199 protein-coding genes, 7 tRNA genes and 2 pseudogenes (2 of these 208 only partly in view) are annotated in these 230686 nt (G+C 70.6%); 96 read left to right on the top strand and 112 right to left on the bottom strand.

Features of this window, described 5'->3' with window-relative positions; translation table 11 throughout:
• Positions 1-1072 carry the 3' portion of a DUF349 domain-containing protein gene (locus tag SANBI_RS08510; RefSeq protein ID WP_319160786.1) on the top strand. 647 nt of this gene lie to the left of the window's left edge, so only the last 1072 of its 1719 coding nucleotides appear in the window; its start codon lies off the left edge, out of view; the stop codon is at positions 1070-1072.
• A gap of 104 nt (positions 1073-1176) precedes the next feature.
• Complete coding sequence (locus SANBI_RS08505) at positions 1177-1782, top strand: hypothetical protein (protein WP_319160783.1); 606 nt, start codon at positions 1177-1179, stop codon at positions 1780-1782.
• A gap of 134 nt (positions 1783-1916) precedes the next feature.
• Here the strand turns inward: SANBI_RS08505 and SANBI_RS08500 are convergent, their stop codons facing one another.
• From SANBI_RS08500 to SANBI_RS08460, 9 genes are all read right to left on the bottom strand, one after another.
• On the bottom strand, positions 1917-4244 hold the full coding sequence (locus SANBI_RS08500) for a RelA/SpoT family protein (protein ID WP_319160781.1): 2328 nt from the start codon (positions 4242-4244) through the stop codon (positions 1917-1919).
• A 46-nt stretch (positions 4245-4290) separates the two neighbouring features.
• Positions 4291-4830, bottom strand: a complete 540-nt coding sequence (locus tag SANBI_RS08495; protein ID WP_319160779.1) for an adenine phosphoribosyltransferase — start codon at positions 4828-4830, stop codon at positions 4291-4293.
• Positions 4827-5942, bottom strand: coding sequence for a protein translocase subunit SecF (gene secF / locus SANBI_RS08490; protein WP_319160777.1), 1116 nt, complete (start codon positions 5940-5942; stop codon positions 4827-4829). Before secF ends, SANBI_RS08495 begins: the two co-directional genes overlap by 4 nt.
• Positions 5942-8140, bottom strand: coding sequence for a protein translocase subunit SecD (gene secD, locus SANBI_RS08485; RefSeq protein WP_319160775.1), 2199 nt, complete (start codon positions 8138-8140; stop codon positions 5942-5944). Before secD ends, secF begins: the two co-directional genes overlap by 1 nt.
• Positions 8141-8243: 103 nt before the next feature.
• On the bottom strand, positions 8244-8630 hold the full coding sequence (yajC, locus tag SANBI_RS08480) for a preprotein translocase subunit YajC (protein WP_056132537.1): 387 nt from the start codon (positions 8628-8630) through the stop codon (positions 8244-8246).
• 153 nt (positions 8631-8783) lie between these two features.
• Entirely contained in the window at positions 8784-9791 is a 1008-nt protein-coding gene (ruvB, locus tag SANBI_RS08475) for a Holliday junction branch migration DNA helicase RuvB (protein WP_056134104.1), read from the bottom strand.
• Between the two features lie 43 nt (positions 9792-9834).
• Positions 9835-10455: a Holliday junction branch migration protein RuvA gene (gene ruvA / locus SANBI_RS08470; RefSeq protein WP_056132535.1), complete on the bottom strand. Its 621-nt coding sequence runs from the start codon at positions 10453-10455 to the stop codon at positions 9835-9837.
• Positions 10456-10506: 51 nt separating this feature from the next.
• Positions 10507-11076 (bottom strand): crossover junction endodeoxyribonuclease RuvC, encoded by a 570-nt coding sequence (gene ruvC / locus SANBI_RS08465; RefSeq protein WP_056132532.1) that lies wholly within the window; start codon positions 11074-11076, stop codon positions 10507-10509.
• Positions 11077-11084: 8 nt separating this feature from the next.
• The gene (locus tag SANBI_RS08460; RefSeq protein ID WP_056132529.1) at positions 11085-11843 is read right to left on the bottom strand and encodes a YebC/PmpR family DNA-binding transcriptional regulator; all 759 of its coding nucleotides are present in this window, start codon (positions 11841-11843) and stop codon (positions 11085-11087) included.
• Between the two features lie 365 nt (positions 11844-12208).
• Between SANBI_RS08460 and SANBI_RS08455 the strand changes: the two genes are divergently transcribed.
• Positions 12209-12910, top strand: coding sequence for a hypothetical protein (locus tag SANBI_RS08455; RefSeq protein WP_319160770.1), 702 nt, complete (start codon positions 12209-12211; stop codon positions 12908-12910).
• 109 nt (positions 12911-13019) lie between these two features.
• On the opposite strand, the gene SANBI_RS08450 is transcribed toward SANBI_RS08455, so the two are convergent.
• The 10 genes from SANBI_RS08450 to SANBI_RS08405 form a co-directional block, all read right to left on the bottom strand.
• Positions 13020-14471 carry a DEAD/DEAH box helicase gene (locus SANBI_RS08450; protein WP_319160768.1) on the bottom strand — a complete coding sequence of 484 codons (1452 nt, stop codon included), beginning with the start codon at positions 14469-14471 and terminating at the stop codon, positions 13020-13022.
• A gap of 84 nt (positions 14472-14555) precedes the next feature.
• Positions 14556-15233: an NUDIX hydrolase gene (locus SANBI_RS08445; RefSeq protein ID WP_319160766.1), complete on the bottom strand. Its 678-nt coding sequence runs from the start codon at positions 15231-15233 to the stop codon at positions 14556-14558.
• Entirely contained in the window at positions 15226-15930 is a 705-nt protein-coding gene (locus SANBI_RS08440; protein WP_056132524.1) for a hypothetical protein, read from the bottom strand. The genes SANBI_RS08445 and SANBI_RS08440 overlap by 8 nt, the downstream gene beginning before the upstream one ends.
• Positions 15927-17135: a glycosyltransferase family 4 protein gene (locus tag SANBI_RS08435; protein ID WP_319160764.1), complete on the bottom strand. Its 1209-nt coding sequence runs from the start codon at positions 17133-17135 to the stop codon at positions 15927-15929. Before SANBI_RS08435 ends, SANBI_RS08440 begins: the two co-directional genes overlap by 4 nt.
• Positions 17135-18088 (bottom strand): phosphatidylinositol mannoside acyltransferase, encoded by a 954-nt coding sequence (locus SANBI_RS08430; protein ID WP_319160762.1) that lies wholly within the window; start codon positions 18086-18088, stop codon positions 17135-17137. Before SANBI_RS08430 ends, SANBI_RS08435 begins: the two co-directional genes overlap by 1 nt.
• Before the next feature lie 3 nt (positions 18089-18091).
• Positions 18092-18730 (bottom strand): phosphatidylinositol phosphate synthase, encoded by a 639-nt coding sequence (gene pgsA / locus SANBI_RS08425; RefSeq protein WP_056132516.1) that lies wholly within the window; start codon positions 18728-18730, stop codon positions 18092-18094.
• Positions 18724-19302, bottom strand: coding sequence for an HIT family protein (locus tag SANBI_RS08420; RefSeq protein WP_319160759.1), 579 nt, complete (start codon positions 19300-19302; stop codon positions 18724-18726). The genes pgsA and SANBI_RS08420 overlap by 7 nt, the downstream gene beginning before the upstream one ends.
• Entirely contained in the window at positions 19299-21320 is a 2022-nt protein-coding gene (gene thrS / locus SANBI_RS08415; protein WP_408669744.1) for a threonine--tRNA ligase, read from the bottom strand. Before thrS ends, SANBI_RS08420 begins: the two co-directional genes overlap by 4 nt.
• 190 nt (positions 21321-21510) lie before the next feature.
• The gene (locus tag SANBI_RS08410) at positions 21511-21681 is read right to left on the bottom strand and encodes a hypothetical protein (protein ID WP_179912991.1); all 171 of its coding nucleotides are present in this window, start codon (positions 21679-21681) and stop codon (positions 21511-21513) included.
• A gap of 73 nt (positions 21682-21754) precedes the next feature.
• Positions 21755-22108, bottom strand: a complete 354-nt coding sequence (locus tag SANBI_RS08405) for a DUF1801 domain-containing protein (RefSeq protein ID WP_319160757.1) — start codon at positions 22106-22108, stop codon at positions 21755-21757.
• Positions 22109-22289: 181 nt separating this feature from the next.
• Here SANBI_RS08405 and nrdI point away from each other — a divergent pair, with 181 nt between their 5' ends.
• Positions 22290-22733 carry a class Ib ribonucleoside-diphosphate reductase assembly flavoprotein NrdI gene (nrdI, locus tag SANBI_RS08400; RefSeq protein WP_319160755.1) on the top strand — a complete coding sequence of 148 codons (444 nt, stop codon included), beginning with the start codon at positions 22290-22292 and terminating at the stop codon, positions 22731-22733.
• Positions 22734-22779: 46 nt separating this feature from the next.
• On the opposite strand, the gene SANBI_RS08395 is transcribed toward nrdI, so the two are convergent.
• Positions 22780-23598: a metal-dependent hydrolase gene (locus tag SANBI_RS08395; protein ID WP_319160753.1), complete on the bottom strand. Its 819-nt coding sequence runs from the start codon at positions 23596-23598 to the stop codon at positions 22780-22782.
• Between the two features lie 258 nt (positions 23599-23856).
• On the opposite strand from SANBI_RS08395, the gene SANBI_RS08390 reads away from it, so the two are divergent.
• Positions 23857-24717 (top strand): helix-turn-helix domain-containing protein, encoded by an 861-nt coding sequence (locus SANBI_RS08390; protein ID WP_319160750.1) that lies wholly within the window; start codon positions 23857-23859, stop codon positions 24715-24717.
• A gap of 69 nt (positions 24718-24786) precedes the next feature.
• Here SANBI_RS08390 and SANBI_RS08385 read toward each other — a convergent pair whose 3' ends face one another.
• Positions 24787-25179 (bottom strand): VOC family protein, encoded by a 393-nt coding sequence (locus SANBI_RS08385; RefSeq protein WP_179912987.1) that lies wholly within the window; start codon positions 25177-25179, stop codon positions 24787-24789.
• A 267-nt stretch (positions 25180-25446) separates the two neighbouring features.
• Here SANBI_RS08385 and SANBI_RS08380 point away from each other — a divergent pair, with 267 nt between their 5' ends.
• Positions 25447-26424, top strand: a complete 978-nt coding sequence (locus SANBI_RS08380) for a bile acid:sodium symporter family protein (RefSeq protein ID WP_319160747.1) — start codon at positions 25447-25449, stop codon at positions 26422-26424.
• Between the two features lie 56 nt (positions 26425-26480).
• Here the strand turns inward: SANBI_RS08380 and SANBI_RS08375 are convergent, their stop codons facing one another.
• The 3 genes from SANBI_RS08375 to SANBI_RS08365 form a co-directional block, all read right to left on the bottom strand.
• Positions 26481-27965 carry an SDR family oxidoreductase gene (locus tag SANBI_RS08375; RefSeq protein ID WP_319160744.1) on the bottom strand — a complete coding sequence of 495 codons (1485 nt, stop codon included), beginning with the start codon at positions 27963-27965 and terminating at the stop codon, positions 26481-26483.
• Between the two features lie 20 nt (positions 27966-27985).
• Positions 27986-29158, bottom strand: coding sequence for a YihY/virulence factor BrkB family protein (locus SANBI_RS08370; protein WP_319160741.1), 1173 nt, complete (start codon positions 29156-29158; stop codon positions 27986-27988).
• Positions 29159-29350: 192 nt separating this feature from the next.
• The gene (locus SANBI_RS08365) at positions 29351-29911 is read right to left on the bottom strand and encodes a type 1 glutamine amidotransferase domain-containing protein (RefSeq protein WP_319160739.1); all 561 of its coding nucleotides are present in this window, start codon (positions 29909-29911) and stop codon (positions 29351-29353) included.
• A gap of 199 nt (positions 29912-30110) precedes the next feature.
• On the opposite strand from SANBI_RS08365, the gene SANBI_RS08360 reads away from it, so the two are divergent.
• Positions 30111-31472, top strand: coding sequence for a low temperature requirement protein A (locus tag SANBI_RS08360; RefSeq protein WP_319160737.1), 1362 nt, complete (start codon positions 30111-30113; stop codon positions 31470-31472).
• A gap of 292 nt (positions 31473-31764) precedes the next feature.
• Here the strand turns inward: SANBI_RS08360 and SANBI_RS08355 are convergent, their stop codons facing one another.
• The gene (locus SANBI_RS08355; RefSeq protein WP_319160735.1) at positions 31765-32748 is read right to left on the bottom strand and encodes a zeta toxin family protein; all 984 of its coding nucleotides are present in this window, start codon (positions 32746-32748) and stop codon (positions 31765-31767) included.
• A gap of 89 nt (positions 32749-32837) precedes the next feature.
• Complete coding sequence (locus SANBI_RS08350) at positions 32838-33293, bottom strand: hypothetical protein (RefSeq protein WP_319161222.1); 456 nt, start codon at positions 33291-33293, stop codon at positions 32838-32840.
• 351 nt (positions 33294-33644) lie between these two features.
• Here SANBI_RS08350 and SANBI_RS08345 point away from each other — a divergent pair, with 351 nt between their 5' ends.
• On the top strand, positions 33645-37739 hold the full coding sequence (locus SANBI_RS08345) for a beta strand repeat-containing protein (RefSeq protein ID WP_319160732.1): 4095 nt from the start codon (positions 33645-33647) through the stop codon (positions 37737-37739).
• 173 nt (positions 37740-37912) lie between these two features.
• On the opposite strand, the gene SANBI_RS08340 is transcribed toward SANBI_RS08345, so the two are convergent.
• A complete protein-coding gene (locus tag SANBI_RS08340; protein ID WP_319160730.1) occupies positions 37913-38239 on the bottom strand; it encodes a transcriptional regulator in 327 nt (108 codons plus the stop codon).
• A 670-nt stretch (positions 38240-38909) separates the two neighbouring features.
• On the opposite strand from SANBI_RS08340, the gene SANBI_RS08335 reads away from it, so the two are divergent.
• The 4 genes from SANBI_RS08335 (at position 38910) to SANBI_RS08320 (ending at position 41842) form a co-directional block, all read left to right on the top strand.
• Positions 38910-39488 carry a recombinase family protein gene (locus tag SANBI_RS08335; protein ID WP_319160728.1) on the top strand — a complete coding sequence of 193 codons (579 nt, stop codon included), beginning with the start codon at positions 38910-38912 and terminating at the stop codon, positions 39486-39488.
• A gap of 256 nt (positions 39489-39744) precedes the next feature.
• On the top strand, positions 39745-40398 hold the full coding sequence (locus tag SANBI_RS08330) for a hypothetical protein (protein WP_319160726.1): 654 nt from the start codon (positions 39745-39747) through the stop codon (positions 40396-40398).
• Positions 40399-41214: 816 nt separating this feature from the next.
• Positions 41215-41592 (top strand): GNAT family N-acetyltransferase, encoded by a 378-nt coding sequence (locus SANBI_RS08325; protein ID WP_319160724.1) that lies wholly within the window; start codon positions 41215-41217, stop codon positions 41590-41592.
• Between the two features lie 10 nt (positions 41593-41602).
• Entirely contained in the window at positions 41603-41842 is a 240-nt protein-coding gene (locus tag SANBI_RS08320; protein ID WP_319160722.1) for a cupin domain-containing protein, read from the top strand.
• A 192-nt stretch (positions 41843-42034) separates the two neighbouring features.
• On the opposite strand, the gene SANBI_RS08315 is transcribed toward SANBI_RS08320, so the two are convergent.
• Positions 42035-43078, bottom strand: coding sequence for an NAD(P)/FAD-dependent oxidoreductase (locus SANBI_RS08315; protein ID WP_319160720.1), 1044 nt, complete (start codon positions 43076-43078; stop codon positions 42035-42037).
• Positions 43079-43435: 357 nt separating this feature from the next.
• The gene (locus SANBI_RS08310) at positions 43436-45220 is read right to left on the bottom strand and encodes an ABC transporter ATP-binding protein (protein WP_319160718.1); all 1785 of its coding nucleotides are present in this window, start codon (positions 45218-45220) and stop codon (positions 43436-43438) included.
• 357 nt (positions 45221-45577) lie between these two features.
• Between SANBI_RS08310 and SANBI_RS08305 the strand changes: the two genes are divergently transcribed.
• The 4 genes from SANBI_RS08305 (at position 45578) to SANBI_RS08290 (ending at position 48317) form a co-directional block, all read left to right on the top strand.
• Positions 45578-47110, top strand: a complete 1533-nt coding sequence (locus tag SANBI_RS08305; RefSeq protein ID WP_461786665.1) for an MFS transporter — start codon at positions 45578-45580, stop codon at positions 47108-47110.
• Positions 47111-47125: 15 nt separating this feature from the next.
• Positions 47126-47686: a TetR/AcrR family transcriptional regulator gene (locus tag SANBI_RS08300; protein ID WP_319160716.1), complete on the top strand. Its 561-nt coding sequence runs from the start codon at positions 47126-47128 to the stop codon at positions 47684-47686.
• A gap of 166 nt (positions 47687-47852) precedes the next feature.
• Positions 47853-48026: a hypothetical protein gene (locus SANBI_RS08295; RefSeq protein WP_319160714.1), complete on the top strand. Its 174-nt coding sequence runs from the start codon at positions 47853-47855 to the stop codon at positions 48024-48026.
• Positions 48027-48077: 51 nt separating this feature from the next.
• Complete coding sequence (locus tag SANBI_RS08290) at positions 48078-48317, top strand: hypothetical protein (protein ID WP_319160712.1); 240 nt, start codon at positions 48078-48080, stop codon at positions 48315-48317.
• Between the two features lie 177 nt (positions 48318-48494).
• On the opposite strand, the gene nrdH is transcribed toward SANBI_RS08290, so the two are convergent.
• Complete coding sequence (gene nrdH / locus SANBI_RS08285) at positions 48495-48728, bottom strand: glutaredoxin-like protein NrdH (protein WP_319160710.1); 234 nt, start codon at positions 48726-48728, stop codon at positions 48495-48497.
• 435 nt (positions 48729-49163) lie between these two features.
• Here nrdH and SANBI_RS08280 point away from each other — a divergent pair, with 435 nt between their 5' ends.
• Complete coding sequence (locus SANBI_RS08280; RefSeq protein WP_319160708.1) at positions 49164-49457, top strand: hypothetical protein; 294 nt, start codon at positions 49164-49166, stop codon at positions 49455-49457.
• 286 nt (positions 49458-49743) lie between these two features.
• Here SANBI_RS08280 and SANBI_RS08275 read toward each other — a convergent pair whose 3' ends face one another.
• The 7 genes from SANBI_RS08275 to SANBI_RS08245 form a co-directional block, all read right to left on the bottom strand.
• Positions 49744-50022, bottom strand: coding sequence for a hypothetical protein (locus SANBI_RS08275; RefSeq protein WP_319160707.1), 279 nt, complete (start codon positions 50020-50022; stop codon positions 49744-49746).
• Complete coding sequence (locus tag SANBI_RS08270; RefSeq protein ID WP_319160705.1) at positions 50019-50474, bottom strand: hypothetical protein; 456 nt, start codon at positions 50472-50474, stop codon at positions 50019-50021. The genes SANBI_RS08275 and SANBI_RS08270 overlap by 4 nt, the downstream gene beginning before the upstream one ends.
• A 1413-nt stretch (positions 50475-51887) precedes the next feature.
• Entirely contained in the window at positions 51888-52949 is a 1062-nt protein-coding gene (locus SANBI_RS08265) for an NAD-dependent epimerase/dehydratase family protein (protein ID WP_319160703.1), read from the bottom strand.
• A complete protein-coding gene (locus SANBI_RS08260) occupies positions 52946-54208 on the bottom strand; it encodes a zinc-dependent alcohol dehydrogenase (RefSeq protein WP_319160701.1) in 1263 nt (420 codons plus the stop codon). The genes SANBI_RS08265 and SANBI_RS08260 overlap by 4 nt, the downstream gene beginning before the upstream one ends.
• Before the next feature lie 111 nt (positions 54209-54319).
• The gene (locus SANBI_RS08255) at positions 54320-55243 is read right to left on the bottom strand and encodes an SDR family oxidoreductase (RefSeq protein WP_319160699.1); all 924 of its coding nucleotides are present in this window, start codon (positions 55241-55243) and stop codon (positions 54320-54322) included.
• Positions 55244-55369: 126 nt separating this feature from the next.
• The gene (locus SANBI_RS08250) at positions 55370-56068 is read right to left on the bottom strand and encodes a GAF and ANTAR domain-containing protein (protein WP_319160697.1); all 699 of its coding nucleotides are present in this window, start codon (positions 56066-56068) and stop codon (positions 55370-55372) included.
• A gap of 397 nt (positions 56069-56465) precedes the next feature.
• Positions 56466-58439 (bottom strand): cytochrome c biogenesis protein CcdA, encoded by a 1974-nt coding sequence (locus SANBI_RS08245; protein WP_319160695.1) that lies wholly within the window; start codon positions 58437-58439, stop codon positions 56466-56468.
• Between the two features lie 218 nt (positions 58440-58657).
• Between SANBI_RS08245 and SANBI_RS08240 the strand changes: the two genes are divergently transcribed.
• On the top strand, positions 58658-59365 hold the full coding sequence (locus SANBI_RS08240; RefSeq protein ID WP_179912964.1) for a fasciclin domain-containing protein: 708 nt from the start codon (positions 58658-58660) through the stop codon (positions 59363-59365).
• 1130 nt (positions 59366-60495) lie between these two features.
• Here the strand turns inward: SANBI_RS08240 and SANBI_RS08235 are convergent.
• The 6 genes from SANBI_RS08235 to SANBI_RS08210 all read right to left on the bottom strand — a co-directional run bounded on the left by SANBI_RS08235 (position 60496) and on the right by SANBI_RS08210 (position 66603).
• Positions 60496-61236: an anti-sigma factor gene (locus SANBI_RS08235; protein ID WP_319160693.1), complete on the bottom strand. Its 741-nt coding sequence runs from the start codon at positions 61234-61236 to the stop codon at positions 60496-60498.
• Positions 61229-61804, bottom strand: coding sequence for an ECF RNA polymerase sigma factor SigK (gene sigK / locus SANBI_RS08230; RefSeq protein WP_056132469.1), 576 nt, complete (start codon positions 61802-61804; stop codon positions 61229-61231). The genes SANBI_RS08235 and sigK overlap by 8 nt, the downstream gene beginning before the upstream one ends.
• Before the next feature lie 594 nt (positions 61805-62398).
• Entirely contained in the window at positions 62399-64225 is a 1827-nt protein-coding gene (locus tag SANBI_RS08225; protein WP_319160690.1) for a choice-of-anchor G family protein, read from the bottom strand.
• Positions 64222-65145: a hypothetical protein gene (locus SANBI_RS08220; RefSeq protein WP_319160687.1), complete on the bottom strand. Its 924-nt coding sequence runs from the start codon at positions 65143-65145 to the stop codon at positions 64222-64224. The genes SANBI_RS08225 and SANBI_RS08220 overlap by 4 nt, the downstream gene beginning before the upstream one ends.
• Before the next feature lie 100 nt (positions 65146-65245).
• Positions 65246-65908 carry a signal peptidase I gene (locus tag SANBI_RS08215; protein ID WP_319160685.1) on the bottom strand — a complete coding sequence of 221 codons (663 nt, stop codon included), beginning with the start codon at positions 65906-65908 and terminating at the stop codon, positions 65246-65248.
• Entirely contained in the window at positions 65905-66603 is a 699-nt protein-coding gene (locus SANBI_RS08210; protein WP_319160682.1) for a SipW-dependent-type signal peptide-containing protein, read from the bottom strand. The genes SANBI_RS08215 and SANBI_RS08210 overlap by 4 nt, the downstream gene beginning before the upstream one ends.
• 335 nt (positions 66604-66938) lie before the next feature.
• Here SANBI_RS08210 and SANBI_RS08205 point away from each other — a divergent pair, with 335 nt between their 5' ends.
• The gene (locus tag SANBI_RS08205) at positions 66939-69836 is read left to right on the top strand and encodes a LuxR C-terminal-related transcriptional regulator (protein WP_319160680.1); all 2898 of its coding nucleotides are present in this window, start codon (positions 66939-66941) and stop codon (positions 69834-69836) included.
• A gap of 166 nt (positions 69837-70002) precedes the next feature.
• On the top strand, positions 70003-71046 hold the full coding sequence (locus SANBI_RS08200; protein ID WP_319160678.1) for an iron-siderophore ABC transporter substrate-binding protein: 1044 nt from the start codon (positions 70003-70005) through the stop codon (positions 71044-71046).
• A gap of 46 nt (positions 71047-71092) precedes the next feature.
• Here SANBI_RS08200 and SANBI_RS08195 read toward each other — a convergent pair whose 3' ends face one another.
• The 3 genes from SANBI_RS08195 to SANBI_RS08185 all read right to left on the bottom strand — a co-directional run bounded on the left by SANBI_RS08195 (position 71093) and on the right by SANBI_RS08185 (position 73754).
• Entirely contained in the window at positions 71093-71656 is a 564-nt protein-coding gene (locus tag SANBI_RS08195) for a GbsR/MarR family transcriptional regulator (protein ID WP_319160676.1), read from the bottom strand.
• A 68-nt stretch (positions 71657-71724) separates the two neighbouring features.
• A complete protein-coding gene (locus SANBI_RS08190) occupies positions 71725-72474 on the bottom strand; it encodes a response regulator transcription factor (protein WP_319160675.1) in 750 nt (249 codons plus the stop codon).
• On the bottom strand, positions 72471-73754 hold the full coding sequence (locus tag SANBI_RS08185) for a sensor histidine kinase (RefSeq protein ID WP_319160673.1): 1284 nt from the start codon (positions 73752-73754) through the stop codon (positions 72471-72473). Before SANBI_RS08185 ends, SANBI_RS08190 begins: the two co-directional genes overlap by 4 nt.
• 141 nt (positions 73755-73895) lie before the next feature.
• Here SANBI_RS08185 and SANBI_RS08180 point away from each other — a divergent pair, with 141 nt between their 5' ends.
• On the top strand, positions 73896-74552 hold the full coding sequence (locus tag SANBI_RS08180) for a hypothetical protein (RefSeq protein WP_319160671.1): 657 nt from the start codon (positions 73896-73898) through the stop codon (positions 74550-74552).
• Positions 74553-74736: 184 nt separating this feature from the next.
• On the opposite strand, the pseudogene SANBI_RS08175 reads toward SANBI_RS08180, so the two are convergent.
• Positions 74737-75408, bottom strand: a pseudogene (locus SANBI_RS08175) (alpha/beta hydrolase family protein); the annotation flags it as partial.
• Positions 75409-75733: 325 nt separating this feature from the next.
• Between SANBI_RS08175 and SANBI_RS08170 the strand changes: the two are divergent.
• Entirely contained in the window at positions 75734-76537 is an 804-nt protein-coding gene (locus tag SANBI_RS08170; protein WP_319160669.1) for a PaaX family transcriptional regulator, read from the top strand.
• A gap of 50 nt (positions 76538-76587) precedes the next feature.
• Here SANBI_RS08170 and SANBI_RS08165 read toward each other — a convergent pair whose 3' ends face one another.
• On the bottom strand, positions 76588-77511 hold the full coding sequence (locus tag SANBI_RS08165; RefSeq protein WP_319160667.1) for a family 43 glycosylhydrolase: 924 nt from the start codon (positions 77509-77511) through the stop codon (positions 76588-76590).
• Positions 77512-77672: 161 nt separating this feature from the next.
• Here SANBI_RS08165 and SANBI_RS08160 point away from each other — a divergent pair, with 161 nt between their 5' ends.
• The 5 genes from SANBI_RS08160 (at position 77673) to SANBI_RS08140 (ending at position 83276) form a co-directional block, all read left to right on the top strand.
• Positions 77673-78386: a GntR family transcriptional regulator gene (locus SANBI_RS08160; RefSeq protein WP_179912953.1), complete on the top strand. Its 714-nt coding sequence runs from the start codon at positions 77673-77675 to the stop codon at positions 78384-78386.
• A gap of 11 nt (positions 78387-78397) precedes the next feature.
• The gene (gene atzF, locus SANBI_RS08155) at positions 78398-80275 is read left to right on the top strand and encodes an allophanate hydrolase (protein WP_319160664.1); all 1878 of its coding nucleotides are present in this window, start codon (positions 78398-78400) and stop codon (positions 80273-80275) included.
• A gap of 71 nt (positions 80276-80346) precedes the next feature.
• Positions 80347-81312, top strand: coding sequence for an ABC transporter substrate-binding protein (locus SANBI_RS08150; protein ID WP_056132434.1), 966 nt, complete (start codon positions 80347-80349; stop codon positions 81310-81312).
• A gap of 119 nt (positions 81313-81431) precedes the next feature.
• Positions 81432-82454 carry an ABC transporter permease gene (locus SANBI_RS08145; protein ID WP_319160662.1) on the top strand — a complete coding sequence of 341 codons (1023 nt, stop codon included), beginning with the start codon at positions 81432-81434 and terminating at the stop codon, positions 82452-82454.
• Between the two features lie 12 nt (positions 82455-82466).
• Entirely contained in the window at positions 82467-83276 is an 810-nt protein-coding gene (locus tag SANBI_RS08140; RefSeq protein ID WP_319160660.1) for an ABC transporter ATP-binding protein, read from the top strand.
• Positions 83277-83403: 127 nt separating this feature from the next.
• Here SANBI_RS08140 and SANBI_RS08135 read toward each other — a convergent pair whose 3' ends face one another.
• Positions 83404-83844, bottom strand: a complete 441-nt coding sequence (locus SANBI_RS08135) for an SRPBCC domain-containing protein (protein WP_319160658.1) — start codon at positions 83842-83844, stop codon at positions 83404-83406.
• Between the two features lie 84 nt (positions 83845-83928).
• On the opposite strand from SANBI_RS08135, the gene SANBI_RS08130 reads away from it, so the two are divergent.
• Positions 83929-84288: a cupin domain-containing protein gene (locus tag SANBI_RS08130; RefSeq protein ID WP_319160657.1), complete on the top strand. Its 360-nt coding sequence runs from the start codon at positions 83929-83931 to the stop codon at positions 84286-84288.
• A 120-nt stretch (positions 84289-84408) separates the two neighbouring features.
• Here SANBI_RS08130 and SANBI_RS08125 read toward each other — a convergent pair whose 3' ends face one another.
• The 3 genes from SANBI_RS08125 to SANBI_RS08115 form a co-directional block, all read right to left on the bottom strand.
• Complete coding sequence (locus SANBI_RS08125; RefSeq protein ID WP_319160655.1) at positions 84409-84792, bottom strand: SHOCT domain-containing protein; 384 nt, start codon at positions 84790-84792, stop codon at positions 84409-84411.
• A gap of 147 nt (positions 84793-84939) precedes the next feature.
• Positions 84940-85698 (bottom strand): potassium channel family protein, encoded by a 759-nt coding sequence (locus tag SANBI_RS08120; RefSeq protein ID WP_319160653.1) that lies wholly within the window; start codon positions 85696-85698, stop codon positions 84940-84942.
• A 212-nt stretch (positions 85699-85910) separates the two neighbouring features.
• On the bottom strand, positions 85911-86120 hold the full coding sequence (locus SANBI_RS08115) for a hypothetical protein (protein WP_056132420.1): 210 nt from the start codon (positions 86118-86120) through the stop codon (positions 85911-85913).
• Between the two features lie 161 nt (positions 86121-86281).
• Between SANBI_RS08115 and SANBI_RS08110 the strand changes: the two genes are divergently transcribed.
• The gene (locus tag SANBI_RS08110; protein WP_319160650.1) at positions 86282-88951 is read left to right on the top strand and encodes a helix-turn-helix transcriptional regulator; all 2670 of its coding nucleotides are present in this window, start codon (positions 86282-86284) and stop codon (positions 88949-88951) included.
• Between the two features lie 35 nt (positions 88952-88986).
• Here the strand turns inward: SANBI_RS08110 and SANBI_RS08105 are convergent, their stop codons facing one another.
• Positions 88987-89613: a nucleoside/nucleotide kinase family protein gene (locus tag SANBI_RS08105; protein ID WP_319160648.1), complete on the bottom strand. Its 627-nt coding sequence runs from the start codon at positions 89611-89613 to the stop codon at positions 88987-88989.
• 133 nt (positions 89614-89746) lie between these two features.
• Between SANBI_RS08105 and SANBI_RS08100 the strand changes: the two genes are divergently transcribed.
• The 3 genes from SANBI_RS08100 (at position 89747) to SANBI_RS08090 (ending at position 92669) form a co-directional block, all read left to right on the top strand.
• A complete protein-coding gene (locus SANBI_RS08100) occupies positions 89747-90388 on the top strand; it encodes a malonic semialdehyde reductase (protein ID WP_319160647.1) in 642 nt (213 codons plus the stop codon).
• Between the two features lie 110 nt (positions 90389-90498).
• Positions 90499-91953, top strand: coding sequence for a sensor histidine kinase (locus tag SANBI_RS08095; protein ID WP_319160645.1), 1455 nt, complete (start codon positions 90499-90501; stop codon positions 91951-91953).
• Positions 91950-92669 (top strand): response regulator transcription factor, encoded by a 720-nt coding sequence (locus tag SANBI_RS08090; protein ID WP_319160643.1) that lies wholly within the window; start codon positions 91950-91952, stop codon positions 92667-92669. Before SANBI_RS08095 ends, SANBI_RS08090 begins: the two co-directional genes overlap by 4 nt.
• Before the next feature lie 60 nt (positions 92670-92729).
• On the opposite strand, the gene SANBI_RS08085 is transcribed toward SANBI_RS08090, so the two are convergent.
• Entirely contained in the window at positions 92730-93572 is an 843-nt protein-coding gene (locus SANBI_RS08085) for a helix-turn-helix transcriptional regulator (RefSeq protein ID WP_319160641.1), read from the bottom strand.
• A gap of 102 nt (positions 93573-93674) precedes the next feature.
• Between SANBI_RS08085 and SANBI_RS08080 the strand changes: the two genes are divergently transcribed.
• From SANBI_RS08080 to SANBI_RS08070, 3 genes are all read left to right on the top strand, one after another.
• Complete coding sequence (locus tag SANBI_RS08080; protein WP_319160639.1) at positions 93675-94439, top strand: SDR family oxidoreductase; 765 nt, start codon at positions 93675-93677, stop codon at positions 94437-94439.
• Positions 94440-94649: 210 nt separating this feature from the next.
• The gene (locus SANBI_RS08075; protein ID WP_319160636.1) at positions 94650-95954 is read left to right on the top strand and encodes a sensor histidine kinase; all 1305 of its coding nucleotides are present in this window, start codon (positions 94650-94652) and stop codon (positions 95952-95954) included.
• Positions 95951-96616: a response regulator transcription factor gene (locus tag SANBI_RS08070; RefSeq protein ID WP_319160634.1), complete on the top strand. Its 666-nt coding sequence runs from the start codon at positions 95951-95953 to the stop codon at positions 96614-96616. The genes SANBI_RS08075 and SANBI_RS08070 overlap by 4 nt, the downstream gene beginning before the upstream one ends.
• A gap of 97 nt (positions 96617-96713) precedes the next feature.
• On the opposite strand, the gene SANBI_RS08065 is transcribed toward SANBI_RS08070, so the two are convergent.
• Positions 96714-98843, bottom strand: coding sequence for a bifunctional copper resistance protein CopD/cytochrome c oxidase assembly protein (locus tag SANBI_RS08065; RefSeq protein WP_319160632.1), 2130 nt, complete (start codon positions 98841-98843; stop codon positions 96714-96716).
• A gap of 85 nt (positions 98844-98928) precedes the next feature.
• On the bottom strand, positions 98929-99618 hold the full coding sequence (locus SANBI_RS08060) for a hypothetical protein (RefSeq protein ID WP_319160629.1): 690 nt from the start codon (positions 99616-99618) through the stop codon (positions 98929-98931).
• 249 nt (positions 99619-99867) lie between these two features.
• On the opposite strand from SANBI_RS08060, the gene SANBI_RS08055 reads away from it, so the two are divergent.
• The 5 genes from SANBI_RS08055 (at position 99868) to SANBI_RS08035 (ending at position 105172) form a co-directional block, all read left to right on the top strand.
• Positions 99868-100053, top strand: coding sequence for a hypothetical protein (locus SANBI_RS08055; protein WP_319160627.1), 186 nt, complete (start codon positions 99868-99870; stop codon positions 100051-100053).
• Between the two features lie 2 nt (positions 100054-100055).
• Complete coding sequence (locus SANBI_RS08050) at positions 100056-100436, top strand: helix-turn-helix domain-containing protein (RefSeq protein ID WP_179914675.1); 381 nt, start codon at positions 100056-100058, stop codon at positions 100434-100436.
• Positions 100437-100722: 286 nt separating this feature from the next.
• Complete coding sequence (locus SANBI_RS08045; RefSeq protein ID WP_319160625.1) at positions 100723-101508, top strand: cohesin domain-containing protein; 786 nt, start codon at positions 100723-100725, stop codon at positions 101506-101508.
• Between the two features lie 62 nt (positions 101509-101570).
• The gene (locus tag SANBI_RS08040; RefSeq protein ID WP_319160623.1) at positions 101571-103397 is read left to right on the top strand and encodes an amidase family protein; all 1827 of its coding nucleotides are present in this window, start codon (positions 101571-101573) and stop codon (positions 103395-103397) included.
• 329 nt (positions 103398-103726) lie between these two features.
• Complete coding sequence (locus SANBI_RS08035) at positions 103727-105172, top strand: GTP pyrophosphokinase (RefSeq protein WP_319160621.1); 1446 nt, start codon at positions 103727-103729, stop codon at positions 105170-105172.
• Positions 105173-105277: 105 nt separating this feature from the next.
• Here SANBI_RS08035 and SANBI_RS08030 read toward each other — a convergent pair.
• The 3 genes from SANBI_RS08030 to SANBI_RS08020 form a co-directional block, all read right to left on the bottom strand.
• Positions 105278-105349: transfer RNA gene (locus SANBI_RS08030), tRNA-Val, on the bottom strand.
• 101 nt (positions 105350-105450) lie between these two features.
• Positions 105451-106338, bottom strand: a complete 888-nt coding sequence (locus tag SANBI_RS08025) for an aminotransferase class IV (RefSeq protein WP_319160619.1) — start codon at positions 106336-106338, stop codon at positions 105451-105453.
• A gap of 5 nt (positions 106339-106343) precedes the next feature.
• A complete protein-coding gene (locus SANBI_RS08020) occupies positions 106344-107453 on the bottom strand; it encodes a chorismate-binding protein (RefSeq protein WP_319160617.1) in 1110 nt (369 codons plus the stop codon).
• Positions 107454-107671: 218 nt separating this feature from the next.
• Between SANBI_RS08020 and SANBI_RS08015 the strand changes: the two genes are divergently transcribed.
• The 12 genes from SANBI_RS08015 (at position 107672) to SANBI_RS07960 (ending at position 114335) form a co-directional block, all read left to right on the top strand.
• Positions 107672-107743 (top strand) — tRNA-Gly (locus tag SANBI_RS08015).
• A 43-nt stretch (positions 107744-107786) separates the two neighbouring features.
• Positions 107787-107857 (top strand) — tRNA-Cys (locus SANBI_RS08010).
• Positions 107858-107905: 48 nt separating this feature from the next.
• A tRNA-Val gene (locus SANBI_RS08005) sits at positions 107906-107977 on the top strand.
• A gap of 304 nt (positions 107978-108281) precedes the next feature.
• Positions 108282-108353 (top strand) — tRNA-Gly (locus tag SANBI_RS08000).
• Between the two features lie 42 nt (positions 108354-108395).
• Positions 108396-108466 (top strand) — tRNA-Cys (locus SANBI_RS07995).
• 66 nt (positions 108467-108532) lie between these two features.
• Positions 108533-108607: transfer RNA gene (locus SANBI_RS07990), tRNA-Val, on the top strand.
• 128 nt (positions 108608-108735) lie between these two features.
• The gene (locus tag SANBI_RS07985; RefSeq protein WP_319160615.1) at positions 108736-110400 is read left to right on the top strand and encodes a sensor histidine kinase; all 1665 of its coding nucleotides are present in this window, start codon (positions 108736-108738) and stop codon (positions 110398-110400) included.
• Positions 110397-111581 carry a GGDEF domain-containing protein gene (locus SANBI_RS07980; RefSeq protein WP_319160613.1) on the top strand — a complete coding sequence of 395 codons (1185 nt, stop codon included), beginning with the start codon at positions 110397-110399 and terminating at the stop codon, positions 111579-111581. The genes SANBI_RS07985 and SANBI_RS07980 overlap by 4 nt, the downstream gene beginning before the upstream one ends.
• 123 nt (positions 111582-111704) lie before the next feature.
• Positions 111705-112466, top strand: a complete 762-nt coding sequence (locus SANBI_RS07975) for a histidine phosphatase family protein (RefSeq protein ID WP_319160611.1) — start codon at positions 111705-111707, stop codon at positions 112464-112466.
• A complete protein-coding gene (locus SANBI_RS07970; protein WP_319160609.1) occupies positions 112459-113364 on the top strand; it encodes an ADP-dependent NAD(P)H-hydrate dehydratase in 906 nt (301 codons plus the stop codon). The genes SANBI_RS07975 and SANBI_RS07970 overlap by 8 nt, the downstream gene beginning before the upstream one ends.
• A 52-nt stretch (positions 113365-113416) precedes the next feature.
• Positions 113417-113917, top strand: coding sequence for a hypothetical protein (locus SANBI_RS07965; protein WP_319160607.1), 501 nt, complete (start codon positions 113417-113419; stop codon positions 113915-113917).
• A gap of 118 nt (positions 113918-114035) precedes the next feature.
• Positions 114036-114335 carry a DUF4235 domain-containing protein gene (locus tag SANBI_RS07960; RefSeq protein ID WP_056132351.1) on the top strand — a complete coding sequence of 100 codons (300 nt, stop codon included), beginning with the start codon at positions 114036-114038 and terminating at the stop codon, positions 114333-114335.
• Positions 114336-114664: 329 nt separating this feature from the next.
• On the opposite strand, the gene SANBI_RS07955 is transcribed toward SANBI_RS07960, so the two are convergent.
• Positions 114665-114967: a hypothetical protein gene (locus SANBI_RS07955; RefSeq protein WP_179914451.1), complete on the bottom strand. Its 303-nt coding sequence runs from the start codon at positions 114965-114967 to the stop codon at positions 114665-114667.
• A gap of 134 nt (positions 114968-115101) precedes the next feature.
• Here SANBI_RS07955 and glgX point away from each other — a divergent pair, with 134 nt between their 5' ends.
• The 3 genes from glgX (at position 115102) to treZ (ending at position 121867) form a co-directional block, all read left to right on the top strand.
• Complete coding sequence (gene glgX, locus SANBI_RS07950) at positions 115102-117264, top strand: glycogen debranching protein GlgX (protein WP_319160604.1); 2163 nt, start codon at positions 115102-115104, stop codon at positions 117262-117264.
• Positions 117265-117419: 155 nt separating this feature from the next.
• On the top strand, positions 117420-119960 hold the full coding sequence (treY, locus tag SANBI_RS07945; protein WP_319160602.1) for a malto-oligosyltrehalose synthase: 2541 nt from the start codon (positions 117420-117422) through the stop codon (positions 119958-119960).
• Entirely contained in the window at positions 119957-121867 is a 1911-nt protein-coding gene (gene treZ, locus SANBI_RS07940) for a malto-oligosyltrehalose trehalohydrolase (RefSeq protein WP_319160600.1), read from the top strand. Before treY ends, treZ begins: the two co-directional genes overlap by 4 nt.
• Before the next feature lie 298 nt (positions 121868-122165).
• Here treZ and SANBI_RS07935 read toward each other — a convergent pair whose 3' ends face one another.
• Both SANBI_RS07935 and zapE read right to left on the bottom strand, forming a co-directional pair.
• Positions 122166-123215, bottom strand: a complete 1050-nt coding sequence (locus tag SANBI_RS07935; RefSeq protein WP_319160598.1) for a zinc-dependent alcohol dehydrogenase family protein — start codon at positions 123213-123215, stop codon at positions 122166-122168.
• Positions 123216-123329: 114 nt separating this feature from the next.
• The gene (gene zapE, locus SANBI_RS07930) at positions 123330-124361 is read right to left on the bottom strand and encodes a cell division protein ZapE (RefSeq protein WP_319160596.1); all 1032 of its coding nucleotides are present in this window, start codon (positions 124359-124361) and stop codon (positions 123330-123332) included.
• A gap of 117 nt (positions 124362-124478) precedes the next feature.
• Here zapE and SANBI_RS07925 point away from each other — a divergent pair, with 117 nt between their 5' ends.
• The 5 genes from SANBI_RS07925 (at position 124479) to SANBI_RS07905 (ending at position 127670) form a co-directional block, all read left to right on the top strand.
• Positions 124479-125033 carry a SufE family protein gene (locus SANBI_RS07925; RefSeq protein WP_319160594.1) on the top strand — a complete coding sequence of 185 codons (555 nt, stop codon included), beginning with the start codon at positions 124479-124481 and terminating at the stop codon, positions 125031-125033.
• The gene (locus tag SANBI_RS07920) at positions 125026-125886 is read left to right on the top strand and encodes a dihydrofolate reductase family protein (RefSeq protein ID WP_319160592.1); all 861 of its coding nucleotides are present in this window, start codon (positions 125026-125028) and stop codon (positions 125884-125886) included. Before SANBI_RS07925 ends, SANBI_RS07920 begins: the two co-directional genes overlap by 8 nt.
• 10 nt (positions 125887-125896) lie before the next feature.
• Complete coding sequence (locus tag SANBI_RS07915) at positions 125897-126382, top strand: hypothetical protein (RefSeq protein WP_179913539.1); 486 nt, start codon at positions 125897-125899, stop codon at positions 126380-126382.
• Positions 126383-126452: 70 nt separating this feature from the next.
• Complete coding sequence (locus SANBI_RS07910; protein ID WP_056132329.1) at positions 126453-126740, top strand: DUF427 domain-containing protein; 288 nt, start codon at positions 126453-126455, stop codon at positions 126738-126740.
• 120 nt (positions 126741-126860) lie between these two features.
• Entirely contained in the window at positions 126861-127670 is an 810-nt protein-coding gene (locus SANBI_RS07905; RefSeq protein ID WP_319160589.1) for a hypothetical protein, read from the top strand.
• An 87-nt stretch (positions 127671-127757) separates the two neighbouring features.
• Here SANBI_RS07905 and SANBI_RS07900 read toward each other — a convergent pair whose 3' ends face one another.
• Entirely contained in the window at positions 127758-128009 is a 252-nt protein-coding gene (locus SANBI_RS07900; protein WP_319160587.1) for a hypothetical protein, read from the bottom strand.
• Positions 128010-128058: 49 nt separating this feature from the next.
• Here SANBI_RS07900 and SANBI_RS07895 point away from each other — a divergent pair, with 49 nt between their 5' ends.
• Complete coding sequence (locus tag SANBI_RS07895; protein WP_056132320.1) at positions 128059-128673, top strand: helix-turn-helix domain-containing protein; 615 nt, start codon at positions 128059-128061, stop codon at positions 128671-128673.
• Positions 128674-128793: 120 nt separating this feature from the next.
• On the opposite strand, the gene SANBI_RS07890 is transcribed toward SANBI_RS07895, so the two are convergent.
• Positions 128794-129447: a DUF1028 domain-containing protein gene (locus SANBI_RS07890; RefSeq protein ID WP_319160585.1), complete on the bottom strand. Its 654-nt coding sequence runs from the start codon at positions 129445-129447 to the stop codon at positions 128794-128796.
• A 131-nt stretch (positions 129448-129578) separates the two neighbouring features.
• Here SANBI_RS07890 and SANBI_RS07885 point away from each other — a divergent pair, with 131 nt between their 5' ends.
• The 4 genes from SANBI_RS07885 to SANBI_RS07870 are packed head-to-tail and all read left to right on the top strand — an operon-like array spanning position 129579 to position 134744.
• Positions 129579-131111, top strand: coding sequence for an ABC transporter substrate-binding protein (locus SANBI_RS07885; RefSeq protein ID WP_319160583.1), 1533 nt, complete (start codon positions 129579-129581; stop codon positions 131109-131111).
• Positions 131112-131125: 14 nt separating this feature from the next.
• A complete protein-coding gene (locus SANBI_RS07880; protein WP_319160581.1) occupies positions 131126-132091 on the top strand; it encodes an ABC transporter permease in 966 nt (321 codons plus the stop codon).
• A complete protein-coding gene (locus tag SANBI_RS07875) occupies positions 132088-133068 on the top strand; it encodes an ABC transporter permease (RefSeq protein WP_319160579.1) in 981 nt (326 codons plus the stop codon). Before SANBI_RS07880 ends, SANBI_RS07875 begins: the two co-directional genes overlap by 4 nt.
• Entirely contained in the window at positions 133065-134744 is a 1680-nt protein-coding gene (locus SANBI_RS07870; RefSeq protein WP_319160577.1) for an ABC transporter ATP-binding protein, read from the top strand. The genes SANBI_RS07875 and SANBI_RS07870 overlap by 4 nt, the downstream gene beginning before the upstream one ends.
• An 82-nt stretch (positions 134745-134826) precedes the next feature.
• Here SANBI_RS07870 and SANBI_RS07865 read toward each other — a convergent pair whose 3' ends face one another.
• On the bottom strand, positions 134827-135021 hold the full coding sequence (locus SANBI_RS07865; protein ID WP_319160575.1) for a hypothetical protein: 195 nt from the start codon (positions 135019-135021) through the stop codon (positions 134827-134829).
• Between the two features lie 62 nt (positions 135022-135083).
• Here SANBI_RS07865 and SANBI_RS07860 point away from each other — a divergent pair, with 62 nt between their 5' ends.
• Positions 135084-135359, top strand: a complete 276-nt coding sequence (locus tag SANBI_RS07860; protein WP_319160573.1) for a leucine-rich repeat domain-containing protein — start codon at positions 135084-135086, stop codon at positions 135357-135359.
• A 374-nt stretch (positions 135360-135733) separates the two neighbouring features.
• The gene (locus SANBI_RS07855; protein WP_319160571.1) at positions 135734-137878 is read left to right on the top strand and encodes a hypothetical protein; all 2145 of its coding nucleotides are present in this window, start codon (positions 135734-135736) and stop codon (positions 137876-137878) included.
• A gap of 83 nt (positions 137879-137961) precedes the next feature.
• Here SANBI_RS07855 and SANBI_RS07850 read toward each other — a convergent pair whose 3' ends face one another.
• On the bottom strand, positions 137962-139209 hold the full coding sequence (locus tag SANBI_RS07850) for a carboxylate--amine ligase (RefSeq protein ID WP_319160569.1): 1248 nt from the start codon (positions 139207-139209) through the stop codon (positions 137962-137964).
• 4 nt (positions 139210-139213) lie between these two features.
• Positions 139214-140653 carry an NADP-dependent phosphogluconate dehydrogenase gene (gndA, locus tag SANBI_RS07845; protein ID WP_319160567.1) on the bottom strand — a complete coding sequence of 480 codons (1440 nt, stop codon included), beginning with the start codon at positions 140651-140653 and terminating at the stop codon, positions 139214-139216.
• A gap of 255 nt (positions 140654-140908) precedes the next feature.
• Between gndA and SANBI_RS07840 the strand changes: the two genes are divergently transcribed.
• The 6 genes from SANBI_RS07840 (at position 140909) to SANBI_RS07815 (ending at position 148351) form a co-directional block, all read left to right on the top strand.
• On the top strand, positions 140909-141487 hold the full coding sequence (locus tag SANBI_RS07840) for a DUF3000 domain-containing protein (protein WP_056132295.1): 579 nt from the start codon (positions 140909-140911) through the stop codon (positions 141485-141487).
• A 100-nt stretch (positions 141488-141587) separates the two neighbouring features.
• Positions 141588-142913, top strand: coding sequence for a ribonuclease D (locus SANBI_RS07835; RefSeq protein ID WP_319160563.1), 1326 nt, complete (start codon positions 141588-141590; stop codon positions 142911-142913).
• Positions 142914-142929: 16 nt separating this feature from the next.
• Complete coding sequence (locus SANBI_RS07830; protein WP_319160561.1) at positions 142930-143946, top strand: lipid II:glycine glycyltransferase FemX; 1017 nt, start codon at positions 142930-142932, stop codon at positions 143944-143946.
• A gap of 38 nt (positions 143947-143984) precedes the next feature.
• Positions 143985-144788 (top strand): carbon-nitrogen hydrolase family protein, encoded by an 804-nt coding sequence (locus SANBI_RS07825; protein ID WP_319160559.1) that lies wholly within the window; start codon positions 143985-143987, stop codon positions 144786-144788.
• Positions 144789-144895: 107 nt separating this feature from the next.
• Positions 144896-146140: a thiolase family protein gene (locus SANBI_RS07820; protein ID WP_319160557.1), complete on the top strand. Its 1245-nt coding sequence runs from the start codon at positions 144896-144898 to the stop codon at positions 146138-146140.
• Positions 146141-146149: 9 nt separating this feature from the next.
• Positions 146150-148351 carry a 3-hydroxyacyl-CoA dehydrogenase NAD-binding domain-containing protein gene (locus tag SANBI_RS07815; RefSeq protein WP_319160555.1) on the top strand — a complete coding sequence of 734 codons (2202 nt, stop codon included), beginning with the start codon at positions 146150-146152 and terminating at the stop codon, positions 148349-148351.
• Positions 148352-148512: 161 nt separating this feature from the next.
• Here the strand turns inward: SANBI_RS07815 and SANBI_RS07810 are convergent, their stop codons facing one another.
• The 8 genes from SANBI_RS07810 to dxs all read right to left on the bottom strand — a co-directional run bounded on the left by SANBI_RS07810 (position 148513) and on the right by dxs (position 157850).
• Complete coding sequence (locus tag SANBI_RS07810; protein ID WP_056132283.1) at positions 148513-148896, bottom strand: VOC family protein; 384 nt, start codon at positions 148894-148896, stop codon at positions 148513-148515.
• Positions 148897-149115: 219 nt separating this feature from the next.
• Entirely contained in the window at positions 149116-149991 is an 876-nt protein-coding gene (gene pflA / locus SANBI_RS07805) for a pyruvate formate-lyase-activating protein (protein ID WP_319161218.1), read from the bottom strand.
• A 188-nt stretch (positions 149992-150179) separates the two neighbouring features.
• Positions 150180-152459, bottom strand: a complete 2280-nt coding sequence (gene pflB / locus SANBI_RS07800) for a formate C-acetyltransferase (protein WP_319160551.1) — start codon at positions 152457-152459, stop codon at positions 150180-150182.
• Positions 152460-152661: 202 nt separating this feature from the next.
• Positions 152662-153450 (bottom strand): anti-sigma factor, encoded by a 789-nt coding sequence (locus SANBI_RS07795; protein ID WP_056132278.1) that lies wholly within the window; start codon positions 153448-153450, stop codon positions 152662-152664.
• Positions 153431-154000, bottom strand: a complete 570-nt coding sequence (locus SANBI_RS07790) for an RNA polymerase sigma factor (protein WP_056132276.1) — start codon at positions 153998-154000, stop codon at positions 153431-153433. Before SANBI_RS07790 ends, SANBI_RS07795 begins: the two co-directional genes overlap by 20 nt.
• A gap of 107 nt (positions 154001-154107) precedes the next feature.
• Entirely contained in the window at positions 154108-154848 is a 741-nt protein-coding gene (locus SANBI_RS07785; protein ID WP_319160547.1) for a class F sortase, read from the bottom strand.
• Between the two features lie 14 nt (positions 154849-154862).
• A complete protein-coding gene (locus tag SANBI_RS07780) occupies positions 154863-155714 on the bottom strand; it encodes a DUF4397 domain-containing protein (protein ID WP_056132270.1) in 852 nt (283 codons plus the stop codon).
• Positions 155715-155957: 243 nt separating this feature from the next.
• On the bottom strand, positions 155958-157850 hold the full coding sequence (gene dxs / locus SANBI_RS07775) for a 1-deoxy-D-xylulose-5-phosphate synthase (RefSeq protein WP_056134044.1): 1893 nt from the start codon (positions 157848-157850) through the stop codon (positions 155958-155960).
• Between the two features lie 196 nt (positions 157851-158046).
• Between dxs and guaB1 the strand changes: the two genes are divergently transcribed.
• Entirely contained in the window at positions 158047-159501 is a 1455-nt protein-coding gene (guaB1, locus tag SANBI_RS07770; protein ID WP_056132268.1) for a GMP reductase, read from the top strand.
• The gene (locus SANBI_RS07765) at positions 159498-160208 is read left to right on the top strand and encodes an NUDIX hydrolase (protein ID WP_319160542.1); all 711 of its coding nucleotides are present in this window, start codon (positions 159498-159500) and stop codon (positions 160206-160208) included. Before guaB1 ends, SANBI_RS07765 begins: the two co-directional genes overlap by 4 nt.
• Positions 160209-160311: 103 nt before the next feature.
• Here SANBI_RS07765 and SANBI_RS07760 read toward each other — a convergent pair whose 3' ends face one another.
• The 4 genes from SANBI_RS07760 to SANBI_RS07745 form a co-directional block, all read right to left on the bottom strand.
• Positions 160312-161703 carry a glutamate decarboxylase gene (locus SANBI_RS07760; protein WP_319160540.1) on the bottom strand — a complete coding sequence of 464 codons (1392 nt, stop codon included), beginning with the start codon at positions 161701-161703 and terminating at the stop codon, positions 160312-160314.
• 180 nt (positions 161704-161883) lie between these two features.
• Entirely contained in the window at positions 161884-162726 is an 843-nt protein-coding gene (locus SANBI_RS07755) for a hypothetical protein (protein WP_319160538.1), read from the bottom strand.
• The gene (locus SANBI_RS07750) at positions 162723-164411 is read right to left on the bottom strand and encodes a bifunctional lysylphosphatidylglycerol flippase/synthetase MprF (RefSeq protein ID WP_319160537.1); all 1689 of its coding nucleotides are present in this window, start codon (positions 164409-164411) and stop codon (positions 162723-162725) included. The genes SANBI_RS07755 and SANBI_RS07750 overlap by 4 nt, the downstream gene beginning before the upstream one ends.
• A gap of 119 nt (positions 164412-164530) precedes the next feature.
• Complete coding sequence (locus SANBI_RS07745) at positions 164531-165760, bottom strand: alpha/beta hydrolase (RefSeq protein WP_319160535.1); 1230 nt, start codon at positions 165758-165760, stop codon at positions 164531-164533.
• A 147-nt stretch (positions 165761-165907) separates the two neighbouring features.
• On the opposite strand from SANBI_RS07745, the gene SANBI_RS07740 reads away from it, so the two are divergent.
• Both SANBI_RS07740 and SANBI_RS07735 read left to right on the top strand, forming a co-directional pair.
• Entirely contained in the window at positions 165908-166681 is a 774-nt protein-coding gene (locus tag SANBI_RS07740; protein WP_319160533.1) for a type 1 glutamine amidotransferase, read from the top strand.
• The gene (locus tag SANBI_RS07735; protein ID WP_319160531.1) at positions 166674-167648 is read left to right on the top strand and encodes an aminoglycoside phosphotransferase family protein; all 975 of its coding nucleotides are present in this window, start codon (positions 166674-166676) and stop codon (positions 167646-167648) included. The genes SANBI_RS07740 and SANBI_RS07735 overlap by 8 nt, the downstream gene beginning before the upstream one ends.
• Positions 167649-167745: 97 nt before the next feature.
• Here the strand turns inward: SANBI_RS07735 and SANBI_RS07730 are convergent, their stop codons facing one another.
• From SANBI_RS07730 to SANBI_RS07710, 5 genes are all read right to left on the bottom strand, one after another.
• Positions 167746-168165 (bottom strand): DUF1801 domain-containing protein, encoded by a 420-nt coding sequence (locus SANBI_RS07730; RefSeq protein WP_319160529.1) that lies wholly within the window; start codon positions 168163-168165, stop codon positions 167746-167748.
• A gap of 197 nt (positions 168166-168362) precedes the next feature.
• The gene (locus SANBI_RS07725; RefSeq protein WP_319160527.1) at positions 168363-171185 is read right to left on the bottom strand and encodes an aconitate hydratase; all 2823 of its coding nucleotides are present in this window, start codon (positions 171183-171185) and stop codon (positions 168363-168365) included.
• Positions 171186-171452: 267 nt separating this feature from the next.
• Entirely contained in the window at positions 171453-173867 is a 2415-nt protein-coding gene (locus SANBI_RS07720) for an HAD-IC family P-type ATPase (RefSeq protein ID WP_319160525.1), read from the bottom strand.
• Positions 173868-173998: 131 nt separating this feature from the next.
• Positions 173999-174406 (bottom strand): ImmA/IrrE family metallo-endopeptidase, encoded by a 408-nt coding sequence (locus tag SANBI_RS07715; RefSeq protein WP_319160523.1) that lies wholly within the window; start codon positions 174404-174406, stop codon positions 173999-174001.
• A gap of 81 nt (positions 174407-174487) precedes the next feature.
• Entirely contained in the window at positions 174488-175051 is a 564-nt protein-coding gene (locus tag SANBI_RS07710) for a helix-turn-helix domain-containing protein (protein ID WP_319160522.1), read from the bottom strand.
• 278 nt (positions 175052-175329) lie between these two features.
• Between SANBI_RS07710 and SANBI_RS07705 the strand changes: the two genes are divergently transcribed.
• Positions 175330-175596 carry a helix-turn-helix domain-containing protein gene (locus SANBI_RS07705; RefSeq protein ID WP_056132231.1) on the top strand — a complete coding sequence of 89 codons (267 nt, stop codon included), beginning with the start codon at positions 175330-175332 and terminating at the stop codon, positions 175594-175596.
• A 226-nt stretch (positions 175597-175822) separates the two neighbouring features.
• Here SANBI_RS07705 and SANBI_RS07700 read toward each other — a convergent pair whose 3' ends face one another.
• The gene (locus tag SANBI_RS07700; RefSeq protein WP_319160518.1) at positions 175823-177136 is read right to left on the bottom strand and encodes a class I SAM-dependent RNA methyltransferase; all 1314 of its coding nucleotides are present in this window, start codon (positions 177134-177136) and stop codon (positions 175823-175825) included.
• A 47-nt stretch (positions 177137-177183) separates the two neighbouring features.
• Complete coding sequence (locus tag SANBI_RS07695; protein ID WP_179913505.1) at positions 177184-179193, bottom strand: APC family permease; 2010 nt, start codon at positions 179191-179193, stop codon at positions 177184-177186.
• 195 nt (positions 179194-179388) lie between these two features.
• On the opposite strand from SANBI_RS07695, the gene SANBI_RS07690 reads away from it, so the two are divergent.
• Together SANBI_RS07690 and SANBI_RS07685 are read left to right on the top strand one after the other, a co-directional pair.
• Positions 179389-180039 carry a potassium channel family protein gene (locus SANBI_RS07690; protein WP_056134036.1) on the top strand — a complete coding sequence of 217 codons (651 nt, stop codon included), beginning with the start codon at positions 179389-179391 and terminating at the stop codon, positions 180037-180039.
• Positions 180039-180788: a potassium channel family protein gene (locus SANBI_RS07685; RefSeq protein WP_319160516.1), complete on the top strand. Its 750-nt coding sequence runs from the start codon at positions 180039-180041 to the stop codon at positions 180786-180788. The genes SANBI_RS07690 and SANBI_RS07685 overlap by 1 nt, the downstream gene beginning before the upstream one ends.
• Here the strand turns inward: SANBI_RS07685 and SANBI_RS07680 are convergent.
• The 4 genes and pseudogenes from SANBI_RS07680 to dut all read right to left on the bottom strand — a co-directional run.
• Positions 180745-181314 (bottom strand): annotated as a pseudogene (locus SANBI_RS07680) (DUF3159 domain-containing protein); the annotation flags it as partial. The gene SANBI_RS07685 and the pseudogene SANBI_RS07680 overlap by 44 nt on opposite strands.
• A gap of 178 nt (positions 181315-181492) precedes the next feature.
• Positions 181493-181861, bottom strand: coding sequence for an OB-fold nucleic acid binding domain-containing protein (locus SANBI_RS07675; protein WP_319160514.1), 369 nt, complete (start codon positions 181859-181861; stop codon positions 181493-181495).
• Positions 181861-182610: a DUF3710 domain-containing protein gene (locus SANBI_RS07670; RefSeq protein ID WP_319160512.1), complete on the bottom strand. Its 750-nt coding sequence runs from the start codon at positions 182608-182610 to the stop codon at positions 181861-181863. Before SANBI_RS07670 ends, SANBI_RS07675 begins: the two co-directional genes overlap by 1 nt.
• 131 nt (positions 182611-182741) lie before the next feature.
• Positions 182742-183215: a dUTP diphosphatase gene (gene dut / locus SANBI_RS07665; RefSeq protein WP_319160510.1), complete on the bottom strand. Its 474-nt coding sequence runs from the start codon at positions 183213-183215 to the stop codon at positions 182742-182744.
• Between the two features lie 88 nt (positions 183216-183303).
• Between dut and SANBI_RS07660 the strand changes: the two genes are divergently transcribed.
• Positions 183304-183894, top strand: coding sequence for a DUF3093 domain-containing protein (locus tag SANBI_RS07660; RefSeq protein ID WP_319160508.1), 591 nt, complete (start codon positions 183304-183306; stop codon positions 183892-183894).
• A 51-nt stretch (positions 183895-183945) separates the two neighbouring features.
• Here the strand turns inward: SANBI_RS07660 and SANBI_RS07655 are convergent, their stop codons facing one another.
• Both SANBI_RS07655 and SANBI_RS07650 read right to left on the bottom strand, forming a co-directional pair.
• The gene (locus SANBI_RS07655; protein WP_056132214.1) at positions 183946-184245 is read right to left on the bottom strand and encodes a DUF4193 domain-containing protein; all 300 of its coding nucleotides are present in this window, start codon (positions 184243-184245) and stop codon (positions 183946-183948) included.
• A gap of 288 nt (positions 184246-184533) precedes the next feature.
• Positions 184534-185391, bottom strand: coding sequence for an inositol monophosphatase family protein (locus tag SANBI_RS07650; RefSeq protein WP_319160504.1), 858 nt, complete (start codon positions 185389-185391; stop codon positions 184534-184536).
• A gap of 112 nt (positions 185392-185503) precedes the next feature.
• Here SANBI_RS07650 and sepH point away from each other — a divergent pair, with 112 nt between their 5' ends.
• On the top strand, positions 185504-186640 hold the full coding sequence (sepH, locus tag SANBI_RS07645) for a septation protein SepH (protein WP_319160502.1): 1137 nt from the start codon (positions 185504-185506) through the stop codon (positions 186638-186640).
• A gap of 71 nt (positions 186641-186711) precedes the next feature.
• Here sepH and SANBI_RS07640 read toward each other — a convergent pair whose 3' ends face one another.
• From SANBI_RS07640 to SANBI_RS07630, 3 genes are all read right to left on the bottom strand, one after another.
• Entirely contained in the window at positions 186712-187893 is a 1182-nt protein-coding gene (locus tag SANBI_RS07640; RefSeq protein WP_319160500.1) for an alkaline phosphatase family protein, read from the bottom strand.
• Entirely contained in the window at positions 187890-188510 is a 621-nt protein-coding gene (locus SANBI_RS07635; RefSeq protein ID WP_319160498.1) for a DUF5998 family protein, read from the bottom strand. The genes SANBI_RS07640 and SANBI_RS07635 overlap by 4 nt, the downstream gene beginning before the upstream one ends.
• Positions 188511-188588: 78 nt before the next feature.
• Positions 188589-191408 (bottom strand): bifunctional acetate--CoA ligase family protein/GNAT family N-acetyltransferase, encoded by a 2820-nt coding sequence (locus SANBI_RS07630; protein ID WP_319160496.1) that lies wholly within the window; start codon positions 191406-191408, stop codon positions 188589-188591.
• A 137-nt stretch (positions 191409-191545) separates the two neighbouring features.
• Between SANBI_RS07630 and SANBI_RS07625 the strand changes: the two genes are divergently transcribed.
• The 5 genes from SANBI_RS07625 to SANBI_RS07605 all read left to right on the top strand — a co-directional run bounded on the left by SANBI_RS07625 (position 191546) and on the right by SANBI_RS07605 (position 200427).
• Positions 191546-194023, top strand: a complete 2478-nt coding sequence (locus SANBI_RS07625; RefSeq protein ID WP_319160494.1) for a DNA gyrase/topoisomerase IV subunit A — start codon at positions 191546-191548, stop codon at positions 194021-194023.
• A 171-nt stretch (positions 194024-194194) separates the two neighbouring features.
• Entirely contained in the window at positions 194195-194917 is a 723-nt protein-coding gene (locus tag SANBI_RS07620) for an LpqN/LpqT family lipoprotein (RefSeq protein ID WP_319160492.1), read from the top strand.
• Positions 194918-194930: 13 nt separating this feature from the next.
• Positions 194931-195797: an NAD-dependent epimerase/dehydratase family protein gene (locus SANBI_RS07615; RefSeq protein WP_319160490.1), complete on the top strand. Its 867-nt coding sequence runs from the start codon at positions 194931-194933 to the stop codon at positions 195795-195797.
• Between the two features lie 143 nt (positions 195798-195940).
• Complete coding sequence (gene metH, locus SANBI_RS07610; protein WP_319160488.1) at positions 195941-199471, top strand: methionine synthase; 3531 nt, start codon at positions 195941-195943, stop codon at positions 199469-199471.
• A complete protein-coding gene (locus SANBI_RS07605) occupies positions 199468-200427 on the top strand; it encodes an aminoglycoside phosphotransferase family protein (protein ID WP_319160485.1) in 960 nt (319 codons plus the stop codon). The genes metH and SANBI_RS07605 overlap by 4 nt, the downstream gene beginning before the upstream one ends.
• A gap of 6 nt (positions 200428-200433) precedes the next feature.
• On the opposite strand, the gene SANBI_RS07600 is transcribed toward SANBI_RS07605, so the two are convergent.
• From SANBI_RS07600 to SANBI_RS07570, 7 genes are all read right to left on the bottom strand, one after another.
• Positions 200434-201288 carry an ECF transporter S component gene (locus tag SANBI_RS07600; RefSeq protein ID WP_319160483.1) on the bottom strand — a complete coding sequence of 285 codons (855 nt, stop codon included), beginning with the start codon at positions 201286-201288 and terminating at the stop codon, positions 200434-200436.
• Entirely contained in the window at positions 201285-202901 is a 1617-nt protein-coding gene (locus SANBI_RS07595) for an ABC transporter ATP-binding protein (RefSeq protein WP_319160480.1), read from the bottom strand. The genes SANBI_RS07600 and SANBI_RS07595 overlap by 4 nt, the downstream gene beginning before the upstream one ends.
• Positions 202898-203992, bottom strand: coding sequence for a CbiQ family ECF transporter T component (locus tag SANBI_RS07590; RefSeq protein ID WP_319160478.1), 1095 nt, complete (start codon positions 203990-203992; stop codon positions 202898-202900). Before SANBI_RS07590 ends, SANBI_RS07595 begins: the two co-directional genes overlap by 4 nt.
• A gap of 8 nt (positions 203993-204000) precedes the next feature.
• Complete coding sequence (locus tag SANBI_RS07585; protein WP_319160474.1) at positions 204001-204855, bottom strand: hypothetical protein; 855 nt, start codon at positions 204853-204855, stop codon at positions 204001-204003.
• Between the two features lie 9 nt (positions 204856-204864).
• Positions 204865-205935 (bottom strand): prenyltransferase/squalene oxidase repeat-containing protein, encoded by a 1071-nt coding sequence (locus SANBI_RS07580; protein ID WP_319160471.1) that lies wholly within the window; start codon positions 205933-205935, stop codon positions 204865-204867.
• Positions 205936-206054: 119 nt separating this feature from the next.
• Positions 206055-207110: a GNAT family N-acetyltransferase gene (locus tag SANBI_RS07575; protein WP_319160470.1), complete on the bottom strand. Its 1056-nt coding sequence runs from the start codon at positions 207108-207110 to the stop codon at positions 206055-206057.
• 101 nt (positions 207111-207211) lie between these two features.
• Positions 207212-209341, bottom strand: coding sequence for a DNA gyrase/topoisomerase IV subunit B (locus SANBI_RS07570; protein WP_319160468.1), 2130 nt, complete (start codon positions 209339-209341; stop codon positions 207212-207214).
• 168 nt (positions 209342-209509) lie between these two features.
• Between SANBI_RS07570 and SANBI_RS07565 the strand changes: the two genes are divergently transcribed.
• On the top strand, positions 209510-209707 hold the full coding sequence (locus SANBI_RS07565; RefSeq protein WP_228087150.1) for a DUF7455 domain-containing protein: 198 nt from the start codon (positions 209510-209512) through the stop codon (positions 209705-209707).
• A gap of 151 nt (positions 209708-209858) precedes the next feature.
• A complete protein-coding gene (locus SANBI_RS07560; protein ID WP_319160465.1) occupies positions 209859-210305 on the top strand; it encodes a hypothetical protein in 447 nt (148 codons plus the stop codon).
• A gap of 115 nt (positions 210306-210420) precedes the next feature.
• On the opposite strand, the gene SANBI_RS07555 is transcribed toward SANBI_RS07560, so the two are convergent.
• The 3 genes from SANBI_RS07555 to SANBI_RS07545 all read right to left on the bottom strand — a co-directional run bounded on the left by SANBI_RS07555 (position 210421) and on the right by SANBI_RS07545 (position 213931).
• Positions 210421-211968, bottom strand: a complete 1548-nt coding sequence (locus SANBI_RS07555) for an RNA polymerase sigma factor (protein WP_319160463.1) — start codon at positions 211966-211968, stop codon at positions 210421-210423.
• Positions 211969-212300: 332 nt separating this feature from the next.
• Positions 212301-212711 (bottom strand): universal stress protein, encoded by a 411-nt coding sequence (locus tag SANBI_RS07550; RefSeq protein WP_056132157.1) that lies wholly within the window; start codon positions 212709-212711, stop codon positions 212301-212303.
• Positions 212712-212809: 98 nt separating this feature from the next.
• Positions 212810-213931, bottom strand: a complete 1122-nt coding sequence (locus SANBI_RS07545; protein WP_319160461.1) for a DUF4192 domain-containing protein — start codon at positions 213929-213931, stop codon at positions 212810-212812.
• A gap of 164 nt (positions 213932-214095) precedes the next feature.
• Between SANBI_RS07545 and SANBI_RS07540 the strand changes: the two genes are divergently transcribed.
• Entirely contained in the window at positions 214096-215205 is a 1110-nt protein-coding gene (locus SANBI_RS07540; protein ID WP_319160458.1) for a polyprenyl synthetase family protein, read from the top strand.
• Between the two features lie 132 nt (positions 215206-215337).
• Here the strand turns inward: SANBI_RS07540 and SANBI_RS07535 are convergent, their stop codons facing one another.
• Positions 215338-215814: an Rv2175c family DNA-binding protein gene (locus SANBI_RS07535; RefSeq protein ID WP_056134026.1), complete on the bottom strand. Its 477-nt coding sequence runs from the start codon at positions 215812-215814 to the stop codon at positions 215338-215340.
• A gap of 216 nt (positions 215815-216030) precedes the next feature.
• Between SANBI_RS07535 and SANBI_RS07530 the strand changes: the two genes are divergently transcribed.
• Together SANBI_RS07530 and pknB are read left to right on the top strand one after the other, a co-directional pair.
• Entirely contained in the window at positions 216031-217266 is a 1236-nt protein-coding gene (locus SANBI_RS07530) for a LysM peptidoglycan-binding domain-containing protein (RefSeq protein ID WP_319160454.1), read from the top strand.
• 109 nt (positions 217267-217375) lie between these two features.
• Complete coding sequence (gene pknB / locus SANBI_RS07525; RefSeq protein ID WP_319160452.1) at positions 217376-219499, top strand: Stk1 family PASTA domain-containing Ser/Thr kinase; 2124 nt, start codon at positions 217376-217378, stop codon at positions 219497-219499.
• Positions 219500-219673: 174 nt separating this feature from the next.
• Here pknB and SANBI_RS07520 read toward each other — a convergent pair whose 3' ends face one another.
• The 3 genes from SANBI_RS07520 to SANBI_RS07510 form a co-directional block, all read right to left on the bottom strand.
• Positions 219674-221026 (bottom strand): class II 3-deoxy-7-phosphoheptulonate synthase, encoded by a 1353-nt coding sequence (locus tag SANBI_RS07520; protein WP_319160449.1) that lies wholly within the window; start codon positions 221024-221026, stop codon positions 219674-219676.
• On the bottom strand, positions 221023-222246 hold the full coding sequence (locus tag SANBI_RS07515; RefSeq protein WP_179912760.1) for a pyrophosphate--fructose-6-phosphate 1-phosphotransferase: 1224 nt from the start codon (positions 222244-222246) through the stop codon (positions 221023-221025). Before SANBI_RS07515 ends, SANBI_RS07520 begins: the two co-directional genes overlap by 4 nt.
• A gap of 82 nt (positions 222247-222328) precedes the next feature.
• Complete coding sequence (locus SANBI_RS07510; RefSeq protein WP_056134023.1) at positions 222329-223108, bottom strand: lysophospholipid acyltransferase family protein; 780 nt, start codon at positions 223106-223108, stop codon at positions 222329-222331.
• A 74-nt stretch (positions 223109-223182) separates the two neighbouring features.
• Between SANBI_RS07510 and SANBI_RS07505 the strand changes: the two genes are divergently transcribed.
• Positions 223183-223836: a hypothetical protein gene (locus SANBI_RS07505; RefSeq protein WP_319160447.1), complete on the top strand. Its 654-nt coding sequence runs from the start codon at positions 223183-223185 to the stop codon at positions 223834-223836.
• 239 nt (positions 223837-224075) lie between these two features.
• Here the strand turns inward: SANBI_RS07505 and SANBI_RS07500 are convergent, their stop codons facing one another.
• Positions 224076-225020, bottom strand: a complete 945-nt coding sequence (locus SANBI_RS07500) for an ROK family glucokinase (RefSeq protein ID WP_179912762.1) — start codon at positions 225018-225020, stop codon at positions 224076-224078.
• Between the two features lie 138 nt (positions 225021-225158).
• Between SANBI_RS07500 and SANBI_RS07495 the strand changes: the two genes are divergently transcribed.
• The 3 genes from SANBI_RS07495 to SANBI_RS07485 all read left to right on the top strand — a co-directional run bounded on the left by SANBI_RS07495 (position 225159) and on the right by SANBI_RS07485 (position 229233).
• On the top strand, positions 225159-226976 hold the full coding sequence (locus tag SANBI_RS07495) for an AMP-dependent synthetase/ligase (protein WP_319160445.1): 1818 nt from the start codon (positions 225159-225161) through the stop codon (positions 226974-226976).
• Between the two features lie 69 nt (positions 226977-227045).
• Positions 227046-228896: a DEDD exonuclease domain-containing protein gene (locus SANBI_RS07490; protein ID WP_319160443.1), complete on the top strand. Its 1851-nt coding sequence runs from the start codon at positions 227046-227048 to the stop codon at positions 228894-228896.
• Positions 228897-228951: 55 nt separating this feature from the next.
• Positions 228952-229233, top strand: coding sequence for an Lrp/AsnC family transcriptional regulator (locus SANBI_RS07485; protein WP_012866578.1), 282 nt, complete (start codon positions 228952-228954; stop codon positions 229231-229233).
• 18 nt (positions 229234-229251) lie between these two features.
• Here the strand turns inward: SANBI_RS07485 and trpD are convergent, their stop codons facing one another.
• Positions 229252-230262 (bottom strand): anthranilate phosphoribosyltransferase, encoded by a 1011-nt coding sequence (trpD, locus tag SANBI_RS07480; protein WP_319161214.1) that lies wholly within the window; start codon positions 230260-230262, stop codon positions 229252-229254.
• 86 nt (positions 230263-230348) lie between these two features.
• Positions 230349-230686 carry the 3' portion of a response regulator transcription factor gene (locus SANBI_RS07475; RefSeq protein WP_179912765.1) on the bottom strand. The gene runs 79 nt beyond the window's last position, so the window shows 338 of its 417 coding nt (coding positions 80-417); its start codon lies off the right edge, out of view; its stop codon occupies positions 230349-230351.

Genomic DNA, 230686 nt, shown 5'->3' with positions numbered 1-230686 from the left:
CGCGGACCTCACGACCAAGGAGATCGACTCGACGCTGGCCAAACTCGGCGCCGAGGTGGCCGAACCGGCTGCCGTCGGCGACCTCGACGGGCTCCGCGCCCGCGTCGAAGCGCTCCGCACGGTCGCGGCCGGTCGCCGCGCCGAGCTCGAGCAGGAGCGCTCGGCCGCCAAGGCTGTGGCCCTCGCGGCCCGCACCGCGATCGTCGAGGCTGCCGAGAAGCTCGCCTCGACCGACCCCTCACGCATCCAGTGGAAGCCCGCCGGCGAAGAGCTCCGCTCGCTCCTCGACACGTGGAAGGACGCCCAGCGCAACGGACCGCGTCTGGACCGCCCGAGCGAAGAGGCCCTGTGGAAGAGGTTCAGCCACGCCCGGACCACCTTCGACCGTGAGCGCCGGCACTTCTTCGCCGAGCTCGAGAAGCAGAACTCCGGGGCCAAGGCCACCAAGGCTGCTCTGGTCGAGGAGGCCGAGAAGCTCTCGACCAGCACCGAGTGGGGCGCGACGGCAGGTGCCTACCGCGACCTCATGGCCCGGTGGAAGTCCGCTGGCCGTGCGAACCGCAAGGACGACGACGCGCTGTGGGCCCGCTTCCGCGCCGCTCAGGACGCGTTCTTCGCGGCCCGCGACGCCTCCAACGCGGAGATCGACGCCGAGTACGGCGAGAACCTCGTCGTCAAGGAGGCCATCCTGGCCGAGGCCGAGGCGCTCGTCCCCGTGAAGGACCTGGCTCAGGCCAAGGTCACCCTGCGCACGCTGCAGGACCGCTGGGAAGCCGCAGGCAAGGTCCCGCGTGGCGACGTGCAGCGTGTCGAGGGCCGCATGCGCGCCGTCGAGACCGCCGTCCGCGACGCGGAGCAGGCCAAGTGGACGCGGACCAACCCCGAGACGCGTGCGCGCGCCGAGGGTGCGGCCGCGCAGCTCGAGGCCGCGATCGTCGGGCTCGAGGAAGACCTCGCCAAGGCCCAGGCCAAGGGCGACGCTCGCAAGATCAAGGACGCCGAGGCGGCCCTCGAGGCACGCCGGTCCTGGCTCGAGCAGGTCGTCAAGGCTGCCGAGGACGCTCAGGGCTGACACCCGAGCTCCAGAGCGAGACAGCTCAGCACCGGAGGCGGTGCCCGTCCACAGGACGGGCACCGCCTCTGGCGTCTGCTGGCCGTGACGGGCAGGGTGAGCCCGTGCCCCCCACCCTCAGCGAGCTGCTCCGTCTCCCGCCCGAGGTAGGGCGCATGCTCTCCCCCGCGTCGCTGGGCTGCTCGCGGGTCACCTGGCAGGTGCTCTGCCGCGACGGCGCTGTCGTCGAGCTCCGCCCAGGCTTCGCGTTGCTCGCGGGCGTCACGCCGACCCCTGCCGACCGTGCTCAGACGCTGGTGGGCGCCGTGCCAGCAGGTGTGGTGGTCGCCCGGGCCTGGGCTGTGTGGATCCACGCCGGTGGACCTCCTCCGACCCCGCCGCGACGGGTCGGGGTCGTCTACAGGCCGGGTACCTCACGGCCTCGGTCGATGCCTGGTCTCGAGCCCGTCCAGACGTCCCTGCGTCCCTGGGACGTGGTGCTGGTCGGAGACCTCCCAGTCACCAGCCCGGTGCGCACCGCGATGGACGTCGCCACCTGGTCGACAGGTGCCGAGGCGGCCCGAGATCTCGTCAGGCTGCGGACGAGCGGGGCAGACCTGCCTGCAGGGATGGCGGAGCTCAGGCGCGTCACCGGCTGGCGCGGGTCGCTGCAGGCGGTCCGCAGGATCGAGGCAGCAACCCTGGTCGCTCTCGGCACGGCTGACGTCTAGCCGGACAGCGGTCCCCCGATCACCAGAGAGCCGGTCGACCGGGAGCCGCTCGAGCGCCGGTCGCTCGAGCGGCAGCCGGAGCGTCCGTCGGTCGAGCGGCCGCGGGCCGGGAGCCAGCTGGTCAGAGACTCAGGTCAGGCGTGCACCACGTTCTCGGCAGCCTTGGAGCCGGTGATGCGGTAGACGTCGAACACACCGTCGATCTTGCGCACAGCGGTCAAGACCGAGGCGAGGTGCCCGGGCTCGGCCATCTCGAAGACGAACTTGGACAGCGCGACCCTGTCGCTCGACGTCGAGACCGTCGCCGAGAGGATGTTGACGTGGTGGTCCGACAGCACCCGGGTGACGTCGGAGAGCAGACGAGACCTGTCGAGGGCCTCGACCTGGATCTGCACGAGGAACAGCGCGCTGCTGCCCGTCGTCCACTCGACGTCGACGATCCGCTCGGGCTGCGACTTGAGAGCCTCGAAGTTCGCGCAGTCCGTCCTGTGCACGCTGACACCCTGACCGCGAGTGATGAAGCCGACGATCTTGTCGCCCGGGACAGGGGTGCAGCACTTGGCGAGCTTGACCCAGATGTCGTCGACACCCTTGACGATGACGCCCGGGTCTCCGGTGCGTGCGCGTCGCTGCGGGTGCCCGGGTCGGGCGACCTCGGCGAGGTCTTCGGCGTTGTTGTCCTCGCCGCCCATGGCCTGGACGAGCTTGTGCACGACGTTCGCGGCCGAGAGCTGCCCCTCGCCGACGGCGGCGTAGAGCGCGGAGACGTCGGCGAAGCGCATCTCGTGCGCGGTCGTGACGATCGACTCGTGCGAGAGGATCCGCTGGATCGGCAGGTTCTGCTTGCGCATCGCCTTCGCGATCGCGTCCTTGCCCTGCTCGATGGCCTCTTCGCGGCGCTCCTTGGAGAACCACTGACGGATCTTGTTCTTGGCTCGCGGGCTCTTGACGAAGGCCATCCAGTCGCGGCTGGGGCCGGCCGTCTCGGACTTCGACGTGAGCACGTCGACGACGTCGCCGTTGTCGAGCGCGGAGTCGAGCGGCACGAGGCGCCCGTTGACACGCGCGCCCATCGTCCGGTGCCCGACCTCGGTGTGCACCGTGTACGCGAAGTCCACGGGGGTCGAGCCCGCAGGCAGCGCGACCACGTCGCCCTTCGGCGTGAAGACGTAGACCTCGGCGCCGCTGATCTCGAAGCGCAAGGAGTCCAGGAACTCTGACGGGTCGGCTGTCTCGCGCTGCCAGTCGACGAGCTGACGCAGCCACTGCATGTCGTTGCCCGCAGCGTCGGCACCGTCCTTGGCAGCCTCTTTGTACTTCCAGTGGGCCGCGACGCCGTACTCCGCGCGGCGGTGCATCTCGTGCGTCCGGATCTGGATCTCGACAGGCTTGCCGCCAGGCCCGATCACCGTGGTGTGCAGCGACTGGTACATGTTGAACTTGGGCATCGCGATGTAGTCCTTGAAACGCCCGGGGACGGGGTTCCACCGCGCGTGCAGGGCTCCGAGGGTCGCGTAGCAGTCGCGCACCGAGTCGACGAGGACACGGGTGCCCACGAGGTCGTAGATGTCGGCGAAGTCGTGGCCGCGCACGATCATCTTCTGGTAGATCGAGTAGTAGTGCTTCGGCCGGCCGGTGACCGTCGCCTTGATCTTCGACGACCGGAGGTCGGCCGTGATCTGCTCGCGGACGAGGGCGAGGTACTCCTCGCGTGCCGGGGCGCGCTCGCTCACCAGGTGCACGATCTCGTCGTAGACCTTGGGGTAGAGGGTCTGGAAGGAGAGGTCTTCGAGCTCCCACTTGATGGTGTTCATGCCGAGCCTGTGCGCGAGCGGCGCATAGATCTCGATGGTCTCGCGCGCCTTGCGCTGCGCAGACGACGAGGGCACGAACTTCCAGGTGCGGGCGTTGTGCAGACGGTCCGCCAGCTTGATGACGAGCACGCGGATGTCGCGCGCCATCGCCACGACCATCTTGCGGACGGTCTCGGCCTGCGCGGCATCCCCGTAGGTGACCTTGTCGAGCTTGGTCACGCCGTCGACGAGCATCGCGATCTCGTCGCCGTAGTCACGGCGCAGCTGGTCGAGGGAGTAGTCGGTGTCCTCGACCGTGTCGTGCAGGAGGGCCGCGGCGAGCGTCGGCGGGGTCATGCCGAGCTCGGCGAGGATGGTCGAGACGGCGACGGGGTGCGTGATGTACGGGTCGCCGCTCTTGCGCATCTGGCCGCGGTGGGCCTTCTCGGCCGTGACGTAGGCGCGCTCGATGATCGAGACGTCGGCCTTGGGGTGGTTGGCGCGGACAGCGCGCAGCAACGGCTCGAGGGCCGGGGTCCCGACGGCGTGGCGCGAGCCGAAGCGCACGAGGCGCGACCTGACCCGGCTAGCCGAGCTGATGCCGAGCGGCGGCGTGGCCACGGCCGCGGGCTCGGTGGGCGCGTCTGTCGAGCGGGTGTCCTCAGTCATGCGCGCCTCCTCGTCCGGCATCGGGTCGAGCCCCGAAGATGCGATTCTACGACCCGGCCAGCAGCACCGTGGACACGGAGCGCCCGGCCAGCCTCTCGCGGCCGCCCAGGCCCTCGAGCTCGAGCAGGAACGCGAGGCCGACGACCTCGGCCCCGAGCTGCTCGAGCAGCTCGGCGCCTGCCGCGGCCGTGCCACCTGTCGCCAGGACGTCGTCGACGAGCATCACGCGCGCGCCGACCGGGACAGTGCCCTCACGGATCTCGACCGTCGCCTCCCCGTACTCGAGCCCGTAGGTGAGGCTGCGGGTGGGCGGCGGCAGCTTGCCGGCCTTGCGCACAGGCACGAAGCCGACACCGAGCCTGAAGGCGAGGGCGGCGCCGACGATGAAGCCGCGCGCCTCCATGCCCGAGACGAGGTCGACGTCGTCGGGCACCAGGGCTGCGAGCCTCTCGACGGCCTCGGAGAGGGCCTTCGGGTCGACGAGCAGACCGGTGATGTCCTTGAACATGATGCCGTCGTTCGGGTAGTCCGGGACGTCCCGGACGAAGCCTGAGAGCTCGGCGTCCGACATGGTGCGGGCGGTCATCGTGAACCCTTGCGGCGACGCGGCTGGGCCGCGTGACCCTGGTGCGAGCCCGGGCTCAGCTGACCGACGAGCTGGATCGTGGCGTCAGGCGTCCCGGCCACGGGCTGCCCGGACGCGTCGGTCCCGGCGGCGACGGCCTCGCGCCGCTTCTCGAGCACGAGCGCCGTGTGCTTCGCGATCGTCGGCTCGCTGGTGCGCAGCGTGACCTCGAGCGGCGTGGCGAGGAAGATCGACGAGTAGGTACCGACGGCCATGCCGATGAACAGCGCGAGGGCGATGTCGCGCAGCGTGCCGGCCCCGAGGATGAACGCACCGATGAACAAGATCGAGGCCACGGGAAGCAGCGCGACGACCGACGTGTTGATCGAGCGGACCAGGGTCTGGTTGACGGCCAGGTTCGCGCGCTCGGCGTAGGTGCTGCGGGTCTGGTCGGTGATCCCCGCGGTGTTCTCGCGCACCTTGTCGAAGACCACGACGGTGTCGTAGATCGAGTACCCCAAGATCGTGAGGAAGCCGATCACCGTCGCCGGGGTGACCTCCCAGCCGATGAGCGCGTACACGCCCGCCGTGATGATGAGGTCGTGGAAGAGCGCGACGAGCGCCGCTGCCGCCATGCGCCACGCACGGAAGTACGCGGACATGACCAGCCCGACGAGCACGAGGAAGACCACGAGTCCCGTGATGGCCTTCTTGGACACGTCAGCGCCCCACGAGGGGCCGATGAAGGAGCTCGTCACCTCGTCGGCGCTCACGCCGTACGCAGAGGCGAGGGCGTCGCGGACCGCGACCACCTCGTCTTCGCCGAGCTCGGCGGTCTGGATGCGCAGGGAGGTCGCCCCCACGCTCGAGATGCGCGGCTGCTCGGTCGGCGCGACCGAGGCCACGGCGTCCGCAGCCTCCTGCTGGCTGAGGCTCGTGATCCCGGAGACCGTGAACTCAGAGCCGCCGCGGAACTCGATGCCGAGGTTGAAACCACGGGTCAGGAGCACCACGAGGCTGAGCACCACGAGGACGATCGAGACGATGTAGAACTTGCGGCGCTTGCCGACGATGTCGTACGACGTCCGGCCTGTGTAGAGGTCGTTGCCCCACTGGGCGAATCCGACGGCCATCAGAGGTTCCCGTCCTTGCGCTCGTCGGACGCCGGCGTGCCGTCGGTCCGTGTCTCGTCTGCCGACGGTGCGTCGGTCGGTGCTGTCGTGCTCTCGGGCGCCTGGGCCTGCGCCTCGTCGGCGACCGAGCCGGTCGCAGCCGACTCGGCGGCGTTGACCTCAGCGGGGGTCGGAGCCTCCGCGGGGGTCGTCGCAGCTGCGGCGGCTGCGCGACGCTCGGCGATGGTCATCGCCGGGCGGGCCGCAGCGGGAGCACCTGCCCCGACCAGCTGCTTCTTCTTCGGGCGCTTGCCCGTCCCCTCGGCCGGGCTCTCGTCCTTGGTGAGGCTCGTCGAGCCAGCGGTCTTCGAGACTGTCGGCTGCACGACACGTCCGCGACCCGCGTAGCGGACCCCCGTGGCACCCAGTCGGTGCGGGTCGAGGCCCGAGGCCGGGTGGCCGTCCGCGAAGAAACGCGTCTTGGCGAGCAGCTTCATGAGCGGGTGCGTGAAGAAGAACACGACGACCAGGTCGACCAGGGTCGTCAGGCCGAGGGTGAAGGCGAAGCCGCGCACCCCGCCGACGGCGAGGAAGTAGAGCACGACGGCCGCGAGGAAGTTGACGGTGTCCGAGGCCAAGATCGTGCGGCGTGCACGGTCCCAGCCGGTGTCGACGGCCGAGGTCAGCGAGCGACCGTCACGGAGCTCGTCACGGATGCGTTCGAAGTACACGATGAAGGAGTCCGCCGTGATGCCGATCGCGACGATCAGACCTGCGACACCCGGGAGCGAGAGCCTGTAGCCCTGCGTCCAGGAGAGGAGCGTGATGAGCCCGTAGGTGATCACGCCGGCGAAGAGCAGCGAGGCCACGGTCACCAGGCCGAGCGCGCGGTACTGGAACAGCGAGTACACGACGACGAGGGCGAGACCGATGAGACCGGCCAGCATGCCCTTCTCGAGCTGCTCGCTGCCGAGCGTCGCCGAGATCTGCTGCTCGCTCTGCACCTCGAAGGTCAGCGGGAGCGCGCCGAAGTTCAGCTGGTTGGCGAGCGCCGTGGCGGTCTCGCGGGTGAAGGTCCCGGTGATCTCCGCGCGGCCGTCAGGGATGGTGCTCGTGACGCCCGGGGCCGAGATCACCTGGTTGTCGAGCACCATGGCGAACATGTTCGGCGCCTGGGTGGGGTTCTCGGTCGAGATCCAGGTGGTGTAGGTCGGAAGGGTCGACAGGCGCGTGGTGACGTCGGCGAACTTGTCGGTCCCGGCTGCCGTGAAGCGCAGGTTGACCGCCCACGTGTTGAGCGTGACGCCCTGGGAGTTGACCTGGAGGCCTGAGGAGGCGCTGTCGATGTCGGTCCCGGCGATCTCCATCGGGCCGAGGATGTACTTCATGGTCCCGTCGACCGAGCAGACGGCGATCGGCGACGCCGGGTCCTTGGGGGCTGTGCCCGCGGCGCTCGAGTCGGGGGTGCAGGTCAGCGCCTGGAACTCGGCGGCGAGCTCAGGGGTGATCTGCGCGAGGTCGCTCGGGTTCGTCGGCGTCGTGGCCGCCGGAGCCGTGGGCTCGACAGCGGGCTCGGTCGGCTCGACGGCGGGGTCCGCGGGGGCCTCGGTCGCGGGGTCTGTCGCCGGGTCGGTCGTGGTGGACGCGAGTGCCGCGCCCCCGCCTGAACCGGCGGGGTCCGTCGTGGCCTCGCCGGCGGGGTCGGTCGTCGCTCCGTCGGCAGGCTCGGTGGCGGCATCCGTCGGAGCCGCCGTCGTGGGCGCGTCGGTCGGGGCGAGCGGACCGACCGCGGGGTCCTCCACCTCGCCGACGGACGGGGTGACCATCGCGAAGGAGAGGACGGGCCGGAACTGCATCTGCGCGGACTCGCGCACGAGGTCGAGGGTCGCCTCGCTCGGACGCCCCGGGAGGGCCACCACGATGTTGCTGCCACCCTGGCTGGTGATCTCCGCCTCGGAGACTCCCGAGGAGTCCACACGCTGACGGATGATCTCGATCGCCTGGTTGATGTCCTCGGACGTCACCTCCTGGCCGTCGGTCGTGACGGGCTGCAGGATGATCTGCGTGCCGCCCTCGAGGTCGAGCGCGAGCTTCGGCGTCCAGGACGCGTCAGACTTCCATGCGCCGATGCCGATGGTCGCGAAGAGGACCAGGACGATGAGCCCGAGCCCCAGGAGGGTCCGTCCCGGGCGGGAGGTGGAGCGGTTGGTGGTGGCCAACGGAGTGTCTCTTCTCGTGCGCGCACCTGGCCTTCGGGCGGCAACAGGCGCTCAGACCACGCCCCGCCCTGCCCGGGCGGGAGCGTGGGACGGGTGGGTGGGCCTACTTGCCGTTCTCGTCGGTCTTCTTCTTGTCGATGAGGCTCGAGATGTCCTCAGGGATGTCGAAGGCGCGGGCGTTCTCCGCGTCGATCTGCGCAGCGGCCTCGGCCGAGGAGCCCTCGACGACGACAGCGTCAGCCGGCGGGTCGACGAGCTTGGCGATTGCGGCGCGGAGCCAGCGCGAGGTGTTGCCCGGGGTGGTCTCGAGCGTGATCGCGTCGTCCTCGACGGCGACGATCCGGCCGAAGTAGCCAGAGCCGGTCATGACCTCCTGGCCGACAGCCAGGTTGTCCCGGAAGGACATGGCCTCTTTCTGACGCTTGCGCGAGCTGCGGGTCATGAAGACCATCGCGACTGCTGCCAGCACGAGGATGAAGATCGTAGTCATGACGTGGGATCACGTCTCCGTTCTGCGTAGGGAACTATCGGAGTCTAGGCGCAGAGGCGCCCAAGTCACTAACGACCCGGGGCGCCGGAAAGTGCCCAGCACGTCTCGAGGGTTCTCGCGACCCGGGCCGCGACGCAGCACCTCGCCGATCGGCTAGCCGAAGAGCGTCGCGCCGTCCGCCGGCGGGGTCAGGCCCAGATGGGCCCAGGCGGCCGGGGTCGCGACCCGACCACGAGACGTGCGCCCGATCAGTCCCTCGCGGACCAGGAAGGGCTCCGCGACGGTCTCGACGGTCTCGGGCTCCTCCCCCACGGTCACCGCGAGCGTGGTGAGCCCGACAGGACCACCCCCGAAGCGGGTGCACAGCGCACGCAGGACAGCACGGTCGAGCCTGTCGAGCCCGAGGGCGTCGACCTCGTAGACCTCGAGGGCGGCGCGCGCCGCACGCAGGTCCATCGAGCCGTCGCCGCGCACCTGCGCCCAGTCGCGGACGCGGCGCAGCAGACGGTTCGCGATGCGGGGTGTCCCCCGCGACCTGGATGCGAGCTCGCTCGCCGCCTCGGCCTGGAGCTCGGAGCCGAGCAGCCCGGCCGAGCGGACCAGCACCCGCTCGAGCTCGTCGGAGGAGTAGAAGTCGAGGTGGCCTGTGAACCCGAACCTGTCGCGCAGCGGCGCCGGGAGCAGACCCGCACGCGTCGTCGCACCGACGACCGTGAACCTGGGGAGCGTGAGCGGGATGGCGCTCGCACCCGCGCCCTTGCCGACGACCACGTCGACGCGGAAGTCCTCCATCGCGACGTACAAGAGCTCCTCGGCCGGACGCGCGAGCCTGTGGATCTCGTCGATGAAGAGCACCTCCCCCTCGTCGAGGGAGGACAGCACGGCCGCGAGGTCGCCCGCGTGCTGGATCGCCGGGCCGGACGTGACGCGCAGCGAGGCGCCGAGCTCGGCCGCGATGATCATCGCGAGCGTCGTCTTGCCCAGCCCGGGCGGGCCGGAGAGCAGGACGTGGTCGGGCGACGAGCCGCGACCGAGGGCGGCGTCGAGGACGAGGGAGAGCTGGTCGCGGACCACGCGCTGCCCGACGAACTCCTCGAGCCGGCGCGGTCGCAGGGCGGCCTCGGCAGCGCGCTCGAGGTCGTCGGCCCCCGAGCCTGTCATCCGGTCTGCCGGGAGGTCGACCCCGTAGACGTCAGGGTCGACGTCATCCACGGTGTCCACCGAGCACCTTGAGCGAGGACCTGAGCACGACGGGGACGTCTGCCGTGGTCACCGTGGTGGCGCCCGACTCGTCGAGCACCGTCGCGATCGCGTCCTCGGCCACCTTGGCAGACCAGCCGAGGCTGACGAGAGCCTGGACGACCTGCTCGCGCTGGTCGCCGAGGGCGGCCGTGGGCGCCACGCCCGCGGCGTCGAGGCCTGTCGGCTGACCGAGCTTGTCGCCGAGCTCGAGGATCAGCCGCTGGGCTCCCTTGGCACCGATGCCAGGGACCCGGGTGAGCGCCTTGACGTCTCCCCCGGCCAGCGCGCGGCGCAGACCGTCGGGGGTGTGCACGGCGAGCATCGCCAGCGCGAGCCGCGGCCCGACGCCGCTGACGGTCTGCGAGGCCTCGAAGACCGAGCGCTCGTCGTCGTCGGTGAAGCCGTAGAGGGTGAGGGAGTCCTCGCGGACTACGAGCGAGGTGGACAGCGACGCCTCCGCGCCGACACGCAGCGTGGCGAGGGTGGCCGGCGTGGCGTACACGAGGTAGCCGATGCCGGCGACGCTCAGGACGGCACTGTCCAGACGGACGGTCTGGACGGTTCCGGACAGGGACGCGATCACGGGCTCACCGATCTGCTGGGACGAACATGTGTACGAACAACCCTAGCAACGCTACCGGGTGCCCTTCGCGCGGCGCGCCGACTGCTCGGCCGCGGCCCAGGCGCGCTGGGCCGGCGTCTGCGCGAAGCGCTCAGCCTTGTCGAGGATCGCCGAGGGTCGCCACAGGTGGCAGATCGCCAGGGCCAGGGCGTCGGCGGCGTCGGCGGGTCGCGGCACCTCGGAGAGGCCGAGGATCTGCGCGACCATCTTCTGCACCTGCTCCTTGCCGGCCCGGCCGCTCCCCGTCACGGCGGCCTTGACCTCGCTCGGCGTGTGCATCGCGACCGGGACGCCCCGACGAGCTGCGGCCACCATCGCCAGGCCGGCGACCTGGGCGGTGCCCATGACCGTGGAGACGTTGTGCTGGGCGAAGACCCTCTCGACGGCGACCACGTCAGGGGTGTGCGCGTCCATCCAGGTGTCGAGCTCGTCGGCGATCTGCAGCAGCCGCGCGTCGACGGTCGACGAGGGCGGCGACATGGCGACGCCGACGGCGACCAGGCGCGCGCGGCGACCGGTCACGGAGTCGACGACGCCGATGCCGCAGCGGGTCAGGCCGGGGTCGACTCCGAGGACGCGCACGCGTGGCGTCAGTCGTCGTTCTCGAGCTCGGCCATGACCTCGTCGGAGGCGTCGAAGTTCGCGTAGACGTTCTGGACGTCGTCGGAGTCTTCGAGGGCGTCGATGAGCCGGAGCACCTTGCGGGCACCCTCGGCGTCGACCTCGACCTGCATCGACGGGTGGAAGACCACGTCTGCGGAGTCGTACTCGATCCCGGCCTCCTGGAGCGCTGTGCGCACGGGCACCAGGTCGGTCGCCTCGCACAGGACCTCGAAGGCCTCGCCGAGGTCGTTGACCTCTTCGCCGCCGGCGTCGAGCACGGCCTCGAGGACGGAGTCTTCGTCGGTGCCCTCCTTCGGGACGACGACGATGCCCTTGCGGGAGAACAGGTACGCGACAGAACCCGGGTCGGCCAGCTGGCCGCCGTTGCGCGTGAAGGCGATGCGGACCTCGGCGGCCGCGCGGTTCTTGTTGTCCGTCAGACATTCGACGAGGAAGGCGATGCCACCGGGGCCGTAGCCCTCGTACATGATCGTCTGGTAGTCGGCGCCTCCGGCCTCCTGGCCGGATCCACGCTTGAGCGCGCGCTCGATGTTGTCGTTGGGGACCGAGGTCTTCTTGGCCTTCTGGACCGCGTCGAAGAGCGTCGGGTTGCCGCTGATGTCAGCACCGCCCGTGCGGGCGGCCACCTCGATGTTCTTGATGAGCTTGGCGAAGAGCTTGCCACGCCTGGCGTCGATGACCGCCTTCTTGTGCTTCGTGGTGGCCCATTTGGAGTGACCTGACATGCCTGAGTACTCCTTGCGAACGATCGGTGCGGACGTCTTCGATGACGTGGCCGGGTCGAGCGCGAGACCGCTGCGGGCTGCGCAGGCAGCTCCCGGACGGGTCAGGGCTCGGCGCAGCCGCGCCGGACTGCGTCGATCTTACCGGGGCGAGAGCCTCGGCGTGCGCCTGGCGCGCGCCGACGGTGCTCGTCCAGGGCCCGACGAGCCCTCGGCGGGTGCTGCGACGCGGCCCCTGCGGGCTCACGGCGCGGGCTCGGACCCACACGTGGCTACGGCTGCACACGGCTCAGAGCGCTACGCTCGGCGGACCTGCACCCCCCCTGTGCGTCCGCTCGCGACGGTCTGCACCTGCACCGAGGAGTCCCATGAGCCAGCCGTACCAGCCGCCCCAGCCGGGGGCGTGGCAGCCCCAGGGGCCGTACATGCCTGCCCCGCCCAAGACGTCGACCCGGGGCGCGCGTGTGCTCACCCTGATCGGCGTCCTGGCGCTCGTGGTGGCCGTGGTCGTCGGGGTCGTGGGGATCACCATGCTCCGCGACGCCGTGACCGACCCCCTCAGGCCGTCGGCAGGGTCGGTGGTCATCGCACGCGGGCCCTCGGACCAGGCCCTCACCCTCGACGCCGAGGCAGGACGGACCTATTCGCTGGTCTCGCTCGACGCGACGAGCGCCGCGGGTGTCGGCGCCACGGCCGAGGTCACCGGGCCCGACGGCGAGCCGGTCCGGGTCCTCCCCGTCGACGAGTCGACCCATCTCTCTGTCGACGGGTACACGGTCTCGCGCTTCGCCTCCTTCACGACGACCACGGCGGGCACCTACACGATCGACGTCGTCTCGACCGTCACGCGGGACTGGGACGTGGCTGTCGCCGATCCCGGGGCCGTCGACGACCTCGCCCGGGACCTCGTCGTGGGTGTCGCGCTCGTCGTCGCCGGGGTCATCGGTGCCGGGATCGGGCTGGTGCTGTCGATCGCCGGCTGGATCTGGTGGGCGGTCCGCAGGTCCAACCAGCGCAAGGTGGCAGCCGTGCAGGCCGGGGCTTACGGCTACCCGCCGCAGCGGTACTGAGACAGGAGCTCTGGGCAGTCCGCGCGGACGCGGTGTCGCCGTGGCGCACCGGCGGGACGGTGCGCACAGCACCGTTCCGTCCGCGCGGAGTGGTGCAGGCTCGTGCCGGTCAGGACGTGGGACGCCGCGGGCGGCCAGCGCCCGGCTTGCCCTTCGCAGCCTTGCCCTTCGCCGCGTTGCCCTTCGCAGTCGCACCGCGCTGGGGTGCGGGGGCCTTCCTCGAGGCGGCCCCGTCCGTCGAGGTCCCTCTCCCCTGCGTCGTGCCCTCGCCGCGGGTCCCTGAGTCTTCGCGGGCAGCGTGCCCGACGGGCAGCTCGGGGTCCCGCGCTCCGCGCTGGCCGACGGCGCGCGCCGAGCGCAGGGCCTGACCCGCGCCTGTCGTCTTGGACGGACGCACGTACGGCGCGACCTCCCCGACCAGCCGGGTGACGGCGGCGTCGTCGGCGACGACCTTCTGGGGCTTGGCCTTGATCTGGGCGAGCCGCATGAGGTCGCGGACCTCGCCGGCCTGCTCGGGCAGCATGATCGTCACGACGTCACCGCCGCGCCCGGCCCGGGCGGTGCGCCCCGAGCGGTGCAGGTAGGACTTGTGCTCGGCCGGCGGGTCGATGTGGACCACCAGCTCGACCTCGTCGACGTGGATGCCCCGCGCCGCGACGTCTGTCGCGACGAGCACCCGCACGATGCCCGACGTGAAGGCGGCGAGGTTGCGCTCACGGGCGTTCTGGGCGAGGTCGCCGTGCAGCTCGACCGCGGGGATCCCCTGGGCCGTGAGGATCTTGGCGAGGTTCTTGGCCTGGACCCGGGTCCGGGTGAACAGCACGCGTCGGCCTGTGCCTGAGGCGAGGCGCGCGACGACAGCGCTCTTGTCTGCGGGGTCGACGGCGAAGACGTGGTGCGTCATGGCGGCGACGGGCGAGCGGGCGCTGTCGACCGAGTGGACCGCAGGGCGGACGAGATACCTGTCGACGAGCTGGTCGACGTCTCCGTCGAGGGTCGCGCTGAACATCATCCGCTGGCCGCCCCGGGGCGTCTTGTTCAGCAGGCGCCGGACGCCGGGCAAGAACCCGAGCTCGGCCATGTGGTCTGCCTCGTCGAGGACCGTCACCTCGATGGTGTCGAGGGAGAGGGCCTTCTGCTTCAGCAGGTCTTCGAGACGCCCCGGGCAGGCGATGACGATGTCGACACCACCGTTGAGCGCCGAGATCTGGCGCTTGGGCGTGACGCCGCCGTAGATCACCGTCGTGACCAGACCCGCTGCCCGGGCGATCGGGGCGACGGTCGCGTCGATCTGCTGCGCGAGCTCGCGGGTGGGGCACAGCACGAGGCCGCGGGGCCGACGGACCGCCTGCTTCGTGCTCGACGCCGCGAGACGCGTGACGAGCGGGAGCGCGAAGGCGAGCGTCTTGCCCGAGCCGGTCCGTCCGCGGCCGAGCACGTCGCGGCCCGCGAGGGTGTCCGGGAGCGTCGCGACCTGGATCGGGAAGGGGCTGTCCAGGCCCTGGCGCGCCAGCTCGTCGCGCACGGCGACGGGCAGGGCGAAGTCGTCGAAGCTCGTCATGTCAGGGTGCCTCTCGCGCCCGCGCCGGAGCAGGACGCCAGGCGTCCTGCCCGACCGGGGTGGTGTTCAGGGATCGGGCGCACACTAGTCCCGCTCAAGACCTATCGCGCGCACCACGCCGTCCCAGCCGGCGACGAGGTCGTCGACGATGTCGGGCAGGTCCCGCGGGAACACCTCGTCGGTGGTCGCGCGGAGCTCGGTGGTCGTGAGCCAGGCCATCTCGTCGATGAACCCGGTCTCGATCTCGGTCCACCCGTCGCGGACCAGGCGCCCGTCGTGGGCGACACGGGCGAAGAAGAACTCTTCGTGCTGGAGGCAGCTCTCGCGGGCGAAGTCGAAGATCGCCGACCGCGTGACGACAGGACCCACGAGGTCCTCGGGCGCGACCCGCAGACCGGACTCTTCGAAGACCTCACGGACCGCAGCCTCGTGGGCGCTCTCCCCAGGGTCGATGCCCCCGCCGACGGTGAACCACCAGTGGCGTGAGGGCTCGTCAGCGTCGTGGCCGCGCACGACGAGCACGCGGTCCTGGTCGTCGACGAGCAGCACGCGGGCCGCGTGGCGGGTCCGCATCCCGGTCGGTCCCACAGACCAGCCGGCGTCGAGCTGGACGCTGCGCTCCTGCGCCGCGACGAGCGCAGCCGCTGCAGTGCGCTGGGCGTCCGTGGGCTCTGGGACGTCTGCAGCGTCTCGCGCGTCAGCAGGCTCCGGGGATGCCCGGAAGTCTGACCGGTCGGCCCCGGGCGTGGCGCCCTCAGGCACCCGTCGTCGCCCCGGGGACGGCGCGCGGACGGCGCAGGGCCGGGGGCCAGCTGTCGTCGAGCTCGACGGTCTGAGGCATCGACGCACGCCCGGCGAGCCGCACGGCTCGGACGAAGACCTTGGCGCGCATCCGCTGAGCCTGGTCGACGGCCTCGTTGTGGAAGCGGCGGGCGAGCTGGACGCGGTACCAGGCCCCCGCGAGGGCGTCGAGGAGCGGCTCGGCCTCGGGGAGCGAGTAGAGCTCGTCGACCTCGTCTGGGTCGTCGAGGACAGCCCGCAGCGTCGAGGAGAGCGCACTCTCGGCCTGAGACCTCTCGTCGCCGAGGTCACCGTCGAGCGCGCGGGACACCGTGCCACGAGACGGTCCGCGGCCGGCGCGCCCGTCGGCGTCAGGGGCACGGACGAGCGGCTCGAGGTCCGGGACGGCGACGGCGAGCTCGCGCTCCCCGGCGTCCGAGCCTGACGACGCCTCACGGGCTGCCTCGAGGAGCAGCACCGAGCTGACAGGGTCGAGGACCCCTGAGGTCGCGATCTCGGTGGCGACGGCCGAGCGCCGGAGCAGCTGGGCGTCGAGGGCGAGCCTGGAGGCGACCACCTTGCGGTGCAGCCTGTCCAGGCGTGTCGCCGAGACCCACACGAGCCAGCCGAGCACCAGCACGACAGCCACGACGATCACCGCGGTCTCTGACCAGGTCATCGGGTCACCTCCGTCCAGCCGCCGCGTCGTCGCAGGCTGAGCGACGACGGGTCTTCTTCCACACCACCGAGGGCGCGGGACGCCTCGAGGACCATCTCGTACACGGTGAGCACCTGGCTCGTGACCGTCGACCAGTCGTACTGGCGGACGGCGACCGACGCGAGTGCCGTCCGCCGTGCCCTGTCCTCGGGGTCGGCGAGGGCCGCGAGGACCGTGCGGGCGAGGTCGGCGCTGTCGCCCACCCGGAACACGTAACCGGCGCGGCCACCGTCGAGGACACGCTCGAAGGCGCCGAGGTCGCTCGCGACGACGCACGCGCCCGCGCTCATGGCCTCGACCAGGACGATGCCGAAGCTCTCTCCCCCGGTCTGCGGGGCGATGTACAGGTCGACCGACGAGAGCAGCGCGGCCTTCTCCTCGTCGGTGATCGACCCGAGGAACTCGACCGAGCCGGCGTGCTCGCCGAGCTCGGCGAGGGCGGCGTCGCGGCCGTCGTCCCCGCGGCCGGCGACCAAGAAGCGCGCACCCGGGATCGCACGCAGGATCTCGGGCACAGCCCCCGTGAGGACCGGCAGTCCCTTGCGGGGCTCGTCGAGACGACCGAGGAAGGCGATGGTCGGGGCGTCCGGGGTACCCGTCCAGCGGGGGTCGGCCTCGGCGTCCTCGAAGGTGTCGACGTACACGCCGTTGGGGATCACCACGGCGTCCCCGCCCATGTGCTCAACGAGCGTGCGGCGGGCGTCCTCGGACACGGCGATCCGTGCGGAGATCTTCTCGAGGCTCTGCCGCACGAGCGGGTACGCAGCCTGCAGGGCGCGGGAGCGGATCAGGGCCGTGTGCATGGTGGCGACGATGGGGCCGCGGGCGATCCACAGCGCGAGCATGCTCAGGCTCGGTGTGACGGGCTCGTGCAGGTGGAGGACGTCGAACTCCCCCTCCTTGAGCCAGCGGCGCACCTTGGCCGCCGTGCGCGGGCCGAAGGTCATCCGCGCGACCGAGCCGTTGTACTTGACCGGGATCGCCTTGCCGGCCGACGTGATGTAGTCGGGGATGGGCGTGTCGTCGTCGGCCGGGGCCAGCACCGAGACGCTGTGGCCCTGGGCCATGAGGGCCTCGGCCAGGTCACGGATGTGGAACTGGACTCCGCCCGGGACGTCGAAGGAGTACGGGCAGACGATGCCCACCTTGAGGCGTCGCGTGGTCATCAGCTCTCCGACTTCTGCACGGTCTGTGCGTAGCGTGCGGCGTCGAGGTCCTCGACGAAGACCTTCTGCAGCATGTGCCAGTCCTGCGGGTGGGCGCGGATGTCGTCGCCCAGGTCGTCGACCCACCTCTGGGTGACCGCCTGGATGCGTTCCTTGGTGCTGCCCTCGGTCGGTACGTCGATCGTCGGGTGGAACCTGATGACGATGCCCCACGGTGTGCCGGCCGCGGCGCGGCGCGCCCCGGTCAGCCGTTCGTAGTAGATGCCGGCGGCCACGAGCGGTGCGCCCGTGGAGACCGCGAGGGCCGCGGGTCCGACGGCGACCCGGGCGCGGGTGCCGAGGTAGTCGACCTCGACGCCGCGGTGCGACAGGTCGCGATCGGCCAGCAGGCAGATGATCCTGCCGGGCTTCTGGGCGGCGCGGAGCAGCGTGCGGAAGACGCCGGGGTCTCCTGCCGTGAGGATCTCCATGCCGAGGGCCTCGCGGAAGGCCTTGAACTCCTCGTACAGCTCGGGGGGCTCGAGACGCTCGGCGACCGTGAGGACCGGGGCGATGTGCTGGCTCGCGTAGACACCTGCGAGGTCCCAGTTGCCCTGGTGGGACAGCGCGACCACGGGGGTGATGCCCTGGCCTACGAGCTCGCGGACCTCGTCGTAGCCGACGACACGGACCCGGGCCTCGACCTGCTCGGGCGTCGCGTGCCGCATGACGAAGGCCTCGCCGTAGTAGCGCATGTACGAGCGCATGCCGGCACGCGCGAGCCTGCGGAGCTCACGCTGCGAGGCGTTCGGGCGAGCGCGGGCGAGGTTGCGCGTCAGCTGCTGGACACCCCCTGTGCGCAGCAACCAGGTCACGTCTGCCGCGGCGACAGTCACCGCGCGCAGCACGGGCGCCGGGACAGACCCGGCGTGCTGCCAGGCGAGGTGGAAGAGCCGGCCGGCGTCGAGAGCCATGCCTCAGCCCTCGCTCGTCGCCGGGACGACCGCGGCGAGCGCCTGCCGGCGCACCGTCGCGATCCGCTGGCCGACGGTCACCAGGCTCGCGAGGGCGAGCACGACGAGCGCGACCACGAGCACGCCGACGGGGGCACCGAGACCCACGATCCCGGCGCACACGAGCGAGACCACGAGGCGCTCGGCGCGCTCGGCGATGCCGACGTTCGCGGTCATGCCCAGGCCCTCAGCACGCGCCCGCGCATAGGAGACCATCGATCCGATGACCAGGCAGGCGATCGCGGCGGTCGCGCCCCAGGCGCGGGTCGGACCCTCGTGGTGGAGCAGGAAATACGCAGCGAGGCCGCAGAAGATCGCGGCGTCGGCGAGCCTGTCGAGCGTCGAGTCGAGGAAGGCACCCCAGCTGCCCGAGCGACCCGCGAGACGCGCCATGGTCCCGTCGAGGGAGTCGAGGAAGGCGAAGAGCCCGATGATGATCGCCCCGGCCACGAGGTGGTCGGTCGGGAAGGCCCAGAGCGCCGTGACGAGCACGCCGAGGGTCCCGAAGACGGTCACCGCGTCGGGTGAGACCTTCGCGGCCAGCAGCGCCTTGGCGAGGGGGTGGAAGAGACGCCCCATGAGGCCTCTCAGACGGCTCAGCACGGATCGTCCTCCGTCGATGTGGTGGGCGCTGCGTGCGCACCCGGCCAGGCGGCCGCGAAGAGCTCGCGGGTCTGGGACAAGAGCTGGGGCAGCGCCTTCGTCCGCCCGACGACGGGCAAGAAGTTGGCGTCGCCGGCCCACCGGGGCACCACGTGCTGGTGCAGGTGGGCCGCGATCCCGGCACCGGCCACGGCACCCTGGTTCATGCCCAGGTTGAAGCCGTGCGGCGCCGAGACCGCCCGGACGACCGTCATGGCCGTCCGGGTGAGCTCGGCGACCTCGACGACCTCGTCGGTCGTGAGGTCCGTGTAGTCCGCGACGTGCCTGTACGGGCACACGAGCAGGTGACCGGCGTTGTACGGGTAGAGGTTGAGCACGACGTAGGCGTGCTCGCCGCGCGCGACGACGAGGCCGTCCTCGTCGCTGCGCGCGGGCACAGCGCAGAAGGGGCACTCCCCCGGCGTGGCGTCGGCCGGCTTGTCCTGCCCACCGATGTAGACCATCCGGTGCGGGGTCCAGAGCCGCTCGAGACCGTCGGGCTCACCCGGGTGGTCGGTCGCCTGCTCGCTCACACCTGGACCCGGTCCCGCACGGCAGCGAGCACACGCTCGATCGCCTCGGCGACGGGGATGCCGTTCTCCTGGCGACCGTCACGGTAGCGGAAGGAGACGGCCCCGGCCTCGACGTCTTCGCCACCCGCGATGAGCACGAAGGGGATCTTCTGCGTGCTGGCGGTGCGGATCTTCTTGGCGAACCTGTCGCTGCTGTCGTCGAGGTCGGCGCGGATGCCGGCCTTGCGCAGCTGCGCGACGACGTCGGCGAGGTAGTCGTTGAAGGGCTCGGCGACGGGGACCGCGAGGACCTGGACAGGGGCGAGCCAGGCCGGGAAGGCACCTGCGTAGTGCTCGGTGAGCACGGCGAAGAACCGCTCGATCGAGCCGAAGAGGGCGCGGTGGATCATCACCGGGCGCTGACGGGTGCCGTCCGCGGCGGCGAACTCGAGGTCGAACTTCTCGGGGAGGTTGAAGTCGAGCTGGATGGTCGACATCTGCCACGTACGGCCGATCGCGTCCTTGGCCTGGACCGAGATCTTCGGGCCGTAGAAGGCTGCGCCGCCCGGGTCGGGCACGAGGTCGAGACCCGAGGCGATCGCGACCTCTTCGAGGGTGCGGGTCGCCTCCTCCCACGCGTCGTCCGTGCCGACGGACTTCTCGGGGTCACGGGTCGACAGCTCGAGGTAGAAGTCGTCGAGGCCGTAGTCCTTGAGCAGGCCGAGGACGAAGTTGAGCGAGGTGGTGAGCTCGTCCTTCATCTGCTCGCGGGTGCAGTAGATGTGCGCGTCGTCCTGGGTGAAGCCACGGCCACGGGCCAGGCCGTGCACGACGCCGGACTTCTCGTAGCGGTACACCGTGCCGAACTCGAAGAGGCGCAGCGGCAGCTCGCGGTAGGAGCGTCCGCGCGAGGCGAAGATGAGGTTGTGCATCGGGCAGTTCATGGGCTTGAGGTAGTAGTTCTGCCCGGCCTTGCGCACGGTGCCGTCGGCGTCGAGCTCTTCGTCGAGGTGCATGGGCGGGTACATGCCGTCGGCGTACCAGTCCAGGTGCCCGGACGTGAGGAACAGCTGCTCCTTGGTGATGTGCGGGGTGTTGACGAAGGAGTAGCCCTCTTCGACGTGCCGCTTGCGCGAGTACTGCTCCATCTCGGAGCGGATGATGCCGCCCTTGGGGTGGAACACCGCGAGGCCGGAGCCGATCTCGTCGGGGAAGGAGAAGAGGTCGAGCTCGGTCCCCAGGCGGCGGTGGTCGCGGCGCTCGGCCTCGGCGAGGCGCTCGAGGTGCGCCTTGAGCTCGTCCTTGGTGGGCCACGCGGTGCCGTAGACACGCTGGAGCTGCGGGTTCTTCTCGCTGCCGCGCCAGTAGGCGGCGGCCGAGCGCATGAGCTGGAAGCCGTTGCCGATCAGGCGGGTGCTCGGCAGGTGCGGGCCGCGGCAGAGGTCCTCCCACGCGACGTCGCCGTTGCGCTTGACGTTCTGGTAGATGCTCAGCTCACCGGCGCCGACCTCGACCGAGGCGCCCTCGGCCGCGGTGTCGCTCGAGCCCTTGAGGCTCACGAGCTCGATCTTGTAGGGCTCGTCGGCGAGGTCGACGAGCGCCTCTGCCTCGGTGACCACGCGGCGCCGGAAGGTCTGGCCCTCCTTGACGATCCGCATCATGGCCTTCTCGAGGGCCTTGAGGTCCTCCGGGGTGAAAGGCTCGGCTACGTCGAAGTCGTAGTAGAAGCCGTCCTTGATGGGCGGCCCGATGCCGAGCTTCGCGGTCGGGTTGACCTGCTGGACGGCCTGGGCCAGCACGTGCGCTGCCGAGTGGCGCAGCACGTCGAGGCCGTCGGGCGAGTCGATGGTCACCGACTCGACGACGTCACCGTCGGCGAAGGTGCTCGCGAGGTCCTTGAGCTGGCCGCCCACGCGCACCACGACGACGTCCTTGCGGTCCGCGAAGAGCTCGGTGCCGGTGGTCGCGGTGGTCACGGTCGTCTGCGTGCCGTCGAGGGTGATGGTGACGTCGGGGGGCAGCACTGACGACTCAGGCACGGTGGTCTTCTCCTAGGACGATCGAGGGGCGCCCTCGTCCGAGAGCGCCCCTCGATGGTACCGACACCTGTGCGGCCCGTGGGGCAGGCTGTGCAGCCGCGTCGTCACCCGCCCGCGTCGTCGCGGACCAGGTCGGACGTCGGGCCGGGGCCGAGCCCTCGCAGACCGAGGTGCTGGCGACCAGGTGGTGTCAGTCGTTGGCCTTCTTGGCCTTCTCTGCCAGCTGGTCCACCTTGGCGTCGACGGAGTCCGGCGCGACAGACTTGATCGCGTCGGCCACCGAGTCGATCTTGTCGTCGGTGAGGAACTCTTTCGCCTTGCCCGCGAACTCTCCGAGCCCGCCCTTGCCCTGCTCGCTCATGTCCTGCTCCCTCGCTGCTGGTGAGCACCGGCGGACGCCGGGTCTCGGACCGAACCTAACCCCGTGACGGAGGTCACGCAGCCGGGAGCGCGTCGACGGCGTGCAGCCACGACAGGACGGTGTCGGCCTCGAGGTCGTCGACCGTCGCGATCTTGGTCGATGCCATCTGGGCCGAGCCGGCCGCGGCCAGACGCCCCGTGGGGTCCTCGATCCGCTGCCCCTGCCAGAGCATGAGGGTCACGTAGGAGCTGTAGGCCTTGAAGCCGGCGACGGGGGTCTTGCCGTCCATCCACACGGGATGCCCGTGCCACATGACGCCTTCACGCCCCACGAGGCCTGCGTCGAGGATCTCGACGAGACGCTCGCCGACCTCCCTCAGCGGCTCGGCGAGCCCAGCGACGTAGGTGGAGACGGGGATCGATGCCATGACGGTCCTGCCCTTCGGTCGGAGCCTCGGCGCCCGGAGGCTCATGCCCAGCAGCATCGCACCGGGGCCTGTGTCGCGCCTGTCGGGGACAGACCGCAGCTCTCCCTGGGACTTTCGTCCTGGTTGGGGCTGATCGACGGAGAAGGTGACATGTGTCCGCAGTCAGGTGCAGCATGGAGGCATGATCCCGGTCTACTACTACTCGAGCGCGTCAGGGACGGTCCGGCTGTTCGCCGAGCGCCTCGGCCGGCCCGCGCACCCCCTCAGCGAGCGTGCGGTCCGACGGTCCGTCCCCGACGGGCCCTGGGTCCTCGTGACGCCCTCGTACAAGACCGGCAACCCGCAGAACGACACGATCCCCGAACCCGTCCGACGGTTCTTGTCGGACCCGCAGACCCGGCGGCTGATGGTCGGGGTCATGGGGTCGGGCAACCGGAACTTCGGAGAGCACTACCAGGCCGCGTGCCGCCAGATCGCCGCTGCGTCGGGGCGACCCGTCCTGTTCGAGTTCGAGCTGCAGGGCACGCAGTGGGACGTGGCCGAGGCGCAGCAGATCCTCGCGGACCTCGACGCGGCGATCGAGGCGCACGGGGTCGGTCAGGCTCGGGAGCCGCAGGGGACGTGACCGGTCCGAGCGAGCGAGCGAGCGAGCGAGGACACGATGACCGTCCTCAGCCCAGCCCGGCCACCGCTCCCCCGGCGCTGACAGCACCCGCAGCGCTCCCGATGCGCCCGATCAGCTGTCCCGCAGCGACCACGACCAGCGCCCCGGCGTAGAGGCTCAGGACAGCGGTCAGCGCCTGCTCGCGCGCCGACCCCGTCCGCCCGAGGACAGGCAGCGCGACGTAGCCGTTGGCCAACCAGATCCGTCGCAGCACGGGAGCCTTGCGGAGCCTGCGCGGCGGCTTGACCAGGAAGGGCCACAGCAGCGGCAGCCCGCCCGTGGTGATCAGGTCCCCGACGAGGTGCACGACGAAGCCCACCAGCACGGCCTGCGGCAACCACTCGAGCTGCTCGGGCGCCCAGGCGAGCACGGTCACCGTGACGAGAGCCGCCCCAGCCCAGAGGTTGACCACACCGGACCGCCCGAGGTCGAGGGCCTTGTTGGCGAAGGCGACGAGCGCGAGCAGCACGAGCGCCGAGCCGAGCGGGATGGTCCCCAGCAGCGGGACCGTGGCCGTGAGCCGGTCCGCGAAGCCCGTGAGCAGAGCCGCACCCACGGCCGCGAGCGCCGTGTGGAGCCCGTGGCGGTGACCGCCCGAGGCTGCGCCCGCCGCGCCGGCGAGGCCGCGGGTGAGGAAGCCGCCGGAGCGGGCGATGGTCGCGGAGTGGTGGTCGGCGTCGGGCAGCAGGGCTGCGCCGGCGGTGACGAGGGCTCCGAGGATGACTCCCTGGGGTTCGAGGGGGTGGGTGCCGAGCGCGATGGGCGCTGTCGAGGTGAGTGCGACCCAGGCTGCTGCGCCGGAGACGGCGTGGCTGGCCCCCATCATCGGGCGGCGCTCCGGGCTGAGGGCCTGGAGGGGGTGAGGGCCGCGGTGGGCGGGGCGTTCACGGTCGGGTCTCCTCGGGGTCTTCGGGGTGAGGCTGCGGGTGCGTCGCCGCTGGTGGTAGTCCTGCGGCTGGGCTTCGTGCCCGTCCGGACGCTGCGACCTGCGTGGTTGAGGTGCCGAGATTATCACCGGTCCGAACAGGTGTTCGACAGAGGGCTTCACCCCGTCCGGGGCGGGACCGTGAGAGACCATGGGGAGATGTACAGCGAACGTCCGGCACAGCTCCGCGGCGCCGCCCTGTGGCAGGTCACGGCTGGCTCGCCCGGTCCTGCTGGCGCGATGCAGGGCCGCTCGGGACCTACGGACGATGGCCCCACGGCCTCGTCCGCGAGCGCTGACCCGATGCCCTTGGCAGCGCACGAGGCCACGCCCACGCTCGCGGCTACGGGGTCGGCGTCGGCGTCGGAGTCGGCGTCAGCCGAGCTGGTGCTCCCTGACGCGTGCATGGACATCGTGTGGACGGGCGGGCGGCTCGTCGTGGCCGGCCCGGACACGCGGGCGCACAGCGTCGAGATGCGGGCCGGCGAGGTGGCCGCTGGGCTCCGTCTCGCCCCGGGGACGGCCCCGGCGCTGCTGGGGGTGGTAGCCCACGAGCTGCGCGACCAGCGGGTCCCGCTCGACGAGGTGTGGTCGGCGCGGGTGTCCAGGGGCGTCGCCGAGGCTGTCGAGCGGGCTGCGCCTGGCGGCCCTGGTGCTGTCGCGACGGCGATCGAGGGCGTCGTCCTGGCACTGTCTCCGCGGCAGCAGGGCGTGAGCGGGCAGATGATGCTGACGATGTCGGCCCGCGGCGCCGAGGTCTCCGAGATCGCCCGGGAGACGGGTTGGTCTGAGCGTCAGCTGCGTCGGCACAGCCACGAGCTCTTCGGCTACGGGTTGGCGACGTTGCGCAGGGTCCTCAGGCTCCAGGCTGCGGTGCGCCTCGCCGGGACCGAGACCTCGCTGGCTGCTGTGGCGGGCGGGGCGGGCTACAGCGACCAGGCGCACCTCGCCCGGGACGTCCGTGCCCTGACGGGGACCACGCCCACTGCGTTGTTCGCCGGCCGTATGGCAGCCGGGTAGGACCCTCTGGCTTCCCGTCCTCCGCGGGTGCGTCCCCCGTCGTCCACGGGCGGAGGACGCACGTCGCGGTCACCCGAGGGGCGCGAAGAGGTCGACGGGGGTCCCGTCGGGGTCGAGGACCGTGGCGTAGCGCTGTCCCCAGAACGCGTCCCAGGGCTCGTGGTGGACCGTGGCCCCGGCGGCCTCGAGCGCGTGGGTCACGGAGTCGACCTCGGCGGGTGAGTCGCACAGGAAGGCGAGCGCGCTGCGGTGCCCTCCTGTGGGCGGTGTCCATGACGGGTCGAAGCTGTGGATGGTCTCGACGGTGTCCCAGGCGAGGCGCAGTCCCGAGTCCAGGGTGATCTCGACGTGGGGCTCGGTGTCTGCGTCGGCGGGGATGTCGAGGCCGAGGCGGCGGTAGAAGGCGAGGGTGGCGGGCATGTCGGTCGTCACGAGGCCGACCATGTCGAGTCGAGGTGTCATGCCCCCAGGCTAGGCGCGCCGCTCCCCCGTCGTCTTGGACAGAACGGCCGTCGTCGGTCTGTCCCCCTCCGGTCCCGTGGGCCGGGACCCGGACGTCCGTCGGGCTCAGATCTGCAAGGCGGCCCTGTCACTGCGGACACGGGCTCCGACGAGACGCTGCCGCGCGCGCCGGGGGTGAGATGGGACGATGGGGCGCGTGAGCCCGTCCTGCACCTGTCCTGCGCCGTCGTCCCTCCTCTCCCAGAGGCTGGTCACCACGTGGGTCCGGTGAGGCGGGTCGTCGCACGCGTCGACTGGTTCGTCGTCTCGTTGCTGCTCGCAGTCGTCGTCGCGTCGTTCTTCCCGGTGCGCGGGCAGGCGGCCGAGGGGCTCGAGGTGGCTGTCGTGGTCGCCGTCGGGTGGTTGTTCTTCCTCTACGGGGTGCGGCTGCCGACCAAGGAGGCTGTCGACGCCCTCCGCGACTGGCGCCTGCACGGGTCTGTGCTCGCGGTGACCTTCATCGTCTTCCCGCTGCTGGGTCTGGCGGTCCAGCTGGTGCCGTCCTCGGTCGTCCCGCACGACCTCAAGCTCGGTCTGCTGTTCCTCACGCTCTTACCCTCGACCGTGCAGTCGTCGATCGCCTTCACGTCGATCGCCCGTGGCAACGTCGCCGGGGCCGTGGTCGCCGCGTCCTTCTCGAACCTCGCGGGGGTGGTGCTCACCCCGCTGCTGGTCGCCGGGCTCCTGGGTGGGGCTGTCGGCTTCGCGGTCGACTCGATCGGGACGATCGGGCTGCAGCTCTTGGCACCCTTCGTCGCCGGCCAGCTGCTGCGGCGTTGGATCGCCCCGTGGGTGCTGGCGCACAAGCGGCTCACCACGCTGACCGACCGCGGGTCTGTCCTGCTCGTCGTGTACTCGGCCTTCAGCCACGGCGTGGTCGACGGCATCTGGACGACTGTCGACGTCGGGTCAGTCGTGGCTGTCGTGGTCCTGTGCTGCGTGGTCCTGGCGGTCGTGCTGACCTTCACCAGCGTCCTGGGCAAGAAGCTGGGCTTCAGCCGCGCGGACCGTGTGGTGCTGCTCATGTGCGGGTCCAAGAAGTCCCTCGCGAGCGGCGTCCCGATGGCCACGGTCCTGCTGCCCGCCGCGAGCGTGGGCATCATGGTGCTGCCGCTGATGATCTTCCACCAGATCCAGCTGATCGTCTGCGCGGTGATCGCCCGGCGCATGGGCGACGCCGCCGAGCCGGAGCCCGCCCGCACCTGAGGCCTGGCCGGAGCCAGACCTCAGGTGCGCGGGATGCCGGCGGGTCGCTGGACGGCTCAGGCCTGTCGTGCCTGCGCGCTCTCTCGCGCGGCCTTGGCGAGGATGTTGCGGGCCATCGACGGGAAGATCAGCCCGTGGAAGGGCCACACGCCCCACCAGTACAGCTTGCCGAACAGGCCGCGGGGGAAGTAGATCGCCCGCTGGCGGTAACGGGTGCCGTCGCCGTCGGGCTCGGCGGTGAGCTCGAGCCACGCCTCGCCGGGGACCAGCATCTCCGCGCGCAGCCGCAGCTGGCGTCCGGGCTCGATGTGCTCGACGCGCCACCAGTCGACGGCGTCGCCGACGACGAGGGTCTTGGGGTTGCGTCGGCCGCGGTTGTGGCCCGCTCCCCCGAGGACCTTGTCGGCCAGCCCGCGGATCACCCACGCGGCGGGCAGGGAGTACCAGCCGTTCTCGGCGCCGATGCCCTCGATGACCGACCACACAGCCTCGGGCGGCGCCTCGCCCGTGCGCGACCTGTCGTCGACGTAGACGGTGCGACCGGCCCAGTCCGGGTCGCTCGGCAGGGGCTCGTAGGGCTTGCCCGACGACGCCCCGGTCCAGGACGTCTCGACCTCACCGTTCTCGATCTTGCTGAGCGCGAGACGCACGGCGTGCCTGTACCCCGTCAGCCCGGCCTCGGGGGGCGCGATGACGTCGTCGACGTCGTGCTCCTGCGCGACGGCGTCGTGCTGGAGCGACTGGACCAGCGGCACGGCCATCGAGTGCGGGATGGGCGTGACCAGCGCGACCCACCACCCGGCGAGCATCGGGGCCGGGATGGGCAGGGCGTAGATGCGTCGGTGCGGCAGACCCGCCTCGTAGCCGTAGCCGTACATCAGAGCGGCGTAGGTCAGGACGTCGCGCGACCCGATGTCGAAGGTGCGGTTGACGTCGGCGTCGACCAGCGGGGCGTGCACCAGGTAGTGCAGGACGTCGCGGATCGCGATCGGCTCGATCTTGTTCTGGACCCAGCTCGGGGCGGGCATCAGCGGGACGTTCTCCGTGAGGTGACGGATCATCTCGAAGGACGCCGAGCCCGAGCCGATGACGACTCCGGCCTGGAACACGATCGCGGGGACCGGGCTGTCGAGGAAGACCTTGCCCACGGCCGTCCGCGAGCGCATGTGCGTCGACAGCTCGACGCCCTCGGGGTGCAGTCCGCCGAGGTAGACCAGGCGGGAGACCCCGGAGCGTTCTGCGGCGTCGGCGACGAGCTGGGCGGTGTCGCGCTCCTGCTCTTCGAAGTCTGAGCCTGAACCCATCGAGTGCACGAGGTAGAAGACCGTGTGGACGTCCTGGCAGGCCTTCTCGGTGTCGTCGGCCGAGCTGAGGTCGCCCTCGACGATCTCGACCTGGTCGTGCCACGGGACGCCCTCGAGCTTGGCGGGGGTGCGGACCAGGACCCTGACGGCAAATCCTTGTGCGAGGAGGCGTGGGACGAGGCGGCCGCCGATGTATCCGGTCGCGCCCGTCACGAGGACGAGGGTGGGTGAGGTCATCTCCTGATGGTAGGTACGGGTCAGCGTCCTCGCGCGGGGTGGGAGTCGTCGTCTGCGGGGCCGGTCTCGTCGCTGTGGCGTCCTTGGCGCTGGGCCTCCAGACGGATCGCTCGGCCTTCGGCGACGTCGTCGGCTGCCTTGGAGGCGCGCTTCTCGATGCCGCGGGTGTCGCGCGGGGGCAGCTGGAGGGTTCCCTCGGCCGGCAGGCCGGACTGGAGCTCGCGTCCGCGCTCGAGCTCGGAGTCGATCTCGGCGCCGAAGAGCAGCGCGAGGTTGGTGATCCACAGCCACAGGAGGAAGACGATGACTGTCCCCAGGGTGCCGTAGGTCGAGCCGTAGGAGCCGAGCGTCGCGACGTACACGCCGAAGCCTGCCGAGGCGAGCGCCCACACGAGGATCGCCACACCGGCGCCGACGCTGAGCCACCGGAACTTGGGCTGCTTGACGTTCGGCGTCGAGTGGTACAGCAGCGCGACCATGACGATCACGACGAGCAGGACGACGGGCCACTTCGCGATGCTCCACACCGTGAGGGCGACGCTCCCCAGGCCGATCGTGTCACCCACGGCCTCCGCGATCCCGCCCGAGAGGACGAGCGCTACGACCACGAGGGCCGCGCCGACGGCGACGGCGAGGGTGATGAGGAGGTTGACGGGGCGCAGCTTCCAGATCGGTCGCCCCTCCTCGACCTCGTAGACGCGGTTGAGTGCCCGGCCGAAGGCGCCGACGTACCCGGAGGCCGACCACAGGGCACCGGCGAGGCCGACGACGAGGGCGATGCCCGCACCGGAGGACTGGCTGGCGACCTGGTCGATGAGAGGCTCCACGGTGGCCAGGGCGTCCGCAGGCAGGACCGACGAGACGATCCCGAGCACGTCCTCGACGAGCGCTCCCCCGTCGCCGACGAGTCCCAGGATCGAGACGAGGGCGAGCAGCGCGGGGGCTGAGGCCAGGACCGCGTAGTACGTCAGGGCTGCTGCGAGGTCGGGGCACTGGTCCCGCGTGAACTGACGCAGGCTGGTGCGGAGCACCAGCTTCCACGACCTCTTGGTGAGGTCGGTCGGAGAGTCGGGGTGCGTCGCTCCCGCGGAGCTGGGCGAACCTGACGACTCCTCGGTCGACCTCCTCGCCCCGGCTGCGCTGCTACCGGTCGAGCCGGTCTCGTCCGTGTGGCTGTCCCCGGTGGCAGGCATGGGTCCTCCGTCGTGTCGCTGTCTCGGTGTCGCTGTGCCGGTGCATGCCGACGTCGTGCGAGAGCCGGCGAGCCTGATCCGACCCTAGGTACTCCCCGGTGACGCACAACACGAAGGGCTGTGGACAGCCGCCATGGTGGCGGAGGTCCACAGCCCTCGGGCGCCGCTGGCGGCGCGCTCAGACCGCGAGGGTCAGCGGGCTGCGAGCGCCGCGTCGACCTCGCGCAGGAAGTCGTCGAGGTCGTCCGGGGTGCGGGAGGTCACGAGGGTCCAGCCGTCGGTGGGGTCGCTGACCACGGACTGGTCCTGCCAGGTGCCTCCGGCGTTGCGGACGTCGGTCTGCAAGGACGGGTAGGACGTGAGGGTCTTGCCCGAGGCTAGCCCCGCCTCGACGACGAGCCACGGTCCGTGGCAGATCGCGGCGACCGGACGCCCGGAGCGGGCGAAGGTCGTCACGGCGGCGACGGCCTTCTCCTCCAGGCGCAGGCTGTCCGCGTTGAGCGTCCCCCCGGGCACCAGGAGCAGGTCGTAGGAATCGAGGTCGACGTCCGCGAGCGCGAGGTCGGCCTCGACGGAGCGGCCGGGGTCCTTGTCGCCGACGAGGGTCTGGACGGTGTCCTTGCTCGGGGCGGCGACGTCGACGTGGGCTCCTGCGGAGCGCAGGTGCTCGAGGGGGACGACGAGCTCGTCCTGCTCGACGCCGTAGGTGGTGACGACGGCGAGGACGCGGCGGCCGGTGAGGTCGGTGGTCATGGTGGTGCTCCTCTCGGTGGCGGCGCGGGGCCGGCAGGGGTGGTGCTGGGTGTCCTTCGACCCTAGGCCGATCTGACGGGGTCACAACCTGGGCTGTGGTGACGACCACCACGCCGACGAAGCGCAGGGCTGGCGCGAGGCTGGTTCGCCGCTCGGGCGCCCTCCCCAGGCACTCGCCCCTCGTGCGAAGATCGCGACCATGAGCGACCTGGGCCCCGAGGCCGACGGCACCGCAGGTGCAGCAGCCCACCCCACCCGTAGCGCCGCCCCCGCGCGCACCCCAGGCACGTGGGGGCTGCGGGCCGACCTGCTGCGCCACGGAGCCGGGCACAGCTCGGACAAGGTCGGCTACGTCGAGCTGTTCTTCGACCTCGTCTTCGTCTTCGCCGTCACACAGCTCTCCCACTCGCTCATCGCGCACCCTGACGTGGAGACCCTGCTGCACACGCTGATCCTCGGCGCGGCGGTCTGGTACCTGTGGATCGACACCACGTGGGTGACCAACTGGCTGGACCCTGACCGTCTGCCGGTCCGCACGATGCTCATCGTCCTCATGGCGCTCGGGCTGGTGATGTCCAGCGCGATCCCGGAGGCCTTCGATTCCAAGGCGCTGCTCTTCGCCGTCCCGTACGTCACCATCCAGGTCGGGCGGTCGGTGTTCGCGGCGCTGGCGCTCAACCGGCGCTGGTCGGAGAACGGTGCCGGGTTCCTGCGCATCACCGCGTGGGTGTCGGTCTCCGGGATCTTGTGGATCACCGGCGCGCTCGTCGACGACGGCCTGCGCCTGGGGCTGTGGGGCGCGGCTGTGCTCATCGACTACGCGGGACCGCGCGCGATGTTCGCCGTGCCGTTCTTCGGCCGCACCGACCCGCGCACCTGGACCGTCCGCGCGGACCACATGGCCGAGCGGGTCAGCCTGTTCGTCATCATCAGCCTCGGTGAGTCGATCATCATCACAGGCACCGCCTTCGCCGAGCTCGAGGTGACGGCGGTGACCCTGCTGTCCTTCGGGGCGGCCTTCGCGAGCACGGTCCTCATGTGGTTGCTGTACTTCGACAGGTCCGAGCGGCGCGCGACAGAGTTCTTCGCCCGGGCGGACTCCACCACGGGAATGGTCGCGCAGACGGCCTACACGTACGTGCCGTTCCTCCTGGTCCTCGGGATCGTGCTCACGGCCGTCGCCGACGAGCTCGTGCTGCTGGCCCCGACAGGTGGTGCTGGTGGCGCGGAGCACGCCGCGGGCGTGGCCGCGGGGTCGCTCGACCACGCCGGGACTGTCGCGGGCAGCGCCGCGACGCACGGGAGCGACCCGTGGACGGCCGGCCTGGTGTGCGGGGCGGCCGCCGTGTATCTGCTCGGCAACCTGCTGTTCCGCAGGGCGACGGGCGGACGCTGGTCGCTCCCCCACCTGGTCGGCATCGTCGCCGTCGCCGCGCTGTTCGCGGCGCACCCCTGGGCAGCACCTCTCACGCTCAACTGGGTGTCCAACGCTGTGCTGCTCGCGGTGATCGTCGGCGACGTGGTCGTCTCGAGGCGCGAGCCTGCGCAGGAGCGGGCGTAGCGCCGGGCTCCACCCGACCACAGGTGGAAGGCGGGACGCTCATCACCCGCCGGCACACCGACCGCACCGTCACCCTAGGCACGTCGGCTCACGACGTGCGTGTGCGGTCCGTGCACGGCCTGGTGGGGTGCATCTCACCATCTCGCCGAACCAGTGATCCTCACACGAGACAGACCCCGTCAAGGGCGCTTCGCGTTGCGAAGCGATGCGGCTGAGCCGCACCCCTGACGGGGGCCTCTCCCGTCCGTGCTGGCATCTATCGGGAACACGGGGCCGTGTCGAACTAGACCTCTCACACCATCCCGCAGAGCCGCAGGCGGCTACCGCTCGGGACCTCGTTCGGCGGTCGCTTCCCGCCGCTCAGGGGTATCCGACGGCCGGCCGACGGGGCGAGGCCCGGGACGCTGCGACCCTTCGTCGCCCGGCTCGCCTGCACCGCGCTGGAGAGCAGCGTGGCTTGTCGATCGACCAGCGGCCCACCGGGCTTCACGCGCACCTTGTCGACCTCTAGAACCCGAGGAGCGCCCTCGCGCTCGGTGCGGTACCGAGAGAACCGAACCACGTTCGGTGCGCTCTCCGCGAGGCCCTGGGCCACGGCTTCAGGGCGTGACTTGCCGTCGGGTCCGTTGAAGACCTCACGCGCGAACTCAGCCGGCACCCACCGACCTCCGAGCCCCTCGCCCTTGTCCAGCGCGTCGAGGTAGTCACCCCGCCACCGACTGGCGATCCTCTCCTCCGAGAGCGCGTAGGGAACCTCTACGTCGATCACCTCGACGTCGTAGCCGGCACGCTCGAGACGTCGGCCGATATCGGCAGCCTTCTCCGGTGACGACAGGACCGTGTCGATGACGATGTTCGTCCCGTCACGCAGCGCCTGATCGCGCATCGAGGCGGCGAGCATGGACGACTCTTCATGGACCAACGACGCGAGCTCGAGCGGGAAGAACTGCTCCCCGCCAGCCTCCAGATCCTTGATCGCCTGGGGCTTGATGACGGACTCATAGGTGCCGTCTCGCATCGCCTCGGTCAGCAGCTTCTTCTTGAAGTCGTCGGCGTCGATGACCAAGTACGACGGCAGCACGTCGGCGCGCTCCTGGCGCAGCGTCGTGCCCTTGCCGGCTAATGGAGGCCCCGCCAAGATGATGGCTCGTCGCTCAGCCTTGACGCCGGGGTTCTCCTCGCGCATCTCCTCGCGCAGCTGCCGGTGCAGGGCGCGTCGGCCGGCGCGGATCTCTAGCCGGCCGTCGCGCTCGACGAACCAGGCAGGGTTCTTCACGGTGGCAGTCGGGGTGTCCTTCGACAGCGGGCCGTCGTCTGCAGAAAGGCGCTCGATGAGCAAGCGATGGGCGTCCGTGCGGTCGGGCGTCACTGACCAAGCTCTCCCTGGCGATCGATGATCGCGTCATAGACCTCAGGCTCGAGCAGACCGTCGTCGAGAGCTCGCGCGACTTCCTCCCACGTCCCCTCGGTCACCGCTCCGGCGTTCCAGTCCAGAGGGCCGTCGGTGAACTCCACGGACTCGTACTCCCACCGTGCGAGCTCGTCGATGAGATCAGCCTGACTGAGCAGGCCAGCGCCGTACCGCTGGGCGATCTCATACGGGGTGGCACCAGAGAAGCCGTCGCGCACGTCCGGAACCTTCTGCGCCGTCTTCAAGGCGGAGCTGACCGAGGGCTGCGTGATCCGCAGACCGCGTGCGAGCTCGACCTGAGACCGCGACTTTGCCAGCGCGCGCATCTCTCGCAGCATGTCCAGATTGTCGACCGCACGACGAGACCTCAGCATGAGAGCCCGCTCGATCGACGGTCCTTCCGTCACCATGACGATCACCTCCTGTATAGGCCCCTATGTATAGGCCCCTATGTATAGGCCCCTATGTATAGACCCGTATGTCTGGGCAAGTATGCATAGAACGGGCGGCAACGGCAACGGCAGCACACGAAATGCGCCCCGCGTGACCTGTTGCGCGCCGCGCATCTCGTCTATGCTGTCCCGAAAATGGAGAACCTTGACTAGTTGAGGTCCCCCTAGAGCCGCAAGCAGCCCTATGTTTGCTTCCACAACTGTGAGGACTCAATGAGACCAGCGCGAACAGCCGCTCCAGCCGTCGGGAGATCAGCCACAGCGAGCCGGGGGGTGGCTCTGGCGGTCCTTTTCGCGCTTCTTTGCACAATGTTAACCGCTTTCAACGTCCTAACGCAGGCCCAGTCCGCGCAGGCGGCACCGATCTGCGAGCCCGGGAACATCACAGTAAACATCGGATCTGGGACGCCGCGTCTGATCCAGTACTCAGCGACGGGTTCGGTCGAGTCCGAAGTGGCGGTCCCGCGTTCCTATACTGATATCGCTTACTCTAGCGATGGACTCACTCTCTATGGCATCCTCCCTGGTGTACCGACGCTCTACACCATCGACCCAGCGACCGGTGTCGAGACTGCTTCGATCCCCATCACGGGAATGCCAGCAAGCGGCTACTTCCAGAACGCGCTTAGCGCACTGCCTGATGGCTCACTCCTCACTGGTGCGGCGCGCAACAGCGACCCCGTGTCACAGCAGATCTTCCGCATCGACCCGACCACCGGCGTTGCGACGCCGTTCGCAGCTTCGTTCCCCACCGGATTTGGATCCGCTGGTGACTTCCTGACCCTCGCCGACGGCGACGTCCTTGCTATTGGCAACGGGCCAGCTGGCAACGCACTGTTCCGTATCGCCCCGGATGCCACGGTGACGCAGGTGGGCACGGTCCCCGAATCCTTCGGAGCGGCGCAGAGCGGTGGCCGCATCTACCTGGCCGGTTCTACGGGCAACCTCTACGAGATCGCGAGCGTTCCGACGGCTGCCTCCACTGCACCCGTCGCGACGACGACGATCGCCTCGACTGGACTGCCCTTCTTCGGCGCCACATCGCAGCAGGACAGTGGGCTGTGCTCGGAGCTCACTATCGCGAAGAGCTCCGATCCGGCGTCGGGAACGGCCGTTGCCCTCGGGCAGACGGTCTCGTACTCGATCACGTTCGCGAACGTCAACGGCACCGCGCCAGCCGAGATCGACCACACTGATGACCTGTCATCCGTGCTCGATGACGCAACGATCACGGCCCAGCCGGCTGTCTCCGACGGATCCCCGCTCACAATCGATCCACTTGTTGAAGATGGCTTCAGAGTCAGTGGTGTCATCCCCGCCGGCGGGCAGACAACCATTACCTACGCCGTAACAATCAACGACCCGGCGACCGGCGATCACCAACTCTCCAACTACGTGATCCCCACCGGCGGCACCCCGCCAACCACGTGCGAACCTACGAACACCGCTTGTACGACGAACCCGATATCTGACATCTCAGTCGTGAAGTCCGTCGACCCCGGCCAGGACTCCTACGAGGTGGGCCAGGAGCTGACCTACTCGTTCCTGGTCACCAACACCGGCAACGTCACCCTGACTGACGTCACGGTCAACGAGGGTGACTTCGATGGCACCGGCGAACTGGGAGCGATCACGCCAGCCGCAGTCGAGACCCTCGCGGCCGGCGAGTCGACCACCTTCACCGCGACCTACACACTGACCCAGGCCGACATCGACCGAGGGAGCACGACCAACACCGCAACGGCCACGGGCGTCCCGCCCACCGGTCCGCCGATCGAGTCACCGCCCTCAACGGTCGAAATCCCCTCGGCCCCGACCCCGGCACTAACAGTCGTGAAGTCTGTCGACCCCGCCGGCCAAGACTCCTACGAGGTTGGCCAGGAGCTGACCTACTCGTTCCTGGTGACCAACTCGGGCAACGTGACCCTGACTGACGTCACGGTCAACGAGGGTGAGTTCGATGGCACGGGCGAGCTGGGAGCGATCACGCCTGCCGCGGTCGAGACCCTCGCTGCCGGCGAGTCGGCCACGTTCACCGCGACCTACACACTGACCCAGGCCGACATCGACCGAGGGAGCACGACCAACACGGCAACGGCCACGGGCGTCCCGCCCACCGGTCCGCCGGTCGAGTCGCCGCCCTCGACGGTGGAGATCCCCTCGGCCCCGACCCCGGCACTGACAGTCGTGAAGTCCGCAGACCTCACGGAGATCACCGCCGCCGGGCAGGTCGTGAGGTACTCGTTCGTCGTCACGAACACCGGCAACGTCACCGTGACCGACGCGGCGCCCGTCGAGACGGAGTTCTCGGGCACTGGCGACCTGGGGGCCATCACTCCTGAGTCAGCCACGCTGATCCCCGGCCAGTCGGCCACGTTCACCGCCGATTACACCGTCACCCAGGCGGACGTCGATGGAGGCGTTCTGACGAACACGGCAACCGCTGGTGGCACCCCGCCTCCGGGAACCGAGCTACCTCCGGTGCCGCCATCAACGGTCGAGATCCCACCGGTGCAGACCCCGGCACTGACAATCGTGAAGTCTGTCGACCCCGCCGGCCAAGACTCCTACGAGGTTGGCCAGGAGCTGACCTACTCGTTCCTGGTCACCAACACCGGCAACGTCACCCTGACTGACGTCACGGTCAACGAGGGTGAGTTCGATGGCACGGGCGAGCTGGGAGCGATCACGCCTGCCGCGGTCGAGACCCTCGCTGCCGGCGAGTCGGCCACGTTCACCGCGACCTACACACTGACCCAGGCCGACATCGACCGAGGGAGCACGACCAACACGGCAACGGCCACGGGCGTCCCGCCCACCGGTCCGCCGGTCGAGTCGCCGCCCTCGACGGTGGAGATCCCCTCGGCCCCGACCCCGGCACTGACAGTCGTGAAGTCCGCAGACCTCACGGAGATCACCGCCGCCGGGCAGGTCGTGAGGTACTCGTTCGTCGTCACGAACACCGGCAACGTCACCGTGACCGACGCGGCGCCCGTCGAGACGGAGTTCTCGGGCACTGGCGACCTGGGGGCCATCACTCCTGAGTCAGCCACGCTGATCCCCGGCCAGTCGGCCACGTTCACCGCCGATTACACCGTCACCCAGGCGGACGTCGATGGAGGCGTTCTGACGAACACGGCAACCGCTGGTGGCACCCCGCCTCCGGGAACCGAGCTACCTCCGGTGCCGCCATCAACGGTCGAGATCCCACCGGTGCAGACCCCGGCACTGACAATCGTGAAGTCTGTCGACCCCGCCGGCCAAGACTCCTACGAGGTTGGCCAGGAGCTGACCTACTCGTTCCTGGTCACCAACACCGGCAACGTCACCCTGACTGACGTCACGGTCGACGAGGGCGAGTTCGATGGCACCGGCGAACTGGGAGCGATCACGCCAGCCGCAGTCGAGACCCTCGCGGCCGGCGAGTCGACCACCTTCACCGCGACCTACACACTGACCCAGGCCGACATCGACCGAGGGAGCACGACCAACACCGCAACGGCCACGGGCGTTCCGCCCACCGGTCCGCCGATCGAGTCACCGCCCTCAACGGTCGAAATCCCCTCGGCCCCGACCCCGACTTTGACAATCGTGAAGTCTGTCGACCCCGCCGGCCAAGACTCCTACGAGGTTGGCCAGGAGCTGACCTACTCGTTCCTGGTCACCAACACCGGCAACGTCACCCTGACTGACGTCACGGTCGACGAGGGCGAGTTCGATGGCACCGGCGAACTGGGAGCGATCACGCCAGCCGCAGTCGAGACCCTCGCGGCCGGCGAGTCGACCACCTTCACCGCGACCTACACACTGACCCAGGCCGACATCGACCGAGGGAGCACGACCAACACCGCAACGGCCACGGGCGTCCCGCCCACCGGTCCGCCGATCGAGTCACCGCCCTCAACGGTCGAAATCCCCTCGGCCCCGACCCCGGCACTAACAGTCGTGAAGTCCGCGGACCTCACAGAGATCACCGCCGCTGGCCAGGTCGTGAGGTACTCGTTCGTCGTCACGAACACCGGCAACGTCACCGTGACCGACGCGGCCCCAGTCGAGACGGAGTTCTCCGGCACTGGCGACCTGGGGGCCGTCAGCCCCGCGTCGGCGGCGCTGGCCCCGGGGGAATCGCAGACGTTCACCGCGCAGTACACGGTGACCACTGCGGACATGGCGGGCCCCGGCCTGACCAACACGGCCACGGCGACGGGTACCCCGCCGCCCGGTTCCGAGCTCCCGCCGGTGCCTTCGTCGACGGTCACCGTGCCCGTCGTGCCCGCGTCGGGACTCATCCCGGGGCTACCGGTGACGGGTAGCGCGCTCGTCGGTGTTGCAGGCATCGCCTTCCTGCTTGTTCTGCTCGGAGTCGCGGTCCTGCGAACTACAGGTCGCCGCGAGGAGCCCTAGCCTTCTACGGTCCGCCCGCTGGTACCCCGGTATCAGCGGGCGAACCACTGTTGGCTGCGTCAGCGATGAACCACATACGAGGCACAGGTCGACAGCGACACCCTGTCCACTAATGCCTCGCATCTCATGGGTTGCAAGGCGTCTCATTCGCAGGCCGGGCTGAGGCGCCCTGACTACCCCGCGGAAGGCTGAGCCGTCTGGCCCTGCGCGCCCGTCTGGATGATCTGCTGGAGCCTCTTCACATACTCGGTCAGCGCGTCACGTCCCACCGGAGTCAGGGAAGCCCAGGTGCGCGGGCGTCGGCTTGTCTCGGTCGTCCTGGACTCGAAGGTGACGTAGCCAGCGTCGACGAGCACCTTCAGGTGCTTGCTGGCTACAGAGTCAGAGACGTCGAGCTCATCGCGGATCACCCCGAACTCGACGGCACTGGCGCCGGAGAGCATCGCGCAGATAGCGAGCCGGTTCGGTGCGTGAATCACCTGGTCGACCTCGATGCTCATCCCGAGATCGCCATCTCTCGAGCGGCCCCCACGATCGCGCGGTCGATCAGAGATCCCAAGATCGTCGTCGCCACTGCGCTCACCGCTGCGACCGTGAGAACCACAGCAGGGGCATCCACAGCGTGAGCCCACAGGCCCGTGAGCGCGCAAGCCGCCCAGGAGAACAGGAGCCAGGCCCCGTACCGAGATGCCTCTGACCTCGGATCAATGGGTGCCATAGCTACCCCCTGCTTGCGTTTGAGAAGAGTCGCCCACACGGCGGTGATCGCCACTGCGGCCAGCCCAATGCGAGCAGCCCAGACCATCCCCGCAACCATCGCTGCGATCGGCGAGGCCCAGAGCAGCCCAAGGGCGACATACGCCAGGAGCGAGCTGTGAAGGCGGTCACCCGTGCGTCGTCGCGATGTCGTCGCCAGCTCCAGCTGGCGCGCCGCAGTCGAAGAAGGCAAGTTTTCCATGCCGGAAACATAGCAGAGGTTTCCACCACGGAAAACTTCGGTGGTCGCCGGGTGGCGGAGGCGCCTCACAACCCTAGAGTTACGAGACGTCTCGTCCGAACGGCGCACGTCGACCACGCTTGGCCGGCCGGCGAGTCTCGCAACTATGTCTCGCATCCATCGGCTAGATTCAATGTCGCCAACATTGGTTGCGAGACACATTCGAGGTCACTATGGGTAAGTTGATTGGCTACGCGCGGGTATCGACCAGAAACCAGTCGGCCGACCGTCAGGTCGACGATCTCCTCAGCGCCGGCGTCCGGCGCGACGACCTCTACGTCGACCACGGGGTCTCGGGTGCTCGAGCACGCCGGCCGCAGTTCGACCTCGCCCTGGCTGCACTCCACGTTGGCGACACACTTGTGATCACCACCCTCGACCGCCTCGGTCGCTCGACGGTGAACATGCTCACCCTCGCCGACGAGCTCAAGAACCGAGGAGCAGCGTTGCGTGTGCTCAACCTCGGAGGCGCCAACGTCGACACATCCTCCCCCACTGGCTCCATGGTCTTCACCGTCATGGCCGCACTGGCCCAGATGGAGCTCGAGATCAAGCGCGAACGCATCACCGATTCCGTCACCAAACGCCGTTCTGCAGGCGGCGATCTCGGCGGCCGCCGCCCTGTCTTCACCGACAGTCAGATCCGCAACGCACAACGACTTGTCGAAGCCGGCGAGCCCGCCAGCCAGGTCGCACGCGACCTCGGAATGTCCAGGGCCACCCTCTATCGACGCATCGCCACTCTCAGTTAGCAGCGCTTCCACGTCGCTTCTCCGAAGCGGGTGAAACCTAGCGCGCCCACTCTCAGGACCTTGTGTATGGGCTGGTCACAGTCTTAGTTTCGGTTCAGCGGGGGCGCTGCGGGGAATGAGCAGGACCCTCGTCGCCTGCGCGGCGATGCGGTCGCACTGGCCCCTTCCCTCGAGCCGCACGGCTCGTGATCGGAGAGTTTCGATGATGCGCGCTTTGTCCACTCGTGCTCGGCGGTCCATCGCCATCGCCACCACGATGATCGGCATGATGAGCCTGGGAGCGTCGGCCGCTTCTGCTGAGGCCCCTTCGCCGCTCGATGACGCACCACCTTCGGCTGAAGACATCGTTTCCCCGGAGGAGATCCACTCTGTGGAGACCGGGGATATTCTCAGCTTCGAGAATCCGGACGCGTCGCCTGCAGAGGCCGGCCTTGGCGCCGAGGGTGAGGGTGAGGGTGAGGCAATCGTCTTGCGGGCCTCCGGCTACACCATCGCTTGTACGCCCGATGCGCAGAACCCCCACGTCTCAGAGGGTGCACGCAAGAAGGGCGAGATCTACGTCATCTACAAGACCGTCGTCACGTGCACCGGAACTGGGAATCCTCCGGCCACGGCGACGATCCGTGTCCGGGGCGGCCTCATGTGGGACAGCGCCAAGTTCGCTGGCGATACCAGCAACGGCATCAAGTGGTCGTCTCTGCGGTCGAGCGAGGAGACGCGGACGGTCAAGGTGAACGGCTCCAAGAACACCTTCTACACCCCGAAGAGCGGCCTGGGGGGGACCTTCACCGGCCACTACCAGGGCTCGTCGACGGTCGAGATCATCACACCGACCGGCTTCAAGGTGGGCTCAGACCTCTCCGGAACGGTGTTCTGCAAGCCGACGACGAAGACTGCAGTCTGCTCTTAACCGTCCAACTCGTCCATCACGTCCTCAGGGGGCGGAGTCAACCACATCAAGGTGACTCCGTCCCCTGAACTGTGATCGAACCTCGCCGCCAGCGAGTAACCCCCCTCTCTAGAGTGCTCGACAGCCCATGCCCGCGCCTCCTCCGCTGAGCACCCATCGACATTGAAGGTGCTCACTCGACGACCCGGGTGGACCACCGCCACCCGGTACCCGTCCACCTGCATCTCAACCTGAGCATCGCGCTCATCCACCTGAGAAGTCTCCATTTCCAGAGCGTATCTCGCCGACAGCCAAACACACAGAGCCGGTATGTCTCCCCGCCCCTGACTCCGATCCGGGTCGCCGCTTCGGCCTCACCAAGAGCCAACTGCCCTACGCAGAAGGTCTCACCGATACCGGTGCGCAGACAGCGCGCAGCCAGGCGCACCGTCGGGCGAGTGTGGGTCCCGTCGTGCCCCTGTGGGCGGGTGGAGCCGCGAAGCGTCGGAGCTCGGGCCGTCCCCAGGTGTGCGAGGGGCGACACCCCCTCCCCCGTACGCACCAGAAACGCCTGGTGCCGGGTTTCGGGTCGACGAGGTTTCGGGGGCAGGTTTCGGTGCGGTCGTGATCGGCGTGTCGCGCTCAGCTTGGACCTGCCGCGACCTCACCCGAAAACGATCGTTTTCGAGGCACACGAGCAGGGTGGGCGTCGGGAGCCGCGACGGAATTCCTCGCACCCCGCTGCTGGCTCGCTGGTCTGCGGGTCCGCGGGTCTGGGATCATGGCGCGCATGCCATCCTCTGCACCTCGACCTCAGTTTCAGCTGTCAGGACGGCCGTGCGCGAGAACCACATGACAGTCGAAGAGCTCGCAGCGGACGGAATCACTGCCGAGTCTCTGCCGGGCATGCTGCGTGGGTCTGGGCGCGGCTGGGTCGCCGAGCTGGAGGGGCAGGTCGTCGGCTTCGTGATGGTCGACGCCGAGGAGGCAACGGTCTTCGCGTTGTTCGTCCGACCGGACTTCGAGGGCCAGGGCTTGGGACGTGCGTTGCTCGAGACGGCGGAGCGCTGGCTTGCCGAGCAGGGTGTCTCTGAGACCTGGCTCGTCACGGACCGCGATCGAGACGTCCGGGCGAACGGCTTCTACCGCCACCTCGGATGGCAGGACGACGGCGTCCAGGAAGACGGCCAGGTGCGGTTCGTCAAAAAGCACTGAGCCCCTAGGGGTGTCAGCCTTTGAGGTCTATAAGGTCGAGCTCCCCGCTGGCGCAAGCACCGAACCCCATGACCACCTCTCCGACGAAGTCGAAGACGTCTACGCGATCGTGCGCGGATCAGGCTGGCTTGTCGTCGACGAGCAGCACACCGCCCTCACCGTGGGCCACTTCGTCGCCGTGACCAAGGAGTCGACGCGCTACGTCATCGCCGGTGAGAACGGCTGCGACCTCGTCGCCATCTGCGCCTAGACCAGGCTCGCCGGCAACGATCATTCTCGGTGGTGGGGCAGACAGCTCGTGGACGTGGCCACCAGACACAGGGCTGTCCGGACACCGTTTCTGGGGGGTCGCTCTCATGCTGGTTCTGGCTGCCCGAAACCCAAGGGGGCTGTTGGCGTCGCCAGGATCGAGGTTCTGGTGAATCCAGACCGTGTCCTTCGGTTAGAGAGTGTGGTCAGAAGCGACCTGACTTCCAATCGCTGCAGACAGGATCACCGCAGGGTGGGCGACTGCCAAGTAGAGCCCCGGTACTCCCGGAGCTGGTCCTACCAGTGGCCGGCCACCGGTGGGCATGGGGCGGTCGGCGATGACGGCTTGCTTCAGGCGCAGCTCATTGGCGCCATAGAGGTGTGATTGGAGTGCTTCGAGGGTGGTCGAAGCGATCTCGGCCGGGTCACCGGAGAAGCCAAGTGGGACGTCCTCAGCTGCCAGGAGCGTGTTGTCGTCTAGCTGGCGGACCTCGAAGTCAGGGGTGGAAAGGATGCTGCGTACCAGGGGGCGAGGCGTGGAGAACGTGAGCAGACAGCACGGCGACGCAGCAACGTCGACATGTACGCCAGCCATCTGAGCAAGCCTGGTGGACCCGGTTCCGGCCGCGAGGACCACACTCTCTGCCGTGATCTCTCCGTGGTCTGTCAGGACACCCCGGACTCGATCGTCGTCTGTTAGCAGAGCGATGACTTGGGTTGGCGCCCGGAAAACCGCGCCGGACTGCTGAGCGCTCTGCAGTAGTGACCGTGTGTATGCCACCGGATCAACACCGAGGTCATCAGGAGCGAAGGCCGCAGTTGAGGGAACCTGGACAAGCGCCGGCTCACGCACGGATAGTTCGGGACCGCTGAGGTGCTCCATCCGATGACCGGCGTCCTGGTGTGCTGCCACGAACCTGTTCGTCGCGGAGTCGTCCTCTTCCCAGGTGATGGCACCACATCGACGGAGCCCGATCGGGGCGGAGATCTCGGTGACGACACGGTCGAACTCAGCCATGGCGCGAGCTCGCAGCGGCTCTGTGTGCACATCAGCGGAGCTCTTGGCCAAACCGACCCATGCGAACGACGCCCCTGTCACACCGCCAGCCGGATACCCACTGTCGAGGACCACGACCTCGTGCCCTGCACGGACCAGATGATGGGCGACCGAAGCGCCGACGACCCCAGCCCCCACCACGACTATGCGACGGCTCGTAGCAGTGCGACTTGTGTACATGGTCGTCCAGGGTACATATCGAGAGCGCTCCACTGCCTTTCGCTGGAGAGTGTCGAAGGGTCCCCGCCCATCGCAATCACCTCAGGCGGGACCCGCTGATCGCGACGAAGAGGCGGCATCGGACGGTGGTTCTGCAGGTAACGGCCGCACCGAAACTTCCCCCATGGGCGGCCCACCAGAAACGGTGACCGATTCAAAACCCCGTTTCGGGCGGGCACCGATTCTGGTGCGCCTCGTCGACGTCCGCCACTCACCCCACCGGAAACGATCGTTTTCGGTGACTGTGCATCGAGGTTGCTGACCGAGTCGACTGCGTCGAGGATCGACCTCTTGTAGCATGCACGGATCACCGCAGCTTCACGGGTGAGGCGCGGGTTCTGGCAGGGTGGGGATGGCGAGAGCGTCGACCAGTTCGCGGTAGAGCGGATCGGTGGCCAGAAGGTCTTGGTGGGTTCCTGATGCTCGGACGTGCCCGGCTTCCATGAGGTAGATCCGGTCGGCGTCGACCACCGTGGAGAGGCGGTGTGCGATGGTCACGACGCTGCCGTGGAGGGCCACCTCGCGGATCACGCGCTGGACTGCGACTTCGGTGAGCCCGTCGAGCTGGGCTGTAGCTTCGTCCAGCAGGAGCACCTCGGGCTGGTGCACCACTGCTCGCGCGAGGGCGATCCGCTGGCGCTCACCGCCGGAGAGTGATGTGCCCGAGACGGGCTCGTCGAGCTGTCCGGGCAACGAACGCACCTTGTCTTCGAGGAACACGGCGCGCAGCGCCGCCCAGACTTCCTCGTCGTCTGCCTGGGGGTAGCGGTAGGCGACGTTCTCCCGGACCGTTCCCGGCAGCAGTGGTGTCTCTTGCTCGACGTAGGTGATGCGGGACCGGACCGCATCGATGCTCAGATCGGCGTAGGAGACCCCGTCCATCGTGATGGTGCCCGCACCGGGCTCGGTGAACCGCAGCAGCGACGAGAACACGGATGTCTTGCCAGCTCCTGAGGGGCCGACGATCGCTGTGTGACCGTGCCTGGGGAAGCTGAGGGTGACGGCGTCCAGAGCGGGCCGCTTCGACGCGGGGTAGGTCACGGTCACGTCCTGGAGACGGATCTCCGCGCCGGTCGTCCCGTGGTGGGGGAACGAGCCTCCGTGGGAGGTGTCTTCGGTCTCGATCTCCTCGACCTCCTGGATGCGGGTGGCAGCGGCGAGCCCCGACTGCAGCGTGCTGAACGTCGTGGTCAGCTGGGTGACCGGTTCTACGAGCTGGAAGGCGTACAGCAAGAAGGCGATCAAGGTCGGCACGGTCAGGTCCCCCTCGCCGACTCTCCAGGCTCCGATCGCCAGGATCGCGATGATCGCCAGCTGGATGCCGCCGCCGGCGATGCTCCACGCCCCGGCTTCGATGACCGCAGCCCGCACGCCGTGACGCTCGGCGTCCCTGGCTTGAGCCAGGACTCGCTCGCTCTCGCGCCCTTCCGCGCGGCTGGCTTTGACGGTCCGCAGCGCCCGGACCCCGCCCTCGAGGAGCCCACCGAGGCGGCCCACTGCTTGCTGGGCGCGGTGCTGAGCAGCGCCGATGCGCGGCATCAGGACGGCCATGACGATACCGATGAGGACCAGCGCGATGATCGTGCTCAGCAGCAGCGGGACATCGAGCACAGCCATCAAGACGATGGACCCCACAAGCGCCACGGTGCCGTTGACCAGGTCGACCAGACTGGAGGACGCGGCCTCGCGCAGCAGAACGGTGTCGGAGGTGACTCGGCTGACCAGCTCGCCGGGTGAGTGGCGTTGCACGTCGCCAACCGATCCTTGGAAGAAGCGTCGGACCAGTGATTGTCGGGCGGTCAGCACGATGCGCTCGGCCAGACGGCCCAGGAGCAACCACTGGGCGAAGCCGCTGACTCCCCCGAGCACCACGAGGCCGAGCAGCAATCCGACAGGTTTCGCCAGTGAGGAGTCCGCTCCGAGGGAGTCGAGCACGGCCTTGGTCGCCATGGGGGTCGCCAGGGACGCGGCTGTGGCCCCGAGGCCCAGGAACAGGCTGAGCAGGAGCGTGCGCCGGTGAGGGCGCACCAACGCCAAGAGGACCCTCACCTTCGACCACCGCCGCTGGGACGTGATGGGCTCGCCCGTTCGGTCGAAGTTCATCGTCATGTCTTCCTCTTCGTCGCTCTCTAGGTTGCTTGTGCCAGCGCAGCCGAGGTCTCCCGTTCGGCCAGGTCGCTCTCGTGGCCTCGTCCGCCACCTCGCAGCCGGCCCTGCGCAGGCTGGCCGACATGCGTCGACCAGCCTTCCCGCCCGGTGCGGTGACCAGGATCAGAGTGGTCGTGCTCGGCGGCCGAGATCGAGGCTGGGCAGCCTCGACGTCGCCGAGGCGCGCGGACGGCAAACCGAAAACGATCGGCTTCAGCGCGCTGGAGAGTTCCTCCAGCTTCGGCGGGTTGCGCAGGGTTCTAGCGCACCCCTACCTCCATAACTATACCTTCTAGATGGTACAGTTACGCCGTGACCAAGACCAACCATGCGCCATCGACAGCACCGACCTCGACCTCCCGGCAGCGCTGGATGCTGCTTGTCACAGTGAGCGCAGGGCTGCTGCTGATCACCCTCGACAACTCGATCCTCTACACCGCGCTGCCGACCTTGACCGCAGAGATCGGTGCTTCCCCGTCGCAGGGCCTGTGGATCATCAACGCCTATCCGCTGGTCATGGCAGGCCTGCTGCTGGGAGCCGGGACGCTCGGTGACCGGGTGGGTCACCAGCGGATGTTCCTCATCGGACTGGTCATCTTCGCCGCGGCTTCTCTGGTCGCGGCCTTCGCGCCCAACCCTGGCGTTCTCATCGCCGGCCGCGCGCTGCTGGCCGTGGGAGCGGCGTCGATGATGCCTGCGACGCTCGCCCTCATCCGCATGGCCTTCACGGTCGAGCGTGAGCGCAACATCGCGATCGCAGTGTGGGGCAGCATCGCGCTGGTCGGCAGCGCCCTCGGGCCGATCGTGGGAGGTGCGCTCCTGGAGCACTTCTGGTGGGGCTCGGTGTTCCTCGTCAACGTCCCGGTCGCGATCGTCGCGTTGCTCGTCATGCTCAAGGTCGCACCGCGCAACGACCCCGACCCTTCGAAGTCCTGGGACCTGATCTCCTCGGTCCAGGTGATGGTCGCGATGGTCGGTCTGGTCCTGGCGCTCAAGGAGGTCACCAAGCCCGGCCCGTCCTGGCCCGTCGTGCTCGCTGCCCTCGTGGCAGCCGCTATCGGTGCGGCGACCTTCACCCGCCGCCAGACCCGACTGGACCAGCCCCTGCTCGACTTCTCGATCTTCCGCACCAAGGCCTTCTCCGCCGGGATCCTCGCCGCCGCATTCGCCATGTTCGCCTCGGGAGGCATCCAGCTCGTCACCAGCCAGCGATTTCAGCTGGTGGAAGGTCTCAGCCCACTCGAGGCCGGTGCGCTGGTCGCGGCCGTAGCAGTCGGCGCGCTGCCGACCGGGTTGCTCGGGGGTGCGTTCTTGCACGTCGTGGGCCTCAGGACCCTCATCGGTGGCGGGCTGGCCCTCAGCGCCGCCGGGGTGGTGGTGACTGTCTCGACCTTCCAGTCCGGCCTGGGATGGATGATCACCGGTCTCGTGCTGACCGGCATGGGACTCGGTGCGTCCATGTCGGTCGCCTCGACCGCGATCGTCGGCAACGTGCCGCCCCGCCGCGCCGGGATGGCCTCGTCGCTGGAAGAGGTGTCCTACGAGTTCGGCAGCCTCACTGCCGTCGCGCTCCTCGGGTCGATGCTCACCGCGATCTACACCAGCACCATCGCCCTGCCACCAGGAGCCCCCGCAGAAGCCGGGAAGTCCATCTCCGGCGCGCTGAGCTCGGGCGCTTCCGAACCTGGCATCCTGGAGGCTGCCTTCAAGGCCTTCGACCACGGGTACTCCGTCGTCATGGTCATCGTGGCGGCGGTCCTTGCAGTCGGGGCAGTCCTGACCACCTCGCTGCTGTGGCGCTACGGCCCGGGAAGCGCCTCCTCGTCCTATGACTCCGGCCACTGACCTTCAAGGAGACTCGTGCGAACCAGCAAGAAGACGCTGATCCTCGACGCCGCCACCCGCGTCGTTCAAGACTCAGGGGTCACAGCGGTGACCTTCGACTCCGTGGCAGCCGAGGCCGGCCTCACGCGCGGGGGGATCATGTACCACTTCCCCTCCCGCGACGACCTCCTGGCCGCGCTGCACGAGCACCAGGCGCAAGCCTGGGACGAGGCCATGACGCGCTCGGCCGGCAAGACCGCCGAAGAGGCCACCGACGACGAACGCCTCGCCGCGTACGTGCGTGTCTGCGCCGACACAGCGACCCGCGCAGAGCTCCAGCTCCTGCTCGAGGGGGTGAGCACACCCGAGTACATGTCGCCCTGGACCGTCGTCATGGACCGGTGGACACCACCGATCGAACCCGATGCGATCGACCCGACCGACCAGGAAACCGTCTCACGGCTCGTCGCACGCCTGGCCGCCGACGGTCTGTGGATGCACGAAGCCCTCTCCAACCAACCCCTACCACCAGCAGTGCGGACCGCGATCGTCGAGCTCATCGCTCAGCCCTTCTCACACCAGCAAGAACCCGCCTGAATCCTCGACACCTCTCCCGCACCAGCCATGACCTCCCGCAGGGTCTCGATCGCGCCGCGCTCCCTGGCTACGCAGTCCATCGCGCGATCGTTCGGGCTGGCCTCAGCGGTGCTGTTAACGGTGGCCGGCGAGTGACACGAGGCGAGGCGTCGGGCACGATGACCTCATGGGCGATGAACTGAGCTGGACTGCCGAGGACGACGCCAGCTACGAGTACGAGTCGCTGCCTGAGTGGCATCCCTCGTTCTTCGTTCAAGTGTTCCGCTCAGGGCTCGAGACCTCCCCGGACGAGGCGATGATCCTCGGAGCGTTCGTCACACCCGAGTCGGCCGGCACCTGAGGCCACTTCTCTCGAGCTCGCACACTCTTCGAGTCCGGCCTAAAGATCAGCATGAGCCCGCTCTACGGGTTCGACGCCCCCGACGTGGCGTACGTGCGCCTGGTCGAGACCGACGAGCACTCCGTGACGAACACAGCGGACGTCCCCGCCACAGCGCACGTCACCCTCGTGTGGCGCCCAGAGATCGCGATCGTCCCAGGGAGCAGCTGGAGAATCCACCACATCGGTGAGCCCGTCCCGTTCACCGAGGTGCCGCGTACCGCCATCGGCACCGACCCACGCACTTCCTGACCAGCCCCCGACCCGCGTCCTATGGGCTCCCCCAAACGATCGTTTCTGGGGCGCACTTGCTCTAGCTCTTCAGGCCATTCAGCGTCGGGGCTGGCAGCACTCAGGTAGCCCGCCAGACGCTATGGCGAGCCACCCACACGGCGGCCGCCGACCAGGCGCGTGCGGGCTGTGCGTGGGTCAGGCGGTCAGAGCGGTGATCTGGTCGGGTCGGAAGCCGGACCAGTGGGTGTCGCCTGCGATGACGACGGGGGCCTGGAGGTAGCCGAGGGAGCGCACGAGCTCGAGGGCGGTCGGGTCCTGGGTGAGGTCGACGACGTCGTAGGCGATGCCGTGCTTGTCCAGGGCCCGGTAGGTCGCGTCGCACTGGACGCCGGCGGGCTTGGAGTAGACGGTGACGGGGCTGGTGGTCATGGGGTCCTCCTGCGGGTGTCGGTCAGGTGAAGGGATCGTCCTGATAGCGGAGCCAGTGCCGTTTGAGCGCCTGGAGTGCAACCCGTAGGGCGGTGGAGGAGAGAGTTTCATGGCCGATGGGAGGAGCGAAGCGACGCGGCCGTGAAACTCTCGGAGAAGCCGGCAGCGCAGCTGCTTGCGCGGAGGGCGCGGCGGCAATGATGGAGCGGCAGGAACGATCCTCGCCTCTCGGGGAAACCGCGGCCGCGCAGCGGCCTCCGTCAGCTCGTCGACGCGCAGCGGCGAGCCGGCTTGTCCACAGCCGACCCGCCCGTTCGAGGGCGCCTCCTGGGCAGACTGGAAGGGCAGGGGGTCAGGACGTGGCTCGCTGTCGGGGCGGGGTCCAAAGACGAGGCTCCGGCTTCACCCCGGCCAATCCGTTCGTACACTTGTTCGATGACCGACGGCCGGCTGTTCCTCGCCCCGCGCAACGCTCTGGCGGCTCCGCCCGAGCGCGCGGTGCGCCGGTGGCCGGGGTCGCACGAGATCCCGGTGCTGGTGCGCCTGGTGTGGTCAACGTCAACGCAGGTCGTCCCAGGCGTAGTGGTGCGCTCGGCGCGCGACCGGGTGCTGGTGCGCTGGCACCCCAGCGCCCGCGAGGCCCAGACACGGATGACGTGGCTCTCGCGTGAGGACGTACGCACCGAGCTGCGCCACCCCGGCACCGGTGAGCCCTGGCCCTCGACGTGAGGGCCGTGCACGGGCGGTAGCCGGTGTGCGGGCTGCTCGTGGGTCCCGTCGTGCCCCTGTGGGCGGGTGGAGCCGCGCAGCGTCGGAGCTCGGGCCGTCCACAGGTGTGCGAGGGGCGCCCCGAGGTGACCACGGTCGGGGGAGCGCGAGGGGGTGTGTCCCCTCGCAAGTCGCGCCGGCGACGTGCGGTGACGACGACGACCCTCCCGGGTCTGCCGCAGGGGGCAGGGCATCCCTGGGACGGGCGTCGGGGTCCGACGCTAGCGCACGGCTGCGGTTCATGGGGTTACTTCACCCCGGCCTGTTGCCCGTTCATCGCCCGGGAGATCGCCCGCAGGTCTCCCACTGCCAGGCAGTCCGGGCACGTGGTCTCGGTGGTGGTGGTGGTCGTGGTGCGCCGGGCGCGATCACCGCGTCGGCGCCTGCAGAGAGCGATGAGGTCTTCTCCGCAGGCGATCGACATGTTCGGCAAGATGCAGTGCACGCCCCTGGCCGCGGTGGCCTGCTCGACCTCCGCGAGGAAGTCGAGCAGGTCGGGGCTGTCCGCGATCGCGCGCGGGCTCATCGGTCCACCTCGTCGTAGTCGGCCGGGCCGTTGTCGCGGGAGAACGCGAAGCCCAGGCCGCCGAAGTCGTAGTGCCCGCCGGGGGTGGGGGTCAGGTGCTCGTCGGCCTGGTTGCCCTCGAGGTCGCGCACGACGAGGGTCTGGCCCTCGAACGTCATGGTCGCCAGCGCCCCCTCCTCGTCCATGAAGTCAGCGACGGCCGCGGCGATCGCCCGCGTGACGATCGGTGTCACGGACCCGTTCCAGGGGGCGCCGGTGGCCACGGCGGGGAAGACGCGGCCGCCGAACTCGAAGAAGAGTCCGGTGCCGCAGCACGGGCAGCAGTCGATGCAGGTGTCTCGCGCGTCGGGGCAGGTGGTCCACTCCCCCGCGTCGTCGGGGGTCATCGCGCCGGTGCAGTCGTCGCAGAACGTCTGGGTGTCGGTGTCCTGGATCTCGGTCGTGGTGTTCATGGGGTGCTCCTCGCGGGTTGGTCCTCGTCGGTTCGGTCGGCCGGTGAGTGCCCTGTTCTTCGGGTCTCACCGGTACGCACGAGGTACCCCCCGGAGCGAGGGCCCCAGAGCCACGCGACCACCGCTGGCGCTTTCGAGCTCGAGTCGGGGACTCTTGGTGCGGAGCACCGTCCTGTTCCCTCTCCCCCACTGCCGGCGGGGGTCGGGTTGTCTGGGGTGCGCAGGGGTGTACCGGCCTGGTGAGACGCCGAACGCACCGACACGACGATGTGCCGGTGCGTTGATCGGGAAGAGGGCGCCGGAGGCGCTCAGCTCGTGGTGCTGCGCCCTGGGCGCGGTGCCACCGTGGTGGTCGCACTGTCTTGGCCTACGCCCGGGTGCGTTGAGCAGCTAGGAGCCGGAGGCGAGTCGCTGCGATGGACTCCCGGGGCGGTAGGCGCGACGTCGCGTAGATGATCCGTGGCTCAACACGAGACCGACCGAACTTGTCGAGGTGTTGGAAGCCAGTGTTGAAAAGTTGTTCGCGATCACCGATGGTGAAAACCAGACGGGCATCCGTTGGCGAAAACCAGAACCGGAGAAAATCTGGCATACAAGTTGTGATCCAAAAACACTTGGACGATACGACCGCAACTGGGATTCACACCTAGTTAGATAACGAGATACGAACCGAGATACGAACCGAGATACGTAGCGGCTTCAAAATTTGACACGAACGTTTTCACACAGTCCGACCGACGCCGCGAGAGACGTATCCGCAGGTCAGCGGCCCATTCGGGAGTCATGGCGGGCGTGCGCGAAGCGGCACCAGAGGTCATTCGACGGCGTCCTCATCTCGCCTGGGCGTCCGACGAACGTCGGCACGGTCTGCGAAATGGGAGAGGACGCATGCCTATTCACACTGCCGCTGGACATTCCCATACCTGAGGGTGTTTGATAGGAAACGCCTCCGACGGAGGTTCGAGAATGGCTCTCGGTCGCTTCATCGGAGGCGTCATGACTGTGGAGGTCGTGACTAGCCTACGCCCTGGTGTAGGCACTTCGAGTCTGCGGTCGCGCCCGTTCTCGGTCGGCAGACCGCAGAAGGGAGTCACGATAAGCTCGTTGGTCACCAGGAGATGAGAAGGCCCCAGCGCTCACCTGGGGCCTGGTGAACGCCGGTCCTAGTCAGCCCCACACGAGCTGACAGGGCCAGGTGGAGAGTCTTCGCGCGTTGCGGTGGTCCGGCCCGTTCAGCGGGCCGGACCGCCGTCGAAGTCGATGGTGAGAATCGCGACGGGGCTGACGGCGTGGAGTGAGCCTGCGGGCACCTCAAGGAGGGTGCCAGCAACCGGATGCGCAGACGTCGGGCCCTAGACCTCGTTGGTCTACCCCCCGCCGCAGCCTGGTCGTGTCCTCAGGTCGAGCCTGACTTCAGGTCCTCGTCGCCCGCATCGGCGGGCTGGCAACCCCCTCCATGGATGCCAGACCGTGCAGCAGGTCTTCGAGAGTGTCCGCGGCACTGTGCTTCGGCTCCCACCCGAGGAGGCTGCGCGCCCGGTCTGTGCTCATGAGCGGTGCGCCCATCGCCATGTCGAGCCACCCGGGGTCTGTGGGGATCAGGCGCAGGTCGTAGGCGATCGAGACGAGCCTGCGCAGCACGGCCGGGGGCACACCGACCGACCTGCCGTGGTCGAGGATGCTCGCGAGCTCGTCGGCCCGCAGCACCTGGTCGTGCGCGATGTTGAAGGCACCCCGCGCGGCGTCGCGGTGCAGGACCGCGGCGAGGTAGGCACGGCCCACGTCGTCGGCGTGGACCACCTGCAGACGCAGGCCCGTCGGCAGCGGGACGACCGGCAGCACCCCGGGTCGCAAGACCGACCGGGGCACGAGAGGACCGAGGAAGTACCGTGCGATCTCGGCCCCGGCGTCGGGCTGGAAGATCAGCGCGGGTCGCAGCCGCGTGACGACCATCTCCGGGTGGGCGGCCTCGACGTCGTCGAGAACCCGCTCCTGCGCTGCTTTGTCCACGCTGTAGTGCGAGGTCGGGACACCACCCGTCGACCAGGTCTCGTCGCGCAGTTTGTCGTCGACGACAGGTGAGTACGCGCCCACCGAGGACGCGACCACCAGGTGGGGCACCCGGGCCGCTGCGGCCGCGAGGGCCACGTGCCGGGTGCCCTCAACGTTCGTGCGCCGCAAGAGCTCGCGGTCCCGGTTCGGCTGGATCAGCCACGCCAGGTGCACCACGGCGTCAGCCCCGGCGAAGACCTGCGCGAGGTCGCCGACGAGCACCCGTTCCCTGGAGCCGTCCCGCGTGAGGTCGTCGAGGGCGACGTCCCGCTGGAACCACTCGACCCCGCGGAAGGGCTCGGCGTCGAGGTCGGGGCGCCGACGCGACACCCCGACGACCGACGTCACCTCGGGCGCCGCGTGCAGGGCACGGAGCAGCCCCGTCCCTGCGTTGCCGCTCGCACCGACGACGACGACCCTCACGCGTGGCGTCCAGCGGGGGCGTCGTGGGTCTCGGCCGTCTGCGCCGTCTCAGCGGCAGCGGTACTCGGGAGCGTCGGGTCGAGGACGACCTTGATGCAGCCGTCCTCCTTCTTCTGGAAGGTCGAGTAGGCGGCGGGGGCGTCTTCGAGGGCCACCCTGTGGGTGCGCAGGTCCAGGACGCCGAGCGGGTCGGTGTCGTCCGAGACGAGCGGGAGCAGCTGGTCGGTCCAGCGGTGGACGTTCGCCTGCCCCATCCGCAGCGTGACCTGCTTGTCGAACATCTCCATGAGGGGCATCGGGTCGATCGCGCCCCCGTACACGCCAGAGATCGACACGGTGCCGCCGCGGCGGACCGTCGAGATCGCCGTGTGCAGGGCAGCCAGCCTGTCGATCCCGGCCTTCTCGATCATCGGGCGCGCGAGCGCGTCGGGGAGCATCCCCGCACCGATCTGCGCGGCCTTGCCGACCGGGGAGCCGTGCGCCTCCATACCGACGGCGTCGATGACCGAGTCGGTCCCGCGACCGTGGGTGAGCGCCTTGACGGCCTCCGGGACCGAGTCGACCTCGCGCAGGTCGATCACGTCGATCCCGTGCCGGCGTGCCATGGCCAGACGCTCGGGGACGAGGTCGACCCCGATGACCTGCCCGGCCCCGCGGTGCCGGGCGATGCGCGCGGACATCTGGCCGATCGGCCCGAGACCCAGGACCGTCACCGACCCGCCGTCGGGGACCTGCGCGTACTCCACGGCCTGCCAGGCGGTGGGCACCACGTCGGAGAGGTAGAGGTACTTCTCGTCAGGAGCACCGTCGTCGGGCACCTTGATCGGTCCGTAGTGGGCCTGCGGGACGCGCAGGTACTCGGCCTGACCGCCGGCGACCTGGCCGTAGAGCTTGGTGTAGCCCAGCAGCGCGGCACCCTTGTCCTGGGAGCGCACCTGGGTCGTCTCGCACTGGGACTGCAGACCGCGCGTGCACATCCAGCAGCGACCGCACGAGATGTTGAAGGGGACGACGACGCGGTCCCCCGGGGCGATGTGCGTGACCTCGGGGCCGACGGCCTCGACGATGCCCATCGGCTCGTGGCCGAGGATGTCACCGGGGTCGATGAAGGCGCCGAGGACGCTGTAGAGGTGCAGGTCAGACCCGCAGACGGCGGTCGAGGTGACCCGGATGACGGCGTCGGTCGCCTCGACGATGGTGGGGTCGGGGACGGTCTCGACGCTGACGTTCTCGCGTCCCTGCCAGGTGAGTGCGCGCACTGTGTGCTCCTCGGGTGATCCAGACGGCCCGGTGGTCCGGGTGGTGCAGCGGATGGGTACGGCCAGGCCCCTGGGCCCGTGCGTCCAGCACGGGCCCAGGGGCCTGAGGTGTCACGGGGCGGGCGTGCCGCCGTTGACGTTGAGCGTCTCGCCGAGCACGTAGCTCGACTCGGGCGAGGCGAGGAACACGTAGGCGGGCGCAAGCTCGGTCGGCTGACCGGCACGGCCCAGCGGCGTCTGCTGCCCGAACTCGGGGAGCGCGTCGGCCGGCTGGCCGCCTGTCGGCTGGAGCGGCGTCCAGATCGGCCCGGGGGCGACTGCGTTGACGCGGATGCCCTTCGGGGCGAGCTGCTGGGCCAGCCCCTTGGTGAAGTTGTTGATCGCAGCCTTCGTCGACGCGTAGTCGATGAGGTTCGGCGAGGGGTTGTACGCCTGGATCGACGTCGTGTTGATGATCGCCGACCCCGGGGGCAGCACCTTGGCGGCGTCGCGGGAGATGCGGATCATCGCCTCGATGTTGATCGTGAAGGTCTGGGTGATCTGCTCGTCCGTGAGGTCTTCGATCGACTCGACGGCCATCTGCTTGCCGGCGTTGTTGACGAGGATGTCCAGCCCGCCGAGCCCGTCGACGGCAGCCTGGACCAGGCCTGCGGTGTACTCGGGGTCCATGAGGTCCCCGGGCAGCGCGACAGCCGTACGGCCCGCCTCCTCGATGATGCGGACGATGTTCTCGGCGTCGCTCTCCTCGACCGGCAGGTACGCGATCGCGACGTCAGCGCCCTCACGGGCGAAGGCGATGGCCGTGGCCGCCCCGATGCCGGAGTCACCTCCGGTGATGAGCGCCTTGCGGCCCTCGAGACGGCCGGTGCCGCGGTAGGAGTGCTCGCCGAGGTCTGCCTCCGGGGTGAGATCGCTGTCGAGACCCGGTTCCGGCTTCTTCTCGGCCGGCGGCTCGATGGCCTCGAACCTCGAGACCGGGTCCTGGAAGGTCAGCTGGTCGTTCGTGCCCGACGAGCGGGTGCTCGCAGAAGTCATGGGGATGGACCTCCAAGGTCGTGATGGGGTCTTCCCACTGTGCGGTCGGCAGGCCGCTCGCGCATCCGGGAGGTCTGTGGACCACTGTCGAGGTCGCGGCGACCTGGTGCCTCGCCGCGTCCAGTCTCACGTCGAGGTGTCGCCCGGGCCCAGCACGAGACGTCCGTCGAGGAGGTCGGAGACCACTGCGGCGACAGTGGTGCCCTGGGCGTAGGCGTGCGCCCGGATCAGCGTGAGCGCATCGTCCGGGCTCACGCGCAGCTGGGCGATCACCATGCCCGTTGCCTGGTGCACCCGAGCCCGTGCAGGCCAGCCGCTGAGCATCGTCGAGGAATCGTCGTCGACGTCGCGCAGCAACGCTCCCCCGATGATCGAGGCGACCACGAGCGCCTCGTCGTCCTGCCGCGTGAGCCTGGCCTCGGACGGCGTGTGGACGCTCAGCACGCCGAGCACCGCCCCGGCGACGAGCATCGGGAAGGAGCTGACACGGAGCGGGCCGACCGCAGCCCGGAGCTCTTGCGCGAGCGAGGACGGCGCGTCAGGGGCGTCTCCCACGACGAGCGTCGCAGGTCTCGCCGTCCGCTGCGCCTCGACGCGCGGCCCGGCCCCGAGGACCTCCTGGAGAGACTCCACCTGCTCCGCGACACGGTCCGTCGTCGCCAGGACGAAGGGGGCGCCCGGGGTCGAGGTGAGCGTCAGGGACCCTCCGCTCGCTCCGAGCAGGGTCGCTCCGGCGCTGCACAGCCGGAGCGCGAGCGGGTTCTCGGGCGGCAGGCGGGCGACGTACAGGGCAAGCTCGGCGAGCACGCTGACGTCGTTGACCATCTGCTGCTCCCTCGTGCTGGCGTACCTGTCATGAGCGGTCCGTGCGGGGCGGCCTGTGCACCGGGCTGCAGATGGTGGACGAAGGCGGTCGACGACGGGGCGTGCCCGCACGCGGGCGTCCGGCTCCTGCAGGCGACCCGAGCACCGTCTTGTGCGTCACACTACGCCTGAGCGTGGTCGGGGGCTCCCGGACCTGTCGACGGCGGCAGGCGATCGGCCCCGCACGAGCCGTCCCCGGCCCACCCCGCCCCGCTCTGCCCGACCCAGCCGACCCAGCCCGCCCTCCCCGGGTACGCACGAGGCGCCCGACCAGCGAGACCCGGAGGGGGTGGGGTCTCGCCGGTCGCGCGCCGGTCCGTGGGGGTCGCCACCCCTGTCAGGGGCGGCGACCGGTCGGTCACCCGAAGGTGGCCGTGAAGATCTGGACGTCCTTCGGGAGCTCCAGCTCGACGGTGCCTGTCGTCGCAGCATCACCCTCGAGGACCGGGTAGAGGTTCGGGTTGCCCGAGACCTCGATCTCCTTGGTGTCGACGGTCTTGCCGTCGGCGTCCTTGATCGTCGCCTTCACGGTGCCTTCTCCGCCGAGGACGGTGAAGACGTTGGTTCCCGAGTAGGCGAGCTGGACTGTCGCACCGTCAGCGGCCGCCGTGGCGCCCTGGGGGTCGAGGGTCCAGGACCCACCGAGGGAGAAGGTGTCCTTCGGCTGGTCAGGGTTGACCGTGAACTCACCGGTCTTGTAGTCCTGCTCGCCGGAGTAGTTGACGACCTTCGTCGAGGAGAAGTACGTCTCGGGAGTCGTCTTGTCCTGCGGGGTGCCGTCGTCGACCGAGGTCTCGGGCGGCAGCTCGACACCGGGGTTGGCCTGCTCGAGGAGCTCACGGACCAGCTTCTCGGTGTTCTCGTAGCCACCCTCGCCGAAGCGGATGTGGCGGACCGTGCCGTCAGAGTCGATGAGGTACTGCGCGGGCCAGTAACGGTTGCGGTACTTGGTCCAGGTCGAGTACGCGTTGTCCTGGGCGACCGGGTACGTCACGCCGAGCTGCTCGGCACCGGCGACCACGTTGCGGGTCTCCCGCTCGAAGGCGAACTCAGGGGTGTGGACACCGATGACCTCGAAGCCCTTGCCGACGTCCTTGTACTGGTCGTACCAGGCGTTCACGTGCGGGATCGCACGCTGGCAGTTGATGCAGGAGTAGGCCCAGAAGTCCACGAGGACGACCTTGCCCTCCTGCTTGAGGTCGGAGAGGTTCAGCGCCTCGTCACCGGGCGTGTTGAACCAGTTGTTGATGCCGCTCAGCTGGGGCGCAGGGCCACAGCTCTCGAGCTCGGACGCACCGTTGGAGCAGTTGGACAGCTCACGGTTCTCGTCGGTGACGATGCCACCGAGGTCGAGGGCCTCCTGCACGGTGCCCGACTCGTTGATCTGGGACTGCAGCGAACCCGTGTAGTCGGGCAGTGCACGCTGCAGGTACTGCGGGAGGTTGAAGGCCAGACCGATCGCCAGCAGGATCATGGTCACGCCGCCGAAGATGCGGATGCCCTTGGTGTGGCGCTTGAAAGCACCCACACGCTCGGCGACCCGACGGCCGGCCAGCGCGAAGATCAGCAGCGGGATGGCCGCACCCACCGCGAAGGAGACCGTCAGGGCGACGGTGTCAGCCCCGATGTTCCCGGTCGCACCGGCGACGGTGATCGCCGCGAGGACCGGACCAGCACACGGCACGTACAGGACCCCGAGGCCCAGGCCGAGGAGAAAGGCCCCGCGGTCCTGTCGCGCCGAACCGCGCCGTGCACCCAGTGCTGCGATGCGTTGGAACGGTCGTTCGATGACCTCCTCGAGGCGCGGCACGATCATCCCGATTCCGATGATGGCCAGCAGCGAGAGCCCGACCCAGCGCAGCAGGTCCTGAGGGAGACCGAGCGCGTTGAGGATCAGAGAACCGAGGAGGGTGAAGAAGGAGAAGCTCAGCACGAGGCCGGAGATGACGAGGTAGGGGCGCAGAGACTTCCGGCGTGCGGAGACCTCCTTGGCGGGCTTGCCGTCAGCAGGCTTGCCGTTCGTGCCCTTGCCCTTGCCGATGCCGACCGAGTCGCCGGCACCCACCTTGGGCCGGTCTGCCACGGCGACGGTGCCGCGGCTGTTGATGGTGACCGCGCCCGGCGCCCCGGCGAACAGGGACGAGGTGGGTGCGGCAGCTGGTGAGGAACCGTCGGCCGAGGCCGTCGTCCCGTCTGTGCCTTCGCCCGGAGCGCCAGGACGAGCGCCCTGGATACCTCCTGCGAAGAAGATCACCGGGAGCATCGGAAGGATGCACGGTGAGATACCGGTGATGAGGCCACCGATGAGCCCGATGAGAATGAGCGTTTCCATGGCAGCGGTTCGTTCTCAGAGGCCGCCCGGATGGGTCTGAGAAATATCCATGTCCCACCCATCCGGACCCGCCACCGGCTCCGAACTGTCCGTGAGTCGCCCCGGAGAGGGAGGCCGAGAAAAAAGATTCTCGTCCACACCCATCCACCGTCACAGCGGCTCCGAACTGATCGTGAGACGCCCCGCAGACGTGGGGCGGCAGAGCTGAGGAGAGACCGATGAACGTTCTTACCCGCAAGTCCTACGCAGTCACCAGCGTCGCAGTCCTCGCCCTCTTCGGACTGTCGGCATGTTCGTCCGACGACACCGCCGACGACAGCGCGTCGGTCAACGCCACGACCGAGGCGCCGGCCATGACCGACGACCCCACCACGGACGCCATGACGGACGACGCGACCGAAGACGCCACCGACGGCGCCATGATGGACCCGGCCGCGAACCTCGTCGGCCCCGGCTGCGCCGCCTACGCGGAGGCTGTCCCGGACGGCGCCGGCTCCGTGACCGGCATGTCGACCGACCCCGTCGCCGTGGCCGCCTCGAACAACCCGCTCCTGACCACGCTCACCGCAGCTGTCAGCGGCGAGCTCAACCCGGACGTCAACCTCGTCGACACGCTCAACGGTGGTGACTTCACGGTCTTCGCACCGGTCGACGACGCCTTCGCCAAGATCGACCCCGCCACCATCGAGGGCCTCAAGACCGACGCCGACACCCTCACCAAGATCCTTACCTACCACGTGGTCCCCGGCCAGCTGACCCCGGACCAGATCGTCGGAGAGCACGAGACCGTCGAGGGTGGCATGGTCAACGTCACCGGTTCCGGTGACGAGCTCATGGTCAACGACGCCAACGTCATCTGCGGTGGAGTCGTCACCGCCAACGCGACCGTCTACCTCGTCGACTCGGTCCTGATGCCGACGATGTGACTCTGACGTAGGTGCCCCACGGCACCGGCACGGCGTCAGCGCACCAGAAGGGCCCGCTCCCCCCGCCCGGGGAGCGGGCCCTTCTGCGTGCCCGGGGGCAGAGCGCGGGACGGTGAGATGAGCGGTCGCGCGGTCACGCGGTCACGCCGTCACGCGGTCACGCCGTCACGCGGTCACGCGGTCACGCGGTCACGCGGTCACGCTGTCGCGGCCGCGGTCGCAATGGCGCGGTCGGGCTGTCGCGCGGTGGCGAGGCGTTCGGTCGTGCGGCGGCGAGGCGGACGAGCGGACGAGCGTCGCCCCGATGTGGGTGGTGAGCTGTCCAGCTTCTCGTTGTCCCCGGGCCCGAAGGGACCAGCTGCCCCCGACGTGGGCTGCTGAGCAGCGCCCGATGGTGTGAGGCCAGCACCTGGGTGGTCGCGACGAAAGCGGTCGAGCCTGACGACCACCGGCGGACACCGCAGCGCGTCCTGTCGCGTCATGCCACCTCACGACGCAGTGTGTCTCAGCGCGTCGGCAACGCGCCGCAGCACCGAACCGAAGCGCCGACCAGCACCAGCCAGCGCAACCGGCACGGCTGTCGGGCTCCGACGAGCCGACGGCCCCCAGCCAGACGGAGCGAACTGCCGTGCTCGTGAGCAACGAAGTCGCACCATCTGCAACCAGGTCGTACGGACACGCCAGAACTTCCGGCAGAGCAGAGCAATCTGGCGTGTCCGTACGACCTCGAGTGAATCCGTACGACCTCGGGTCTGGCGGTACGACCTCGAGTGGGTCCGTACGACCTCGGGTCAGGCTTCTCCTGCGACCTCGGATCGTTCGGTGCGACCTCGAGTGGGTCCGTACGACCTCGGGTGGGTCCGTGCGACCTCGAGTGGGTCCGTACGACCTCGAGTGGGTCCGTACGACCTCGAGTGGGTCCGTACGACCTCGAGTGGGTCCGTACGACCTCGAGTGGGTCCGTACGACCTCGAGTGGGTCCGTACGACCTCGAGTGGGTCGGTGCGACCTCGGGCATCGCGGCCGGGGATGCAGGACGCAGCAGAGGCGGGGCGACCTCTCGGTCGCCCCGCCTCTGTGGTGGAGCCGTCGTGCCGCCCTGCTGGGCGGCACGCGGTGTGCGGGTCGCGTCAGATCTCGACGGCGACGATCGGGTCCGTGGTCGGCTGCTCCGAGCCGCCCCGGGGTTCGACGGTGACAGCCAGCGTCGAACCTGAGCCGGCCTCGACGAGGGCCGAGGTCGAGCCGTCTTCGGGGTGCATCAGACCGAGCGAGCTGATCTGCTCCCCGTCGATGACCCAGAGCTGGTAGTCGCTGTCGGCGTCGGCGTCGGCCATCTCCGAGGTGGAGAGGAACACGCGGTCGGCAGAGACGAGAGCACTGACCTCGCCACCTCCCTCGACCTCGGCCCGCAGGACGCGGGAAGTCGGGTCGGCGACCATCTGGGCGACGACGTCAGCCTCGGCCTGCAGCTGCTGCTGCTGGGAGTGCGACTGCACGGCGATGCTCGTCGGGACCGCGATGCCCGCGGCCACTGCTGCGGCGACCCCGAGGGTGACCCATCGGCGACGCACTGTGGACGGGCGTCCTGCGGCGGACTGCTTGTGCCGCTTCTCGGCGAGGCGCACGGGCGCCGCCGCCGGCTGCGTGATCGACGCGAGCACCTGGCTGCGCATCGACGCCGGAGGTGCGGTGTCGACGGTGAAGGCCGCCACGACCTCACGGAACTCGTCGAGCTCTCGGCGTGCGTCGGGGTCGGCGGCCACGAGGCGCTCGACCTGGCGTCGCTCGAGGTCGTCGACATGGTCGAAGACGTACGGGGCGATGAGGTCCCGAGGGCCTTCGGGGGTCAGGTCGTCTGTGTCAGGCATGGTCCACCCCCAAGCAGTTGCGAAGCCGGATGAGACCGTCGCGGATGCGGCTCTTGACGGTCGGGAGGGAGGCACCGAGGTCTTCGGCCACCTCACGGTACGTACGGTCGCCGTAGTAGGCACGCATGACGGCATCACGCTGGGTGTCGGTCAGAGACCCCAGACACCTGCGGACGCCTGCGGCCTCGAGCCGCTGCTCCACGTGCTCGGCAACCATGTCGTACTCACCTCCTGCGCCCTTCTCGTCCGTGTCCTTCTGGTCACGGTGTCGTCGGGCTTGCTCTGAACGGACCCTGTCGACAGCTCTGCGTCGCGCGAGGGTGACCACCCAGGTACGGGCGGACCCACGGGCTGGGTCGAACCGTGCGGCTGTCTGCCACACCTCGACCATCACCTCCTGGGCCACCTCTGCGGCATGATCCGGGTCACGGAGCACACCGAGAGCCGTTCCGTAGGCTGCAGGCGCAAGCGAGTCGTAGACGGGGGCGAACAGCTCCGGGTTGCCGTCGGCGCACGCGCTCAGCGCTGCGTCGATCGCATCGGGTTGACTCGTCCTCGGGTTTGGCACCCGCTCAGTCTGCCTCACGTCCTGGGATTCGTTCGATCTGGACACCCCGGCGACGCCGGGGATATCAGAGGTTCGGAGCCCTCGCACGCCCGGATGGGTCAGAGTTGCCGAACTGTGATCGAGACCCGTGTGACATCGGCGGTCACCGGTCGCGCAGCACGGTCAGGAGGGCTCCCCCGCGAGCACGCGCTGCCCGGGTCCCGCGACCAGAGCGACCGGGAACGGACCATCCGGACAGACAGCAGCGGCCCACCCCCGTGTTACTGGGGCGGGCCGCTTCTCTATGTCATGAGACCAACAGCTGTTACCACATCGCCTGCTCAGGCATTTGTTCTCATCCCTGAGCTTGAACCGCTCCCGGCAAGCTTGGGAGCCATCGTGTGGTGCCTTCGGTTCACATGTTGTCCGTAGCCAACCGACATACGCAACCATGTGCCGAACCGGGTCGTTGGGCGGGTGTTGGCACCGCGCATCGAACCGAAGTGTGATTCCTGCGTGCCAGTTGAACGGCATCTGCAAGGATCGTCGGCGTGAACCGACTTCGTAGAACTTAGCACAGGTTCGGCGAGCCGCGCAAGGGTCGTCTGTGCGAGGTCATCGCACCTGCACGACAGGGCCGACGGTCGACCGTGCCCACGACAGATAGGCGAAGCCTGTCGGCGCGGTGGCCGAGACGACGCCGACACGCAGTGCGGTGACCGAGTAGGTCGGGCTCGTGTACGGCAGCGCGCCGGGCACCGGGACGGTCCCCGGCGGCGCACCGGCGACGTCGGGCTGGACGTTCACGGCGATCGCCAGGGCACCCGGCATGCGGTTCGCCACAGCCTGGACCGCGGTGACCAGGGTGCCCCGCCGGGTCGTCAGCGTGGTCCCGAGCGTCGTGACCTGCCCGACAGGTTGTGCCGTGAGCGCGCTGCTCATCGCTGTCAGGAGAGCAGCCGGCAGAGCCGCCCGCATCCTCACCGCGTAGGAGTTCACGGTCAGGCCCGGCAGGAGTGCACCCAGGATCGGGTTGAGCACGGCAGCCAGCCCCGTCTCGGTCACGACGGGGGCGAAGACAGCGCTCCGGTCGAGGTAGGCACCGATGGTGCCCACGTGCTGGGAGCGGGTCGAGGTCACGTCGAGCAGCCCCGCGGTCCTGGAGGCCACGGTCACGTCAGAGGTCACCGTCACCGCCCGGACCGCCGAGAGCAGCGCCGCAGAGACCTGGTTCGACCAGGTCTGGACGAGGGCGTCGACCCGCGTGGCGATCGACGCGACTGCCGCGCTGCTCAGCTGGAGCGAGGTGTTCGGCGCCAACCCGTTCAACCCCGCCGCGTCACTGCCGAGGAGCGTCGCGAGGTTGACCGTCACCCGGCCGTTCACGAGGTCGACCGTCACCTTCCCGTCCGTCAGCGGGGTGGTGCGCAGCGCCCCCAGGGCCGTGGTGAAGTCCGGTGTCGTGACCGTCACCGTGCTCGAGGTCCGCGTCGCCGTGAGCCCGGTGACCACAGAGTTCGACGCGTTCTGCACGCCGTTGGTGATCGCGACGGCGACCTGACCGTTCGTCCCGCCGAGGGCCGACACGGCCGTACCGAGCGAGGTGACCGTCGCGTTGACGTCGGTCACGAGCGCTGCGACCGTCGGGCTGTCGATCTGCAGGCCGAGGCCAGCCACGCCGTAGCTGCGGGTGATCCCGGTGACAGTCCCGGGGCCCCAGAGGTCGTCGAGGAGAGACGAGCAGAAGTCCAGGGACGCGCTCGAGCCTGTCGCCCCGACCGACATCCTCGTGGCGGTCACGTTCGTGATCCCCGAGAACACCGACGAGAGGTCCAGGACGGCCGGTTGCGGGAGCTGGTTCGCGGGGGTCGACGCGCCGACGAGGACAGCACCTGTCGCGTCCACGAGACCTGAGGCGGCTGCGGCGCGGCCCTTGGTCGTCACCTGCGCGACCTGGTTGAGGGCACCGGGCGACCCCGTCGGCAGCCCTGTGCCCAGACCCGAGACGGAGAGCCCGGTGATCCCGGTCAGGCCGGTGACCGCGAGCGGGTTGCCGTAGGTGTCGAGTGTCGGGTCGCCGTCGTTCGGTGCGAGGTCCGTCGCTGTCGACGGCGTCGGGACGGCCGCCGTGGTCGGGGTGCGCGCGAGACTCATCCCCCGCGCCGCCGCGAGCCCTTCGAGGTCGGTCCCCAGGAACGACCCGCCGAGCGCCTTCGACTGGGCCTGCGCCCGGAAGTTCGTGTCCGTGCCGCAGCGGATCTGCGAGGTCCCGACGGTCCCGTGCGTCCACTCCTGGTCGGTCCACGACGCGAGGGTCGGCACTGCGCGCAGCGCTCCGCCGACCACGAGCACGCCGGCGAGCAGGCAGACGAGGACGGCGTCCCAGCGCACCCGGCCGAGCGCGCCTGGGCTGAGAGGCTCGAGCCTGCGCCGGCTCGTCATCGACGGTCTCCACGAGTCGGGGCGGCAGCCTCGACGGCGGGTCGGCGGCGCCCTGCTGCGTGGGCGGTCGTGAGCACCCCGCCGGCGACGAGCGCCAGCCCGGCGACCCAGAGGAGCAGAGCACCGCCGGCGCCGGTGGTGGGGAGCAGACCGGCAGTCCCTCGACCGGGGAGGTCTCCCCCACCGCCGCCCGCCGGCGGGGTGTCGCCGCCGTCTCCCGGGCCACCGGGACCCCCCGGCGAGCCTGACGGTCCGCCGGTCGGCTCGCCCGTCGGAGATCCGGTCGGGTTCCCCGTCGGCTCGCTCGTCGGCGGGTCTGTCGGCGGATCGGTGGGCGGCTCTGTCGGCGGGTCGGTCTCGCCGGGGACCGCCTCGACAGCCGTGATCCCGAGCCCGAGCGAGCCCGTGAGACCCATGAGGGCCGTGTCGGCCCGGTTCTCCGGTGTGTCCTCGATCGACAGCGTGACCATCACGTACGAGGGGTCCCGGGAGTCGACAGCGTCCAACCAGTACCGCGGGCTGGACGTCGACAGGTCGTCGTCGGGGGTCGCCGTGGCGATCACGGTCCGCCCGAGGTCGCAGGACGGACCCCCAGGCCCGTCGACCCACTCGACCGAGCAGCGCTCGACCACGACGACCACACCGTTGGGGACCTCCATGAGCGCGCCGTCCTTGCGGATCTGGAGCGTGAGCCTGGCGCCGGCGACACCGTCGACCGCGGCGTCCACGAACCAGTAGGCCGGCTGCCCGGGCCTGAGGTCGGACAGCTCGGCGATCCCCCAGTCCGAGGACACCAGCAGCTCAGGATCGGGCTCTGCCACCTCGAGGGCAGCCGGCGACGGGACGGTCAGGACGTCGGCGCGGGCGGCGAGGACTGCTCCGAGGACGATCATGAGCGCACCCACGGAGGCGAGCGCCACGCGTCGCCCCCTCGTCCTCTCACGTCCACGGACCTGACCCTCCCCTGGCACCCTGCTCACCTCCTGCCCCTTCCTCAGGCGTCCCGCCTGCGGTCGCCGGTCAGGTCGGTCTCTCGTGCGTCGTCGGTGGTGGTCGCAGTCCCTCGCGCAGCGTGGCGCGTGTCGTCCCGGGAGCAGATCCGACGGTGGTGCCAGCCGGTGCCAGCCCGCCGTTCTGCGTCGCACCGTCCTCTGCCTGCTCCGGCTCCCCGTCTGCGTCGTCCTCGTCGCGCGGCCAGAAGACCCACACGGTGAGCGCAGCCACCACCGTCGTGAGGATCGCGAGGGTCTTGGGCTGCGCGAGCAGCGTCACGGCGTACCCGACGTAGGGGGCTCCGACGACGACCCTGTCCGCCTCGGTCACCGTGTAGAGCTCGAGGTCTTGCGTCGCGTTGTCGTCGCCCTTCAGCACGAGCTCCCGCGCACCGTCTCCGGTGCCCGGGTCCGCGACCGACACGACGCGGTGGGTCACCGGGAGCCCGCCTGCGGCGCGCGGGACCGTCACGACGTCCCCGGGCTCGATCTCGTCGGCCGCCACGGGGACCGCGACGGCTGCGGCACCTGTCGGGTAGGTCGGTGCCATCGACCCTGTCTTGAACAGGACGAGGGACCAGCCGAGGAGGAGGGAGAGCAAGAACCAGAGGATCGCGAGCGCCCCGACGACGCTCGCGACGTTCAGGCAGGCCTGCTGGACGCGTCCCGACCCACGGGACGCGCGGGTCACCCGGAGACCGCCGAGAAGTTCCAGGCGGGCGCCGCGGTGCGGCCCTGGAGCGCGCTGAGCGCGGTCCCGTTGGGGAGCGTCGGGTTGGCCGGCAGCGTGATCTCGAAGCAGTAGTGCTGCACGTTGCCTCCAGCTGCGCTCAAGGCCTGACCGGCGCTCGCGCCTGTCGTGGCGAGCGGGCCGTTGGCGATGATCGTCCCGGCGGTGAAGGCCGCGGCGTTGCAGGTGGTGGTCGTCGCGCTCACGGCGACGCGGACGGTGAGGGCGTTGAACAGCGCCTGGTTCGCGTCCGTGACGGTGATCCCGGTCGCCGGGACAGCGGGCTGCAGCGTGACGGTGCCGGCGATCGACCCGGCGACGGTCCGCAGCGCGACGGGTGCGTAGACCGCATCCCCGGGGGTGAGCGTCAGCGCGGAGACCCCGAACTGGACCGCCCCACCCGGGTTCGTCTCGTTCTGGACGAAGGACGCCTCGGTGTACGGGTTGGTGACGTTCTGCTCGACCTCGAAGACCGAGGTCCCCAGGCCCGGCCCGTTGCCGGCGGCGTTGCCGGCGAAGACCCACTCGGTGTCCGTCCAGGCTGCCAGGGTGACGGTGGCGCCGAGCCCGAGGACGGCGCCCCCGGCCAGCATCGCCTTGAACTTCGAGCTCCGACGCGTCCCTCGTGAGACCTTCGCCGTCCGCCGTCCTGTCATGGTGCTCCCCTTGTGAAGTGTGGTGCTCTTCCGGTGCCCCCTGGTCACCGGAAGAGCGGCGGCGCGACGTGGTGCGCCAGCCATGAGACGACGCTAGGTCGGGCCTGGCCGATCACCATGCGCCCGGGCGTGATCCCGGTAGCGGGTGACGACCATCCACGCAGTACGGGTGAGTCTCGGGGAGCGGGACCGGTAGTCCCCCAGTAGTGTTTGCAGTGTCGAGCGTCACATCCGCGGTCCGGACGCAGCACCCCGGCCGCACCCACCCCCGGGGACAGACCTGGCCGCCGGTGGGTCGTGCCGCGAGCACGGGCACCGATCTGCGGGGGGCAGAGATGACCGACGGAGCGAACGCCAGAGAGCGCGTGAGCGGGCAGCGCGGAGCCGGGGCTGCGGGGCGGCGAGGACGAGCGCCCAGGCCGGCTCGCGACCAGCTGGTGCTGGAGGCAGAGCGCCACGTGCGCTCCGGGACGAGCGTGGTGGTCCTCGGGGTCCCGGGCTCTGGGCGGTCCTACCTCGCAGCACGGGTCGTCGAGTCTGTGCCGGACCTCAAGGTCGTGGCGGTCCGATCGGCCACGTCGACCCCAGGGCTCATCGTCTCGTCAGTGCACGACCCGTCCCGGGCGGCCGGGTCGGGCTCGGTCCGCCGGATCCCCACGGTCGCTGCGGGCGCCGAGGACCTCACAGCCCTCGGGGGGACCTCGTCGGCCGCAGGGGCGACCGTCGTCCTCGCGGACGACGCCCACCTCCTCGACGAGGACCACCTGCAGATGCTCTGCGACCTGGCCTCCGACGGCCGGATCGTGCTGGTCGCCACGACCGACACGCCCTCGACGGCGCCGACGGCCCGCGCTTCCGCAGTCGCCCGGCTCACGTCGCTCTGGCTGGACGCGGGTGCTGGGCGCATCGACCTCACGGGCCTCTCGGACGCCGACGGGCACGACCTCGTCAGGTCTGTCGCGGGCAGCGGTCGCCTCGACCTCGCGGTCCGGCACGCGATCCTCGCCGCGAGCGGTGGTTCTCCCGTGACGATCCGCGAGCTGACCCTCGACGCGCTGCGCAGAGACCGGGCAGCCGCTGAGCGCGACCTGCTGGGCATCCACGGCACAGGGCACCTGCCACCCCGGGTCGCCGAGCGGGCCAGGCGCCGGCTCGCGAGCCTGTCGACCGAGGACCGGCGGGCTCTCGTGCTGCTCTGGCGGCTGGACGGCTTCGACCCGGAGCGGGCCGCCCGGTACGTCGGCGAGGGCACGCTGCGTCGGCTCGTCCGGCACGGGTGCGTCACCCCCACCGGGGCGGGGTCCTCGACGCTGCGGGCGACCCCCGTCGACGCCGAGGCCGTGCTGCTCGACGACCCTGAGGGGTCCTCTGGTCCACAGCTTGCCCGTGCGCTGCGAGCGATGATCGAGCTCGACGGTGCAGGAGTCGTGCTCGGACCCTTCGAGTGCCTCGTGCTGTCGGACGCGTGGGTCGAGTCAGCCGGGGGCCCGCAGTCCGTGACCCCCTCGGTCACCCCGCGGCAGGTGAGGCGGATCTCGACAGAGGCCGCACGCAAGGCCAACGCCATGCTCCAGCCCTACGGTGCGCTGTCGCACGCGATGCTCGCCCTCGACAGCGCCGTCAGCCCCGACAGCGCAGGCAGCGGTGACAGCACCCGCAGCGACGCGCTCGGAGGCAGCCGCCGTGCTGCTGCGGCTGTCGAGGCGTCTCGGGCGCTGGCCGCCCTCGGCAGCGTCCGCGCTGCGCACGACATCCTCGGCCGGGGTCTCGAAGGGCTCCCGGTGCCGCACGCACAGGACGCCGGGGAGGGCCCGACAGCCGGCGGCCCAGCCGGGCCACTCTCGGGGCCGGGCGAGGAGCTCGAGCTCCTCGCCCTGTGGCGGGCCGAGCTCGACGACTGGGACGGGGCCCGTGGTGAGGGAGCTGGTGGTGAGAGAGCTGGTGGCGACGGAATCGGAGCCGACGCCGCCGACAGACCCGTCCGGTCCGTCGAGACCCTGCGCGCTGCGGTCCACGCGCTGCGCGCCATGCACTGGCGCGAGGCACTCGGGCACGCCCGAACCCTCATGGAGGACGACAGCGCTGCCCTCGTCCTCAGGCTGCGCGCCTGTGCGCTGGCGGGGACGTCGGCCGCCTTCCTCGGTCACGGCGCCGAGCTCGAGTCGATCACCACGAACGGCCGACAGCTGCACGCGCGCCTCGTCGCACAGGCGGGCTCCCCCACCGCGCAGCAGGTCGTCGACGAGGGGACCGCGTTCTTCTCGGCGTCGCTCGCCGCGCACCTGGCCTGCGCCGTCGGGCTCGTCGACACGCCGTCGCGCCTGGACGCCCTCATGCAGCGCGCCGTGGCCGCCCGGGACGTCGCGCACACGAGCACACTGAGCGCTCTCGCGGGGTACGTCGCCCTCGCTGCGGGCGACGACGCGACGGCCGAGGCCGAGGTCGGCGCAGCGCTCGCCAGGGCGCCGCGCCCCTCGACCCACGAGACGCACGCGTGGTTCGTGACGATGCGGGCAGCGGCCCTGGCCCGTCTCGGCCGGACCGCCGAGGCCGACGAGCTCTGCGCAGCCGTCGAGGCTCCGGGGACGACGACCTCACGGTGGTCGCGCTATCTCGTGGACTCCGTCCGGCGTCTCGTGGACCCGACCACCGCCGCACCTCCTGTCGCGCCGACCCCGTTGCGTGCCGCCGAGGCCGCAGCCCAGCCGACCATCGCGCTCCTCGCGGCGGCGGAGGCTGCGTCGAGCGTCGACGGCTCGGTGCGGCGCCAAGACCTCGTCGACGCCGCGACGGCCGCTCGCGAGCAGACCGACATCGGGTCGTTGCAGGCGGTTGCGGACTACGTCATCGCAGCGTCGACAGCCGACGCCGCGACGCTGGCCGACCTCACCCGGACCTTCGAAGGGCTGGGCATGCGCCAGCTCGCGGACGCGTGCGAGGAGCAGGCGGTCAGGCTGCTCGACCCTGACAGCCCGCACGCGCTCTCGGCGTGGCGGGACCGGGCAGCCCGGTCGGACGGAGACGGGTCAGAGGAGGCACTGACCACCCGCGAGCGAGAGGTCGCGGTGCTCGCCGGGCGGGGGTTGAGCAACCGCGAGATCGCCGGTCGTCTGTTCTTGTCGGTGCGGACCGTCGAGTCGCACGTCTACCTCGCGCGCCGAAAGCTCGGAGCCGCGACCAGGCGTGAGCTGGCGGGACGGCTGGCGGAGCTCGACGGTCACCACCGGTACTGAGGTCCGCGGTTCGCAGTGCGGGACCTGCGCCTCAGTGCGAGACCTGCGCCCGTCTGCGCAGTCGCTCCTGTGGGCTGCACCACGAAGTTTCAGAACTTCTGAACGACCAACTAAGGTGAGCCTTCACTAAGCCGCACCCTGCGGCCTCGGACGAAAGGCTCCACCCATGCTCGCTCTCCCCTCAGCGCGCCGGCCCGTGCTCGCGGCAGCGCTCGTCGCCGGAGCCGTCGCCCTCGCCGGCTGCGGGTCCGCCGACAGCACCGCCGAGTCGTCGACAGGCACACCGGCCACGACCGACGGGGCCTTCCCCGTCACCATCGAGAGCGCCCTGGGCGACGCGGTCGTCGAGAGCGCCCCCGAGCGGGTCGTCACCCTCGGCATGGGGTCGGCGGAGACCGCGATCGCGCTCGGTGTCACCCCCGTCGGGATCGAGGAGTACCCCTGGGGCTCCGACGACACCGGCTACCTGCCGTGGATCCACGAAGCGCTCGAGGAGTCCGGCGAAGACCTCCCGGCGCAGTTCACCGGCGGGACGGAGATCGACATCGAGGCGATCCTCGAGCTCGAGCCCGACCTCATCCTCGCGCCGTGGTCCGGGATCACGCAGGAGCAGTTCGACACGCTCTCCGAGATCGCCCCGACGGTCGCCTACCCCGACCTCGCGTGGAGCATCGACTGGGACGAGCAGATCACGACGATCGGCGAGGCCCTCGGTCAGCCTGACGAGGCGCAGGACCTCATCACCGACATCGAAGACCAGTTCACCGAGGCCGCCGCGGCGCACCCCGAGTACGCCGACGTGACCTTCTCGTACATCTACACCACCGATCCCGGATCGCTCGGGGTGTTCCTGCCCGACGAGCAGCGGGTCGCGATGGTCCGCGGGCTCGGGCTCACGGTCGACCCCGTCGTGGAGACCTTCGACGAGACCGAGGGCACCGACTCCGCGCTCATCGGGCTCGAGAACGCCGACAAGCTCGCCGGCTCCGACCTGATCTTCACCTTCTACTCCGACGCCGACGCGCGCGCCGAGACCGAGGCCCAGCCGCTCTACCAGGCGATCCCCGCGATCAGCCGTGGGTCTGTCGTCGCGCCGACCGACCAGAGCTTCGTCACCGGGTCCTCGATCATCAACCCCCTCACGGTCCCGTGGGCCCTCGAGCGCTTCGTGCCGATGATCGACGAGGCCGTCGGCAAGATCGAGCAGTAGCAGCAGGGCGGTCAGGGCAGCAGAGCGGGTCAGGGCAGCACAGCGGTCAGGGCCGGGGCGGGTTCTCGTCCGCCCCGGCCAGACCCTCTTTGTGCCGCGCCCACTCCGACCGCAGCGTGCCGTAGTAGCCGAGCAGCCACTCCATGTACCCGTGCATGTTGCGGATCCGCTCGTGGGCGGGTCCCGAGGGCGGCATGAGCTCGAGCGCCGTGCTCGCGAGCTCTCGCTGCTTGACGAGGTAGGCGTGCTCGTTGTCGAGGAAGCCGCCCCACACGTCGGCGTCCATGACGAAATAGTGCGAGCGGTCCCCCGGGCGCCTGACGCGGCGGACGAAGCCGATCTCGACGAGCCGCCGTGTGTAGGTCGAGACCGACCCACGGCTCGCCCCCGAGGCCTTGGCCAGCTCGTCCGCCGAGACCGGCTGGTCGCTCAGCAGGAGGTGCCCGACCATCCGTCCCTCGATCACCGAGAGACCCTGCGACGACCAGTACTGCGCGTAGCGGTCGACGAACCAGGGCTCGAGCTCGGCTCGGTCCCGAGGGGCGGGGTCGTCGTCACGCGGGGCAGAGTCGTCACGCGGGGCGGTGGCGTCACGGGTCGGGTCGGGCATCTGCCGATCTTCTCAGGCCCGGGATGCGCTCGCCGCGGTGCCACGCGGGGTCCGGCCGGGGCGGCACGTCAACGCTCCCCCGCGTCCCGGGCGACGAGGGCTGCCTGCACGCGCGAGCTCACCCCGAGCTTCATGAGGACACGGGAGACGTGTGTCTTCGCCGTCGCGGCACTGACGAACAGCTCGGTCGCGATCTGCTGGTTCGTCAGCCCGCGGCCGAGCGCCTCGAGCACGTCGCGCTCCCGCGGCGTCAGGTCGCCGAGCCGCGCGACCGGGTCGCTCACCTGCTCGGTCGCAGACTGTCGCCGCGGCGGTGCCACGACCGACGGCGATGCTGACGGGTGTGGCTGCCCTGGCTGGTCCGGCCGTCCTGCGGGGGCTCGCTGGGCTGGTGCAGGCTGAGCCGCGGCCAGCGCCCGGATGACCCGCCGCGTCACCTCGGGGGCGAGGACCCCGTCACCGTCCGCCACCCGGCGGACCGCGTCGACCAGCTCGTGCGGCTCGGCTGACTTCAGCAGGTACCCGGCAGCGCCGGCACCGAGCGCTCCTGTCACGTACTCGTCGAGGTCGAAGGTGGTCAGGACCAGCACCTCGGCGAGCCGCTCGGCGGTGATGGTCGCGGTCGCGGTGATGCCGTCGGTGCCAGGCATCCGCACGTCCATGAGCACGACGTCGGGGCGCAGCCGTCGCGCCTGCTCGACGGCCGCGGCACCGTCACCGACCTCGGCGACGACCTCGATGTCCGCGGCCGTCTCGAGCAGGAACCGCAGGCCTGCCCGCACAGCGGCGTGGTCGTCTGCCAGCACGACCCGGATCACCGGGCACCTTCCTCTGGGCGCGACGCCGGGATCGTGGCCTGCACCGACCAGACACCCCCGGCAGGTCCGGCGGTCAAGCTACCCCCGAGACTCTCCGCGCGCTCACGCATGCCGAGCAGGCCTGTGCCAGGGCTGGCGGGCAGACCGAGGTGTTCTGGCATCGCGGCCGGCTCAGGGACGCCGACGTGGGAGGCGTCTCGCAGCGGGTTCATGATCCTCACGACGAGCGCGCCGTCGCCCGGCTCCAGCACGACGCGCACCTCTCCGGCCGCTCCGTGCTTCGCGGCGTTCGTCAACGCTTCCTGGACGATCCGCAGCGCAGCCTGCTGGACCGCCGCAGGCAGGTCGCGCGGAGCCCTGTCGTCGAGAGCGGCCACCGCCCCGTGACCCTGGTGGGCCACGACGACAGCCGCCAGGTCGTCGAGGGTGCCCGGTGCGCTCACCGGGCCGCCCGCGCGGTCGTCCGCGCGCAGCAGGACGATCATGGTGCGCATCTCCGCCAGGGCCCGCAGGCTCGTCTCGCGGGCCATCTCCAGGGTCTCTCGCTCGTGGCCTGCTGGTCCTGCGAGGGCCGCACCCGTGCGGATCGCGATGGCCGAGACGTGACCGGCGACCACGTCGTGCAGGTCCCGGGCCATCGTGCGGCGCTCGGCCTGGACGGACTCCCGACGGTCGAGCTCGGCGATGCGCTCGAGGCTGTCGGCGTGGGCACGGGCGAGCGTCGCCCGCTCTTCGGCGAGGGCTGCGAGCTCAGACGACGTCCGGACGTTCGCCGCCCACCACAGCGGCACGACGAGGAAGCCGACGGCCTGGATCACACCCATCACCACAGCCCGCGGGTCGCCCTCGGAGGACACGCCGGCGACCACCGCCGACACCCCGACGAGGCACCACGCCGTGACGACGAGCACCTGGCGCCCAGTGTGTGAGGAGAACAGGGCCGCCGAGTAGAGCAGGTCGAGCACGACGACCACGGTCCCGAGGCTGCCGCCCAGGGCCGTGTCGACGGCGAGCAGCACGAGGCCCGCGAGGAGGGCCAGCAGGGGCCGCCGCCGCTTGCCGACCATGACCGATGCACCGAGCACGAGCGGGACCGCGTGCCACCAGCGGTCCGGGTCGAGGGCCTCGTCCTGCGCCCACAGGCCCGACAGCCCGACGGCCAGCAGCACGAGGCCCGCGACGAGCACGGCGAGAGCGACCCGCAGGTCGGTCCGGAACCACCCGGGCTCGGTCCGCCGGGCGAGCGTCAGCCTGTCGTCGAGGTCACGGGTGAGCGCCACAGCGTCGTCAGAGGGCAGGCGAACGTCGAGAGGGCTCTCGTGCGGTCGGTCAGACGCTGAGGACCGGGGTGGGGAGGCGGGCTGCACCCGTCGATTCGACCACATCGCGATCGTGTGCGCGTCGCCCGAAGGATGTACGGCGTGCCTGCTCCGTGCTGCCCGAGGATCGCCCGGTCGGCCGACGACCCGGCCGGGCGCGCCGAGCAGGATCGAGGCATGGAAGACCTGCTCTCGGAGAACCCCCTCGTCCTGCTCGTGATCGCCTGCGAGATCGGCTTCTGGGTCGTGCTCGCGGCCGGGCTCGTCGCCCGCTACCCGATGCGGCGGCCGCGGCTCGGCGGGATCTTGCTGGTGTGCGTGCCGGTCGTCGACCTGGTGCTCGTCACGGCCTCGGTCGTCGACGTCGCACGAGGCACCCCGCCCGGCTTCTCGCACGGGCTCGCAGCCGTCTACCTCGGGTTCACCGTGGCCTTCGGGCACTCCCTGGTGCGCTGGGCCGACGTACGGTTCGCGCACAGGTACGCCGACGGTCCCGCACCGGTGCGGGGCCCGCGCGACGGGATCGCCGCTCTGCCGAAGGAGCTGCGGGACTTCGGCAAGGCCGTGCTGGCCGCGGTGATCGCCGGCGCTGTGCTCCTCGCGCTGAGCCTGGTCGCCGGGTCAGGCGTCCCACCGGTCACGGCGTGGCCCGGAGACGCCCTGTGGAGCTGGATGGCACGCATCGGCGTGGTGCTCGCGATCTGGTTCGTGACCGGCCCTGTGTGGGTCGCGCTCGGTCCGCGGACAGGGCGCCCGTAGGGTCGACCGTCAGCCCCTCACACGGGTCCTCTGCCACCCGGGAGAGGAACGCGCTGTAGTCGTCGATCGCTCCCGGGGCCAGGAGCGCCCGGGGCCAGACCGTCCCGGTGACGAGCCCGACGAGGTCGTGGTCCTCCATCACGGGTCGGGCCAGGGAATGTGCTCCGTCGACGCGGGTGACGGAGAGCCGAGAGCCGAAGATCGACCTGTAGGTCTCTTCGGTCTCGGCCACGTCGACGTTGCGGTCGTGCGTGCCGACCATGAGGTGCACGGGGATCGGGCGAGAGGCTGAGGCGACGAGGTCGTCGGTCGCGTCGGAGTCGACGTTCTTCAGGACGAATCCCCAGCGGGCCTCTGTCATGGGGTCTGTGCTGGCCGTCGATGCCAGGTACTCCTCATAGGAGGCACCGTGTCCGAGCAAGACCCGGGTCTGGTCGCTGTCCGAGAGAGCCCTCTCTCGCCCTCGCGCGTCTGCGCCGTCGTGCTCGAGCTCGGCGAGGAGGTTGAAGCGCCCTTGCCGGAGCCAGCTGATCGCGGTCCCGACAGCGACGACGGCGTCGATGTCGTCGCGATCCCGGGTGACTTTCGGGAGCACCCAACCCGCCTGGCTCGCTCCCCAGAGCACGATGGTCCTGGTCGGGACGCCGTCGCGCCCCTGAGCCCAGTCGACGGCAGCCGAGACCTCGTCCGCCCGGTCCTCCATCGACTGCGAGAGCCAGTCCCCCTCGGAACCTCCGACGCCTGGCTTGCTCCACGAGAGCGTGGCGAACCCCGCGTCTGCTGCGCCCTCGAACCACGGGGAGTAGAGACCGCCCTGGGTCGCCTCGACCGGTCCGTCACCATGGACCATCACCACGAGGCCCCGGGCCGTGCCCTCGGGCGGGAGCGTCAGGACACCGTCGAGCTCGCCGTCGGGTCCCGGGATCGTGACAGCCCTCAGCTCGAAGCGATAGCTGTTGCCGACGACAGCGACGCCGACGACGACGGCTGCGACTGTCAGGAGGCTGACGAGTGCAACCGCGATGCGCTTACGTATCTTCTTCTGCACGTTCGTAGACTATGCGATAGGTTTGGTGCATGGAAGACATGACCGCCGACGAAGGTCTCACCGCCTCCCTCGCACCCGTGGACGGGTTCGACGGGTTCGACGGGTACACGATGATGGAGCTCGAGGTCAGCCGGTGACACCGCAGATCTCGCCGCGGACCGTCGTCGAGGCCTTCCTGCCACCCGCGGGAGACGTCCCCCTCGCGGTCGTCTACGACACCGCCAACCTCGCAGGGCTCGCAGACCAGCCCGTCCGGCTGGCGATCCGGCGCCTGGTCGCGAGCGGCGACGTGGATCAGGCAGGGCGCGGACGCGCAGGCACGCTCAGCCTCACCAGCACCGGACGGCGGCGCCTGCAGCGCGACCGGGAGAGCCTGACCCTCGCCCGCGCCCAGGACGCGGGCGACGCCCCGTGGGACGGGCACTGGCGGTTGATGGCGGTGACGACCCCTGAACGCGAGCGGGCAGTCCGCGACACTCTCCGACGTGGGCTCCACGAGCTCGGCGCTGTCGCCATCTCGACGGGCCTCTACGTGAGTCCCCACGACCTGGGCAGCGAGCTCACGGGCGACGCCCGCCCGTACCTGTCGACGGCCACGACCAGCGACCTCGACGTCCGAGGCGCCACCAGCCCGACCGTGATCGCCGAGATGCTGTGGCCCAGCGGGCCCACCATCGCCGCCTACGCGACCCTCGACGAAGCACTCCGCCGAGACGCCTCCGACCCCGAGGTGCCGGTCGTCGTGCGCATGCTCCTGCTCGCCGACGCCCTCGAGGTCGCGATCCGCGACGACCCGCTGCTCCCCCTCGAACTGCGAGGAGCCCCGTGGGCGCCGTCTCAGACCCGAACCACCTGGGCGGACCGGTGGGAGACGCTCTCGAAGGAGAGCGCGACCCCCGTCTACCGAGGGTGGTGGCCTCCGGCGGCACAGGCCTAGCTGTCGAGACAGGGTGAGCCGAGAGGTTCAGCAAGAGCCGGGCGTCCGCGTCAGGCCACCCCGGGGACAGGCATCGGCGCGACGCCTCCCACGGTCGGCACGACCGCGCGGATGCTCCCGTCCTCCTCGAAGACCAACCTGTCGATCGTCGTCTCGCGGTGGGTGCCGTCGCCGTCCGGGATCGCGAAGCGGTGGTAGGCGATGTACCACTCGTCGGTCCCGGGCACCTGGAGGATCGAGTGGTGCCCGGTCCCCCGGATCCCCTGCTCGAGGTCCTTGGCGAGGATCACCCCGCGGTTCGTCCACGGCCCGTAGACCGAGGGGCCCGTCGCGTAGGCGACGCGGTAGTCCTCCGAGCGGGTGTCGTCGACCGACCAGGACAGGTAGTACGTGCCGTGGCGCTCGACGAGGAACAGCGCCTCACGGAAGTCGTGGATCCCCTCGACGACCCTCACCTCGGCGGGGTCGTACCCGGCCATCGTGTCGTCGAGCGGGACGACGTACCCGGTCGTGTTGCCCCACAGCAGGTAGTGCTGGCCGTCGGTGTCGACGAAGACCGCCGGGTCGATCTGCTGGCCGTCGCCGTAGTCGCGCTTGTCGACGAGGGGGCGGCCGAGCATCTCCCGGAAGGGGCCGACGGGTGAGTCGGCGACGGCCACCCCGACAGACTGCTCGGCGGTGAAGTAGAAGTAGGTCTTGCCGTCCCGCTCGATCGCGGCCGGCGCCCACGCGTGCTGGGAGGCCCACGAGACGTCGGTCCCGAGGGTGAGGATGGTGCCGCGGTTGGTCCACGTGGCGAGGTCGGGCGACTCCCACACCTCGAAGTGGGTCCCGCCCCAGCCCTCGTAGCCGTCGGTCGTCGCGTAGACGTAGTACCTGTCACCGATCGCGAGGATGTTCGGGTCTGCGTAGTACCCCGGGAGCACCGGGGAGGTCTGTGTGCCCACGCCGTCGTGGGGGTGCTCGGTAGTCACCGGACCACCGTACCGGAAAGCGCTCGCCAGGCTCACGAGACGGCGCTGGCCCGCTCCTCGGGCAAGAAGTCACCTCGTGGCAACACGCCAGGCCCAGAGGCAACGCCCCGGAAACACAGCACGGGCACCCGCGAAACATGTGTCCAGGACTGTATACATCCATGAGCACAGAACTGGACCCGGTGGTGTCGACACCCCCGCAGCGCCCCGCCTCGAGGCGCGAGCAGGTGTACCTGGCGCTCCGCGACGAGCTGATGAACGGCCGGATCTCGCCGTACGAGAGGCTTGCCGAGGAGCGCATCGCCGAGCGCCACGACGTCTCCCGCACCCCGGTGCGCGAGGCCCTCGCCAGGCTCCAGGCCGACGGCCTCGTGGAGAAGCGCGACGGCGGTCTCTACCTCTACCTGCCGAGCTTCCACGAGCTCGCGGGGCTCTACGAGCTCCGCGTGACCCTCGAGCTGCGCGGCATCGAGCGGGCCATCGCCGAGGTGGACATCCACCACGACCGTCCGCGCCTCGAGGCCGAGCTCGACCGCTGGTACGGCCACCGTGACCACCGCCCCACCCCCGACGCCGGGTTCGTCGCCGAGGACGAGCAGTTCCACACGACGCTCGTCGACGCCTCGGGCAACCCCGCGCTCACCCAGGCGCTGGTCCAGGTGAACAGTCGGATCCGCTCCGTGCGCATGTACGACTACCTGACCGAGAACCGGATGACAGCCACGATCACCGAGCACATCGAGATCGCCGAGCTCGTCGTCCGCGACCGCCTCCCAGCAGCGCTCGACGCGCTGCGCCACCACGTCGGCGCCTCCCAGGACGTCGTCATGGAGCGCGCCGCGAACGCCCTGGCCATGACCCGGATGATGACGTGAGAGGACTCTCGATGACCCCCGTGACAGACCTGACCGACGTACCGACCGCGAGCGCGGGCACCGCGCTCCCGGGACCCGGGGACCGTCCTGGCGAGACCGTGACCATCGCAGAGACCGCCCCCGCCGAGCAGGTCTCGGGACCTGCGGTCCGCAGGGTCTTGGCAGCCTTCGAGGCGCTCGATGCCGCGGGCCACCCGGAGGTGTGGACGCACGTGCGCCCTGTCGCCGACGTCGTGGCCGAGGCCGCTGAGGTCGACGCCCGGGTCGCCGCCGGTGAGCGGCTTCCGCTCGCCGGGGCGGTCTTCGGGGTCAAGGACAACATCGACGTCGCGGGCCTGCCGACCACAGCCGCCCACCCGGCCTACGCCCGGGTGCCAGCGCGGTCGGCGAGCGTGGTCGCCCAGCTGGTCGGCGCGGGTGCGCTCGTGCTGGGCAAGACGAACCTCGACCAGTTCGCGACAGGTCTGACGGGCTCGCGCAGCCCTTACGGCGTGGTCCGCAGCGCCGTCGTGCCGGAGAGGGTCTCGGGCGGGTCGTCGTCGGGGTCGGCCGTCGCCGTCGGGCTGGGGATCGTGGACTTCGCCCTCGGGACCGACACGGCCGGTTCGGGTCGTGTGCCTGCGGCCTTCAACGGTCTGGTCGGGATCAAGCCGACCCTGGGCCTGGTGCCCAAGGACGGGGTGGTGCCGGCCTGCGAGTCCTTCGACTGCGTGACAGTCCTGGCTCCGACGCTGGGCGCCGCGCGGACCGTGCTGGCGCACATGACGGCGACGAGCCCTCTCGACCCGTCCTCGCGCAGCTGGCCCGCCGGGACACGGCTGGCTGCCCCGCAGGCTGCTCGTGTCGCGGTCCCGCGGGACGAAGACCTCGTGCTGCTGTCGGCCGAGTCCCGAGCCCGCTTCGACGAGGCGCGGGAGCGTCTGGAGACGACCGGCGCGACGACAGCCCCGATCGACCTCACCCCGTTCTTGCGGGCGGCGTCGCTGCTCTACGACGGCGGTCTGGTGGCCGAGCGCTACGCCGCCTACGGGGAGTTCCTCGCGGGGCACCCCGAGCACGCGGACCCGACGGTCGCCCGGATCGCCGCGGCGGCCGGCGAGGTGACTGCGGCCGAGTACCTCGCGGCGCAGTCCGCCCTCGCGGCGTACAGGCTCGAGGCGATGGCGCTGCTGGAGGGTTTCGACGCCCTCCTGGCGCCGACGGCGCCCGAGCACCCGACAGTCGCGGCCGTGGCGGCCGACCCGCTCGGGACCAACGCCCGCCTCGGCACGTACACGAACTTCGTCAACCTCTTCGACATGGCCGGCGTGGCCGTACCGGCCGGCGAGGCCGACGGCGGGCTGTTCGGCGTGAGCCTGCTGGTGCGGGCCTTCGACGACCAGGTCGCGCTCGACCTGGCGGAGCGGATGCTCGCGGTCGGGTCCGGCGCACCCGAGTCCGCAGCGACAGGGTCTGCAGCGACAGCGCCGGGCACACCCTCGACGCCCTACCCCACGACAGGCACGAGCGTCGTCGTCTTCGGTGCGCACCTGACGGGCGAGCCCCTCAACGGTGACCTCGTCGCCCTCGGCGCCCGCTACGTCGGACCTGTCGAGACCGCCCCCGACTACAGGATGCACGCCCTCGCGACCACCCCCGCGAAGCCCCTGCTCGCGGCCGTCGCCCCCGGGACGGGCACCCGCCTGGCCGGCGAGGAGTGGTTGCTCACCCCGCACGGGCTCGGGCAGCTGCTCACCACGATCCCCCGTCCGCTCGCCCTCGGCGCGGTCACCCTCGACGACGGACGCGAGGTCGTCGGCTTCGTCGGCTCGCTCCCGGCGACAGGGGACGCCGCACCCGACGTGTCCCACCACGGCGGATGGCGCGCGTACCGCGCGTCGCTCGCCTGAAGACCTTCCCTGCACGCTCTGCCAGCTCTGCACCCCCTGCACGCACAGCACCCGACAGAAGAGAGACTCCCGTGAAGACCTCCCGCACCCTGGTCGCCCTCGCGACCACGATGCTCGCAGCCGCCTCCCTCACCGCCTGCTCGGGCGACGCCACGGCTGACGCCGACGGCAACACCATCGTGAAGGTCGGGACCCTCAAGGGTCAGCCGCACCTGTACGCCCCGTACTTCTACGAGGAGAACGCCCCCGAGGGCGTCACCTTCGAGATCGTCACCTTCGACACCTCCCCCGACATCAAGAACGCCGTGGTCAGCGGCAGCATCGACTTCGGTGTCGCCGGAGTACCCTCGGCCATCTCGGGGGCCTCGGCCGGTCAGGACGTCGTGGTGGTCGCCGCGGCGGCCGACGGCGGCTCGGGGATCATCGGCAAGGAAGGGCTCGAGGGTGTCGAGTCGCTCGCCGGTCTCAAGGTCGGGTACCCGAAGGGCTCCTCGCAGGAGATCTTGCTGCGCATGACCCTCGACCAGGCGGGCATGGACGCGGACTCCGACGTCGAGCTCGTCAACCTCCCGTTCTCCGACATGGCGAGCGCTCTCGCCGCCGGACGGATCGACGCGTTCTCCTCGGCCGAGCTCGGCCCGTCGACGGCCCTGCAGTCCGGCGCCGTCCAGGTCGCCTCGCCCTACGAGACGCCCGTGGGCAAGGTGAACATCGGTCTGTACACGACAGGTGCGCTCATCGACGAAGACCCCGAGCTCGTCCAGGACGTCGTCGACGCGCACATCGCGGCGACCGAGCACATGGCCGACGACCCGGCCGACTGGGCCGCTGGTGTGGTCGACACCTTCGGGATCGACGCGGCAGTCGTCGACACCGCCGTGACGAACATCTGGCCGCGCTGGGAGATCGACGCCGAGTACACCGACCAGGTCACCGCGCTGATCGGCCAGATGGCCGGCCTCAAGCAGATCGAGTCCGAGCCCGACGTCGCGACGCTGATCGACACGACCTTCGTCGACGCGCACGCCTCCTCCTGAGTCCTCGGACTCTTCGTACCTCACGCACCCGCGCACCTCGCGCGCCCTGCGTACCCCTGGCGCTCCGGCCGGCCGCACGTCGGCCGGAGCGCCCCGGCTCGTCCCGAGAGGGAAGTGACATGACCGCACGCACGGACGCCCCGTCCACCACGGACACCCCGACCGGCACCTCCGCAGCACGCTCGTCCGCGAGCAGCACCACGACCTCAGCAGGGTCCACGACCCCGAGGCCTCCGAAGACCTCAGGGACCTCAGAACACCCGGCCGTCGGCCCCTCGACCACCGTCGCACCCGGCAAGCCCACGGCAGCCGCGGGCGCACGCCGCCTGCGTCTGCCCGACCGGAACAGCTGGGCCACACTCCTGCTCGCCCTCCCCGTGCCGATCGTCGGGCTCCTGCTCTGGAACCTCGGCGTCAAGCAGGCCTGGACGCTGCCCTTCGGCATCCAGATGGGATTCCTGCCGACACCCGTCGAGGTCGCCCAGCGCATCCTCGACCTCGCAGGCGCCGGCAGCATCGACGACGCCTTCAGCGGCACGCTCCTCGACCACCTCGGTGCCTCGACGGTCCGGGTGCTCTCAGGCTTCGGGCTCGCCGCGCTGCTCGCCATCCCGCTCGGCGTGATCATGGGCCGCTTCTCCCTGGCCTTCAAGATGCTCGACCCGACGGTCAACCTCACGCGACCGATCCCGGTGACCGCCTGGGCCCCGCTGACCCTGCTGATCATCGGCTACGGCGACGGCTCGGCGATCTTCCTCGTGTTCCTCGCCGCGTTCTTCCCGATCTTGCTCAACACGATCTCGGGGGTCCGGCAGGTGCCCGTGCGTCTCGTCGAGGCCGCGTCGATGCTCGGCACCCGGTCCGGGCAGGTCCTCTACAAGGTGATCCTGCCTGCGTCGATGCGCTCGATCGTCGGCGGCCTGCGCATCGCGCTCGGGCTGTCCTGGGTGATCCTCGTGGTCGGCGAGACCGTGGGCATCAGCACAGGCCTCGGCGCGATGATCACCCAGGCCCGCGACATGTCCAAGACCGACCTCATCGTCGCCGGGATGGTGATCATCGGCCTCGCCGGGTTTGTCGCCGACCGTGTCCTCGTCGGCCTCGTCAAGCTCGTGACGCGCAGCCGTCCGACCCTCTCCTAGAAGGAGCCCGTCATGCCACGCATCGGAACCATCCGCCCCACCCGCCCTGCTGACATCGAGATCTCCGACCTCGGCAAGCGCTACGGCCGCACCGGCTCAGGCATCTTCGCGATGGACGGCGTCGACCTGAGCGTCCCGGCCGGAGAGTTCGTCTGCGTCGTCGGCGCGAGCGGCTGCGGCAAGAGCACGCTGCTGCGCATCCTCGCCGGCTTCGAACCCGCCACCAAGGGCACAGTCACCGTCGCTGGGGAATCCGTGTCCAAGCCCGACCCGGAGCGCGGTGTCGTGTTCCAGGACTACGGGTTGTTCCCGTGGCTCTCGGTGAGCGAGAACATCGCCTACGGGCCACGCCAGGCACGCCTCCCCCGCGACGTGGTCCGCGAGCGCACCAGCCGCTTCCTCGAGGCTGTCGGTCTCACGCGCTTCGCGGCGAAGTTCCCGCACGAGCTGTCGGGCGGCATGCAGCAGCGCGTCGCGATCGCCCGCGTGCTGGCCAACGACCCGTCGGTGATGCTCATGGACGAGCCCTTCGGGGCGCTCGACGCACTGACTCGCTCGTCGCTCCAGGCTGAGCTCTCGCGCATCCACCGCGAGACGGGGACGACGGTCGTGTTCGTCACGCACTCGATCGAAGAAGCCGTGTTCCTCGCCGACCGCGTGGTCGTGATGGCCGGCGGCGCCTCGCACGGGGTGCCCGGACACATCCGGGAGATCGTGCCGATCGACCTGGGGACCGACCGTGATGTGACGTCACCGGAGTTCAACGAGCTCAAGCGGCACATCTCGGCCCTGGTCCACCAGGGCGTCGAGGCCGCGGCCTGAGACGTCGGATCCCTGACCTGCGCGACCAGCAGCGTCCTTCCCGAGACGGGAGGGGCGCTGCTGCCGTGTCAGGGCGTGTCCTCTCGTCGCGCCTGCTGCATCACCGGCGTGCCTGTGCAGACGCGGCTCAGCCGAGGACCGTCTGGAGCCTGTCGAGCCACTCCGCAGTGCCCTGCTCACGCCAGGCGGATTCTTCGAGGTGGTCGAGGAAGATGCCGTGCTCGGTGAGGACGAGAGCGCTCCCCGATCCGCGCTCGGCGATCTCCACGCAGGTGAGCGAGACCGTCGCGACCCGTCCGGCCAGCGTCGAGGAGTAGACGAGGCGTGCGCCCGGCTGGATCTCCTCGTACGTCGAGGTGAAGACGAAGGGGACGTCGGGGTCCGGGCCGCCGCGGGTGGTCTCGATGCCGCCGACACGGAAGTCGAGGGAGTGCTCGGCTCCGGGGCTGGCGAACCAGCGCGCCTTGGTGGCCGGGTCGGCCCAGGCTGCGAAGACCTCCGACGGTGGGACGTCGTAGAGACGCTCGAGGGTGAAGGTGGCGTGCTCTGCGGGGTGCATGGAGGTCATGGCGTCTCTCCCGGTGCTCGTGGTCGCTCTCCACAGTCCCACGCGCACCTTCACGCCGCACCACCGCAGGAGTACGGTCGAAGGATGGTCAACGACGACCCGACCCTCACGAATCCCGACCACTACAGGACGCTCTGGGAGAACGAGCACGTCAGGGTGCTCGAGTACACCGACGTCCCCGGCGACGCCACGACGCCGCACGACCACCCGAACTCGGTCATGGTGACCCTCAGCGCCTTCTCGCGGAGGCTGTCGGCAGGTGAGCGGGTCTTCGACACACAGCTCCCGGCCGGTGCCGCCGTGTGGATCCCGGCGCAGCGGCACTCGGGCGAGAACACCGGCTCGACCCCGACCCACACCATCCTCGTCGAGCTCAAGGACGAGGCTGCGGGCGTCGCGCAGGGGACGACTCTCGGTCCTGGACGGCCGTCAGGACCCGCCTGAGCGACAGCCCCACGACCTGAGACGAGACGACTGCGGTCCAGTCGCCGCCACCGCTGGTGGACATCAGCCCGACCTCCCGGTCGATCTCAGGTCGCCCTGGTCGTCGTGTCCCTGCCGCCGCTACAGCTGGAGCGCTGCGCCCTTGAGCCGCTCGTACTCGTCGGGAGTGATCGTGCCGGCGTCCAGCAGCGCCTTGGCCTTCATGATCTCGTCCGACGGGCTCGATCCGGCGACCCCACGGATGTAGTCGTCCGCTGCGCGCTGCGCCTGGGCGGCTCCGCGCTCGCTGCGCTCGGCCATGCCGGGTCCCCGGGCGACGAGGTAGACGAGGACCGTCAGGAACGGGACGAAGACGAGGCACACCAACCACACCGCCTTCCCCCACCCCCCGAGTGTGTGGTCACGGAAGAGGTCGCTGACCACGGCGAACAGCGCGAAGAGGTAGGAGATGAAGGCGAAGCTCCAGAAGAAGAACCAGACGATGCTCCAGAAGTTGTCCCACATGATGAGGTCCTCTCGGTCAGCGTTGCGCGTCCGGAGAGCCCGGAGTCCTCCCACGATGGCGAACACAGACCTCCCGGGCCTCATCCCTCGCGGATGATCTGGGATGGTGCGCCGGCGCAGCGCCCCAGGCAGGTCAGCCCAGGTGGGTCAGGCTGGTCGGCCGTCGTCGCGCCCGACCGGGTCTTCAGGACCACCTGGACCGTCGGGCACGACGGGGTCGTCGAGCGCCTGCTCTTGCATCCGGAAGGCCGCGACGAGGCTGGCGACGAGCGTCGCGAGGAAGATCTGCCCCACGAGCGCCTCGAGGGTCGCAAAGCCTCGGGCTGCCCCCGTGGTCACGGTGAGGTCACCGTAGCCGAGGGTGGTGAGCGTCGTGAACGAGAAGTACTGGAGGTCTGGGGCAGCCTGGGACGCACTCGAGACGAAGAAGGGGTCCGGCCCCACCCAGGCCAGGACCGCGTAGAGGCTCGTGAAGGTCATGCCGATGAGCAGGTAGGCGCTCAGCGCCCCGGCGATGGTCTGGATCGTCACGGTGCGGTGGAGGAGGACACGACTGACCACCAGGACGAGGGTGAGCGCGAGCACCGCGGTGACCATCACGTCGACGACCCCCTGGGCGTCCTCGACGGGGAGCACCAGGAAGCCTGCACCGGCCACGACCAGACCACAGGCGACCAGCCACCGCATCGCCCGGCGTTGGCGGGATGTGGGGTCGGAGGCCTGCACCGTGACGACGAGGGCCACGACGTAGATGAGCGCCACGAGCACCCGGACCCGACCGTCGGAGGTCACCGCGAAGAGCAGGTAGCTGACGCCCAGCAACCAGAGCACGACCACGAAGTCGTCAGGCCTGCCGTGCACCCGACGCCGACGACGCCGTCGGTGGTCCTGGGCACGGCTCGTCACGAGGAGCACCTGCCGCCGGTCCCTGCCACGCCAGCTCCTCCCGGTCGGCACGATCACCTTCGTGCTGCAAGCCCGCTGCGCGGTAGCATGTGTGACCTGGGTCTCAGTCTGCGCTCGCCCCTCGGGGACGGGCATCATCCGAAGGTCATGAGACGCGACCGTCTGGGGGGACGATCATGATCACCATCCCGGCAGGTTCCTCCACAGCGTCCTTACCAGGCCTCGACGTCTGGGACCGCCCGCACCTCACGCACCCGGAGCCCGACGTCGTGCAGCAGGACCACCACCCCCGACAGGCCGGAGGCGTCCTGCACACGGCACCGCAAGACCGTCGACCCGCCGTCCTCGGAGGCCGTCGCATCGACGAAGTCGAGCAGGGCGACGGTGTCGACAGCCCCGTCCACCGTGATCTCGTAGAGCATCTGCGCTCCTCTCTCTCCAGGCCGGTCGTTCCTCGTCACCACCGTGCACCCCGGGTGGCCGCCCGCACCTCACGCGCGAAGGATGACGGCGACCCGTCCACGACACGCACGGTCCCCCCACGACGGCCCGTACCCGATGGCGCCGAGGCGGAGGGGCGCCGGTGAGCGCCACGTGGGGGGACCGTCCGGCGCACCGGGTACCGGCTCGCAAGATCCACCCTCCACCGCCGCCGACCCCGCACGTCGTCCGCGAGCGCATCGGTGCCCGACCGGAGACCGAAGCCGTCGGCAGCCGGCCCGTGACGCTCGTCTCCGCCCCGACCGGCTACGGCAAGTCCACCTTCCTCGCCGCGTGGGCGAGGACCTCGACCACCCGTGTCGCGTGGCTCGGCCTCGACGACCTCGACAACGACCCGCAGACCCTCTGGCACGGGATCGTCTCGAGCATCGAGGCCGCGGACGTCCGCACGACGGGCCGCAGCGGCCCCGGGCCCCTCGACGACCTGTGGGGCCCAGGGCACGACGACGGCGGTCCTGTCGACAGGTTGATCTCCGTCATCGACGACAGCACCGAACCCGTCGTGCTCGTCCTGGACGACGTCGACGAGATCCGGTCGGACGGGGCGCGGGCTACACTCGACCGCCTGCTCCGCTATCTGCCCGACCAGCTGCGCGTGGTGCTCGCCGGCCGCTTCGACCCGCCGCTCGCGCTCCAGCGCCTGCGCGCCCACGGCGACCTCACAGAGTTCCGTGCCGCAGACCTCCGGTTCACCCGCAAGGACGTCCAGACCCTCGGCGAGCTGTCCGGGGTCACCCTGACGACCGACGACCAGCACGAGCTCCACGAGGCGACGAGCGGATGGCCGGTCGCCGTCCGGATGGCGCTCGTCGCGGCCCGAGACACGCCCGTCGGTCCGACCCTGCAGCGGCTGCTCAGTCCCCGGAGCCCTGTCGCCGACCTCCTCGTCGCGGACCTCCTGGCGAGCCTGCGACCCGACCTCGCGCGCTTCGTGCTCCGCGCGACCACCTGCCGGCGGATCGACGCCGAGCTCGCCGACGCGCTCTCGGGCAGCCCGGACGGGTCGCGGCTGCTCGTCGAGTGCGTCGACCGCGGGCTCTTCCTCGAGCGGGAGCCCGACATCCCTGGCACGACCGCCGTCTACAGGTGGCACGACCTCTTCCGGGCCCAGTGCCAGGCGCGGCTCGCCGCATCAGAACCCTCCACGTGGCGGTCCCTGCACCGGACCGCGTCGCACCACTGGCGCGACCGCGACCTCGAGGAGGCTGTCGACCATGCGCTCGCAGGCGGGCGGCCCGCGCTGGCCGCGCAGTGCATCAGCGAGCAGTGGATCGAGCTGGTCCTGCGCGGGCAGCACGCTCTGCTGCTCTCCCTGTGCCTGCGGGTGCCCCCGCCCTTCGACGAGAACCCTGACCTGCTGCTGCTGGTCGCCGTGTGCCGGTATCTGGAGGGGAACCCGGTCCAGGCTGATCTCCAGGTCCGACGCGCACACGCTCGGGCTGCGGCTGACCCTCCGGTCACCGACGGCGGCCGCTTCGTCCTGCTCGAGAGCCTCCTGCGCCTCCTGCTCGCGGTCGACGCCCCGGACCTCGTCGAGATGGCACGGCGCGGCAGGGAGCTGCTCTCACCTGGGTCCGCGCCGACCGACGACACAGCGACGGCCGGCGCGGAGTACATCGTCGGCCAGCTGCTCTGCCGGGTCGGCGAGCGCGCCACCGGGGTCGCGCTCCTCGAGGCGTCGGCGACGATCGCGACGAGCCGCCGGATGACCGCGCTGCGCCTTGCGTGCGAGGCCGAGCTCGCTCTCGTCGCGAGCACCGTCGAGGGCATCGGCGCCGGCTGCACCCGAGCCCGGCGAGTGCTCGACGAGGCGACCCTGGCCGGATGGGGGTCCGCGACCACGCTCTCCCCCGCCGTGCTGGCGCTCGCCCGGTCAGCCTTCGAGCGCGACTCCCTCGACGAGGCGCGGACCCTCGCGACCCGGTCAGCCTCGCGGAACCAGCCGACCGACCACTACCTGCGCGTCTGCTCCCAGGCGCTGCTGCTCGAGGTCGCGCTCGCGGCTGGCGAGCCTGCGGGGGCCGAGGCCCTGCACAGCTCGCTGCTGCGCCGCGAGCACGACATGTTCTTGCCGGCCACCTGGCCCGTGGTCGCCTTGATGCTCGACGCCCGGTGGTCCTACGCCCACGGCTCGTCGTCCGACGCCCGGCAGACCGCCGAGAAGGCCGCCTTCGACGTGATGCTGCCCCACCACCCCGGCTCGCTCGTCTGGTGCGCCGACCTGCTCCGCCTCGACGGGGACCTCGTCGGTGCCCGGGCTGTCCTCGACCTGCTGCCGGGAGGATGCCGGGCGAGCCACTCGCTCGTCGCACACCGGGTGGTGGGAGCGTTGCTCGCCGACGCCGAGGAGCAGCCCGACAAGGCCCACAGGCTCCTTGAGCAGGCGATCGCCCTGGCCGAGGTCGACGACGTCCGCCGACCCTTCGTCGACAGGTCGTGCCAGGTCCTGCCGCTGCTCCGTGCGCACCTCGGCTGGGGCAGCCTGCACACGGCCTACACCGTGACGCTCCTCGACCACCTGCCCGGGGTGCGGCCTCCGGCGCCGCTGGTGCCGTCCTTCTGGTCTCTGACGCCGCGTGAGCACGAGGTCCTGGTCTACCTGCGGTCGGCGATGACGGCCGCCGACATCGCCGCAGCGGTGTTCCTGTCGGTCAACACCGTGAAGACCCACCAGCGGGCCATCTACCGCAAGCTCGGCGTCGTCGGACGGCGTGAGGCCGTCGAGGTCGCCGCGGAACGCGGGCTCCTCTAGACACCGGGAAGGACGACTGCTGTCTCGACGACCTCTCAGCCCGTGAGCATCGCCGGTCGGCGTGCGTCGTCCACCCGGACGGCCACGTCGGCCGCCCTCTCGGGCTCGACCTCGATGGCGTAGCGCGTGTACGCGTCGAGGGTCCAACGGTCCTCGTCGGCCGTGCGCCGGGCGATGGTCGACGTGCGCAGCGACAGGTGGACCGTGAGGTCCACGTCGAGCCACCGGCCCATCGCGAGCGAGCCGTCGAGCAGCACGACCAACCCGGGCGGCGCCTCGAGGTAGCCGGCGCGAGTCGCCCGGTCGGTGACGGGGTCCCGCAACGACGGCAGGTAGCGTCCCTGCCCACCGGGGCCGACGGCGCTGAGCACCTCACGGTTGAGACCCGAGACGTCGATCCACGCATCCAGCAGGCTGTCGGGGTCGTGACGGCCCATCTCGAGGCGCAGAGACGCCGGGCGCAAGAAGTCCTCGGCACGGATCCGCGCTGTCGGTCGACCTGCCGCACGCAGCGGCTCCACGAGGGAGTCGGCCAGCGCCCCGGGACCGGTCGACGGATGCCCGTCGAGCAGGACGCGCACCGCGGCCGGTGCCGGTTCGGCGAGGATGCGGGCGACGAGACGGGCGCGGAGCACGTCCTCGCTCACGGGTTCGACACGCATGCACCCAGGATGCCCGGTCGACGCTCCGCCGGGCGAGCCGAGGCGAGGCGACGACGTGACATCACGGGTCCCTGTGGGGCGCCTCACACGACCTGTGGGAAGTGCGCGACCGCTCTTCTCCGTTGACGCCACCATGACCACCGAGACCTTCACCCCGACCGACGCAGCCTTCGACGAGCTGCTCGAGATCGACGCCGCGACCGCAGACCTGCTGTTCCGCGAGGCGCGCTCAGTCAACGCCTTCGCCGACACCGAGGTGCCTGAAGAGAAGATCCAGGCGGCCTACGACCTGGTCCGGTGGGGTCCGACCGCGATGAACACCGTCCCGCTGCGCCTGCTCGTGCTGCGCGACCCGGCTGCCCGGGCCCGTCTCGTCGAGCACATGGCCGAGGGCAACAAGGCCAAGACGCTCGCCGCCCCGCTGACCATCGTCGCAGCGGCGGACACACGCTTCCACGAGCACATGGACGTCCTCGCCCCGTACATGGAGGGCGCGCGCGAGCGCTTCGAGGCCGCCGGTGAAGAGGCCCGCAGCGGCACGGCTCGCACCTCCTCGCTCCTCCAGGTCGGCTATCTCATCGTCGGTCTGCGGGCAGCCGGTCTGCACGTCGGGCCCCTCGGCGGCTTCGACGCCGCAGCGGTCGACGCCGAGTTCTTCAGCAAGAACGGCTGGCGCTCCCTGGTCGTCCTCAACGTCGGGACACCCGCCGAGGAGGGCGCGACGCGCCCGCGCCAGACCCGCCTGCGCTACGACCAGGTGACGCAGACGCTCTGAGCCTGGTGGTGGCCCCTCCCCGCAGGGGCCACCGGTCGCGGCACCGTCGGCCAGCAGGGCGGCACCTGAGGATGATGCTCCGGGTGCTCGGGCCTCTCTAGGGTCGAGGCATGAACCTGACCAGCCGACACGCACCGTCCCCTCCGGTCTCCTCCGAGCCCCCGGTCGGGGGCGCCGGACGCTGGGGCCTCAGGCCGTGGGGCCCGACGTCGACCGCCCTGCCCTCGCGCCCGGTCGCAGGCTGGCCAGACGCCTTCGTCGGTCTTGTCCTCGCACTCCTCAGCTACGAAGAGCTCGCGCGGGTCGGCTGGCGCCCACCGCTCAGCATCAGGTGGACCCTCCTCCTCATCGCCCTGCTCGTCGGCGCCGGCGTCCTGTTCCGGCGAGCCCCAGCCCTCGGGCTCACGCTCGCATGGCTGTCGGTCGCCCTCCAGGTCGTCATCGGATCGGGGATCAGCCTGGTCGTCGGCGTGATGATCCTGATCTCCTTCGGCGCGGCGCGCTACGGACGTCCCGTGACGCTCTGGGCGGCGGCGCTGTCAGTCGTGCTCTCGGCGTGGTTCACCGTCGAGCACGTGAGCAGGATGGACGGACGATGGGAGAACGTGCACTACATCGCACGCAGGGTCGTGGCCACAGTCGCCCAGAGCTCAGCCACCGTCCCGCTGGTCGTGCTCGGCTCCGCGGCGATGCTGGCACCCTGGGGCTTCGGGCTGGTCCTGCGCTGGCGCGACCAGGCTCGGACGTCGCAGGCCGAGACGCGACGCATGGTCGCCGAGCGGGACGAGGCCCAGGCGCAGAGGAGCCAGGCTGAGGAGCTCGCCGAGCTGCGCGAGCGCCAGGCCAGGCTCGCACGGGACGTCCACGACGTCGTGGGGCACTCGCTCGCCGTCGTGCTGGCTCAGGCCGAGTCTGTCCAGTACCTCCCAGACGACGACCCTGCGGCCCTCCGTGCTGCCGCGGCGAGCATCGCGACCTCGGCGCGGGCGTCCTTGGCCGACGTCCGCGAGGTGCTCTCGACGATGGACGGCCGACCCAGCGCCGGACCTGTGCCACGCGGGACCCTCGACACGCTGATCGAGGACGTGAGGGCGGCCGGGACCCCGCTCGTGGACTCGACGACGGGAGCAGGCCGCCCCCTTCCCCCCGAGCTGGAGACCACCGCCTACAGGGTGCTCCAGGAGATGCTCACCAACGCGCTCAAGCACGGTCGCCGCGGCGAGCCCGTGGTCGTGGCGCGCGAGTGGGGTGAGAACCTCACCCTCACCGTCAGCAACGCCGCAGACGGGTGGTCGGCGTCGGCCGGCGACGAGAGCAGCGACGCCCGCGACGCTGCAGACCCTGCAGACCGCGCAGAGGCAGAGTCCCGGGCTGGCACGGTCGGTCTGGGGGTCGAGGGCATCCGGCGCAGGCTCGAGCACGTGGGCGGGACCTTCACGCTCACCGCGGACCCGCCGCACCCCGCGACCGACCAGACGGTCTGCGTCACCGCGTCTGCCGTGGTCCCGCTCAGCGGTACGCTGCGCACGAACCCGCCGACGCACGCCGTAGAGGACCCCGCATGACCGCCACCGCCCCGATCAGGGTGCTGCTCGTCGACGACCAGACGCTCTTCCGGGAGGGCATCGCGGTGATCGTCGACGCCCAGGACGGCCTGGAGGTCGTGGGCCAGGCGAGCGACGGCCTCGAGGCGCTGCGCCTCGTCGACGAGCTGACTCCTGACGTGGTCCTCATGGACGTGCGCATGCCCGAGCTCGACGGCGTCGAGGCGACACGGCAGATCTTCGCGCCGACTCGTGCTGCGGCGCGCACGTCCCCGGTCCGCGTGATCGTGCTGACGACCTTCGACCTCGACGACAGGGCCGCGGCAGCGATCCGCTACGGCGCGAGCGGCTTCCTGCTCAAGGGCGCGACCCCAGCCCTGCTGGGCGATGCGATCCGCAGCGTGCACGCCGGCCACGCCGTGCTGGCACCCGACGACCTCTCCCTGCTCCTCGACGGCGCCTTCCGTGCGCGACGCCCGGACCCGCCCGGCGTCGACACGCTGACAGCCAGGGAGCGCGAGGTGCTCTCAGCCGTCGCCGAAGGACTCAACAACACCGAGATCGCGCAGCGCATGTTCGTCAGCGAGTCGACCGTCAAGACGCACGTCGGCGCAGTCCTGCGCAAGCTCGGTCTGCGCGACCGGGTGCAGGCCGTGGTGCTCGCTCACGAGCACGGCTTCGTGTCGAGCTCCGCGGGGACCGGGGACGGCTGGACGACCGCCCCGACGACCAGCTGACCGGGCCCCAGCTCCGGGGCTCGGTGCAGCCTGTCCCACCATCACCTGCACGGTGAGCGCTCAGGCGTCGAAAGCCTGCACCCCCACGACCCGCAGCAGGTCGAGGCTCGCGCGCGCCTCGGTGTCCTCCGGGGCGGCGGTCAGCACCAGCAGCGACTGCGTCTGGTCCTCGGTGAACAGCGCCTGGCAGTCGAGCTCGATCGGACCGATCTCCGGGTGCAGGAGCGTCTTGTGGTCGGCGAACCTGCGCGCCACCTCGTGCTCGGCCCACAGGTCGACGAACTCGCTGCTCTCCAGGCTCAGCGCCGCGACCAGCGCACCGGCCCGGGAGCTCGCTCCCGAGCGCCCGTAGGCGACCCGGAGCGAGGCGACGAGGGCCCGCCCCTGCCTGTCGTGGTCGTCCTGCGGGTAGATGTCCCGCGAGGCAGGATCGGTGAACCATCGATAGATGTCGCTGCGCGCCCACCCTGTCCGCGCCAGCACGTCACCGAACAGGGCGACGGCCATCGCGTTCGCGGCGAGCGGCTCGCACAGCTCGGAGAGGATCAGCGCGGGGCTGTCGGAGAGCCTGTCGAGCACCCGCAGGAGCGCTGGTGCGACGTGCGACGACGTGCTCCTCCGGTCCGGCGCAGGGTGACCGGAGGCGCGGTACAGGTAGTCGCGACCGTCTGCGGTGAGCCTGAGCGTGCGGGCCAGCGCCGCGAGCATCTGCGTGCTCGGCTGCGGACCCCGACCCTGCTCGAGCCGCGCGTAGTAGTCGGTCGACATCCCTGTCAGCGCAGCGACCTCCTCGCGCCGCAATCCCGGTGCGCGACGGCGAGCGCCCGGCGGCAGGCCCACGTCGCCCGGCTGGAGCGCCTCGCGCCGGGCACGGAGGAAGGCTGCGAGCTCGTCTCGGTCCATCGCACCATCATCGCCGTGCCCGCGTCCCGACAACCAGGGATCGGCGGTCCCTGGTTCAGCAGGTCTCTCCCGCTCGTGCCCCACGGGTCGCAGGGTGGAGGCATGAACATCACCGGAAGCACCCTCTTCATCCCCGGCGCCACGACCGGCATCGGGCTCGCACTGGCTCTGCGGCTGCACGACCTCGGTAACACCGTCGTCGTCGGTGGGAGGCGCACCGAGCTGCTCGAGCAGATCGCCGCCGAGCACCCCGGCATCGGCACCGTGCAGATCGACGTCTCCGACCCGGAGAGCATCACGACCGCCGCCGCCGAGGTCCTCGCCGCCTACCCAGAGCTTGACGGCCTGGTCACGATGGCCGGCATCATGCGGACCGAAGACTGGCGTACGCCGGCCTTCCTCGCCGACGCCGAGGCGATCGTCACGACCAACCTGCTCGGACCGATCCGGCTGGTCGCCGCCTTCGTCGAGCACCTCCAGACCAGGCCCGCCGCGACCATCGTCACGGTGTCGAGCGGCCTGGCCCACGCCCCGCTGCGCGTCACCCCGACGTACAACGCGACCAAGGCCGCGATCCACATGCTCAGCGAGTCCCTCCGCCTCCAGCTCGCCGGCACCACTGTGAGCGTCCTGGAGATCGTCCCGCCCGCGGTACGCACCGACCTCATGCCCGGGCAGGCCGAGAGCCCTGTCGCGATGCCCCTCGACGCCTTCGTGGACGAGGTCCTCGCGCTGATCGAGGAGCAGCCCGACGCGCACGAGATCCTCGTGGAGACCGTGAAGTTCCTCAGGTACGGCGAGGTGCGCGGTGACTACGAGCAGGTGGTCGCCGCGCTCAACTCCTCCGACCCGCACGCGGCGCTCTAGCGCCAGCGCGCCTCGTCTGAGCCCAGCCTGCGGGCCGGGCCGGGCCGGTCAGGGCCGGGCCGGGCCGAGGGCAGACGAACGCGCGGACGGGCAAGGCCTGCTGGGGCCGGGCGGAGCCACCTCCGCCCGGCCCGTCTCCAACTTTCGTCGGAGCCGTCCGTAGCCCGCGGTCTCTGTCGTCCGTGCGTCGCCCCGTCCTACTGTGGTCGGGTGCCAGCCCCCGCCCCGCACGTCCCTGCGTCCGCAGCAGCCCGACAGACGCCGTCGCCCGCTCCTGCGAGCCTCGGCGTCCCGCGCACGCCGAAGCCCTCGTCAGGCGACGAGCCCTTCGTCTCCCCGCCGCTCACGCTCTGGGGCAAGACCTGGCGGATGCTGCTCGCCTTCACCGTCGGGTTCGTCGCCTTCGGTGCCGTGCTCTCCGAGTCTGCCCCCTCCGACGCCGCCGCAGCCCTCGACCTCCTGGCCGGGCTCGTCGCGCTCGGACTGCTGCCGTTCCGGCGCCGCGCGCCGCTGCTCGTCGCCTGCCTCATCACCGTCCTCGCGTCGGTGTCGTCCTTCAGCGTCGGCGCGCTCGTCATCGCGACGGTGTCGCTCGCGACCCGGCGGCGGTGGCGTGAGGTGCTGCCGGTCGCTGCGCTGTGGTTCCTGTCGACCACGGTCTTCGAGGTCGTCACCGAGCCCGCGGACCCGCTCGAGCTCTGGGTCGTCGCGCTGATCACCCTCGCGGTCCTCGTGCCGACGGTCCTCGCAGGGTTCTCCATCGGCGGTCGGCGCGAGCTCTTCGCCGTCCTGCAGGCCAGGGCCGAGACCGCCGAGCGCGAGCAGGCGGCACGCGTCGCCCAGGCGCGGACCGCCGAGCGGGCGGCCATCGCCCGCGAGATGCACGACGTCCTCGCGCACCGCATCTCCCTCGTCGCCATGCACTCCGGCGCCCTGGCGTACAGGACAGACCTCACTGCCGACGAGACCACCGAGGTCGCCACAGTCATCCGCGACAACGCGCACCTCGCGCTCACCGAGCTCCGTGAGGTCCTCGGGGTGCTGCGCGCACCCGAGGTCCGCTGGCCCACGGCGACGGGTCCTGCCGCACCGCCCGAACGACCTCAGCCGACCCTCGCGACCCTCGACGAGCTGCTCGACGAGACCCGGGCGGCCGGGACCCACGTCACGCTCCGCGTCCCCGTCGAGCCAGCCGTCCTCGCGACGCTCGCCCCGAGCACCGGACGGACTGCGTTCCGCGTGGTCCAGGAGGCTCTGACCAACGTCCGCAAGCACGCCCCTGGTCGCCCGGTGACCCTCACGGTCGACGGCGAACCCGGGTCGCGGCTGACGATCGTCGCGAGCAACGCGACAGACGGCCGGCAGCGCACTCTCGGTGAGCCTGCGCTGCCGTCCTCGGGTCTAGGTCTCACAGGCCTGGCCGAACGCGTCAGCCTCGCGGGCGGTCACCTCGAGCACGGGGTCGACGACCACGGCACCTTCACCGTGAGAGCCTGGGTCCCGTGGACCTCATGACCAGCACGCCTCCGCAGCCGGTCTCCGTGCTGCTCGTCGACGACGACGCCCTCGTCCGCTCGGCCCTGCGCCTGATCCTCGGCGGCGACCCGGCGATCACCGTCGTCGGCGAGGCCTGCGACGGCCAGGAGGGCGTCGCGCTCGTCGAGTCGCTACGACCCGACGTGGTCCTCATGGACATCCGCATGCCGAGGCTCGACGGCCTCGCCGCGACCGAGCAGGCACTCGCCCTCCAGCCCGACCTCGTCGTGGTCGTGCTCACCACCTTCGACACCGACGACATGGTCCTGAGCGCCTTGCGGCTCGGCGCGCGCGGGTTCTTGCTCAAGGACACCCCGCCCGCCGATCTCGTCGCGGCCGTCCGTGCCGCGGCTGCCGGGCAGCCGATGCTCTCGCCGAGCGTCACCGGGCAGCTGATCGCCGCCGTCGCCGCGACAGGGCCCCGCCAGGACGCCGAGGCGCGGGCCCGGCTCGCGACCCTCACCGAGCGCGAGCACGAGGTCGCCCTCGCTGTCGCGCGCGGGCAGTCGAACGCCGAGATCGCCGCGAGCCTGTTCATGAGCGTCGCGACCGTCAAGTCCCACGTCGGGCGGCTCTTCGGCAAGCTCGGGGTCGAGAACCGCGTCCAGGTCGCGATCTGCGTGCACGAGGCAGGGCTCTGAGCCGAGCCGGCACGGGCAGCGCCGATCCCGGATGCCGCTCCACCCACCAGAGGTCGTGATCCCGACTCGCTCCCCCGTCCGCCAGAGTCGCTGACCCTCAGCCCTGCTGCTCCGCCTGACGCCCGAGCTCGGCCAGACGGGCGTTGTACGCCTCGAGCTCGGCGTCGCCGTCCCGCTCGGCCTGCCGGTCGTAGCGCTTGGCGTCCCGTGCGTCCGAGCGCGTCCACTGGAACACGACGATGAGCGCCGCGAAGACGACAGGCAGCTCACCTGCGCCCCACGCGATGCCGCCCCCGGTCTGCTGGTCGGTGAGCAGCGCCGCCTGGTCGTCGCCGCCCATCGCCCGCCACCAGTCCGGGGCGAGCAGCGTGGTGGACTCCATGACCGCGACCCCGAAGAACGCGTGGAAGGCCATCGTCACGAGCAGCACGACGAGGCGGATCGGCGGGCTGGCCTTCGGCGGGCCCGGGTCGACGCCCACGAGCATCCAGAAGAACAGGTACCCGCTCGCCAGGAAGTGCACCTGCATGAGCACGTGCCCCTGGTGCTTGAACAGCGCGAAGTCGAACCACCCCGTGTAGTAGAACGCGACGAGGCTCCCGGCGAAGATCACCCCGGCGACGGGCGGCTTGGACAGCAGCTGCATGTAGCGGGAGTGCACCAGCACGAGGATCCACTCGCGCGGGCCACGGCTCGCGTCGCTGCGGTGCGGCAGGACGCGCAGCAGCAGGAGAACCGGCCCGCCGAGGACGAGCGGGAGCGGGGCGAACATCATCAGCCCCATGTGCTGGATCATGTGCGTGCTGAAGTGCACGGAGCCGTAGACCGCCGGACCGCCGCTCGTGACGAAGGCGAGCACCAGGCAGCCGACGAGCCACGAGACCGTGCGCCCGAGCGGCCACGCGTCTCCCCTGCGCCGCAACCGCACCACGCAGGCGACGTACCCGCCCGCGAGCAGGCACACGAGGGCGAGCCACGCCCAGTCGACGTGCACCTGCGTGAGCATGTTCCGCACCGAGACGGGCTCGGGGTACGGGAAGCCGAGGAGCGCGTGCCGCGGGTCACCGACCACAGGGTTCTGCGGGACGGGCGGCGCGGAGCGGGACAGCGCGACCGACGCACCCATCGTCACCGCCATGACGACCACCTCGGTGACCGCGAGCCTCACGAAGGCGCGCGAGCTGCGCGCCGGGTCCTCCAGCTGCGGCAGGATGCGACGACGCTGCGCCCAGCCGGCCGCGCCCAGCAGGCACAGGGCGAGGGTCTTGCCGACGAGCAGCAGCCCGTAGGGCGTCGCGAGGTCGTCGAGCCCGTCGAGCCGCAACGACGCGTTGACGACCCCCGAGAACGCGACCGCGACGAAGGCCCAGCCGGCGAGCGTCGAGTACCGGGCGACGACCGTTGCCAGGTGCGGGCCGACCCGCCGGCGCAGCAGCACCAGCCCGACGAGCCCTCCGACCCACGCGGTCACGCCGACGAGGTGGATCGCGAGCGAGTTGACCGCGTTCGCGTGCTCGTCGGCGCCCGCGGCGTGGCCGCTGAGCGAGAGCGGCAGGAGCGACAGGACGCTCAGCGCCGTGGCGACGGCAACCCACGACACCTTGCGGCTGGCGAGCAGCACGACGAGCGCGAGCGCGACGCAGACGGCTGAGACGACCATGGTCTGCCCCAGCTCGATCCCTGTCGCGAAGTACCGCAGCTGGCCTGCGAAGCCGGGCGACGAGACCGGCGCACCGATCGCGTCGGCCGTGGTGAGCACGAGCACGGCGATCGCCGCAGCGAGCCACCCGGCCGCGGCCCGCGCGGCCCACCGGGCCGCTGTCCACTGCGAATAGCTGACGATGCCGGGCAGCTCGCGCTGCCCTGGCAGGACGAAGGTCGCGAGGATCAGCAGCCCGATGGTCACGGCCGCGAGCGCGTCGTGCAGTGCGCGGGCGGTTGGGAGGCCGTAGGTGACGAGGTCGCCCGGGCCACCGAAGACGCTCGGTGCGAACTCCCCCGTGAGCAGCAGCCCGGCGAGGGCGACCACCACGGTCAGGGGCAGGCAGAGCAGGAGGACGACCTCGTCGGTGCGCAGCGTCGGGAAGCGGAAGGGTTCAGGGGTCGGGTCGGCGGTCTCGTCCTGCCCGGTCGGTGGGCTCGGCGCGGGCAGCGTGCTCGATGTGACCGGGGCGCTGGGGGCGCTCGCGGTCGGCGCGCGGTCAGGCTGGGGTCTGCTGGTGCTCATGGGGGTCCTGTCCTGGGCACGGCGAGCGGGCGCACGCCGAGAGCGCGCGCGAGCGCCGTCGGGCGGTTCGTGCTGAGTGGTCGCGTCAGGTGCTGCGAGGCGCCGGAGGACCACGGCGAGCAAGGCTCTCGGCCAGCACCTCGAGGGACCGGACCACCACGGGCACGGTGCCGACTGGACCATGCTGGCGCTGCAGGATGGGCACACCCGCTGCGGACCGTCGGGGCAGAGCCCAGCCGAGCACCGCCGTCGCGAGCCGGCGCAGCTGCGCGAGGAGCCTCTCGCCTCGGTGCAGGGTGAAGACGGTGAGGGCAGCGGCACCGGCGTGCGCCAACCACATCCCGACGGAGGCGTGGGCTGCGTGCCCGGGTCCCCCGCTGCCGCCGACCACCGAGACGAGGACTGTGCCCTCGTGCGCGGCGTGTGCGTCGTGCCCTGCCCGCACGACGGCCGAGGCCCCCGCAGGGACGGTGCCGAGCACGAAGAGCGTGTGGAACAGCACCTGGCTCACCACGACCGAGACACCCAGGCGGACGGCCGAGATCCGCGCCCCGGCGAGCACCGTGCACACCGAGACCGCGAAGACCAGCGGGACGAGGACCCCGAGGACCCCGGGGACCTCAGCCCCGGCGAGGAGGTGCGAGCCGAGCGCGACCGCTGTCGACAGGACGGCCGCAGCCGCTCCGCGGACGACACGCGACGAGCGCCCCGACGGGAGACCACCCACAGCCGACACGCCAGCTGTGCTGAGCGCAGGTGGATGGGCAGCGGGCATGCTGTCGAGCCTAACCGAGGAGGACCGAGCACCTGGCGGCCCGCTGCGCAGACGTCCAGGGCAGCCACCAGCACCCATCGTGTCAAGCACTCCGGTCTCGGGTGCGTGCCGTCGTCTCGCGCTCGACCTCGCTCGTCCTGCTCCCGTGCCGCGCATCATGCAAGCACGCCGACCCCAGCGCGAGACGACCCTCCACCGTCACGTCAACCCCCCTTGACTTGATCTAGTCAAGGGGGGTTGACTAGACTGATGAGACCACGGGAGCTCGAGAAGCGGATCGCGCAGATCGCCAAGGTCCGAGGCGTGCGCCCCGAGTACCTCGAAGGCGGGTCTCACACCAAGGTACGAGTCGGCGAACGACAGACTGTCATCCCTCGCCACACAGAGATCAACGAGATCACCGCCCGCGCGATCCTCAAGCACCTGGAAGGCTGACCATGACGACCACTCTCACCGCGCGATCCACCCGCTCTGGCGGCTGGTGGGCTGTCGAGGTCCCCGAGGTCCAGGGCCTCTTCACGCAGGCTCGCCGCCTCGACCAGGTCACCGCCGCCGTCCTGGACGCCGCTGCTCTGCTCACTGGACGCCCCGAGTCTGACTTCGACGTCGTCGTCGTGCCGGTCCTCGACGCCGACGACCTCTCTGTCGTCCGTGACGCCCGCGAGCGCCGCGCAGAGCTCGCCGAGGCAGAGCAGGCCGCAGCCAGGGCTTCTCGGGCCGCAGTCGCCCGACTCCGCGCCGAGGGCCTGACCGTCCGCGACGTCGCCGAGATCATGGGCATGTCTCCTCAGCGCGTCTCCCAGCTCGTCGCCTCCTGAGCCAGGTCCCTGGACACCTGGCGACCAACGCTCCCTTCCTCGGCTGACAGCGCCCCTGAGCAGGAGTTACGCCCCGGAAACACCAGCGAAACCGTGCGCGGCACACGGCCCGGTTAGCGTGACGCCACCTGCACCACCTCCGAGCGGTCTGCTCGACCCGGGCTGGGCGACGACGCTCTGACATCAGCCGAGGCGTCCCCCTGGACGTCTCCTCGGCGTGCGCTGAAACCCTCCCTCCGGTCGACGGACACCGTCTCCCGATCGCGAAGGTTGGCCCGACATCCCCATGCTCGAACACCCCCTGAAGGCGCGCTCCCGTCGCCGCACCCCGCTCCTGGTCACCTGCGGCCTCAGCCTCGGGCTCACCGTCCTGGCAGCCTCCCCAGCCTCGGCCGAGCCGACCGTCACGTCGACGACCCTCACGGCCACGCCCTCCGTCACCGTCGGTGACGCCGTCACCGTCGACCTCGGACTCGCCGGCACCACGGGTGTCTACGCCTACGAGGTGACGCTCACCTTCGACCCCGAGCTGCTCACCTACGCCCCCGGCACAGAGACCGGTCCCGCAGGAGGCTTCGACACGATCGAGACCGGGGACGGCACCCTCACGCTGGTGCACAGCCGCCTCGGCACCTCGCCGAGCCTGACCGGCGACCTCACCGCCACAGTCAGCCTCACCGCCGTAGACGACGGAGATGCGACAGTCTCGGCAGCCGTGACCCTCGTCGACTCGGACGGCACCAGCACGCAGACGAGCCCCGCACCCGCAGCCGTCGAGATCGCGGCCGTGGCCGTCGAACCCACCCCGGGACCGACACCAGAGCCCACACCGACCACCGACCCGACCGCGGCGCCCACGACCCCGGCACCGTCCGCGACACCCGAGGCCACCCCCACGCCTGGCGGGACAGGGACCACACCACCGTCCGGCGGAGCAGGCACAGTCCCGGGCGCCGCCTCCGACAACCCGCTCGCGAGCACAGGCTTCGGCGCAGCCACGCTCGTGCTGGTCGCCGCGGCCGTGACAGCTGCCGGCGTCGTGCTCCGTCGCCGCTCGGCAGGTGCCCGATGACCCCGCTCCGCCCGGGCACGCAGACGCCCGCCCACCCCCGCACCTCCCCGAGGAAGAGCCCCGTGACCACACGCCCCGTCCGCACCGCAGCCGCGACCACCGGCGCCTTCGCGCTCCTCGCGGCCAGCACCCTGGGTGCCCTCCCCGCCTCGGCCGACGACGCCATGGCGGTCCCGTCAGGCGTCATGCTGGCCCCGTACTACACAGATCTCGACCTCACCGGCGACCGCCAGGTGACCCAGGCCGACCTCGACGTGGTCGCCGAGCACCTCGGCGAGACGACCGCGAGCGCCGGCTGGTCCGCCGTGGCGACGGCCGACGTGGACGTCGACGGGGTCATCACCGTCACCGACCTCGCCGCCGTGTCCGGCCGGATGATCTACGACGACGGCCCCTTCGACCTGATCGAGGCGACGACCGTCGACATGCAGGCGGCCATGAACGCCGGGGTGACCACCTCTGTCGAGATCACCCAGGCATACATCGACAGGATCGCCGCCTACGACTCGACAGTCGTCCCGGGCGGCGCGCGTCCGCTCAGCTCGATCATCACCGTCAACGACGAGGCGCTCGCCGCGGCAGCTGCGGCCGACGCGGTCCGCGCCTCGCAGGGCATGACGAGCATGCTGCTCGGGGTCCCCGTCGCGGTGAAGGACAACTACGACACCCTCGACATGCCCACGACCGGCGGTTGCGGCTGCTGGGACGCCAACCAGACGTCGACCGACGCCGCGATGGTCGGCGGGCTGCGGGCCGAGGGCGCCGTGATCCTCGCCAAGGCCAGCCTCGACGAGTTCGCCTACGGCTTCGTCTCGGAGTTCTCAGCCTTCCAGCCTGCTGGCAGCACGAGGCTCGTCGCGAGCCCCTACGACACCACCAAGTCGGCCGGCGGCTCGAGCGGTGGCACAGGCTCGTCGGTGTCCGCGAACCTCGCGGGGATCGGGTTCGGGACCGACACCGGTGGGTCGATCCGCATCCCGTCCACCTACAACCAGCTCGTCGGCCTCCGCCCCACGGTCGGTCTGACGAGCCGGGACGGCATCATCCCGCTCGCCCTGAGCCAGGACACCGGCGGTCCGATGACCCGCAGCGTCACCGACGCTGCGGTCGCCCTGGACGCCGTGGTCGGGATCGACCCCGCCGACCCGGTCACGCTCGAGCAGACCGGGAAGGTCCCGGAGTCGTACACGGCCTCCCTCGACGTCGACGCCCTGGACGGCGCGCGCATCGGCTTCGTGCCCTCGATGATCGGGACCAACCCCACGAACGTCAGGCTCTGGGCCCAGACCCGCGCGACCCTCGAGTCGCTCGGTGCGACTGTCGTCGAGATCACACCACCGGCTCAGTTCGCCGCGGTGCTCAACGAAGGCTCGGGCAGCACCAACGAGTTCAAGCACGACCTGGCCGTCTACGTCCAGAACCACCTGGCCCCCGAGGTGACCAGCCGCACCATCACCGACATCGTCGCCTCGGGCGCCTTCGTCACCTCGCGGACCGGCATCTACCAGCAGCGCGATGCCGTCACCGAGCAGACGTACCAGGCGTGGGCCGGACCGCTCGGCACGCACACGACCCAGATCGAGGCCGGTCACGTGCTCGTCACCTCGATGATGGACAACCAGGACCTCGACGCGATCGCCTACCCGTCGGGCACCCCCTACGGCACGCAGGGCACGAACATGCGCCTGAGCCCGAACACCGGCATGCCCGCCGTCACCGTCCCGATGGGGCAGGCCATCCCGGCCGACGGCACGACCCCTGGGGCTGGCGTGAACCTCGAGCTCCTGGGCCGCGACTACTCCGAGGGTGACCTGCTCGGCCTCGCGTACTCCTTCGAGCAGGCCACCCACCTGCGCACGACCCCGGCGCTGTACGGGGCGCTCGACTGACACCAGGTTCGCACTGACGGCCAAGGTGGACGGACGGTCGTCGGACACCGCACGAGGAGGCCGGGGAGACGTCCCCCGGCCTCCTCGTCGTACTCCCTGCCCGTCCTGTGGAGAAGGGCGTACAGCATCGAGAGGTCACCGGTCCACGGCACGACCTTCAGGTGCCGATGGGGGGACCGGCGCCGGCGAACCAGCAGCTAGGCGCTCCACCCCTGGACTCCGCATCGACCTGCGCGACAGCCCACGGGCCTTTCGGCCCAACGGCTCGCTGTCCGACGGGGATATTTTGCTCTTGGCCGACTATCAGCACAAGTACCCTGGGGGAGATCATGGAGACGACGACCGACGGGCATCAGCCCGTCGCTGCGCACCTGTGGAATTTTGCACGTGAGCACGACAGGTTACGGTCAGCGGCTGACCAGCTCGACGCCTTCCTCCGTGAGCTCATGGACGAGGCGACGATCAAGGTCTACAGGATCGACAGCCGGGCGAAGTCGCTGGACTCCTACCAGCAGAAGTCCGAGAGGATCAAAGACGGTCGTCCGAAGTACAGCTCACCGGCTGACCAGATCGAGGACTGCATCGCAGCCCGGATCATCGTCTTCACCAACGAGGCCCGCGACCGGGCGTGCGAACGAGTCCGAGAGATCGCGGACGGCTGCGTCCAGCACAACCCGGGCGTCCTGAAGTCGAACGGCTACGACAGCGAGCACTTCACGATCCCCCAGATCGCATCCAGCACACCCCAGCTGGCTGGCAAGACGGACCTCGTCTGGTTCCTGGACTCTCGGCCAGCGCTCGAGATCCAGGTCCGGACCGTCGCTGGCCATGCGTGGGCAGAGTACGAGCACGACATCCGCTACAAGCACTCGGGCTACGGAGACCTGCCGCTCTCCGTGAGGGAGAAGGTCGACCAGCTGTTCACCGAGGCCGGCGGCCTGAGGAAGAACTTCGACACGACCTTCGGTGAGATCCAGCAGCTGCTCGAGTCCTCCGACGGGACGGAAGACCCAGGTTCAGGTGGAGCGGAGCTGAACGAGGCCGAGTCGACCGACACGCAGGTGGAGATCGACAGCGCCTCGCTCCTCGGCTTCCTCGAGGCCCAGTACCCCGACGCACTCCCGACTCGCGACGGCACCCTTGCATGGCTCGTGAGGATCCTCGAGGCCGTGGGGTTCTCGACCATCAACGAGATCGAGGCGTCACTCTCCAACATCGACTCCGAGCACGTCGCCTCGCTCATGGACTATCAGTTCGAGCCGACCACAGCCCGGCGGCTCGACGACGACCTCCTCGCTGCCCTGGGAGAGAGGTACATCGCGTTGACGGGCCCAGGCCTCGGGCGCGGCGGCCGCGATCGCACCCAGCTGCTGGAGTGGAGGCTGCGGAGGGTCCGGAAGAAGATCTTCATCTACGAGGTGACCGGCGATCCTCGCCTGGAAGACAAGCACCTCTCGGCCGCGCGCACGTTCCGCGAGGTCGCGAGGCTCGTCGCCGAAGAGCTGGGCCTCTCCGACGCGGTCATCACCGGCGCCGTCTCCCTGACAGAAGAGGGACTCAATCCCTCGGCCCGGGCGCGGAAGGTCTCGACGTCTGACGGTGACCTCTGGGTCGCGACCAACCTCAACCGGAGCGAGGCCGAACGCCTCATCGAACAGCTCCTGGGTGTCCTGACCTCCGTGCACATCACCGTACGCCGAGCCGGGGAGACGCTCTTCGAGTCGCCTGCGTCGGCGAGCGGTGAACGGGTCTCCGAGCTTCTCGACGAGTTCTGACGCCTGCGCGCGGTCGAGGAACGCGGCCCTGAAGCACCTGTTCTAGACACAGAAGAGGCCGTCCCCGGGATCCGGGGACGGCCTCTGACCTGCTGCTACCTGCTGTGGGCGATACTGGGTTCGAACCAGTGACCTCTTCGGTGTGAACGAAGCGCGCTACCACTGCGCCAATCGCCCGTACGTGTACGGCAAGCTCCTGCGACAGTGCGCGGTGTGCTCGTGGAAGAGCGTAACCGGTCGAGGGCCTCTGACGCGAACTGGCTCGCCGACACGTGGTCTCAGGGGTCGATGCCCTCGGCCAGACGGCGACCGAACAGCTCCTGAGCAGCGACGACGAGAGGCCCGGGGACGACGTCCTGACCGTCGAGGGAGACCACGGGGGCGACGTTGCGGATGCTGCCCGCAAGAGCGAGGCTGACGCCTCGCTCTCCCGGCACCCCGCCGATCGTCCCGCCGCCCGCGAGCGTCACCTCGTCGAGGACACCAAAAGGCAGCTCGTCGATCCGGGCCTCACGGGCCGGGAGTCCCTCGTCGCGCGCCCACTCGAGCATGAGCTCGCGGGTGATGCCCGCCAGGCAGCCGGTCTCGAGGTGCGGGGTCAGCAGCTCGCCGCCGATCTCGACGAAGACGTTCGAGGCCGTCCCCTCGCAGAGCGCACCGACGGTGTTGGCCATGAGACCTTCGTCACCGCCCCGCTCGCTCGCGTAGGCGTAGCCAACGACGTTCTCGGCGTACGAGGTCGTCTTGAGGCCGGCGACGGCCGAGCGCTCGTTGCGCACCCACGGCAGGCGCACCGCGCGCGAGACGGAGGACGGCGATGCGGGTCCCGCAGCGACGAGCAAGGAGAGCGGACCGTCTCCGCGCATCGAGCCGAGCGGCGCCGGTCCTCCGGTCACCGTGATGCGCAGCCGCCCGGAGTCGGGGGCCGCGGCGAGGACCTGGGCAACGGCGTCGCGGACCAGCTGTTCCTCGGGGGCGACGAGCCCGATCCCTGCTGCGGAGCGGGCGAGCCTGCGCAGGTGACGGCTCAGCGCGAAGGCCTGTCCCCCGTAGACCGCGCAGGTCTCGAAGACACCGTCTCCGACCGTGATGCCGTGGTCGACAGCGCTGAGCGCTGGCTCCTCGGGCGTGAGCAGATGGCCGTCGGACCAGATCACAACTGTCATGGACCTCAGTCTGCCGCAGATGCCAGAGCGATCAACCGGGCGGCCTTGAGCTCGGTCTCCTCCCACTCCCGCACGGGGTCGCTCCCCCACGTGATGCCAGCACCGGTGCCGAAGCGCAGGCGCTCGTCCTGGGACCACCAGAAGGTCCGGATGCCCACGGCGAGCTCTGCGGTCCCGCCGTCGGCGTCGACCCAGCCGACGGCCCCGCAGTAGGGGCCACGCGGCGCGGTCTCGAGCTCGTCGATGATCCGCAGAGCCGAGGACTTCGGTGCACCGGACACCGAGGCCGGCGGGAAGGTGGCCGTGAGCAGTCGCGCCCAGAGGTCGTCGGCCGCGGCCACCTGCGGACGCAGCACCCCGGTGACCGTCGAGACGAGGTGGACGAGCCCCGGGTGCTCCTCGACGTCGAGGAGGGTGGTCACCGCGACGGTCCCCGGGACGCAGACGCGCTGGAGGTCGTTGCGGACGAGGTCTGTGATCATCACGTTCTCTGCCTCGTCCTTGGCGGTCAGGCCCTCGACGGTGCGGGCCGTCCCCTTGATCGGGGCGGAGGTGAGGGTCGCCGGTCCCGGACCGACCAGGCCCTCGACGCGGAGGTAGAGCTCGGGCGAGGCCGTCACGACCCAGACCGGCTCGAGGTCAGGCGTGGTTCCGCCGGGGACGTGCACCACCCCCTGGTACGGGGCAGGGTTGCCCGCGGCGAGCCTGTCGGCGAGGGCGCGGGGATCAGGTTCGTGGCCCTCGACCCGTAGGAGGGGCGCGTCGAGCACCCGGCAGATGTTCGCCTGGTAGACGGTCCCCGCCCGGACGTGCTCGCGCACGCGCCGCACTGCGTCCACGTAGGCGTCACGGTCGAGCGAGGTGGACCAGGACTGCGTGGTGGGCCCCCGCCAGGCGGCCGGCAGGCCCTCCGAACCGGCGACACCTGGCTGGTCTGCTGCGACGCGCGTCACGTCCGCGAACCGCCATGCGCGGGCGGGCCCCTCGAACTCGGCGACCACGAACCAGGTCCCGCCGCGGCGCAGCGCCTCGGGGTCACGTGCGAGGTCGACCATCTCGACGGGCCGTCGGGCCTCGACTCCGGCGAATCGCGCGTATCCCTGCTGGTTGTCCACGCGGCCACGCTACCCAGAGTCCGTCGGCACCGGGCTCGCGTCCGCCCCGTCGGTGCCCCGCGACGCCCGAGCCCCACCTCGGGACACTCTCTTCCCGCAGGTTCCTGCGCTTCCTGACCTGCGACGACGAGCCAGTTGGACTCAGGACCGAAAGTTCAATAGAGTCTGTGACGCGCCAAGAACACCGACGCAGTTCGAACGGTGTCCTGAAGCAGCATGCGGACGTGGCTCAGTGGTAGAGCATCACCTTGCCAAGGTGAGGGTCGCGGGTTCGAATCCCGTCGTCCGCTCGGAGATAGACCTTCCGAGCAATCTGAAGATCTGTGTCTCTACGGTGGAGTGGCCGAGAGGCGAGGCAGCGGCCTGCAAAGCCGTCCACACGGGTTCGAATCCCGTCTCCACCTCGCAGAACGACACGAAGTACCGGTAGTTCAGCACGGCAGCATCACTCTGGGCGATTGGCGCAGCGGTAGCGCGCTTCCCTGACACGGAAGAGGTCACTGGTTCGATCCCAGTATCGCCCACAGAGCAGGACAGAAAGACCCCCTCGGATCTCTCCGAGGGGGTCTTTCTGCGTCCCGGTGCTGCACCAGCCTGTGAGACCAGCATCACCGTGCTGCCGCAGCCAGCCCCCCGGCCGCCCTCCTCGCACCGGCCAGGGCCGAGGAGCGGCCCTCGCCCAGGCTGTGGAACTCGAACTTCCCGCGAGATCCCGGGCCTCAGCGGCCGTCCTCGGTCCCCGCCACGACGCTGGTTTGGGGGAACGCAAAACCTGGTCTACTGTAATCCACGCACCGGACGGCGCTGAGAGATCAGCCCAGAAGGCGTGCGGACGTGGCTCAGTGGTAGAGCATCACCTTGCCAAGGTGAGGGTCGCGGGTTCGAATCCCGTCGTCCGCTCGGAGATCGGTTCTCAGGTTCGCCTGGTACCCGTTCGACTACGGTGGAGTGGCCGAGAGGCGAGGCAGCGGCCTGCAAAGCCGTCCACACGGGTTCGAATCCCGTCTCCACCTCTCAGCACCACCTCCCGCAGCACGACCGCGGGAGCAGTACGACAGCATCACCCCGCGGGACACCCCGGGCGATTGGCGCAGCGGTAGCGCGCTTCCCTGACACGGAAGAGGTCACTGGTTCGATCCCAGTATCGCCCACCACAGCACGACTCGGCAGGCCGTCCCGGAGCATCCGGGGCGGCCTTCGTGCTTCCTCCCCCACAACTTCCACCCGCTCGGCGCTCGATCATCAGCCGTCGTGCGTCACCCCCACCAGTTACCGTGAGGCCGTGAAGCGCACACCGATCCCCGACCAGGACCACGGCACAGCCGCGTCCTCGGACAGGCGCGGGCCGCAGATCAACCGCTCGGTCATCTTGTCCCAGCTGCTGTTCGGGTCGGCCGTGCTCAGCGTCCTCACGCTCATCCAGTGGTTCGCGCCGGGGCGCCTCACCGACCACGTCATGTTCATCGGGGTCGTCCTGGCCTTCGTCGCGACGGGTGCGGCCCTGCTGGTCCCCTGGAACAGGTTCGACAAGCGCTGGATCATGATCCTGCCGGTCACGGACATGGTCGCGATCCTCCTTCTGCGCATCGAGACTCCGGAGATGGGCCTCGGTGTGCTCTGGTTCCTCCCGGTCATCTGGTTGTCGACCTATTTCGGCCTCACGGGCACCATCACCGCTGTCGCTCTGGCGACCCTGGGCAGCTGGGCGACAGTCGCGATCGAGCCGAGCGCCATCACGCTCTCGTCCTTCACTCTGCTCGTCCTGCTGCCCCTCGTGCTGTCCATCGTCGCGGCGTCGACGCACATCAGCTCCCGCCGCGACCACGCGCAGCGCACGCTCATGCGCAAGCAGGCCTCCTTGCTCAACGAGGCCTTCGTCTCCGCGCGCCACCACGAGCAGCTGCTCACCGAGGTGCTCAACACCGTGACCTTCGGTGTCGTGCGCTTCGACCGTGACGGTGTCATCACCTTCGCGAACAGTGCGCACACCCGGATGCACGACCGCGACTCGGCACTGCCCGACAGGCCGCGCCACGAGGTCGTCTACCAGGCTGACCGCACGACACCGTTCCGCGAGGAAGAGCGTCCCTTCTTCCGCTCGCAGCGCGGCGAGGCCTTCGACGACGTCCTCATCTGGGTGGGCAACCCGGGCGAAGACCGCCACGCGTACTTCATGACCTCCCGCCGTCTCGTCGACTCGCGCGACGGGTCCTTCGACGGCACGATCCTGGTCTCGGGCGAGGTGACGACCGAGCTCAACGCGATCTCGGCCCGCGACGACCTCATCGCCTCGGTCTCCCACGAGCTCCGCACGCCACTCACCTCGATCCTCGGGTACCTCGAGCTCGTCCTCGACGACGACCTGCCCGACCACGCCCGCCCGTCCCTCGAGATCGTGGAGCGCAACAGCAACCGCCTCCTCGACCTCGTCACCGAGATCCTCTCGGCCTCGCGCCAGGCGTCCAAGCCTCTCGAGATCACCCCGGTCCCCGTCGACCTGGGCACCACGGTCTTGCAGTCGGCGGAGTCGCTCCTCCCCAGGGCCCGCGAGCGTGACGTGGTCGTCGACACGAGCGGCGTCCGCAACGTCCTCACCGTCGCCGACCCCTTCCGCATGCGGCAGGTCATCGACAACGTCCTGTCGAACGCCATCAAGTACAACGTCGACCACGGTCGGGTGGACCTCGCGCTGCGCCAGCAGGGCGAGGAGCTGGTGCTCACGGTCCGCGACACGGGGATCGGGATCTCAGGCGAAGAGCTGCCGAAGCTCTTCGAGCACTTCTTCCGCTCCGCCGCCGTGCGGAACTCCGCTGTCCACGGCAGCGGGCTCGGCATGGGGATCGCCCGCGAGATCGTGCGCAAGCACGGCGGCGACCTCACCGTCGAGAGCACGCTCGGCAGCGGGACCACAGTCACCGTCACCGTCCCCACGAGAGCCGCGACATGACCCTCGACCAGCAGACCCTCAGCCTCGCCACAGGGATCGTCGTCCTGACCGCCGGCCTCCTCTTCGTCGTCGAGACGGTGTTCAGGCGCGACAGCACGACGAGCCGGCTGTGGTCGCTCGGGTACCTGGCCGGCATCCTCACGGCCTTCTCGTACCTGCTGTGGGCGAGCTCGCCGAGCATGTGGTGGGCCGTCGCCGTGGGCAACGCCGCCTTCGTCGTGAGCGCGGGAGCGATCTGGAACGGCAACAGGTCGTACAACGGGCGCCGCAGCTACGTCGAGGTCACGCTCCTGCTCGCCGTCATCACCGGCTTCGCCGCCGGGATCGCCGGTCCTGACGGGGGCGACTGGGCCGGTGCTCCAGTCTGGTTCGGCTCGGTGGCCGTGCTCGCGGGCCTAGGCGCTGCCGAGACGTGGCGCGGCGCGCTGCGCAAGGACGTCAACGCGCGCGGCCTGTCGGTCGTGCTGACCGTCGAGTCCCTGCTCTTCGCGGCACGGTTCGTGACGTACTTCGTCTTCGGGACCAGCAGCTATGTCTTCACCGACGTCCTGGGGACGGCGACGGCGTCGATCCTCACCATGGTCCTCATGGTCGTGGCCGCGGTCTCGATGTCGGTGCTGCGGTCCGAGACGTCCTTCGCGCACGCCCGCCGCCGCTCGACCCCGGTGTTCACGGCACGCCGGCTCGTCGACGACCAGTCCTTCCAGCAGGTCGCGGCTGACAGGCTCGAGCGGGCCCACAACCACGACGAGAGGGTCGCGCTGCTGCACGTCGACCTCGACGACCTCGAGACCATCAACACGGCCTTCGGCAGGTCCGTCGCGGACCTCGTCATCACGGCCTACGCGACGACCGTCCGCAACGGGACGCCGACCTCGTCGGTCATCGGCGAGGTCGGCGCGGGTCGGATCTCGATCGTCTTCACCGAGGCCCAGCCCGGTGCTGGTCTCTCGACAGCCACGGCCCTGCGCCGGGCCCTCCTCGACACCGACGTCCCCGAGGCACCTGGTGCGAGCCTCACCGCGAGCATCGGCGTCGCCACGACGGAGCACTTCGGCTACGACCTCGAACCGCTCCACCAGGCCGCGCGGCGCGCCGCCGACGACGCGAGCGCAGCGGGTGGCAACAGGGTGAGCGACGCCTGGCTGCTCGAGGTGTCCAAGCGGCCCGACTGGCACTGAGCCTCGCGCAGGGTTATCCCCTGCTGCGGGCATGCAGGCCTGTGACCTGTGCGGCAGCATGGTCGGGACAGGCGACGGCGACCGTCGGCGTCGCCCACAGGTGCCGAGAGGACGTGCCCGCGCATGCGGTCGAGGTCGACCCCGAGAGAGATCCTGCTGGTCAGGCACGGTGAGAGCGTCGCGAACGTCGCGAGCATGGAGGCCGAGCGCTCGGGCTCCCAGCGCCTCGACGTCACGAGCCGTGAGGCCGACGTCCCGCTGTCGGAGCAGGGCGAGCAGCAGGCCGACGCTGTCGGGAGATGGCTGCGAGACCTCGACCCGGACGACACCCCGCTGGCCGTCTGGTCTTCCCCGTACCTGCGGGCCCACGACACCGCCCGACGCGCTCTCCGGGCCGCCGGGATCGACCTCCAGGTGCGGCTCGACGAGAGGCTCCGCGACCGCGACCTCGGGGTCTTCGACAGGCTCTCGACCGCCGGGATCAAGGCTCTCGAGCCTGACGAGGCCGAGCGCCGGGCGTGGCACGGCAAGTTCTACCACCGCCCGGGCGGCGGGGAGTCGTGGACGGACCTGGCCGCGCGGGTCCGCGCCTTCCTCGCGGACCTGGAGAGCCTCGCCGACCCGCCAGAACGTGTGCTCATCACCTGCCACGACGCTGTCATCATGACCTTCCGCTACGTCTGCGAGGGCCTCACCGAGGAGGAGGTCCTCGCGCTGGCCCGTGACCGGCCCGTGGGCAACGCCTCGCTCACGCTGCTGCGCCGCGACGGCAGCGACCCGCTCGCGCTGGCCGGCTCGTGGCACGCGGTCCTCACCCAGGCGGACGACCACCTCACGGGCGACGCCGCCGAGCACACCGACGAACCTGGGAGCTCCGATGTCTGACACCACACCCCGCGCCCTGACTCCCGCCGTCCTGCGCAGCTGGGGGCTGCCGACCGAGGCCGGCTCGAAGTACGACCGCGGGACGGTCCTGGTCGTCGGTGGAGCCGTCGGCACCCCCGGCGCGGCGATGCTCGCCGGGATCTCTGCGCTGCGTGTCGGTGCCGGGCGGCTCACCCTGGCCGTCGCGGAGGGTGCCGCGGCGGCTGTCGCCGTGGCGGTCCCCGAGTGCGGCGTGGTGCCGCTGCCCCAGTCGACGGACGGCACCGTCCTCGGGTCAGGTGCGGGACGGCTCGAGGCGGAGGCCTCGTCCTCGGACGTGGTGGTCGTCGGGCCAGGCCTCGACGATGCCGACGAGACCGCCGAGCTGCTCCGCGGGCTCGTCCCGCTCCTCGGCGACAGCACGGTCCTCGCGCTCGACGCCTACGCCCTCGGCGTGCTGCCTGGACTAGGAGACGTCCTGGACCCGCTGCGTGGTCGGATCGTCCTCACCCCGAACCCGACCGAGGCCGGGCTGCTGCTCGGAGGAGACCCCGGCGAGGACTCGGGCTCTGGCGGCTCGGAGGACGAGCCCGACGTCGCGGAGCAGACCGCCTCGATCGCCCGCCGCTACGGCGCCGTCGTCTCGTGCCAGGGGATCGTCGCCGACCCGGACGGCGGGCTCTGGGAGGGGACCACGGGTACCTCGGGGCTCGCGACCTCCGGTTCGGGCGACGTCCTCGTCGGGGCGATCACCGGGATCGCAGCCCGCTCTGTGCCGCTCGACCAGGCCGCGTGCTGGGGTACCCACCTGCACGCCGTGAGCGGCGACAGGCTGGCAGCCTCGGTCGGCACCGTGGGCTACCTGGCACGCGAGCTCGCCGAGCAGCTGCCGCACGCCCTCGCCGAGCTCTCCACCTGACCCTCACGCACCCCTGACCTGGATCCCCCACCGACCTCCTGAAGGAGCACCCATGTCGACGACGATCGAACCGCGCCTGCTCTCCATCTACCTCAACGACCACGTCACCGGGGCGACAGCCGGGCTGCAGCGCGTCCGACGGATGGCGAGCGCCTACGACCGTCCGTCGCTCGCGGCAGCGCTGAGCCGCTTCGAGCAGGAGTTCACCGAAGAACGGCAGTGGCTGGTGCGCACCGCGGTCTCCCTCGGGGTGACGCGCAACAAGCCCAAGGCGTTGCTCGCCTCGGTCGCCGAGAAGGCCGGTCGGCTCAAGCTCAACGGCCGGGCTGTCGAGCATTCACCCCTGAGCCCGCTGCTCGAGCTCGAGATCCTGCGCGGAGCCGTGCTCGGCAAGCTGAGCGGCTGGCAGACGCTCGAGGCTCATGCCGCAGGGCTGGGTCTGTCGCCCGAGCAGGTGGAGCACCTCCACCACCTCCAACGCCAGGCTGTCGCGCAGAAGGACACCATCTCGGCGCTCCTGGAGGAGATCCGGCCCGAGGCCTTCTCGAGCTGACGGCCAGGCCCGGACGAGCCAGCGGGCCCGGGAGCTCGTGCTGGTGAGAGCGCGGGCGATCTCCGGCAGGAGCGTCGTCCAGGCTGCGGACCCGGCGGGTCCGCACTAGCGTCGACCCATGAGCACCGACACTGTGAAAGCCTCGAAGTCAGCCAAGATCCTCTATCGCCCCTTCGGCCTCGTGAGCTCCATGGTCGGGGGACTCCTCGCCGGCCAGCTCTTCAAGCAGGTCTACAAGCGCGTCTCCCGCGCCGAGCACGACGAGTCGCCGGGCCCCCTCGCCTCGGAGTACCCGCTCAAGGAGCTGCTCGTCGCCTCCCTCATCCAGGGAGCCATCTACGCAGCGGTCAAGGCCCTCATCGACCGTGGTGGGGCACGAGCCTTCCAGCGCTGGACAGGTGAGTGGCCGGGCAAGTGACGCCCGACGGGTCGCCGCGCGGCAGATGACACTGACCCCCGGACCGCGGCTAGAGAGCCCGGTCCGGGGGTCGCTCTGCTTCTCGAGCCTTGAACATCCCGGCAGGTCGAGCCGGTCCGGGCCGGTGCGCACCGGCCCGCGGACCACTGTGGCGAACATCACCTCGACCGAGCTCGGGGCTGCCCGGTCAGATCGCGGCGGCGCGATCTCGCGTCGATGGGATCTTCCAGTCCCCGCAGTGTGGTGCGCGGAGGCCCGGCTGTCTCGCGGCTCTGCGGGCCGCTGCCGACACCGAGCGCTCAGATCGAGGCACCGGCACCCTCAGAGGCTCAGATCTCCTCGGGGTTGTCCCAGTCGTCCCCGGCGAGGATCGCGCCCTTCTTGGCCTGCCGTTCCGCCTCGCGCAGCGACCTGGGTGCCTTGCTCGCGTCGCCACCGGCGACGGTGTCACCCATGCCCGGCTGGTCCGAGTCGTAGTAACGGTCGTCACGTACGTCGGGGACCGGGGTCGCGCGCCGGCGCGGGGCGATCTTGGCCTTCTCGCCGGCGGCCTGACCCGTCGCCAGGTCCCCGTCCCGGCCTGTGCCCTCGGTCTTGTCGCTCTCCTGCTGTGCCCACGGTGAAGAGATCATGTGGTCCATCCCACCAAAATCTCGGCCCGAGCGCCAGAGGAAGAGGCCGTCCCCAGCACCTCCGCCCCGGTTCCTCACCCGTCCCTCACCCGTCATCGCAGGACGGAGCGACGAACCTAGGGCAGTCTTACGCCATGCAGATCTGGCCAGGACATCCCTACCCGCTCGGTGCGACCTTCGACGGCAGCGGGACCAACTTCGCGATCTTCTCCGAGGTCGCCGAGCGTATCGAGCTGTGCCTCTTCGACCCGTCGGGCGAAGAGACCCGTATCGACCTCGTCGAGGTCGACTCCTTCGTGTGGCACGCGTACCTGCCCTCGGTCCAGCCTGGGCAGCTGTACGGCTTCCGGGTGCACGGACCGTACGAGCCCGAGAACGGCCTGCGGTGCAACCCCGCCAAGCTCCTGCTGGACCCCTACGCCAAGGCGATCGACGGCGAGGTGGACGGCGACCAGAGCCTCTTCTCCTACACCTTCGGCGACCCGGACTCCCGCAACGACGAGGACTCCGCCGCCCACACCATGAAGTCCGTGGTCATCAACCCGTTCTTCGACTGGGGCCACGACCGCCCGCCGAACCACGAGTACCACGAGAGCGTCATCTACGAGGCGCACGTCAAGGGCATGACGCAGAACCACCCGGCCGTCCCCGAGGAGCAGCGCGGCACGTACGCCGGCATGGCGCACCCCGCCGTCATCGCGCACCTCGTGGACCTGGGCGTGACAGCCGTCGAGCTCATGCCGGTCCACCAGTTCGTCAACGACTCGACCCTCGTCGAGAAGGGCCTGTCGAACTACTGGGGCTACAACACCATCGGGTTCTTCGCCCCGCACAACAAGTACTCGTCCTCGGGCACCGACGGCCAGCAGGTCCAGGAGTTCAAGCTCCTCGTCAAGGCCCTGCACGAGGCCAACATCGAGGTCATCCTCGACGTCGTCTACAACCACACCGCCGAGGGCAACCACCTGGGCCCCACGCTCAGCTTCCGCGGGATCGACAACCAGGCGTACTACCGCCTGGTCGACGAGGAGCAGCAGCACTACTTCGACACCACGGGCACCGGAAACTCGCTGCTCATGCGCCACCCGCACGTGCTCCAGCTCATCATGGACTCGCTGCGCTACTGGGTCACCGAGATGCACGTCGACGGCTTCCGCTTCGACCTCGCCTCGACCCTCGCCCGCCAGTTCCACGAGGTCGACAGGCTCTCCGCCTTCTTCGACCTCGTGCACCAGGACCCGATCGTCTCGCAGGTGAAGCTCATCGCGGAGCCGTGGGACCTCGGCGACGGCGGCTACCAGGTCGGCGGGTTCCCGTCGATGTGGAGCGAGTGGAACGGCAAGTACCGCGACACGGTCCGCGACTTCTGGCGCGGGGAGCCCTCGACGCTCGCGGAGTTCGCCAGCCGGATCACCGGCTCGTCGGACCTCTACGAGCACACGGGCCGCAAGCCGATCTCGTCGATCAACTTCGTCATCGCGCACGACGGCTTCACGCTCGCCGACCTCGTGTCGTACAACGAGAAGCACAACGACGCCAACGGCGAGGGCAACAACGACGGCGAGAGCCACAACTCGTCGTGGAACTGCGGCGTCGAGGGCCCCACGGACGACCCGGAGATCCTCTCGCTGCGTGCCCGCCAGCAGCGCAACATCCTCGCCACCCTCCTGCTCTCGCAGGGTGTGCCGATGATCGCGCACGGCGACGAGATCGGCCGGACCCAGCAGGGCAACAACAACGTCTACTGCCAGGACAACGAGCTCTCCTGGATGGACTGGGAACTCGACCCGGCCCGCGAGGACCTGCTGACCTTCGCCCAGCAGGTCGTCCACCTGCGCCTGCGCCACCCGGTCCTGCGTCGCCGCCGGTTCTTCTCCGGCGACGACAACTGGTCCGACGACCAGCTCGGCGACATCGCCTGGCTGAACATCGGTGGCGACCACATGCGCGACGAGGAGTGGAACGAGGGCTACGCCCGCTCGGTCGCGGTGTTCCTCAACGGCGAGGCGATCGGCGAGCCCGACGCGCGCGGTGAGCGGATCGTCGACGACAGCTTCCTCATCCTCTTCAACGCCTACTCCGAAGAGCTCGAGTTCACAGTCCCGCCCGAGCACTTCGGGTCGGAGTGGTCGATCGTCTTCGACACCTCGCGCACCTCGACCGAGTCCGTCACCCCGGTGACCCAGGAGACGGCCATCGAGCCCGTCGACGGGCCGCACACCGCGACGGCCGGGTCGACCCTGTCCGTCAAGGGACGCAGCATCGTGCTGCTCACCCGGTCACCCCTCGGCGACTGACCTCACGGTCACTGCGCTCCAGGCTCCACGAGGAGCGCGGTGACCACCTGACGCACCCAGCAGCACCTCGCTCGAAACCCGCCGGCGAGGCCCCGCACCTGCGGTGGCCTCGCCGGCAGACGTCTCTGCAGCCCTCTCCAGGACAAGGACCCACCATGACCGACGACGTCACCACCGAGGCCCGCACCGCAGGTCAGCGGGCCGCCGACCGCCGCTTCCCGGCACCCGGCAAGCCGTTGCCCGTCTCGACGTACCGCCTCCAGCTCGGCGCGGACCTCACCTTCGACGACGTCGCCGCCCGTCTGCCGTACTACGCAGACCTCGGCGTCACCCACCTGTACCTCTCCCCAGTCCTGGCCGCGGCGCCCGGGTCGACGCACGGCTACGACGTGGTCGACCACACCCGGGTGAGCGACGTCCTCGGCGGGCGCGAGCGCCTCGAGGCCCTCGCCGAGCAGGCTCACGCCGTCGGCCTCGGCATGATCCTCGACATCGTCCCGAACCACATGGCCGTCCCGACGCCGGCGTGGCACAACCTGCCCCTGTGGTCGGTCCTGGCGCACGGCGCAGACTCGCCCTACGCCCGGTGGTTCGACGTCGACTGGTCCTCGGGCGATGGCTCGCTCCTCATGCCGGTGCTCGGCAGCCGCATCGGTGACGTCCTGGCCGGCGACGAGCTGAGCCTCGACGTCGCCGACGTCCCTGGTGTCGGCAAGCAGCAGACCGTCCTGCGGTACTACGACCACGTGTTCCCGGTCCGCCCGGGCACGGAGAGCCTGCCGCTCGCCGAGCTCGTCGACCGCCAGCACTACCGCCTCGCGCACTGGAAGGTCGGTGACGAAGAGCTCAACTACCGCCGGTTCTTCGACGTCGGGACGCTCGCGGCGATCCGGGTCGAGGACCCCGAGGTCTTCGACGAGTCCCACGCGCTGATCCTCGAGCTGCTCCGCGACGGCGTCATCGACGGGCTGCGCATCGACCACCCGGACGGTCTCGCGGACCCCTCGGGCTACCTGTCCAGGCTCGCCGAGGCGACGGGCGGCGCCTGGGTCGCCGTCGAGAAGATCCTCGCGGGCGAAGAAGAGGTCCCGCGCGACTGGGAGACCGTGGGGACCACCGGCTACGAGGGTCTCTGGCGCCTCCAGGCGACCTTCGTGGAGCCCTCGGGCGAGTCCCGCCTGGCGAGCCTCATGCACCGCGTGACCGGCGACGAGGGCGACGGCCTGGAGGCCCTCGTCGAGACCTCCAAGCGTGAGGTCGTCGACGGCCCGCTCTACGCCGAGGTGCACCGCCTCACCGACCTCGCCGCGACCATCTGCCGTGACGACCTCCGCCTGCGCGACCACTCGTGGCGCGCGCTGCGCGAGTGCCTCGTCGAGCTCCTCGTCGCCTTCGACCGCTACCGCGCCTACGTGGTCCCGGGCGAGCAGCCCTCGCGTGACGCGCTGGCCGCGATGGACGAGGCCGCGAAGATCGCGCGCCGCCACGTCGGGGCCGACCGCGCCGAGACGCTCGACGTGCTCGTCGAGCTGCTGCTCGGCCGCGAGGTCGGCAGCGCCGGCCGCCGGCGCGAGCCGCGCCGCGACGAGCTCGCCGTGAGGTTCCAGCAGGTGTGCGGCGCCGTCATGGCCAAGGGCGTCGAGGACACCGCCTTCTACAGGTGGACGCACCTCGTGTCGCTGTGCGAGGTGGGCGGCGAGCCGAGCCGCTTCGCGCTGAGCGCCGACGAGCTCCACGCCTTCGCAGCGCGTGCCGCCGACCACTCCCCGGCAGCGATGACCACGGGGTCGACCCACGACACCAAGCGCAACGAGGACACCCGCGCCGCGACGAGCGTGCTCTCCGAGCACGCCGTGGAGTGGACCGAGACCGTGGGCCGACTGCGGTCGGTCTCGGCCAGGGCACGCACGGCGCTCGTCGACGGCCGCACGGAGAACCTCGTGTGGCAGACGCTCGTGGGCACGTGGGCCGACGGGCCGATATCCGTCGACCGCATCCAGGAGTACCTGCGCAAGGCTGTCCGCGAGGCCAAGACGCACACCACGTGGACAGCGCCCGACGAGGCCTACGAAGACGCCGTGCTCGGCTTCGCAGCCTGGGCCGTGACCGACGAGGCCGTCCTGGACATCGCCGCCGGGTGGGCCGCGACGGTCGCTCCGTCGGTCCGGGCCACCAGCCTGGGCATCAAGCTCGTCCAGCTGACCATGCCGGGTGTCGCCGACGTCTACCAGGGCACCGAGCTGTTCGTCCCGACCCTGGTGGACCCCGACAACCGTCGTCCCGTCGACGCCGTCGACCTGCACGAGCGCCTGGCACGCCTCGACGCCGGCAGCCGCCCGCGCGACCTCGGCGAGGAGAAGCTGCTCGTCACCTCGGGCGCGCTGCGCACCCGGCGCAGGTTCCCCGACGCCTTCGTCGGCCCGGACTCGGGCTACAGGCCCGTCGCGGCGTCGTCGGGCAGCGCGCTCGCCTTCGCCCGCACGCAGGGCGACAGCCCGCGCATCGTGACGCTCGCGACGCGCGGCGCGGCGACCCTCGCGCGCCTCGGCGGGTGGCGGGACCACATGATCGCCCTGCCCGAGGGCCGCTGGCACGACGTGCTCAGCGGAGCCGTCGTCGACGGCGGCCACCAACCCGTCGCACCGCTGCTCGAGCAGCTGCCGGTCGCGCTGTTCGTCCCTGAGGAGGATGCATGAGCACCAGGACCACCTTCGCCGTCTGGGCACCCGTCGCCGAGCGCGTCGACCTCGTGCGCGTGGCGCCCGACCGCCAGGACTTCTCGTCCGCCGACGAGGTCTCCCCCCTCGTGCCCGACCCTGCCCGGGGCTCGGGCTGGTGGTCGAGCACTGAGGGTGCCCACGACGGTGACCTCTACGGCTTCTCGGTCGACGGCGGTCCCGCCCGGCCCGACCCGCGGAGCATGCGGCAGCCCTTCGGCGTGCACGGTCCCAGCCAGGTCTTCGACGCGGCCGCCCACGTGTGGACGGACCAGTCGTGGGCAGGGCGGCAGGTCGGCGGGTCGGTCGTCTACGAGCTGCACCTGGGGACCTTCACCCCTGAGGGCACCCTCGACGCGGCGGTCTCGCGGCTCGGCCACCTCGCCGAGCTGGGCGTCGACCTCGTCGAGCTCATGCCCGTCGCTGCCTTCGACGGCGCGCACGGCTGGGGCTACGACGGCGTGCACCTCTTCGCCGTCCACGAGCCCTACGGCGGTCCCGCCGCCCTCCAGCGCTTCGTCGACGCCGCGCACGCCGCCGGGATGGGCGTCGTGCTCGACGTCGTCTACAACCACCTGGGGCCGAGCGGGAACTACACGGCGAGCTTCGGGCCGTACTTCACCGACGACCACTCGACCCCGTGGGGCGCGGGCCTGCACCTCGACGGCGACGGCTCGCACGAGGTGCGCCGCTGGGTGATCGACAACGCGCTGCGCTGGTTCCGCGACTTCCACCTCGACGGACTCCGTCTGGACGCCGTGCACGCTCTCGTGGACGACTCCAAGCGGCACCTGCTGGCCGAGCTCTCCGACGAGACCGCGGCCCTGGCCCAGGCGCTCGGGCGACCGCTCGGACTGATCGCGGAGTCCGACGAGAACGACCCGGCGACGGTGGCGCCGACGGGTGCTGCAGGTGCTGACGGTGCTGACGGGGTCGGGAGCGACGCTGTCGCGACCAGGCCCAAGGGCATGACGGCGCAGTGGGCTGACGACGTCCACCACGCGGTCCACGCGCTGCTCACGGGCGAGCGCCACGGCTACTACGTCGACTTCGGCTCCCCCGAGGTGCTGCGGACCACGTTGACCGAGGTGTTCCTGCACGCGGGCACCTTCTCGACCTTCCGCGGCGAGACGTGGGGCCACAAGGTCCCGGGCCACGTCGACGGTCACAGCTTCGTGGTGTTCTCGACAGACCACGACCAGGTCGGCAACAGGGCCCTCGGCGACAGGCCCGGTCGCCCGGCGCACCCGGGCTCAGGAGAGGTCGACCTCGACCTGCTCGCCGCCTCGGCCGCGATCGTCCTCACCTCGGCGTACACGCCGATGCTGTTCATGGGCGAGGAGTGGGGTGCGACCACACCGTGGCAGTTCTTCACGGACTTCACCGACCCCGAGCTCGGCCGACTGGTGACCGAGGGGCGGACCCGCGAGTTCTCAGGGCACGACTGGTCGGGGATCTACGGGGACGACGTGGCGGTCCCTGACCCCCAGGACCGCGCGACCTTCGAGGGCAGCAAGGTCCGCTGGGAGGAGACCACGGCGCCGGGCCACAGCACGCTCCTCGAGTGGCACAGGGTCCTCATCGCGCTCCGTCGCTCCGAGCCGGACCTCGCATCCGGTGACAGGTCGCAGATCGAGGTGACCTGGGCCGGGGCCTCCGCCGAGGACGGCACACCGGCTGTCCTCGCACTGCGGCACGGCAGCGTGCTGACCGTGCTCAACCTCTCCGACCACGAGCAGGAGCACGCGCTCGGCGGTGCGGGCGCAGGCGACGGGGTGGGCACGTCATCAGCAGGACCGGAGGTCCTCGTAGGGTGGAAGGAGCCGGTGCTCACGGCAGGCTCGTTGCGGCTCGCAGCCGGGGCCGTCGCCGTCGTCCGGATCTGAGACACCAGCACCGCAGCACCGCAGCACGATCAGAGGCCGGCCCGGACGTCAGTCCAGGCCGGCCTCTCCCACGACACGAGGCACCACGACGAGGCACCACGGTGCCCGCGTCTCCCAAGGTCGCACTCCCGACCCCGAGGTCACCCTCCCGCACCGAGGTCGCATCTCCCGCGCCGAGGTCGCCCAGACACGCCAGATGGGAGCCTTCGTCCACGCCCGTTGGCGTGTCCGTACGACCTCGCGGTCAGAGGTACGACCTGGTGGGGTGCGGGATGAGCGCGAAGCCCCGCTCAGGGGCTCAGGGCAGGAGCATCGACTTGATCGCGCGGCGCTCGTCCATCGCGGCGTAGGCCTCGGCGACCTCGGCCAGCGGGACCGTGAGGTCGAAGACGCGGCCCGGGTTGACGGTCCCTGCATAGACGTCAGCCATGAGCTCAGGGATGTAGCCGCGCACGGGGGCCACACCGCCGTTGACGCCGACGTTCGAGGAGAACATCTGGCGGACGGGGAGCTCAGGACCGCCTGCGGGGACACCGACGAAGCCGACCTTCCCGCCGGGGCGGGCGGAGTCGAGGGCCTGCTGCATCGACTCCTTGGTGCCGACGCACTCGAGCGCGCAGTCGACACCGACGCCGTCGGTCAGCTCCATGAGCTCGGCGACACCCTCGGCCCCACGAGCCGCGATGATGTCGGTCGCACCGAACTCGCGGGCGACGACCTGGCGGGACTCGTGGCGCGACATGGCGATGATTCGGCCGGCACCGAGCCGCTGCGCGGCGAGCACCGCAGAGAGACCGACAGCCCCGTCGCCGATGACCGCGACGGTCGAGCCGACCTTCACCCCGGCGCTCACGGCCGCGTGGTGGCCCGTGCCGAAGACGTCGGCGAGGGCGAGGACGCTGGGCAGGAGCTCGTCCGAGGGGTGCTCAGGGGTCGCCACGAGCGTGCCGTCAGCCATCGGCACCCGGACGAACTCGCCCTGACCGCCGTCGGTGGGCAGGTCGTCCTGGTCGGTCGAGCCCCACCAGGCAAGGTTGGTGCACGAGGTGTGGACGCCGTTGCGGCAGTGCACGCAGGTGTTGTCGCAGATCGAGAACGGCGCGACGACGAACTGCCCGGGGCGGATCTGCGTGACCTGCGGCCCGACCTCTTCGACGACACCTACGAACTCGTGACCGATCCGGCTCGGCTTCGTCACCTCGTTGACGCCGCGGTACTGCCACAGGTCCGAGCCGCACACGCAGGACGCCACGACGCGGACGATCGCGTCGGTCGGGCGGAGGATCTGGGGGTCCGGGACAGTCTCCAGGCGGACGTCACGGGTGCCGTGGATGACGGTTGCTCGCATGGTTCGAGCCTCTCTGAGAGGTGTGGAAGGCCTCGCCGAGCCTAGACCTGCCACCTGTGCGGCGGCACGCCGAACGAGGCCTCGGACGGCAACGTCACACCGCGCCCGCCGACGTCACGCAGCCGCGTCGAGGACGGCCCGTCCGTCCTGCGCGAGCGACCCGAGGCGTGAGAGCGCACGCAGGTACTTCTTGCGGTAGCCGCCGTTGATCATCTGCTCGCTGAACAGGTCTTCGAGGCCTGTGCCGCCGAGCAGGACGGGGACGTCGCGGTCGTAGAGCCTGTCGACGAGCACCACGAAGCGCAGACCCTGCGACTGGTCCACGAGCGGGCGCACCGCTGTGAGACCGAGCAGCTGGACACCGTCGAGCATGGCACCGTACCGGCTCGGGTGGACGTGCGAGAGGTGGGTCAGCAGCACGTCGAAGTCGTCGAGCATCGCTCCGGGCTGCCCGTCGACCGCCAGCTCCACGGCGTCGTCAGGCGTCGCGGTGCCGCTCGTGACGAGGGTGCGCTGACGGTAGTCCTCGCCGTCGACGCGCATCACCTCGAAGCGCGCGGAGAGCGCCTGGATCTCTCGCAAGAAGTCCTCGGCGGCGAAGCGTCCCTCACCGAGGGAGTCGGGCAGGGTGTTCGAGGTGGCCGCGAGCGCGACCCCACGGTCGGCGAGCTCGCGGAGCAGGCGGGACATGAGGACGGTGTCGCCCGGGTCGTCCAGCTCGAACTCGTCGATGCACACGAGGGTCTTGGTCGCGAGGGCCTCGACGGTCTTGGCGAAGCCGAGCGCGCCGACGAGGTTGGTGTACTCGACGAAGGTGCCGTAGGCGCTCGCCCCGGCACCGACCGAGTGCGCGAGGGAGGTGAGCAGGTGCGTCTTGCCGACACCGAAGCCACCATCGAGGTACACGGCGGGGGGCGTCTTGCGCGCCTTGAGCCGCTTGAAGAACCCGCCGCTGCTGCCGGTCAGCTGCGCGGCGACCTCAGTGAGCCTGTCGACAGTGGCCTGCTGGCTGGGGAAGGCGGGGTTCGCGCGGTAGGTCGCGAAGGACGCGTCGGCGAAGTGGCGCGGGGGGACGAGGTCTGCCAGGAGCCGGTCTGCGGGGACGCTCGGGCGGACGTCGCTGAGGTGTGGGGTGGTGGCGGTCACGATCTCCGAGGGTACCGGGGAGACGGCTGGCGCGACGGGCCAGACGGAGGGCTCGCGACGTGGTGCGCAGCACAGTCGCAGACGGCGCCGCCCGCGCAGACGTCCTAGGCTGGACGGGTGAGCACACCTCCCCCCGCAGACGTCGCCCTCCCGTCCGCCCTCGCCGAGCTGGCCGAGGACTTCCTCGCCCTGCCCGCGGCCCAACGTCTCGAGATGCTCGTCGAGATGGGCGCGAGCGTCGAGGACGTCCCCGAGCGCTACACCTCCGACCTCTCGACGATGGAGCGGGTGGTGGAGTGCCAGTCGCCCGTGTACGTGGCGGTCGAGGTGGAGGACCAGAGCCCCCACACCGTCACCCTGCACGTGGTCGCACCGCAGGAGGCACCGACCACGCGCGGGTTCGCCGGTGTCCTGTCCGAGGGCCTCGCGGGCTGCACCGCCGAGCAGGTCCTCGCCCTCCCCCACGACCTCCCGACGCGCCTGGGCCTGCACGACCTCGTGAGCCCGTTGCGCACAGCGGGTATGGCGTCGATGCAGGGCCGGGTCCAGCGCCAGGTGCTCGAGCGTCTCGAGGCTCTCGGCGTCGCCCCGGCACGCGAGCACCGCTCGTCCGACGGCGGCACAGACGCCGGCACCGGCGCTGACGCTGACGCTGACGCTGAGCGTGCCTGACACGGGCTCCGGACGTCCGTCTCTCGACGTCCTCGTCCTCGACGGTCGTCCTGTCGAGTCCGCGCGGCGCGTCGAGCCCGACCCGGGTGAGGCCGAGCTCGCGACGCTGTACGCGCACCCTGACCCCGCAGACGGTCGACAGACCTGGGTCCGCGCCAACATGATCAGCACCCTCGACGGTGCCGCGACTGGGGCAGGCGGGGTCTCCGGTGGCATCAACGGAGACGCCGACTACCGCGTCTTCAGGGTCCTGCGGGCCCTCGCCGACGTGGTGCTCGTGGGTGCCGGGACCGTCCGCGCCGAGGGGTACACGCCGCTGTCTGTCCCCGACGGCCTCGCCGACCTCCGGGCCGCGTCAGGTCGCGCACCGGCGATCGAGCTCGCGATCGTCACGCGCTCCGGCGACCTGCCCGAGCAGATCACCGACGTCGGGCAGCACCCTGCTGGGACTGTGCCCCCGATCGTCCTCACCACCTCGGCCGGAGCCGCACGGCTCACCGGGTACCCCGCCGACAGGGTGGTCGTCACCGGGGAGGACTCCGTCGACCTGCAGGCCGCGCTCGACGCTCTCGCCGACCGCGGGCTCGTCCGGGTGCTCGCCGAAGGCGGGCCGTCGCTGCTCGGCGACCTGGCTGACGGGGATCACCTCGACGAGCTGTGCCTGACGACGAGCCCACTGGTCGTCGGCGGTCCCGCGCCGCGGATCGTCACCTCGGGCTCCTACCTCGGCAAGGGCGGTGCACCGGCCCGGCTCGTGCAGATCCTGCACTCTGGCGGGTCGCTGCTCGCGCGCTGGTCGCTCCGCGCAGATCCCCTCCCTGCTCACCCGGCCAGCGGGTCTGCGCACCGGTAGAGTCGAGTGCGTGACTGACACCATCCTCGTGCTGACCGAAGACACCCTCGCGACCACCGACGTGCAGAACATCGTCAACCTCTACGGCGACGAGGACCTGGCCTTCCAGGTGCTCGTCCCCGCGGACACCGAGCAGAACCTGCTCGGGGCGATCTTCAACCACCTCGGGTCGGGCCAGTTCAAGGAGGCGTGGGAGACCGCGACCGAGGGCGTCCCCTCGCGCACCGAGGCGACGGCCGAGGCGAGCGAGCAGCTCGCCACGAGCATCGCCGAGTTCGAGGCCGCCGGCTACACGGCGTCCGGGACGCTCGTCGAGGAGGACCCGCTGCCCGCGCTGCGGTCTGCCGTCGCCGGAGGCGGGATCCGCGAGGTCGTCGTCGTCACGTACCCGAACATCGTCGAAGACACCTTCCACCGCGACTGGGCCTCCAAGGCCCGCGAAGAGCTCCAGGTCCCCGTGCTGCACCTGTACTCGGGCACCTCCGAGCTCGGCTGACACCCCGCCGCACGGCACGACCTGGTCCGACACTGCTCCACCCCCGGCACGACCGACGAGAAGAGGCACCATGTACCGCGCACTCTGGAACGGCACAGTCATCGCTGAGTCTGACGCGACCCAGGTCGTCGAGGGCAACCAGTACTTCCCGCCGGACTCGATCGTCCGGGAGCTGTACACGTCGACCGACACCACGACGGTCTGCCCGTGGAAGGGCACCGCGACCTACTTCACGGTGACCGTCGACGGGCAGGAGAACCGCGACGCTGCGTGGACGTACACCGACCCGAAGCCCGAGGCCGAGAAGATCCGCGACCACGTGGCCTTCTGGAAGGGCGTCGAGGTCGTCGAGGTCTGACCTGCGAGGGCGCGGGCCTGTGGTTGGCCTGCGAGGGCGCGGACCTGTGGTTACGGTGAGCTGAAGAAGATCTCCCGCACGTCCTCTCTGCCGGTCGTCACCTCAGGTGCGCTCGCTCTCGTGCTCCTCGGTGGGTGCGCCTCGGAGTCCCAGACGCCCGGGACCACGTCACCGGCGTCGACCGAGACCGCCGGGCCGAGCACGCCGGGCTCGCCGTCGGCGAGCGGCCCGAGCTCTGAGCCCGCCGAGCCCTCGGCGACGCCGCCGTCTGACTCCCCCGAAGCCCAGGCGCAGACCGTCGTCCTGGACTACCTGGCGACGATCGCCGCGGGCGACGACACCGCAGCCTTCGCCCTGCTCTCGCCAGAGACCCAGGAGTGGTACGTCGACGCCGCCGGTTTCTCCACGACACGGGAGAACGACGGCTCGATCTCCCCTGTCGACGCGGCCTCCGCTCTCGACGGCACCGTCACCACCACGGCTGGCCCCGACGACGGCTCCACGGTCGTGACAGTCTCCTCGGGTGACGTGGCCGACGCCTTCGTCGTACGGGCCGAGGGCTCCCGCATGGTGATCGACGACCCGGGCAGCCCCCTCACAGGTCCCACAGCCTGGGAGTGGAAGAACCCTCCCGTCGGTCCTGACGACATGCGTCAGCCCGCCACCTACGTCGGGTCGTCGTCTCCCTCGGTGCTCTTCGCGACAGTCGTCGACGCCGGCGGCGAGGTGCTGGTCGAGCCTCCGCAGTCGGCTTTCGGGGTGATCGGGGGCACCGAGGTTCCCGTGACCGTCGCCCCGGACGAGGGGCAGGGCGCGCTCGCCACTCTCGGAGACCCGGGAGTGACCAGCGGTGAGGTGGCGACCATCGTGTGGCAGCCAGACTCGACCTCCCCGATGTGGCGTTCGAGCACGGTCCTGCTCACCGAGTAGCAGCATCCTCGAGCAGGTCGAGGACGCCGAGGGTGACGAGCGGCTCGCGGGTCTCGGCCGGCTCGAAGGTCTCGACCCGCTCGAGGGTCAGGCCGCTGTCGAGCGGCTCGCGTCCAGAGCCACCCTGTCGCCAGGGAGGGTCTCGACAGCAGCGCTCCGCCATCCGGCGGGCAGCGCCGCGTCGAGCGCGGCACGCGCGGCAGCGTAGGCCGCACCGGCCGTGGCGAGGCGACCTGCCTCGTCGCCCGGGCCCGTCTCGCCCGCCTGCGGGAGGCGCTTGCTCGGGCTGTCGGCCGTGGTGTCGAGTTCCTGTCCGGTGAGGTGTGCACGAGTGACCATGCACGCACCGTAGGACGAGCCACCGACACGACCCTCTAGGGTTGCTCGTATGACAGAGGTGCGTGAGACGTCCGTGGTGACCGCTGCGTCGGACGAGGGTGACACCGTCGCGCTGCTCGGCGCGACGGTCAAGGCTGCCCGCAAGCAGCTCGACCTCTCGGTCCAGGGTCTGGCCCAGCGCGCCGGCGTGAGCCTCGGGCTCGTCAGCCAGCTCGAGCGCGGCCTCGGCAACCCGTCGTTGCACTCGATCCAGCGTCTCGCCTCGGCCCTCGGCGTGTCCGTGACCCGGCTGCTGGAACCACCTGCCGAAGAGCTCGTCGTGGTCCGTGCAGGGCGCCCGCACGTGCTCCCGCCCGCGCCGGGCACCCCCGACGACGGCCAGGCCGTCCGTGAGCTGCTCTCGCCGCGCGGTGAGACCGCGATCCAGCTGATCCGCACGACCCTGCCACCAGCCTTCACCAACGTCGAGCGGCCGTTCCGGCACCTGGGGACCGAGACCGTCACCGTGCTCAGCGGGCGGCTGCACATCACGCACGGCGACCGCCAGATCGACCTCGAGCCCGGCGACACCGCGACCTACGGGTGCTCGACACCCCACTGGTGGGCCAACGGGCACGACGGCGAGACCGTGGTCCTGGGCGCGGTCGCCCCGTCGGAGCGCTGACGGTCCCGCACGCGGCCCGTCAGCCGACCCTCGCACGCTGTCACCGTCCGACAGCTGAGACGTCCGTAACTCCCGCCGCACCCCGGTACGACCTCTCTCACGCCGCGTGAGCGTCCGCGCTCAGCGCCGCTCGGCCTGCAGCCGGAGCAGCCGCACCAGCTCGGCGACAGGCTCTTCGTGGTCGTCCGAGCGCAGGTCGACCTCGAGCATCGGGGGGTGCTCCCGCTCGTCGGTGACCCAGGTCGCGACCACGGCCGCGCTCTGCCGTCCGCGGGAGTCGCCCCCGGCCCGGTCTCCAGCGTCGAGCGCCGCGAGGAGACGTGCGGCGAAGCCGAGCGACGACCTCGGGTCGATCCCGTCGATGCCCAGCCCGGCCGCGAAGGCGCGGCTCATCGCGTCGAGGACCTTCCGCCCGACGAGCAGGTTGCCGAGCACAGCGTGGTCCCCGGCGACGCTGTGACCAGCCCAACCACTGGTGTTCTCACCAGTGGCGGCAGCGATCCCACCCTGCAGGTCGAGGGCAGCGACCTGCCGCAGACCGGGTTCGGCATCCCAGCCGGGCAGCCTGTCCACGGCCTCCTGCGCGGAGGCACCGTCGGCCATGGCCTCGAGCATCTGGTAGCGCAGCCTGCGGTTGGTCCAGGCCTGGCTCGCGACCGCGCCGACAGCCGGGTCGACGGCGATGACAGCGTTGCCGACAGCCAAGGAGCGGCTGGCCGTCGCAGCCCCGAGCAGCCCGTGCTCACGGTCGACGGCGATGAGTGTGAAGGTCAATCGATCCCCCTGGAGATGCGGCCCGTGGACGGCGGGACGGTGTGTTTCGATCGTGTTTCGCGGCTTGTCCCCCCGACAAGCGTGACACATACTGATCGAATCATCATCAGAATGATCGAACGGAGACCGCGATGCGAGCACGATCTGCAGCCCTGGCGACAGCCGCGGCGGGCGCACTGATCCTCACCAGCTGCTCCTCGGGAGAGAGCGTCGACCTCGGCGGCGGCTCCGGCACGCCAGCCCAGGGCGCGGTCCTGCGCGCAGCGATCGGCGGGGAGCCCGACCAGCTCGACCCGCACCGCACGAGCTCCTACTTCAGCTTCCAGGTGCTCGAGAACGTCTTCGACACCCTCGTCGAGCCCGACGAGAACCTCGAGATGCAGCCCGCCCTCGCGGAGAGCTGGACCGTCAGCGACGACCAGCTCACCTGGACCTTCGAGCTGCGCGACGGTGTCACCTTCCACGACGGCAGCGACTTCACAGCCGAGGACGTCGTGTACTCCTACGACCGCATCGTCGACGAAGAGCTCGCCAACGCCTGGAAGTTCGCGGCCGTCACCGACGTCGTCGCCGTCGACGAGGACACCGTCACGATCACCGTGGCCCAGCCCACCCCGAACCTGCTCTCGAACCTCGGCGGCTTCAAGGGCATGGCGATCGTCAGCGAGGAGAACGTCACCTCGGGCGACATCCAGACCAAGCCCATCGGCACGGGCCCCTTCAAGGTCGACTCCGTGGTCAGCGGCGACAGCATCACCCTCACGGCAAACGCCGACTACTGGGGCGGAGCCCCGGCCTTGGGCGGCGTGACCTTCAGCTTCATCTCCGAGCCGGCGACAGCCCTCGCGGCGCTGCGCAGCGGTGAGGTCGACTGGACCGACGTCGTGCCCGACCAGCAGGTGGCCGAGCTTCAAGAGAACGAAGATCTGACACTCGAGACCAGCCCGTCGAGCGACTACTGGTACCTCGCGCTCAACGAGAACAAGGCCCCGTGGGACGACGTCCGGGTCCGTCAGGCCATCGCCTATGCGATCGACCGCGACGCCATCGTCCAGGCCACCAGCTACGGCACCGCGCAGGAGAACCAGCTCGCGATCCCCGAGGACAGCGTCTGGTTCACCGGGTACGACACGTACAGCACCGACCTCGACAAGGCGAAGCAGCTCCTCGACGAGGCCGGCTTCACCGGGGGCACCCTCGACTTCCTCGCCACGAGCGACTATCCCGAGACCGTGACGGCCGCGCAGATCATCGCCTCGAACCTCGAGCCTCTCGGCATCGACGTGCAGATCCGCCAGCCCGACTTCTCGACCTGGCTCGACGAGCAGAACTCCGGGAACTTCGACCTGCTGATGATGGGCTGGCTCGGCAACATCGACCCCGACGACTTCTACTACGCCCAGCACCACAGCACCGGGGGCAGCAACGCGCAGGGATACTCCAACCCGCAGGTCGACGAGCTGCTCGACGCCGGCCGCACCGAGACCGACGAGGCGACCCGCAAGGACCTCTACGCGCAGGCGGCGACGATCATCGCGGACGAGGCCAGCTACATCTACCTCTACAACCCGTCGGTCATCCAGGCGTGGAGCCCGAAGGTCGAGGGCTATGCGGTCCGCTCCGACGCGGCCATCCGCTTCCGCGACACCTCGCTCACCGAGTAGGGGGTGAGGACCGTATGAGGATGTCTCTCGGCTCGACAGCCCGGTTCCTCGGACGGCGGGTACTCTCCTCCGCGGTCGTCCTGCTCGGCGTGCTGGTCGTGGTCTTCGCGATCGTGCAGCTGGTGCCCGGCGACCCTGTGCGCCTCGCGCTCGGCACCCGGTACACCCAGGAGGCCTACGACGCGCTCAACACCGCGTCGGGCCTCGACAGGCCGCTAGTGGAGCAGTTCTTCTCCTACGTCGGCGGAGCGCTGACCGGTGACCTCGGGGTGAGCTTCCGCAACGGGCAGCCGGTCAGCCAGCTGCTCCTCGAGCGGCTCCCCGCGACGCTCTCCCTCGCAGCTGCGGGCATAGTCATCGCGCTGCTCATCGCCGTCCCGGCCGGCATCTGGTCGGCCCTGCGCGAGGGCCGCGCCTCGGACGCCATCGTCCGCCTGGGCAGCCAGGCCGGAGTCAGCATCCCCGACTTCTGGCTCGGCCTGCTGCTCATCGGGCTCTTCTCGACCACCCTCGGCTGGCTGCCGCCCAGCGGGTACACGGCCCTCGCCGACGACCCGCTCGAGTGGCTGCGACGCGTCGCCCTCCCGGGCCTGACCGTCGGGCTCGTCGCCGGAGCGATCATGACCCGCTACATCCGCTCGGCCGTGCTCGACGTGGCCTCGGCCGGCTACGTGCGGACCGCACGCTCCAAGGGCCTCGCCCCCTCCGTCGTCACCGGACGGCACATCGTCCGCGGTGCGCTCGTCCCCGTGCTCACCATCGCCGGCATCCAGCTCGCGACGATCCTCGGCGGCGTGATCGTCGTCGAGGTCGTCTTCGCCTGGCCCGGGCTCGGCCGGCTCGTCTTCGACTCCGTGTCTGCCCGCGACTACCCGATGATCCAGGGCTCGGTCCTGCTCATCGCCGTCATGTTCCTGATCGTCAACCTGATCGTGGACGTGCTCTACGCCGTCGTCGACCCGAGGATCCGTCTCGCATGAGTGACACCACAGGACACGAGAACGCGCCCGGCGCACGAGGCGAGACGCCGGCAACCCCTCCGGCAGCCAGCACAGGGCCCGAGAAGACACCGACCGCGGCCGGGCCCGCCGACGACTCCGGCCGGGTAGCCGCCTGGCGGCTGCTCGCCGGCAACCCGGTGACGTTGATCAGCGGCATCGCGCTCGCCGTGATCGTCCTCGTCTCGGTGCTCGCACCGTGGGTCGCCCCCTACGGCATCAACGACGTCAACGTCGTCGACGCCCTGCAGGGACCGAGCGGCGCGCACTGGTTCGGCACCGACGACCTCGGCCGCGACATCTTCTCGCGCGTGCTCATCGCGGGCGGGACGAGCCTGCGGATCGCGGTCGTCTCGGTGGCCTTCGCCTTCGTGGTCGGTGTGCCCGTCGGCATCGTCTCCGGGTACACCGGCGGGATCCTCGATACCGTGCTCATGCGCGTGGTCGACGTGATGTTCGCCTTCCCCGTGCTGCTGCTCGCGCTCGCCATCGTCGCGATCCTCGAGCCCGGCGAGCTGACGACCATGCTCGCGATCGGCATCGTCTACACCCCGATCTTCGCCCGCGTCGCCCGGGCCTCGACGCTGTCCGTGCGCGTCGAGCCCTACGTCCAGGTCTCCCAGACCATGGGAACCCCGGCCCGCACGATCCTCGCCCGGCACGTCCTGCCCAACATCACCGGGCCGATCGTCGTGCAGACGTCGCTGTCCCTGGCCTTCGCGATCCTCTCCGAGGCCGCGCTGTCCTTCCTCGGGCTCGGCATCCAACCACCCGACCCGAGCTGGGGCGGCATGCTCTTCAACGCGCAGGGCTTCATCAGTCAGGCGTGGTGGATGAGCATCTTCCCCGGCGCCGCGATCTTCGTCACCGTGCTGGCCTGCAACCTCCTCGGCGACGGCCTGCGCGACGTCCTCGACCCCAAGCAGCGCACGCTCGCCGAGCAGAGGAGGATGCGATGAGCACCCCGGTCCTACAGGTCACCGACCTGAGCGTGTCCATCGGGCGACGCGAGATCGTGCACGGTCTGAGCTTCGCCGTCGAGCCCGGAGGGACCCTCGGGATCGTCGGCGAGTCCGGCTCGGGCAAGTCGCTCTCGGTCCTCGCGGCCACGGGTCTGCTCGACGCCCCAGGGGCGCGGGTCACCGGCAGCAGCCTGCTACGGGTCGGTGCTGGTGCTGGTGCTGGTGCTGGTGCTGGTGCTGGTGCTGGTGGCAGCGTCGGGCTGCGGACCTCCGGTCGCGGCGACGCCAAGGGTCCCGACTCTGGGATCCAGCTCGTCGGCGCCTCCCCCAAGGCGCTGCGCCGCGTGCACGGCGACGCGATCGGTTTTGTCTTCCAGGACCCCAGCACCTCGCTGCACCCGTTGCTCACTCTCGAGCGGCAGATCACCGAGACGCTCGAGACGCACCGCAAGCTCTCCCGTCGCCAGGCGCGCGTGCGCGCCCTCGAGCTGCTCGAGGCCGTCGGCCTGCCCGACCCCGAGCGCCGCCTCGACTCCTACCCGCACCAGCTGTCAGGTGGTCAGCGCCAGCGCGTGATGATCGCGATCGCCCTGGCCTGCGACCCCGTGCTGCTCGTCGCCGACGAGCCGACCACCGCGCTCGACGTCACCACCCAGGCGCAGATCATCAGCCTCGTGCAGCAGCTCCAGCACGACAGCGGCACCGCCGTCGTGTGGATCAGCCACGACCTCGGGGTCGTCGGTCAGGTCGCGGACGACGTCCTCGTGCTGCGCGACGGCGAGGCCGTCGAGCACCGGCCGGTCCTCGACCTGCTCGACTCACCGCAGCACCCGTACACCCAGAAGCTGCTCGAAGCACGGCCGCGCCTCGGCAAGGTCGCTCCCCCGGCACCCGAGGGCGAGGTGCTGCTCTCCGTGCGGGACCTCGACGTGAAGTTCCCTGTCCAGACGCCCGTGGGCAAGACGGTGGTGCACGCCGTCGACGGGGTCTCCTTCGACGTGCAGCGCGGCCGGACCCTCGGGATCGTCGGAGAGTCCGGGTCGGGCAAGTCGACCATCGCCAACGCTCTCACCGGGCTGGTCGCGCCCGAGTCCGGGAAGGCGACACTCGGCGGAGCGGACCTGCTCCGCGCCGACCGAAGCCTGCGCCGGCGGCTCGCCATGGTGTTCCAGGACCCGTTCTCGTCCCTCGACCCGCGCATGCGCGTCGGCGACTCGATCGACGAGCCGCTGCGCGTCCACGGTCTGCCGTCCTCCGGGACGCGGGCGGAGAGGATCGCGGAGCTGCTCGACCTCGTCGACCTGCCCGCCGACTTCGCGACCCGCTACCCCCACGAGCTCTCGGGCGGTCAGCGGCAGCGCATCTCGATCGCCCGGGCGCTCGCCCTCGAACCCGACGTGATCATCCTCGACGAGGCGACCGCGTCGTTGGACGTGTCGATCCAGGCACGCGTGCTCGAGCTGCTCCGGCGGCTGCAGGTCGAGCTCGGGCTGACCTACGTGTTCATCGCCCACGACCTCGCGATCGTCCAGGAGATGAGCCACGACGTCCTGGTGATGCAGCACGGGAAGGCTGTCGAGCAGGCGTCGGCGGGGAGGCTATTCGCGGACCCTGCGGAGGAGTACACGCGGGCGCTGCTCGCGGCGGTCCCGCCGGAGCGTCCCGTACGGTAGCGGCTGTCGGGGCGGTCGCCGTGGTGCCAGCTGTCGGTCCCGTCGAGGCTGTGGGTGCTGGAGGCGTGGTCGTCTTGTCCGACTACGACGAACGCTTGCGGACGACCGCGCGGAGGGCCTCACGATCGGGGTTCATCCCGAGGGCCGTCAGCTCGGCCACCAGGTCGTCCACCTGCTCGTCCTCGCTCTTGCGGCTGTCTACCGCGAGGTTCACAGGCTCGATGCGGCCCGCCGCCCCGGTGCGTGCACCGTCGTGGTCTGCTGATGTCCCGCTCATGTCGTCCCTCTCGTCGTGCACGTCGTGGTTGCCTGCTCGTCAAACCCTAGTTCGTCGGTGAGGTGCTCGACCCGTCCCCACTGTGCAGCTCCCCCGTCCTCGCCTACCTGGCCGCGAGCGACAACAGGATCACCGACGCCTCGACCCTGAGCCGCTGCCCGGCACTCAACGAGCTGTGGCTCAGCGGAAACCAGGTGACAGACATCTCGCCCCTGCTCGAGGTGCCCACCCTCATCAGCGTCGGCCTCTCCGGCACCGCCCCCACCGTCGACCGAGGTGTCGAGGAGCTCCGCGAGAGCGGCGTCTACGTCGGCGGGCTCACCTCAGGCCGCAGCTGAACCGAGGCCCCAGGCACGGCCGAGATCCTGGACGCGCCTCGCCGGTGTTCCAGGCCACCACCGTCCTCCGGCCCAGCAACCACCACGCGCGCAGGCGTGGGACAGGCATTCGGTCCCTCTCGTCACCTCACCGACGACCATCTCCCACCTAGGACTGACCTGCCCGCGCCCAGTTTTGCGCACAGCACTCAGACGCGACGACCTGGGCTCCTACTTTCACGATGTCACTCATCGGTGACTCCGCCGAGCCTCCGAGGGGACCACCGTTGCGCTTCCGACAAGCACCCCGCACACCCGACATCACCACACCACCCGGTTCCCGGGCAGCCAGGCGGCCACGACGCGCCTCCTGGACCGCCGCCCTCGTAGGTGTGATGGTCGCAGGATTCGCGACCGCTGTCGGGGCCGCGCCGACGACCCTCACCGAGGTCACCAGCCTCGTGGTGCCCGACGGCGAGAATACTGGCGCCGCAGTCGACCTCGACGGCGACTACGCCATCTTCACCGCGAAGCAGGCGAGCGCCGGAGGCAGGGTCGTCGTCGTCGCGCACAGGTCAGCGCCCGGGTCTCACGACTGGGAGCAGACGACGCTCCCCGCGCCCGACGGCATCACCGGCTTCGGTGTCGGGGTCGGCATCGACGCCGCATCGGGCCGCGCCGTCGTGTCGGCGCTGCACACCCCTGCCCTCTTCGTGTACACCCTCGCTGGCGACGGCACATGGACGGGCCCCGAACGGGTCGACGTGACAGAACCGCTCGCGGGCACCCGCACCTACGGACATGTCGGCGAGCGCCTCGACATCGACGGCAACCTGGCGGTGGTGACGGCACCGAACGCACGCGTGTCCAACCTCGTCGCCGCCGGAGCCGCCTACGTGGTGAACCTCGACACAGGCCAGTCGCAGACCTATGTCTCGTCCTCCCCTCGCGCCTACGGAATCTTCGGCCAGGCTGTCGCGATCGAGGGCGGCACCCTCGTCGCCTCGGAGCTGCAGATCAACGGTGAATTCCCGGCCTGGCCCGTGCCAGGCACGTACCGGCTGGGCAGGGTCCAGGTCTTCGACACGGCGTCGCCGGCCCAGGCATCGGTCGTCATCGACTACCCTGTCACGGAGAAGACCCGCCCGGCAGGATTTGCGAGCACCATGCCCTTCGGCGTGTCGCTCGCGATCGACGGTGGGCATGTCTATGTCGGAGCACCCGACGAGTACGACTTCGTCGGCGACGACCACCTCAGCCTCGTCGACGGTGGCAACGGCCAGTCGGTCGTGGACGGCTCGACCACCCAGGGTGCGATCTACGTCTTCGACGCCGCCTCGGGCGACCAGCTCGGTGGCAAGATCACCGCACCAGCCGGGTCCTTCAACTTCGGTGCACAGATCGAGGTGGACGGCGACTCCCTCCTCGCCTCGGCCTACAACCTGCGCCCGGAGGAGTACGGCAAGGGCGAGGTGCACGTCTACGACCTGGCCGCAGTCGCCCTAGGAGCACCTGACGCCGAGCCTCTCGGACGGCAGGCACCAGCGCCGGTCCAGACGCTGCGGCCTGCCGACACCGCCGACGAGAGTCTTTTCGGTCTCGGTGGATCAGGCGAGGGCGGCATCGTCATGAGTGGCACCACTGCTGTCGTCGGTAGCCCCTACCTGGGCGCGACCGGGACGGTCACGGTCTTCGAGCCGGTCATCGAGGTCGCCGACCGCAGGGTCGAGATCTCCGACAGCGTCGTCGTCTACGGCGAGCAGACCACAGTCGTCGCGTCCACAGACACCGACGGGGTCGACGGCGGCGAGGTCGTCTTCACCGTCGACGGTGTCGAGAGGGCACCTGTGGTCGTCGCCGGTCACGTCGCCTCGCTCGTGCTCGACGCCGCAGCGCTCGACGTGGCTACCTACGACATCACGGCGGTCTTCTACCCGACCACCGGGTCCGACGTCGCAGCGACGGCAACGCACACCGTCACCCCGGCGGGCACCGTCGTCCACGCAGACGGAGCAGCCAAGGGGTCGACGGCGGAGGAGAGCGCCGACCGCACCTCGGCTGCCCCCGGCACGGCTGAGACCAGCGTGGTCGCGACGACCGAGACAGTGCTGGTGTCCGGCAGCGTGACGACCCAGCTCGGCACCCTCGCGACAGGCACGGTCGAGGTGTGGGACGCCGACACGCTCCTCACGTCAGCACCACTCGATGCAGACGGCGCCTTCGCCTCGGAGATCCCAGCCGCCACGAGGCCACGGACTGTCGACGTGAGGTACCCCGGCGACCTCAACCACCTGCCCTCTGGCACAGAGGTCGACGTGGCCGAGGTGGCTCCGCCCGTCCTCGAGCGCGCACCCACCAACCCGGTTCCCACCGACCCGGCCGAGACGACGGATCCTGCGACCAGCACGCAGACCACCGCCGGCGGTCTCGCGTCCACCGGGGCCTCGGTCGCCGGGTGGGTCACCGTCGCCTCACTCCTGCTGCTCGCCAGTGCTGCCGCGATCGCCGTGCCCAGGGCACGGCGACGCTCTCTGGCCTAGCCGCCCCGGAGACAGCACGACGGAGAAGAGCGCCCCGCACGTGTGCAGGGCGCTCTTCTCCGTCGTGACGCCTACCGAGCCGGTCAGTACCCGGTCTCGGTGGCCTCTGGGTAGTACTGCTTGTACTTCCGCCAGAAGTTCGCGGTCATCAGCTCGATGACCAGGCGCCTCTTGAGACCGCCGTCGCCGCGGTACCGCAGCGGGTGCACCACTCCCTTGCGCTTGACCACACCCTTGAGCCGGGACCTGAGCCCGGGTTCGAGGATGTACCGCATGAGCAGCTTGACCGGCACCACGGTGTACAGCACCTCGCCCGTGGCGCGCACGGGTTCGATGCGGTTCCCGTGGACCTGGTCTTCGACGAGCACCCGTGCCGGGTTCGCCCCGGCGGCGGTGACGTAGTAGTTGTTGCGGCCGATGCGCGGGTTCATCTCGAAGTACACGTGACGCCCGGTGCGCGAGTCCCACTTGTAGTCGAAGTTCGCGAACCCGAGGTACCCGACGCGGTCGAGGAACCTGCTGGCCGCCTCCATGGCGTCCTCGTAGGGCTCGGTGAGGATCGCCGCGGGGATGCCGAGCGTGCCGGGCGTGTGCTCTTCGAGGAGCACCCGCCCGGTCGCGAGCAGGGTGATCTCACCGTTCGAGTCGCGGTACGCGGTGAGCGAGCGCATCTGCGTCTCGTCACCGGGGATGAACTCCTGCACGAGGAAGGTCCCGGTGTACCCGGCGTCGACGAGGTGCCCGAGCAGCTCGTCGAGCTCCGCCCGGGTCTCGACGTGGTGGATCTTCTTCTTGCCCGGGAACGAGATGTAGTGGTACTCGGCGCTCGACGACGGCTTCGCGACGACCGGGAACTCCAGGTCGACCTCGAGGCCTGCGACGAGCGACCGTCCTCCCCGTGCCGTGAGGTCGGCGACGTCGACCGCGACGGTCCGCGGTGTCGGGATGTCGAGCTCAGCGCACACCTCGGCGAAGGCCTCCTTGGAAGAGACCACGTCGAGGACGTCGAGCGTGCAGAACGGGATGAGGTAGTGCTTCTCGAGCCGTTCGCGGTGCTCGATGATGGCGCGCACATACCAGTCCGCGTTCGTGAGCAGCAGCAGCCGGGCACCGGGGTGCTCCGCTGCGACCTTCTCGAGCGCGGCGACGAGAGTCTCGGGCTCGTCGATGCCGGGCGTGACGACGTTCGTGATGAACGTCGAGTCCGTCATCGCACGGGTCGCGACGCTCGACAGGACGAGCGAGCGCGAGCCGTACTGCTCGTGGAAGGCGCGCAGCAGCGCGTAGACGCCGATGTCACCGCCGACGGCTACGGGGAGGAAGTCGACCATCTTCTCAGGACTCGGTCGACTCGCTGCGGTCGAGCGACCACTCCGTGTGGAACACGCCAGCCTTGTCGGTCCGCTGGTACGTGTGCGCACCGAAGAAGTCGCGCTGAGCCTGGATGAGGTTGGCCGGGAGGCGGTCCGCACGGACACCGTCGTAGTACGACAGCGACGAGGCGAAGGCCGGGGTCGGCACGCCGTTGAGCGCAGCCTGCGCGACGATGCGGCGCCAGGCGCTGACACCGTGGCCGACAGCGGAGACGAAGTACTCGTCGGCGAGCAGCAGCGGCAGGTTCGCGTCGCGCTCGTAGGCCTCGGTGATGCGGTTGAGGAAGCGGGCCCGGATGATGCAGCCCCCGCGCCAGATCCGAGCCATCGCACCACGGTCGATGTCCCAGCCGAACTCCTCGGACGCAGCCGCGATCTGGTCGAAGCCCTGCGAGTACGCGACAACCTTGGAGGCGTACAGCGCGAGGCGCACGTCTTCGATGAAGGCCTCGCGGTCGGTGACGTCCCACGTCCCGGCGTGCGCCTCGAGGACACCGTTCGCGGCGGTGCGCTGCGGCACGGAGCCGGAGAGCGCGCGGGCGAAGGTCGCCTCGGCGATGCCGGTGATCGGGACACCGAGGTCGAGGGCGTTCTGGACCGTCCAGCGGCCCGTGCCCTTCTGCTCGGCGCGGTCGAGGATGATGTCGACGAAGGCGCTGCCGGTCTCCGCGTCGACGTGCTGGAGCACGTCGGCGGTGATCTCGATGAGGAAGGACTCGAGGTCGCCCTTGTTCCACTCGGCGAAGATCTCGCCGATCTCCTTGGCGGAGGCGCCCAGACCCTGCTTCAGCAGGTCGTAGGCCTCGGCGATGAGCTGCATGTCGGCGTACTCGATGCCGTTGTGCACCATCTTGACGAAGTGGCCGGCGCCGTCGGAGCCGACGTAGGTGCAGCAGGGGACGCCGTCGACCTTCGCGGAGATGTCCTCGAGGATCGGGCCGAGCCACTCGTAGGACTCCTTGGAGCCACCGGGCATGATGCTCGGGCCGTTGAGCGCGCCCTCTTCGCCGCCGGACACGCCGGTGCCGACGAAGTGCAGGCCGTGCTCCTTGAGCTCTGCCTCGCGGCGACGGGTGTCGGGGAAGTGCGCGTTGCCGGCGTCGATGACGATGTCACCCTCGTCGAGCAGCGGGATGAGCTCCTGGATGACAGCGTCGGTCGGGCCGCCGGCCTTGACCATGATGACGACCTTTCGCGGCTGGGCGAGCGACGCGACGAAGTCCTTCATGGACTCCGACGGGATGAAGTCACCGTCGGTCCCGTGGTCCGCGATGAGCGACTCGGTCTTGGCGTAGGAGCGGTTGTGCACGGCGACGGTGTACCCGTGCCGGGCGAAGTTCCTCGCGAGGTTGCGACCCATGACTGCGAGTCCTGTGACGCCGATCTGTGCGCGTGCTGACATCCGAGCTCTCTCCTTGGCCTCCGACGGGCTTTCACCTGTCACGACATGCTTCCTTCCCACCCTAGCCTCGGGTGCCGACGGCGCTCGCTGAGTATCACGATGCGTACGTCACGCTCTCGGCTCCTGCACGCCGCCCAGCGGTCGTCGCCGTGCCGGGTACACCCGCGGACCTGCGCGGACGTAACGATCTAGACACGCTCCGGGGCGCGGGCGTGGCACGGCGGCTTTGTCGCACGCCAGCCCTACAGTGCCAGTGTGATCACCACCGCAGGCGCCCAGGTCCCGCAGGCCTTCGTGCGCGCCCTGCAGTCGCTACGACGTCCTCGCCTGAGGCCAGGTCTCGAGCTCGAAGAGGTTCCCGCCCCTGTGCGCGTGGCCCCCTTCGCCGCGGCCCTGGCCGGGACGCTCGCGCACGTGGCGCGCCCCGACGAGGAGCTCGCCGACGGCAGGTTCATCGTCCTGCACGACCCCGAGGGCCGGGACGACTGGCAGGGCGACTTCCGCGTCGTGACCCTCGTCCGCGCCGAGATCGAGCCCGACCTGAGCACCGACGGGCTGCTCGGCGACGTCGCCTGGAGCTGGTTGCTCGAGTCTCTCGCCGACAGGGTCGGCGAGGTCGTCGCGCTCGGCGGGACGGTCACCCGCTCGATCAACCAGAGCTTCGGGGCCCTCGACGAGCAGCCCGACACGATCGAGCTCGAGATCCGCGCCTCGTGGACCCCCACCTCCCCGGACCTCACCGCACACCTGCACGCCTGGTCCGACCTCCTCGGCGCCGTCGCCGGTCAGCCGCACCTGCCCGAGGGCATCACCTCGCTCGATGAGCACCGATGACGTCGACCACCCCGGACAGCACGCGCCAGACGGCCACGGAACCGTCGACCCACCGGCCGGGCAGACCCGTGCCGGTCCCACGACGCAATACCGTTGTCTCATGACCTCGACAGCACCCGTCGGAGAGCCGGGCTCCCCGACGGCAGGAGCACCGCCGACAGACGACCAGCAGGGCTCTGCCCAGACCACCCCTGAGGTGACCCCGCTGACAGCACCGGCCGACGGCGTGGCCCGCGTCCTCGACAGCCCCTCCGGGCTCGCGCGCGCCGTCACCGCCTTCGCGGCCGGCACCGGTCCTGTGGCCGTCGACGCCGAGCGCGCGTCGGGCTACAGGTACGGGCAGGCGACGTATCTGGTCCAGATGCGCCGCGAGGGCGCCGGGACGATCCTGATCGACCCTGTCGCGCTGCCCGACCTCTCGTCGCTGAGCGAGGCCCTCGACGGGGTCGAGTGGGTGCTGCACGCCGCCTCGCAGGACCTGCCGGGCCTCGCCGAGCAGAAGCTCGTCCCGTCAGCGATCTTCGACACCGAGCTCGCCGCCCGCATCCTCGGCATGGAGCGGGTCGGCCTGGCAGCCGTCGTGGCCGAGGTCCTCGGGCTGGGGCTCGCCAAGGAGCACTCGGCCGTCGACTGGTCGACCCGCCCGCTCCCCGAGGCCTGGTTGCTGTACGCGGCCCTCGACGTCGAGGTGCTCGTCGAGCTCCGCGACCGCATGGCCGAGCGTCTCGAGGCCGCCGGCAAGACCGAGTGGGCGCAACAGGAGTTCGAGGCCGTGCGCCTCGCCGCTCCTGCGGCGCCACGCGTCGACCCGTGGCGCCGCGTCTCCGGGAGCCACACGCTGCGTCAGGCCCGCCAGCTCGCCGTCGTGCGTGAGCTCTGGACCACCCGGGACGAGAACGCCCGCAAGCGTGACGTCGCCCCGGGCCGGGTGCTGCCCGACCGCGCGATCGTCGCCGCAGCCCAGGCCATGCCGCGCACCGTCCCTGCGCTGACCGCCCTGCCTGCCTTCTCGGGCAAGGGCACCCAGCGTCGCGCCGTGCTCTGGCAGTCGGCGATCGACAGGGCGCTGGCTCTCCCCCAGTCCGAGCTCCCGACCCTCCACGGACCACGCTCGGACGCCCCGCCGTCCCCGCGCGCCTGGGTCGACCGTGACCCCCTCGCCGCCGCACGCCTCGATGCTGCCCGCGACCTCGTCACCCGGATGGGTGAGGAGCACCACATCCCGGTCGAGAACCTGCTGCAGCCGGACGCGCTGCGACGTCTCTGCTGGACACCCCCGGAGCCCATCACCCCTGAGACGGTGACAGAGTTCTTGCGCGGACGCGGTGCCCGCGCCTGGCAGACCGACCTGCTCGCGGGACCGCTCGCGACAGCGCTCACCGAGGCGAAGGTTGCCCCGCCGCAGGCCCCCGCAGCCTCTGCCTGACGGTAGGGTCTCAGGAATGCTCAGCATCGACGTCGTCACCGACCAGCCCACCTGGGACGAGGAGGTCCTCGCCCTCGGCGGCCACCCCCTCCAGCTCTGGGGCTGGGGTGAGCTCAAGGCCGCGCACGGCTGGCGCGCCCTGCGTCTGCGGGTCGTCGAGCAGGACGGCTCTGCCGGCGAGGTCGGAGAGCCACGCACCGTCGGGCTCGCCCAGGTGCTCGTGCGCCCCCTGCCGAGCGTGTTCCGCGCCCTCAGCTATGTCGCCCGCGGACCCGTGGTGGTCCACGAGGCCGACCGCGCGCGGGTCTGCGACGCCGTCGCGGACCACTGCCGCACGAGCGTCCGGGGCGTCGGGATCACCTTCGAGCCCGACTGGGACGCCGACGACGCCGCCCTCGACATCACCGGCGGGCGTGTCGCAGAGAACCCGATCCTCTACCCCGAGACGCTGATCGTCGACCTCACGCAGAGCGAGGACGAGCTCCAGGCCGTCATGTCGAAGTCGACGCGCTATGACATCCGCAAGGCCGGGCGGTCCGGGCTGGACGTGCGGCGCGTGACCGACGAGGAGACCGTCAAGGCCGTCCTCGGCGTCTACCACGAGACCGCCGAACGAGCCGGGTTCGCCCTGCACACCGACGAGTACTACCTCGACATCCACAGGCTCCTCGGTGAGCACTCCGTCGTGGTGGCCGCCTTCGACGACGACGGGTCTCCTGTGGCCTTCGTCTGGTGCATCAGCTCGGCGACCACCTCCTTCGAGCTCTACGGGGGGATCAACGACCGCGGCCGCAAGCTGCGGGCCAACGCCCCCGTCAAGTGGGAGTCGATGATGGAGGCCAAGCGCGGCGGCCTGAGCCGCTACGACATGAACGGTCTGCTCAACGACGGCATCTCCGACTTCAAGCGGAGCTTCGCCCAGCACACCGACACGCTCGTGGGCAGCATCGACGTGCCGTTCTCCTTCTGGTACTCCACCTGGAACCGTGCGCTTCCGACAGCCAAGAAGGTCTTGCGTTCAGTCTCGCGCTGACCTCGCGCGGACCGGCCGCAGCACCATAGGCTGCCTCCGTGCCCACGGACCGCGTGCTCCCAGACCTCACCGTCGCCCTCCTCCAGGCAGAGTCGGCCCCCGGCGACATCGAGGCGAACGTCTCGTCGGTAGTCGCAGCGACCGAGGCAGCCCGCGAGCTCGGCGCCCGCCTCCTCGTGCTGCCCGAGCTCGCGCTCACGGGCTACGAGCTGGACCTGCTCGGTGACGACGACCTCTGGCTGACCGTCGACGACCCGCGGCTCGCGCCGCTGCGCGCGACCGTCGCCGACACGGGGGTGACCATCGTGCTCACGGCGGCCCTCGTGCTGGTCGACGGGACCCGCCAGCTGGCTGCGCTCGCCTGCCTCGCGGACGGCTCCGTGGTCACGCAGGGCAAGCAGCACCTGCACGGTCAGGAGCACGACCTCTTCTCCCCTGGCTCCCCTGCGACCGAGACCGTCGACGTCGACGGCTGGGCGGTAGCCCTCGCGGTCTGCCTCGACGTCGCGCACCCGAGCCACGCGGCGCACGCCCGCGGGCTCGGGGCCGACCTCTACGCCTGCTCGACCCTCTACACCGAGGGTGAAGAACGCCGGGTCGACGTGCACGGAGCGGCCCGGGCCATGGACAACCGGATGTTCTCCGCGATCGCCAACCATGTCGGAGCGACCGGAGCGGGGTTCGCCTGCGGCTCGAGCGGTGCGTGGGCTCCTGACGGCGAGCGCATCGCCACAGCCGGCACGAGCACGGGTCTCACGCTCGCCACGCTCGACGCGGCACTCCTCGTCGTGCCGACCTCGGCCGTCGAGGCCGCGGTGACACCTGCGGTCCCCGTCTTCTGACCCCGCTGGGCCGACCTCCTGCATCTGACTGAGACTGCCGGTAGCATGTACCGCGCCGGCACGTCGCCGGCCCTGGACACCGTCGTCCACCAGTCAGGAGTCTCCCGATGACGACCTCTGCTCGTCGCCCCACAGCCCGTGACGTCGTCTTCGTCGACGGGGTGCGCACCCCCTTCGGCAAGGCCCGTCCCGACGGCCTCTACGCCCACACCCGAGCCGACGACCTCGCCGTGAAGTCGGTCCGCGAGCTCGTCCGCCGCCATCCTGGGCTGCCGCCCGAGCGGATCGACGAGGTCGCGATCGCCGCGACGACCCAGACCGGAGACCAGGGCCTGACGCTCGGCAGGTCTGTCGCCGTGCTGGCCGGTCTACCGAGGTCTGTCCCGGGCTTCGCCGTGGACCGGATGTGCGCGGGTGCGATGACAGCGGTGACAGCCACGGCCTCGGCGATCGGCTTCGGCCAGCAGGACGTCGCGATCGCCGGCGGGGTCGAGCACATGGGTCACCACCCGATGGGCTTCGACGCCGACCCCAACCCGAGGTTCGTCTCCGAGCGCCTCGTCGACCCGACGGCGCTCGTCATGGGTGCGACGGCCGAGAACCTCCACGACAGGTTCCCCGGGCTCACCAAGGAGCGGGCCGACAGGTACGCCGTCGCGAGCCAGGAGCGCTACGCGGCGGCTGTCGCCGCCGGTCACATCGCCCCCGACCTGGTCCCCGTCGCCGTCCGCTCCCCCGAGCTCGGCTGGGGTCTGGCGACTGCCGACGAGCTCGCCCGGCCCGGGACCACGCTCGCCGACCTCGCGCACCTCAAGACCCCCTTCCGCCCTGGCGGCAAGGTCACGGCGGGCAACGCCTCGCCGCTCACCGACGGCGCCGCCATGTGCCTCGTCGCCGCGGGCGACACCGCCGCCGAGCTCGGTCTCCCTGTCCGGATGCGTCTGGTGTCCTTCGCCTACGCCGGCGTCGCCCCCGAGATCATGGGCATCGGCCCTGTCCCGTCGACCGAGCGCGCGCTGCAGACAGCCGGTCTGACCATGGACGACATCGGCATCATCGAGGTGAACGAGGCCTTCGCCGTGCAGGTGCTCAGTCTGCTCGACCACTTCGGCATCGCCGACGACGACCCTCGGGTCAACCCCTACGGCGGGGCGATCGCCGTCGGGCACCCGCTCGCGGCGTCAGGGGTCCGGCTCATGACCCAGCTCGCCCGGCACTTCGCCGCCCGCCCCGACGTGCGGTACGGGATCACGACCATGTGCGTCGGTCTCGGCATGGGCGGCACCGTCGTGTGGGAGAACCCGCAGCACGCCGACTACTCAGGCCACACCACCACGTCGCACGAGAGCTGAGGAGACCCCATGACCGGAACGACCTCGAACCAGCCCACCGACACCGGCTCTGCGAGCGCGAGCCCCGGCACCGGCACCGGCACCGGCGCGCAGCCTGCGACGGGCACCGCAGCCCGCGCCGAGAGGGTCACGCACTCTCTCGTGCGTGATGTGCGGCTCCCGAGCGGCGGCACCCTCGCCCTCGTGACCCTCGACAACGGTCTCGACCACACGAAGCCCTCGACCCTCGGTCCGCTCGGCGTGGCCGAGCTGCACGAGACGCTCTCTGCGGTCTCCGACCGGGCTGCCCGTGGCGAGATCGTCGCGGCTGCGGTGACCGGGAAGCCCTTCGTCCTCGCGGCCGGCGCCGACCTGAGCGCCGTGAGCTCCGTGTCCGACCGCGACGCCGCGCACGCTCTCGGGGTGGCTGGCCACGCCGCCTACGACCTGCTCGACCGCATGGCAGTGCCGACCTTCGCCTTCATCAACGGCGTCGCCCTCGGTGGCGGTCTGGAGCTCGCTCTCGCCTGCACCTACCGCACCGTGGCGAGCGAGGTCCCGGCCGTCGCGCTGCCCGAGACCTCGCTGGGTCTGGTCCCTGGCTGGGGCGGCTGCTACAGGGTGCCGCGCCTCGTCGGGATCGAGAAGGCGATCGACGTCGTCCTCACCCGCCCGGCAGCCAACAAGCCCTTCACAGGTCCGCAGGCCTACGAGACCGGGCTCGCCGACGCGCTCTTCGACGCCGCGGACTTCCTCGAGCAGTCTCTTGTGTGGGCCGACGCCGTGCTGCGCGGCGAGATCACCGTCGAGCGCCCGCCGCTCGCCCCGGCCGCCCAGTGGCAGGCGACGGTCGATGCCGCACGCGAACGACTGGACGCCGTGCTGCACGGTTCACGACCGGCCCCGTACAGGGCACTCGACCTCCTGGCCGACGCGCGAGACGCCGCCCCGGTGTCCGCCTTCGCCGCGGAGGACGACGCCCTCGCCGACCTCATCATGAGCGACGAGATGCGGGCGTCGGTCTACGCCTTCCAGACCGTCAACGCCGGCAAGAAGCCTGTCGGCGCACCGTCGAAGGACCTCGCTCGGCCCGTGACCCAGGTCGGCATCGTCGGCGCGGGACTCATGGCAGCCCAGCTCGCGCTGCTCTTCGCCCAGCGGCTCGGGGTCCCCGTCGTCATGCGTGACCTCGACGACGCGCGGGTCCAGCACGGGCTGGACCACGTCCGCAGCACCGTCGAGAAGCTGGTGTCGACCGGGCGCATGCCCGCCGACAAGGCCGCCGCGATCTCGGCGGGCGTCCGTGGGACGACAGACCTCGGCGACCTCGCCGGCTGCGATCTTGTCGTCGAAGCGATCACCGAGGTGCTCGACCTCAAGAAGCGGGTCTTCGCCGAGCTCGAGGGCGTGGTCTCCGCCGAGGCGATCCTCGTGACGAACACCTCAGCCCTCTCGGTGACGAAGATGGCCGCAGACCTCCACCATCCCGAGCGGGTCGTCGGGCTGCACTTCTTCAACCCTGTCGCCCAGATGCCCCTGGTCGAGGTCGTCCGCGCGGAGAAGTCCTCCGACGAGGCCGTCGCGACGGCCTTCGCCGTCGCGAAGACGCTCCGCAAGACCGCGGTCCTCGTACGGGACAGGCCCGGTTTTGTCGTCAACAGGTTGCTCGTCCTGCTGCTCGGCGAGATCGTCGGTGCTGTCGAGTCGGGGACACCGGTCGAGGTGGCCGACAGGGCGCTGCGCCCGCTCGGGCTGCCGATGGGGCCTTTTGCACTCTTCGACCTCGTCGGACCGGCGGTCGGTCTGCACGTCCTCACGTCGCTGCGTAAAGACCTGGGCGACAGGTTCCCGGCGTCACCGGGGCTGGAGAAGATCGTCTCCGAGTCGATCCCCGTCGTCCTGCCGTCCCCCGCCCGCGGTGTGCCCGCCTCGGTCGACCCGGCGCTCCAGGCGGTCTTCGACAGCGTGCGCGACCCGGCGCGCGCTGCCGATCCCCTCGACGAGGCCGGGGTCCTCGACGCCGTGCTGCGTTCCCTCGCCCGCGAGGTCGGGCTGATGCTCGACGGGGGTGTCGTCACCGAGCCGTCGCAGATCGACCTCTGCATGATCCTCGGGGCTGGCTGGCCCTTCAGCGCAGGCGGGATCACGCCGTACCTCGACCGCTCGGGTGCTTCTGAGGCTGTCCTCGGGCGACGCCTGCTCCCGGACGGTGTCGCGAACGTGCCTGCCTGACCGCAGACGGCTGACGTGCAGAGGGACCCCGGCGGGTGCCGGGGTCCCTCTGCACGTCGGTGAGCTCAGGAGTCAGGGCTCGTGGCTCGTGACTCGAGTGCCCGTGAGCCCGGGAGGAAGCGGGCTCATGATGTGGCGGGCTCGTGAGGTGGTGGGCTCGCTCAGATGAGCACCCGGTTCGTCGTGTGCTGCAGGACGATGCCGTTGCCGTCAGGGTCGTCGAAGGTGGCGAAGCGTCCCCACGGCTGCTCGTCGATCCCGCTGGTGAAGGTCACACCCGCCTCCGTGAGCCTGGTGACGTCGCCGTCGAGGTCGTCGGTCTCGACGACGATGCCCTTGAGGTCCCCCGGCTGCATCGTCGGGAACCACGTGACGAGGGTGATACTCGTGTCTCCGCGTGGCGGAGCCAGCTGGAGCCACCGCATCTCGGGGGTCAGCTGGCGGTCGCCGAGGACCTGGAAACCGAGGACGTCACGGTAGAAGTCGCGCGAACGGTCCTGGTCGGAGACGGGGACCGAGAAGAGCTGGATCTGTGTGATGGCCATGCTCCACTCTGGCACCGCCCGAGCTCACGGGCACCTCGGGCGCGACTCTCCCCAGCTCTGCCTGACCAGACACCGCAGCATCCTCTGAGCGGTACCGCGTGCTCGTGCCCGGCTCGGCCAGCAGGTCGGGTCGGGTCGGCGAGACGGGTCGGGCCAGCGGGACGAGTCAGGTTGGCGGGACGGGTCGGGTCAGCAGGACCTGCTGACGGCGACCGCGGGTCAGTAGACGGTCAGACCCTTGCTGCGGAACTGGTCGCGCACCCGCTCGAGCAGCTCTTTGCTCGGCGGTTCGGCGTCGGCGAGCTCGTACTTGAGCCCGAGCGTCTTCCACTTGTCCAGCCCCATCTGGTGGAAGGGGAGCACCTCCACGCGGGAGACGGACGACAGCGTGGCAGCGTACTGCGCGACCTTCTCGACGTTCTCGACGTCGTCGGTGAGCCCAGGGACGAGGACGAACCTCAGCCAGATCTCGATGTCCTTGGCGGCCAGCCGCCGACCGAAGTCGAGGGTCGGCTGGAGCTCACGCCCGGTGACCTTCTTGTAGGTCGCCTCGTCACCCGACTTCACGTCGAGCAGGACGAGGTCGATGTTCTCGAGCATCTCGTCGGTGCACGACGCACCGAGGTACCCGGAGGTGTCGATCGTGGTGTGGATGCCTTCAGCCTTGGCGCCCTTGAGGATCGTCGCGGCGAATGCCGGCTGCATGAGCACCTCGCCGCCGGAGATCGTCAGCCCGCCGCCTGTCGCGCGGAACAGGGCCCTGTAACGCCGGATGCGTCGCAGCAGCTCGTCGGAGGTGACAGACTCCCCGTCCTTCATCTTGAAGGTGTCGGGGTTGTGGCAGTAGAGGCAGCGCAGAGGGCACCCTGCGAAGAAGACCGTCATCCGGGTACCGGGGCCGTCGACGGCCGTCACGAGCTCCCAGGAGTGGATCGACCCGAGAGTCCCTTCTCGCATCTGGGTGAGCCTGTCGCCGTGGCTCGCACCCGAGATCGCCAGACCTTCGGTTCCTGCGCCGACGGTCCGGCGCTCCGGGGCCTCGAAGTCTTTGTCGAAGGTCGACTCTGCGGGTCCCGCTGCCTGGACGCCCCGCATCCCTGAAACCTGCTGCGCGCTCCCGACTGCCTCGCCGGTGGTCTGGGTGCTCATGGTGCGTCCCTTCGAAGGGTGGACGGCTGTCCGGTGGTCCGCGCCGCTGGCGCGGAGCCTGGTGTGTCCGGCGGCGGCCGCTCGTCTCGAGCAGCCGCCGCCGTCTGGTCACCTCCGCGGGCGGAGGTGGCGGCTCACGCCGACTGGTGGAACGTGCGGGCCAGGACGTCCATCTGCTGCTCGCGCGTCAGCTTGACGAAGTTCACCGCGTAGCCGGAGACCCGGACCGTGAGGTTGGGGTAGTTCTCCGGGTTCTCGATCGCGTCCTCGAGGGTCTCCCTGTTGAGGACGTTGATGTTCGCGTGGAAGAGCCCTTCGGACATCCCGGCGTCGAGGATGCCGACGAGGTTGCCGACCTGCTCCTCCTTGTTCCGGCCGAGGCCGGAGGGGGTGATCGTGTTCGTCAGCGAGATGCCGTCGAGCGCGTCGTTGTAGTCGAGCTTGCCCACCGAGAGCATGGAGGCGACCATACCGTGCGTGTCCATGCCGTTCTCGGGGTTGGCCCCCGGGGAGAAGGGCTCGCCCTTGCGGTGACCGGAGGGGAAGCTGCCGGTCGCCTTGCCGTAGACCACGTTGGACGTGATCGTCAGGACGGACTGGGTCGGGACTGCGTCGCGGTAGAGCGGCAGCGCCCGGATCTTGTCCATGACTGTCTTGACGACCAGCTGGGCGATCTCGTCGGCCTTGTCGTCGTCGTTGCCGTAGACGGGGAAGTCGCCCTCGGTGATGTAGTCGACGACAAGACCGGTCTCGTCGCGGACCGGGGTGACCGTCGCGTACTTGATGGCCGACAGGCTGTCGGTGACGATCGACAGACCGGCGATGCCGCAGCCCATCGTGCGCACGATCTCGGAGTCGTGGAGCGCCATCTCGATCGACTCGTAGGCGTACTTGTCGTGGCTGTAGTGGATGATGTTGAGCGCCTCGACGTAGGTCTGGACGACCCAGTCGAGCATGGCGTCGTACTTCGCCCACACCTCGTCGTAGCTGAGCGGCTCGTCGGAGGTGATGCCCTCGAAGCCTGTGACGATCTGCTTGCCGCTCATCTCGTCGCGCCCACCGTTGACCGCGTAGAGGAGGCTCTTGGCAGCGTTGACGCGGGCCCCGAAGAACTGCATCTGCTTGCCGACCCGCATCGGGGACACGCAGCAGGCGATCGCGGCGTCGTCACCCCAGTGCTGGCGGATCTGCGCGTCGGACTCGTACTGGATGGCCGAGGTCTCGATCGAGATCGCGGCGCAGAAGTCCTTGTAGCCCTGGGGCAGGTCTTCGTGCCAGAAGATCGTGATGTTCGGCTCGGGGGCCGGGCCGAGGTTGCGGAGCGTCTGGAGCAGGCGGAACGAGGTCTTGGTGACCTGCGTGCGGCCGTCGTCGCCGAAGCCGGCGTCGGACCAGGTGGCCCAGTACGGGTCGCCCGAGAAGATCTGGTCGTAGTCGATGGTCCGCAGGAAGCGCGTGATGCGCAGCTTGATGACCAGGGCGTCGATGAGCTCCTGAGCCTCGGACTCCGTGAGGGTGCCCTCGGCGAAGTCACGCTCGACGTAGGTGTCGAGGAAGGCGGAGAGGCGACCGATGCTCATGGCCGCACCGTCCTGGGACTTCACGGCGGCGAGGTAGCCGAAGTACGTCCACTGGACGGCTTCCTTGGCCGTGGCCGCCGGGCGACCGAGGTCGAAGCCGTACTGCTCGCCGAGGTTCTTGAGCTTCTTGAGCGCCTTGATCTGCTCGGAGTGCTCTTCGCGGTAGCGCGCCCAGCTCTCGGTGAAGCCCTGGTCTGCGACGAGGTCCTTGTCCTTCATCTTCTCGGAGATGAGGAAGTCGACGCCGTAGAGCGCGACACGACGGTAGTCGCCTATGATGCGGCCGCGGCCGTAGGAGTCGGGAAGGCCGGTGATGATGTGGGACGAGCGGGCTGCACGGATGCGCGGGGTGTAGATGTCGAAGACACCCTCGTTGTGGGTCTTGCGGTACTTGGTGAAGATCTCCTTCACCTGCGGGTCGGGCTCGAGGCCGGCCTCCTTGATGGCGGTCTCGACCATGCGCCAGCCGCCGTACGGCATCATCGCGCGCTTGAGCGGGACGTCGGTCTGCAGCCCGACGACGACGTCGTCGTCAGCGCTGATGTAACCGGCCGGGAAGGCGTCCACGTCCGCGGGGATGTGGGTGTCGACGTCGAAGACGCGCTTGGCGCGCTCGACCGACAGGTACTCCTTCTCGAGGGTGTCCCACACGGCCAGCGTCTTGGCTGTGGGCCCCGCGAGGAACGAGGCGTCGCCCTCGTAGGGGGTGTAGTTGCGCTGCATGAAGTCGCGGACGTCGACGGACTCCGTCCACGGCCCGGTCTCGAACGTCCGCCACGCTGCGGGAGCGGTAGCACCGGCCGTCGTGGCCGAGCCGTCTGCGGTTGTAGTCATCGTCGTCTCCTTCGTCCTGCTCGACCGTTCTGATCGTGCTCTCAGACTATGGAGATATTCATAGGACGACTTGGGACCTTAGGCCCTCGGTCCATCGGCCGAGGGAGGCGTGCGTCACACCGAGCCGGGCGCGTCCAGATCGGAGGTAGACAGGGCCAAGGTCACTTGCGCAGGACTTCCCCTCACCCACGGCCCCAGGCTCTCACGACGCTGCTCCCAGAGCGCCACGGACGATCGAGTCCCCGGAGTGCCCGGGGTCCCCGTCGAGAGGCTCTTGAGACACGTCCACGAGCGAGAAGCGCGAGACGTCGAGGCCGGCCGGGACGTCGAAGCGGCCCTGGTTCCCCTCGAGCACACCGAGACTCACCAGACCGCTCAGGTCGTCGGCGAGCAACCAGACCTCGCGGTACCCACCGGGGGTCGCGGCTGCGTCGACGTCGACGACCACCTGCCGCAGCCCGTCCGCCGACTCTTCGAGCCTGGCCTGCCCGGAGGCGTCGGGCCAGGCCGGCAGCGCGTCGAGCGACGCCGAGGCCAACGTGACCTCGGCTCCGGTCGACTCCTGGCGCTCCCAGAACACTCCTCCAGCCACTCCGACGACCAGCGCCGCAGCAGCGGCAGCCGACACCCAGGGCAGGAGCCTGCGCTGCCTGGGCGCGCTCGTGGGCGGGGCGGTGTCCCGGACGACGCTCAGGCGTCGGTCCCCGTCGTCGACGGGCGGCGCGAGAGGCTCGCGGACCGGGTTCTCAGGACCGACGTCGCGGAGCCCGAGCTCGGCGTGGATCCGCTGCCACACCGCAGCGCCCGGCGCCACGAGGACGTCGGCGGCAGTGACCGTGGTGGCCACCTGCGACACCTCCGAGAGCGCCGAGAGCTCGGTGCTGCAGGCTGCGCAGGCGTCCAGGTGCGCCCGGTCTGCGTCTGTCGACACGTCGCCGGGGTGCTCCCCGAGCGCGAGCAGCGCCAGGGTCTCAGGGTCGAGATGCTGCACCGTCCACCTCCAACCGTGTGCGCAACCGCGTCAGGCTGCGTCGGACGTGACTCTTGACGGTGCCCAGGGGCAGCCTCATCTCGTCGGCGATCTGGACGTGCGTGAGGTCGCGGAAGAAGGCTAGCCGCAGGATCGTCCCCGCAGGCTCCCCCAGCCTGTCGAGCTCGTCGGCGACCAGGAGCCGCAGCGTGGTCTGCTCTGCCATGCGGTCGGTCGTCACCTCCTCGGGGATCGCGGTGGCTGTCGCCTCGACGACAGTACGGTGGCGCGCCGCAGCGGCATGCGCGTCGGCGATCTTGAACCGGGCGATGCCCATCACCCAGGTCGACAGCCGTGCTCGCCCGGGGTCGTAGCCGTCCCTCCCCCGCCAGGCGGCGACGAAGACCTGCTGCGTCACGTCCTCGGCGTCGGCGGCGCTCCCCAGGGAACGGAGCGCGACCGAGTACACGAGGGACGACCACCGACCGTAGGCGTCGGCGAGAGCGCTCTCGTCACCGCCCGCGAAGCGAGCAGCGAGGTCGTCGGCGTGCAGGTCGACCGTGTCACCCACCCTGAGCCCTCCCTGGTCGCCATCCGCTCGGAACGCACGGTGCTCTCGCTGCTCTCGGGGCCCTTGCAGTCCACCGTCCACCGAGGTGAGCGGCCCGGACGACCCGCTCACGACGCCGGCACAGCGGTGACGACGACGTTGTCCACATAGTGTCCTGTGCTGCGGTCGAAGACGCCACCACAGGTGACGAGCACGAGACGCCGTGGCCCCTCCCTGCTGAAGAGGTCGTCGAGGGCGATCTCCGACTTGGCCACCTGGGCCCTCTCCGTGACCGTGTAGGTGACGTCCTCGCCGCTCTCGTCGGTGACGACCACAGCACTGCCGACCTCGGCGTCCACGAGCCTCGCGAAGGGACCGAGACCTGTCGACCGGGTGTCGGCATGAGCTGCCAGGAGCGTCACCCCGGCGGCGCTGGACGGCGCGGAACCGTACCTGTACCAGGCTGCCCGCAGCCCGGTCTCCGGGAGCTCCATGGTGCCGTCGGGGGCGACCCCGAGAGCCTCGACCTCCATGTCGATGTCGAGCGCGTCGACGACGACCCTGACTGGTCTCGGGAGCTCGCCTGCGAGCGCGTCTGCAGCGGGGCGGACCGGGATGTCAGCGGGGTCCGGTGCCGGAGCAGGCACCCGCGGCGACGAGGGTGGTGACGGCTGGGGCCCGTCTGGCACCGGGGGCGTCGTGGGCGTGCCCGGCGTCGAGGGCTCGACGACCTGCGTCCCGGCCATGGCTGGGGGCGGCTCGACCTGCCGGGCGCAGCCGGAGGAGATCACGATCAGGAGCGCGAGCGACCCGGCGAGCAGCAGCCTGCTGCTGCTCGCCGGGTGGGCGCCCGTGGGCGTCAGACGCATCGCGAGACGGGTGCTCAGACGCGCGCCCGGCTGCGCCGGACCGTGAGGAGGACCACCGAGGCGGCGGCCACGAGAACCAGTCCTGCGCTCACCACGACCCAGGGCGACGGGCCGTCAGAGGTGAATCCTGTCGCCGCCAGCCCGACCTCCCCGGCCTGGATGGCCGACGGCGCCGAGTGCAGGCCGTCGACGGTCTGCGTCGCGAGCGCGAGGGTGCCGTCCGCCAGGCTGCCGTAGGCGTACGCGATGGTGTTGACCCCTTCGGCGACGGTCACGTCGACAGGGCCGAGGACCGGCTCCGTCGTACCGGCTGCTGCCACGGCGACCGACAGCGTCGAGGCCGGGAGGTCGAGGACCTGCTCTGCGGGGTTCTCGAGCCCGCTGATCACGGCTGTGCCCCCTGCGAGGACGTCGACAGCCGGCGCGGCGGCGACGTGGCGCACGGTGAGGCGTCCCTCTCCGGCCGCCGTGGTCGAGGTGTCGTTGGTGAAGAGCGTGGCGGTCGGGGTTCCCGCAGCGTCGAGGTGGGCGACAGCCGTGTAGCTCGTCCCGGCGGCGAGCGGGAGGTCGACGGGGCCGATGGCCGGTGCGCTCGCGTCGACAGCGTCGGCCGCCGTGATGGCGACGCTGTAGGTGCCGGCGGGGAGGTCGAGGGGGCCGGCGAGGGTGCCGGGCTCGAAGTCGTCCAGGGTCCGCTCGCCGTTGACCCAGACGTCGACGGTGAGCCCAGGGACACCGTGCAGCACAGACAGGGAGGCGTCTGCACCCTCGGTCTGGGCCTGTGCGGGGGCCACGAGGAGTCCAGCTCCTCCGGCGGTCAGTGCGGCGACAGCCACTGAGGTGATGACGCGGTCTCGAGCTCGCATGAGTACTCCAGATGTCGAACGTCCCCAGCGGGGTGGCGTGGGGAGCTCCGGTGTTCCTTCTGACACCTGTAGTTCTCCCGCGCGGGCGCCCACGGATGCACTTCGGGGCAAGAAAGTTCTCCGCAGGCTCCGGGCACGACAGACCGTGCCCTCACCGTCGACGCAGCTGTCGGCAGCGTCGCGGGTGCCCTGGCGCACGGCCTGACCGGCAGCTCCCGGCCGTCACGACGGCCGGGAGGGCAGTCAGCGGGCCAGCAGGTCCAGCACGTCCCGGGCGATGTCGGGAGCGGTGAGCCTGTTCGCCGTGACGATCTGGTCGCGGGTCGCGTGGTCGAGGAAGGCGGACGGCAGACCCACGGTGTGCACGGGTGTGCGCACCCCGGCCTGCGCGGCCCGCTCGCCGAGCAGCGCGCCGATGCCGCCCTCTGCGAGGCCGTCCTCGATCGTCACGACGAGGTCGTGCTCCCCCGTCATCTTGACGAGCATCGACGGCATCGGGAGGACCCAGGTCGGCGAGGCGACTGTCGTGTCCAGGCCGTGGGCGGACAAGATCGAGCTCACCTCGAGGGCTGTCGTGGCCATCGAGCCGATCCCCACGACGAGCACCTTGCGGGCCGCGACACCGTCGGCCGACGCGGGCTGGGTCTCGCGCCCGATGACGTCGACCCCGTCGGTCGTGTCGAGGGCCGGGATCGGGTCGCCGACGGAGCCCTTCGGGTAGCGCACGACGCTCGGGGCGTCGTCGACGTCGACTGCTGCGCGCAGGGCCGCGCGCAGGGTTGCCTCGTCGCGCGGGGCGGCGAGGTGGACGCCCGGCACGATGCGCAGCATCGCCATGTCCCACATGCCGTTGTGGCTCGCACCGTCGTCGCCGGTGATCCCCGCACGGTCGAGGACGAAGGTCACTCCGGCCTTGTGCAGCGCCACGTCCATGAGGACCTGGTCGAAGGCCCGGTTGAGGAAGGTCGCGTAGAGCGCGACGACGGGGTGCAGTCCCGCGAAGGCCATCCCGGCGGCGCTCGTGGCGGCGTGCTGCTCGGCGATGCCCACGTCGAAGGTGCGGTGCGGGAAGGCCTTCTCGAAGGGTGCCAGTCCGACCGGGGCGAGCATCGCCGCGGTGATCGCGACCACGTCGGGCCGGGCGCGGCCGATCGAGACGATCTCGTCGGCGAAGACCTTCGTCCACCCGAAGCGCGACGGCGCGACGGGCAGACCGGTCTCCGGGTGGATCTGGCCGACGGCGTGGAAGCGGTCGGCCACGTCCTGCTCGGCCGGGCTGTAGCCGCGGCCCTTCTCGGTGATGACGTGCACGAGCACGGGGGCGCCGAAGGACTTCGCGCTCGTCAGGGCGCGCTCGACGGCCTCGACGTCGTGCCCGTCGACCGGGCCGATGTACTTGATGCCCAGGTCCTCGAACATGCCCTGGGGTGCGACGACGTCCTTGATGCCCTTCTTCAGGCCGTGCAGCGCGTCGTAGGCGACGCGACCGGGAGGGCCCGAGCGGCGCAGCGTGCGACGACCCCACGAGAGCATGCTCTCGTAGCCCTGCGTCGTGCGCAGCGTGTCGAGGTGGTGCGCCATGCCGCCGATGGTCGGGGCGTAGGAGCGTCCGTTGTCGTTGACGACGAGGACGAGACGGCGGTCGTGACCGTCGGCGATGTTGTTGAGGGCCTCCCAGGCCATGCCACCGGTCAGGGCGCCGTCGCCCATCACGGCGACCACGTGGCGGTCGTCGAGCCCACGGACCACGTTGGCCTTGGCGATACCGTCGGCCCAGCTGAGCGCTGTCGAGGCGTGGGAGTTCTCGACGATGTCGTGCACGGACTCGGCCCGGCTCGGGTAGCCCGAGAGACCCTCGCGGCGGCGCAGGTCGCCGAAGTTCTGGCGCCCCGTGAGCAGCTTGTGCACGTAGGACTGGTGGCCCGTGTCGAAGACGAAGGAGTCCTTGGGCGAGGCGAACACGCGGTGCATCGCGACTGTGAGCTCGACGACGCCGAGGTTCGGTCCGAGGTGCCCGCCTGTGCGCGAGACCGACTGGACCAGGAACGTCCGGATCTCGGCCGAGAGCTGTTCGAGCTGCGCCGGGCTCAGCCGACGGAGGTCTGCCGGCGACGTGATGGTCTCCAGGACTGCCATGGCCATTCCTCCTTGCTGCGTGCGCTGCGCCCGCAGGGCCCGCACACGCCGTCGTCGTGCGGATGCACGGTGAACCACTCTATAAGCGTGCGCGCGAGAGCACCGCCTGGACGAGGGTGAGATGCCCGGAAGGTCGCGGAGTGTCGCCATGCTCACACAGTCCCGTCACGTCCCCGCACCTTCGTACACTGGACCCATGCGCTTCTTGGACGGACAGACACCCACGACCGACCTCACCTACGGGGACGTGTTCCTCGTCCCCGGCCGGTCTGAGGTCACCTCCCGCTTCGACGTCGACCTCTCGAGCACCGACGGGACCGGCACGACCATCCCGCTCGTCGTCGCCAACATGACTGCCGTCGCCGGGCGACGCATGGCCGAGACGACGGCCCGCCGTGGTGGCATCACCGTGATCCCCCAGGACATCCCGACCGACGTCGTCGCCGACGTGGTCGCGAGCGTCAAGGCGAAGGACCCCGTCGTCGAGACACCCGTCGTGGTCTCCCCCACCGACACCGTCCACACAGCGCTCACCCTCATCGGCAAGCGCGCGCACGGCGCCGCGGTCGTCGTCGACGGCGACCGCCCCGTCGGTGTCATCACCGCCTCCGACTGCACGGGCGTCGACCGCTTCACGCAGGTCCACCAGGTCATGTCCGCCAACCCGACGTCGATCGACGCCGGCGTCCTCGAGGCTGCGGGCGCCGACGGTCTGCGCCGTGCCTTCGACCAGCTGCACGAGTCGCGCCGCAAACTCGCCCCCGTGGTCCGCGACGGTCGCCTCGTCGGGGTCCTCACCCGGGTGGGCGCGCTCCGCTCGAGCATCTACGACCCCGCGCTCGACGGCTCCGGCCGGCTGCGCGTCGCGGCAGCCGTCGGCATCAACGGGGACGTCGCCTCGAAGACCGAAGAGCTGCTCGCAGCCGGCGTCGACGTCCTGGTCGTCGACACCGCGCACGGCCACCAGTCCAAGATGATCTCCGCCCTCAAGGCCGTGCGGTCCGTCTCCCCGAAGGTCCCCGTGGTGGCGGGGAACATCGTCACCGCCCAGGGCGTCGAAGACCTCATCGAGGCCGGCGCCGACATCATCAAGGTCGGTGTGGGACCGGGCGCGATGTGCACCACCCGGATGATGACAGGTGTCGGTCGCCCGCAGTTCTCCGCGGTCCTCGAGTGCGCCGCCAAGGCCACCGAGCTCGGCAAGCACGTGTGGGCCGACGGTGGGGTCCGACACCCGCGCGACGTCGCGCTGGCCCTGGCCGCCGGTGCCTCGCAGGTGATGATCGGGTCCTGGTTCGCCGGCACCCACGAGAGCCCTGGCGACCTGCACGACGACGGCAGCGGCCGGCTGTACAAGGAGAGCTTCGGCATGGCCTCGGCGCGAGCCGTCGCCGCCCGCACCGCCGGTGGCTCGCCCTTCGACAGGGCCCGCAAGTCCCTGTTCGAGGAGGGCATCTCGTCCTCGCGCATGTACATCGACCCGAAGCGTCCCGGGGTCGAGGACCTCATCGACGAGATCACGTCGGGCCTGCGGTCGTCGTGCACCTACGCGGGCGCCACGAGCCTCGCGGAGTTCGCAGAGCGTGCCGTCGTCGGCATCCAGTCCGCGGCCGGCTACGAAGAGGGCCGTCCGCTCCCCGCCGGCTGGTGACGGAGCCCGACGGGGCCGGGTCGACGCACCCGGTCCGGACCGCGCTCGACACGCTCGTCCGGACCGGGGTCGACTGGGGCTGGCGCACAGGCCCGGTGCCCGGTGAGCGTGCGACGCTCCCCGACCGTCCGACCAGCAGGACGCCGCCGGCCGTGAGCCGGCCGGCGGCTGTGCTCGTCCTGCTCGGCGAGCGGCAGACCGGTGGTCCGGACCGCGCCCTCGACGTGCTCCTCGTGGAGCGTGCGGCCTCGCTCAACCACCACCCCGGGCAGATCGCCTTCCCGGGCGGCCGCCTCGACCCCGAGGACGACGGCCCCGTGGACGCAGCCCTCCGCGAGGCCGTCGAGGAGACGGGCCTCGACCGCTCCGGCGTCGACGTCGTCGGCACGCTCGGCGGTCTGCCGCTCCCCGTGAGCAACCACGTCGTGACACCGGTGCTGGCCTGGTGGGCGCGTCCGTCGGCCGTCGGCGTGGTCGACGCGGGCGAGTCCGCCGCCGTGTTCAAGGTCTCGGTCGACGACCTCCTCGACCCCGCGAACCGTCGCCTCGCCCGGGTGAGCCGCGGCGGCCGCTCCCTCGACAGCCCGGCCTTCCTCGTCGACGGACGCCTCGTGTGGGGCTTCACGGGCATCGTGCTCGACCGGGTGCTCGACGGCCTCGGGTGGACCCGCCCGTGGGAGCAGCGCGTGCTCGACGTCCCCGTCTGACGCGGCGCCGGTCCCACCGCCGGGAGACGGGCGCCGGGGGCGTCTCCCTCCTCGCCCAGCCCTACGAGCGTGACGTCGCCCTGCTCCCCGCGCGGTCTCTCACCTAGTGGTGGAAGGCAGACTTCTCCACGACGTGCGGCAGCGGCCCGGGCAGCCTGTCGAGGGCGGCTGTCTCCTCCTCGACGACCTCGAGGAGCGAGGCGGCGAGATCCATGCTCATGCCGTTGCGCACGACGATCCGCTGGACCGTGAGGTTGCTCAGCGAGTCGGGCATCGGATAGGCCGGGACGAGCCACCCTCGGGCGCGCAGCCGGTCCGAGAGGTCGTAGAGCGTCCAGTTCTCCGTGTACCCCTCGCGCAGCCGCCAGGCGAAGACAGGGATGTCGGAGCCGTCGTTCCACAGCTCGAAGGCCGGGATCTTGGCGATCCCCGAGGAGAGGTACAGCGCGACGTCCTGGGCGGCCTGCTGGACTGCCGTGTAGCCGCTGCGCCCGAGCCGCAGGAACAGGTAGAACTGCAGCAGCACCTGCGCCCCGGGCCGAGAGAAGTTGAGCGCGAAGGTCGGCATCTCGCCGCCGAGATAGCTCACCCTGAACACGAGGTCCTCGGGCAGGTACTCGGCCGAGCGCCACACGACCCAGCCGAGCCCCGGGTACACGAGTCCGTACTTGTGGCCCGAGGTGCTGACGGAGTGGACGCGCGGCAGCCGGAAGTCCCACACGAGGTCAGGCTGGAGGAACGGCGCGATCATCGCGCCGGAGGCACCGTCGACGTGGATCGGCACGTCGAGCCCAGAGACGGCCTGGATCGCGTCGAGTGCCGCCGAGATCTTCTCGACAGGCTCGTACATCCCCGTGTACGTCACGCCGAGGATGGCCACCACGCCGATCGTGTTCTCGTCGACGAAGGAGGCGAGGTCGTGACCGTCGAGCGTCTTGTGCTCCTCGGTGATGGGCACGTAGCGCGCCTCGACGTCCCAGTAGTTGCAGAACTTCTCCCAGCACACCTGGACCGCCGAGCTCATCACGAGGTTCGGCCTGTCGGTCGGGCGACCGGCCGCGCGACGAGCGTGCTGCCACCGCCGCTTGAAGGCGAGGCCGGCCAGCATGCAGGCCTCGGAGGAGCCGACCGTCGACGTCCCGAGGGCCTTCTCCGGCTCGGGTGCGTTCCACAGGTCCGCGAGGATCCGCCACCCGTAGGTCTCGATCGCGGCGGTCTGCGGGTACTCGTCCTTGTCGATCATGTTCTTGTCGAAGGACTCGGCGTAGAGCTTCTCGGCGTGCGGGTCCATCCAGGTGCTCACGAAGGTCGCGAGGTTGAGCCGTGCGTTGCCGTCGAGCATGGTCTCGTCGTGCACGATCTGGTAAGCCGTCTCAGGCAGCATGCCGTCGTCCTCGAGGTGGTACTTCGAGGCGACCGAGTCCTCCCCCGGCCGGGCGAAGAGCGGGTTGACGCTCACGTGGTCGCTGTGGTGGTGCTGGTCTTCAGGGGACATCGTCGTCTCTCCTCGGGATGTGTCGGCAGCGCGCACTGGCGATGCTCCCCCGGAGGACACTGACGGACGAGCCACGACAGAGGTCGTCACCCGGCCTGCTGGCCGAGAGCGCGTCGTCGTCCGAGTCTCGACCTCTGCGGAGGGGGCAGCAAGTGGTCGACGCCCGCACGACCCGCCGCGTCACACGCTCGTGGGCGCGCCGTCTCCCGGAGCGTCTGCGTCCTGGCCCTCGGCAGCGCTGTTCGCCGGGCTGGTCGCGAGCACGACGCACGCGGCGAGGGCGACCGCGAGCGCGAGGACCGCCGGCACAGCCCAGCCGTCACGGACGACGTCGCCGAGGACAGCGACGCCGATGCCGCCGGGGACGACCACCTCGAGCACCGACACTGTCGCGGCTGTCCCGCCGACGCTGCCCTGCTCGAGGGCCCGCAGGTAGGCGACGGCACCGACCACTCCACCGAGCACGACTGCCACGGCGACGGGCTGCAGGACCGTGCCGAGCAGGTCGTCGGCTGCGTGCGCCGTGCGGGCTCCGAGCGCGGCCACCGAGTACCCCAGCCCCGCGGCGACGGAGAGCGCCCTGGAGGACCCCGACCTGTAGAGCAGCACCGTGGCGAGGGCGAGCAGCACGCTGCCCGTGACGAGCACGACCACGAAGCCTGCGGGTGGGGCTGTCGCGGGCTGCTCGCCGCCCGCTGCCCCGATGACGACGAGCGCGAGGACGACGGCGACCACAGCCCCGACGTCGACCCTGCGCAGGCGGGCTCCGAGGAACCAGCGAGCGAGCAGCACGACGACCACGACGGAGCCGGCGAGGACCGCCTGCACGAGGAAGAGCGGCAGCCTGTCGAGGGCGACGAGGGAGAGCAGCCACGCGAGGCCGTCGACGAGGAGGGCGGCGACCACGAGGGGCGTGGTGACGGCTGCGAGGCCGTGGGTGCTGCGGGTGGCGACGGCCTGCATGATCGTGCTGACGCCGTACCCGACCGCGGCGGCCAGGGCGGCCGCGAGGGACAGGATCATCGCGCGGTGCCCACAGCGCCGAGGAAGCGCCCGATGACGGGGATCTCGGTGACCCCCTCGGCGCCTGCGAGCACGACGGCCTGCGTCGCGATGAGCTCGGCGGAGTCGAGGACCACGTAGCGGGGCACCCAGGTGGGCTCGAACTTGTCGTTGAACTTGCCGAGGGTCTCCATCTGGGTGCCGCGCGAGAGCCTCTGCAGCAGGGGCCTGGTCACCTGGTCCAGCCTGGACGCGCTGTCGTCGGACTCGAGCACCTCGCGCATGACCGCGAAGTTGAGGCCGAGCCCACGCTCGCCGCGCCGGACGAGCTCGGTGACTGTGTGCACGATGGTCGTGTCGACGAGCCCGTTGGGGATGTCGTCGGTGTCGAGGCGCCGGCGCATGACGTCGAGCGACCAGCCGTCGACAGCGGCTGCGGGCACCCACTGGCAGAAGGCGTCGACCCGACCCTCGGCGGAGCGGGTGACGGAGAGCATGAGACCGGTGTCGGCGGGGTCGAAGAGGCGAGACAGCGTCATGGAGAAGCCGCGCTCGTCCTCGCCCCGGCGGGACTCCTCGGCCATCTCGGAGATCGCGGTGCGCAGGTCGGCGTCGAGGGTCGCGGGATCGTGGAAGGTGGTGGTGTAGCCGGCGCGCTCGACCCTGTTCACAGCCTGGCGAAGCGACTTGTGCGCGCTGCCCGCGAGGGTGAAGGTCGGGCAGTCGACGACGGCCTCGTCGCCGAAGTACACGACGTGCAGGCCGCTCGCCTCGTAGACGGGGAGCCAGTCGGCGCTCGCGGCGACCACTGCCACGGACCAGCCGTTCGACGAGGCCATGCTGAGGAACTCGGCCCACACCAGCTCGCGCTCGTCGGCGGGGCCGATCGGGTCGGGCGAGACGAGGCACACGCCGCCCCGGACGGAGAAGGCGACGACAGAGTCGGCGACGAAGAACCAGTCTTTGTCGTCGCGGAGCGCGAAGTAGTCGAGGGTCCCTCCCCCGTGGCGCTCCACGACGCGCCGGGCGTGCTCACGCTCCTTGTCATGGTCTGCCGGGCTCAGGCGCACGGCGTCACGGGGCGAGGTGAGCGCCCAGAGCATCGTCACGACGAAGACGAGCGTGAGCGCGAAGGAGACGGGGTGCACGATGCTGGCGAGCTCTTCGGCCCGGGCCCGGCCGGAGTGCTCGGGCACGAGGGTCGCGACGATGGCCACGGCTCCGGCCAGGCCAGCTGTCGACAGCCCGGTGACCCACGCGGCCCGGCGCACGGCCCGACGGGTCGGCAGCACGGGGAACGCGCTCCACCGCGAGGCGAGCCAGACCAGGGCGGCGAGGAGGACGAGGGTCTCGAAGACGTCGACACCCTTGAGCAGGTGCAGCACGGCCGACAGCGCCAGGACCCCGAGAGCGAGGACCCAGGACAGCCTGTGCCCCTTGCGCAGTCCGCGCGCTGTGATGAGCAGGGCGATCGAGACGAGCAGGAGCGTCGGGCGGGCTGTCGCCTCGGTGAGGCCGGGGACGAGGTCGGCGACCGGGCTGAAGACGCGCCGCAGACCGTGGGCGACGGCGGACACCAGGCCGAGGACGGCGAGGACGACGACCACCCGTGAGGCCATGACCCGGGTCTCGACCCGCCGCCGGTGCGCCTCGACGGGGCTGGGCCCGCGCCGAGGCAGGAGGATCCCGTTGCTGCTCGCTGACATCCGCGTCCGTCCCCGTGGTCGAGTCGTGCCTGTGCCTGTGCCGTGCTGGGCCGATCTGTACCCGCCGCCCGGCTGGTCGCTGGTCGGCTCGTCGGCAGCTGGCCCACCGGGCGCCCAACCTACAGCGCGTGCTCGGCTGCCGTCATCTGCTGCTCGAAGAGCTCGAGGCCGTAGGGCACGGCTGTCATCGCGGTGACCCAGCTGTGGCCCAGCCCTGGTTCGGTCCGCAGCTGGACGGGCTGTCCTCGCGCCTCGAGCCGTCGTGCGAGGTCCTGAGCCGTCGCGGAGACCTGGGCGTCGGTGTCGGTGGCGCCGTAGTCGAGGAAGACGGCTGTGGGGTCGGTCAGGTCGATCGTGCTGACGTAGTCGCTCGGGCTGTGGGCGGCGACCTCAGCGTCCGTCGAGAGACCGGCACCTCGCATGTCCCCAGGATCGCCGTAGGGCATGATCGCGAGGATCGTCCCGAAGTCTGCCGAGTGCCGCAACCCTTGGTCGAGGGCGCAGTACGCCCCTGCGGACATGCCCCCGATCGCCTGGTACTCCCGCCCGGTCGCGACGGGGTAGCGCTGGTCGACCCACGGGAGCACGACATCACGCAGGTAGGTCTCGGTCTGGGAGCCGCCGCGTGTCGAGTCGAGGCAGGACACCTCGCTCTGGCCACGGCCGTTCATGTCCGGGGCGACGACGATCATGGGTCGGATCTTCCCCGAGGTGATGAGAGAGTCGAGGACCGCCGGCAGGCCTGCACCGAACCAGTCGGCGGACCCTCCAGGGGAACCATGGACGAGCACCACGAGCGGGTACAGGGTCTTGCCCGAGGGGTCGAAGCCTGGGGGCGTGTAGATCCAGGTGTCGCTCGGGTCGACACGGAGGTCGGCAGGCGCCGCGATCTTCACTGCGCCGAAGGCACCTGTCCCCGTCGGCGGGTCCGCAGAGATCGTCGCGACGGACGCGCCCGGGACAGGAGCTGTCGGGACCGCAGGCACCTCGAGCCGTGGGCCGAGGCCGAGGTGGATCGCGAGAGCGTCGACCGTCGGGATGTACCCGACCCACGTGTTGACACCGACACCGACGGCGAGCAGGAGCGCGCAGGCCCCCGCCAGGAGGAGGTGCCAGGTGCGGGGGCGCCGGACCTGCGGTGCGTCCGTGGGCGCGGCTGGCGCGGCGTCGACCAGAGCCGCACGGGTCGTGCGCCTGTGCCGGACGCGACGGCGGACCGCGAGCACGACCGCGACCACAGCGACGACGCCCAGCACCGCGACGGTCCACCACGACGAGATCGCGTCGGTCGGGACAGGGGGGCCCACGACAGCGGGACCAGCAGCACCTGCAGCGACCTGACCGTCCACCCGACGACGCTCCTCACGAGCCTGTGGCTCTTCATGACGAGCCTAGATCGTCCCCCGCAGACCTGGACGTGAGCCGAGAGGCTGCAGACAGGCGCCTGGGACCGCTTAGCCTGGTCCCATGCCCCTCACACCTCGACCGTCCGTCGCATGAGCACCATTCCTGTCCCTGACCCGTCGCCCGCCGTCCTGGTCATCCAGCACGCCGCGTGGGAAGGGCCCGGCCTCGTGGGCCGCGCCCTCGACGAGCGCAGCATCGCCTGGCGTTCGGTGACCGTCCTCGACGACGCGGCACCTGAGCTCCCCGACGCCCGGTCGCTCGCCGGCCTGGTCGTCATGGGAGGAGGCATGGGAGCGCTGGACGACACGGCGCACCCTGGGCTCTCCGCCGAGCGCAGGCTGCTCGCCGACGCGACGGCCGCTGGTGTCCCGGTCCTCGGGATCTGCCTCGGGATGCAGCTGCTCGCCGTCGCCCTCGGTGGCGACCTGCTCACAGCGCACGGCGAGGAGATCGGTGTCGCGCCGGTCTCGCTCACCGGCGCGGGCCTGCGGGACGCGTACCTGTACCCGCTGACGGTCGACGCCTCGCCCGACCCGGAGGTGCTGCACTGGCACGCAGACGCCGTCACCGCTCCTCCGGGCGCGACAGTCCTCGCCTCGACACCCCTCACCCCCGTGCAGGCCTTCAGGTCAGGCAGTGCCGTCGGGCTCCAGTTCCACCTCGAGATCGACGGGGCGCACCTCGACGAGTGGCTCGCGACCCCCGAGATGGCTGCCGAGCTCGCGCCGGGCGTCGCCGACACGATGCGCGCCGACGCAGCCGTGCGGATGACGAGCCTCGTCCCGCGCGCCCTCGTGGTCTTCGGTGCCTTCGCCGACGAGGTCCGGGCACGTCGCGACAGCCTGACGCACGCCCGTGGCTGACCGCCCGGCCGCCGAGCTCGTCGTCGACACCACGCTGGTCCGCCGGCTGCTCGACGAGCAGTGCCCCACCCTGCCCGGCGTCGGTCCGACGGCAGACCTCAGCCTCGGGGTCGTCTCCGAGGGGTGGGACAACGTCATGCTCCGCCTCGGGACCTCGCTCGCGGTCCGGGTGCCCCGACGTGCCGTCGGCGCACGACTGCTCGTCAACGAGCAGCGGTGGCTCCCTCGTCTCGCAGAGCGTCTCGACGTGCTGGTCCCCGCGCCGGTCGTCGCGGGCGTCCCCGGCGCAGGCTACCCGTGGCACTGGAGCGTTGTTCCGTGGATCGACGGCACGGCCGCCGGCACGGTCGACCGCGCCAGGCTGCGGGGTGTCGCGGAGCCGCTGGCGGACTTCTTCGGCGCGCTGCACTCGGCCGCCCCGGCGGACGCACCGGTCAACGAGGTCCGCGGCGGCCCGCTCGAGGAGCGCGACGACGCGGTGCGTGAACGGCTGTCGCGCGTCCACCACCCCCGCGTCGCCGGGCTCACCGCCGTCTGGGAGGCAGGGCTCGACGCCGCCGCGTGGGACGGTCCGCCGCTGTGGCTGCACGGCGACCCGCACCCCTTCAACCTCGTGGTCTCCGACCAGCCGACGGGTGAGGTGAGCCTGCGGGCCGTGGTCGACTTCGGGGACATGACCTCGGGTGACCCCGCGTGCGACCTCGCCGCGACCTGGCTCGTCTTCGACCGGGCCGGGCGGGAGCGGTTCGTGGCGGCCGTCGAGAGAGCGTGGGACGATGCGGGCAGCGGCGACCTCCCGCACCAGGGTCGGTCACGAGAGGCCCTCCGCGCCCGAGAGGCACTCTGGCGCCGCGCGCGCGGCTGGGCCGTCGCGATGGGGACTGCGCTGCTCGCGCACAGCGACGACGACCCGACCTTCGCCGCGCTCGGTGCGCGGGTCGCCGACGAGCTGCTCGAAGACGACTGATCGCCTGGACCGGCTCGCAGTGGCTGGTGCGCGGCGCGACACGACGTGGGACCGCAGCGCGGCAGACGGGCCGCCTCCGTCGCCGAGGCCGCTCCGGCTACCCTTCTCGACCGACGACCGCCGCGTACGACGCGCGAGCCAGCTCTTCGAGGACGTCGAGGTCGATCGTCGTGAGGTCCTTGAGGTACAGGCAGGAGCTGCCGAGGGTGTGCGGCCCGAGGCGGGCGAGCATGTCACCGCGGTCCTCGAAGCCGTCCATGAGGTAGACGGTGGTCGCCGCCTTGCGCGGGGAGAAGCCCAGGGCCAACCAGTCGCCCTCGCGGCCGGAGGCGTAGACGACGTGGTAGCTCCCGAAGCCCACGATGCTGGTCCCCCACATCCGCGCGGGCTCACCGGTGGCACGCTCCATGAGCGCGAGCACGGTGAACGCGTCGCGTCTGCGGACCGGGTGCGTCACCCCGTCGAGGAACTCGGTCACCGAGCCGTCGTTCTCCACCGTCACCGCAGAAGAGGCCATCGCCCCAGTGTGCCGTCCCAGGAGCCCGGGCGACAGCCCGAGCCGACCTGTCCCGCACCGCTCTCGGCCGCACCAGAGCGGAGCACTGCCTCGTCGCAGCACGACGGGGGCGCCCGAGCGGGCGCTGCGGGGAACGCACAGCGGGGCGCCCACCCGGTGAAGGATGGACGCCCCGCTCTGGTACCGGTGGTGTCAGGTCACTTCTGGACGAGCGACCGGAGCACGTACTGCAGGATCCCGCCGTTGCGGTAGTAGTCCGCCTCGCCCGGGGTGTCGATGCGCACGACGGCGTCGAACTCGACGAGCGTGCCGTCGGTCTTCGTCGCGGCGACCTTGACGGTCGAGGGGGTCGATCCGTCGTTGAGGACGGTGACACCCGAGATGTCGAAGGTCTCCGTGCCGTCGAGCCCGAGGGACTCGGCGTTCTCGCCAGCCGGGAACTGCAGAGGCAGGACGCCCATGCCGATGAGGTTCGAGCGGTGGATCCGCTCGAAGCTCTCGGTGATGACAGCCTTGACGCCGAGGAGCGCCGTGCCCTTGGCAGCCCAGTCGCGCGACGAGCCGGAGCCGTACTCCTTGCCCCCGAGGATGACGAGCGGGGTGCCCTGCGCGGCGTAGTCCTGCGCGGCGTCGTAGATGAACGACTGCTGGCCCGTGACGAAGTTGAAGGTGTAGCCACCCTCGACGTTCTCCAGGAGCTGGTTGCGCAGGCGGATGTTCGCGAAGGTCCCGCGGATCATCACCTCGTGGTTCCCGCGGCGCGAGCCGTAGGAGTTGAAGTCACGACGCTCGACACCGTTGCCCGCGAGGTACTCCGCGGCCGGGGTGCCCGGCTTGATCGCACCAGCAGGGCTGATGTGGTCGGTCGTGACCGAGTCGCCGAGCTTGGCGAGGACGCGAGCACCGGAGATGTCGGTCACGGGGTCGGGAGTCATCGACATGCCGTCGAAGTACGGGGGCTTGCGCACGTACGTCGACTCGGAGTCCCACGCGAAGGTGTTGCCCTCGGGGGTGGGCAGGGCGCGCCAGCGCTCGTCACCGGCGAAGACGTCCGCGTAGTCGGTCGTGAACATCTCGCGGTTGATCGACGTGTCGATCGTCCGCTGCACCTCGTCGGCCGAGGGCCAGATGTCGGCGAGGAACACGTCCGCGCCGTCCTGGTCCTGACCGAGGGGCTCGGCGACGAAGTCGAAGTCCATCGTGCCGGCGAGGGCGTAGGCGATGACCAGCGGCGGGGACGCGAGGTAGTTCATCTTCACGTCAGGGTTGATGCGACCCTCGAAGTTGCGGTTGCCCGAGAGCACCGAGACGACCGACAGGTCGTGCTCGTTGACCGCTGCAGAGACCTCTTCGGGCAGCGGACCGGAGTTGCCGATGCAGGTCGCGCAGCCGTAGCCGACGAGGTGGAAGCCGAGCTTCTCGAGGTAGGGCCACAGGCCCGCCTTCTCGTAGTAGTCGGTGACGACCTTGGACCCGGGGGCCATGGAGGTCTTGACCCACGGCTGGGCCACGAGGCCCTTCTCCACGGCCTTCTTGGCCAGGAGCGCCGCAGCGAGCATGACCGACGGGTTCGAGGTGTTGGTGCACGACGTGATCGAGGCGATGACGACCTTGCCGTGGTCCAGCTCGGTCTGCGTGCCGTCGGCGAGCGTCAGGGGCACACGCTTGTGCGGGCGCTTGGACGAGTCACCGTTCGGGACGTGGTCGGGCGCGTCGCTCGGGTCGTGGTGCTCGCCCGCGGCGATGGGGTCCGAGGCCGGGAAGGTCTCGTCGACCGACTCGTCGAGGCCCGTGAACGGGGCTGCAGCGGCGGCGTCGACGTAGTCGAGGATCGACGTCGCGAAAGAGCTCTTCGCGTCCGTGAGCTCGATACGGTCCTGCGGACGCTTGGGGCCGGCGATGCTCGGGACGACCGTCGAGAGGTCGAGCTCGAGGTACTCGGAGAACTTCGGCTCGATGTAGGACTCGGCCGAGGGGTCGAGCCACATGCCCTGCTCCTTGGCGTACGCCTCGACGAGAGCGAGCTGCTCTGCGGAGCGGCCGGTGAGGCGCAGGTAGTCGAGCGTGACGCCGTCGATCGGGAAGATCGCCGCGGTCGAGCCGAACTCGGGGCTCATGTTGCCGATGGTCGCTCGGTTGGCGAGCGGCACGGCCGCGACACCTTCTCCGTAGAACTCGACGAACTTGCCGACGACACCGTGCTCGCGCAGCTGCTGCGTGATCGTCAGGACGACGTCGGTCGCGGTGACGGCCGCGGGGATCTCGCCCGTGAGCTTGAAGCCCACGACGCGCGGGATGAGCATCGAGACGGGCTGACCGAGCATCGCGGCCTCGGCCTCGATGCCACCGACGCCCCAGCCGAGCACGCCGAGGCCGTTGACCATCGTCGTGTGCGAGTCGGTGCCGACGCAGGTGTCGGGGTAGGCGCGCAGGACCCCGTCGACCTCTCGGGTCATGATGGTGCGGGCCAGGTACTCGATGTTGACCTGGTGGACGATCCCGGTGCCCGGGGGGACGACCTTGAAGTCGTCGAAGGCCGTCTGGCCCCAGCGCAGGAACTGGTAGCGCTCACGGTTGCGCTCGTACTCGAGCTCGACGTTGCGCTCGAAGGCGTCGGCGCGACCGGCGACGTCGATCTGGACCGAGTGGTCGATGACGAGCTCGGCGGGGGCGAGCGGGTTCACACGCTCCGGGTCGCCGCCGAGGTCGGCGACGGCCTCGCGCATGGTGGCGAGGTCGACGACGCAGGGCACACCCGTGAAGTCCTGCATGATCACGCGCGCAGGGGTGAACTGGATCTCGGTGTCCGGCTGTGCGTCAGGGTCCCAGGAGGCCAGGGCGTTGACGTGGTCAGCGGTGATGTTCGCGCCGTCTTCGGTGCGGAGGAGGTTCTCGGCGAGAACCTTGAGGCTGAACGGAAGCTTGTCCGTCCCTTCAACTGCGGAGAGCCGGAAGATCTCGTACGAGGTGCCATCGACCTCGAGAGTTCCCTTCGACCCGAACGTGTCCACGCTGCTCACGTAGGCTCCTTCATCTTCGGCGAGACAGGTGCGCGAGGGAGTCGGCGAGACGTCCGCCCGGCTGGTGCACCTGGTACTTGGGGGCTTCGCCCAGCGTAGCCGGGCAGTGCTCGACGAGCCGCTCGAGGCGCTGTCGTCGAATCCGGGACCAGCATACCGCATGTATCTTGACGTCAAGATATATACGAGCGCGAGTCTCTCCGATGCGCGGCCTCGTCAGCCGCGGCGACGGCCTCCCTCCGCGGACGACCGCCGGAGCCGCGTCGTCTAGGCCGAGCGCGCAGGCGGAGTGGTCTCGACGACCAGCGTCTCGGGCGTGCGAGCGCGACCGACGAGCCACGGCGTGAACCACCTGTGGATCGCCTCGACCGCCAGGCACCCGACCACGGCTGTCGCCGCGATCCATGGCGCGGACTCTCGGCTCGGGTACTCGAGGCTGACGAGCTCACGGGCCGGCTCGACGAGCAGCACGCCGACTGCGGCTGCTGCGAGCACCACGATCATCGCGACCTTCCACAGCTGCCACGGGCGGGCGAGCACGCCGACGACCCACAGCCCGACGGAGATGAGCACGATGAAGACGGCAGTGCGGCCCTGGACGAGGGAGTCGCTGTCCCAGACGAAGGCGTAGATGCCCAGGACGAGCGAGCCGACCACGATCCCCACAGGCATGGCGAAGGACAGGCACCGCCTGAGGAACCCGGCGACGAAGCGCTGGTTGTTCGGCGGCAGGGACAGCAGGAACGCTGGGATGCCGATGGTCAGCGCGCCGATGATCGTCATGTGGCGCGGCAAGAACGGGTAGTCCCAGGAGAGCAGCACGACGACCACGGCGAGCAGCGCCGCGTACGTCGTCTTGGAGAGGAACAGCGTCGCGACGCGCTCCATGTTCGCCATGATCCGGCGCCCCTGGCCGAGGACGCCGGGCAGGGTCGAGAACGCACCGTCGACGAGCACGATGCGGGCGACGGCCTTGCTCGCCCCGGCACCGTTGCCCATCGCGATGCCCAGGTCGGCGTCCTTGAGCGCGAGGGCGTCGTTGACGCCGTCGCCGGTCATCGCGACGACGTGCCCGTCGGACTGGAGGGCGTGGACCAGGTCCCGCTTCTGCTCGGGCGACACCCGGCCGAAGACGTCGTAGTCGCGGGCGACCTGTGCGAGCGCCGCCGGGTCGTCGACAGGGAGGTCGCGGGCGTCGAAGCCGTCGACCACGACGCCCTCCCCGCGCAGGCCGACACGGGTCGCGATCGCGGCCACGGTCTTGGGGTTGTCACCCGAGATGATCGTGGTCCGCACACCCTGCTCGCGGAAGTAGGCGAGGGTCTGCGCGGCGTCAGGTCGCACCCGCTCCCCCAGCACGGCGACGACAGCAGGCTGCAGGTCGCCGGGCAGGCCGCCGTCAGGAGCCGGGAGCGGCTCGTCGGTCCGGGCGAGCAGGACCACGCGCGCACCTGTCCCGGCCTCCCGGGCGACGACGGTCCGGGCGCGGGCCGCGCCGTCGTCGTCGCGTCGTCCGAGCAGGAGCTCAGGAGCGCCCATGACCCAGACGCCGTCGGCGGTCTCGAGCGCGCTCCACTTGCGGGCCGAGGAGAAGGGCACGGCAGCGAGGACCTGGGCGGGGACGACGGCGGCGACCCCGGCGGCGATCGCCTTCGACGTGGCGTTGCCCTCACGGTCCGTCGCGATCGCGGCGAGCGCCTCGAGCGCCCCGGGCAGCTCGGCGAGCGTCTCGAGGCTGGTGAGCGAGACTGTGCCGTCGGTGATCGTGCCGGTCTTGTCGAGGCAGAGCACGTCGACCCGAGCGAGGATCTCGACGGCCGCGAGCTCCTGCACGAGGACCTTCTGCCGGGCGAGGATCATCGCGGCGAGCGCGAAGTTGAGGGAGGTGAGGAGCACGAGCCCCTCGGGGATCATGCCGACCACACCGGCGACGGCCGCGACGACGGCGTCCTTCCAGTGCCCGTCCTCGAAGGCGGTGTCCCAGCCGCCGGTCGCACGGAGCTGGCTCCAGGCGAGGAGCAGGGCGATCGGGACGATGGCGAAAGACACCACCCGCAAGACCTTATTGACCCCGTCGCGCAGGTCGGACTGGACAGTCGAGTACTGCTTGGCCACTGCCGTGATCTTGTTGGCATAGCCGTCGATCCCCACGCGCGTCACACGGAAGGCCGCGCTCCCCGCCACGACGGAGGACCCTGAGAGCACCTCGTCGTCGACGGCCTTGTGGACCGACCGAGACTCGCCCGTGAGCATCGACTCGTCGATCTCGAGGCCGGCCGAGCTCAGCACGGTGCCGTCCGCCGGCACCTGGTCCCCGGTGCCGAGGTGCACCACGTCGTCCTGGACGATCTCCTCGAGACGCACCTGCTGCTCAGCACCGTCGCGGAGCACCCGCGCGAAGGGCGCGTCGAGGATCGCCAGGTTGTCCAGGGTCCGCTTGGCGCGGTACTCCGTGACGATGCCGATCGCGGCGTTGATGACGATGACGAAGCCGAACAGCGCGTCAGCCCACCGCCCTGTGAGCAGCACGAGCACGAGTGCGACCAGGAGGATGCCGTTGAAGAGCGTGAAGACGTTCTCGCGGAGGATGTCGACGAAGGAGCGAGAGGTGGTCGTGTCGACCGTGTTGACGAGGCCCTGCGACCTCCGGTCGGCGACCTCTTCGGACGTCAGTCCGTGCACTGGCGTTCTCCCTGCGTGAAGGTGTGGGGCATCACCATACCTGGGCCCCCTGACCGTCGACCTGGAGCCGCCCAGCCCATGACCGGCCCACGACGGGCCCTCACTCTGCTCACGACCCGCTCCCGACCCGCTCACGGCAGCCCTTCCTCGCCGCGGGCCCGCAGGAGCTCTTCGCGCTCAGAGTCCGCGAGGGTGGCGAGCCGGATCCGCACGGTCTCGACGTCCACCCACAGCTCGTCGGCGAACTCCCCCCACGACCTCGCCCAGCGAGCTGCGTCCACGAGGTCGTCGAGAGAGACGAGCCACCGCGCGGCCAGGGCGCCGGCCTCCCTCTCCTCGCGCTCCGTGCAGCCTGGACCGTGACGCAGCTCGAGGTGGGCGAGCTCGTGCGCGAGGGTCGAACGCCGCTGGGCCTGGGACTGGTGCGGGTGGAGCTGGATCGCCCCGGCGCCGTCCGTGGCGCCGAGGACACCCGGCATGACGATCCACCGGAGCTCGACATGGTCGAGCTCACGCAGGCGCCGCCACGGGTTGAACACAGGTGCGACGCTACGCGGGCCTGCGCGCCCACGACCGTTGTCCACAGCCCCGGACCCAAGGGGCTCCGGCACGATGCTCCGTCACACGGGGTCCGGGCTCTCCGGGTCGTCCTGCACCCTGCCACCAGGCAGCTGGTCCGCGCTGCCGTCGACCAGACCCGGTGGCTGGTCAGGCTCCCCTGTCCTCGCCGCCCAGGTGACAGTCTCAGTCTCGGACGTCGAGGTCGGGGCGTCTGAGCCCTCGGGCTCGATGCTCGTCGCTACAGGGGCTGCCAGGACGAGCGAGAGCCGCGGACCGCCATCCTCGGCGGAACGCGCTGCCGACGTAGCCCCGAGCCTGCGCGCCAGCTCACGGATGAGGTCGTCGTCGGCCACCCCACGGGCGTCGTACACCACCTGGACCTCGCTGCCGGGCAGCCCCATCTCCTCCGCGATCGCGGCGCGGACGACCCCGACGTCGACCTGGAGGGCGCGGGCGAGCCCTTCGACGGTCGTGTCCCTCAAGAGCCGCGCGACCGGGGCCCTGCCCTCGCGCAAGAGCTTCGACACGACCTGCTTGGACAGACCCGACTCGCGCGCCAGGTCTGACTGGTTCCACCCTCTGCGTGCGAGCCCGTCCCGGAGCAGCCTCTGGAGTGCGTGCATCGATCCTTGCCCTTCGTCGGCGACGCACACCGGCCGGTCCCGGAGATCCGAGGAGAGCCGTCGCGCGTCGCGGGAGATCAGGGCGAGCGGGTGCCGCGCCTGCGGCACAAAGATATGTCAACCAGGATGGACCGCGCGGGAAGGGACAATCACCCGCGTGGCGCTTGTCGGACATATGACCTGTCAACCCGTGAGGAAAGGATGGTCTCCAAAGGGTTGACTCCGGTCAAAACAGACGCAAGCATAGAAACATCACAGACCGCGGAGAGAGGACGGCGATGAGGCTGCGAGACCCGAGGCTCCTCAAGGCCTACATGATGCTCGCCGGCATCAACCAGGCTCGTCTGGGACGCCGCGCAGGGTGCTCGCGCCAGTTCATCCACATGCTGCTGACAGGAGAGAAGCGCAGCTGCCGCCCCGATGTCGCCGAACGCATCGAGGAGGCCGTCCGTGTCCGCAGCGGCACGCTCTTCACGGTGTCCGAGCGCGCTGTGGAGCGCAACGTCACCCATGTCCGACCCGTGGGAACACGCCCACCTGTGTGACACCACCGAGCTGCCGCCGGCGAGGAACCCCTGCCCTTCCGGCGGTGCACCACCATCTGAGGCACCGGTCGTCCGCTGCGTGCGGTCGACCGGTGCCTCAGATGGCTTCAGGGCACGACTGAGCGAGCACGCTCAGCGGTCTGGCACGCTCAGCAGCCTGGCGCCCGTCAACCCGGCACCCTCGGCGATCGGGCGCCCATCCCCGGCGCGTCCGGCAGGCTGCGGCCTACCGCGTCAGGACAGCCACGCACTCCACGTGGTGCGTCATCGGGAAGAGGTCGAAGGCGCGGACGCTCTCGAGCTCGTAGCCGTCCTTCGCGAGGTAGGCGATGTCGCGGGCGAGCGCTGCAGGGTCGCAGGCGACGTACACGATGCGGCTCGGCGCGAGCGCCACGATCTGCGCGACGGTCTTGGCTCCTGCACCCGTACGCGGCGGGTCGAGGACGACGACGTCGGCCCCGGCGATCGCGCCGTGACCGGCGGTCCGCAGCACGGTGTCGACCTGGCCGACGTGCAGCTCGACCTGCTCGTAGGCGTGAGCGTTGCGACGAGCGTCCTTCACGGCACGCTCGTCGCCCTCGACAGCGACGACCCTCCCGACGGGCCCGACGGCCTTGGCGAGCGGGACCGTGAACAGCCCGGCCCCTGAGTAGAGGTCGACGACTGTGGCGTCGGTGAGGTCGCCGTCGGCTCCCCCGCGGGCAGCGTCGAGAACCACCTGGGCGAGGAGCGAGGGGGCCTCGCGGTGCACCTGCCAGAACCCGTCGGCGGCGACCTTGTAGGTGAAGGCCTCGCCGTCGACGGTCACGGTCTCGGTGACCGAGCGACGCACGTTCGGACGGGTGTCGAGGTGGCCGTTGCGGAGCACCTGCCCGTCGAGCAGCACGATCGGGTCAGAACCGTCGGCCGGGGCCACGACCTCGATCTCGGCACCGGGCGTCCAGCGCTTCGCAAAGATCTTCTCGGCCTCGGCGGCAGCCAGGACCTCGGGGGTGGCCAGCGGCATGGTGCTCAGCGGGAGCACGTCGTGCGAACGGAACTGGCGCATGCCGGCGCGGCCGTCCGCGTCGGCGACGAGGTCGATGCGGGTGCGCCATCCGAGGCCACCGCGCTCGTCGTCACCCGGGGCGGGCTCGACGACCACTGTGCGCTCGATCTTCGCGAGGCGCTGCAGCTGCTCTTCGACGACCCCGGCCTTCCAGCGCCGCTGCGCCTCGAGGGAGACGTGCGCGAGCTCTCCGCCGCCGACGCCGTCGGCCCCGGCCTGCGGCCAGGCCGACCGGACCCGGTCCGGGGAGGCGACGAGGATCTCGACGGCGTCGGCGCGCCAGAACTTCGAGGTCTCCCCCGAGTCGGTCAGACGCGCACGGACGGTCTCGCCGGGCAGCGTGTGCCGCACGAAGACGACCCGACCGTCGTACCGCGCGACGCAGTGCCCACCGTGGGCGATGCGGCCGATCTCGAGCTCGACCAGCGGAGCGGTCTCAGGGGTGTCGGCGGCGTCGTTCAGGGCTTCGGATGACTCAGGGGTGGTAGGCACCCGACAAGTATCCCAGGCGTCTGGCCCGGGTCCCACCAGACGTCTGCCTAGTAGCCGACCCTGCGCTTCTTGGCGGCGTACCCGGTGCCCTCCAGGCCCGTCTGCCCCTGGCTCGACGAGAGCTGCCACGGGACCGAGGCCACGACCACACCGGGAGTGAAGAGCAGACGCCCCTTGAGCCGCAGCGCGCTCTGGTTGTGGAGCAGCTGCTCCCACCAGTGCCCGACGACGTACTCGGGGATGTACACCACGACGAGGTCACGGGGGCTCTCGCGCCGCACCGACCGGACGTACCCGAGGATCGGCCGGGTGATCTCGCGGAACGGGGAGTCGAGGACCCGGAGCGGGACAGGGATGTCCAGGCTCTCCCACTGGGCTGTGAGGCGCTCGACGTCCTCGGCGTCGACACCCACGGTGAGCGCCTCGAGCGTGTTGGGCCGCGACGCGCGGGCGTAGGCGATCGCCCGCATCGTCGGCTTGTGCAGCTTGGACACGAGCACGATCGCGTGCACCCGGCTCGGCAGCGCCCGAGAGGACGACGGGTCCTCGCCGAGCTCGATCTCCTCAGACACCGAGTCGTAGTGCTTGCGGATCGACTTCATGAGCACGAACACCGCAGCCATCGCGAGCAGCGCGATCCACGCACCGTGCGTGAACTTGGTGAGCAGCACGATGACCAGCACGGTCCCGGTCATCGCGAAGCCGATCGAGTTGACGATCCTCGAGCGTGTCATCTGCGACCGCACCTTGGGGTCGGTCTCGGTCCGCAGCTTGTCGGTCCAGTGCCGGACCATGCCCAGCTGAGACAGCGTGAAGGAGACGAAGACCCCCACGATGTACAGCTGGATCAGGCGGGTGACCTCGGCGTCGAAGGCCCAAATGAGGATGATCGCCCCGGCCGCCAGGGTGAGGATGCCGTTGGAGAAGGCGAGCCTGTCACCGCGGGTGTGGAGCTGGCGCGGGAGGTAGCCGTCCTTGGCGAGGATGGATCCGAGCACCGGGAAGCCGTTGAAGGCTGTGTTCGCGGCGAGCACGAGGATGAGCCCCGTCACCGCCGAGACGATGTAGAAGGCGAAGGGGACGCCCTGGAACACGGCCTCGGCGAGCTGGCCGATCACCGGGTGCTGCACGTAGTCGACCGGGAGGGCCTGCCCGCCCGAGGTCAGCTGCTCGTGAGGGTTCTCCGCGTAGTGGACGCCGGTGAGCCGGGCGAGGAAGAGGATCACGAGGATCATCAGGGCCGAGATGCCGCCGAGGAGCGCGAGGGTGGTCGCAGCGTTCTTGGACTTGGGCTTCTGGAATGCCGGGACACCGTTGCTGATGGCCTCGACACCCGTCAGGGCCGCACAGCCCGAGGCGAAAGCCCGGGCGATGAGGAAGGCCCCGGCCAGACCAGTCAGCCCCTCGTCGAAGCCAGGCTGCGCGACGAGCTCGAAGGTCGCGCTCTCCGCCATCGGCAGGTTGCCGGTCAGGTGCCGCAAGAACCCGACGACGGCGGTGACCCCGATGGCGAACATGAAGAGGTAGACGGGGATCGCGAAGAACCGGCCGGACTCCTTGACCCCTCGCAGGTTCACGAGCGTCAGCAGCGCGACGAGCACGATCGCGAAGGTGGCCTCGTGGTCCCGCAGCGCCGGGATCGCGCTCGCCGCGTACTGCGCGCCGGAGGAGATCGACACCGCGACGGTGAGGACGTAGTCGACCATGAGCGCGCTCGCGACACCGACACCGGCGCTCGGGCCGAGGTTCTCGGTCGCGACCTCGTAGTCACCGCCGCCCGAGGGGTAGGCGTGCACGTTCTGCCTGTACGAGGCGACGACGGTGATCAGCACGAGGACGACGGCGAGGCCGACCCACGGGGAGATCGTCGTGGCGGTGAACCCGGCGACCGCGAGGGTCAGCAGGATCTCGTCGGGGGCGTAGGCGACGGACGAGAGCGCGTCCGAGGCGAAGACCGGCAGCGCGATGCGCTTCGGCAGGAGGGTATGCCCCAGGTGTTCGCTGCGGACTGGACGTCCGAGGAGGAGCCGCTTGGCGGCATCAGCAATGTCCGACACGTTGAGCAATGCTAGGCCTGTTTCGGCGGTCTCGGGACGGATCTGCGGTCACGTTCTGGTGTGCAGTCCCGTCACCGGGTCGGTCGCGGCTCTGCAGCCGGTCACGGAGGCGGGCTGCTGGCCCGTCGCACGGCCGTCGCAGGTACCCACGGGCGTGAACCTGGAGTAGCGTTCCGGCTTGTGCACTTCGTCATCATGGGATGTGGGCGCGTCGGCGCCACTCTGGCCCAGTCGCTCGAGAACAACGGTCACTCCGTCGCGGTCATCGACCAGAACGCTGACGCGTTCCGTCGGTTGAGCCCCGACTTCGGTGGGAAGAAGGTGACCGGTCTCGGGTTCGACCGCGACACCCTCCACCAGGCGGGGATCGACGACACCTACGGATTTGCGGCCGTCTCGGACGGCGACAACTCGAACATCCTCGCGGCCCGCGTGGTCCGTGAGACCTACGGGATCGAGAACGTCGTCGCCCGGATCTACGACCCCCACAGGGCCGAGATCTACCAGCGCCTGGGGATCTCGACAGTCGCGACGGTCCGCTGGACCGCCGACCAGATGCTCCGCCGGATGCTTCCCATGGGAGCCACCGACGAGTACCGAGACCCCTCCGGTCAGATCCGCCTCGCCCAGGTCGACGTGCACCCCGGCTGGTACGGCCGCTCGATCCGCGCGATCGACGAGGCCAGCGGCGCGAAGTCGGCCTTCGTCACGCGCTACGGCGACGGCGTGATCGTCCAGCCCGAGACCGTGCTGCAGGAGAACGACATCTTGCACGTCCTGGTCCACACCGATGCGTCGACCACGATGGAGCGCATCCTCACCCACGCCCCGAAGGTAGAGGTCTGATGCGCGTCGTCATCGCCGGAGCAGGATCTGTCGGTCGGTCGATCGCCCGAGAGCTCATCGCCAACGACCACGACGTGACCATCATCGACCACCAGCCGACGTCGATGCGTGTGGCCCAGGTGCCCGAGGCCGAGTGGTTGCTGGCCGACGCCTGCGAGCTGCCGACGCTCACCGAGGCCAAGGTGGACGAGTGCGACGTCATCGTCGCGGCGACAGGCGACGACAAGGCCAACCTGGTCATCTCGTTGCTCGCCAAGACAGAGTTCGGCGTGCCGCGCACGGTCGCCCGCGTGAACAACCCCAAGAACGAGTGGATGTTCGACGAGTCGTGGGGCGTGGACGTCGCCGTCTCGACCCCGCGGATCATGACCGCGATGGTCGAGGAGGCCGTGTCGGTCGGCGACCTCGTGAAGATCTTCACCTTCCACCAGTCCGGCGCGGACATCCTCGAGATCACCCTGCCGGCGGACTCAGTCCTGGCCGGTCAGCGCCTCGGCGACATCACGTGGCCCAAAGACACCGTGCTCGCGGCGATCGTGCGGGGCACGCTCCCGATCGCGCCGACAGTCGACGACACACTCGAGGCCGGCGACGAGCTGCTGATCGTCACGGGTCAGGAGTCGACGCTCACCGAGCTGCAGGCGCTGCTGGTCGGCGGACCAGCAACCACGTCCCCCACAGGACCAGTGCCCACAGCGGGACACCCATCACCAGCCGAGCAGTCCCCAGCCATCCCACCGACGAGCTGAAGTACAGCGGGATCTGGACCGCGAGACGCAGGGCGAACATGCCGATCCAGAGCCACGTGGCGAGGGTGTACCGGCGAAGGAGCGCAGGGTCGCTGCGCCACGCCGTCGAGAAGACGGGTGCGGGGGCGGCGGCCTCGACAGGATCGCCGTCCGTCTGATCCGCCTGATCCGTCGCCGGGCCAGGCTGACGAGCCGGTTGCGACGTCGCACCGAAACCGCCACGGAGCGCCTCGACGACCACGCCGACGATCGGCCAGGACACGGCGACCGAGACCAGCATGACGGCCAGGTAGGCGCCGTTGGTCCACAGACCGTAGGCGAAGTACTGGGTGGCGTCCCCGGACCTCCAGGCCCAGAACACGCCGATCGCGACGCCGAAGAGGCCCCCGAAGGCCTGGGTCACCGGGGTGCGCTGGACCAGCCGGGCGGCGACGGCCGCCACGGCGACAGCCAGCGACGCGACGAGCGGCGGCATGAGCTCGCGGGTCGCGACGTAGAGCACGACGAAGACGAGCCCTGGGGCCATCGCCTCGACCACCCCGCGGATGCCGCCGACCGAGTCGACCATCGAGAAGTCGTCTGAGGCGAGTGCGCGGACACCTGCTCCTGCGGTCGCCGCGCCAGGAGCTCCAGAGCTGTCCTCGGCCCCTGCCCGGGAGGTGACCGGCGGCTGGACCTGGCCCGGGTCTTCGCGGCCCGCGCCGTCACTCACCGGGTCGGGCCCGGAGCTCGTAGCGCGGGTTGTAGATGGTCGCCCGGTCACCCATCTGGCAGACCAGACCAGACACGCGCGCACGCCGACCGGGCTCGATCCCTGCGATGCGGCGACGTCCCAGCCAGACGAGGTCGATCGAGGCCGACCCGTCGTACAGCTCGGCCTCGAGCGCGGGGACACCCTCGCGCGGGCGCAGGACGACCGAGCGGATGACTCCGGAGAGCTCGACCTGGACGCGGTTGCCCGCCGTCGCGGCGGCGATGCAGCCGACCTGCGCGGACGAGTCCGTCCGCTCTTCGACAGCCGCGATCTCTTCCTGGGAGGCGAGCACAGAGTGCAGCGCCGTGCGCAGGCTCATCAGCGGATCTCGGTGATCTCGGGACCGCGGTTCAACGGGTCGAAGGTCGGCGGGGCGACGGGTGTCTCGGGCTGGCGCTTGCCGGGCAGCGTGAGCGAGAGGAGGTCACGCGGCGGGCGTGCGTCGTCACCACGGACCACGACGATCTGCCGGAACAGCCCTTCGAGCGTCTTGGCCTCCTCGACGTCGACCGCAGCCTTGCCGCTGATGACACCCCGGAGGAACCAGCGCGGGCCGTCGTGCCCGATGAAGCGTGCGGGACGGTGCCCGGTCCGCCCGTCGGGGGTGCGGGCGGGCAGGCGTGCGAGGAGCTCTCGGCCAAAGGGGCCGGGGACGTCGTCGACAGACCCGCCCTGCTTGACGATCGAGTCGGCGATCTCGGCGCGGATCTCGTCCCAGATGCCGTCGGTGCGCGGGGCCGCGAAGGCCTGCACCTGGAGCGCCGAGCCCTCCAGGGCGAGACCTGCACCCGTCACCCGGTTGGTCTTCTGGTCGACCTCCATGCGGAGCTCCATGCCGGCCACGCCGGGAACGCGGAGCGCCCCGAGGTCGACACGGGCCCCGAGCTCTGGGACCTCGGAGACGTCGAAGGGGCCGACGGCGTCGGCGGCGCCGTCACCCTCTGGTCCGGACGAGTCGGCGCCGGCGGTCGGCGCAGCGCCGTCCTGTGCCGGAGCGGATTCGGTCTCGGCACCGGGAGCCTGCGCGGTCGCGTCAGCTCCCTTGGGGCCGCGTCGGAACAGAGCCACTGGTTCGTCTCCTTCGGATGGGTGCACGTGCGTCGCACGTGGCACGGCGGGACGTCGACCTCTCGGTCGGCGCGATCCTGGTCCGCCGTGACCTGCTTGTGACAAGACTATGCCGCAGCGCGGCACGTGAACTACTTCTGTGCTGAGGGTGAACCTGACCATCCGCCGCTCGACCCGAACCCGCCCGCACCGCGCGCGGAGCCGGGCAGCCGCTCCGCCTGGACGAACCTGGCGCGCGCGACCTGCTGGACCACGAGCTGGGCGATCCTGTCGCCCCTGGACAGCGTGAGCGTCTCGGTCGGGTCGGAGTTGTAGAGCGTCACCGCGATCTCTCCGCGGTAGCCCGCGTCGACGGTCCCGGGCGCGTTGACGATCGTCAGGCCGTGCCGCGCGGCGAGCCCCGACCTCGGGTGCACGAAGGCCGCGTAGCCGTCAGGCAGCGCGATCGAGACTCCCGTGGGCACCGTCGCCCTCTCGAAAGGAGCCAGCGTCACGTCGACCCGGGTCACCAGGTCGGCGCCGGCGTCGCCGGGGTGCGCGTAGGACGGCACCGGGATGCCGTCGTCGAGCAGGGTGATGAGGACCTCGGGGTTCTGCGTAGTCACGGTAGGTGACTCTAACGGCTCGCGGAGGCGCGCACGACGACCCTGTGGACGAGGACTGCGGGCACGGCACGCCTGCGATGATGGAGGCATGACCTCAGCACCGTCGCACGAGCCGCACGCCGACCGCCCCGAGAGCAGCCCGCACTCCCCCGCGAGCCCCGCCGGCGGCCTGCCGGCGCCTGCCGCAACGCCTGCGCACGCAGCCTCGTCGGGCCCGGCAGGGGTCTCCAGGCCGGCCGCGGGCGTGCTGCACTCCGAGCGTCTCCTGCCCAGCCTTGCCGGGTGGTTCGGCATCGTCGCCTTCGCGCTGGTCCTCGGTGTCGCGCTGACCGTCGCGGGGCCTGTCGCCGCCGTGGTCACCGCTGTCGTGACTCTTGTGGTCGGCTGCGCGGTCGCGTGGTGGACAGCCCCTGTCGTCGAGGTCCGCGACGGGGTCCTGCGCGCTGGAGGAACCGAGATCCCGACCAGCCTGCTGGCCGACGTCGTGACGCTCGACCGCGAGGGGGTCCGGGAGCAGATGGGCACAGGGTGGGACGCACGCGCCTTCGCGTGCCTGCGGACCTGGACCGGTGGTGCGATCCGGGCGAACGTGGTCGACCCTGCCGACCCGACGCCGTTCTGGGTCGTCTCGACCCGGAGGCCAGACGACCTGGCGGCTGCGGTCACGGCCCAGGGTTGACCTGGACCAGACGCAGCCGCCCTGTCGAGCATGAGTGCGAGCCCGACGGTGTCAGGCAGCGCACTCCGAGCAGATCTGCTGGCCGTTCTTCTCGCTGGCCAGCTGGCTGCGGTGGTGGACGAGGAAGCAGCTCGCGCAGGTGAACTCGTCAGCCTGGCGCGGGAGCACCCGGACGGAGAGCTCTTCGCCCGAGAGGTCGGCACCGGGAAGCTCGAAGCCTTCGGCCGCCTCCGTCTCGTCCTCGTCGACAACGCCTGAGCTCTTGTCGGAACGACGCGCCTTGAGCTCTTCGAGCGAGTCCTCGCTGAGGTCTTCCTCTGTCTTGCGGGGGGCGTCGTAGTCAGTTGCCATGTGTGGGCTCACACTCCAGTGCAGATGTATCGGTGGTCGCCGAGGTGACTCGCACGTCACTCGGTGTGTCGCAACTCAGTGCTGGTGCTCCGGGATTGCTAGTGCTGTAATGCTCGCGCCCGCCCGGTTGTTCCCGGGTGGCGATGGGATTGTCCATCATTTCCGGGCGCGGCGCACCTCACGTCGAGATCTCCACCCGCATCGGCACGCGACGGACCCGGGCGCGGACGCTCGGAGCGGGGTGGAGCCGCCCACCCTAGTGCACCGGAGACACCCCTCAGTCCACCCTCAGGCGCCGCTGTCTGCGTCCAGCCCGGTGAGCAGCGTGACCAGCGCGTCGACCGACGGACCAGGCCCGGCGACGGTCATGTCCGGGCTCGCGCCCCGCCCCCGCAGACCCGACACGGTCCCACCCGCCTCGGTCACCAGCAGCGCACCGGCGGCCATGTCCCACGGGTTCAGCCCGCGCTCGTACACGAGGTCGAGCTGCCCCTCCGCGACCATGCAGAGATCGAGGGCGGCAGACCCGATCCGCCGGATGTCGCGCACCCTGGGCAGGACCTGCGTGAGCACCTGGGCCTGGGCGGCCCGGCGTTCTGAGGCGTACCCGAAGCCCGTGCCGACCAGGCTCAGCGAGAGGTCTGTCGGCTCGTTGACGTGGATCGGCTCGCCGTCGACCGTCGCGCCCTCGCCCCTCCCGGCGGACCACGAGCGTCCGTCCGGGACGCGCACGACGCACCCGGCGAGGGCCTCCCACTCCTCGGGGTCCCCCGACCCGGCGACCACCGCGACCGACACCGCGTAGGCCGGGATGCCGTAGAGGTAGTTGACGGTGCCGTCGATCGGGTCGACCACCCACGTCAACCCGCTCGTCCCGGCGACGTGACCGTCTTCCTCCCCCAAGATCGCGTCGTCGGGGCGGGCCTCGAGGATCAGCCGGCGCAGCAGCGACTCGGAGGCCGCGTCCATCGCCGTGACGACGTCGACGGGCGAGGACTTGGTCGCGGCGACCTCGACGCGGGCCGGGCTGGTGGTCCGGACGAGGTCGGCCGCCTCGGCAGCGACCCGCTCGGCGAGACGGCGCAGCTCGCTGACGAGCGCGGCGTCGGGGACGGGAGCAGAGGCAGGAGCAGCTGGAGAGGTCATGTCCTCATCCTGCCCGACGTGACAATCTGGTGCCGCGGCACACCGACCCGGGTGCGCGGGTGCGGGGTGTAGAGGTGGCACGCTGGCACCTTCAGGTGCCACAGGAGGACCAATGGCTGAGCAGGATGCAGGTGAGCTGCGACTCGTCGGGCTGCACGACGACGGGGAGCACCTCGTGCTGTCGCGCCCCGGGGGCGAGACGTTCCGTCTGGCGATCACTGACGGCTTGCGCGCGGCGGTGCGACGCGACCGCTCGCGTCTGGAGCACCTCAAGACGCAGGAGCAGGGATTCCTCGCCCCGCGCGAGATCCAGGCGCGGGTCCGTTCTGGGCTGACCGCCGAGGAGATCGCGGCCGAGTCGGGGATCACCGTCGCGCAGGTGCGCCGTTACGAGGGCCCCGTCCTCGCCGAGCGCCAGTTCATCGCGCAGCAGGCTGCCGCGACCCGGGTGGGCCGTGACAACAGCTCGCCGAGCCTCGGCGACCTCGTGACCGACAGGCTCGCGGCCCGCGGCGTCGAGACCTCGGAGCTCGAGTGGGACGCCTCGCGTCCCGACGGCCACGGCTGGATCGTGTCGGTCGCCTTCAGCGTCGGCGGTCAGGACCGCCTCGCCCGCTGGACCTTCGACCCGCCCGCACGCTCCTTGCACGCCCTCGAGGACGAGGCCCGCTGGCTCTCGGAGACCGAGATCGCCGACGAGCCGATCCCCCGCCGTCACCTCGCGTCGGTGCGCTCGTCCGTGTACGACCTCGAGTCCGACGGCTCGGTCCGTCCCGTGCTCGACGCCGTCGACCTGGACCCGAGGCTGCTGCGCCCCTCTGAGCCCCAGGCTCCCGAGACGCCGAGCGAGCTGGACCAGACCGCGGCGATCCTCGACGACCTCCAGGGCCGCCGTGGTGTCCGTCAGCAGCTCGAGCTCGGTGAGGACGAGGCGCTGTTCGAGGGCTTCGGCCCGGCGACGGCCTTCGCCGACCACGACGACGACCTGCCTGTCGGCGACGTGCCCGGAGCGCACCCGGCCGAGCCGGGGACGGGCCTGCTGGAGGCCCGCGTCTACGCGCTGCCCCCGCTGTCGGTGCCTGTCGACGACGCTGAGAGCACCGCCGACGAGGCAGCCGAGACCGAGACAGCCGCCGAGGCACCCGAGGCCGAGCCTGCGGCGGAGAAGACCCCAGCCCGCCCGACCCGCCGTGGTCGCTCGAAGGTGCCCAGCTGGGACGAGATCGTGTTCGGCGGCAAGCAGGACTGAGCGCCTCCGCCAGCCCCTAGACGCCGAGAGGCCCGGTCCGTGCGGACCGGGCCTCTCGGCGTCTGCAGTCCTCAGACCGTGAAGGTCAGGTACGGGACACGCATCTCGCGCGGGGTCAACGAGCCGTGCACACCCACGAGGGCGATCGACCGGGGTGACTGCACCCTCGAGTCGACGACGGTCGCCCGGCCGCGCGCCGCGACGAGCACGTCGCCGATCCACGGCTCGACGTGCTCGGCGACCTCGCCGAACCAGCCGGCCTCGATCACCTCGGCCTTGGTCGCCACGAGGGCGTCGTCGCCGAGGACGTCGCGCCAGCGCTCGGCGAGCGACCCGGCGTTCTTGCGCTTGGTCGCGTGCAGGTGGACGGCACGCGGCTCCCCCGCCACGACCTTGACACCTTCGTGCAGCGCTGCGACCTGGGCGACGTCGCGCTGACGAGCCCTGTCGACGTCGACCATCCCGTGGTCGGCGGTCACGACCACCTGGGTCCCCGGCGGGAGGACGGACTGCAGACGAGCGAGCTCGCGATCGGCGAGCTCGAGGGCGTCGCCCCACTGCCACGACTCCGAGCCCTCGTGGTGGCCGACCTTGTCGACGTCGCCCCAGTACAGGTAGACGAGACCGGGGGTCATGAGCTCGAAGGCAGCGGCGTCGACGCGCGACTCGAGGCTCTCGGCGTTCCAGTACCTGGCCCCGCGCAGCGCCGCACGGGTCATGCCCGACGCTGCGAAGCGCTCCGGTCCGATCGACGTGACCCGCACTCCGGCGGAGCTGAGCTGCTCGAAGACCGTGGGCTCCCGCTGGAGGTCCGTGGGCTCGGGAGCACCGTCCCACGAGACGAGGTTCGCGAGCGTCCCGGTGTGCGGGTCGCGCACCGTGTAGCCGAGCATGCCCGTGCGCCCGGGACCGGCCCCCGTCCCGAAGATGCCCATCGACACCGCGGTCGTGGACGGGAAGCCGCAGGTGATGACGGCGTCGTCGCGCAGCAGAGACCTGAGGAAGGGCGCGTGCCCGCTGCGCTCGCTGAGGTTGTCGAAGCCCAGGCCGTCGACGAGCACCACGCACACACGCTCGGCGGACGGGAGCCCGAGAGCAGCCTGCGCGGCGGCGTTGCGCCCGGCGTCGTCGACGACCCCGAGGGCCGCGGCGGCGGCCGGCAGGACCGACGCGAGAGAGCGGCCCGTGCGGTCGGGGACGAGGAGCCCGAGGGCCTCGGCTGTCGCGGTGAGGGGCGCAGGCCCGTCGGTCACCTTTGCCCGCCGTGCGCTGCGTAGCCCGTCGCCGCCGAGAGCGCCTTCGCGAAGGCGACCGCTGAGCGGACAGCCTCGACTCCCTCGGCCTGCGCGCTCACCCGCACGAGCACGTCGTCGTTGGCCATCGACCCTGTGAGGCCGTGGTCTGCCTCGCACTGCGGGTCGGGGCACTGGGCGGGCTCGAGATCGATGCGGGAGACCGCACCCCAGCCGACAGCCAGGGTCAGCTCCGTGGGCGCTGCGCCGGAGACGTGCTTCTCGGGGGCGTCGACCATGTGGGTGAGGACGACCGAGGTGATCTTGGCGAGCGGCACGGCCTCGGTCGTCGCGGCGGCGCTCGAGCGGGCGTCCTGCTGCCCGGCCTCGGGGTCCTCGGAGGCGTGGTCGTCGACGTGCGCGAGGACGAGCCGCGACGACGTGAGGACGAGCACCGTCACGTGGCGGCGGACCTCAGAGGTCGCGAAGGTCGTCTCGACGTGCACGAGGTGAGCCTCGACGGGCTCGTCGGCGATGGCGACGTCGAGGACGTCGGCGACGAGCTCGGGGTAGTACCCGGCCCTGTCGAGCTGTCGGCGGAGGTCTGCGGAGAGGTCACGGCTGCTGGTCGAGGACACCCGACCATCCTAGTCACCTCGACCTGGTCACCCAGCCCTGGTCACCGGCCCTGGTCACCCCGCCCTGACCGAGCCGTCTCAGTCTGGCAGCGCCCGGCGCAGGCCGTCCTTGCGGTTGGCTGCCTCGACGCTCACGCGTGCGCTGAGCACTGCGGCCCCGCGCTCGGCGACGACGACGGGGTAGAGCTCGAGGGACCGGACCTCGGGGTGGTCGTCGGCGAGCTCGCTGACCCGTCCGATGAGGTCTTCGATCGCTGCGGCGTCGGCCGGCGGCAGGCCCTTGTAGCCGAAGAGGCGTGGTGCTGCGCGGACCGAGCGCACCATGTGGGCCACGTCGGTCGTCGTGAGCGGCGGCACGCCGTAGCTGACGTCGCCGAGCAGGTCGACGGCGTCGCCCGAGAGCCCGAAGGACACGACGGGTCCGTAGAGCTCGTCCTCGGTCGACCGGATGACGCAGGCGACCCCGGCCGGGGCCATGCGCTGGACCTCGAGCGGACGGGCTGCAGGGTGGCGGAGCTCGGGCACGTGGTCGACGAGCGACGACTGCATCTGCGCCACGTCGGTCCGCAGCTCGGCCTCGTCGAGGATGTCGAGGCGCACACCTCCGAGGTCGGCGCGGTGGCGCAAGGACTCGGCCGTGCTCTTGAGGGCGACGGGCCAGCCGAGCTGGTGCGCGGCCGCGACGGCCTCGTCGGCGTCCCGGACGGGCACGGACTCCCAGACGTCGATGCCGTAGCAGGCGAGCAGCGCCCTGACCTCGTCGGCCGGGAGCGCTGTGCGACGTCCTTCGACGGTGTGCCTGTCGATCACCGCGCGGGCCCCGGCCACGTCGACGTCGGAGTAGGTGAGCGGGGTGCCGTGGTCCTGGTGGCGCCACGTGGCGTAGCGCACGACGGCGCCGAGGGCCTGGACGGCGTCCTCGGGCGTGGAGTACGCAGGCACCGTGACGGTGCGCGCAGCCGCCCCGCCCTCGGCGGCCGCCGCAGGCGCCGGTGCGGGGACGTCCCCCTGCTCGGCGCGCTCGGCCGGGACCTCGACGGTGAGCTCGGGCAGCAGCCCGTGGAGACCGAGGACGCTCGCGACGGTCGGTCGGCCCGAGCGGGCCGCGGCCTGTGCGACGGCAGCGCAGAACCTCGCGTCGGTCCCGCCGAGGACGGGCACGTGGACGGCGACCACCACGTCGCAGGCACCCTCGGCGTAGACGGCGTCGATCGCCGCGAGGTTCTCCTCCTCGGTCGCGTCCTCCCGCACGACGGCGACGTGGCTGGTCACCACGAGCCCGGCGGTGCCGGCGGCCTCCGCGACGATCGCCGAGAGCGGCGCCGAGCCGGCGACGATCCCGACCCGACGACCCGAGGGCAGCGGCTGGTGCGCGAAGAGCTGGATGATGTCGAGCATCTGGTGGGTGTTCTCGGCGCGGACGACCCCGGACTGGCGGAACATCTCTTCGAGGGTGCGGCGCGGCGCCCGCGTCGGCCGCACGGCGTGGCCGGCCGGGACGACGTGGCCAGAGCGGCCCGCGGTGACCACCACGACGGGCTTGACGAGCGAGAGCCGCCGGGCGATCCGCGAGAACTTGCGCGGGTTGCCGATCGACTCGAGGTACAGCCCGGCGACGTCGGTCGACTCGTCGTCCTGCCAGAACTGCATGAGGTCGTTGCCCGACACGTCCGCCCGGTTGCCTGCCGAGACGAAGGACGAGACACCGACGCCGCGCCGCCACACCGTCGCGAGGACGGTGACGGCCATCGGCGCCGACTGGCAGAAGATCCCGACGGTGCCGGCCGGCGGGAGCACAGGGGCGAGCGAGGCGTTGAAGACCCCCTCGGGCCGGCGGGCGAACATCCCGTACGAGCCCGGGCCGACCACGCGCATCCCGGCGGCGTGCGCGGTCCGGACGATCTCGCGCTGGAGCGCGAGCCCTTCGGCTCCGGTCTCGGCATAGCCGGGGCCGGAGACGACGACGCCTCGGACACCGAGGCGGGCGAGGGAGCGGACCGTCGCGAGCGTGTCGGCGGGGTGCGCGACGACGAGCGCCAGGTCGACGGGCGCCTCGACGTCGTCGAGGGTGTCGACGAAGCGCAGGCCTGTCGGGTCGCCGATCTCGGCGCGCAGCGCGTCGGTCGCCCCGACGACGGTCATGGTGACGTCACCGTCGCGCAGGTGGGCGCTGATCGCCCGGGCGGCCATCCGCGCCTGCAGGCTCGTCGCGTCGGCGTCGCCAGGCGGGACCACGACGATCGAGCGCGGGGTGAAGAGCCCGACCATGCTGCGGGCCTCGGCGCGGTGCTCCCGGTCGATCATCACCTGCCGCGAGCGCTCGGTCGGGTCGAGGTCGATGCTCACGGTGACGATGCCGTCGTCGACGTGCTGGGTGGTCTCGTACCCGGCCTCGCGGAACACGGCGAGCATCTTGCCGTTCTGCGGCAGGACCTCCGCCGTGAAGTGCGTGATGCCCACCTCGCGGGCCGCGGCGGCGATGTGCTCGAGCAGCGCGGAGCCGAGCCCCCGGCCCTGGTGGGAGTCGGCGATGTTGAAGGCGACCTCGGCCTCGCGGGGCGCGATGGTGTCGAAGCGGGCGACACCGATGATCTGCTCGGAGCCGTCCGCAGCCGAGGTCACCGCGACGAGGGCGACCCTGTCACGGTGGTCCAGGACGGTGAAACGGGTCAGGTCGCGGGCCGAGAGTCGTTCCATCGCGGCGAAGAACCGCATGTAGGTGGACCGTTCGGACTGCGCGGTGTGGAAGCGCTGCAGCGCGTCGCGGTCGGCCGCGGTGATCGGGCGCAGGTGGGCGGTGGTCCCGTCCGAGAGGACGACGTCGGCCTCCCACTCCTGCGGGTAGCCGGCCTCTGTCGCGACGCCGTCGTCGGCGGAAGAGTCAGGTGGGGTGGTCACAGGTACAGGCTATGCGCCCGTGGGCGCGGCTCGGGGGCTGGCACACCGACTCTCGTGCGAAACTGTGGGCCAGAACCCTCCGCGCCTCCCCCGCGCACCCCACAGCACCCCCGCACCACCCAGGAGCCCAGAGACAGATGGCACGCACCTCGACGCGGTCCGGCTCGACGACAGAACCCGGTGACTTCACCGAGAAGATCGTCGACATCGACGTCGCCCAGGAGATGGAGGGCTCGTTCCTCGAGTACGCCTACTCCGTCATCTACGCACGCGCCCTGCCCGACGCCCGGGACGGGCTCAAGCCCGTCCAGCGCCGCATCCTCTTCCAGATGTCCGACATGGGTCTGCGTCCCGACCGGGGGCACGTGAAGTCCGCGCGCGTCGTCGGCGAGGTCATGGGGAAGCTGCACCCGCACGGCGACACGGCCATCTACGACGCCCTGGTGCGCATGGCGCAGCCCTTCTCGCTGCGGCTGCCGATGGTCGACGGTCACGGGAACTTCGGCTCGCTCGACGACGGCCCTGCTGCACCGCGGTACACCGAGGCGCGTCTGGCGCCCGCGGCGCTGGTGATGACCACGGGTCTCGACGAGGACGTCGTGGACTTCGTGCCGAACTACGACAACAAGCTGGTCCAGCCCGAGGTCCTGCCGGCGGCGATCCCGAACCTGCTCGTCAACGGTGCGTCGGGCATCGCCGTCGGCATGGCGACCAACCTGGCCCCGCACAACCTCATCGAGGTGATCGCGGCGGCACGGTTCCTCGTCGCGAACCCGAAGGCCTCCCTCGAAGACCTCATGCGCTTCGTGCCCGGACCCGACCTGCCCACGGGTGGCAAGATCGTCGGCCTCGAGGGCATCCGCGACGCGTACAGGACAGGTCGCGGGTCCTTCAAGACGCGCGCCACGGTCCGGGTGGAGAACGTCACACCCAAGCGCAAGGGGCTCGTGGTCACCGAGCTGCCCTACCTCGTGGGTCCTGAGAAGGTCGTCGAGAAGATCAAGGAAGGTGTCCAGGCCAAGAAGCTCTCGGGCATCACGGCCGTCACCGACCTCACCGACAGGTCCCACGGGCTGCGCCTGGTCATCGAGATCAAGACGGGATTCAACCCCGAGGCCGTCCTCGAGCAGCTGTACAGGTACACGCCGATGGAGGACTCCTTCGGCATGAACAACGTGGCGCTCGTCGACGGCCAGCCGCGCACCCTCGGCCTGCGCGAGATGCTGTCCGTCTGGGTCGACCACCGCATCGACGTGGTGCGCCGCCGCTCGCAGTTCCGGCTGACCAAGCGCCTCGACAGGCTGCACCTGGTCGAAGGCCTGCTGCTCGCGATCGTCGACATCGACGAGGTCATCCAGGTGATCCGCAGCTCGGACGACGCCGACACGGCGCGCGGACGCCTGCGTGAGGTCTTCGACCTGTCCGAGGCGCAGTCCGAGTACATCCTCGAGCTGCGGCTGCGACGCCTCACCAAGTTCTCGCGGATCGAGCTCGAGAAGGAGCAGTCGGCCCTCGTCGAGGAGATCGAGCAGCTGCGCGCGATCCTCGGGGACGACGCGCTGCTGCGCCGCGTGGTGAGCGAGGAGATGGCCGAGGTCGCGAAGGTCTACGGGACGCCGCGACGGACGATCTTGCTCGACTCGGCAGGTGGTGGCGTGACGGGCGCTCCCGGGCTCCCTGGGCCACGTGGCAGCCAGGTGTCCCTCGAGATCGAGGACACCCCGTGCTGGGTGCTGCTGTCCTCGACGGGCCTCCTCGCCCGGACCTCCGACGACACCGTCCCCGTCCGCGACGACCACCGGCACGCCCACGACGTCCTGAGCACGTCGCTGCTGTCGTCGGTGCGCAGCGAGGTCGGTGCGCTGACCTCGGCCGGACGGGTCGTGCGGGTCTCGGTCCTCGACCTCCCGTCGCTGCCGCCCACCCAGGGCGCACCGAGCCTGTCAGGCGGTGTGCCCGTCGCCGAGGTCTGCACCCTCGAGCCGGGTGAGCAGCTCGTCACCCTCGTCTCCCTCGCCGAAGACGCACCGACCCTCGCCCTGGGGACCGCCGGTGGCACCGTCAAGCGGGTCGCCCAGGGCGACGTGCCCACCAAGGACAGCTGGGAGGTCGTCTCCCTCAAGCCCGGCGACACCGTCGTCGGCGCCGTGCCGGTCTCCGACGACGACGAGCTCGTCTTCATCAGCTCCGAGGCGAGCCTGCTGCACTTCTCCGCGAGCGCCGTCCGCCCCCAGGGCCGGACGGCCGGCGGCATGGCCGGCATCAAGCTCACCGGCGACCAGCGTGCGGTGTTCTTCGGTGCTGTCCCCGCGGGCCAGGCCGAGCAGTGCGCCGTGGTGACGATCGCCGGTGCGTCGGACGCCCTGCCGGGAACCCAGACGGGGAGCGTCAAGACGACGGCCTTCGAGGTGTACCCGGGCAAGGGGCGCGCGACGGGCGGGGTGCGGGCGCACAGGTTCCTCAAGGGCGAAGACACGCTGCTGCTCGCGTGGGTGGGCACAGCACCGCCGCACGCGACCGGGGCCGCCGGGCAGCCCCTCGACCTGCCGCCCGCGGACCCGCGGCGCGACGGCTCGGGCACGATGCTCGACGCGCCGGTCCACGCCGTGGGCTGACGCGGCGCCGGTGCGGCGGCCGGCTTGACGGCCACAGGGGTGGATGGCCCAGCCGACCGGGTGGAAGTTCTCCCCATCGACGGTCTCGCCGTGCGGGGACGACGATGGGCAGCGAGAATTCACCGACCGCGTGATGCACGTCGCGGCCCCCCACCCCCCTGGAGCACCCTCATGCGCACCTCCCTCCTCGTCCGTTCGTCCGCAGCGCTCCTCGCGACAGGGATGGTGCTCAGCGGCTGCTCGAGCGACGGTGACGAGAAGGTCGCCTCGCTCGTCTCCGCCGAGGCGACCGACGACGCCACCGACGAGAGCACCGACGAGGCGACGGAGGACGCGGACGACGACGCGACCGACGAGGCGACGGACGAGGCGACCGAGGACAGCACTGACGACGCCGACGACTCGGGCGACGGGTCGGTCGACGGCACCCAGGTGATCGACGTCGACGGGTCCGACAAGGACCTCACCCTCGAGATCCCGACGGGGTGGCAGCCCTCCGACGCGATGGACAGCTCACCCTTCATCATCTTCGTGGCGGTCTCCCCCGAGGTCTACGAGGCCTTCAGCCCGAACGTCGTCGTGACCGTCGAGGACGTCCCGTCCGGGGCGTCCGAGGACGACATCTTCGCCAACCACACGGCGGCCGCGCTGAGTCTCGACTCGACCGAGCCCGACGGCAGCACGGGCACTGTCGGCGGCTACCCGTCGCACACGGTCTCCGGGCTGCGCGAGGGGCCCTCGGGCGAACAGCTCGCGCAGAGCTCGACCCTCGTGATCGTCGAGGGCGACGACGGCTCGACGGTCGCACTGGCCCTCGCGCTGACCACCCACGCCGACGACTCGGCCGGGCGCGACGTGCTCAGCGGCGTGCTGTCCTCGGCCACGATCAGCTGACGGGACCGCACCCATGGACCAGGCACGACGGGTCGTCGTCACCGGCGGCAGCGGAAAGCTCGGGCGCGCGTGCGTCGCAGACCTCCTCGAGCACGGCTACGAGGTGGTCAACGTCGACATGGCGACACCGCCCGCAGACCAGGGCTGCGCCTACGTGCGCGCCGACCTCACCGACCTCGGGCAGACCCTCGCCGTGCTCACGGGCGTGGACGACAGGTACCGGGGCGTCGACGCCGTCGTGCACCTGGCGGCGATCCCCGCACCGGGCGGGTTCCCGGACCACGTGATCTTCGAGACGAACACCGTCTCGACGTACAACGTGTTCTCCGCGGCACGGACGGCCGGGATCCGCACGGTCGTGTGGGCCTCGAGCGAGACCGTCCTCGGTCTGCCCTTCGAGACCCCTCCCCCGTACCTGCCGGTCGACGAGGAGTACCCGGGCCGGCCGGAGTCCTCGTACTCGCTGTCCAAGCTGCTCGGTGAGCACACGGCCGCGCAGATGTGCCGGCAGGACCCGTCGCTGATGATCCACGCGCTGCGGTTCTCCAACGTCATGGAGCCCCACGACTACGCGGCGTTCCCGGGCTTCGACGCCGACCCGTCGCTGCGCCGCTGGAACGCGTGGGGGTACATCGACGCCCGTGACGGCGCGCAGGCCATCCGACGCTCGCTCGAGCACGGGCACCCGGGCTTCGAGGTGTTCGTCATCGCCAACGCCGACACCGTGATGAGCCGCAGCAGCACCGAGCTGGCCGCTGCTGAGTTCCCCGGCGTCCCGCTGCGTGAGGGTCTCGGCACGCACGAGACCCTGCTGTCGATCGACAAGGCGCGACGGGTGCTCGGCTTCGAGCCGCAGCACTCGTGGCGCGACCAGGTCTGAGCAGCCTCGCCGCTCGCAGCTCGCGGGGACGCCGCACCCGGTGGGCGACATCCTGCGAGCGCCACGACCAGGGCCGACGCGCGGCGGGCGACCACCTGGCGGTCGCCCGCCGGTCTGTCGGCCGTCGTCCCTAGACTGACCCCATGCTCACCGCGCGCGCTGCCGCCCTGAAGTCCGCCATCGCCTCGCGCGTCGTCGTCGCCGACGGCGCGATGGGCACCATGCTCCAGGCGGCCGACCTCAGCCTGGACGACTTCCAGGGGCTGGAGGGCTGCAACGAGATCCTCAACGTCACCCGCCCCAACGTGGTCGAGTCGGTCCACGACGCGTACTTCGCGGTCGGCGTCGACTGCGTCGAGACGAACACCTTCGGGGCCAACTGGTCGAACCTCGGGGACTACGGCATCGACGACCGCATCTTCGAGCTCGCCGAGGCGGGCGCCCGGGTCGCGCGGCGCAGCGCCGACAAGCACGCCACGCCCGACAAGCCCCGCTGGGTCCTCGGCTCGATGGGGCCGGGCACCAAGCTGCCGAGCCTCGGGCACACGAGCTACGCGCACCTGCGGGACACCTTCGCCCAGCAGGCTGCCGGTCTGGTGGCCGGCGGCGCCGACGCGATCCTCGTCGAGACCAGCCAGGACCTCCTCCAGACGAAGGCGGCCGTCAACGGCTCGAAGAAGGCCATGGCGGAGTCGGGTGTCGAGGTGCCGATCTTCGTCCAGGTGACCGTGGAGGCGACGGGCACCATGCTCATGGGCTCCGAGATCGGCGCCGCCCTCACGACGCTCGCGGCGCTCGGCATCGACTCGATCGGGCTGAACTGCGCGACCGGCCCGGCCGAGATGAGCGAGCACCTGCGCCACCTCGCCAAGCACTCGGCCGTCCCCGTCACCTGCATGCCCAACGCGGGGCTGCCCGTGCTCGGCGCCAACGGTGCGCACTACCCGCTGAGCCCGGCCGAGCTCGCCGCAGCGCACCAGCAGTTCGTCCGGGAGTTCGGTCTCGGGCTCGTGGGCGGCTGCTGCGGGACGACGCCCGAGCACCTGCGCGCCGTGGTCGAGGCCGTCGGCGGGGCGCCCGTGGTCGAGCGCTCCCCCGAGCCCGAGAAGGGCGTCGCGAGCCTCTACACGCACGTGGACTTCGACCAGGACGCGTCGTTCTTGGCGATCGGCGAGCGCACCAACGCGAACGGCTCGAAGGCCTTCCGTGAGGCGATGCTCGCCGAGGACTGGGACGAGTGCGTGCAGATCGCCCGGGCGCAGACCCGCGACGGCGCGCACCTTCTCGACGTCTGCGTGGACTACGTGGGGCGCGACGGCGTCGCCGACGTGCGGTCTGTCGTGTCCCGTCTCGCGTCGGCGTCGACGCTGCCCCTGGTCATCGACTCGACCGAGCCGCCGGTCATCCAGGCGGGTCTCGAGCTCGTCGGCGGTCGCGGGGTCGTCAACTCGGTGAACTTCGAGGACGGCGACGGCGAGACCTCGCGCTACGGGCGCATCATGCCGCTCGTCAAGGAGCACGGGGCGGCGGTCATCGCGCTCACCATCGACGAAGAGGGCCAGGCGCGCACCGCCGAGACCAAGCTCGCGATCGCGAGCCGCCTCGTCGACGACCTCACCGGCCGCTGGGGCATGGACGTCGCCGACATCATCGTCGACACCCTCACCTTCCCGATCGCCACGGGACAGGAGGAGACCCGCCGCGACGCCATCGAGACCATCGAGGCGATCCGCGCGCTCAAGGCGAAGTACCCCGGGGTGCACACGACGCTCGGCGTCTCGAACGTCTCCTTCGGCCTCAACCCGGCTGCGCGGGTGGTCCTCAACTCCGTGTTCCTGCACGAGGCCGTCCAGGCCGGGCTCGACTCGGCGATCGTGCACGCCGCGAAGATCCTCCCCCTCGCGAAGATCCCCGACGAGCAGCGCCAGGCCGCCCTCGACCTCGTCTGGGACCGCCGCGAGTACGACGCCGACGGCGCGATGACCTTCGACCCGCTGGCGCGTCTCCTCGACCTCTTCGCCGGGGTCGACACCGCGGCGCTCAAGGACCAGCGTGCCGCCGAGCTCGCGGCGCTCCCCCTCGGCGAGCGGCTCGAGCGTCGCATCCTCGACGGCGATCTCAAGGGGCTCGACACCGACCTCGACCAGGCGCTCGGCGAGGGCATGACGGCCCTGGCGATCATCAACGACCACCTGCTCGCCGGGATGAAGGTCGTCGGAGAGCTCTTCGGCAAGGGCGAGATGCAGCTGCCCTTCGTGCTGCAGTCCGCCGAGGCCATGAAGACCGCCGTGGCCTACCTCGAGCCGCACATGGAGAAGACCGACGAGGCCGGCAAGGGCACCATCGTGCTCGCGACCGTCCGAGGGGACGTGCACGACATCGGCAAGAACCTCGTCGACATCATCCTCACCAACAACGGCTACACGGTCGTCAACATCGGGATCAAGCAGACCATCGCGGCGATGATCGACGCGGCCGAGGAGCACCACGCCGACGTCATCGGCATGAGCGGGCTGCTCGTGAAGTCGACCGTCGTCATGCGGGAGAACCTCGAAGAGCTCAACGCGCGGGGCCTCGCCCAGAAGTACCCGGTGCTGCTCGGCGGTGCCGCGCTGACCCGGACCTACGTCGAGGACGACCTCGACGCCGTCTACGACGGCCAGGTCCGGTACGCCCGCGACGCCTTCGAGGGCCTGCGCCTCATGGAGCCCCTCGTGCGGGTCGCCCGCGGCGAAGACGTCGCGTCGGTCGGTCTCCCGCCGCTCAAGAAGCGCCGCCACGCGACTGTGACAGTCACCCAGACGGCCGACGAAGACCTCCCGCCGCGGTCCGACATCGCCTCCGACAACCCCGTCCCGACGCCGCCGTTCTGGGGGTCGCGGATCGTCAAGGGCATCCAGCTCGCCGACTACGCGGCGTTCCTCGACGAGCGCGCGACCTTCATGGGCCAGTGGGGGCTCAAGCCCTCCCGCGCCGACGACTCCGCGAGCTACGAAGAGCTCGTCGAGACCGAGGGCCGCCCGCGCCTGCGCGACTGGCTCGACCGCATCAAGACCGACAACATGTTCGACCCCTCGGTCGTCTACGGGTACTTCCCAGCGGTCGCCGAGGGTGACGACATGGTGATCTTGCACCACGAGGGCCCCGACGGCGGCTCGGGTGGCGAGCCCGGCACGGAGCGCATGCGCTTCACCTTCCCGCGGCAGCGCCGCGACAGGCACCTGTGCCTGGCGGACTTCGTCCGCCCGAAGGACTCGGGCGAGGTCGACGTGGTCGCCTTCCAGCTCGTGACCGTCGGCGCCTCGGTGGACCCGCACACAGCCCGTCTCTTCGCCGAGAACAGGTACCGCGAGTACATGGAGCTGCACGGGCTCTCCGTCCAGCTCACCGAGTCCCTCGCCGAGTTCTGGCACTCCCGCGTCCGAGAAGAGCTCGGCTTCGCCGCCGAGGACCCGGCAGACCTCGACGGCATGTTCAAGGTCGACTACCGCGGCGCCAGGTTCTCCCTCGGCTACCCGGCCTGCCCCGACATGGAAGACCGGCGCAAGGTCATGGAGCTGCTGCGCGCCGAGCGGGTCGGTGTCGTGCTCTCCGACGAGCTCCAGCTGCACCCGGAGCAGTCGACCGACGCGATCGTGTTCCACCACCCTGCGGCGAAGTACTTCTCGGTGTGAGCGTGGCCGGCGGGTCAGCAGGACGGCCCGCCCCGGGCGGGTCCGTCCCGCAGGGAGCCACCGCGCTACGCCCGACCTGGGAGTCGCTCCCAGCCCGGGTACGCCAGACCGTCGAGTCGCGGCTCGGGTCGGCCGTGGTCGACGCCCGGTCGCAAGACTCGGGCTTCACCCCCGGTCTCGCGTCACGGCTGCTCCTCGCAGACGGTCGGCGCGTCTTCGTCAAGGCGGCGTCGACCGAGATGGCTCCCTGGATCGTCGAGGCGTACAGGCGCGAGTGCGAGGTCACGGCTACGCTGCCGGCGGGCGTGCACGCCCCCCGGGCCCGGTGGACCTCCGAGGACGGACCGTGGTTCGTCGCCGTCATGGACGACGTCGACGGGCACCACCCCCGCCGTCCGTGGCGAGCCGACGAGCTCGCGACCGTCGTGGCGATGCTCGCCGAGAACGCCCGGGCACTCACGCCCCCGCCCCACGGCCTGCACGTACCGCTCCTCGCCGACGAGCTGGCTGCCGAGCTCGCCATGGTCCGCGATCTCGACCTCCCGTGGCGCGACACCTGCGTCGACCTCGCCGCGCGGATGCTCGCCTCCCCGGCGACCACGGTGGTCCACACCGACGTCCGCGACGACAACGTCCTCCTGACCGAGCAGGGTGCTGTCACCGTCGACTGGAACTTCGTGGCCGCCGGACCTGCCTGGTTCGACACGGTGTCTCTGCTCGTCCAGGCGTACGGCGACGGGATCGACTCCGACAGCGTGCTCGCCGGTGACCCGCTCACCCGGGCCCTCGACCCGGATCTCGTCGACGGTGTGCTCGCCCTGCTGCTGGGCTACTTCACCTGGGCCGCCGCGCAGGAGCACGTCGAGACGTCTCCGTACCTGCGCAGCCACCAGGCCTGGTACCGGGACGCCACCTGGTCGTGGTTGTCGGACCGTCGCGGGTGGAGCACCGGCTGAGGCGCGTCACCGCCCGGCCAGCACCCCGCGGCGCTGGGCACGGCGCAGCGTCCCGAGGACGGGACGTCCCAGCAGCAGGACCGCGACGACGTTCGTCACGGCCCGCAGGGTGTCCCACGTGGGGGTCGAGGTCGTCAGCGTGAAGACCGCGAAGCGGCGCAGGTTCTCGGCGAGCTCCCCACCAGGCACGTAGGAGACCTGCGTGCCGCCGCCGAGCGCGAAGGGCCAGAACCACAGGTTCATCAGTGCGCCGAAGACGTAGGCGACGAGCGCCGCGTACACGGCGAGAGCACCGATCTCGACCCAGCCCCGAGGACGGACCCGCCGGGCCAGCACGCGTCCCAGCAGACCGGCTCCGAGCCCGATCCAGCCGGCTGCCATCATCTGGAACGGCAGCCACGGACCGACTCCCGCGGTGATCAGCGCCGAGGCGGCGAGCGACACCGTCCCGAGCAAGAACCCGAAGGTCGGGCCGAAGACGTACCCCGCGAGGACGAGGAGGAAGAACACGAGCTCGATGCCCCCGGTCCCCGCGCTCAGCAGCCGCAGCGCCGCGTTGACCGCCGACAGCACACCGAGGAGCGCCAGCACCCGTGGGTCCAGCTCACCGCCGGTGAGCTGGACGAGCAGCAGGACGAGCACGACCGGGAGCAGGACGACGAGCAGCCACGGTGCGCTCTGGCCGGAGGCCCGTGGGAGCACGCTCGCGACGAGAGGCCAGCAGAACATCACCAGCCCGAGCAGGCTCGTGAGAACGAGCAGCACTGTCGACGCCGACCGGGCGGCGGTCCCCCGGTACCCGACGAGCGGGTCTGCGACGGGCAGCCGAGCCTCAGCAGCCCGGTCTCTGCCCCGCGTCACAGCGCCGTGCTCCCGAGGACGTCGGACACGCGGAACCAGGGGCTGGGCGCGAAGACCTTGGCCACCTGGGGCGCGAAGCCCGTCGAGGCCGTGAGCATCTCGCGGGCCGGTCCGTCGGCGACGATCTCGCCCTGCGCCATGAGGACCACACGATCGGCGAGGTCAGCGGCGAGCTCGACGTCGTGGGTCGCGACCACGACCGCGGTCCCCTCGCGCGCGATCGTGCGCAGGGTGTCGACCAGAGTCGCCTTCGCCGCGTAGTCGAGGCCTCGTGTCGGCTCGTCGAGCAGGAGCACCCTCGCGGGCACGGCGAGGACCACCGCGAGGGCGAGCGCGAGGCGCTGCCCCTCGGACAGGTCACGGGGGTGGGTACCGCCGTCGACCCCGCCGACCATCGACGCGAGGAGCGCGCGCGTCGTGCCGTCGGGCACAGCCGCGTCGTGGTCAGCCGCACGGCACTCGTCGTCGACGGTCTCGCAGAAGAACAGGTCGGTCACGTCCTGCGGGACGAGGGCCACCAGGTCACGGGCTCTGCGCGGCCCGACGTCGGCCGGATCGCTCCCGTCGACCTGGACGTGGCCGCCGTCGCGGCGCCCGCTCCCCTGGAGCGCCCACAGCAGCGACGACTTACCCGAGCCGTTACGGCCCATGAGGGCGACGACCTCCCCCGAGGACAAGTCGGTCGAGACGGAGCGCACAGCCTCGAGGGTCCCGTAGCGGACGCTGACAGACCGGGCGACGAGCCGCGGGTCATCATGCGCTGCTTCCCGCGGGCATTCCAGAGGAGCAGCGGGCTCCCGCGCCGACCCGTCGTCCCGGACGACGAGCCGCGCGAAGGGACGCGCCGCGCGCACCGTCAACGGAGCGGGGTCCCAGCCGAGCGCGTCGGCCAGCCGCAGCAGGGGTGGTGCGCTCGACGTGCCCCGCAGCAGCTCAGCAGCGCCGCCGGAGCGCACCGATCCGTCCCCCGGCAGGTAGAGGACCCCGTCGGCTGCGTGCAGGACACGCTCGAGCCTGTGCTCGGCCAGGACCACCGTGAGGCCGAGGTCTTCCACGAGCCGGCGGACGATCGCGAGCACCTCTTCGGCGCCGACGGGGTCGAGGGCCGACGTCGGTTCGTCGAGGACCAGCACCTGCGGAGCCGCCGTCAGCACCGCACCGATCGCCACGCGCTGCTGCTGGCCGAGGGAGAGCGAGCGCAGCGGGCGCTCGCGCAGGTCGGCGAGCCCGACGAGGTCGAGCGTCTCCTCGACACGTCGGCGCATGGCTGCCGGGGACACCCCGCGCTGCTCCATGGAGAAGGCGAGCTCAGACTCGACCTCCGAGGTCACAAAACCGTGCGCAGGATTCTGGGCGACATAGCCGACGAGGTCGGCCAGGTCGCGGGGCCGCACGAGCCGGGTCGAGCGGCCGTCGACCGTCACCTCTCCCGTCATGACGCCGGGCGAGAAGTGCGGGACCAGACCGTCGACCATGGCCAGCAGCGTCGACTTGCCGGAGCCGGTGCCACCCGCGACGAGCGTGAGCTGACCCTGCACGATCGTGGTCGAGACGTGGTCGAGGACAACCCGGCCGTCGTCGTGGACCAGGCTGACGTCGTCGAAGACGATCATGCGAGGACTTCCTCTCTCCGAGGACGGACCGCTGCCGTCGGGGGCGCGACGACGACAGGCAGCGCCGTGAGGAGGGCGGCGGCGAGGCCGACCGCCGAGAGCGCCGGCAGGAGGACAGGTCCGGGATGCGCGACACGCGGGCCGACTGCGACGACGAGCAGACCCAGAGCCGCCATCCCCGACGCAGCGACCAGCGCAGCCCGGACCGTCCAGCGCTCGGCTCTGTAGACCGTCCGGCGTGCTGTCGTGCCGGTGCGCAGCGCGACCACGCAGAGCAGGACCGCCAGGCAGGTCAGAGCCGGGGCAGCCCACCCGGGCCAGGACGCGTCGAAGAGCGCGTAGGTCGCGAGGGCGACGACGCCCACGGCTCCGAGCAGCGAGACCGGCTGCACGAGCCGACGCACCGATGGACGCACCGAGGTGCGACGGAGCACCGACGCGGACGAAGACGACGCAGGGAGCGGCACGGGCACAGCGCCGTAGCCGCGGGACTCCATCGCCGCGGCCAGCGCGGACGACCTGTCCATGGTCCCTTCCAGGACCGGGACGACGGTCCGGCGCAGCCCGGGGCGCTTCCCACGCAGGCGCGCGGCCTGCCGCACGTCGATGACAGAGCGTCCCAGGGTCGGCAGGACCGAGACCGCGACGACCAGCGCCGTGGTGATCCCGGCGAGGGCGGACGGGGCGTGCCGCAGCAGACCGAGCGCGTCGGCGAGGGTGTGGGCGGCTCCGACCGCCAGGATCACGACGGCGAGCTGGAGGCCTCCGGTCAGGCCACCGAGCAACGCCTCGCGGGTCACCGTGCCGAAGAGCACGACGGGACCGACCGAGACCTCGGGCAGCGTCAGCACCCCGGTCCCCGCACCCGCTGGCAGCACGACACGGAAGACCAGCCGGACCGCGACGGTCCAGCCCGCGACCCAGAGATAGGTGCGGAAGACCGACCCTCGACGGGACGGGTCGGCGCACGAGGCGACGACCGCGAGGATCGCAGCGACGAAGGTCACCAGCACGACCAGGTGCGTGGTCGTCGTCGCTGCGGCAGCGACACCCAGACCCCACACCCACCACGCCGCGGGGTGGACCGGCACTCGGTGCCTCACTGTCGTCGACCCCGCGCTCGGGCTGCCGCGAGACAGAGCAGCCCCCCGGCCAGCCCGAGCCCCACCAGCGCCACGACCCCGGGCGAGGCATCGACAGACGGCGATGCACTGGGTGAGATGAGGTCCCGGGTGGACCCTGGAGCATCGAGGGCCTGCCCCTCGACGACCGGGCTGGTCGAGGCCCCTCCGGTCCCGAGGGCGCCCCACCCCTGCGGGATGACCCCCTCGTTCGCGTCCGCAAGGCTGACCTGCGGAGGCGGGGCCTCGCCGGACGTCACGAAGACAAGACCTACGGCATCCCCTGACGCAACCCCCGTCGAGGTCACCCCGCGCGTCGCATAGGTCCACGTCGATGCGTCGGTCGAGGTCCACAGCGCCCAGTAGGCCCCTTGAGACGGGGTACGCAGGCAGGGCTCGGTCCCGACGCTGCCGTCGGCTCTCAGGACGTCTTCGTCGAGCGCCGGGCGTCCGTCGACCCTGCACACAAAAGCCGCTCCCCACTGCTCGGTCCCCTGGAGCTCGATCCCCGCTGTGGCCAGGGCGTCGTAGGCCGTCACGGGCCCGTCCGCCGCAGCACAGGCGAGCCCGCTCACCGGCCCGAGTGCGCCCGTGTCGAGCACGCCCCCGTCGACCACCACCGTCACCCCGTCGCACGCCGTCAGGCCCGACGACCTACCCGGCCCCGGAGGACCCACCTCGACGCCACCCGACAGGCTGGCCACCACGGCCGGACGCGCCGCAGCACCACCGGTCAGCACCGCGTCCGCGGCTCCGGAGCCCGGCGTCGCCGCAGCCCCGGCCCCGACCACGAGGGCCGGACCGAGGACGGCGGCGAGGACCAGGCTCTTCACGGCTCTGTGCTAGCCGAGCAGGTCGTCGAGGCCTTCGCCCGCGAGGGCGACCGTCGCCTGGGCTGTCGCGCGCACGTCAGGCTCGTCGGCGAGGAGGAACGCGCCTGTGTCGTCACCGTCGGTCACCTGCTGGGCGAGGAGCCACGAGATGCCCTGGCTCGCGTCGGCGTCGCCGTCCTCGAGGGCCGAGACCGCGACCGCTGTGCTGTTGACGCTCGGGCCGTCGCTGTCGGCCGAGGCCCACGACGTGCCTGCGCCGTCTGCGGCACCGACCGAGTCGAGCCACGCGAGCGCCTGCACGATGACGGGTGCGTCGTCGTCGGTCCCGGCCACGACCAGCGCTGAGACGGCGAAGGCTGTCGAGTCCACGTCGGAGACGCAGTCGGCCGGCGCCGAGCTGGACAGCTGTGCCGGGAACCCGGCACCCTCGCACTGCTGCGCGGCGAGGTAGTCGACGGCCTGCTGCGGTGCGGCGTCCTGGGTGGCGAGGGCGGCGACGGCCCACGACTGCGAGATCGTCTGCGAGTAGTCGTCAGCCCCGAGGTCGGAGAACCGGCCCTCGTCGGTCTGGAGGGCGAGGAGCTCCGCCGTGAGGTCACGTCCGCCGATGCTCGTCGCCGGCAGGTCGGCCGCCTCGGTGATCGCGAGCAGCTTGCCTGTCGCGCCGGCGTACTGGGCGGTGGTCCCGTCACCGACGTAGGCCGCGACGGCCTCGTCCGTGGTGAGCGCCTCGGCGTAGGTCTGGGCCGCGTCGTCCTGGTCTGCCGCGAGGAGCGCGAGCACCACGTCGGCGGTCAGCCCGTAGTCGTCGTAGGCGACACCGTCGAACTCGGTCTGGAACACCGTACCGGCCGCCGCCTGGCTCTGCAGCCACGCGGCAGCCGCGGCGGCCTGCGCCTCGCTGTCACCAGCACCCTGCGCAGGTCCGGTCGTCGCCGGTCCGCTCGTCGCGTCGCTCGTGGACGAGGCGGATCCTGACGCCGACGGGGCAGCAGGGGTGTCGTCCGACGAGCAGCCGGCGAGCAGGCCGAGCGCGAGCGTCGCGGAGGTGGCGAGCAGCAGATGGGGTCGACGGTTCACTGAGGTCCTCTTCGGGTGGTGCGGGGCGAGGGCCACGCGCTCTCCGCGGACCCGACCGTGCCTGCTGACCGGTCGCGTGCAGTCTAGGTGGGCTCGGCCGTCTGGTCCGGGGGTGCCCGTCAGGCGAGCGGCACGCCGACGCGCTCGACCTCGATCGAGTACATCCTGGACCCCTGGGCCTTGGTGAACCCGAGAGTCGAGTACAGCCCGAAGGCACCCGAGGGGTTGTCGGTGTCGACGTCGAGCTCCGCGTACTCCATGCCCGACGCCTTGTAGGCCTCCATCGCGGCGCCGAGCAGCGCCACGGCGAGCTTGCGACCGCGGTACTCCCTCCGCACGCCCAGCGTCTCGATGTACCCGCTCGAGTACCCCGCGACAGGCCAGTCCTGCTCGTAGCGACCCGACAGCAGGTACGCCGCGACGTCAGGTGTGCCGGCGCTGTCGTCGAGCGCGACGAAGCTCCAGGCCGGTGCGAACATGGAGCGTCCCTGGGCCCACGACTCCGGGGTCGCGGGCTCGCTCCCCCAGTGGTCGCGGAAGGCGTCGTTGTGGGCGAGCCTCACGGCGTCGTCGAGCTCCTCGCTCCAGGGCGCGATCCGCAGGCCGCCGTCGAGCTCGGGGTGGCGCACGGGCTCACGGAGGTCGCGTCGGAGGTTGGAGTAGAAGCGGTTCGCCTGGTAGCCCGCCGCCTCGTAGAGGTGCCAGTGCGAGGGCGAGGTGTCTTCGAGGTACGCCGCGATGCGGCCGGAGACGTCCTTGTCGGACGCCTCGAGGATGTCTTTGGCACGCCGGGTCATCCAGGCCACGAGCGCCCGGCCGACCCCGGCGCCGCGCGAGAGCGGGTGCACGCCGCCCATGACGAAGACGCGCTGGGTCGTCTCGTCACCGGGACGCGCCTCGAGGCACGCGTAGGCGCGGAGCACACCGTCCGCGTCGACCCCGGCGACGGTGTCTGCCGGGATGTCCTTCCAGTCGCCCTCGAAGATCTCTTCGACCTCTGCGTGGGACGTCCTGTAGGGCTGCTCGTCCGCGACCTCCATCGTGACGATGAGCTCGTAGAGCGCGTCGACGTCAGCGGTGCTGAGCGGACGCCAGGTGAGCCCGAGATCGCCGGGCAGCATCGCGACGCTCGCGCGCCTCGCAGCGGTCGGACCGCCAGGCTTCTCGTCTGTCATGAGGTCAGCGTAAGGACACCGGGCCGAGCAGGCACGGATATCAGCGGATCCTCGGCGCGTTGAGGGTCCTTTCGGGGTGCTTCGCCCCGGTCCGACCACCGTCAGGCGTCGATGCGTGCCCTGTCGAGCTCGCTCGCGCCGGCGACGATGAAGTCCTTGCGCGGGGCGACGTCAGAGCCCATGAGGAGCTCGAAGACCCGCTCGGCGTTCTCCGCGTGGGCAGCGGTGACACGCCGGAGCGTGCGGTGGCGCGGGTCCATCGTCGTCTCGGCAAGCTGGTCGGCGTCCATCTCACCCAGGCCCTTGTACCGCTGGATGTCCTCCTTGTACCGCTTGCCAGAGCGGTCCAGCTTCTTGAGGACAGCTGCGAGCTCGGCCTCGGAGTACGTGTAGATGTACTCGTTCTTGCGAGACCCAGCCCCGATGACCTCGACCCTGTGCAGCGGCGGCACGGCCGCGTACACCCGACCGGAGTCGACGAGGGGGCGCATGTACCTGAAGAACAGGGTGAGCAGGAGCGTGCGGATGTGCGCGCCGTCGACGTCGGCGTCGGTCATGAGGACCACCTTGCCGTAGCGGGCGGCCTCGAGGTCGAAGGAGCGTCCCGAGCCTGCACCGAGGACCTGGATGATCGCCGCGCACTCGGCGTTGCGCAGCATGTCGCTCACCGACGCCTTCTGCACGTTGAGGATCTTGCCGCGGATGGGCAGCAGCGCCTGGAAGTCCGAGGACCTGGCGAGCTTGGCGGTACCGAGCGCACTGTCGCCCTCGACGATGAACAGCTCGGAGCGGGCGACGTCGTCGCTGCGGCAGTCCGCGAGTTTGGTCGGCAACGAGCTCGTCTCGAGAGCGTTCTTGCGCCTCGAGATCTCCTTCTGCTTGCGGGCGGACAAGCGGGCGCGCATCTCGGCGACGACCTTGTCCATCAGCAGGGACGCCTGTGTCTTCTCGTCACGCTTTGCAGAGGTGAGCATCGCACCGATCTGCTGCTCGACGACCCGCGCGACGATGGCCCGGACGGGTGCCGTCCCGAGGATCTCCTTCGTCTGCCCCTCGAACTGGGGCTCGGCGAGACGGACCGTCAGCACCGCTGTCAGGCCCGCCAGGACGTCGTCCTTCTCGATACGCTCTGCCGAGTCCTTGGTCGAGACCTTGAGGCGTCGGGCGTTGGTCTCGACAGCCTTGCGCATGACCTTGAGCAGACCAGCCTCGAAGCCGGACAGGTGCGACCCGCCCTTGGGCGTCGAGATGATGTTGACGAAGCTGCGCACCTCGGTCTCGTAGCCCGTGCCCCAGCGCAGGGCCAGGTCGACCTCGCAGTCGCGCGAGACCTCCTGGGCGACCATGTGCCCGCGGTCGTCGAGGACCGGGACGGTCTCCTTGAAGCTGCCGGAGCCGGTGAGGTGCCACGTGGCGGTCACCGGGGTGTCAGGCGCGAGGAACTCGACGAAGTCGACGGTCCCGCCGTGGTGCACGAAGGTCTCCTCGTGCGGGCCGTCAGCGCCCGGGGTCCCCTCGAGACCGCGCTCGTCCCGGACGGTGATCGTCAGCCCGGGGACGAGGAACGTGGTCTGGCGCACTCGGGTGACCAGCTCGTCGTAGGCGAACACGGCGGTCTTGGGGAACACCTGGCGGTCGGCCCAGTAGCGCACCCGGGTGCCCGTCGTCCCCCGCTTGGCCTTGCCGACGATCGCGAGCTCGGAGGTGCTGACGAAGGGCGTGAACGGAGAGTCGGGGCTCGGGCCGCTCTTCGGGTCCTCGAACTGACCGGGCTCTCCGCGCCGGAAGGTCATCCTGTGCACCTTGCTCGACCTGTCGACCTCGACGTCGAGGCGGGCCGAGAGCGCGTTGACGACAGAGGCACCGACACCGTGCAGACCGCCCGACGCCGTGTACGAGCCACCGCCGAACTTCCCGCCGGCGTGCAGCTTGGTGAACACGACCTCGACACCGCTCAGACCGGTCTTCGACTCGATGTCGACCGGGATGCCGCGGCCGTCGTCGGTCACGGTCACCGAGGTGTCCGCGTGGAGGATGATGCCGATCCGCGTGCAGTGGCCGGCGAGCGCCTCGTCGACGGAGTTGTCGATGATCTCCCACAGGCAGTGCATGAGACCGCGGGAGTCTGTCGAGCCGATGTACATGCCCGGTCGCTTGCGGACAGCCTCGAGCCCTTCGAGGACAGAGAGGTGCCGAGAGGTGTAGCTGGATTCAGCGGATGCGGTCGTCACGACCCTGAGCCTAATCGGTGCCACCGACACGGGGCCCACGACCGGCCGCAGGCGCGGCGACGGGCTCGCTGCCGCGAATACGCGCGGAGCGAACCGAGCCGTCCTGAGGGGAATGATCTGGCGCGGGGATGGTTACATACTGATGTGACTACCTCATCGACCGAAGCCATGACAGTGGCCGACCGCTGCGACCGCTGCGGCGCTCAGGCCTACGTACGAGTGCAGCTCCCCTCCGGCGAGCTCTTCTTCTGCGCCCACCACGCGCGTGCCCACTCCGAAGCCTTCTCCTCGGTCGCGACCCACGTCCAGGACGAGACGGACCGTCTGCTCGCGGAGCACGGAGCCGGGTCGACCGCACGCGGCTGACCGCACCCACACCTGACCGACGACGCGCCGGTCGTGACACTGCCACCGCGGTGCACGGCCGGCGCGTCGTGCGTCCGCAGGTGACCGAGACCACGGGCACCTGCAGCCGCGCGTGTCAACCGCTCCTCACCTCGCATGAGAGAGTCGGGGGATGAAATTCCGAACCCCCGGCCTGCTCGTGGCCGTGCTCCTCGCGACCTCCCTCGCGGCATGCTCCGACAGCGCAGAGGCCCCTTCCCCCACCACCCCAGCTGCGACGACGACGACGGCCCCGGCCGAACCTCCTGAGCAGCAGGTCCCGGTGCCCGGCGAGCCCCTCACGGTCCTCTTCATGGACTACGCGCCCGCAGCCGAAGGAGACGAGGCCTTCGCCCCGACGATCGAGGGACTCGCTGAGCTGGGCTACGACGTAGCGCCGATCGACGTGAGCTGCGTGGAGGGCGGCGCCAAGACGCTCGGGGTCGAGGACGACCCGACGAGCCGCGCCGTCGTCCTGTACTTCGACAGCTTCGAGACCGCCGACACGTTCTCGACCCTGTGGTCGGGCAACATCTACGGCTCCGTCGAGACCACGGTCTGCGAGCAGGCCGCCGGCTGAGCACGACCCTCGGGCCGCGCCGTCGTGGCCCGACGCACAGCACCACCGTCACGCGAGAGAGCCCGGTCACGTCATCGACGTGACCGGGCTCTCTCGCGTGCGCGGCTGTCGACCGTCAGTCGAGGTAGTCGCGCAGCACCTGCGAGCGGCTGGGATGACGCAGCTTCGACATCGTCTTGGACTCGATCTGGCGGATCCGCTCACGCGTGACCCCGTAGACCTTGCCGATCTCGTCGAGGGTCTTCGGCTGGCCGTCTGTCAGGCCGAACCGCATCGACACGACGCCAGCCTCTCGCTCGGAGAGCGTGTCGAGGACCTGGTGCAGCTGCTCCTGGAGCAGCGTGAAGCTCACAGCGTCAGCCGGGACGACGGCCTCGGAGTCTTCGATGAGGTCACCGAACTCGCTGTCGCCGTCTTCACCGAGGGGGGTGTGCAGCGAGATGGGCTCACGCCCGTACTTCTGCACCTCGACGACCTTCTCGGGGGTCATGTCGAGCTCTTTGGCGAGCTCTTCCGGTGTGGGCTCGCGGCCGAGGTCCTGGAGCATCTGGCGCTGGACGCGGGCGAGCTTGTTGATGACCTCGACCATGTGCACAGGGATGCGGATGGTGCGGGCCTGGTCGGCCATCGCACGGGTGATCGCCTGGCGGATCCACCACGTGGCGTAGGTCGAGAACTTGTAGCCCTTGGTGTAGTCGAACTTCTCGACGGCACGGATGAGCCCGAGGTTGCCCTCCTGGATCAGGTCGAGGAACAGCATCCCGCGGCCGGTGTAGCGCTTCGCCAGGGACACGACGAGGCGAAGGTTCGCCTCGAGCAGGTGGTTCTTGGCACGACGTCCGTCTCCCGCGATCCACTCGAGCTCGCGCCGGGCCTTGGGCTCGAACTTGGCGTCCGGCGCGCTCAGACGCTCTTCGGCGAACAGGCCCGCCTCGATGCGCTTGGCGAGGTCGACCTCCTGCTCGGCGTTCAGCAGGGCGACCTTGCCGATCTGCTTGAGGTAGTCCTTGACCGGGTCGGCCGTCGCGCCGGCGGTGACGACCTGCTGGGCCGGCTGGTCGTCGTCGTCGGAGTCGGAGAAGACGAAGCCGCGCGACTCGTCGGCCTCTTCGGGCTTCTTCGACGCGGTGGTCGTCTCGTCCGTGTCGTCGCCCTCGACCTCGACCTGGTCGGCCTCGTCGACGTCGTCGGCCTTGCGGCGACCACGCTTGGCCGGTGCCGCCTTGGCGGCGGTCTTGCGCGGTGCACGCTTGGTCGTGGTGACAGGTGCGGCGTCGTCAGCCGTGGCGGCAGAGCCGTCGGCCGGAGCGGCGGTGCCGCTGACGACAGGCTCGGGTGCGGGCTGGCCGACCGTGCGGGTCGTGATAGCGGCGGCCTTCTTGGGCGCGGCCTTCTTGACGGCGCGAGCCGTGGTGCTGGTGGCACGGGTCGTCGACGCTGCAGCCACCGTCGAGGTCGGGAGGTCGACGTCGACCCCGGCGGTCACGAGAGCACGGAAGACAGTCTTGAGACGCTTGGCGTCGCCGACCTGTGCCTGCTCGCAGGCATCGCGGAAGGACTCCGCGTCGACACGACCGTGGGTCGCACCACGACGGAGGAGTTCTTGGAGAGCGGGGTGCTCGAATTCACGCGGGAGGGCGGGATTCGCAGAGATGGGCGCCACAAACGACCTTTCGGCATCTCAGGGAGTCAGAGTCGGCTGGCTTGAGCGATGGTCCACGAGGACGCATCGACGCTGCCGTAGAACGACCATTATAGTCGGTCAGCCGCCCGATCGGTGCGGGACAAGGGATTTTCAGCCCTCCTCCGAGCACCTCGGGCACCTGCTCCCGGGGCGACGTGCGGGGAACGCGGGTGGAGTCCCGGCGCACCGTGCACGGTGCACGGCGGGCGCCGTGCACTGAAGTCGTCAACGAGCCGCACGACGGGAAGATTCCCGGTCTGCCACTCCGGTCCAGGCTGCCGCGGGCTCAGGTCCGAGACACCGCCGCAGGCTCAGGAGCCGGGCGTCCGGGCGGGCTTGACCGCGAGCACGGGGCACGGGCTCCCGAGCAGGATCCGCTGAGCGTTCGAGCCGAGGATGAGCTTGCCGACAGGGCTGCGACGACGCAGACCGATGACGATCACGTCGGCGTCGATCTCCTCGGCCACGGAGATGAGGTCTTCGGCGACGTCGCGCTTCTCACCGAGGATGCGGATCTCGACCTCGACGCCGACGCCCTGGGCGTCCCGCCGCAGCACCTCGAGCTCGAGGTCACGCTGCTCGACGGCGTCAGGAGCGGGCGTGCCACCCTTCTCGGTCACGACGACCACGAGCCCTGTGCCTCTGCGCTCGGCCTCGACGACGGCGGCCTCGAGCCCCTGACGTCCCTCCACAGTGGCGAGATAACCGACGACGACGCTCATGCAGCCCTCCGAAGTACACAGATCCACTCCGCGACCTGGTCGGCAGCGGCAACCCTGAAACTACCCGACCGCTGGCGTCGTGGCACCCAGGGCCCTCGTCATCGCCCCGCAGGCGGTGGGACGGCCGCCCACCCTGGCGGCATCCCCGCGTCGAGAGCCGTGCGCAGCAGCCTGGCGAGCCTGTAGTCCCGCTCTCCGGGGATCTGGTCCAGGTGGGCTGCGGCGAGCGCGGCGTCCCCGTGCCACCAGGCCACGAGCGCGAGCAGCGTGCGGCCGGGCGCAGCACGGGGGTCGTGGTGCGCGACGACGAGCTCGAGCGCCCGGCGCCCCCGCTCGGTCTCGCCGTCAGGTCGCACGCCGGCGGCAGGGTCGAGGAGCGCCGCGACAGCCCTGCCCACGGCGTCGCTCGTCGAGGTGTCCTGCGGAGGCGACCCGACCTCTTGGACGATCTTCTCGGGGAGCGGGCCCGAACCTGGGACGAGCGAGACGAGGACAGCATCCCGGAGCACCACGTCGTCGAGCGCCGCAGCCACCTGCCCGAGCTGTGCAGGCTCCGCCGAGCCCTCGACCGCCCGGTGCCAGGCCACGAGACTGCGCTCGAGCCAGTCGGCGTGGGCCGGGCCGCGCAGCCCGTCGGCAGACCGCGCCCTCCTCCACGCGACGGCTGCAGCCCGCGCTCGTCGCCTGTCGTTCTCGGGCACCGGCGCGAGGTCGGCCAGCTGGTCGCGGCTCACCCGCACGGTGGCACCGGCGAGCACCATGTGCGCCCCCACCTGCGTCGACTCGAGGTCCTCGAGCGGTCGCCCCTGCGCGGGGCAGCAGAGCCCGTCGACGCAGTCGAGACGGCGGTACCCGGCCCGCCCCACCACCCAGACGCTCGCGACACCGGGCGGATCGGCTGCGTACGCGGCGGTCGCAGCGGCCGTCCAGGGGCGCGAGCCGTCGGGCGCCGCACCTGGCAGCGCGTCGTCGGTGTAGACGACCACCAGGACGGTCGCAGCACCGTCGGAGCGCAGGTGGTCGACGAGCCGGGCGGCGACCGCCGGACCCGTGACGGGGTCGCAGACGTCGTCCAGGTCGGCCCGCGCCACGAGACCCACGCGACCGTCGGGGCGTCGCAGGCTCACCAGGACGAGACTCTCGCGGGGCTGGAAACCGAGCTGGAAGGGGATGAGGGCGAGCAGCTCGCGCGGCTCGCAGACTTCGAGTGTGATGGTCATGACCCGAGCCTGAGGTCCACGCCTCGTCCTGTCCGCCGCCTCGTGCGAGCCTGTGGCTCGCGACGGTCCCCACGGCCCCTGTGGACGACCTCCAGGCGCGGGACGACGGGCGACACACGGTCCGCGGTGCTGCTGTCGTCGGCCTCGCCGCCTAGGCTCAGCGCATGCCTTCTCACGCCTCTGCGCTCGTCGACCGCGAAGACCTCCGACAGCAGGTGGACGGACGGCTCCGGTCGGTCCTCGCCGAGCAGGCGGACGTCCTGGCCCGCATCAGCACCGACGCCGAGCCGCTCGTCGACGCCTGGACCCAGATGCTCGTCGGCGGGAAGCGTCTGCGAGCCGCCTTCGCCTACTGGTCCTGGCGCGCTCACGGTGGTCGCCCCGGCACGGCCGAGGCGACAGCCCTCGTCGGGGTGGGAGCCGCTCTCGAGCTCTTCCAGGCAGCCGCGCTCTTCCACGACGACGTCATGGACCGGTCGGACACCCGTCGCGGCATCCCCACAGCGCACCGGACCTTCGCGGCCCGCCACCGAGACTCCGGGTGGTCCGGCGACGCCGACCAGTTCGGGCTCTCCTCGGCGATCTTGCTGGGCGACCTCAGCCTCGTGGCGAGCGAGGACGAGTTCCTGCGGGCCGTCCACGAGATGCCGTCGGCACAGACAGACCCTGCGCGCAGGCTGTTCACCCAGATGCGCACCGAGGTGACGGTCGGGCAGTACCTCGACATGCACGCGCAGATGCTGCCGTGGACCGACGACTTCGACGCCGACGAGCGCCGCGCCCGCGAGGTCGTGCGGTCCAAGTCGGCGCGCTACAGCGTCGAGAGCCCGATCCTGCTCGGCGCAGCCCTCGCCGGTGCGACGACGCGCCAGATGGAGGTCTGCAGCGCCGTCGGCCTGCCGCTGGGTGAGGCCTTCCAGCTCCGCGACGACCTGCTCGGCGCCTTCGGAGACCCGGCGACCACGGGCAAGCCTGCTGGTGACGACCTGCGTGAGGGCAAGCGGACGCTGCTCGTGGTCCGCGCGATGCGTGCGCTCGACCCGGGTGCGCGGACCAGGCTGGCGTCGCTGCTCGGCGCGCCAGACCTGACCGCGGCGGACGTCGACGAGATGCAGCAGACCATCCGGGCGACCGGTGCACCCGAGGAGGTCGAGACGCTGATCGAGACCCTCAGCGACTCCGCGCTCTCCGCCCTCGACGCATCAGGGCTCGACGGGTCGGCAGCCGAGACGCTCACAGCTCTCGCCCTCGCAGCCGTCCAGCGCGCCGCCTGAACCACCCAGACGCACGAAGACCCGCCGCCTCGACGAGGCGGCGGGTCTTCGTGCGTCTGGGGCTCCGTGGACCGGGAGCGTCCGCGGTCGTGCGGCGTGCGGGCGTCCAGCCGGAGCGTGACGGGGGGTGTCCTACCCCAAGGACTGTGCGGCGCGTCGCACCGCGCTCTTGCGTCCCGCCAGGAGCGCCGCCATCGGCGTCTCACCGAGCATCTCGTCCTCGGAGAAGAGCCACGAGACGATCTCCTCGTCGCTGAGCCCCTGATCCCCGAGGAGGATCACCGTGCCCTTGAGCGAGGGCAGGATGATGATCTTCTCGGAGCCCTCGGCTGTGAGGCGGGGCGTCTTGACGTCGGCCGGGTTGGAGAGGTGCGCCGGCACGAGGAACGCGGCCGGGATCGCGAAGACGTTCCGCTCGCCGCGTCGCATGCCGACGATGCGGCGGTCGCCGAGCGCGTTGCGGATCGATGTGACAGCCGTCCCGAGCTTCTCCGCCACCACGGGCAGGCTCAGCCACTCCCCGACCAGCGCGTCGATGCGCGCGGTCTCGAGCTCGTGCGCGGTCGGCGCGTCTTCAGGGTCGACAGGGGGGTGCTCGGTCGTGTTCACGTGCACAGCCTACGGCGATCCCCCGCACGCGTGCGTCCGCCGGGGGTCACACGGGCGACCCACCCGCCTTGACGATCCCACCTGAGCGCGACAAAGATCACTCCAGTACCATCAGTCACACGAGCACCACCATGCTCAGGTGTCACACACCCTCAGTGCTCACCGACATGCCACACCCTGTGCCCCCGGCACCGGACGACAGATCGGATTCCCCCCATGCCAGCTCGCAGCAGTGCCACGCTCGCGGCAGACGTCCCCGCACCGAGCCTCCAGCGCACCATCGGTCGCTACGCGCTCCGCTACGGCACGACGGGCGTCGCCCTCGCCGCAGCGTCGATCGCCGCCTCGGCGACAGCAGCCTCCGCAGACGACAGCTACGAGGTCCGCTCGGGCGACACCGTCAGCCAGATCGCCCGCGACACCGGGACCAGCGCGCAGGCCATCCGCGCCGCCAACAGCCTCGACGCCCAGCTGCGGATCCGGGCGGGTCAGACCCTCACCATCCCGTCGGGGCAGGCGTCCACAGCCCCGGCGCAGGCCTCGGCAGCCGCACCTGCTGGCTCCCACACCGTCGTCACAGGCGACACGGTCTCCGGGATCGCCCGCTCCTACGGCACGACCGCCTCGGCGATCGTCTCGGCCAACGGCCTCGACTCCCGCGCCTTCATCCGCGCCGGCCAGGTCCTGACGATCCCCTCGGGCCAGTCGTCGTCCGCCCCGGCACAGACCTCCACGACGTCCACGGCCAGCGGCTCCTCGCACACGGTCGTCGCTGGAGACACGGTCTCCGGTATCGCGCGGGCCTACGGGACCACGCAGTCGGCGATCGTCTCGGCCAACGGCCTCGACGCCCGTGGGTTCATCCGCGCCGGCCAGACCCTCACGATCCCCGGCGCGGGTGGCGGTGCCGGCCAGACGGTCTCGACGGTGTCGTCAGCGGCTGCTGCCCCGGCCCCGACCCAGCAGCTGGTCGGCGACACGTTCCTGGGACGCACATACTCCCGCGACGTCGTGTCAGCCGCGAACACCAACAAGGCGACGCTCAACGCGAGCCAGGTGCCCTCGAAGAGCGACATGAAGGACCTGGTCCGCAGCACGGCCAGGGCCCACGGGGTCGACCCGGCGCTCGCCCTCGCGATCGCGACCCAGGAGTCCGGCTTCGACCAGCGCGCGGTCTCCCCCGCCAACGCGATCGGCACCATGCAGGTCATCCCGAGCTCGGGCGACTGGGCCTCCGAGATGGTCGGGCGCGAGCTCAACCTGCTCGACCCGCAGGACAACGTCACAGCCGGTGTGGCGATCCTGGGTCGTCTGCTGGCGACGAGCCCGTCGACCGACACCGCGATCGCGGGCTACTACCAGGGTCAGTCCTCGGTCCGGAACAACGGCATGTTCGACGACACCCGTCGGTACGTGGCCAACGTCCAGACCTTGGCGAACCAGTACAGGTGACCCAGATGCGCACGAACAGTCCGCAGGGGGCCTGTTCGTGTGTGGAGAACCTGCACGCAGGGTGCGCGCATCCCCGCGTTCCCCCGACCCTCACCGTAGGATCTTCGCCGTGGGAAGCACTGTGACTGATGCACTCGTCGGCCGTCTGGTCGACGGGCGCTACGAGGTGCTCGAACGCATCGCGCGCGGCGGCATGGCGACCGTCTACCTGGCGAGCGACCGTCGCCTCGACCGCGAGGTCGCAGTCAAGGTGATGCATCCGCACCTCGCCGACGGTGCGTCAGGCGCGGACTTCGTCTCGCGCTTCCGACGTGAGGCCCGCGCCGCTGCACGGCTCACGCACCCCGGCCTCGTCGCCGTCTACGACCAGGGCGTCGACGGCGAGACGAGCTACCTGACGATGGAGTACATCGACGGGACCAACCTGCGCCACCGGATCCAGGACGAGGGCCCGTTCACCGTCGCCGACGCGCTCGACGTCGTCGAGCACGTGCTCGACGCCCTCGCAGCAGCGCACAGGCACGACCTCGTGCACAGGGACATCAAGCCCGAGAACATCCTGCTCGCGACCGACGGACGCATCAAGGTCGCGGACTTCGGTCTCGCGCGTGCCGTCACCGAGGTCACCTCGACGACCACCGGCACCATCCTCGGGACCGTCGCCTACCTCGGCCCGGAGCTGATCGCGACAGGACAGTGCGACACGCGCACCGACGTCTACGCCGTCGGCGTCATGCTCTACGAGATGCTCACCGGGACGCAGCCCTTCACGGGGTCGACCCCGATCCAGGTGGCCTTCCAGCACGTCAACGGCTCGGTCCCCGAACCGTCTGACACCCTCCCCTGGCTCCCCGCGGAGATCGACGAGCTCACCTGCGCGCTCGCCGCGAAGAGCCCGGAGGACCGCCCCGCCGACGCGACCGCGGCCCTCGCCTACGTCCGCCGTGTCCGGGCCGAGCTCTCTGACGACGTCCTCGGTCGCAAGGGCGAGAAGCCCGTGGTGGCACCCTCACCTGTGAGCGACGACTCTGACGACGACGTGACCGCAGGGCACGCTGAGGCAGCGGGCGGTCAGACGACAGCTGCCGGCACCCGGGGCGAAGAGTCGGCCGACATCTCGGCGCTGCTCGACGCGACCGGTGTGGTCCGGGTCTCCTCGCCGGCGGCCTCAGCCCGGGCTGCCACGACCTCGACGAGCCGCACCGACCCCGGGTCGTCCTCCGAGAACCTCACGCAGAGCCTCACGCACGCGACCTCTGGCTCGACCATCGCCCTGAGCATCGGCTCGGGCCAGATCTCCGACGAGAGCACTCCCGACGAGCCGCCGGCGCCGCGTCGCCGCAGGCGAGCCCTGGCATGGGTCCTCGTCCTCGTCCTGGTGCTCGGAGGTGGCGGCGCCGCCGGCACGTACTGGTGGTACACCGCCGGCCCCGGGCACTACACGGAGGTCCCGACCGGTCTCACGGCCGTGCCGTCGGACGACGCCGTGGCGACGCTGACGACGGCCGGTCTCGGTGCCGACACGTCAGAGGCCTACAGCGACACGGTCCCCGCAGGCACCGTCGTCGACGTCCGCCCCGCCGAGGGCGAGCAGATCCCCAAGGACGGCACCGTCGAGCTGACCGTGTCTCTCGGCATCGAGAACTTCGTGGTCCCCGCGGGGCTCACGAACATCGCGGCCACCGACGCCGAGGCGTCCTTGCGCGCGACGGGATTCACCCAGGTGACCAGCGAGGAGCAGTGGAGCACCGACGTCCCTGCGGGCACGGTCCTCAGCCTGTCGGCCGCCGAGGGTGCCACGCTCCCCCACAACGAGCCGATCGTCCTCACGGTCTCGAAGGGACCGGAACCCGTCACCGTGCCCCAGCTGGTCCCGCTGTCGCTCGAGGAGGCGACCGAACAGCTCGCCGCGATCGACATCTCGGTCGTCACCACCGAGGAGTACAGCGAGACCGTCGCCGAGGGCAAGGTGATCTCGCAGAGCATCGAGCAGGGCACCCAGGCCTTCCGTGGTGACGAGGCCACCCTCGTCGTCTCGCTCGGCATGCCCTACGTCGAGGTCCCGAGCGTCATCACCAAGCCCGTCGCAGAGGCGCGAGCCGAGCTCGAGGCTGCTGGTTTCAAGGTCGACGTCTCGTACTGGCTCGGGTTGTTCGGCAACGAGGTCCGTGAGCAGAGCGCGGCACCCGGCAGCGAGCTCCGCAAGGGTTCGACCATCACCCTGACGCTCTGACCCTCGCGGGCCCTGCCCCCCGCAGGCTCGGCCCGGCAGGCTCCGCCCGAAGCACCAGCAGCGGGGACTCCCGCCCGCCGAGCACCGACGACTCGCAGACGACGAAGGACCTGACCTCAGGGAGAGGTCAGGTCCTTCGTCGTCTGGGCAGTGCTCCCGGTGCGACAGTCCCGCTCAGCGGGCCTGCAGCATCTGCGCGACCTGGAAGGCCATCTCGAGGGACTGCTGGTGGTTCAGGCGCGGATCGACAAGAGTCTCGTACCGCAGCGCGAGACCTGCGTCGTCGATCTCCTCGGAGCCGCCGAGGACCTCGGTGACGTCGTCACCCGTGAGCTCGACGTGCAGCCCGCCAGGGACCGAGCCGAGACCGCGGTGCACCTCGAAGAAACCGCGGACCTCGTCCAGCACGTCTTCCAGGCGGCGGGTCTTGTACCCGGAGTCCGACGTGATGGTGTTGCCGTGCATCGGGTCGGTGACCCAGGTGACCGGACCGCCCTCGCGGGTGACCTTCTCGACGATCGCAGGCAAGGCCTCGCGGATCTTCGAGGCGCCCATCCGGGTGATGAAGGTGAGCCGCCCCGGCACCCCGTCGGGGTTGAGCCGCTCCTGCAGACGCAGCGCGTCGTCACCGGTCGTGGTCGGACCGAGCTTCACACCGATCGGGTTCGAGATCCGCGAGAGGAAGTCGACGTGCGCGCCGTCGAGCTGGCGTGTCCGCTCGCCGATCCAGAGGAAGTGCCCGGACGAGTCGTACGGCAGGCCCGTCTGGGACGACACCCGCGTGAGCGCGCGCTCGTAGTCGAGCAGGAGCGCCTCGTGGCTGACGAAGAACTCGACGGTGCGCAGCGCCTCGAAGTCGGCCCCGCACGCCGCCATGAACCGGATCGCGCGGTCGATCTCCGCAGCGGTCTGCTCGTACCTCGCATAGGCGGGGTTCGTCATGAAGCCGCGGTTCCACTCGTGCACCTGACGCAGGTCGGCGAAGCCACCGGTAGTCAGCGCGCGGACCACGTTGAGGGTCGCGGCCGAGATCGTGTAGCCCTGCAGCAGGCGCTCCGGGTCTGGGACGCGGGCACCCTCGGTGAAGGCGTGACCGTTGACCATGTCGCCGCGGTACGCGGGCAGCGTCACGCCGTCGCGCGTCTCGTCGTTCGAGCTGCGCGGCTTGGCGTACTGCCCGGCCATGCGTCCCATCTTGACGACGGGCATGCTGGCGCCGTGCGTGAGCACGACAGCCATCTGCAGGATGGTCCGCACCTTGTTGCGCACGCGGTCGGCGTTCGCCTCGGCGAAGGTCTCGGCGCAGTCGCCGCCCTGGAGCAAGAACGCCTCGCCGCGCCCGGCAGCCGCGAGACGCTCGGTGAGCGTCTCGAGCTGCGCGGGCACGACGAGCGGCGGGACGGCCGCGAGGCGCTCGCTCACCGAGCGCAGGTGCTCGGCGTCGGGCCACACAGGCTGCTGCCCAGCGACCAGGGAGCGGAAGTGGTCGAGCCCCGCAGCGATCTCGGGATCGACTGTCACGCTCATGAGTGGGCGGGGGCGGGCACCAGGTCCTGGCCGATCTCGCCGAGCAGCTCGCCGAACCACTGCTGCTGCACGTCGAAGGCCTTGCCACCGGCGATGCGCGGGAACGCGATCGCCTTGAGACGGTCGCCGTCCTCCTCGTCGTGCCCGATCACGCCGGACTCGTTGCGGAAGGCGCAGTCGACGGCGAGGTCCGTCATCGACTTGATGAGGCGCAGGTCCTCGGCGTTGGCGGCCGCGGCGCGCGAGTAGTAGCCGGACTTCTGCACCATGGTCTTCTCGGCGCCGAGGAGCTCGGCGAACTGCTTCGCGAACCAGGCGCCGGGGTTGATCGTGTCGAGCTTGACGTGACCGAAGGGGTCGCGCTCGACGGTCTCTCCGGAGGCCTCGAGCTGGGCGACGATCTCGTTCATGCCTGCACCCTCGGAGAGGAAGATGTTGACGTTGCCGACCTCGTCCATGACGGTGCGCAGGCGCTTCGCCTCGGCCTCGATGTCGAGGGCGAGCTCGGGCAGGAACACCGCGTGGATGTCCCACCGCTCCTTGGTGAGGCCGATGCCCGGGACCCACTCCTTGGTGTCGAGGTTCTTGCGGTAGGCCGCAGCCGAGGCCGCCGTGAGCCAGCCGCAGTGCCTGCCCATGACCTCGTGCACGATGAGCATGCGCGGGCCCGAGCGGTGCTCGCCGATGACGTTCTCCGCGAAGTGCGCGGCCTCTTCGGCAGCGGTCCAGGCACCGAGGGACTGCTTGATCGGCACGACGTCGTTGTCGATCGTCTTGGGGAGCCCGACGACCGTGAGGTGGTAGCCGTTCTCCTCGAGGTACGCGGCGAGGTCGGCAGCCGTCGTGTTGGTGTCGTCGCCACCGATGGTGTGCAGGACGTCGACGCCGTCGGCCTTGAGGCGCTCGGCTGCCACGGTCAGCGGGTTCTCGCCCTCCTGGACGAGACCACGCTTGACGCAGTCTGCGGCGTTGGTGAGCTTGACGCGGCTGTTGCCGATCGGCGAGCCGCCGAAGCGGTGCAGCACGCCGGCGTTCTTGCGTGTCTCGGCGTCGATGACGATCTTGTTCCCGGTCAGCAGGCCGTGGTAGCCGTGCTGGTAGGCGATGATCTCGACCTCGGGTGCAAGCTCCGTGTAGCGCTCGATGAGCCCACCTACAGCGGACGAAAGACACGGGGCGAAGCCGCCTGCCGTGAGGAGCGCAACGCGACGGACCGTCATGGGAACAACCTCTCATCGTGCCCGGCCGCGAGCGCGCAGGTGCGTGCTGGTCGGGCGCTGGAATCGTACGTAAGACCGGGCGTCAGTCTACCGACGGCCCGGGGGTCTCCTGGGGCGGTTCCGGCACCTGGACGTCAGGTGCTCGGCGTCCGCCCGGCGCGCTCGGCGCAGCCGTGCCCGCCTGGGTGGCCTTGACGCCGGCGGCGAGGCGCGCCTTCTGCGTCGCGGCGTAGATGTCGACGTACTCCTGGCCCGAGATGCTCATGAGCGAGTAGAGGATCTCGTCGGTCACCGAGCGCAGGATGAAGCGGTCGTTCTCCATCCCCGCGTAGCGGGAGAAGTCGAGGGGCTCACCGATGACGATCCCGATGCGCATGGGCTTCGGGAGTCGCTTGCCGATCGGCTGGGCCTTGTCGGTACCGATCATCGCGACGGGGATGACCGGGGCGCCGGACTCGAGCGCGAGGCGGGCGACGCCGGTCTTGCCGCGGTAGAGGCGGCCGTCGGGGCTGCGGGTGCCCTCGGGGTAGATGCCGAAGAGGCCACCGTCGGCGAGCCTGTTGAGCCCTGTCCGCAGCGCCGCCTCGCTGGCCTTGCCCCCCGAGCGGTCCACGGGGATCGTGCCGACACCGCGCATGAAGCCTGCGGTGAGGCGTCCTTTGAGCCCTGTCCCGGAGAAGTACTCGGCCTTGCCGATGAAGACGATCTCGCGGTCCAGGACCAGCGGGAGGACGAAGGAGTCGATCACGGCGAGGTGGTTGCTGGCGATGATCGCCGGACCGTCGCCAGGGATGTTCTCGAGCCCGCGCACCCACGGTCGGAACATGAGTCTCAGAAGCGGCCCGACCAGGACTCGCTTCATCAGCCAGTAGAACAACCCGCCTCCTCGTGCGCCTCGCCCCTGCGGGACTCGCATCCGACTCTAGAGTGATCTCCATGTCAGGAACCACCGATGACCCCGCGAACCCGCCGGGTGAGCAGCCGGACTCGCCCGAGCAGCCGGACGGCGAGACCGCCGCGCCCGCTGACGACGACACCCAGGACCCGGAGCACGAGCAGCCACGAGGCTACAGTGCGCGGGACCGCGGCCCGATGGACCAGCGCCAGACCGATGCAGCCTGGGAGGAGATCGTCGCAGAACTCTCCGATCTTTCCACGGATCGGGCCGGTGATCTAACCGCGTCACCTGCGACGGAGGCTGGCGGCTTCGACTTCCCGGTCGCGCCCTGGGTCGACCAGCCCTCGGACGAGGCCGAGCCCCAGGGACCCGCTGCCCCGCGCGTGCACCCCTCGGGGCACCGGAGCTGGGTCGTCAGCGACGAGGCGCAGGCGGCCCGAGACGCCGAGGGCGACTTCGTCCCGCCAGACCCGGACTTCGAGCTGAGCGCAGACCGGCTGAGGAATCTCGGGTGGTTCGCCGTCGTCGCGGCGCCCGTCCTGGCCGTGCTCGCGATCGTCCTGTGGCGCGCCGCCCCGACCTCGGCCTACGTCACGCTCGTCGGAGTGTTCCTCGCGGGCGCGGCCCTGCTGGTGTGGCGCATGCCCACGCACCGCGACGACGACTCGGGGGACGGCGGCGCCGTCGTCTGACCGCCGCAGTCGTCTGACAGGCAGCGCCATACGACGAGCAGCGCCGTCTGACGAGCAGGACCGTCTGGCGGGCTCGGCCGCCCGGTCGGCGTCGTCGTCTGACGGGCGCCGTCGCACCAGGAGCAGGCCAGCCGTCGCCCACGCCTGCCAGACCTCAGGCACAGCAGGAGCCCCTCACCCGGCACGGGTGAGAGGCTCATGCTGTGTCGGCGCTGCCGCCGGAGGGCCACCAGGCCCGGTCAGCTGCGGGCGAGGTCCGCCGCGCCGACGATGCCGGCCTCGTTGCCCAGCGCTGCGAGGTCGATGCGTGCCTCGGGGCGGTGCCCACGGGCCGGGAGCGCCTGGCCGTAGGCCTCACGTGCCGGCTTGACCAGCAGGTCGCCGGCTGCGCCGACCCCTCCCCCGATGACGATCAGCTCGGGGTCCAGGAGCGCGGCGACCGATGCCGCACCCTCGCCGATCCAGCGTCCGAGCTCGGCGAGCAGCTCGATCGAGAGCGGGTCGCCGGACTGCGCGGCCATCGTGACGAGCGGGCCGTTGATGTCGTCTGCCTTGCCGTCGACGAGGTCGAGCAGGTGCGCCGCCTCGCGCGGGCGGGCGATCGCCGCCGCGCGGGCGTCACGGACGAGGGCCGAGCCAGAGGCGTACTGCTCCCAGCAGCCCTCGTGGCCGCAGCCGCAGTAGTGACCGCTCGGCACGACGCGCATGTGGCCGACCTCGGCGGCGACGCCCCAGCGCCCGCGGACGAGCTGGTTGCCGACGATGATCGCTCCGCCGAGCCCGGTACCCACCGTGAGCATGAGCATGTCGCTCGCATCGCGGCCGACCCCGAAGCGGAACTCGGCCCAGCCGGCCGCGTTCGCGTCGTTCTCGACGACGATCGGCACGTCCGTGCCGATGAGCTCTCCGACGCGAGCGGCGATCGGGTAGTCGCGCCACGCGATGTTGGGGGCGAAGTTCACCGAGGTCCGGTCCGAGCTGACGAAGCCGGCGGCGGCGAGGCCGACGGCGCCGATCTCGTAGTCCTTGGACAGCTCGCGGTAGACCTCGGCGATGGCCCGGTCGATGCTCGACGCGTCGTCAGGCTCTGTGCTCACCCGGGTCTGAGCGAGGATCTGACCCTTCTCGTCCACCACCCCAGCCGCGATCTTCGTCCCGCCGATGTCGACCCCGATGGCGTGCATGAACAATTCCTCACTCACTCGACGTGTGACGCATCCCTGTGCGACCCGCACAGCAGCGTACTCAGGTCTGAGGTGTCGCCGCACACTCGATGACCGGCTAGTCTCGGACCCCCGTCGACCACTGCCACTGGAGTCAGCATGGACGAGTTCCACACCCCCGCCCTCATCACCGTCGATCCGGGCAAGAACCTCAACGATCTGCTGGCCAGCAGGGTCGAGGACTCGGGTGACGAACCGTTGATGGAACGCAAGGAGGAGAGCGGGTCGTGGACGTCGGTCTCGGCCCGCGAGTTCGACTCGCAGGTCGACGCTGTCGCGAAGGGCCTCGTGGCCCTGGGTGTCGCCCCTGGCGACCACGTCGGCATCATGTCGCGCACCCGCTACGAGTGGTCGCTGCTCGACTGGGCCATCTGGCGCGCCGGTGCCGTGACGGTGCCGCTGTACGAGACGTCGAGCGCCGACCAGGTCGAGTGGATCTTGTCGGACGCCGACGTCAGGCTGCTCGTCGTCGAGACCTCCGAGCACGCGAGCACCGTCGAGGCCGCGCGGACGGGTGCCCCGGGGCTGCGGTCTGTCCACACCATCGACGACGGTGCGATCGACGAGCTCGTGGCGGCCGGGGCGAGCGTCCCCGACGAGGAGATCCTCCGTCGTCGCAGCCTCGCAGGCCTCGAGGACGTCGCGACGATCATCTACACCTCGGGCACGACGGGCCGCCCCAAGGGCGCCGAGCTCACGCACGGCAACTTCTACGTGCTCACGGTCAACGCCTCCGAGGGCCTGCGCGAGGTCCTGCACCACGGACGGCGCCGCACGCTGCTGTTCATGCCGCTCGCGCACGTCTTCGCGAGGTTCATCCACGTGCTCGTCGTCCCGGCGGGATCGGTGCTCGGCCACACCCCCGACACCGCGACGCTGCTCGAGGACCTCGCCGGCTTCCAGCCCTCGTACATCCTCTCGGTCCCGAGGGTCTTCGAGAAGGTCTACAACTCCTCCGAGCAGAAGGCCGCGGCGGGCGGCAAGGTCAAGATCTTCCGGTGGGCGGCCTCGACGGCGATCGCCTACTCCCGCGCGCTCGACGAGGAAGGCGGGCCCGGGCTGGCGCTGCGGGCTCGGCACAAGCTCGCCGACGTGCTCGTCCTCGGCAAGCTGCGCACAGCCCTCGGCGGGCACGTGAAGCACGCTGTCTCGGGCGGCGCTGCCCTCGGGGAGCGCCTCGGGCACTTCTACAGGGGGGTCGGCCTCGTCGTCCTCGAGGGATACGGGCTCACCGAGACCACAGCACCCACGAGCGTGAACCTGCCGGGCCTGAGCAAGATCGGGACCGTCGGTCCGCCCCTCCCGGGGCACGGCGTGAGGCTCGAGGCCGACGGCGAGATCTTGCTCAAGGGTCCGCACGTGTTCCGCGGGTACCACGGAAACCCTGAGGCGACGGCCGAGGCCTTCACAGCCGACGGCTGGTTCCGCACGGGGGACATCGGCTCCCTCGACGAGCAGGGCTACCTGCGCATCACCGGCCGCAAGAAGGAGATCATCGTGACCGCGGGCGGCAAGAACGTCGCCCCCGCAGTCCTCGAAGACCGTCTGCGCTCGCACCCGCTGGTCAGCCAGGTCGTCGTGGTGGGTGACGCCAAGCCGTTCATCGCGGCCCTGGTGACCCTCGACGTCGAGAGCCTCCCGGGCTGGCTCAGCTCGCACGGCAAGCCCGCGATGTCCCTCGAGGAGGCTCTCGTCGACACCGACGTGCTCACCTCGATCGACGCCGGCGTGCAGCGCGCCAACCGTGCGGTCTCCCGAGCGGAGTCGATCCGCAAGTTCTCGCTGCTCCCCTCGGACTTCACGGTGGCCAACGGATACCTCACCCCCTCGCTCAAAGTGAAGCGCTCCCTCGTGCTCGTCGACTTCGACGACGCCGTCGAGGCGCTCTACGCGGACGGCTCCGAGCAGCACGGCTAGCCCCGCCCGCCGACGCCTCCCGGGCACCCGCCGGCAGCTCTGTCGGTGGGTGCCCGTAGTCTCGCCGGCATGCACGCGCAGCGCTCGAACGACCTCCGCCCAGCCCCTGGCCCCCGGGACGCCGGGAAGCGGCTGCCGGGTGCCCTGCGGACCGTCAGCGGGACGCTGCGCTCCCCGGGCCCCGTCGACATGTCCGGCACCCCCGTGCAGCTCGGGCTCGACGAGCTCGGCACACCCCTGAGCGACGTGACCTTCGTCGTCGTCGACCTCGAGACCACGGGTGGTTCGTCGAAGGACTCGGGGATCACCGAGATCGGTGCGGTCAAGGTCCGGGGCGGCGAGGTGATCGGCGAGTTCCAGTCGCTGGTCAACCCTGGTGTGCCCGTGCCGGCCTTCATCGCCCGGCTGACCGGCATCACGACGCTCATGGTCGCGAGCGCGCCCGGCATCGAGCTGGTGCTGCCGTCCTTCCTCGAGTTCGCCCGCGGGGCCGTGCTGGTCGCCCACAACGCCCCCTTCGACATCTCCTTCCTCAAGGCGGCCGCACGTCGCATGGACCTCGCATGGCCAGGCAACCAGGTGCTCGACACCGTGCCTCTCGCCCGGCGGGTCGTGACCCGGGACGAGGCCCCCAACCACAAGCTCGGCACGCTCGCGGCCCTCTTCCGGGCGACAGTCACCCCGGACCACCGGGCGCTCTCAGACGCCCGCGCGACCGTCGACGTGATGCACGCGCTCTTCGACCGGATGGCTCCCCTGGGCATCACGCACCTCGAAGACCTCGCCACGGCGACAGACCCCGTCCCGGACGACATCCGCAAGCGCCGCCACCTCGCCGACGACATGCCGAGCGGTCCGGGGGTCTACATGTTCGTCGGGCCGGCCGACGAGGTGCTCTACGTCGGGACGTCGAAGAACGTGCGCACCCGTGTGCGCAGCTATTTCACGGCCGCCGAGAAGCGCAGCCGCATGACCGAGATGATCCGGCTGGCCGTGAGCGTGCGCGCCGTGCCGTGCGCGACAGACCTCGAGGCCAGGGTGCGCGAGCTCAGGCTCATCACCGAGCACGCGCCCAGGTACAACCGGCGGTCCAAGCACCCAGAGCGCATGCACTGGGTGCGGTTGTCCGCGGAGGCCTACCCGCGGCTCACCGTCGTGCGCGACGGCGCCGCCGGCCCCGGGGAGGCTGTCGTCGGCCCCTTCGTCTCGAGGTCCAGGGCGACCGAGGCCGTCGAGGCCCTCCAGTCGGCGCACCAGGTGCGCCAGTGCACCAAGAAGCTCCCCGCTGTGCCGTCGGCCTCCGCCTCAGCCTGCGTCCTCGCCGAGATGGGCCGCTGCTCGGCCCCGTGCGTCCGCCCCGAGGCCCGTCCCGCGACGGCTCCGGCCGACGACTACGCCGACGTCGTGGCCGGGCTCGCCCGGTCGATGGCGCACGACCCGAGCCCCGTGGTGACAGCGCTCGCCCGGCGCATCGCCGAGCACGTCGAGCAGCAGCGCTTCGAGGACGCCGGGACCGACCGCGACAGGCTCGAGGCCTTCCTCGCCGGTGCCTCGCGTGCCCAGCGGCTCGCGCCCGTCGTGGCCAGCCCGCAGATCGTCGCTGCACGACCGACCGAGACCGCCGGCTGGGAGATCGTGGTCGTGCGGTACGGGCGGCTCGCGACGACTGCGGTCTGCAAGCACGGCCAAGACCCGCTCGCTGCCGTCGCCTCCGCCGTCGCCGTCGCCGAGCACGTCGTCCCCCCGACCTCGGCAGGTCCTGCGTGCCACCCCGAGGAGACCGACCTCGTCGTCGCGTGGTTGCGGTCCCCCGGCGTGCGGCTCGTCGAGACCGACCTGCCGCTCACCTGCCCTGTCTCAGGAGCCGAGAAGTACGTCGTCGGCAGGTCGACGGCCGAGGTCGTCTCGGCCGCGGGCTGAGCGCGGCATACTGAGACGAGCACAGCCCGACCCACCGGCTCCGAGGAGACAGATCGTGCCCACAGCCATCGTCATGATCGACACCGACCAGGCCCTCATCCCCGAGGCCGCGACGAAGATCGCCGAGGTCGAGGGCGTCTCGGCCGTCTACTCGGTCACGGGCGAGGTCGACCTCATCGCGATGGTCCACGTGCAGGACCACAACCAGTTCGCCGACGTGATCGCCGACAGGATCAGCAAGGTCCCCGGCGTGCGCCGCACGCGGACCTACCTCGCCTTCCGCGAGTTCTCGAGCAGCGACCTCGACGCGGCCTTCGCCCTGGGTCTCGAAGACTGAGTCCTCGACGCACCCGGCTCAGGCCGCAGCAGCCGCCCAGCGGTCCAGGACTCCGCGGGCGCTGCCCGAGTCGATCGACTCGGCCGCGTGCCGCATCCCGGCCGTGAGCCGCTCGACGAGCGTGCCCTCCGAGGTCCCCTCGAGGCTGCCGTCCGCGACGAGCGCCGCAGCGGCGTTGAGCAGGACGGTCTCGCGCACGGGTCCCGTCGAGCCGTCGAGCAGCGCCTGGGCGACACCGGCGTTGTAGGCGGCGTCGGCCCCCCGGAGGTCGTCGACCGAGATCGCGGTGAGCCCGAGGTCTCCGACAGCGTCGAGCGTCGAGGTGGTCACGACCCCGTCGCGCACCTCCCACACGTCCGCGAGCGAGGTCGCCGCGAGCTCGTCGAGGCCGTCCTGGCCGCGGAAGACGAGCGCCTGGGTCCCCCGGCTGCCGAAGACCCCGGCGACGATGGGCGCCATCCGCGCGTCGGCGACCCCGACGGCCGTGGCACGCGGCTGCGACGGGTTCGTCAACGGACCGAGGAAGTTGAACGCCGTCGGGATCCCGAGGTCACGGCGGGCTGCGGCCGCGTGCTTCATCGACGGGTGGAACACCTGGGCGAAGCAGAAGGTGATGCCGACCTCGGAGGCGATCTCCGCGACCCGCCGTGCGGGCTGGTCGAGCCGGATGCCGAGGGCCTCGAGGACGTCGGCCGACCCCGAGGACGACGACGACGCGCGGTTGCCGTGCTTGACCACGGTGATCCCGGTCCCGGCCAGGACGATCGCGGACATGGTCGAGATGTTCACGGTGTGGGCGCGGTCGCCGCCGGTCCCGACGATGTCGAGGGTCGGCCCGTCGACACGGCACGGCACCGAGTGGTCGAGCATGGCGTCGGCGAGCCCCGTGAGCTCCGCGACGGTCTCACCCTTGGAGCGGAGCGCGACGAGGAAGCCTGCCAGCTGGACCGGGGTCGCAGCGCCAGACATCACCGAGTCCATGGCCCACGCAGTCTGGCGCGCGGAGAGGTCCTGGCCCGCGACGAGCACCGAGGTGAGGTCGGGCCACGACGACGGGACGTCGGACGACGTCGGCGTGCGGGGAGCGGAGGTCGGGCGCGGCGCGGGTGCCGCGGTCACAGGGCCGCACCGGCGACGACCTCGCCGGCCAGCACGCGACGGACCGCACGCTGGAGCTCGATCGGGTCGATGGGCCTGGGCACAGCGACGTCGGCGAGCGACCAGGACGCGAGCCAGGCGTCCTGGGGACGGCCGGTGAGCAGCAGGACCGGCGGGCACTCGAAGATCTCGTTCTTGAGCTGACGGCACACGCCCATGCCACCGGCCTTGTCGGCCTCCCCGTCGAGGATCATCAGGTCGATCCCCCCGAGGTCTGCGCGTCGGACGACCTCGGCGTGCGTGGCGACGTCGAGCCACTCGATCACGGTGCCGGCTGAGTCGGCGACCGACCCGA

The organism is Sanguibacter biliveldensis (genome assembly GCF_033798665.1).
GTDB classification, from domain to species: Bacteria; Actinomycetota; Actinomycetes; order Actinomycetales; family Cellulomonadaceae; genus Sanguibacter; species Sanguibacter inulinus.
This window is presented reverse-complemented; position numbering and strand designations above follow the sequence as displayed.

Bases quoted from the DNA above. Each gene is read 5' to 3' on its own strand.
- SANBI_RS08360 (WP_319160737.1), top strand. From the start codon at position 30,111: ATGAGCGACCTGGGCCCCGAGGCCGACGGCACCGCAGGTGCAGCAGCC.
- SANBI_RS08055 (WP_319160627.1), top strand. From the start codon at position 99,868: ATGAGACCACGGGAGCTCGAGAAGCGGATCGCGCAGATCGCCAAGGTC.
- SANBI_RS08070 (WP_319160634.1), top strand. From the start codon at position 95,951: ATGACCAGCACGCCTCCGCAGCCGGTCTCCGTGCTGCTCGTCGACGAC.
- SANBI_RS08430 (WP_319160762.1), bottom strand. From the start codon at position 18,088: ATGGCTCTCGACGCCGGCCGGCTCTTCCACCTCGCCTGGCAGCACGCC.
- SANBI_RS07545 (WP_319160461.1), bottom strand. From the start codon at position 213,931: ATGACCATCACACTCGAAGTCTGCGAGCCGCGCGAGCTGCTCGCCCTC.
- SANBI_RS07650 (WP_319160504.1), bottom strand. From the start codon at position 185,391: ATGACCTCTCCAGCTGCTCCTGCCTCTGCTCCCGTCCCCGACGCCGCG.
- SANBI_RS07780 (WP_056132270.1), bottom strand. From the start codon at position 155,714: ATGCGAGCTCGAGACCGCGTCATCACCTCAGTGGCTGTCGCCGCACTG.
- SANBI_RS08135 (WP_319160658.1), bottom strand. From the start codon at position 83,844: ATGACCTCCATGCACCCCGCAGAGCACGCCACCTTCACCCTCGAGCGT.
- SANBI_RS08085 (WP_319160641.1), bottom strand. From the start codon at position 93,572: ATGGACCGAGACGAGCTCGCAGCCTTCCTCCGTGCCCGGCGCGAGGCG.
- SANBI_RS07810 (WP_056132283.1), bottom strand. From the start codon at position 148,896: ATGGCCATCACACAGATCCAGCTCTTCTCGGTCCCCGTCTCCGACCAG.
- pflB (WP_319160551.1), bottom strand. From the start codon at position 152,459: ATGACTACAACCGCAGACGGCTCGGCCACGACGGCCGGTGCTACCGCT.
- yajC (WP_056132537.1), bottom strand. From the start codon at position 8,630: ATGACTACGATCTTCATCCTCGTGCTGGCAGCAGTCGCGATGGTCTTC.
- SANBI_RS07885 (WP_319160583.1), top strand. From the start codon at position 129,579: ATGCGAGCACGATCTGCAGCCCTGGCGACAGCCGCGGCGGGCGCACTG.
- metH (WP_319160488.1), top strand. From the start codon at position 195,941: ATGCTCACCGCGCGCGCTGCCGCCCTGAAGTCCGCCATCGCCTCGCGC.
- SANBI_RS07880 (WP_319160581.1), top strand. From the start codon at position 131,126: ATGAGGATGTCTCTCGGCTCGACAGCCCGGTTCCTCGGACGGCGGGTA.
- SANBI_RS08200 (WP_319160678.1), top strand. From the start codon at position 70,003: ATGCTCGCTCTCCCCTCAGCGCGCCGGCCCGTGCTCGCGGCAGCGCTC.
- SANBI_RS07760 (WP_319160540.1), bottom strand. From the start codon at position 161,703: ATGTCCCCTGAAGACCAGCACCACCACAGCGACCACGTGAGCGTCAAC.
- atzF (WP_319160664.1), top strand. From the start codon at position 78,398: ATGACCCCCGTGACAGACCTGACCGACGTACCGACCGCGAGCGCGGGC.
- SANBI_RS08295 (WP_319160714.1), top strand. From the start codon at position 47,853: ATGGGCGATGAACTGAGCTGGACTGCCGAGGACGACGCCAGCTACGAG.
- SANBI_RS08240 (WP_179912964.1), top strand. From the start codon at position 58,658: ATGAACGTTCTTACCCGCAAGTCCTACGCAGTCACCAGCGTCGCAGTC.
- SANBI_RS07755 (WP_319160538.1), bottom strand. From the start codon at position 162,726: ATGATCCTGTCCCTCGCGGCCGCCCTGGCCGCCGCGGTCGGGTACGGC.
- SANBI_RS07530 (WP_319160454.1), top strand. From the start codon at position 216,031: ATGCCAGCTCGCAGCAGTGCCACGCTCGCGGCAGACGTCCCCGCACCG.
- SANBI_RS07495 (WP_319160445.1), top strand. From the start codon at position 225,159: ATGGACGAGTTCCACACCCCCGCCCTCATCACCGTCGATCCGGGCAAG.
- SANBI_RS07500 (WP_179912762.1), bottom strand. From the start codon at position 225,020: ATGCACGCCATCGGGGTCGACATCGGCGGGACGAAGATCGCGGCTGGG.
- SANBI_RS08395 (WP_319160753.1), bottom strand. From the start codon at position 23,598: ATGATGGGGGCCAGCCACGCCGTCTCCGGCGCAGCAGCCTGGGTCGCA.
- SANBI_RS08065 (WP_319160632.1), bottom strand. From the start codon at position 98,843: ATGAGCACCAGCAGACCCCAGCCTGACCGCGCGCCGACCGCGAGCGCC.
- SANBI_RS07960 (WP_056132351.1), top strand. From the start codon at position 114,036: ATGAGCACCGACACTGTGAAAGCCTCGAAGTCAGCCAAGATCCTCTAT.
- SANBI_RS08140 (WP_319160660.1), top strand. From the start codon at position 82,467: ATGCCACGCATCGGAACCATCCGCCCCACCCGCCCTGCTGACATCGAG.
- SANBI_RS07505 (WP_319160447.1), top strand. From the start codon at position 223,183: ATGTCAGGAACCACCGATGACCCCGCGAACCCGCCGGGTGAGCAGCCG.
- nrdH (WP_319160710.1), bottom strand. From the start codon at position 48,728: ATGACCACCAGCCCCGTCACCGTCTACTCCAAGCCCGCCGGCGTCCAG.
- SANBI_RS08280 (WP_319160708.1), top strand. From the start codon at position 49,164: ATGACCGACGGCCGGCTGTTCCTCGCCCCGCGCAACGCTCTGGCGGCT.
- SANBI_RS08205 (WP_319160680.1), top strand. From the start codon at position 66,939: ATGACCGACGGAGCGAACGCCAGAGAGCGCGTGAGCGGGCAGCGCGGA.
- SANBI_RS08195 (WP_319160676.1), bottom strand. From the start codon at position 71,656: ATGCCCGACCCGACCCGTGACGCCACCGCCCCGCGTGACGACTCTGCC.
- SANBI_RS07740 (WP_319160533.1), top strand. From the start codon at position 165,908: ATGAGCACCATTCCTGTCCCTGACCCGTCGCCCGCCGTCCTGGTCATC.
- SANBI_RS08090 (WP_319160643.1), top strand. From the start codon at position 91,950: ATGACCGCCACCGCCCCGATCAGGGTGCTGCTCGTCGACGACCAGACG.
- SANBI_RS07815 (WP_319160555.1), top strand. From the start codon at position 146,150: ATGACCGGAACGACCTCGAACCAGCCCACCGACACCGGCTCTGCGAGC.
- SANBI_RS08115 (WP_056132420.1), bottom strand. From the start codon at position 86,120: ATGCTCTACGAGATCACGGTGGACGGGGCTGTCGACACCGTCGCCCTG.
- dxs (WP_056134044.1), bottom strand. From the start codon at position 157,850: ATGGCAGTCCTGGAGACCATCACGTCGCCGGCAGACCTCCGTCGGCTG.
- SANBI_RS08060 (WP_319160629.1), bottom strand. From the start codon at position 99,618: ATGCCCGCTGCCCATCCACCTGCGCTCAGCACAGCTGGCGTGTCGGCT.
- SANBI_RS07850 (WP_319160569.1), bottom strand. From the start codon at position 139,209: ATGGTCGACTTCCTCCCCGTAGCCGTCGGCGGTGACATCGGCGTCTAC.
- nrdI (WP_319160755.1), top strand. From the start codon at position 22,290: ATGATCCCGGTCTACTACTACTCGAGCGCGTCAGGGACGGTCCGGCTG.
- SANBI_RS07750 (WP_319160537.1), bottom strand. From the start codon at position 164,411: ATGTCAGCGAGCAGCAACGGGATCCTCCTGCCTCGGCGCGGGCCCAGC.
- SANBI_RS08290 (WP_319160712.1), top strand. From the start codon at position 48,078: ATGAGCCCGCTCTACGGGTTCGACGCCCCCGACGTGGCGTACGTGCGC.
- SANBI_RS08245 (WP_319160695.1), bottom strand. From the start codon at position 58,439: ATGGAAACGCTCATTCTCATCGGGCTCATCGGTGGCCTCATCACCGGT.
- SANBI_RS07910 (WP_056132329.1), top strand. From the start codon at position 126,453: ATGTACCGCGCACTCTGGAACGGCACAGTCATCGCTGAGTCTGACGCG.
- SANBI_RS07935 (WP_319160598.1), bottom strand. From the start codon at position 123,215: ATGCGAGCAACCGTCATCCACGGCACCCGTGACGTCCGCCTGGAGACT.
- SANBI_RS08350 (WP_319161222.1), bottom strand. From the start codon at position 33,293: ATGGTGACGGAAGGACCGTCGATCGAGCGGGCTCTCATGCTGAGGTCT.
- SANBI_RS07550 (WP_056132157.1), bottom strand. From the start codon at position 212,711: ATGAGCGTCGTCGTCGGTTATCTCGCCACTGTGGAGGGACGTCAGGGG.
- SANBI_RS08385 (WP_179912987.1), bottom strand. From the start codon at position 25,179: ATGACACCTCGACTCGACATGGTCGGCCTCGTGACGACCGACATGCCC.
- SANBI_RS07785 (WP_319160547.1), bottom strand. From the start codon at position 154,848: ATGCGTCTGACGCCCACGGGCGCCCACCCGGCGAGCAGCAGCAGGCTG.
- SANBI_RS07870 (WP_319160577.1), top strand. From the start codon at position 133,065: ATGAGCACCCCGGTCCTACAGGTCACCGACCTGAGCGTGTCCATCGGG.
- SANBI_RS07835 (WP_319160563.1), top strand. From the start codon at position 141,588: ATGACCTCGACAGCACCCGTCGGAGAGCCGGGCTCCCCGACGGCAGGA.
- SANBI_RS07565 (WP_228087150.1), top strand. From the start codon at position 209,510: ATGACAGTGGCCGACCGCTGCGACCGCTGCGGCGCTCAGGCCTACGTA.
- gndA (WP_319160567.1), bottom strand. From the start codon at position 140,653: ATGTCAGCACGCGCACAGATCGGCGTCACAGGACTCGCAGTCATGGGT.
- SANBI_RS08495 (WP_319160779.1), bottom strand. From the start codon at position 4,830: ATGACCGCCCGCACCATGTCGGACGCCGAGCTCTCAGGCTTCGTCCGG.
- SANBI_RS08315 (WP_319160720.1), bottom strand. From the start codon at position 43,078: ATGTACACAAGTCGCACTGCTACGAGCCGTCGCATAGTCGTGGTGGGG.
- SANBI_RS07515 (WP_179912760.1), bottom strand. From the start codon at position 222,246: ATGACGGTCCGTCGCGTTGCGCTCCTCACGGCAGGCGGCTTCGCCCCG.
- SANBI_RS08095 (WP_319160645.1), top strand. From the start codon at position 90,499: ATGAACCTGACCAGCCGACACGCACCGTCCCCTCCGGTCTCCTCCGAG.
- SANBI_RS08375 (WP_319160744.1), bottom strand. From the start codon at position 27,965: ATGACCTCACCCACCCTCGTCCTCGTGACGGGCGCGACCGGATACATC.
- SANBI_RS08145 (WP_319160662.1), top strand. From the start codon at position 81,432: ATGACCGCACGCACGGACGCCCCGTCCACCACGGACACCCCGACCGGC.
- SANBI_RS07900 (WP_319160587.1), bottom strand. From the start codon at position 128,009: ATGGTCACTCGTGCACACCTCACCGGACAGGAACTCGACACCACGGCC.
- SANBI_RS08405 (WP_319160757.1), bottom strand. From the start codon at position 22,108: ATGGCATCGATCCCCGTCTCCACCTACGTCGCTGGGCTCGCCGAGCCG.
- SANBI_RS08335 (WP_319160728.1), top strand. From the start codon at position 38,910: ATGGGTAAGTTGATTGGCTACGCGCGGGTATCGACCAGAAACCAGTCG.
- SANBI_RS08275 (WP_319160707.1), bottom strand. From the start codon at position 50,022: ATGAGCCCGCGCGCGATCGCGGACAGCCCCGACCTGCTCGACTTCCTC.
- SANBI_RS08255 (WP_319160699.1), bottom strand. From the start codon at position 55,243: ATGACTTCTGCGAGCACCCGCTCGTCGGGCACGAACGACCAGCTGACC.
- SANBI_RS08365 (WP_319160739.1), bottom strand. From the start codon at position 29,911: ATGACCACCGACCTCACCGGCCGCCGCGTCCTCGCCGTCGTCACCACC.
- SANBI_RS08410 (WP_179912991.1), bottom strand. From the start codon at position 21,681: ATGAGCGAGCAGGGCAAGGGCGGGCTCGGAGAGTTCGCGGGCAAGGCG.
- SANBI_RS08310 (WP_319160718.1), bottom strand. From the start codon at position 45,220: ATGAACTTCGACCGAACGGGCGAGCCCATCACGTCCCAGCGGCGGTGG.
- SANBI_RS07830 (WP_319160561.1), top strand. From the start codon at position 142,930: ATGCTCAGCATCGACGTCGTCACCGACCAGCCCACCTGGGACGAGGAG.
- SANBI_RS08045 (WP_319160625.1), top strand. From the start codon at position 100,723: ATGCTCGAACACCCCCTGAAGGCGCGCTCCCGTCGCCGCACCCCGCTC.
- SANBI_RS08235 (WP_319160693.1), bottom strand. From the start codon at position 61,236: ATGCCTGACACAGACGACCTGACCCCCGAAGGCCCTCGGGACCTCATC.
- SANBI_RS07620 (WP_319160492.1), top strand. From the start codon at position 194,195: ATGCGCACCTCCCTCCTCGTCCGTTCGTCCGCAGCGCTCCTCGCGACA.
- treY (WP_319160602.1), top strand. From the start codon at position 117,420: ATGACCGACGACGTCACCACCGAGGCCCGCACCGCAGGTCAGCGGGCC.
- SANBI_RS08500 (WP_319160781.1), bottom strand. From the start codon at position 4,244: ATGACTGAGGACACCCGCTCGACAGACGCGCCCACCGAGCCCGCGGCC.
- SANBI_RS07685 (WP_319160516.1), top strand. From the start codon at position 180,039: ATGCGCGTCGTCATCGCCGGAGCAGGATCTGTCGGTCGGTCGATCGCC.
- SANBI_RS08345 (WP_319160732.1), top strand. From the start codon at position 33,645: ATGTTAACCGCTTTCAACGTCCTAACGCAGGCCCAGTCCGCGCAGGCG.
- SANBI_RS07690 (WP_056134036.1), top strand. From the start codon at position 179,389: ATGGGATGTGGGCGCGTCGGCGCCACTCTGGCCCAGTCGCTCGAGAAC.
- SANBI_RS07490 (WP_319160443.1), top strand. From the start codon at position 227,046: ATGCACGCGCAGCGCTCGAACGACCTCCGCCCAGCCCCTGGCCCCCGG.
- ruvB (WP_056134104.1), bottom strand. From the start codon at position 9,791: ATGACAGGCTCGGGGGCCGACGACCTCGAGCGCGCTGCCGAGGCCGCC.
- SANBI_RS07510 (WP_056134023.1), bottom strand. From the start codon at position 223,108: ATGAAGCGAGTCCTGGTCGGGCCGCTTCTGAGACTCATGTTCCGACCG.
- SANBI_RS08050 (WP_179914675.1), top strand. From the start codon at position 100,056: ATGACGACCACTCTCACCGCGCGATCCACCCGCTCTGGCGGCTGGTGG.
- SANBI_RS07705 (WP_056132231.1), top strand. From the start codon at position 175,330: ATGAGGCTGCGAGACCCGAGGCTCCTCAAGGCCTACATGATGCTCGCC.
- SANBI_RS08035 (WP_319160621.1), top strand. From the start codon at position 103,727: ATGGAGACGACGACCGACGGGCATCAGCCCGTCGCTGCGCACCTGTGG.
- SANBI_RS07675 (WP_319160514.1), bottom strand. From the start codon at position 181,861: ATGAGCCTGCGCACGGCGCTGCACTCTGTGCTCGCCTCCCAGGAAGAG.
- secF (WP_319160777.1), bottom strand. From the start codon at position 5,942: ATGGCCGTCGGATTCGCCCAGTGGGGCAACGACCTCTACACAGGCCGG.
- SANBI_RS08025 (WP_319160619.1), bottom strand. From the start codon at position 106,338: ATGACAGTTGTGATCTGGTCCGACGGCCATCTGCTCACGCCCGAGGAG.
- SANBI_RS07730 (WP_319160529.1), bottom strand. From the start codon at position 168,165: ATGGCCTCTTCTGCGGTGACGGTGGAGAACGACGGCTCGGTGACCGAG.
- SANBI_RS07855 (WP_319160571.1), top strand. From the start codon at position 135,734: ATGGTCGCAGGATTCGCGACCGCTGTCGGGGCCGCGCCGACGACCCTC.
- SANBI_RS08450 (WP_319160768.1), bottom strand. From the start codon at position 14,471: ATGACGAGCTTCGACGACTTCGCCCTGCCCGTCGCCGTGCGCGACGAG.
- SANBI_RS08080 (WP_319160639.1), top strand. From the start codon at position 93,675: ATGAACATCACCGGAAGCACCCTCTTCATCCCCGGCGCCACGACCGGC.
- SANBI_RS08435 (WP_319160764.1), bottom strand. From the start codon at position 17,135: ATGACCACGCGACGCCTCAAGGTGGGCATCGTCTGCCCGTACTCCTTC.
- SANBI_RS07615 (WP_319160490.1), top strand. From the start codon at position 194,931: ATGGACCAGGCACGACGGGTCGTCGTCACCGGCGGCAGCGGAAAGCTC.
- sepH (WP_319160502.1), top strand. From the start codon at position 185,504: ATGGCTGAGCAGGATGCAGGTGAGCTGCGACTCGTCGGGCTGCACGAC.
- SANBI_RS07655 (WP_056132214.1), bottom strand. From the start codon at position 184,245: ATGGCAACTGACTACGACGCCCCCCGCAAGACAGAGGAAGACCTCAGC.
- pflA (WP_319161218.1), bottom strand. From the start codon at position 149,991: ATGCGGGGCGTCCAGGCAGCGGGACCCGCAGAGTCGACCTTCGACAAA.
- SANBI_RS07970 (WP_319160609.1), top strand. From the start codon at position 112,459: ATGTCTGACACCACACCCCGCGCCCTGACTCCCGCCGTCCTGCGCAGC.
- SANBI_RS08210 (WP_319160682.1), bottom strand. From the start codon at position 66,603: ATGACAGGACGGCGGACGGCGAAGGTCTCACGAGGGACGCGTCGGAGC.
- SANBI_RS07520 (WP_319160449.1), bottom strand. From the start codon at position 221,026: ATGAGCGTGACAGTCGATCCCGAGATCGCTGCGGGGCTCGACCACTTC.
- SANBI_RS07575 (WP_319160470.1), bottom strand. From the start codon at position 207,110: ATGACAGACGAGAAGCCTGGCGGTCCGACCGCTGCGAGGCGCGCGAGC.
- SANBI_RS07975 (WP_319160611.1), top strand. From the start codon at position 111,705: ATGCGGTCGAGGTCGACCCCGAGAGAGATCCTGCTGGTCAGGCACGGT.
- SANBI_RS08340 (WP_319160730.1), bottom strand. From the start codon at position 38,239: ATGAGCATCGAGGTCGACCAGGTGATTCACGCACCGAACCGGCTCGCT.
- SANBI_RS07875 (WP_319160579.1), top strand. From the start codon at position 132,088: ATGAGTGACACCACAGGACACGAGAACGCGCCCGGCGCACGAGGCGAG.
- SANBI_RS07820 (WP_319160557.1), top strand. From the start codon at position 144,896: ATGACGACCTCTGCTCGTCGCCCCACAGCCCGTGACGTCGTCTTCGTC.
- SANBI_RS07560 (WP_319160465.1), top strand. From the start codon at position 209,859: ATGAAATTCCGAACCCCCGGCCTGCTCGTGGCCGTGCTCCTCGCGACC.
- SANBI_RS08225 (WP_319160690.1), bottom strand. From the start codon at position 64,225: ATGACGAGCCGGCGCAGGCTCGAGCCTCTCAGCCCAGGCGCGCTCGGC.
- SANBI_RS07895 (WP_056132320.1), top strand. From the start codon at position 128,059: ATGACAGAGGTGCGTGAGACGTCCGTGGTGACCGCTGCGTCGGACGAG.
- SANBI_RS08105 (WP_319160648.1), bottom strand. From the start codon at position 89,613: ATGCGTGTCGAACCCGTGAGCGAGGACGTGCTCCGCGCCCGTCTCGTC.
- SANBI_RS08370 (WP_319160741.1), bottom strand. From the start codon at position 29,158: ATGCCTGCCACCGGGGACAGCCACACGGACGAGACCGGCTCGACCGGT.
- SANBI_RS07965 (WP_319160607.1), top strand. From the start codon at position 113,417: ATGTCGACGACGATCGAACCGCGCCTGCTCTCCATCTACCTCAACGAC.
- SANBI_RS07625 (WP_319160494.1), top strand. From the start codon at position 191,546: ATGGCACGCACCTCGACGCGGTCCGGCTCGACGACAGAACCCGGTGAC.
- SANBI_RS07595 (WP_319160480.1), bottom strand. From the start codon at position 202,901: ATGATCGTCTTCGACGACGTCAGCCTGGTCCACGACGACGGCCGGGTT.
- SANBI_RS08330 (WP_319160726.1), top strand. From the start codon at position 39,745: ATGATCGGCATGATGAGCCTGGGAGCGTCGGCCGCTTCTGCTGAGGCC.
- SANBI_RS08250 (WP_319160697.1), bottom strand. From the start codon at position 56,068: ATGGTCAACGACGTCAGCGTGCTCGCCGAGCTTGCCCTGTACGTCGCC.
- SANBI_RS07710 (WP_319160522.1), bottom strand. From the start codon at position 175,051: ATGCACGCACTCCAGAGGCTGCTCCGGGACGGGCTCGCACGCAGAGGG.
- SANBI_RS08270 (WP_319160705.1), bottom strand. From the start codon at position 50,474: ATGAACACCACGACCGAGATCCAGGACACCGACACCCAGACGTTCTGC.
- SANBI_RS08390 (WP_319160750.1), top strand. From the start codon at position 23,857: ATGTACAGCGAACGTCCGGCACAGCTCCGCGGCGCCGCCCTGTGGCAG.
- SANBI_RS08460 (WP_056132529.1), bottom strand. From the start codon at position 11,843: ATGTCAGGTCACTCCAAATGGGCCACCACGAAGCACAAGAAGGCGGTC.
- SANBI_RS08125 (WP_319160655.1), bottom strand. From the start codon at position 84,792: ATGTGGGACAACTTCTGGAGCATCGTCTGGTTCTTCTTCTGGAGCTTC.
- treZ (WP_319160600.1), top strand. From the start codon at position 119,957: ATGAGCACCAGGACCACCTTCGCCGTCTGGGCACCCGTCGCCGAGCGC.
- guaB1 (WP_056132268.1), top strand. From the start codon at position 158,047: ATGCGCTTCTTGGACGGACAGACACCCACGACCGACCTCACCTACGGG.
- SANBI_RS08100 (WP_319160647.1), top strand. From the start codon at position 89,747: ATGACCACCGAGACCTTCACCCCGACCGACGCAGCCTTCGACGAGCTG.
- SANBI_RS07540 (WP_319160458.1), top strand. From the start codon at position 214,096: ATGCCTTCTCACGCCTCTGCGCTCGTCGACCGCGAAGACCTCCGACAG.
- SANBI_RS08455 (WP_319160770.1), top strand. From the start codon at position 12,209: ATGAGCCAGCCGTACCAGCCGCCCCAGCCGGGGGCGTGGCAGCCCCAG.
- SANBI_RS08440 (WP_056132524.1), bottom strand. From the start codon at position 15,930: ATGACCTGGTCAGAGACCGCGGTGATCGTCGTGGCTGTCGTGCTGGTG.
- SANBI_RS07660 (WP_319160508.1), top strand. From the start codon at position 183,304: ATGACCTCAGCACCGTCGCACGAGCCGCACGCCGACCGCCCCGAGAGC.
- SANBI_RS07980 (WP_319160613.1), top strand. From the start codon at position 110,397: ATGACCCTCGACCAGCAGACCCTCAGCCTCGCCACAGGGATCGTCGTC.
- SANBI_RS07955 (WP_179914451.1), bottom strand. From the start codon at position 114,967: ATGATCTCTTCACCGTGGGCACAGCAGGAGAGCGACAAGACCGAGGGC.
- SANBI_RS08130 (WP_319160657.1), top strand. From the start codon at position 83,929: ATGGTCAACGACGACCCGACCCTCACGAATCCCGACCACTACAGGACG.
- glgX (WP_319160604.1), top strand. From the start codon at position 115,102: ATGCAGATCTGGCCAGGACATCCCTACCCGCTCGGTGCGACCTTCGAC.
- SANBI_RS07865 (WP_319160575.1), bottom strand. From the start codon at position 135,021: ATGAGCGGGACATCAGCAGACCACGACGGTGCACGCACCGGGGCGGCG.
- SANBI_RS08160 (WP_179912953.1), top strand. From the start codon at position 77,673: ATGAGCACAGAACTGGACCCGGTGGTGTCGACACCCCCGCAGCGCCCC.